Origin of the sequence: Streptomyces cyaneofuscatus (assembly GCF_000718135.1) — a bacterium.
Lineage (GTDB): Bacteria > Actinomycetota > Actinomycetes > Streptomycetales > Streptomycetaceae > Streptomyces > Streptomyces cyaneofuscatus.
In genome coordinates this window covers 168,210-394,258 of record NZ_JOEM01000007.1, presented here as the reverse complement: position 1 = coordinate 394,258, position 226,049 = coordinate 168,210, and the positions used below count along the sequence as shown (strand labels likewise).

The 226,049-nt window shown below is 72.2% G+C and carries 199 protein-coding genes, 9 pseudogenes and 1 riboswitch (2 of these 209 cut by a window edge); of the genes and pseudogenes, 120 read left to right on the top strand and 88 right to left on the bottom strand.

Features of this window, described 5'->3' with window-relative positions:
- Positions 1-814, bottom strand: partial view of a glycosyltransferase family 2 protein gene (locus IF17_RS0114345; protein ID WP_030565768.1) — the 5' portion only. It extends 74 nt beyond the left edge of the window; only the first 814 of its 888 coding nucleotides appear in the window; the start codon lies at positions 812-814; the stop codon falls past the left edge of the window.
- A 118-nt stretch (positions 815-932) separates the two neighbouring features.
- Here IF17_RS0114345 and IF17_RS0114340 point away from each other — a divergent pair, with 118 nt between their 5' ends.
- The 3 genes from IF17_RS0114340 (at position 933) to IF17_RS0114330 (ending at position 4,887) form a co-directional block, all read left to right on the top strand.
- Positions 933-3,101 carry a PI-PLC domain-containing protein gene (locus IF17_RS0114340; protein WP_209437764.1) on the top strand — a complete coding sequence of 723 codons (2,169 nt, stop codon included), beginning with the start codon at positions 933-935 and terminating at the stop codon, positions 3,099-3,101.
- 116 nt (positions 3,102-3,217) lie between these two features.
- Positions 3,218-4,180 (top strand): metallophosphoesterase family protein, encoded by a 963-nt coding sequence (locus tag IF17_RS0114335; protein WP_030565764.1) that lies wholly within the window; start codon positions 3,218-3,220, stop codon positions 4,178-4,180.
- Positions 4,177-4,887 carry a 4'-phosphopantetheinyl transferase family protein gene (locus IF17_RS0114330; RefSeq protein ID WP_030565762.1) on the top strand — a complete coding sequence of 237 codons (711 nt, stop codon included), beginning with the start codon at positions 4,177-4,179 and terminating at the stop codon, positions 4,885-4,887. Before IF17_RS0114335 ends, IF17_RS0114330 begins: the two co-directional genes overlap by 4 nt.
- Here IF17_RS0114330 and IF17_RS0114325 read toward each other — a convergent pair.
- Positions 4,865-5,482, bottom strand: a complete 618-nt coding sequence (locus IF17_RS0114325; RefSeq protein WP_030565759.1) for a histidine phosphatase family protein — start codon at positions 5,480-5,482, stop codon at positions 4,865-4,867. The genes IF17_RS0114330 and IF17_RS0114325 overlap by 23 nt on opposite strands.
- Before the next feature lie 265 nt (positions 5,483-5,747).
- Between IF17_RS0114325 and IF17_RS0114320 the strand changes: the two genes are divergently transcribed.
- The 4 genes from IF17_RS0114320 (at position 5,748) to IF17_RS0114305 (ending at position 8,480) form a co-directional block, all read left to right on the top strand.
- A complete protein-coding gene (locus IF17_RS0114320) occupies positions 5,748-5,963 on the top strand; it encodes a CbtB domain-containing protein (protein ID WP_030565757.1) in 216 nt (71 codons plus the stop codon).
- Positions 5,964-6,016: 53 nt separating this feature from the next.
- Positions 6,017-6,790: a CbtA family protein gene (locus IF17_RS0114315; RefSeq protein ID WP_030565755.1), complete on the top strand. Its 774-nt coding sequence runs from the start codon at positions 6,017-6,019 to the stop codon at positions 6,788-6,790.
- Positions 6,791-6,951: 161 nt separating this feature from the next.
- Entirely contained in the window at positions 6,952-7,716 is a 765-nt protein-coding gene (locus IF17_RS0114310) for an SDR family oxidoreductase (RefSeq protein WP_030565752.1), read from the top strand.
- A gap of 32 nt (positions 7,717-7,748) precedes the next feature.
- Positions 7,749-8,480, top strand: a complete 732-nt coding sequence (locus IF17_RS0114305; RefSeq protein WP_030565750.1) for a TetR/AcrR family transcriptional regulator — start codon at positions 7,749-7,751, stop codon at positions 8,478-8,480.
- 49 nt (positions 8,481-8,529) lie between these two features.
- Here the strand turns inward: IF17_RS0114305 and IF17_RS0114300 are convergent, their stop codons facing one another.
- Both IF17_RS0114300 and IF17_RS0114295 read right to left on the bottom strand, forming a co-directional pair.
- Positions 8,530-9,195, bottom strand: a complete 666-nt coding sequence (locus IF17_RS0114300) for a hypothetical protein (RefSeq protein ID WP_030565748.1) — start codon at positions 9,193-9,195, stop codon at positions 8,530-8,532.
- A 109-nt stretch (positions 9,196-9,304) separates the two neighbouring features.
- Complete coding sequence (locus IF17_RS0114295; protein ID WP_030565746.1) at positions 9,305-9,658, bottom strand: tetratricopeptide repeat protein; 354 nt, start codon at positions 9,656-9,658, stop codon at positions 9,305-9,307.
- Positions 9,659-9,824: 166 nt separating this feature from the next.
- Between IF17_RS0114295 and IF17_RS0114290 the strand changes: the two genes are divergently transcribed.
- The gene (locus tag IF17_RS0114290) at positions 9,825-10,790 is read left to right on the top strand and encodes a pirin family protein (RefSeq protein WP_030565744.1); all 966 of its coding nucleotides are present in this window, start codon (positions 9,825-9,827) and stop codon (positions 10,788-10,790) included.
- Between the two features lie 444 nt (positions 10,791-11,234).
- Here IF17_RS0114290 and IF17_RS0114280 read toward each other — a convergent pair whose 3' ends face one another.
- Positions 11,235-11,438, bottom strand: coding sequence for a hypothetical protein (locus IF17_RS0114280; protein ID WP_030565742.1), 204 nt, complete (start codon positions 11,436-11,438; stop codon positions 11,235-11,237).
- A 273-nt stretch (positions 11,439-11,711) separates the two neighbouring features.
- Positions 11,712-11,855: pseudogene (locus IF17_RS1000000139775) on the bottom strand (Mov34/MPN/PAD-1 family protein); the annotation flags it as partial.
- 472 nt (positions 11,856-12,327) lie between these two features.
- On the opposite strand from IF17_RS1000000139775, the pseudogene IF17_RS1000000137775 reads away from it, so the two are divergent.
- Positions 12,328-13,061 (top strand): annotated as a pseudogene (locus tag IF17_RS1000000137775) (transposase); the annotation flags it as partial.
- On the opposite strand, the gene IF17_RS0114270 reads toward IF17_RS1000000137775, so the two are convergent.
- Positions 13,056-13,968 (bottom strand): IS5 family transposase gene (locus tag IF17_RS0114270; RefSeq protein WP_425315165.1). Its coding sequence is split into 2 segments (ribosomal slippage): positions 13,056-13,088 and positions 13,090-13,968, totalling 912 coding nucleotides; the frame shifts between segments, so codons are not numbered across the junction. The pseudogene IF17_RS1000000137775 and the gene IF17_RS0114270 sit on opposite strands and share 6 nt — an antisense overlap.
- A 36-nt stretch (positions 13,969-14,004) precedes the next feature.
- Between IF17_RS0114270 and IF17_RS0114265 the strand changes: the two genes are divergently transcribed.
- Together IF17_RS0114265 and IF17_RS0114260 are read left to right on the top strand one after the other, a co-directional pair.
- Positions 14,005-14,634, top strand: a complete 630-nt coding sequence (locus IF17_RS0114265; RefSeq protein ID WP_030565738.1) for a class I SAM-dependent methyltransferase — start codon at positions 14,005-14,007, stop codon at positions 14,632-14,634.
- A 91-nt stretch (positions 14,635-14,725) separates the two neighbouring features.
- Positions 14,726-15,250: pseudogene (locus tag IF17_RS0114260) on the top strand (IS256 family transposase); the annotation flags it as partial.
- Positions 15,251-15,292: 42 nt separating this feature from the next.
- On the opposite strand, the gene IF17_RS0114255 reads toward IF17_RS0114260, so the two are convergent.
- The 4 genes and pseudogenes from IF17_RS0114255 to IF17_RS0114240 all read right to left on the bottom strand — a co-directional run bounded on the left by IF17_RS0114255 (position 15,293) and on the right by IF17_RS0114240 (position 19,735).
- Complete coding sequence (locus IF17_RS0114255) at positions 15,293-15,892, bottom strand: DUF6058 family natural product biosynthesis protein (protein WP_030565733.1); 600 nt, start codon at positions 15,890-15,892, stop codon at positions 15,293-15,295.
- Positions 15,893-16,193: 301 nt separating this feature from the next.
- Positions 16,194-16,538 carry a peptidoglycan-binding protein LysM gene (gene lysM / locus IF17_RS01000000136430; RefSeq protein WP_280518067.1) on the bottom strand — a complete coding sequence of 115 codons (345 nt, stop codon included), beginning with the start codon at positions 16,536-16,538 and terminating at the stop codon, positions 16,194-16,196.
- Positions 16,539-16,808: 270 nt separating this feature from the next.
- Positions 16,809-17,392: pseudogene (locus IF17_RS1000000137770) on the bottom strand (IS5 family transposase); the annotation flags it as partial.
- Between the two features lie 366 nt (positions 17,393-17,758).
- On the bottom strand, positions 17,759-19,735 hold the full coding sequence (locus IF17_RS0114240; protein WP_030565731.1) for a heavy metal translocating P-type ATPase: 1,977 nt from the start codon (positions 19,733-19,735) through the stop codon (positions 17,759-17,761).
- 96 nt (positions 19,736-19,831) lie between these two features.
- Between IF17_RS0114240 and IF17_RS0114235 the strand changes: the two genes are divergently transcribed.
- The 3 genes from IF17_RS0114235 (at position 19,832) to IF17_RS0114225 (ending at position 21,792) form a co-directional block, all read left to right on the top strand.
- Positions 19,832-20,215, top strand: coding sequence for an ArsR/SmtB family transcription factor (locus tag IF17_RS0114235; RefSeq protein ID WP_030565728.1), 384 nt, complete (start codon positions 19,832-19,834; stop codon positions 20,213-20,215).
- 597 nt (positions 20,216-20,812) lie between these two features.
- Entirely contained in the window at positions 20,813-21,166 is a 354-nt protein-coding gene (locus IF17_RS0114230; protein WP_051883989.1) for a GNAT family N-acetyltransferase, read from the top strand.
- On the top strand, positions 21,154-21,792 hold the full coding sequence (locus IF17_RS0114225) for an MAB_1171c family putative transporter (RefSeq protein ID WP_342342161.1): 639 nt from the start codon (positions 21,154-21,156) through the stop codon (positions 21,790-21,792). The genes IF17_RS0114230 and IF17_RS0114225 overlap by 13 nt, the downstream gene beginning before the upstream one ends.
- Before the next feature lie 255 nt (positions 21,793-22,047).
- Here IF17_RS0114225 and IF17_RS0114215 read toward each other — a convergent pair whose 3' ends face one another.
- Together IF17_RS0114215 and IF17_RS0114210 are read right to left on the bottom strand one after the other, a co-directional pair.
- Entirely contained in the window at positions 22,048-23,166 is a 1,119-nt protein-coding gene (locus tag IF17_RS0114215) for a fatty acid desaturase family protein (RefSeq protein ID WP_030565722.1), read from the bottom strand.
- A 7-nt stretch (positions 23,167-23,173) separates the two neighbouring features.
- A complete protein-coding gene (locus tag IF17_RS0114210) occupies positions 23,174-24,229 on the bottom strand; it encodes a ferredoxin reductase (protein WP_244890481.1) in 1,056 nt (351 codons plus the stop codon).
- An 86-nt stretch (positions 24,230-24,315) separates the two neighbouring features.
- Here IF17_RS0114210 and IF17_RS0114205 point away from each other — a divergent pair, with 86 nt between their 5' ends.
- Positions 24,316-25,455 carry a PucR family transcriptional regulator gene (locus tag IF17_RS0114205; protein ID WP_030565718.1) on the top strand — a complete coding sequence of 380 codons (1,140 nt, stop codon included), beginning with the start codon at positions 24,316-24,318 and terminating at the stop codon, positions 25,453-25,455.
- A gap of 56 nt (positions 25,456-25,511) precedes the next feature.
- On the opposite strand, the gene IF17_RS0114200 is transcribed toward IF17_RS0114205, so the two are convergent.
- Both IF17_RS0114200 and IF17_RS0114195 read right to left on the bottom strand, forming a co-directional pair.
- Positions 25,512-26,285 (bottom strand): calcium-binding protein, encoded by a 774-nt coding sequence (locus IF17_RS0114200; protein ID WP_030565716.1) that lies wholly within the window; start codon positions 26,283-26,285, stop codon positions 25,512-25,514.
- Positions 26,286-26,537: 252 nt separating this feature from the next.
- Positions 26,538-27,053 carry a lytic polysaccharide monooxygenase auxiliary activity family 9 protein gene (locus IF17_RS0114195; RefSeq protein ID WP_018513003.1) on the bottom strand — a complete coding sequence of 172 codons (516 nt, stop codon included), beginning with the start codon at positions 27,051-27,053 and terminating at the stop codon, positions 26,538-26,540.
- Positions 27,054-27,413: 360 nt separating this feature from the next.
- Here IF17_RS0114195 and IF17_RS0114190 point away from each other — a divergent pair, with 360 nt between their 5' ends.
- Positions 27,414-30,752 (top strand): S8 family peptidase, encoded by a 3,339-nt coding sequence (locus IF17_RS0114190; protein WP_030565714.1) that lies wholly within the window; start codon positions 27,414-27,416, stop codon positions 30,750-30,752.
- A gap of 83 nt (positions 30,753-30,835) precedes the next feature.
- Here IF17_RS0114190 and IF17_RS0114185 read toward each other — a convergent pair whose 3' ends face one another.
- Genes IF17_RS0114185 through IF17_RS0114175 form a run of 3 tightly spaced genes read right to left on the bottom strand, consistent with a single transcriptional unit; the run spans position 30,836 to position 33,611 of the window.
- A complete protein-coding gene (locus tag IF17_RS0114185; protein WP_244890480.1) occupies positions 30,836-31,399 on the bottom strand; it encodes a GerMN domain-containing protein in 564 nt (187 codons plus the stop codon).
- Positions 31,400-31,407: 8 nt separating this feature from the next.
- Positions 31,408-32,931: a sensor histidine kinase gene (locus IF17_RS0114180; protein WP_030565710.1), complete on the bottom strand. Its 1,524-nt coding sequence runs from the start codon at positions 32,929-32,931 to the stop codon at positions 31,408-31,410.
- Positions 32,928-33,611: a response regulator transcription factor gene (locus IF17_RS0114175; RefSeq protein ID WP_030565708.1), complete on the bottom strand. Its 684-nt coding sequence runs from the start codon at positions 33,609-33,611 to the stop codon at positions 32,928-32,930. The genes IF17_RS0114180 and IF17_RS0114175 overlap by 4 nt, the downstream gene beginning before the upstream one ends.
- Positions 33,612-33,951: 340 nt before the next feature.
- Here IF17_RS0114175 and IF17_RS0114170 point away from each other — a divergent pair, with 340 nt between their 5' ends.
- Positions 33,952-35,577, top strand: coding sequence for an alpha/beta hydrolase (locus IF17_RS0114170; protein WP_244890492.1), 1,626 nt, complete (start codon positions 33,952-33,954; stop codon positions 35,575-35,577).
- 85 nt (positions 35,578-35,662) lie between these two features.
- Here IF17_RS0114170 and IF17_RS0114165 read toward each other — a convergent pair whose 3' ends face one another.
- Positions 35,663-36,424 carry an AraC family transcriptional regulator gene (locus IF17_RS0114165; RefSeq protein WP_030565705.1) on the bottom strand — a complete coding sequence of 254 codons (762 nt, stop codon included), beginning with the start codon at positions 36,422-36,424 and terminating at the stop codon, positions 35,663-35,665.
- Positions 36,425-36,477: 53 nt separating this feature from the next.
- On the opposite strand from IF17_RS0114165, the gene IF17_RS0114160 reads away from it, so the two are divergent.
- A complete protein-coding gene (locus tag IF17_RS0114160) occupies positions 36,478-37,692 on the top strand; it encodes an MFS transporter (RefSeq protein ID WP_051883987.1) in 1,215 nt (404 codons plus the stop codon).
- Here the strand turns inward: IF17_RS0114160 and IF17_RS0114155 are convergent.
- The gene (locus IF17_RS0114155; protein WP_030565701.1) at positions 37,676-38,323 is read right to left on the bottom strand and encodes a TetR family transcriptional regulator; all 648 of its coding nucleotides are present in this window, start codon (positions 38,321-38,323) and stop codon (positions 37,676-37,678) included. The two genes, IF17_RS0114160 and IF17_RS0114155, sit on opposite strands and share 17 nt — an antisense overlap.
- 187 nt (positions 38,324-38,510) lie before the next feature.
- On the opposite strand from IF17_RS0114155, the gene IF17_RS01000000136420 reads away from it, so the two are divergent.
- Both IF17_RS01000000136420 and IF17_RS1000000139770 read left to right on the top strand, forming a co-directional pair.
- Positions 38,511-39,140 carry an SDR family NAD(P)-dependent oxidoreductase gene (locus IF17_RS01000000136420; protein WP_244890479.1) on the top strand — a complete coding sequence of 210 codons (630 nt, stop codon included), beginning with the start codon at positions 38,511-38,513 and terminating at the stop codon, positions 39,138-39,140.
- Positions 39,077-39,379 (top strand): Rossmann-fold NAD(P)-binding domain-containing protein, encoded by a 303-nt coding sequence (locus tag IF17_RS1000000139770; protein ID WP_244890478.1) that lies wholly within the window; start codon positions 39,077-39,079, stop codon positions 39,377-39,379. The genes IF17_RS01000000136420 and IF17_RS1000000139770 overlap by 64 nt, the downstream gene beginning before the upstream one ends.
- Here IF17_RS1000000139770 and IF17_RS0114145 read toward each other — a convergent pair whose 3' ends face one another.
- Positions 39,380-39,892 carry a cupin domain-containing protein gene (locus IF17_RS0114145; protein ID WP_030565699.1) on the bottom strand — a complete coding sequence of 171 codons (513 nt, stop codon included), beginning with the start codon at positions 39,890-39,892 and terminating at the stop codon, positions 39,380-39,382.
- A 140-nt stretch (positions 39,893-40,032) separates the two neighbouring features.
- Between IF17_RS0114145 and IF17_RS0114140 the strand changes: the two genes are divergently transcribed.
- The 14 genes from IF17_RS0114140 to IF17_RS0114075 all read left to right on the top strand — a co-directional run bounded on the left by IF17_RS0114140 (position 40,033) and on the right by IF17_RS0114075 (position 55,364).
- Complete coding sequence (locus tag IF17_RS0114140; RefSeq protein ID WP_032771929.1) at positions 40,033-40,479, top strand: RrF2 family transcriptional regulator; 447 nt, start codon at positions 40,033-40,035, stop codon at positions 40,477-40,479.
- Complete coding sequence (locus IF17_RS0114135; protein ID WP_051883986.1) at positions 40,476-41,423, top strand: DsbA family oxidoreductase; 948 nt, start codon at positions 40,476-40,478, stop codon at positions 41,421-41,423. The genes IF17_RS0114140 and IF17_RS0114135 overlap by 4 nt, the downstream gene beginning before the upstream one ends.
- Positions 41,424-41,934: 511 nt before the next feature.
- Positions 41,935-43,509, top strand: coding sequence for an ABC transporter substrate-binding protein (locus IF17_RS0114130; RefSeq protein ID WP_030565693.1), 1,575 nt, complete (start codon positions 41,935-41,937; stop codon positions 43,507-43,509).
- Positions 43,510-43,602: 93 nt separating this feature from the next.
- Positions 43,603-44,631, top strand: coding sequence for an ABC transporter permease (locus IF17_RS0114125; protein ID WP_030565691.1), 1,029 nt, complete (start codon positions 43,603-43,605; stop codon positions 44,629-44,631).
- Positions 44,632-44,633: 2 nt separating this feature from the next.
- Positions 44,634-45,527 carry an ABC transporter permease gene (locus tag IF17_RS0114120; RefSeq protein WP_030565689.1) on the top strand — a complete coding sequence of 298 codons (894 nt, stop codon included), beginning with the start codon at positions 44,634-44,636 and terminating at the stop codon, positions 45,525-45,527.
- Positions 45,524-46,441, top strand: a complete 918-nt coding sequence (locus tag IF17_RS0114115) for an ABC transporter ATP-binding protein (protein WP_030565687.1) — start codon at positions 45,524-45,526, stop codon at positions 46,439-46,441. Before IF17_RS0114120 ends, IF17_RS0114115 begins: the two co-directional genes overlap by 4 nt.
- Positions 46,438-47,307, top strand: coding sequence for an ABC transporter ATP-binding protein (locus IF17_RS0114110; protein WP_030565685.1), 870 nt, complete (start codon positions 46,438-46,440; stop codon positions 47,305-47,307). Before IF17_RS0114115 ends, IF17_RS0114110 begins: the two co-directional genes overlap by 4 nt.
- A 37-nt stretch (positions 47,308-47,344) precedes the next feature.
- The gene (locus tag IF17_RS0114105; protein WP_030565683.1) at positions 47,345-48,685 is read left to right on the top strand and encodes an NtaA/DmoA family FMN-dependent monooxygenase; all 1,341 of its coding nucleotides are present in this window, start codon (positions 47,345-47,347) and stop codon (positions 48,683-48,685) included.
- A gap of 9 nt (positions 48,686-48,694) precedes the next feature.
- Positions 48,695-50,437: an FAD-dependent oxidoreductase gene (locus tag IF17_RS0114100; RefSeq protein WP_030565681.1), complete on the top strand. Its 1,743-nt coding sequence runs from the start codon at positions 48,695-48,697 to the stop codon at positions 50,435-50,437.
- 43 nt (positions 50,438-50,480) lie between these two features.
- Entirely contained in the window at positions 50,481-51,245 is a 765-nt protein-coding gene (locus IF17_RS0114095) for an alpha/beta hydrolase (RefSeq protein ID WP_030565679.1), read from the top strand.
- 94 nt (positions 51,246-51,339) lie between these two features.
- Positions 51,340-51,939, top strand: coding sequence for an NADPH-dependent FMN reductase (ssuE, locus tag IF17_RS0114090; protein WP_030565678.1), 600 nt, complete (start codon positions 51,340-51,342; stop codon positions 51,937-51,939).
- A gap of 113 nt (positions 51,940-52,052) precedes the next feature.
- On the top strand, positions 52,053-53,672 hold the full coding sequence (locus IF17_RS0114085; RefSeq protein WP_030565677.1) for an adenosine deaminase family protein: 1,620 nt from the start codon (positions 52,053-52,055) through the stop codon (positions 53,670-53,672).
- A gap of 79 nt (positions 53,673-53,751) precedes the next feature.
- Complete coding sequence (locus IF17_RS0114080) at positions 53,752-54,195, top strand: nuclear transport factor 2 family protein (RefSeq protein WP_030565676.1); 444 nt, start codon at positions 53,752-53,754, stop codon at positions 54,193-54,195.
- Positions 54,192-55,364: an MFS transporter gene (locus IF17_RS0114075; protein ID WP_030565675.1), complete on the top strand. Its 1,173-nt coding sequence runs from the start codon at positions 54,192-54,194 to the stop codon at positions 55,362-55,364. Before IF17_RS0114080 ends, IF17_RS0114075 begins: the two co-directional genes overlap by 4 nt.
- Positions 55,365-55,402: 38 nt before the next feature.
- Here IF17_RS0114075 and IF17_RS0114070 read toward each other — a convergent pair.
- Positions 55,403-56,143: pseudogene (locus IF17_RS0114070) on the bottom strand (substrate-binding domain-containing protein); the annotation flags it as partial.
- Here IF17_RS0114070 and IF17_RS0114065 point away from each other — a divergent pair.
- Positions 56,136-57,386, top strand: a pseudogene (locus tag IF17_RS0114065) (alpha-L-rhamnosidase-related protein); the annotation flags it as partial. The pseudogenes IF17_RS0114070 and IF17_RS0114065 sit on opposite strands and share 8 nt — an antisense overlap.
- Here IF17_RS0114065 and IF17_RS0114060 read toward each other — a convergent pair.
- The 7 genes from IF17_RS0114060 to IF17_RS0114030 form a co-directional block, all read right to left on the bottom strand.
- On the bottom strand, positions 57,376-58,116 hold the full coding sequence (locus IF17_RS0114060; RefSeq protein ID WP_244890477.1) for a helix-turn-helix domain-containing protein: 741 nt from the start codon (positions 58,114-58,116) through the stop codon (positions 57,376-57,378). The pseudogene IF17_RS0114065 and the gene IF17_RS0114060 overlap by 11 nt on opposite strands.
- Positions 58,117-58,284: 168 nt before the next feature.
- Entirely contained in the window at positions 58,285-66,309 is an 8,025-nt protein-coding gene (locus IF17_RS0114055; protein ID WP_030565666.1) for a non-ribosomal peptide synthetase, read from the bottom strand.
- A gap of 22 nt (positions 66,310-66,331) precedes the next feature.
- A complete protein-coding gene (locus IF17_RS0114050) occupies positions 66,332-76,621 on the bottom strand; it encodes a non-ribosomal peptide synthetase (RefSeq protein WP_244890476.1) in 10,290 nt (3,429 codons plus the stop codon).
- Positions 76,622-76,628: 7 nt separating this feature from the next.
- Positions 76,629-77,363 (bottom strand): thioesterase II family protein, encoded by a 735-nt coding sequence (locus tag IF17_RS0114045; protein WP_244890475.1) that lies wholly within the window; start codon positions 77,361-77,363, stop codon positions 76,629-76,631.
- A 601-nt stretch (positions 77,364-77,964) separates the two neighbouring features.
- Positions 77,965-80,112, bottom strand: a complete 2,148-nt coding sequence (locus IF17_RS0114040) for an iron ABC transporter permease (protein WP_030565659.1) — start codon at positions 80,110-80,112, stop codon at positions 77,965-77,967.
- A gap of 2 nt (positions 80,113-80,114) precedes the next feature.
- On the bottom strand, positions 80,115-81,089 hold the full coding sequence (locus tag IF17_RS0114035; RefSeq protein ID WP_030565658.1) for an iron-siderophore ABC transporter substrate-binding protein: 975 nt from the start codon (positions 81,087-81,089) through the stop codon (positions 80,115-80,117).
- An 8-nt stretch (positions 81,090-81,097) separates the two neighbouring features.
- A complete protein-coding gene (locus IF17_RS0114030) occupies positions 81,098-81,895 on the bottom strand; it encodes an ABC transporter ATP-binding protein (protein ID WP_032771923.1) in 798 nt (265 codons plus the stop codon).
- A gap of 532 nt (positions 81,896-82,427) precedes the next feature.
- Between IF17_RS0114030 and IF17_RS0114025 the strand changes: the two genes are divergently transcribed.
- Complete coding sequence (locus tag IF17_RS0114025) at positions 82,428-82,871, top strand: subtilase-type protease inhibitor (RefSeq protein ID WP_030565656.1); 444 nt, start codon at positions 82,428-82,430, stop codon at positions 82,869-82,871.
- On the opposite strand, the gene IF17_RS0114020 is transcribed toward IF17_RS0114025, so the two are convergent.
- The 5 genes from IF17_RS0114020 to rpmG form a co-directional block, all read right to left on the bottom strand.
- Entirely contained in the window at positions 82,859-84,496 is a 1,638-nt protein-coding gene (locus IF17_RS0114020; protein WP_030565651.1) for an MFS transporter, read from the bottom strand. The two genes, IF17_RS0114025 and IF17_RS0114020, sit on opposite strands and share 13 nt — an antisense overlap.
- A 72-nt stretch (positions 84,497-84,568) precedes the next feature.
- Positions 84,569-84,811 carry a 30S ribosomal protein S18 gene (rpsR, locus tag IF17_RS0114015; protein WP_030565650.1) on the bottom strand — a complete coding sequence of 81 codons (243 nt, stop codon included), beginning with the start codon at positions 84,809-84,811 and terminating at the stop codon, positions 84,569-84,571.
- Positions 84,812-84,859: 48 nt separating this feature from the next.
- A complete protein-coding gene (locus IF17_RS0114010) occupies positions 84,860-86,017 on the bottom strand; it encodes a CobW family GTP-binding protein (RefSeq protein WP_030565649.1) in 1,158 nt (385 codons plus the stop codon).
- Positions 86,014-86,268 (bottom strand): type B 50S ribosomal protein L31, encoded by a 255-nt coding sequence (locus tag IF17_RS0114005; RefSeq protein WP_018512979.1) that lies wholly within the window; start codon positions 86,266-86,268, stop codon positions 86,014-86,016. The genes IF17_RS0114010 and IF17_RS0114005 overlap by 4 nt, the downstream gene beginning before the upstream one ends.
- A 70-nt stretch (positions 86,269-86,338) precedes the next feature.
- Entirely contained in the window at positions 86,339-86,503 is a 165-nt protein-coding gene (rpmG, locus tag IF17_RS0114000) for a 50S ribosomal protein L33 (RefSeq protein ID WP_030565648.1), read from the bottom strand.
- 69 nt (positions 86,504-86,572) lie between these two features.
- On the opposite strand from rpmG, the gene rpmB reads away from it, so the two are divergent.
- Together rpmB and rpsN are read left to right on the top strand one after the other, a co-directional pair.
- Complete coding sequence (gene rpmB, locus IF17_RS0113995) at positions 86,573-86,809, top strand: 50S ribosomal protein L28 (protein ID WP_030565647.1); 237 nt, start codon at positions 86,573-86,575, stop codon at positions 86,807-86,809.
- Positions 86,809-87,114 (top strand): 30S ribosomal protein S14, encoded by a 306-nt coding sequence (gene rpsN / locus IF17_RS0113990; protein WP_030565646.1) that lies wholly within the window; start codon positions 86,809-86,811, stop codon positions 87,112-87,114. Before rpmB ends, rpsN begins: the two co-directional genes overlap by 1 nt.
- An 84-nt stretch (positions 87,115-87,198) precedes the next feature.
- Here rpsN and rpmF read toward each other — a convergent pair whose 3' ends face one another.
- Positions 87,199-87,369, bottom strand: a complete 171-nt coding sequence (rpmF, locus tag IF17_RS0113985) for a 50S ribosomal protein L32 (protein ID WP_030565638.1) — start codon at positions 87,367-87,369, stop codon at positions 87,199-87,201.
- Between the two features lie 91 nt (positions 87,370-87,460).
- Positions 87,461-88,726, bottom strand: a complete 1,266-nt coding sequence (locus tag IF17_RS0113980) for a hypothetical protein (RefSeq protein ID WP_030565636.1) — start codon at positions 88,724-88,726, stop codon at positions 87,461-87,463.
- Positions 88,727-88,900: 174 nt separating this feature from the next.
- On the opposite strand from IF17_RS0113980, the gene IF17_RS0113975 reads away from it, so the two are divergent.
- The 11 genes from IF17_RS0113975 to IF17_RS0113925 all read left to right on the top strand — a co-directional run bounded on the left by IF17_RS0113975 (position 88,901) and on the right by IF17_RS0113925 (position 102,148).
- Entirely contained in the window at positions 88,901-89,884 is a 984-nt protein-coding gene (locus tag IF17_RS0113975) for an ABC transporter substrate-binding protein (protein ID WP_030565633.1), read from the top strand.
- A gap of 32 nt (positions 89,885-89,916) precedes the next feature.
- Complete coding sequence (locus tag IF17_RS0113970) at positions 89,917-90,999, top strand: FecCD family ABC transporter permease (RefSeq protein WP_030565629.1); 1,083 nt, start codon at positions 89,917-89,919, stop codon at positions 90,997-90,999.
- Positions 90,996-92,054 carry a FecCD family ABC transporter permease gene (locus IF17_RS0113965; RefSeq protein ID WP_030565627.1) on the top strand — a complete coding sequence of 353 codons (1,059 nt, stop codon included), beginning with the start codon at positions 90,996-90,998 and terminating at the stop codon, positions 92,052-92,054. The genes IF17_RS0113970 and IF17_RS0113965 overlap by 4 nt, the downstream gene beginning before the upstream one ends.
- A 71-nt stretch (positions 92,055-92,125) precedes the next feature.
- Positions 92,126-92,992 (top strand): ABC transporter ATP-binding protein, encoded by an 867-nt coding sequence (locus IF17_RS0113960; RefSeq protein ID WP_051883985.1) that lies wholly within the window; start codon positions 92,126-92,128, stop codon positions 92,990-92,992.
- 68 nt (positions 92,993-93,060) lie between these two features.
- Positions 93,061-93,195 (top strand): streptamidine family RiPP, encoded by a 135-nt coding sequence (gene amiA / locus IF17_RS1000000139765; RefSeq protein ID WP_015613003.1) that lies wholly within the window; start codon positions 93,061-93,063, stop codon positions 93,193-93,195.
- 126 nt (positions 93,196-93,321) lie between these two features.
- Positions 93,322-94,161 (top strand): hypothetical protein, encoded by an 840-nt coding sequence (locus IF17_RS0113950; RefSeq protein WP_030565625.1) that lies wholly within the window; start codon positions 93,322-93,324, stop codon positions 94,159-94,161.
- 50 nt (positions 94,162-94,211) lie between these two features.
- Positions 94,212-95,729 (top strand): CocE/NonD family hydrolase, encoded by a 1,518-nt coding sequence (locus IF17_RS0113945; RefSeq protein ID WP_030565623.1) that lies wholly within the window; start codon positions 94,212-94,214, stop codon positions 95,727-95,729.
- Positions 95,726-97,093 (top strand): YcaO-like family protein, encoded by a 1,368-nt coding sequence (locus tag IF17_RS0113940; protein ID WP_030565621.1) that lies wholly within the window; start codon positions 95,726-95,728, stop codon positions 97,091-97,093. Before IF17_RS0113945 ends, IF17_RS0113940 begins: the two co-directional genes overlap by 4 nt.
- 14 nt (positions 97,094-97,107) lie before the next feature.
- Positions 97,108-98,463 carry a nitroreductase family protein gene (locus IF17_RS0113935; RefSeq protein ID WP_030565619.1) on the top strand — a complete coding sequence of 452 codons (1,356 nt, stop codon included), beginning with the start codon at positions 97,108-97,110 and terminating at the stop codon, positions 98,461-98,463.
- Positions 98,460-100,271, top strand: coding sequence for an ABC transporter ATP-binding protein/permease (locus IF17_RS0113930; protein WP_030565617.1), 1,812 nt, complete (start codon positions 98,460-98,462; stop codon positions 100,269-100,271). The genes IF17_RS0113935 and IF17_RS0113930 overlap by 4 nt, the downstream gene beginning before the upstream one ends.
- A complete protein-coding gene (locus tag IF17_RS0113925; protein WP_051883984.1) occupies positions 100,268-102,148 on the top strand; it encodes an ABC transporter ATP-binding protein in 1,881 nt (626 codons plus the stop codon). Before IF17_RS0113930 ends, IF17_RS0113925 begins: the two co-directional genes overlap by 4 nt.
- Here the strand turns inward: IF17_RS0113925 and IF17_RS0113920 are convergent.
- From IF17_RS0113920 to IF17_RS0113910, 3 genes are all read right to left on the bottom strand, one after another.
- A complete protein-coding gene (locus IF17_RS0113920; RefSeq protein WP_032771919.1) occupies positions 102,045-104,594 on the bottom strand; it encodes a SpoIIE family protein phosphatase in 2,550 nt (849 codons plus the stop codon). The two genes, IF17_RS0113925 and IF17_RS0113920, sit on opposite strands and share 104 nt — an antisense overlap.
- A 229-nt stretch (positions 104,595-104,823) precedes the next feature.
- Positions 104,824-106,080: a glycoside hydrolase family 26 protein gene (locus IF17_RS0113915; RefSeq protein WP_030565611.1), complete on the bottom strand. Its 1,257-nt coding sequence runs from the start codon at positions 106,078-106,080 to the stop codon at positions 104,824-104,826.
- A 123-nt stretch (positions 106,081-106,203) separates the two neighbouring features.
- Positions 106,204-107,484: a cytochrome P450 gene (locus tag IF17_RS0113910; protein WP_030565610.1), complete on the bottom strand. Its 1,281-nt coding sequence runs from the start codon at positions 107,482-107,484 to the stop codon at positions 106,204-106,206.
- Between the two features lie 214 nt (positions 107,485-107,698).
- Here IF17_RS0113910 and IF17_RS0113905 point away from each other — a divergent pair, with 214 nt between their 5' ends.
- On the top strand, positions 107,699-108,187 hold the full coding sequence (locus IF17_RS0113905) for a tyrosinase family oxidase copper chaperone (RefSeq protein ID WP_030565608.1): 489 nt from the start codon (positions 107,699-107,701) through the stop codon (positions 108,185-108,187).
- A gap of 37 nt (positions 108,188-108,224) precedes the next feature.
- Positions 108,225-109,088 carry a tyrosinase family protein gene (locus IF17_RS0113900; RefSeq protein ID WP_030565605.1) on the top strand — a complete coding sequence of 288 codons (864 nt, stop codon included), beginning with the start codon at positions 108,225-108,227 and terminating at the stop codon, positions 109,086-109,088.
- Positions 109,089-109,158: 70 nt separating this feature from the next.
- On the opposite strand, the gene IF17_RS0113895 is transcribed toward IF17_RS0113900, so the two are convergent.
- The 13 genes from IF17_RS0113895 to IF17_RS0113835 form a co-directional block, all read right to left on the bottom strand.
- The gene (locus tag IF17_RS0113895) at positions 109,159-109,440 is read right to left on the bottom strand and encodes a chaplin (protein ID WP_030565603.1); all 282 of its coding nucleotides are present in this window, start codon (positions 109,438-109,440) and stop codon (positions 109,159-109,161) included.
- Between the two features lie 139 nt (positions 109,441-109,579).
- Positions 109,580-110,728 carry a GNAT family N-acetyltransferase gene (locus IF17_RS0113890; protein WP_030565601.1) on the bottom strand — a complete coding sequence of 383 codons (1,149 nt, stop codon included), beginning with the start codon at positions 110,726-110,728 and terminating at the stop codon, positions 109,580-109,582.
- Positions 110,725-111,426: a YveK family protein gene (locus IF17_RS0113885; protein WP_030565599.1), complete on the bottom strand. Its 702-nt coding sequence runs from the start codon at positions 111,424-111,426 to the stop codon at positions 110,725-110,727. The genes IF17_RS0113890 and IF17_RS0113885 overlap by 4 nt, the downstream gene beginning before the upstream one ends.
- Positions 111,423-112,559, bottom strand: a complete 1,137-nt coding sequence (locus IF17_RS0113880) for a glycosyltransferase (RefSeq protein WP_030565597.1) — start codon at positions 112,557-112,559, stop codon at positions 111,423-111,425. Before IF17_RS0113880 ends, IF17_RS0113885 begins: the two co-directional genes overlap by 4 nt.
- A complete protein-coding gene (locus tag IF17_RS0113875) occupies positions 112,556-113,368 on the bottom strand; it encodes a polysaccharide deacetylase family protein (RefSeq protein WP_030565595.1) in 813 nt (270 codons plus the stop codon). The genes IF17_RS0113880 and IF17_RS0113875 overlap by 4 nt, the downstream gene beginning before the upstream one ends.
- Positions 113,358-115,160: a murein biosynthesis integral membrane protein MurJ gene (murJ, locus tag IF17_RS0113870; RefSeq protein WP_030565593.1), complete on the bottom strand. Its 1,803-nt coding sequence runs from the start codon at positions 115,158-115,160 to the stop codon at positions 113,358-113,360. The genes IF17_RS0113875 and murJ overlap by 11 nt, the downstream gene beginning before the upstream one ends.
- Positions 115,157-116,509: an O-antigen ligase family protein gene (locus tag IF17_RS0113865; protein ID WP_030565591.1), complete on the bottom strand. Its 1,353-nt coding sequence runs from the start codon at positions 116,507-116,509 to the stop codon at positions 115,157-115,159. Before IF17_RS0113865 ends, murJ begins: the two co-directional genes overlap by 4 nt.
- A 2-nt stretch (positions 116,510-116,511) precedes the next feature.
- Positions 116,512-118,011, bottom strand: a complete 1,500-nt coding sequence (locus tag IF17_RS0113860) for a sugar transferase (RefSeq protein WP_030565589.1) — start codon at positions 118,009-118,011, stop codon at positions 116,512-116,514.
- Complete coding sequence (locus tag IF17_RS0113855; protein ID WP_425315169.1) at positions 118,008-119,183, bottom strand: glycosyltransferase; 1,176 nt, start codon at positions 119,181-119,183, stop codon at positions 118,008-118,010. Before IF17_RS0113855 ends, IF17_RS0113860 begins: the two co-directional genes overlap by 4 nt.
- 318 nt (positions 119,184-119,501) lie before the next feature.
- Complete coding sequence (locus IF17_RS0113850) at positions 119,502-120,104, bottom strand: isochorismatase family protein (RefSeq protein WP_030565585.1); 603 nt, start codon at positions 120,102-120,104, stop codon at positions 119,502-119,504.
- Positions 120,105-120,190: 86 nt separating this feature from the next.
- The gene (locus IF17_RS0113845) at positions 120,191-121,240 is read right to left on the bottom strand and encodes a polyprenyl synthetase family protein (RefSeq protein WP_030565583.1); all 1,050 of its coding nucleotides are present in this window, start codon (positions 121,238-121,240) and stop codon (positions 120,191-120,193) included.
- Positions 121,237-122,346 (bottom strand): tetratricopeptide repeat protein, encoded by a 1,110-nt coding sequence (locus tag IF17_RS0113840; protein WP_030565581.1) that lies wholly within the window; start codon positions 122,344-122,346, stop codon positions 121,237-121,239. Before IF17_RS0113840 ends, IF17_RS0113845 begins: the two co-directional genes overlap by 4 nt.
- A gap of 237 nt (positions 122,347-122,583) precedes the next feature.
- Positions 122,584-122,949, bottom strand: a complete 366-nt coding sequence (locus IF17_RS0113835; protein WP_030565579.1) for a VOC family protein — start codon at positions 122,947-122,949, stop codon at positions 122,584-122,586.
- A 172-nt stretch (positions 122,950-123,121) separates the two neighbouring features.
- Between IF17_RS0113835 and IF17_RS0113830 the strand changes: the two genes are divergently transcribed.
- The 3 genes from IF17_RS0113830 to IF17_RS0113820 are packed head-to-tail and all read left to right on the top strand — an operon-like array spanning position 123,122 to position 125,414.
- Positions 123,122-123,799, top strand: a complete 678-nt coding sequence (locus tag IF17_RS0113830) for an ABC transporter permease (RefSeq protein ID WP_030565577.1) — start codon at positions 123,122-123,124, stop codon at positions 123,797-123,799.
- Positions 123,796-124,467, top strand: a complete 672-nt coding sequence (locus IF17_RS0113825; protein ID WP_030565575.1) for an ABC transporter permease — start codon at positions 123,796-123,798, stop codon at positions 124,465-124,467. The genes IF17_RS0113830 and IF17_RS0113825 overlap by 4 nt, the downstream gene beginning before the upstream one ends.
- Entirely contained in the window at positions 124,464-125,414 is a 951-nt protein-coding gene (locus tag IF17_RS0113820) for an ABC transporter substrate-binding protein (RefSeq protein WP_030565573.1), read from the top strand. Before IF17_RS0113825 ends, IF17_RS0113820 begins: the two co-directional genes overlap by 4 nt.
- Positions 125,415-125,418: 4 nt before the next feature.
- Here the strand turns inward: IF17_RS0113820 and IF17_RS0113815 are convergent, their stop codons facing one another.
- Positions 125,419-126,318, bottom strand: coding sequence for a nitroreductase/quinone reductase family protein (locus IF17_RS0113815; RefSeq protein ID WP_030565571.1), 900 nt, complete (start codon positions 126,316-126,318; stop codon positions 125,419-125,421).
- Between the two features lie 335 nt (positions 126,319-126,653).
- Here IF17_RS0113815 and IF17_RS0113810 point away from each other — a divergent pair, with 335 nt between their 5' ends.
- The gene (locus tag IF17_RS0113810; RefSeq protein ID WP_030565570.1) at positions 126,654-126,950 is read left to right on the top strand and encodes a DUF2087 domain-containing protein; all 297 of its coding nucleotides are present in this window, start codon (positions 126,654-126,656) and stop codon (positions 126,948-126,950) included.
- A 38-nt stretch (positions 126,951-126,988) separates the two neighbouring features.
- Positions 126,989-127,192: a hypothetical protein gene (locus tag IF17_RS1000000138960; protein ID WP_143660203.1), complete on the top strand. Its 204-nt coding sequence runs from the start codon at positions 126,989-126,991 to the stop codon at positions 127,190-127,192.
- Positions 127,193-127,266: 74 nt separating this feature from the next.
- Here the strand turns inward: IF17_RS1000000138960 and IF17_RS0113800 are convergent, their stop codons facing one another.
- Complete coding sequence (locus IF17_RS0113800) at positions 127,267-128,430, bottom strand: ABC transporter ATP-binding protein (RefSeq protein ID WP_030565568.1); 1,164 nt, start codon at positions 128,428-128,430, stop codon at positions 127,267-127,269.
- Positions 128,431-128,584: 154 nt separating this feature from the next.
- On the opposite strand from IF17_RS0113800, the gene IF17_RS0113795 reads away from it, so the two are divergent.
- Positions 128,585-129,880 (top strand): alpha/beta fold hydrolase, encoded by a 1,296-nt coding sequence (locus IF17_RS0113795; RefSeq protein ID WP_030565566.1) that lies wholly within the window; start codon positions 128,585-128,587, stop codon positions 129,878-129,880.
- An 18-nt stretch (positions 129,881-129,898) separates the two neighbouring features.
- On the opposite strand, the gene IF17_RS0113790 is transcribed toward IF17_RS0113795, so the two are convergent.
- On the bottom strand, positions 129,899-130,471 hold the full coding sequence (locus IF17_RS0113790) for a rhodanese-like domain-containing protein (RefSeq protein WP_030565564.1): 573 nt from the start codon (positions 130,469-130,471) through the stop codon (positions 129,899-129,901).
- Positions 130,472-130,643: 172 nt separating this feature from the next.
- Between IF17_RS0113790 and IF17_RS0113785 the strand changes: the two genes are divergently transcribed.
- The 16 genes from IF17_RS0113785 (at position 130,644) to IF17_RS0113710 (ending at position 145,576) form a co-directional block, all read left to right on the top strand.
- Positions 130,644-131,378 carry a PIG-L deacetylase family protein gene (locus IF17_RS0113785; protein WP_030565562.1) on the top strand — a complete coding sequence of 245 codons (735 nt, stop codon included), beginning with the start codon at positions 130,644-130,646 and terminating at the stop codon, positions 131,376-131,378.
- A 78-nt stretch (positions 131,379-131,456) separates the two neighbouring features.
- Positions 131,457-132,056 (top strand): helix-turn-helix domain-containing protein, encoded by a 600-nt coding sequence (locus IF17_RS0113780; RefSeq protein WP_030565560.1) that lies wholly within the window; start codon positions 131,457-131,459, stop codon positions 132,054-132,056.
- A 156-nt stretch (positions 132,057-132,212) separates the two neighbouring features.
- On the top strand, positions 132,213-133,178 hold the full coding sequence (locus IF17_RS0113775; protein WP_030565558.1) for an NADPH:quinone oxidoreductase family protein: 966 nt from the start codon (positions 132,213-132,215) through the stop codon (positions 133,176-133,178).
- On the top strand, positions 133,175-134,377 hold the full coding sequence (locus IF17_RS0113770) for an acyl-CoA dehydrogenase family protein (RefSeq protein WP_030565556.1): 1,203 nt from the start codon (positions 133,175-133,177) through the stop codon (positions 134,375-134,377). The genes IF17_RS0113775 and IF17_RS0113770 overlap by 4 nt, the downstream gene beginning before the upstream one ends.
- Positions 134,374-135,516: an acyl-CoA dehydrogenase family protein gene (locus tag IF17_RS0113765; protein ID WP_030565554.1), complete on the top strand. Its 1,143-nt coding sequence runs from the start codon at positions 134,374-134,376 to the stop codon at positions 135,514-135,516. The genes IF17_RS0113770 and IF17_RS0113765 overlap by 4 nt, the downstream gene beginning before the upstream one ends.
- Before the next feature lie 131 nt (positions 135,517-135,647).
- A complete protein-coding gene (locus IF17_RS0113760; protein WP_030565553.1) occupies positions 135,648-137,264 on the top strand; it encodes an ABC transporter substrate-binding protein in 1,617 nt (538 codons plus the stop codon).
- Between the two features lie 23 nt (positions 137,265-137,287).
- On the top strand, positions 137,288-138,253 hold the full coding sequence (locus tag IF17_RS0113755) for an ABC transporter permease (protein WP_030565551.1): 966 nt from the start codon (positions 137,288-137,290) through the stop codon (positions 138,251-138,253).
- The gene (locus IF17_RS0113750; protein ID WP_030565549.1) at positions 138,246-139,106 is read left to right on the top strand and encodes an ABC transporter permease; all 861 of its coding nucleotides are present in this window, start codon (positions 138,246-138,248) and stop codon (positions 139,104-139,106) included. Before IF17_RS0113755 ends, IF17_RS0113750 begins: the two co-directional genes overlap by 8 nt.
- A gap of 56 nt (positions 139,107-139,162) precedes the next feature.
- Positions 139,163-140,089, top strand: a complete 927-nt coding sequence (locus tag IF17_RS0113745) for an ABC transporter ATP-binding protein (RefSeq protein WP_237667344.1) — start codon at positions 139,163-139,165, stop codon at positions 140,087-140,089.
- Positions 140,082-140,756 carry an ABC transporter ATP-binding protein gene (locus IF17_RS0113740; RefSeq protein ID WP_030565545.1) on the top strand — a complete coding sequence of 225 codons (675 nt, stop codon included), beginning with the start codon at positions 140,082-140,084 and terminating at the stop codon, positions 140,754-140,756. The genes IF17_RS0113745 and IF17_RS0113740 overlap by 8 nt, the downstream gene beginning before the upstream one ends.
- 260 nt (positions 140,757-141,016) lie before the next feature.
- Positions 141,017-141,928, top strand: a complete 912-nt coding sequence (locus IF17_RS0113735; protein WP_030565544.1) for a phosphatidylinositol-specific phospholipase C/glycerophosphodiester phosphodiesterase family protein — start codon at positions 141,017-141,019, stop codon at positions 141,926-141,928.
- Between the two features lie 117 nt (positions 141,929-142,045).
- Positions 142,046-142,240 (top strand): hypothetical protein, encoded by a 195-nt coding sequence (locus IF17_RS0113730; RefSeq protein ID WP_018512925.1) that lies wholly within the window; start codon positions 142,046-142,048, stop codon positions 142,238-142,240.
- Positions 142,241-142,308: 68 nt separating this feature from the next.
- Positions 142,309-143,067: a hypothetical protein gene (locus IF17_RS0113725; RefSeq protein WP_030565542.1), complete on the top strand. Its 759-nt coding sequence runs from the start codon at positions 142,309-142,311 to the stop codon at positions 143,065-143,067.
- 184 nt (positions 143,068-143,251) lie between these two features.
- Positions 143,252-144,841 carry a hypothetical protein gene (locus IF17_RS0113720; protein ID WP_030565540.1) on the top strand — a complete coding sequence of 530 codons (1,590 nt, stop codon included), beginning with the start codon at positions 143,252-143,254 and terminating at the stop codon, positions 144,839-144,841.
- Between the two features lie 72 nt (positions 144,842-144,913).
- A complete protein-coding gene (locus IF17_RS0113715) occupies positions 144,914-145,306 on the top strand; it encodes a hypothetical protein (protein WP_018512922.1) in 393 nt (130 codons plus the stop codon).
- A 90-nt stretch (positions 145,307-145,396) separates the two neighbouring features.
- Complete coding sequence (locus tag IF17_RS0113710; protein ID WP_018512921.1) at positions 145,397-145,576, top strand: hypothetical protein; 180 nt, start codon at positions 145,397-145,399, stop codon at positions 145,574-145,576.
- Positions 145,577-145,720: 144 nt separating this feature from the next.
- Here IF17_RS0113710 and IF17_RS0113705 read toward each other — a convergent pair whose 3' ends face one another.
- Both IF17_RS0113705 and IF17_RS0113700 read right to left on the bottom strand, forming a co-directional pair.
- Positions 145,721-146,389 carry an endonuclease gene (locus IF17_RS0113705; RefSeq protein ID WP_030565537.1) on the bottom strand — a complete coding sequence of 223 codons (669 nt, stop codon included), beginning with the start codon at positions 146,387-146,389 and terminating at the stop codon, positions 145,721-145,723.
- Positions 146,386-146,568 (bottom strand): DUF6480 family protein, encoded by a 183-nt coding sequence (locus IF17_RS0113700; protein WP_030565535.1) that lies wholly within the window; start codon positions 146,566-146,568, stop codon positions 146,386-146,388. The genes IF17_RS0113705 and IF17_RS0113700 overlap by 4 nt, the downstream gene beginning before the upstream one ends.
- Positions 146,569-146,704: 136 nt before the next feature.
- Here IF17_RS0113700 and IF17_RS0113695 point away from each other — a divergent pair, with 136 nt between their 5' ends.
- Both IF17_RS0113695 and IF17_RS0113690 read left to right on the top strand, forming a co-directional pair.
- Positions 146,705-147,910, top strand: coding sequence for an FUSC family protein (locus IF17_RS0113695; protein WP_030565534.1), 1,206 nt, complete (start codon positions 146,705-146,707; stop codon positions 147,908-147,910).
- An 87-nt stretch (positions 147,911-147,997) separates the two neighbouring features.
- Positions 147,998-148,189, top strand: coding sequence for a DUF6381 family protein (locus IF17_RS0113690; RefSeq protein ID WP_030565531.1), 192 nt, complete (start codon positions 147,998-148,000; stop codon positions 148,187-148,189).
- Between the two features lie 33 nt (positions 148,190-148,222).
- On the opposite strand, the gene IF17_RS0113685 is transcribed toward IF17_RS0113690, so the two are convergent.
- Together IF17_RS0113685 and IF17_RS0113680 are read right to left on the bottom strand one after the other, a co-directional pair.
- On the bottom strand, positions 148,223-149,230 hold the full coding sequence (locus tag IF17_RS0113685) for a PHP domain-containing protein (RefSeq protein WP_030565530.1): 1,008 nt from the start codon (positions 149,228-149,230) through the stop codon (positions 148,223-148,225).
- Positions 149,231-149,353: 123 nt separating this feature from the next.
- Positions 149,354-150,649: a helix-turn-helix domain-containing protein gene (locus IF17_RS0113680; RefSeq protein WP_309544409.1), complete on the bottom strand. Its 1,296-nt coding sequence runs from the start codon at positions 150,647-150,649 to the stop codon at positions 149,354-149,356.
- Positions 150,650-150,809: 160 nt separating this feature from the next.
- Here IF17_RS0113680 and IF17_RS0113675 point away from each other — a divergent pair, with 160 nt between their 5' ends.
- Both IF17_RS0113675 and IF17_RS0113670 read left to right on the top strand, forming a co-directional pair.
- Positions 150,810-151,424, top strand: a complete 615-nt coding sequence (locus IF17_RS0113675; RefSeq protein ID WP_030565526.1) for a hypothetical protein — start codon at positions 150,810-150,812, stop codon at positions 151,422-151,424.
- A gap of 85 nt (positions 151,425-151,509) precedes the next feature.
- Positions 151,510-154,125, top strand: coding sequence for a SpoIIE family protein phosphatase (locus IF17_RS0113670; RefSeq protein WP_030565524.1), 2,616 nt, complete (start codon positions 151,510-151,512; stop codon positions 154,123-154,125).
- A 27-nt stretch (positions 154,126-154,152) separates the two neighbouring features.
- Here IF17_RS0113670 and IF17_RS0113665 read toward each other — a convergent pair whose 3' ends face one another.
- Entirely contained in the window at positions 154,153-155,514 is a 1,362-nt protein-coding gene (locus IF17_RS0113665; protein ID WP_030565522.1) for an FAD-dependent oxidoreductase, read from the bottom strand.
- A gap of 483 nt (positions 155,515-155,997) precedes the next feature.
- A riboswitch (cyclic di-AMP (ydaO/yuaA leader) is annotated at positions 155,998-156,153 on the top strand.
- A 3-nt stretch (positions 156,154-156,156) separates the two neighbouring features.
- Between IF17_RS0113665 and IF17_RS0113660 the strand changes: the two genes are divergently transcribed.
- Both IF17_RS0113660 and IF17_RS0113655 read left to right on the top strand, forming a co-directional pair.
- Entirely contained in the window at positions 156,157-156,999 is an 843-nt protein-coding gene (locus tag IF17_RS0113660; protein WP_030565520.1) for a transglycosylase SLT domain-containing protein, read from the top strand.
- 161 nt (positions 157,000-157,160) lie between these two features.
- The gene (locus IF17_RS0113655) at positions 157,161-158,810 is read left to right on the top strand and encodes a GMC oxidoreductase (RefSeq protein ID WP_202592348.1); all 1,650 of its coding nucleotides are present in this window, start codon (positions 157,161-157,163) and stop codon (positions 158,808-158,810) included.
- A gap of 73 nt (positions 158,811-158,883) precedes the next feature.
- On the opposite strand, the gene IF17_RS0113650 is transcribed toward IF17_RS0113655, so the two are convergent.
- The 4 genes from IF17_RS0113650 to IF17_RS0113635 form a co-directional block, all read right to left on the bottom strand.
- A complete protein-coding gene (locus tag IF17_RS0113650; protein WP_030565516.1) occupies positions 158,884-159,363 on the bottom strand; it encodes a carboxymuconolactone decarboxylase family protein in 480 nt (159 codons plus the stop codon).
- Positions 159,360-160,439 (bottom strand): NAD(P)H-dependent amine dehydrogenase family protein, encoded by a 1,080-nt coding sequence (locus tag IF17_RS0113645; RefSeq protein ID WP_030565514.1) that lies wholly within the window; start codon positions 160,437-160,439, stop codon positions 159,360-159,362. The genes IF17_RS0113650 and IF17_RS0113645 overlap by 4 nt, the downstream gene beginning before the upstream one ends.
- Before the next feature lie 120 nt (positions 160,440-160,559).
- Positions 160,560-163,511 (bottom strand): CARDB domain-containing protein, encoded by a 2,952-nt coding sequence (locus tag IF17_RS0113640; protein ID WP_030565512.1) that lies wholly within the window; start codon positions 163,509-163,511, stop codon positions 160,560-160,562.
- A 164-nt stretch (positions 163,512-163,675) separates the two neighbouring features.
- Entirely contained in the window at positions 163,676-164,545 is an 870-nt protein-coding gene (locus IF17_RS0113635; RefSeq protein WP_030565510.1) for a UbiA family prenyltransferase, read from the bottom strand.
- 118 nt (positions 164,546-164,663) lie between these two features.
- Between IF17_RS0113635 and IF17_RS0113630 the strand changes: the two genes are divergently transcribed.
- From IF17_RS0113630 to IF17_RS1000000140115, 9 genes are all read left to right on the top strand, one after another.
- Entirely contained in the window at positions 164,664-165,716 is a 1,053-nt protein-coding gene (locus IF17_RS0113630) for a type III polyketide synthase (RefSeq protein ID WP_030565508.1), read from the top strand.
- A 13-nt stretch (positions 165,717-165,729) separates the two neighbouring features.
- Entirely contained in the window at positions 165,730-166,257 is a 528-nt protein-coding gene (locus IF17_RS0113625) for an isoprenylcysteine carboxyl methyltransferase family protein (protein ID WP_030565507.1), read from the top strand.
- The gene (locus IF17_RS0113620; RefSeq protein WP_030565505.1) at positions 166,254-167,264 is read left to right on the top strand and encodes an NAD(P)/FAD-dependent oxidoreductase; all 1,011 of its coding nucleotides are present in this window, start codon (positions 166,254-166,256) and stop codon (positions 167,262-167,264) included. Before IF17_RS0113625 ends, IF17_RS0113620 begins: the two co-directional genes overlap by 4 nt.
- A gap of 149 nt (positions 167,265-167,413) precedes the next feature.
- Positions 167,414-169,120, top strand: a complete 1,707-nt coding sequence (locus IF17_RS0113615) for an MFS transporter (protein WP_030565503.1) — start codon at positions 167,414-167,416, stop codon at positions 169,118-169,120.
- The gene (locus tag IF17_RS0113610) at positions 169,104-169,559 is read left to right on the top strand and encodes a VOC family protein (protein ID WP_030565502.1); all 456 of its coding nucleotides are present in this window, start codon (positions 169,104-169,106) and stop codon (positions 169,557-169,559) included. The genes IF17_RS0113615 and IF17_RS0113610 overlap by 17 nt, the downstream gene beginning before the upstream one ends.
- A 97-nt stretch (positions 169,560-169,656) precedes the next feature.
- Positions 169,657-170,058 carry a DUF6221 family protein gene (locus tag IF17_RS0113605; RefSeq protein ID WP_030565500.1) on the top strand — a complete coding sequence of 134 codons (402 nt, stop codon included), beginning with the start codon at positions 169,657-169,659 and terminating at the stop codon, positions 170,056-170,058.
- 95 nt (positions 170,059-170,153) lie between these two features.
- Entirely contained in the window at positions 170,154-170,531 is a 378-nt protein-coding gene (locus IF17_RS0113600; RefSeq protein ID WP_030565498.1) for a DoxX family protein, read from the top strand.
- A 233-nt stretch (positions 170,532-170,764) separates the two neighbouring features.
- Entirely contained in the window at positions 170,765-170,968 is a 204-nt protein-coding gene (locus tag IF17_RS0113595) for a cold-shock protein (protein ID WP_003964323.1), read from the top strand.
- Between the two features lie 187 nt (positions 170,969-171,155).
- A complete protein-coding gene (locus IF17_RS1000000140115; RefSeq protein ID WP_018512899.1) occupies positions 171,156-171,284 on the top strand; it encodes an LPFR motif small protein in 129 nt (42 codons plus the stop codon).
- 86 nt (positions 171,285-171,370) lie between these two features.
- Here IF17_RS1000000140115 and IF17_RS0113585 read toward each other — a convergent pair whose 3' ends face one another.
- Entirely contained in the window at positions 171,371-171,622 is a 252-nt protein-coding gene (locus IF17_RS0113585) for a hypothetical protein (RefSeq protein ID WP_030565496.1), read from the bottom strand.
- Between the two features lie 220 nt (positions 171,623-171,842).
- On the opposite strand from IF17_RS0113585, the gene IF17_RS0113580 reads away from it, so the two are divergent.
- From IF17_RS0113580 to IF17_RS0113525, 11 genes and pseudogenes are all read left to right on the top strand, one after another.
- Positions 171,843-172,070, top strand: coding sequence for a DUF5133 domain-containing protein (locus tag IF17_RS0113580; protein WP_030565493.1), 228 nt, complete (start codon positions 171,843-171,845; stop codon positions 172,068-172,070).
- A 7-nt stretch (positions 172,071-172,077) separates the two neighbouring features.
- Entirely contained in the window at positions 172,078-173,193 is a 1,116-nt protein-coding gene (locus IF17_RS0113575; RefSeq protein WP_030565491.1) for a glutamate--cysteine ligase 2, read from the top strand.
- A 71-nt stretch (positions 173,194-173,264) separates the two neighbouring features.
- Positions 173,265-173,828, top strand: coding sequence for a type 1 glutamine amidotransferase domain-containing protein (locus IF17_RS0113570; RefSeq protein WP_030565489.1), 564 nt, complete (start codon positions 173,265-173,267; stop codon positions 173,826-173,828).
- Between the two features lie 185 nt (positions 173,829-174,013).
- Positions 174,014-174,262, top strand: a pseudogene (locus IF17_RS1000000139470) (hydrogenase expression protein HypE); the annotation flags it as partial.
- The gene (locus tag IF17_RS1000000140380) at positions 174,232-174,882 is read left to right on the top strand and encodes an AIR synthase-related protein (protein WP_425315168.1); all 651 of its coding nucleotides are present in this window, start codon (positions 174,232-174,234) and stop codon (positions 174,880-174,882) included. The pseudogene IF17_RS1000000139470 and the gene IF17_RS1000000140380, both read left to right, overlap by 31 nt.
- Before the next feature lie 109 nt (positions 174,883-174,991).
- Positions 174,992-175,873, top strand: a complete 882-nt coding sequence (locus IF17_RS0113545; protein WP_030565484.1) for a siderophore-interacting protein — start codon at positions 174,992-174,994, stop codon at positions 175,871-175,873.
- A 131-nt stretch (positions 175,874-176,004) separates the two neighbouring features.
- Positions 176,005-176,223, top strand: a complete 219-nt coding sequence (locus IF17_RS0113540; RefSeq protein WP_030565482.1) for an MbtH family protein — start codon at positions 176,005-176,007, stop codon at positions 176,221-176,223.
- A gap of 104 nt (positions 176,224-176,327) precedes the next feature.
- A complete protein-coding gene (locus tag IF17_RS0113535) occupies positions 176,328-176,876 on the top strand; it encodes a nitrobindin family protein (RefSeq protein WP_030565480.1) in 549 nt (182 codons plus the stop codon).
- A gap of 91 nt (positions 176,877-176,967) precedes the next feature.
- Positions 176,968-177,393 carry a DUF4190 domain-containing protein gene (locus tag IF17_RS0113530; RefSeq protein WP_030565478.1) on the top strand — a complete coding sequence of 142 codons (426 nt, stop codon included), beginning with the start codon at positions 176,968-176,970 and terminating at the stop codon, positions 177,391-177,393.
- A gap of 140 nt (positions 177,394-177,533) precedes the next feature.
- Positions 177,534-177,611 (top strand): 50S ribosomal protein bL37, encoded by a 78-nt coding sequence (locus IF17_RS1000000140375; RefSeq protein ID WP_370454205.1) that lies wholly within the window; start codon positions 177,534-177,536, stop codon positions 177,609-177,611.
- 141 nt (positions 177,612-177,752) lie between these two features.
- Positions 177,753-178,904 (top strand): AI-2E family transporter, encoded by a 1,152-nt coding sequence (locus tag IF17_RS0113525; RefSeq protein ID WP_030565477.1) that lies wholly within the window; start codon positions 177,753-177,755, stop codon positions 178,902-178,904.
- 102 nt (positions 178,905-179,006) lie between these two features.
- Here IF17_RS0113525 and IF17_RS0113520 read toward each other — a convergent pair whose 3' ends face one another.
- Positions 179,007-179,648 (bottom strand): ScbR family autoregulator-binding transcription factor, encoded by a 642-nt coding sequence (locus IF17_RS0113520; RefSeq protein WP_030565474.1) that lies wholly within the window; start codon positions 179,646-179,648, stop codon positions 179,007-179,009.
- Positions 179,649-179,765: 117 nt separating this feature from the next.
- On the bottom strand, positions 179,766-179,969 hold the full coding sequence (locus IF17_RS1000000137750; RefSeq protein ID WP_076968241.1) for a hypothetical protein: 204 nt from the start codon (positions 179,967-179,969) through the stop codon (positions 179,766-179,768).
- A gap of 271 nt (positions 179,970-180,240) precedes the next feature.
- On the opposite strand from IF17_RS1000000137750, the gene IF17_RS0113515 reads away from it, so the two are divergent.
- On the top strand, positions 180,241-181,155 hold the full coding sequence (locus tag IF17_RS0113515; RefSeq protein ID WP_030565472.1) for an AurF N-oxygenase family protein: 915 nt from the start codon (positions 180,241-180,243) through the stop codon (positions 181,153-181,155).
- Positions 181,156-181,261: 106 nt separating this feature from the next.
- Positions 181,262-182,914 carry an FAD-dependent oxidoreductase gene (locus IF17_RS0113510; protein ID WP_030565470.1) on the top strand — a complete coding sequence of 551 codons (1,653 nt, stop codon included), beginning with the start codon at positions 181,262-181,264 and terminating at the stop codon, positions 182,912-182,914.
- Between the two features lie 97 nt (positions 182,915-183,011).
- Here the strand turns inward: IF17_RS0113510 and IF17_RS0113505 are convergent, their stop codons facing one another.
- Positions 183,012-183,455: an SRPBCC family protein gene (locus IF17_RS0113505; protein WP_030565468.1), complete on the bottom strand. Its 444-nt coding sequence runs from the start codon at positions 183,453-183,455 to the stop codon at positions 183,012-183,014.
- Positions 183,456-183,602: 147 nt separating this feature from the next.
- Here IF17_RS0113505 and IF17_RS1000000139270 point away from each other — a divergent pair, with 147 nt between their 5' ends.
- From IF17_RS1000000139270 to IF17_RS0113465, 7 genes are all read left to right on the top strand, one after another.
- Complete coding sequence (locus IF17_RS1000000139270; protein ID WP_015613097.1) at positions 183,603-183,758, top strand: DUF6131 family protein; 156 nt, start codon at positions 183,603-183,605, stop codon at positions 183,756-183,758.
- 153 nt (positions 183,759-183,911) lie between these two features.
- The gene (locus tag IF17_RS0113495) at positions 183,912-185,372 is read left to right on the top strand and encodes a WGR domain-containing protein (protein WP_030565466.1); all 1,461 of its coding nucleotides are present in this window, start codon (positions 183,912-183,914) and stop codon (positions 185,370-185,372) included.
- A 311-nt stretch (positions 185,373-185,683) separates the two neighbouring features.
- Positions 185,684-187,804, top strand: a complete 2,121-nt coding sequence (locus IF17_RS0113490) for a glycoside hydrolase family 6 protein (protein ID WP_030565463.1) — start codon at positions 185,684-185,686, stop codon at positions 187,802-187,804.
- Between the two features lie 248 nt (positions 187,805-188,052).
- The gene (locus IF17_RS0113485; RefSeq protein ID WP_030565461.1) at positions 188,053-188,859 is read left to right on the top strand and encodes a TauD/TfdA dioxygenase family protein; all 807 of its coding nucleotides are present in this window, start codon (positions 188,053-188,055) and stop codon (positions 188,857-188,859) included.
- A gap of 117 nt (positions 188,860-188,976) precedes the next feature.
- A complete protein-coding gene (locus IF17_RS0113480) occupies positions 188,977-189,867 on the top strand; it encodes an LLM class F420-dependent oxidoreductase (RefSeq protein WP_030565459.1) in 891 nt (296 codons plus the stop codon).
- Between the two features lie 111 nt (positions 189,868-189,978).
- The gene (locus tag IF17_RS0113475) at positions 189,979-190,659 is read left to right on the top strand and encodes a DUF5701 family protein (protein WP_030565457.1); all 681 of its coding nucleotides are present in this window, start codon (positions 189,979-189,981) and stop codon (positions 190,657-190,659) included.
- A 229-nt stretch (positions 190,660-190,888) separates the two neighbouring features.
- Positions 190,889-191,293, top strand: coding sequence for an RICIN domain-containing protein (locus tag IF17_RS0113465; protein ID WP_157851154.1), 405 nt, complete (start codon positions 190,889-190,891; stop codon positions 191,291-191,293).
- Here IF17_RS0113465 and IF17_RS0113460 read toward each other — a convergent pair.
- Entirely contained in the window at positions 191,278-193,140 is a 1,863-nt protein-coding gene (locus IF17_RS0113460; RefSeq protein WP_244890474.1) for a flavin-containing monooxygenase, read from the bottom strand. The two genes, IF17_RS0113465 and IF17_RS0113460, sit on opposite strands and share 16 nt — an antisense overlap.
- Positions 193,141-193,328: 188 nt before the next feature.
- Between IF17_RS0113460 and IF17_RS0113455 the strand changes: the two genes are divergently transcribed.
- A complete protein-coding gene (locus tag IF17_RS0113455) occupies positions 193,329-194,366 on the top strand; it encodes an SMP-30/gluconolactonase/LRE family protein (RefSeq protein ID WP_030565447.1) in 1,038 nt (345 codons plus the stop codon).
- Between the two features lie 52 nt (positions 194,367-194,418).
- Here the strand turns inward: IF17_RS0113455 and IF17_RS0113450 are convergent, their stop codons facing one another.
- The 3 genes and pseudogenes from IF17_RS0113450 to IF17_RS01000000136415 form a co-directional block, all read right to left on the bottom strand.
- A complete protein-coding gene (locus IF17_RS0113450) occupies positions 194,419-195,024 on the bottom strand; it encodes a TetR/AcrR family transcriptional regulator (protein WP_030565446.1) in 606 nt (201 codons plus the stop codon).
- A gap of 69 nt (positions 195,025-195,093) precedes the next feature.
- Positions 195,094-195,822 (bottom strand): VOC family protein, encoded by a 729-nt coding sequence (locus IF17_RS0113445; protein WP_030565444.1) that lies wholly within the window; start codon positions 195,820-195,822, stop codon positions 195,094-195,096.
- A 134-nt stretch (positions 195,823-195,956) separates the two neighbouring features.
- Positions 195,957-196,675: pseudogene (locus IF17_RS01000000136415) on the bottom strand (NUDIX hydrolase).
- A 152-nt stretch (positions 196,676-196,827) separates the two neighbouring features.
- Between IF17_RS01000000136415 and IF17_RS0113435 the strand changes: the two are divergent.
- From IF17_RS0113435 to IF17_RS1000000137740, 5 genes are all read left to right on the top strand, one after another.
- Positions 196,828-197,772, top strand: coding sequence for a 5'-methylthioadenosine/S-adenosylhomocysteine nucleosidase (locus IF17_RS0113435; RefSeq protein WP_143660202.1), 945 nt, complete (start codon positions 196,828-196,830; stop codon positions 197,770-197,772).
- A gap of 358 nt (positions 197,773-198,130) precedes the next feature.
- On the top strand, positions 198,131-199,021 hold the full coding sequence (locus IF17_RS0113430) for a S1 family peptidase (protein ID WP_030565440.1): 891 nt from the start codon (positions 198,131-198,133) through the stop codon (positions 199,019-199,021).
- A gap of 201 nt (positions 199,022-199,222) precedes the next feature.
- Positions 199,223-200,620 (top strand): hypothetical protein, encoded by a 1,398-nt coding sequence (locus tag IF17_RS0113425; protein ID WP_237667258.1) that lies wholly within the window; start codon positions 199,223-199,225, stop codon positions 200,618-200,620.
- Complete coding sequence (locus IF17_RS0113420) at positions 200,599-200,895, top strand: hypothetical protein (RefSeq protein ID WP_030565436.1); 297 nt, start codon at positions 200,599-200,601, stop codon at positions 200,893-200,895. The genes IF17_RS0113425 and IF17_RS0113420 overlap by 22 nt, the downstream gene beginning before the upstream one ends.
- A gap of 618 nt (positions 200,896-201,513) precedes the next feature.
- Positions 201,514-201,720, top strand: coding sequence for a hypothetical protein (locus tag IF17_RS1000000137740; RefSeq protein WP_076968233.1), 207 nt, complete (start codon positions 201,514-201,516; stop codon positions 201,718-201,720).
- A gap of 498 nt (positions 201,721-202,218) precedes the next feature.
- Here IF17_RS1000000137740 and IF17_RS0113405 read toward each other — a convergent pair whose 3' ends face one another.
- On the bottom strand, positions 202,219-202,647 hold the full coding sequence (locus IF17_RS0113405) for a Rid family hydrolase (protein ID WP_030565426.1): 429 nt from the start codon (positions 202,645-202,647) through the stop codon (positions 202,219-202,221).
- A gap of 142 nt (positions 202,648-202,789) precedes the next feature.
- On the opposite strand from IF17_RS0113405, the gene IF17_RS0113400 reads away from it, so the two are divergent.
- Positions 202,790-203,278, top strand: coding sequence for a MarR family winged helix-turn-helix transcriptional regulator (locus tag IF17_RS0113400; RefSeq protein ID WP_030565424.1), 489 nt, complete (start codon positions 202,790-202,792; stop codon positions 203,276-203,278).
- An 811-nt stretch (positions 203,279-204,089) separates the two neighbouring features.
- Here the strand turns inward: IF17_RS0113400 and IF17_RS0113390 are convergent.
- The 3 genes from IF17_RS0113390 to IF17_RS0113380 form a co-directional block, all read right to left on the bottom strand.
- Complete coding sequence (locus IF17_RS0113390; protein WP_030565422.1) at positions 204,090-205,898, bottom strand: SpoIIE family protein phosphatase; 1,809 nt, start codon at positions 205,896-205,898, stop codon at positions 204,090-204,092.
- Between the two features lie 285 nt (positions 205,899-206,183).
- Positions 206,184-206,993 carry an SAM-dependent methyltransferase gene (locus tag IF17_RS0113385; protein ID WP_030565421.1) on the bottom strand — a complete coding sequence of 270 codons (810 nt, stop codon included), beginning with the start codon at positions 206,991-206,993 and terminating at the stop codon, positions 206,184-206,186.
- A gap of 89 nt (positions 206,994-207,082) precedes the next feature.
- Positions 207,083-208,732 carry a SpoIIE family protein phosphatase gene (locus tag IF17_RS0113380; protein WP_030565420.1) on the bottom strand — a complete coding sequence of 550 codons (1,650 nt, stop codon included), beginning with the start codon at positions 208,730-208,732 and terminating at the stop codon, positions 207,083-207,085.
- A gap of 443 nt (positions 208,733-209,175) precedes the next feature.
- On the opposite strand from IF17_RS0113380, the gene IF17_RS0113375 reads away from it, so the two are divergent.
- On the top strand, positions 209,176-209,577 hold the full coding sequence (locus IF17_RS0113375) for a hypothetical protein (RefSeq protein ID WP_030565419.1): 402 nt from the start codon (positions 209,176-209,178) through the stop codon (positions 209,575-209,577).
- 347 nt (positions 209,578-209,924) lie between these two features.
- Here IF17_RS0113375 and IF17_RS1000000137730 read toward each other — a convergent pair.
- The 6 genes and pseudogenes from IF17_RS1000000137730 to IF17_RS0113350 all read right to left on the bottom strand — a co-directional run.
- Positions 209,925-210,011, bottom strand: a pseudogene (locus IF17_RS1000000137730) (transposase); the annotation flags it as partial.
- 4 nt (positions 210,012-210,015) lie between these two features.
- Positions 210,016-211,539, bottom strand: coding sequence for an acetaldehyde dehydrogenase ExaC (gene exaC / locus IF17_RS0113370; RefSeq protein WP_030565418.1), 1,524 nt, complete (start codon positions 211,537-211,539; stop codon positions 210,016-210,018).
- A gap of 138 nt (positions 211,540-211,677) precedes the next feature.
- Complete coding sequence (locus tag IF17_RS0113365; RefSeq protein ID WP_030565417.1) at positions 211,678-212,931, bottom strand: GAF domain-containing protein; 1,254 nt, start codon at positions 212,929-212,931, stop codon at positions 211,678-211,680.
- A gap of 93 nt (positions 212,932-213,024) precedes the next feature.
- Entirely contained in the window at positions 213,025-213,606 is a 582-nt protein-coding gene (locus IF17_RS0113360; protein WP_030565416.1) for an N-acetylmuramoyl-L-alanine amidase, read from the bottom strand.
- A gap of 150 nt (positions 213,607-213,756) precedes the next feature.
- Positions 213,757-215,073 carry an SWIM zinc finger family protein gene (locus tag IF17_RS0113355; protein WP_030565414.1) on the bottom strand — a complete coding sequence of 439 codons (1,317 nt, stop codon included), beginning with the start codon at positions 215,071-215,073 and terminating at the stop codon, positions 213,757-213,759.
- Positions 215,070-217,988 carry a DEAD/DEAH box helicase gene (locus IF17_RS0113350; protein WP_030565412.1) on the bottom strand — a complete coding sequence of 973 codons (2,919 nt, stop codon included), beginning with the start codon at positions 217,986-217,988 and terminating at the stop codon, positions 215,070-215,072. The genes IF17_RS0113355 and IF17_RS0113350 overlap by 4 nt, the downstream gene beginning before the upstream one ends.
- Before the next feature lie 256 nt (positions 217,989-218,244).
- Here IF17_RS0113350 and IF17_RS0113345 point away from each other — a divergent pair, with 256 nt between their 5' ends.
- The gene (locus tag IF17_RS0113345) at positions 218,245-219,303 is read left to right on the top strand and encodes a fatty acid desaturase family protein (RefSeq protein ID WP_030565410.1); all 1,059 of its coding nucleotides are present in this window, start codon (positions 218,245-218,247) and stop codon (positions 219,301-219,303) included.
- A 125-nt stretch (positions 219,304-219,428) separates the two neighbouring features.
- Positions 219,429-219,611: a hypothetical protein gene (locus IF17_RS0113340; protein ID WP_030565408.1), complete on the top strand. Its 183-nt coding sequence runs from the start codon at positions 219,429-219,431 to the stop codon at positions 219,609-219,611.
- 66 nt (positions 219,612-219,677) lie between these two features.
- Here IF17_RS0113340 and IF17_RS0113335 read toward each other — a convergent pair whose 3' ends face one another.
- Positions 219,678-220,541 carry a hypothetical protein gene (locus tag IF17_RS0113335; protein WP_078615896.1) on the bottom strand — a complete coding sequence of 288 codons (864 nt, stop codon included), beginning with the start codon at positions 220,539-220,541 and terminating at the stop codon, positions 219,678-219,680.
- A 228-nt stretch (positions 220,542-220,769) separates the two neighbouring features.
- Between IF17_RS0113335 and IF17_RS0113330 the strand changes: the two genes are divergently transcribed.
- Positions 220,770-221,678 (top strand): oxygenase MpaB family protein, encoded by a 909-nt coding sequence (locus tag IF17_RS0113330; RefSeq protein ID WP_030565404.1) that lies wholly within the window; start codon positions 220,770-220,772, stop codon positions 221,676-221,678.
- On the opposite strand, the gene IF17_RS0113325 is transcribed toward IF17_RS0113330, so the two are convergent.
- A complete protein-coding gene (locus IF17_RS0113325; protein ID WP_030565403.1) occupies positions 221,658-222,188 on the bottom strand; it encodes a PadR family transcriptional regulator in 531 nt (176 codons plus the stop codon). The genes IF17_RS0113330 and IF17_RS0113325 overlap by 21 nt on opposite strands.
- Positions 222,189-222,317: 129 nt before the next feature.
- On the opposite strand from IF17_RS0113325, the gene IF17_RS0113320 reads away from it, so the two are divergent.
- Positions 222,318-223,100, top strand: coding sequence for an alpha/beta fold hydrolase (locus tag IF17_RS0113320; RefSeq protein ID WP_030565401.1), 783 nt, complete (start codon positions 222,318-222,320; stop codon positions 223,098-223,100).
- Between the two features lie 77 nt (positions 223,101-223,177).
- Here the strand turns inward: IF17_RS0113320 and IF17_RS0113315 are convergent, their stop codons facing one another.
- From IF17_RS0113315 to mgtA, 4 genes are all read right to left on the bottom strand, one after another.
- A complete protein-coding gene (locus IF17_RS0113315) occupies positions 223,178-223,777 on the bottom strand; it encodes a class I SAM-dependent methyltransferase (protein ID WP_030565399.1) in 600 nt (199 codons plus the stop codon).
- A gap of 41 nt (positions 223,778-223,818) precedes the next feature.
- Entirely contained in the window at positions 223,819-224,394 is a 576-nt protein-coding gene (locus IF17_RS0113310) for a TerD family protein (protein WP_018512829.1), read from the bottom strand.
- Between the two features lie 226 nt (positions 224,395-224,620).
- The gene (tatA, locus tag IF17_RS0113305) at positions 224,621-224,785 is read right to left on the bottom strand and encodes a Sec-independent protein translocase subunit TatA (protein WP_018512828.1); all 165 of its coding nucleotides are present in this window, start codon (positions 224,783-224,785) and stop codon (positions 224,621-224,623) included.
- A gap of 91 nt (positions 224,786-224,876) precedes the next feature.
- Positions 224,877-226,049 carry the 3' end of a magnesium-translocating P-type ATPase gene (gene mgtA, locus IF17_RS0113300; protein WP_425315167.1) on the bottom strand. 1,485 nt of this gene lie beyond the right edge of the window, so only the last 1,173 of its 2,658 coding nucleotides appear in the window; its start codon lies beyond the right edge, outside the window; its stop codon occupies positions 224,877-224,879.

The following is a 226,049-nucleotide window of genomic DNA, read 5'->3' as shown; positions in this document are numbered from 1 at the left end:
ACGGCCAGGTGTGGCGCAGGCAGTACACCCACCACTGGCGCGGCGGCAGCTCGGTCACGGAGGTCACCCGGCGCAGCGCCTCCCGCACCCCGATCCCCGGCTCCCTGGAGCCGGGGACGTCCGGCCCCTCCGCGCACACGCCGACGGGCCACGGGGCGACGAACGCGGGCACCCCGGCCCGCCGGGCGCGGAACCCGTGGTCGTAGTCGCCCATCCGGTGGCGGAAGACCTTGTCGAGGTCCCCGACCAGGTCGTACGCCGCCCGCGAGAGCAGCACCACCCGGCCGTCGTACGTGTCGCACGGCTCGGGCCGCTCCCCGCCGGGCTCCACGAGCACCAGGGACCGGCCGCGCCGACCCGAGTACACCGTGGCCCCGTCCGCGCCCCGGACCGCCCCGACGACGACCGCCCCGGCCCCGACCACATCGGCGGCGCCCAGGAGCCGGGCGAGGGCGTCCGGGTACAGCTCGACCCCGTCGTCCAGCCACAACTGGTGCGTCCACCGGTGGCTCGGGCCGCCCGGTCTTCCGCTGTGCGAACCGCCTCCGCCCCCGCCACTGCGGCTGTTGCGGCTGGCGATGCGCATCGCCTGGTTACGGGGGACGTCCGCGCCCACCGACATGACCTCGACGGACGGATGGAGGAGGCGGACGGCCTCCGGAGTACCGTCGGTGGAGCCCGCGTCCACCAGATGCACGCCCAGCGTGGCGTGCGCCGGAAGGCCCTGCTGGCTCTCCAGGGCGCTCAGCGCCGACAGGGTCCGCGCGCGCCGGTTGTGACTTGTCATCAGCACGGCCAGGTGGACGGAGTGCACGGCGGAGCTCCTCACTGCACGAATCTCATCATTCATGCATAAAAGCTGATAATCCGCATAGGCTGAGTGAGTGATCGCCGCACCGATGGAGTACCCGCTTCCCCCGGAGCCCGGCCCCATGTCCCCGGGCCGGGCCCGGCGGGCGGTGCGTGTGGTGGCGTTCGTGCTGGCCGCGCTGAGCGTGCTGACGGTGGCGCTCGCCTCGACGGTCCGCGCCACCGTCCTGTCGCCGGGCTACTACCGGTCGGTCCTGGACGAGGCGTCGGCGTACGACCGCCTCTACAGCGAGGTGCTCGTCGACCCGGCGATCGCCCCGGTCACCCGCGACCTCCTCGCGCACCTGCCCGTGCCCGAGGCGCTCGTGACCTCCAACATCAAGGTCGTCCTGCCGCCGGAGACGGTCCGCTCCCTGACCGACCAGCAGATCCACGCCCTCACCGACTACCTGCGCGGCGACACCGACGAACTGCGGCTGAACGTGGACATCGACCCGGTGCTGCGGAACCTGGCCGAACTCGCCCGGATCTACTTCGGCGACCTGGTTGCCGGCCTCCAGGACCAGGAGGAACCGGACTTCGCCCGGTTCACCGACGACCTCACCGGGGCGCTCGAAGCGCTCAGGGAGGGCCGCGCGCCCACGCTCCCCATCCTGCCGCTCACCGACGACCAGGCGGCCCGCGCCACCGATGCCCTGCTGACCCTGGTGCCCGAACAGGACCGGACGGAGCTGCGCCCCGATGTGGAGGTGGCCCTGGGCAGGGGCGACGTATCGACGGCCCTGGCGACGACCGCGGCCGCCGCACTCGCCGACGGGTCACGGACCGCCGCCGCCGACCTGCGCACCACGCTCCAAGGCGGTACGTGGGACCTCACCGCGGCCCTGACGGCGGCGGGCAACGACCTCGACGCCCTGGAGCAGGCGCGCGAGCGGGTGCGGTGGCTGACGTACCTCCAGATCCTCGCCACCGCCCTCGCCCTGACCTCCCTCGCGGCCCTCTGGGCCACCGGCCCCCGTGCGTCCGCCCGGCGGCTGATGGTGCTGGGACAGGCGGTCGCCTGCGGCGGGATCCTCGCGGCGGGGGCCGTCCTGGTGACCCGTTGGGTCACCAGGGGGCGCTTCCTCACCGTCCCGGCCTCCTGGCCGCCGAGCGTCAGCGCCCTCGTCGAGGACCTCCAGCGCAACGCCGTGGACCAGGCGGTGGCCACCGGACTGACCGCCGCCCTCACGGCCCTCGTCGGCGGGGCCCTCCTCACCGCCACCGGCTGGGCGTTCCTGGTGCGCCCGCGCACGCTGCCGAGGCCCACCGCCGTACGGGGCGTGGCCGCGGGTGTGACCTGCGCGGCGCTGGCGGGCGCGCTGCTCGTCCCGCCCGTACTCGCCCCGTCCGCGCCCCGCCGCTGCCAGGGCAGCGCCGAACTCTGCGAGCTGCGGTACGACGAGGTCGCCCACCTCACCGCCCACAACGCCATGTCCACCACCGCCGACCGGTTCATCGGCCCCCTCCAGGATCCTGACATCACCACCCAGCTCAACACCGGTGTCCGGGCGCTGATGCTGGACACGTACCACTGGGAGAGCCCGCAGGACATCGCCGCCCGGCTCGACAACCCGGAGTTCACGCCCGAGCAGCGCCGGCTCATCTCCGCCGCGATCGACAAGGCCAACCCGCCGCGCGAGGGCCTCTGGCTCTGCCACAGCGTCTGCCGGGCCGGCGCGATCGAACTGACACCCACCTTGAAGGACATCGGCGAGTGGCTCCGCGCCCACCCCACCGAGATCGTGACGCTGATCGTCCAGGACGACATCGGCGCCGAGGAGACCGCGGAGGCGTTCCGCCGGGCGGGCCTCGACGACCTGCTCCACACCCCGTCCGAGGACCCCGACGAGCCGTGGCCCACGCTGGAGGAGATGATCGACAGCGGCCGACGGCTGGTGGTGTTCGCCGAGAAGGCGGACGGCCCGGCGCCCTGGTACCGCAACTTCTACCGGTACGGGATGGAGACCCCGTTCGCCTTCCGCAGCCCCGACGAGATGAGCTGCGCACCCAACCGGGGCGGCACCGGCAAACGCCTCTTCCTCCTCAACCACTTCGTCACCAACGGCGGCGGCAGCCGGCTGGACGCTGGCCGGATCAACTCCCGTGACTGGCTGCTGGAGCGGGCGCGGGCCTGCGAGGCCGAGCGTGACAGCCCGGTGAACTTCGTCGCGGTCGACTACACGACCGTCGGGGACGCGCTCGGGGCGGTGGAGGAACTCAACAACCGCCGTGCACAGGAGCGCCGCTGACCCCGCCGAACCCCGGGGCGGCTGTCGGAGGCTCATGAGAGGCTACCTTTCCAGCGGCTCCGCACCCCTTGCGGACGGAGCCGGACGACGGCCGACAGGACGGGGAACCAGCGCACATGACCGCTCCGAGCGATCCCGCACCGCCCAGTGCCCCCTCAGCCGTTCCGTCGCCCGGCGGCGCTCCCGCCCCGCGCGGGACCGGCCGCCTGCTGGCCGTGAGCGACCTCCACGCGGCGGTCACCGACAACCGGCCCATCGTGGAGTCCCTCCACCCCACGTCCGACGCGGACTGGCTCATCGTCGCGGGCGACGTGGCGGAGCGCCCCGACGACATCCGGTGGGCGCTGAGCCTCCTCGCGGAGCGTTTCGCCCAGGTCATATGGACGCCCGGCAACCACGAACTGTGGACCCTGGACAAGGATCCGGTACAACTGCGCGGCCAGGCCCGGTACGAGCACCTCGTCGAGCTCTGCCGCGAGCTCGGCGTGATCACCCCCGAGGACCCGTTCCCGCTGTGGCCGGGCCCCGAGGGACCGGTGGCGATCGCGCCGCTGTTCCTCCTGTACGACTACACCTTCCGCGCCCCGGGGACGCACACGAAGGAGGAGTCGCTGGCCGTCGCCCACGAGTCCGGCATCGTCTGCAACGACGAGTACCTCCTCCACCCCGACCCGTACCCGACCCGCGACGACTGGTGCCGGGCCCGGGTCGCGGAGACGGAGCGCAGGCTCGCCGCGCACGATCCGGAGATCCCGCTCGTCCTCGCCGGGCACTGGCCGCTGGTCAGGGAGCCCACGTCGATCATGTGGTACCCGGAGTTCGCCCAGTGGTGCGGCACCGAACTCACCGCCGACTGGCACCGCCGGTTCAACGTCACGGCCGTCGTCTACGGGCACCTGCACATCCCCCGTACGACCTGGTACGACGACGTGCGCTTCGAGGAGGTCTCGATCGGTTACCCGAGGGAGTGGCGCGAACGGGGTCACCCGCGCGGTCTCCTGCGCCAGATCCTCCCGTACGAGGCGGAGTCCGCACCCCCCGCCCGTACCGGCACGGCCACCTCCGGAGGCTCCCGGTGATCGAGAGTCTGCTGCCCGCGTACGTCTCCTGCGCCGCGACGCGTGAGGAGAGCGTGCCGGACGGAACCCTGTTCCCCGAGGAGGAGGAGCTGGTCGCCCGGAGCGTGCCCAAACGCCGGAACGACTTCGCGACCGCGCGGGCCTGTGCGCGGCGTGCCATGGGCCGGCTCGGGCTGGAACCCGTCGCCGTACTCCACGGCAAGCGCGGCATGCCCCTGTGGCCCGAGGGCATCGTCGGCAGCCTCACGCACTGCGACGGGTACCGGGCTGCGGCGCTGGCGCGCGACGCGGACGTGTTGTCGCTCGGCGTCGACGCCGAACCCCACGCCCCGCTGCCGGAAGGCGTGGGGGAGTTGGTGGTACGTCCCTCGGAGCGCGAACGGTTCGCCGGGCCCCCGGCCGGGGAGGCGGGCGCGGCCGGCGCGATCCACTGGGACCGGCTGCTGTTCAGCGCCAAGGAGAGCGTCTTCAAGACCTGGTACCCGCTCACCCTGACCGAGCTGGACTTCGACGAGGCGGACCTGACCTTCCACCGGGACGACGACCGGGCGGCGTTCGGCACCTTCACCGCCCGGCTGCTGCGCACCGATCCGGCCCTGCCGCCGGTGCTGGACGGCAAGTGGCGTGTGGAGGACGGCATCGTCGCCACGGCGGTGCTGCTACGGCCCGACTGGCGGGTGGCTCTCAGTCCTCCTGAGGGGCGGTGAGCGGCCGCCCCAGCCGGACGTTCCACCGGCCCGACCGGCCGCTGAGCTCCGTGAGGACCAGGGGCGCGACGTCGAGCCGCCAGAACGCCTCCACCGGCAGGGCCAGAGCGTGCACGACGGCGGCCCGGACGACGGCGGGCTCGGCCACCGCGAGGACGCTCCGGTCCGTGGCACCGGCCCCGTCCCCGGCGGCACGTGTGTCCCCGGCACCGGTCCCGTCCAGCCAGCCGCCCACCCGCTCCACCAGCGCCCGCAGTGACTCGCCGCCGTGCGGAGCCGCCGACGGGTCGCCGATCCAGGCCGCCACCGAGTCGGGTTCGGCGGCGCCCACCTCGTCCAAGCGGCGGCCGCTCCAGCGTCCGAGGTCCCAGCCGGTGAGCGCCGGTTCGGCGCGGGCGGTGAGGCCGAGGGCGGCGGCGGTCCCGAGGCACCGTTCGGAAGGCCCGCTCAGCACCGCTCCGGACTTCGGCACGGCGGTGGCCGCCGCCCGCGCGCTCCGCTCCCCGGCCCGGTCCAGCGGGGCATCGCCGTCGAAACGGGCCTGCCGCAGCGCCGCGTTCATCGCCGGTGAGACCAACACCACCCGTACTGTCATGTTCCTGCCTCAAGTCGTTCCGTGGCGGCCCCAACGGCCGTGACCGGCAGGCGATTCGGGGCCCGAAGCTCAGCAGATTGCACCATGGCGGTGCCTGCGTACAGGCGGTATGGTCACGTCGACCATGACGACGGTGTGACGGAAGCCCGGTGAGAATCCGGCACGGTCGCGCCACTGTGTACCCGTACCTGTGCGGGAAGTCAGACCCAGCACCTTCGTCGGATGTACCACGACAGGGACGCGTGTTCCCACAGGAGGTTCCGCCATGGCGCAGTCCGCCGCTCCCGCAACCGGGGCACCCGCCATCACCCCGATCTCGGCCAAGGCCCTTGCCCCCTGGGCGGTCTTCGTCGGCATCCTGGCGCTCGTACTGCTGTACTTCGTGGGCGCCGAGCAGGGCGCCACCGCCCTCATCTCGGGCGAAGGCGTCCACGAATGGGTCCACGACGGCCGCCACCTGCTCGGTTTCCCCTGCCACTGAGCCACCCGCTCCAGCCGGTTCAGCGAAGGAACAACGGAAACAGGGAAAGTCTCGTGAACTCCATATCTGTCAGAGCTCTGCTCGTGCGCGGCATGATCGCGGGCGTGATCGCGGGTGCGCTGGCCCTCGCCGTCGCGTACTTCCTCGGCGAGTCCCAGGTGGACGCCGCCATCGCCATCGAAGAGGCCCACAGCCACGCCGCGCACGGCGGCGGTGGCGGCGGCGAGGAAGAGGAACTGGTCAGCCGCACCATGCAGGCGACCGGCGGCCTCGCCACCGCCCTCCTGGTCTTCGGCGTCGCGGTGGGCGGCATCGCCGCCCTCGTGTACGCGTACGCGCTGGGCCGCATCGGCAACTTCGGCCCGCGGGCCACCGCCGCGCTGATCGCGGGAGCGGCCCTCCTCACCGTCTACGTGGTGCCGTTCCTGAAGTACCCGGCGAACCCGCCGGCCGTCGGCAACCCCGACACCATCGGGAAGCGCACCACCCTGTTCTTCCTGATGGTCGCGCTCAGCCTGCTGCTGGCCGTCGCCGCCGTGATCATCGGCAAGCGGCTCGCACCGGCCCTGGGCAACTGGAACGCGACCATCGCGGCCGCCGCCGGCTTCGTCCTGGCGATCGGCCTCGCCTACGCCTTCCTGCCCTCGTTCGACGAGGTCGGCAAGGACTTCCCGGCCAGCCTGCTCTGGAAGTTCCGGCTCTCCACCCTCGCCGTCCAGACCACGTTCTGGGCCGGGTTCGGCCTGATCTTCGGCTATCTCACCGAGCGGCTGCTGGTCTCCGGGAACGGGGCCGACGCGCGCCGCGTGGCGACGCCCGTGGGCTGACCGCCCGCGCTCCGTACAGAACCCGCCGGGGTGCAACCGGCGGGTTCTATCGTTTCCGGCCGTTTTCAGAGAGGGGGTAGCGTTGCTAACGTATCGATGTTAGCGTTGATGTTGTCGGGTTTCACGGAACCGCCGCGACCCCTGTCGCCAGGAGCGATGTCATGACCGAACAGACCCAGTCCGTGCCCACCACCGACACCCCTCACCGAGTGGCCGTGGTCACCGGAGGATCCCGGGGCATCGGCCGGGAGAGCGCCGAGCGGCTCGCCGCCGACGGCCTCGCGGTCGTCGTCACCTACGCGGGCAGCAAGGACGAGGCGGAAGCGGCCGTCGCCGCCATCACCGCCGCGGGCGGCGAGGCGATCGCCCACCAGGCGGATGTCGCCGACGAGACGGCCGTCGCCGGACTCTTCGACGCCGCGGAGGAGGCGTACGGAGGGGTCGACGTGGTCGTGCACGCCGCCGGCGTGATGGCTCTCGCGCCGCTGGCCGAGCTGGACCTCGACGCGCTCGACCGGATGATCCGCACCAACATCCGCGGCACCTTCGTCGTCGACCAGCAGGCCGCGCGCCGGGTCCGGGCCGGCGGGGCCGTCATCAACTTCTCCAGCTCCGTGCTGGCGCTCGCCCTGCCCGGATACACCGCCTACGCCGCCACCAAGGGGGCCGTCGAGGCGATGACCCTGATCCTCGCCCGTGAGCTGCGCGGCCGGGACGTCACGGTCAACGCCGTCGCCCCCGGGCCGACCGCCACCGCCCTCTTCCTGGACGGCAAGGACGAGGAGACCGTCGCGCGGATGGCCGCCCAGCCGCCGCTGGAGCGCCTCGGGGCCCCGCAGGACATAGCCGAGGTGGTCTCCTTCCTCGCCGGTCCCGCCCGCTGGGTCAACGGCCAGGTCCTGCGTGCCAACGGCGGCATCGTCTGAGAGCCGGGCCCCGCCTTGATAGCGTCCGTCCGATGAGCAGCACCACGAGCACACGGACCCGCATCCTCCAGGTCGCCGCCCAACTGGTCGGTGACTCGCCCGACGGTGACATCTCCACGCGCGCCGTGTGCGAGGCGGCCCAGGTCGGGGCCCCCGCCCTCTACCGCCACTTCGGGGACAAGGAAGGCCTCCTGTCGGCCGTCGTCGACCACGGCTTCGAGCAGTATCTCGCGACGAAACGCGAGCGCGAGGCCAGCGCGGACCCGGTGGAGGACCTGCGCCGCGGCTGGGACAGCCACGTCGAGTTCGCCGTCCGCAACCCGAACCTCTACCGCCTGATGAACTCACCGGCGATGCGGACGCCGCCCGCCGCGGCGCTGGAGTCGCACCGCATCCTGACCCGGGACCTGGAACGGGCCGCCGCCCAGGGCCGGATACGGGTCGCGCCCGAGCTCGCCGCCCAGATGGTCATGTCGGCCAATGTGGGGGTGGCGCTGATGCTGGTCGCCCGCCCCGCGACCTTCGACGACCCCGGCCTCTCCCGCCGGGTGCGGGACGCCGTACACGCCTCGATCCTCACCCCGGACCCCGACCCCGCCCCGGACCCGGGGACGGGGGCGCGGGAGGAGGCCGAAGTCCCCTCGGCTGCCGCCCGGTTGAGCGCACTGCTGCGCCAGGCGCAGGGGTCGGGGCTCAGCACCGCGGAGGCGGCGCTGATGAAGGAGTGGCTCGACCGGGTGGCGAACACCGGCCCGGAGGGCTGACACCGCCCGCCCGCCGGCACCGGCCCGGAGGACTGGGAGCGCCCGCCCGTCAGGATGCCGTGGGGGAGGGGGCGTCACGATCGCGCAGCCCGTCCTCCATGAGGCGGGCGGTGTTCTCGACGATGCTCCCGAGGTCGTCGCGCACCTCGTCCTCCTTGCTCCCGTACGGGCCGTAGGCGGTCACCGAGAGCAGGAGGTCGCCGTTCCACAGGATGAGCGTGCGGCCGGGACGCCCCTGGTCGTCGGCCGGTCTCGCGTACGCGGCGTCGTGCACCCGCTGCGGCCCGCGCCCGTGCGCCCGGTCGAGGTCTTCCTTGACGCGGTACGCGTGGTGGGCGGGCCCGACGTCCTCGAACACGGCTGCGGTCGTGCTGAGCTTCCACAACGCCCCGTCCGGGCCCGTGAGATCGGCCAGGCAGCCCGTCTGCCGGTAGCGGGGCCGGGCGCCGTTCTCGCCGATGTCCTCCCGGGCCTCGGGGTCGGCGGAATCGGTGGTCGAGCCGAGGGTGAACCCCGGGGCGAGCGGCGTGCCGGCCAGCAGTTCGCACGGGCTGCCGGTCCAGCTGTGCACCCCCGGCGCGCGGGCGGCGGGCTTCCCCGGGCCCCCGGCCCCCTCCTGCCCGCCCCCGGAGCAGCTGGACACGGCCACCGCCGCCGATGCGATGAGCGCGGCCACCCGCGCCCGGTCTAACTCCGCACCCCTGGATCTGCGCATCCCCCGCCCCTTCGTCCCGGAAAGCTCATTATCGGCTGCTCGTACCGGCTGGTAAAGGAGGACAGGGCCGCACCGGTCCGGTGCGGCCCTGCTGTCGTACGGGTAGGAGTCAGCCCTCCCGCGGCCCGAAGTCGCCCTCGAACGCGGCGGCCATCCGCAGCTGCGTCGCCGCCTCGGCCTGCCGCCCCTGGCGCTCCAGCGTCCGGCCGAGCATGAGGCGCGCGTAACTCTCCACCGGGTCGAGCTCCAGGACCGCCCGCAGCTCCTCCTCGGCCCGGCCGAGCCGGGCGGAGTGGTAGAAGGACCGGGCCAGCAGCAGCCGCGGCGCGACCTGCTCCGGCGCCTCCTCGACGAGCCCGCCCAGGATCCGGGCGGCCGTGAGGTACTCCTTGGCCTCGAAGAACATCTGCGCCCGGTCCCACCGGTCGGCGGCCGTGCCGAACTCGTAGTAGGTCTCGTTCACGCGTCCTCCTCGTCATCGTGCGGGCCACCCGCCCGGGGCCGAGCCGCCGAGCTCCCGTCCCGCCATCCGTTCAGCCGTGACAACACCGCATACTGGTTGAACATTCCACTAAATCTTTGGCGTGGGTGCCGACGCTCCACGCTCGTACGGGAATAGGTTGAGCGCCATGAGCAATCTCGATCGCCAGGCCACTCCCTCCGTCTGCGGAGGGCGCGGCTTCGTCGTCGCCGAGCCGGTCCGTGAACTCCTCACCCCCCGCCGCGTACCGCTCGGCGAGTCCACCGAGGTGCGCCGCCTGCTGCCCAACCTGGGCCGCCGCATGGTGGGCGCGTGGGCGTTCGTCGACCACTACGGGCCGGACGACATCGCGGACGAGCCCGGTATGCAGGTGCCGCCCCACCCGCACATGGGGCTCCAGACCGTCAGCTGGCTCCACGACGGCGAGGTCCTGCACCGCGACAGCCTGGGCAGTCTGCAGACGGTGCGCCCCCGTGAGCTGGGCCTCATGACGTCGGGCCGCGCCATCAGCCACTCCGAGGAGAGCCCGAAGTCGCACGCCCGGTTCCTCCACGGCGCCCAGCTCTGGGTGGCCCTTCCCGACGCCCACCGCCACGTGGAGCCGCACTTCCAGCACCACACCGACCTCCCCACCGTGACCGCCCCCGGCGTCACCGCCACCGTGATCCTCGGCGAACTGGACGGCGCGGCCTCACCCGGCACCGCCTACACCCCGATCGTCGGCGCCGACCTCACCCTGGCCGAGGGCGCAGAGGCCCGCCTCCCACTGGACCCGGACTTCGAGTACGCGGTGCTGTCGATGTCGGGAGAGGCCGAGGTCGACGGCGTACCCGTGCTGCCCGGCTCGATGCTCTACCTCGGCTGCGGCCGTACGGAACTGCCCCTGCGCGCCCTCTCCGACGCCGGGCTGATGCTCCTGGGCGGCGAGCCGTTCGAGGAGGAGATCGTGATGTTCCGGAACTTCATCGCCCGATCCGGTGAGGAGATCGTACAGGCGCGAAACGACTGGGAGGAGGGCTCGCGGTTCGGCGAGGTGCAGGGCTACGACGGTGCCCGCCTATCCGCCCCGGAACTGCCCACGACCCCGTTGAAGCCACGTGGACGAGTGCGCTGACCTGGGGGAACCTGTGGTCGGGTTGGTCGTTCTCCCATTGATGGGCGCCGTGCCAGGACCCTCGATAGGTGTCCTGTCCTGTGCTTGGGATCGAGGGTCTGCTGTCCTGGTGAGGAAGCACGTCGAGTCTCGTGTTCAAGCTTGTACGTCAAGGTTCAATCGGATCGATGCTGACCTTTTGCTGACTTTCCTGACCACCAGTCAGGTGAGGGGCTGGTTGCCGTTCGTCGCCCGGATGCCGAGGGAGAGGCCCCAGACGGAGTTGCCGGAGCGTGAGTGAGCGCTGCGGAAGCTGAGTGCCAAACTCGTCCGGCTGCCTGCCGAGCTACCGCACCGAAGCCACAGCCGGTAGGTGTCACGTCGACTGGCTCCAGCTGGTGCCCGCCGACGAGTTCCGGTGCCGATCGGCTACAGATGGGCTCCTGGCCACGGGGAAGCCTCCGCCTATAGGGAGAAGGCCTGGGTGCGGCGCCGCAGGACGACGTCGTCGAGGTTGCCTGCGTCGTCGGCTTCGACGCAGACGGGGTTGGCGGTGTGCATGGCGTTCTCGCGCATGAGGGTGAGGCGGCCGGTCCAGGCGATGAGCCACTGGTAGTGGTCGCCGGTGATTCTGACGCTGGTGGGGCTCGGCGCGGGCAGGGGTTCCATGGTCGCTCTCCGGGGGTGCGGGGTGTGGAGGCTGCTGTGAAAGCCGCGTTGCCGTTCGGCCGTTACCGATGCTGCGGTTGATGCGGCAGGCCGTGCACGGAGACCTGGGCGATCGTGTTGTTGAGGCAGGTCCAGGCAGTGATGTCCCAGTGCGGTCCTCGCGGGCCGACGATGACGGCGATGAACCTGTGGAAGCCAAGTTTCGGGGGCGTCAAGGAGTTGGTGGTAAGTGGCTGCGTCGCGGGAGCTGGGGACGGGGCGGCTGGTGGGGTGGGTGTGCCATTCGCCGATCCAGACGCTGTGGTCCTGGGCGTAGACATGGTCGGCCAGGTTCTGGGCGTGAGCCCGGTCGCGAAGGAAGCAGGTGGAGGTTTGAACCGCTTCGGGGCCGTGGGTTCCGGCGTGCTGGACGGTCACGGTGTCGTGGACGTGGTGTCCCGGCAGGATGCCTCCGGTTTCCCTGGTTCTGTCGGCGGTTCGAAGGTCGCCGGTGATGACGCGCGGTCACCGGTCTGTGTCGTGTGCCCATTCCGTATCCGGCGTCGAGAGCGGGTTCGGGGTCGATGCCGCCGCGCTCGGCGAGTGTCTGGCGCCTGCAGGTGAGGCATCCGTGCTGGGGCCAGGGTCTCGGCCGAAGGATTTCTCCCAGGGCACCGTCCTGCAGGACGCAGGCCATGACAGCGGGGATTCCTGCGCGGCGGGCGAGGTGTCCGGTGACGCGGCGGGCGGCAACGCCGTCGGCCGTGCAGAGGACAAGGTCGCTTTGAGGAGAGCAATGCTCAATACCTGTGGATCAGCCCTGACGGAAGGAGGCGGACCTTCCCGATGGATCGATCGATAGGTCATCGAGCAAGGCCGACGTCGCCGCGTCGGCCGGGAAGGCACGCCCATGCTTACGGTAGTCAACGAGGACAGCACCACGCCAAGCAGCGGTTCGCTGCTTGATGAGATTGTCCGGGAAGGCGCACGGCAGATGCCGGCCGCCGTGCTGGAGGCCGAAGTCAACGCATATATCGCCGCGTTGGCCGATGAGCGCGACGACAAAGGGCGCCGCCAGGTGGTCCGCAACGGCTGCCACCAGCCCCGGCAGGTCACCACCGCGGCCGGAGCGGTCGAGGTGAAGGCGCCGCGGGTGAACGACAAGCGCGTTAGGCCACCGGCGAGCGCAAGCGGTTCTCCTCCGAGATCCTGCCGCCGTGGTGCCGCAAGTCGCCGAAGATCAGCGAGGTGCTGCCCCTGCTCTACCTGCACGGCCTGTCCTCCGGCGACTTCGTGCCCGCACTTGAGTAGTTCCTCGGCTCCTCCGCCGGTCTCTCCCCGGCGACGGTCACCCGGCTGACCCAGCAGTGGCAGGCCGACCACGCCGCCTTCATGGACCGCGGCCTCGCCGAGGTCGACCACGTGTACGCGTGGGCCGGCGGCATCCACCTCAACATCCGCCTGGAGGAAGCCAAAGCCTGCGTCCTGGCGCTCATCGGGGTGCGCGCCGACGGCTCCAAGGAACTGGTCGCCCTCAAGGACGGCTACCGCGAATCCGGCGAGTCCTGGGCGGACCTGATGCGCGACTGCGCCCGCCGGGGCATGCGCGCCCCGGTCCTCGCGGTCGGCGACGGTGCCCTAGGGGGTGTCTGACAAATGACTACCCCGTGGACTCGCGGAGCCAGAGGATCAAGGAAGCCAGGACAACTCCGGCACGGTAGCGGTCGCCGAGCTTGTCCAACCGGGTCGCGATCGCGCGGAACTGCTTGAGGCGGGTGAAGCATCGTTCGACGACGTTGCGGTCGCGGTAGGTGACCTTGTCGAAGGTCGGCGGCCGGCCGCCGAGGGCTCCGCGTCGGTGGCGGTTCGCCGCCTGGTCGCGATGCTCGGGGATCGTGGCAGCGATGCCCCGGCGCCTCAGCAGATGGCGGATGGCCCTGCTGGAATACGCCTTGTCACCCAGCACACGGTCCGGTGTCGTGCGCGGGAGGCCCGTGCCGAGGCGCGGGGTGCGGATGCCGTCGAGGACCTGGCCGAACGCCGTCGCGTCGTTGACGTTGCCGGGCGTGAGCACAATCGACAGGGGCAGGCCCCGGCCATCGACGGCGAGATGGACTTTGGTGGTCGGTCCGCCTCGGGAGCGGCCGAGGGCCTGGCGCGCCTGCGAGCGGCCCGGATCTTCCAGTTCGTCCCCGTTCACATCCCCCCTTTTTCGGGCGCCGACTGCGTGCTGGTGGGCTCGGTTGATGGTGGAGTCGACGGAGACGGTCCATTCCACCCGGCCCACTGCGTCATCGCGGACCTGAACGTGCTCCAGCAACCGTGCCCAGGTGCCGTCCGCCTCCCAGCGGGCGAACCGCTCGTAGACGGTCTGCCACGGCCCGAACCGGTCGGGAAGATCCCGCCACGGAGCCCCGGTCCGCAGCCGCCACAGCACCCCGTTGACCACCTGCCGGTGATCACGCCACGGACGGCCCCGTCCGTCCACCTGAGGCAAAAGGGGCTCTATCCGCCTCCATGCCGCATCCGTCAACTCACCTCGACCTGCCACAAGATCAATTATCAGACCGGCTATAGAGTCCTGCCCGTGGCGAATCATCAGGACGAGACCAGGACGGCCTACGACGGTGTCGTCGAGCTGTACGCATCGCTGTTCGCAAACCGGCTGGAAACACAGCCTTTCTCCCGGGCCATGATCGGCACCTTCGCCGAACTGGTGCGCGCGACGGGCAACCTGCGGACAGCGGACGTCGGGTGCGGGCCCGGACATCTGACAGCCATGCTGCACGAACTCGGCCTGGACGCCTTCGGACTAGACCTTGCCCCCGGCATGGTCGACCACGCCCGGCAGGCCCATCCGGCGCTGCGCTTCCAAGAGGCGCGGATGGAATCCCTGCCCATCGAGGACGCCGCGCTCGGCGGCGTGCTGGCCCACTACTCAATGATTCACACCCCTCCGGGGGAACTACCGGAGCTGCTCGCCGAACAGGTACGCGTCCTGGCACCGAACGGTCTGCTCCTGGTCTCCTTCTTCGGGACCGACGGACAAGTACCGGTCCGGTTCGACCACAAGGTGGCGCCCGCCTACAGCTGGCCGGTGGATCGCCTCGCCGAACTGCTGGGCGATGCTGGGCTCGATCCCTTCGCCCGGCTGCTCCACGATCCATCCTCTGATCGGGGCTTCCTCGACACCCATCTACTGGCCCGCCGTTCGTAGCCACTGCCCAGTCCCCCCAGCCGATCGGCGCACCTCCGGATTGCCAGCTCAGCCGAATTTCGCTGATCAGACCGGAATTGTCAGGCACCCCCTAGGCTTCTGGAAGGCCCCGGCCGAGGTGTTTCCCGAAACCCGCGAGCAGAGGTGCTGGGTCCACAGAACCGCAAACGTCCTCGACTCCCTGCCGAAGTCCGCGCAGCCCGGCGCGAAGAAGGCCGTCCAGGACATCCACCACGCCGAAGACTGCGACCACGCCAAGGCGGCGGTCAAGACGTTCACCCAGCTCTACGGCGCGAAGTTCCCCAAGGCCGTCAAGAAGATCACCGACAACGAGGCTGAGCTACTGGCCTTCTACGACTTCCCCGCCCAACACTGGATCCATCTGCGGACGACCAACCCGATCGAGTCCACGTTCGCCACCGTCCGGCTGCGGACCAAGGTCACCCGTGGCGCCGGCTCCCGTACTGCAGCCCTGACGATGGTCTTCGAGCTTGTTGAGTCCACCCAGGCCCGGTGGCGGGCCGTGAACGCGCCCCATCTCGTCGCCCTCGTCCGCGCCGGAGCCCGCTTCCAACGCGGCCGCCTCGTCGAACGTCCCGAAGCCCGCGCGGCATGAGCGATCGCAACCGATCCGCGGAACGCCACCCACGGATCCGGGTCACCGGCGCGGGAAGCGGGCGCGCGGGGCGTCGATGCAGGTGTCCCGGGACGTGGGTCCGCCGAACCGAAGACGGTCGTAGGCCGTGAACGCCGGTTCCAGCGTGTCGAGTTCGTCGACCAGTGCGTGCAGCCGCTCGGACCACCGTGCTGAACCGGCATCCGGCTCGTTCGCTGCGGCGCTGATCGCGGTCGTCAGGTAATCCTTGCGCTGAATGGCGGCCGGGGTCACCGAGTGCAGGCACACGTACTGTCCGCTGAGATACGCACTCCACTCCGCCTTACCGGTGATCGGGTCGGCCCAGTGAGCGGTGAACCACGCTTCGAGCAGCTCTACGCCGCCAGCTTCGTCGGCGAGAGCGAGCAGGTCGGCCGGCACCATCTCGGCACCGTCGGAGCGCAGATATCCCGGAAGCGGCAGATGCCGCCCCAGCATCAGCCGGCGGACCGCATCGGCATCGCGGCCATGAATTGCGCACAGTTCCTCCAGGGCAACGAACTGCGCGCTGACGTATGCGTCATCGGTATCGGTCATCGGATGGTCGCCGTTGACTTCGCGGAATCGCTCGGCGAGCTGCTGCTTCAGATCTGTCTCCGACATCGGGTCGCCTCCGGCGTTTACCAGCGCGGGCGTCTCCCGCACAGGACTCGGCACGCTACCGGCCGGACGGTTCGGCACTCACCGAACCATCGATGGAACCACGACAGCACGAGGGCACCTCGCCCTCGCTCCGCCCACCGATCCACAGCTCTTGACAATTACTCTCGGGTTTCGGGCTGCCCTCCGACAAGTGACCTTGACTGTTTGCCAGGTGAGTTTGACCGCCTGGTCCGGGCGGCTTTTGGCCAGCCGCCGCTTTTGCGCGGGTCCGGTGTGGCCCGGTCCCGCGCCGGACCTACTGTCAGTCAGTCAGGCGCAGGACCTGGCCGGGGTAGATCTTGTCCGGGTGGCCAAGCATCGGCCTGTTGGCCTCGAAGACCTTCCGGAACTTGTTGGCATCGCCGTACGCGGACTCGGCGATGGCCGGGAGGTTGTCGTCGGCCTTGACGGTGACGAATCGGGCGGCCTGGGCGGCGGGGCCGGTGACGGTGATCTGGTCGTCGACGGTCGCCACCCCGTTGATGTTCCCGCTCGCGAGGATGAGCTTCTCTTTCTCCTCCTGGCTGCCCGCCTTGCCCTTGAGGGTGATCTTGTCGTCCTGAACCTCGGGGAAGACGTCGGGGCGGCCCAGGCCCACGCTCTCGATGTGCTTCAGCAGTGCTCATGGGCGTCGGAGGGGAGAAACAGGCCGGGGACCTTCTCGCCTGCTTCCTTGTCGAACGAGTGCAGCGACATCCGGATGCCTCCTGTCGGTAATCAATTGCCTTCTCACCGTAGGCGCGAACAGGCTTGGCACGACCCTGATCCACACGGTCGTCGCCCGTCCGAGTCACCGAGGTCGGCGCTGCTTCTGGCCGTGCTGCTCGCAAGCGATCGAACTCACCTGGCACACAGTCAAGATCACTTGTCAGAGGGCGCGGGCCCGGGGCCGTCCGCCCAGCGGGCGGGGAACCCGAATCCGGTCCAGGACCTCGATCATTTGCGGGGCGTCACCCCACTGACCTGGCGTGACCAGAAGAGCCATGGGGCGGCAGCCGCCTTCACCGGCGAGGTGGATCTTGGAGGTCAGACCGCCCCGGGACCGCCCGAGTCCGTCATCGGGGCGGTGGTGCCGGGGCGTCGTCCCTTCTATCGGGACCCGCGGCCTGACCTTGCGGGCGCCCGCCCTGTGCTGGTGGGCCAGACAGGACGTCGAGTCGACGCCGACCATCGACCAGTCGATCCGTCCGGCAAGGTCGGCGTCGGCCTGGACCGCCTGCAGGATCCGGCCCCAGGTGCCGTCCGCCGACCAGCGGCGATGCCGCTCGTAGACGGTCCGCCAGGAGCCGTAGCGTTCCGGCGGATCATGCCACGGAACACCGGTGCGGACCCGGAACAGGATCCCGTTGAGCACGGTCCGGTGATCGTTCCACCGGCCGCCACGACCTGCGGAGGCAGATGCGGCTCCAGTAACGACCACTCATGATTCGTCGGACCCCCCCGGACCCATGACCTAACCAACGAGCGACCGGTCAGAAAGTCATATGATCCGCCGGATGGAATCTAGAGCCACCGCGTCCCAGACGACCGTGTGCCAGCATCGCGCTACCGGCAGGGGCTGACACACCTCGTCCACCGGCTTGTTCCGTGCACCGTCTCCACCAGTACCCCGGAGCAGCCCCTGCCCTGCTCCGGACGGCTCAGAGAGCCGGGCACCCCGTCCTGTGACGACCAATCTCCGCTGTCACGAACTCGCGGTGGTCCAACTGCGGTGACAACCGGTCCACCTTCGGACCTTGGGGGTACCGCAGCAGCAGCAGCCTCGGCAGACGGTGTCAGTGGGCCGTGCCGCCCCCGGGCCGGGGACGGCACGGCGGGTGCGTCTGCTCACGCGGTGTCCTTGGTGATGCGGGGCCAGGCTGCTTCGCGTAGCAGGCGCAGGCCGTTCAGGCCGACGATGACGGTGGAGCCCTCGTGCCCCGCGACGCCCAGGGGCAGGGGCAGGGTGCCGATCAGGTCCCAGGCGACGAGGACGGTGATGAACGACCCGGCGATGGCCAGGTTCTGGATGACGAGGCGGCGTGCGGTGCGGGAGAGCTGGACGATGGAGGGAATGGTGGCGAGTTCGTCGCGCACCACGATGGCGTCGGCGGTCTCCAGGGCGAGGTCGGAGCCCGCCTTGCCCATCGCGATCCCGGAGTGCGCGGCGGCCAGGGCGGGGGCGTCGTTGACGCCGTCGCCGACCACCAGCACCCGGCGCCCCTCCGCCTCCCACGCCTTCACCGCCGCCACCTTGTCCTGCGGCAGTAGTCCGGCGCGGACGTCGGTGATGCCGACCTCGGCGGCCAGATGCCGGGCTGCGCTTTCGTTATCGCCGGTGAGCAGGACGGGGGTGCGGCCGGTCAGCTTGGTGAGTGCGGCCACGGTCGCCGCCGCATCGGGCCGCAGCCGGTCGGCGATGCCGAGGACACCCATCACAGTGCCATGCCGCAGCACGGCCACCGCGGTCCTCCCACTGTCCTCCAGCTCGGCCACGATCGTCTCGTGCGGCGCGGTGGCGCTGTCGGTGAGCAGCCGGGAGGGGGAGCCGACCTGGACGGTGTGGCCGTCGACGGTGGCGGTGACGCCCTCGCCGGGGACGGAGGAGAAGCCGGTGACCGCGGGCAGGTGAAGGCCGCGTTCGCGGGCGGCTTCGACGACGGCACGAGCAAGGGGGTGTTCGCTGGGGTGCTCGGCCGCTGCCGCCAGGGCGAGCAGGCCGTCCTCATCCAGGCCGCTGCCGGGAAGGGGGTGGACGCGGGTGACGCGGGGGGTGCCTTCGGTGAGAGTACCGGTCTTGTCCAGGGCCACGAGGTCGACCTGGCCTAGGCGTTCCATGACGACGGCGGACTTGGCGAGCACGCCGCGCCGTCCGGCATTGGCGATGGCGGACAGCAGCGGCGGCATGGTGGACAGCACCACCGCACAGGGTGAGGCCACGATCATGAACGTCATCGCGCGCAGCAGCGCCGACTGGAGGGTGTCACCGAACGCGAGCGGGGTACCGAAGACCGCGAGGGTGGCGATGACCATGCCGATCGAGTACCGCTGTTCGATCTTCTCGATGAACAACTGGGTCGGGGCCTTGGTCTCGGAGGCTTCCTCGACCATCTTCACGATCCGGGCGATCACCGAGTCCGAGGGGTCGCGCTCGACCCGTACGCGCAGGGCGCCGGTGCCGTTGACCGTGCCGGCGAACACCTCGTCCCCTGCCTGCTTGGCCACCGGCAGCGGTTCGCCGGTGATGGTGGCCTGGTCGACGTCGCTGGAGCCGTCGAGGACCTGGCTGTCCGCGCCGACCCGCTCGCCGGGCCGGACCAGGATCGTGTCCCCGACCGCCAGATGCTCGGTATCGACCGCTTCCTCGGTGCCGTCGGGCAGAAGCCGGGTGGCGGTGGCCGGGGCCAGGTCGAGCAGGCCGCGCACGGAGTCGGCGGTCCGTGCGGTCGCGGCGGCCTCCAATGCGCCGGAGGTGGCGAAGATGACGATCAGCAGCGCGCCGTCGGAAATCTGCCCGATCGCGGCGGCCCCCAGGGCGGCGACGACCATCAGCAGGTCCACGTCCAGCGTCTTGTCCTTGAGCGCCTTCAGGCCCTCCCAGCCCGGCTCCCAGCCGCCGGTCATGTAGGTCGCGGCGAACAAGGTGCCCCACAGCCACGCCGGGCCGTCCAGCAAGTAGACGGGCAGGGCGAGGAGGAACAGCACCAGCGAGGCGAGCGCCCACCGGGCTTCCGGCAGCGCGAGCAGACGGGTACGGCGCGGGGGCAAGGCCTGGGGAGGGCCGCCGGCGGGCGGCGCGGACCGCTGGTCCAGGGCAGAAGACATGACAAAACAACCCTTCACGGGCGGGACGAGGGCAACACCTCCACCGTACAGGAACATATGAACAGGTCTTCAAGTCTCATCGGTATGATGGGGAGCATGGGCCACGGACGCGACACCACCGCCAGCGCCAGCACCCGCGAGCGCCTCGACGCGGTCGGCACCGCCGACGTCGCCGCCACCCTCCAGGCCCTGGCCACCCCCTCCCGGCTCTACATCCTGGCCCGCCTCCAGGAGGGCCCCTGCTCGGTAGGTGACCTCGCCGAAGCCGTCGGCATGGAGAACTCTGCCTGCTCGCACCAACTCCGCCTGTTGCGCAACCTCGGCCTGGTCACCGGGGAGCGTCAGGGCCGCAGCATCATCTACTCCCTCTACGACAACCACGTCGCCGAACTCCTCGACCAGGCCCTCTACCACGTCGAGCACCTGCGCCTCGGACTGCACGACGTCCCCGCCGGCGAACCTGCCGCCGTCGGCCACTGACGAGGGGCGTCTCCACCCGCCGGCGCGTTGCTCCATCTACGCCGAACCTCCGCCACGCCTTCCCGGCGCGGGCACGGGTCCATCCTCGACAACAGGCCGACCCCCCCCGGCCATCTGACCAGCGCAATCAATCTTCGGTGACACGGACGCACGTTCACTCGGAGTGCATTGGCGCGGGCTCATCTCCGATGGCACAGGACGCGAAGTCATCGAATCGCCGTGTTCGGGCAGGCACGCTTGTCGCAAGAATCGAACAAGCGGCCTAATGGCTTGCGTGGCATCTTTCCCTTCCCCCCTCCCCGTGACCTGGCGTCCTGTCGCACTGAAGATTGAGCGTTCTCGCTGAACCCTGGTGACCGGCAGGTTCGTCTCATTCGAGTGTGAACGGCGAACGCTTCTGGGCGTGGGGGTTGTTGTGACGTCTTCCATCAGCCTGGTGAACGCGGACCGTTGGCCGGTCCGGTCCGGCCACCGTGTCCCACCACAACGGAACCGGACCCCGGCCAAGGGCCTGGCGTGTGAAGCGGCGGGCGTGCCAAGATCTCTCGGGTTGAGGCGACCAACGCCGGGGGCGCCGCAGGTTTTCCGTTCCCTCCCGTGGACCTCGCGCAGACGGCGTCGGCCGTCGAGGCGATCATCGCGGCCCTGGCGCCGGAGACGAGCCGGCTGCTCGCCGTTCACGTCGAGGGGGAGCTGGCGGGCTGGCTGAACGTGCGCCGCGATCCGTTCGAACTCGTACGGCACTGGGGGACCGTGCACCACGTGCAGACCCGCCCTGCGGTACGCGGCCGCGGACTCGGCATGCAGTTGATGCGCGAGGTCCGCACCCTTGCTCGAAAGGAGATGGGCTTGGAGCAGCTCCATCTCGCCGCCCGCGCAGGGGTGGGGCCCTTGCCTGGAAGCTCTACAAGCTGTGGCGAACCCCCCACGACGCGCCTTTGCGATCGGTGACTCTCTGCCTTCTCTGCGTCACGCTTTCCTATCCCATCGCTATGCCGGGAGGCGCGACCGGCGTTGACACGGTTGCGGGGCACGGGGCGGCGAAGTTGGTCCAGAACGTGCTGCTGCTCGTCGCGATGTACTTCCTGATGTGCTTCTACCTCTACTCCGCCGCTGACGAGGAGGCGAGCCGTCGCAGGGCGAACAAGGAGGCGGTCGCCGTCGTGGCCGTCGTGGTGGTCATCACCCTGGCTGCCGTATCGGTGCCGCACGAGGTCTTCGCCGGCAGTTTCAGCACCGCGGACATGACGGTTCCACAGATCGCTGTCTTCTACGGCGGAGCCGGGTGTTACCTGACGTACGTCCTGGGCCTCGCCGCCAGGTGGACCCGCACCTACGCCCGAATGTCCCGGCGCCCCTACGCAACAGGACTGTGGATGGCGGCTGTTGGCCTGGGCGCGATAGCGGTGGCCTGCGCGATCAGGGCTGTCATCGTGGCTGTCCGCTGGGCGGACATCGAGGTGTCCCAGCGTCTGATGGCTGCCATGCCGCGGACGAGGTTGATGGTGGCCATGTTGTCGACTCCCGGGCGTCTTGCTGACCTATTGCTGACCCCGGATGGTCGATCAAGCCCCTGAGCTGGGGTGAAACGGTATACCGATGTTGTGTTCCGGAACTGGACCGGATGGTCCCGGGAGGACATCGCGCAGGTCCGCCACGACTGGATGAACGGGACCAGGTCCGGTGAGGTGAAGGGCTACGACGGCCCTCCGATTCCGGCCCGGTGCTGCCTGCGGTGCCGCTGAAGGCGCGAGGAAGGGTGCGCTGAGCTGGAGTTGTCGCCCGAACCGGCCTCGGGGTGGCCGGCTTCGGGCGAGTTTTCGTCTCCGGAGTCAGGCGGTGACCAGTTCCCGCTCGTGATCAGGTGTTCCGGCCTTGGGCTTCCGGTTCGGCAGCGAGAGCCGGAAGACCTTGTGCCACGCGGAGAACACCTGCTTGGGCAGCGGGCCGGTGACGTACTCCAGCTCGTACTTCTCGAACAGCGCGCGCACCTTCACCGCGACTTCGGCGTACCGGTTGCTCGGCAGGTCCGGGAAGAGGTGGTGCTCGATCTGATGCGAGAGGTTGCCGGTCATGAAGTGCATGGCCTTGCTGCCGCTGATGTTCGCCGAGCCCATCATCTGGCGCAGGTACCACTGGCCGCGCGTCTCGCCCCTGATCGACCGGCGCTCGAAGACCTGTACGCCCTCGGGGAAGTGCCCGCACATGATCACCGAGTGGGTCCAGAGGTTACGGACCAGGTTCGCGGTGAACGTGGCGGCGAGTGTGGTGAGGAACGACGGGCCCGACAGCAGCGGGTGGATCACGTAGTCCTTGAGCACCTGCTTGCGGATCTTGCGGCCCACCGCCTTGGCCCGCGCGCGGAACTCCGGGTTCTTGCGGCGGCGCTTGTGGAGGTTCTTGCCGAGCTCCAGGTCGTACGCGGCGATGCCGTACTCGAAGAAGCAGGCGTTGAGGAAGTTCCACAGCGGCTGGCCGAGGTGGAAGGGGTGCCACTTCTGGTCCTCGTCGACGCGCATGATGCCGTAGCCGAGGTCGTTGTCCTTGCCGATCACGTTGGTGTACGTGTGGTGCAGCTCGTTGTGCGAGTGCTTCCACTGATCGGACGGCGAGACGTGATCCCACTCCCAGGTGGTGGAGTGGATCTTCGGGTCCCGCATCCAGTCCCACTGGCCGTGCAGGACGTTGTGCCCGATCTCCATGTTGTCCATGATCTTCGCCACGGACAGCCCGGCGGTGCCGAGCACCCACGCGGGCGGGAAGATCGAGAACAGCAGCACGCCCCTGCTGACCAGTTCGAGCTTGCGCTGCACCGAGATGACTTTACGGATGTAGGCGGCGTCCTTCTCACCGCGGTCGGCGATCACCTCGTCGCGGATCGCATCCAGCTCGCGGCCCAGCTGCTCGATCTGTTCCGCGGTCAGGTGGGCGGTGGGGTCGATAGCGGTCAAGGTGTTCCTACCGTTCGATGTCGCAGGGGCCCGCCGCGGCGGACACGCAGGTCTGGATGAGGACGCCCGGCTCGGCCTCGGTGATCTCGCCGGTGCGCAGGTCGCGTACGGCGCCCGCCTTGAGCGGCGTGACGCAGCCGAAGCAGATGCCCATGCGGCACCCGGAGGGCATGAGCACGCCGGCTTCTTCGCCGATGTCCAGCAGCGGCGTGGCGCCGTCCGCGGCGACGGTCCTGCCGGTGGTGCTGAACGTGACCTCGCCGCCCTCGCCGGCGACGACGACGCCGGGGCGGAAGCGCTCGGTGTGCAGGCGCTCTCGGGAGCCGTGCTCGGTCCAGTGCTCCTCGGCGGCGTCGAGCAGGCCCGCGGGCCCGCAGGCCCAGGTCTCGCGCTCGGCCCAGTCGGGCACGAGTTCGCCGAGACGGGAGATGGCGAGCAGGCCGTCCGTGTCGGTGTGCACCTCGGTGAGGCGCAGCCGCCCGGCCGCGACAAGACCGTGCAGTTCGTCGCGGAAGATCACATCGCGCGGCTGTGGTGCGCAGTGGACCATGACGACGTCGTCGAACGCGGTGTCGCGCAGCATGCCCATCACAGGCGTGATGCCGCTGCCGGCCGTCAGATAGAGCACCTTGGCGGGCCTGGCCCGCGGCAGCACGAAGTCACCGGTCGGCTGGTCCAGCTGAATCAGCGTGCCCGGTTTCGCCCTGCGGACCAGGTAATTGCTGACCTTGCCGTCCGGGATCGCCTTCACGGTGATCGTGATGCGGCCGTCCTGGCGGTTCGTCGGCGAGGTGACGGAGTAGGCACGCCACAGGCGCACCCCGTCGACGTCGACCCCGATCCGCACGTACTGACCGGCTGTGTGGCCGCGCCAGGCCCGTCCCGGTCTGATCACGACCGTCGCGGCGTCACTCGTCTCGGGGGTCACGGCCTCGATGCGTCCCCGTAGGTCGGCGCCCGTACGGAGCGGGCTGACCAGGTCGAGGTAGTCCGACGGCAGCAGCGGCGTCGTGACCATCTCCAGCAGTTTCCACGCCCTGCCGCGGAGGGCTGTACTCGTCATGGCCCCAGCTTGCTGTGCCCCAAGGCGTAAAGTCCTGACCGTAGGGCGTGAATCTGATCAGCAGGATTGTTCGCAGGGAACAAAACATGAGCTATGCAGTCCGGAGGGCCAGCGAGCTGACCCTTGACGAAACGACGGTCACCGCGCTGCGGGCCGCGCTGAAGACCACCGCCGACGAAGTCGTCCAGGCGATCATCGACGAGGTGCCTCCCTATGCCAACGCCCTTGCGGGCCGTATGGGCAGCACCATCCGCCGGGCGGTCCGCACCGCGCTGGGGCACTACCTGGACCTCGCGAGCGGGAAGGCCACAGGCGGCGACGGCGGTGACGCGGCCTACGAGCTGGGCCGCGGCGAGGTGCGCGACGGCCGTTCGATGGACGCCCTGCTCAGCGCCTACCGCGTCGGCGCCCGCGTGGCCTGGCGATGCCTGGCGGCAGGTGCCGTACCCGCGGGTCTGCCTGCCGCCGACGTCGCCAAGTTCGCCGAGCTGACCTTCGCCTACATCGACGAGCTCTCCGCCGCGAGCGCCGCGGGCCACGCCGACGAACTGGCCGCCCGGGGCAGGGCCCACGAGCGCCTCCTGGAGGACCTGGCCCGGGACCTCCTCACCGGCGCGGGACCGGACGTGCTGCTGGCCTCCGGCCGACGGGCCGGGTGGCAGCCTCCGGTCACGCTGACCGCGGTCCTGCTGCCCGCCGCCCAGGCCCGGCCTGCCTACCGCGCACTCGACCCGAGCACCCTCGTCCTCGACGATCTGCCGGATGACACCGGTGTGCTGCTCGTCCCGGACGCCGACCGGTCACATCTCCTGCGGCAGCTGACCGGCCGCGCCGCCGTGGTCGGACCGGCGCGGCCGTGGACCCGTGCGTCCGCCTCGTACGCGCGAGCCGTACGGGCGCGTTCCCTCTCCCCTGACATTCGCGATACCGAGGATCACCTGCCCGAGCTGGTGCTGAGCGCCGACGTGGACGCGTTCGCGGACCTGCGTGCCCGGGCCCTCGCACCGCTGCGGACCTTGCCTGCCGCGACCGCGCGGCGGCTGGAGGAGACGTTGCGGGCATGGCTCCTGCACCAGGGCCGGCGGGACGAGGCGGCGGCGGCCTTGTTCGTCCATCCCCAGACGGTCCGCTACCGGATGTCGCAGCTACGGGAGCTGTTTCCGGATCTCGCGTCGCCGGACAAGGTCCTGGAACTGACGCTGGCGGTCGGTCTCCGGGGCAGCTGACGCGCAGGCCGGCCGAATCCCGGCCATCCCGCGCCCATGCGGGGGACGGGTGCTGCTTACGGGAGGACGAGGTTTCGGCCGGGACCGCCTTCGGCCATGTCCTTGCCCGGGCCGCCCACGATCACGTCGTCGCCGGCCTCGCCGTGCAGCATGTCGTCGCCCGGGCCGCCGAGGAGGATGTCCTTGCCGTCCCCGCCCATGACGTGGTCGTCGCCCGAGCCCGCGTACACGAGGTCCCTGCCGCCGTAGCCCTCGATCATGTCGTCGCCCCGGCCGCCCCACATCCGCTGCTCGCCGTCGTCGCCCATGAGGTGGTCCATGCCGTCGCCGCCGTCCAGGACCACGCGCCCCATGACCATGTCGTCGCCCGAGTCGCCCCTCACCGTGTGTGCGGTATGGGCGTGCAGGGTGTCGTCACCGGGACCGCCGCTGACGGTGGCCACCGCGGGGTCGCTGGTGGCGATCTCGTCGTCGCCGTCGCCGAGGAAGACATCGATCCGGTCCGGCCGGGAGCTGCCGGTGGGCAGTTCGCAGACGACGTACGTCTCGACCCCCGGTTCCAGGTACGTGCAGTGGTCCCCGGGCTGGAGGGGGACCATGTCGCGGAAGCCGATGCGCCGGACCCCGTCGCCCTGGTCCATCGGGACCACGTGGAGGTCGTTGACCTGCCCCGGGGCAGCGGTGAAGGTGATCGACTGCTTCGCCCAGTCGGCGCCGACGCGGGCCTTGGCAGCGGTGGCGGCGGGAGCCGCGACGGCCGGGGACGCGGCGAGGCCGGTGGCGAGCAGGGCCACGGCGGCTGCGCGGGCGGTGACTCGGTGGCGGTTCATGGGACCTCATCTCGATGGGATGGTCGTCGGGCCCGCCCGGCGGTCCGGCGGCATCCTCGCCTGCGTACGCGTACGGGCCCGGCGTGGGCGGCTGCGCACGAGCGAGGTGCCGCCCGGTGCCCGGAGCGGACGGTGCACCGCCCGCTCCGGGCACCGGCCGGGCGTCGGCCGGACTGGTTCGTTCAGGTTCCGGTGCCTGCCGGCCGAGCCGGGTGGCGCCGAGGTGCGGCGGTACGGTGGTGCGGTCGCGGGTCAGCTCACGTTCACGTCCACGCACGCGTAGAAGGCGTTGGCGGTGTCGGCGATGTTCCACACGGCCAGCACCTTCTGCTTGCCGGTCAGGGTGCCGAAGTTCACCTGGTGGGTGACGGTCTCTCCCGGCCGGGCGCCACCGTCGTTGAACTCCGCGATCTTCCGGCCACCCGCGTAGTACTGCCAGGTGCTGGTGGCGTGCCGTGCCGTCAGCCGCCAGTTGAAGCTGGTCGTCCGGCTGACCGGGGTGACCCTCCAGCCTTTGTTGTCGTTGTTGAGCTCGGCGAAGGCGGCGTTCCCTCCGCTGCAGCTCGTTAAGCCCTTGGGGCCCTCGACACTCTGCGGCTCGTACTTGATGGCGCCGCAGGAGACCGTGCCGGCGGCGCACTGGGCCTGCCGGCTGGGGGGCGAGGATATGTAGCCGTGCGCGCTAGCGCTGCCGGCAGGCAGGGTGACGGCCAGGAGCGGGGCGATGCCCGCGCCGAGAGCGACGGCCAGCAGCTTCTTGCTCTTCATGACAACTCCTCTGCAGGGGTTGGTGCATGCCCAAGGAATGGGCATACATGGACATGACAAGCGGTGCCGCGCATGACGTCCGAGCGGTCATGGACGGCTAGGGGGAGCGTACCCCTCTTGGTCTAGACCAAGCTAGGGTGCGGTTGCGGTCGGCCTTCGGGCTGGTGATCCGCTGCTCGTGTGCACGGAGGCGGTCCTTCCCGGCCCACGGGATCCGCCCTGACCGCTGTTACACAACGATCATTGAGTGCCTTTCAGGGGCCTCGGCATACTTCGGAACCCAGGGCCGTACACGTATCCGAACGGCCCTGCGCGGGCTGGGCCTTCGCCCGCCCGATCCACTCCTGAGCAGGGGCCATCTTGCGTAAACGATCAAAGAAGGCGTACGCCGTCGCGGCCGCGGCCGCCGTCGTGCTGACGGCGGGCACGACCGGCCCGGTATCGGCGCAGGCCACCGAAGCCGGACCCCAACCCCGCGCCATCGCAGAGGACTTGGGGGTGTCGGGCACCACCGTCACCCTCATCACCGGCGACCGGGTCCTCGTCGACTCGCGCGGCCGGGCCGGCGGTATCGAGCGGGCCAAGGGCCGGGAGGGCATCCCCTTCTTCACGCAGACCCACAACGGCCGTACCTACGTCGTGCCGCGCGACGCACGGCGGCTGATCGCCGACGGCACGCTGGACCAGCGGCTGTTCGACATCGGTGAACTCGCGGGGCCGGAGAGCCGCAAGGCCCACCGGGCCGGGCTCAAGGTGATCGTCGGCTACCGGGGCGCTGCGGCCAAGGCCGCCCGCAGCGAGGTGCGTTCGTCCGACGGCACCACCCTCCGCCGCACCCTGTCCGCCCTCGGCGCCGATGCCGTCACCAGCGCCGCCACCACCGACAGCACCGGTGCTCTGTGGGACGCCCTGACGCGTGAGCGGAGCGACGGCTCGGCGGCCACGACCTCGGGCATCGCGCGCATCTGGCTCGACGGGGTGCGCAAGGCCTCGCTCGACCGCAGCACCGGCCAGGTCGGCGCCCCGGCGGCCTGGGCCCGCTCGTACGACGGGACCGGTACGAAGATCGCCGTCGTGGACACCGGCATCGACGCCACCCACCCGGATCTGGCCGGCCGGGTGGTGGCGGAGCGGAACTTCAGCGGCTCCCCGGACGCCAAGGACCGGGTCGGGCACGGCACGCACGTCGCCTCCACCGCCGCCGGTACGGGGGCGAAGGACGCCCGGTTCAAGGGCGTCGCCCCCGGGGCGCAGCTGATCAACGCCAAGGTGCTGGACGACCGGGGAGCCGGTGACGACTCCGGTGTCATCGCCGGCGTCGACTGGGCCGTCGCCCAGGGCGCCGATGTCATCAACATGAGCCTGGGCGGCCCCGACACCCCGGGGATCGACCCGCTGGAGGCGCAGGTGAACAAGGTCTCCGCGGAGAAGGGCGTCCTCTTCGCGATAGCCGCGGGCAACAACGGGCCGGGGCTCGGCACGATCGCGTCGCCGGGCAGCGCCGACGCGGCCCTGACGGTCGGCGCGGTCGACGACGACGATGCGATCGCCGACTTCTCCGGCGTCGGGCCCCGCACCGGGGACGGCGCCGTCAAGCCCGACCTCACCGCGCCGGGCGTGGGCATCACCGCCGCCGCGGCCACCGGCACCGGAAGCCAGAACCCACCCGGATACGCCACCCTGGACGGCACATCGATGGCGACCCCGCACGTCGCGGGAGCCGCGGCCATCCTCAAGCAGAAGAACCCCGCCTGGACGGGCGCACAGATCAAGGCCGCCCTCACGGGATCGGCCGAGGGCGGCCCCCACACGGTCTTCCAGCAGGGTGCGGGCCGGCTCGCGGTCGGCAAGGCGATCGACCAGACGCTCGTCGCCGAACCGGTCTCGGTCACCCTGGGCACCCAGCCGTGGCCCCACACCGACGACACACCCGTCACCAAGCAGGTGACGTACCGGAACAACGGCACCGCCGACGTGACGGTGGACCTGGCGCTGGAGGCACCCACCGGCGGCGACGGACAGCCCGCACCGGCCGGGTTCTTCACCCTCGGCGCGCAGCGGCTCACGGTCCCGGCGGGCTCCACGGCCGCCGTGGAGCTGACGGCCGACACCCGGATCGGCGGCACGGTCGACGGCTCGTACTCGGCCACGGTCGTCGCGACCGGAGGCGGCCGGACCGTGCGCACCCCGGCGGCGGTGGACCGGGAGAGCGAGTCGTACGACGTCACCTTCAAAACCCTCGGACGGGACGGAGCACCCAGCACCGCCTGGCACGCCGACCTGAAGGGCTACCGCGAATCCGCGGCGGGCCTGCGATTCTTCCCGGACCTGTCGTCGGGCTCCACCACCACCACGGTCCGGCTGCCGCGCGGCACCTACAGCCTCGCCGCCGACCTGCTGGCCGACCCTGCGGCCCCCGGCAAGGGTGCCGATCTGATCAGCAATCCGGAGCTGTCGGTGACCGGTCCCACGACGGTCACCCTCGACGCCCGGACCACCCGGCCCGTGAAGGTCACGGTGCCGGACCCCGCCGCACGCCCCACCCGCGCCGGAATGATGTACACCCTGAGCACACCCGAGACGTTCATCATGGAGGGGGCCGAGTACGGCAGCTTCACCAACCTCCGTACCGCCTACCAGGGCCGCGCGATGGCCGACGGCTCCCTCACCCAGCAGTGGTCCGCCCACTGGGAGCGGAACGGCACCGAATACAACGTCCTGACCGGCGGCCCGGTGCGCAAGCTGGCCACCGGCTTCACCAAGACCTACACGACCCAGGACATGGCCCTGGTGAAGGCGCGGATCGGATCGTCCGTCCCCGGTGCCGACGGTGCCCTCGCGGCGCACGGCCTGATGGACAACGGCGGCGGCGTCCAGGCCCTCTACACGGTGCGGCCCGCACCGGAGACGCGGAACGTCTATCTGTCCACGGGGGACGGGGCCGCCTGGAACATCGTCGCGGGTCTCCTGGGCGAGGCCGACCCGACGGGATACCGGGGCTTCGACTCGGTGTACGAGCTCGGCGACCGGAAGTTCACGGCGGGGGCGACGTACACCGAGACCTTCAACGTCGGCGTGATGGGGCCGCGGATGAACGCGGACGAGGGGCTCGTCCGCGACGGCGACGACCTCCACGGCTCGTTGCCGCTGGTCAGTGACGGGGCGGGCCACTCCGGCTTCGCCGAGTACACGGAGGCGAGCACCACCGTCCACCGCGACGGCCGACTGCTCACGCGGGAGGACGCCGCCATCGACCGGCAGACCTTCACGCTCCCGGCGGAGTCCGCCGCGTACACGGTGGCGACCACGGTCCGCCGCAACCCGGCGATCAACCGCGCCGCCACCCGGATCGACGCCTCGTGGTCCTTCACCTCGGCCCGCACCACGGAAGCGACGTTGCTTCCGGTCTCCACGGTCCGCTTCCGGCCGGAACTCGCCCTGGACTCCACGGTTCCGGCGGGCTCCAAGGTGACCGTCCCCGTCCAGGTGCAGGGCGCGGCGGCCGGTGCAAACCTCAAGACCCTTCAGGTCCAGGTGTCGTACGACGGCACCACATGGCTCTCCGCCCCGGCCGGTTCGGGCAAGGTCACGGTACGGGCCCCGGAGAAGGGCAAGGCGGTCTCGCTGAAGGCCGTCGTCACCGACAAGGACGGCAACCGGTCGGCGGTCACGATCCACGACGCCTTCTTCGGCAGGTGAGAGACCGCCGTTGAGTGGAGGGGGGCGGCCCGCCGGAACCTTCGTTCCGGCGGGCCGCCCCCCTTCCCGCACACGGCCGCGGTTCAGCGCACCGGCGCCGGGACCGGGCGCAGGGGGCAGTCCGCCGGGGCGAGGCGCTCGTCCTGCCCCACCAGGCTCACGGACACGGCCCCCTGCGCATGCGCCGCGAACGCCGCCGTGCAGACGAGCTGGTCGCGGGCGGGGGCCGGCAGCCGCGCCACCCGCAGACGCAGCCTGACCTCGACGGTGGGGCCGTCCGTCACGACCCGGTCGGCGGCGGACGCCGAACGGGGCAGCGAGGGAGCACTGCGCAGCCCGGCCCGCCGCTCCGCCGTGTCCGGCCCGGCGAGCAGAGCGGTGACGGCGGCGCGTGCGTCCGGCCCGTCCGCGCCCTCGGCCGGAACCGGCCAGGGCGCTTCGACGATCCGGGGCACGGGCAGCAGCTCGCCGGAGGGGGAGTAGAAGAACAACAGCATGCGCCCCTCGCGCGGGGGAAGCAGATCGGCGACGGCCGGGCGGCCCGCATCGATCACGGCCGTCTCCTGGACACCGCAACCCACGAGCGGGCCCCAGGCCACCACCGCCAGCAGCGCGGCGAGCAGACCCGCCCGACGCGTACGGAACACCGGCCGCCTCACCTACCCGACCTCTTCACGCCCCGGCTGTCCGCAGCTTCCGAGCCCTCACCGGCCGCCGGACCGTCCGGCCCGCCGCTCCCGGACGTGGGCCCCTCGAAGGGCAGTTCCACGGTGAACAACGCACCGCCCCCGGGCACGTTCTCCGCGCGGAGGGTGCCGCCGTGCAGCGTCACGTTCTCCTCGGCGATCGCCAGCCCGAGGCCGCTGCCCGTCGAGCGGGAACGGGCGTCGTCCGCCTTGTAGAAGCGGTCGAAGATGTGCGGCAGCGCCTCCGGGGCGATCCCGGGGCCGCAGTCGCGCACCTCCGTGACCAGCGCATCCCCGCGCTTGGAGAGCCGTACGGTGACCGGTTCGGCGCCGTGGCGCAGGGCGTTGCCGACGAGGTTGGCCACGACCACGTCGAAGCGGCGCGGGTCGAGGCGGATACGGAACCCGTCGGGCAGCTCGGTGCGGACCCGGCCGAGCCACTGCCGGTCGGACAGCGTGTTCCGTACGGACTCCGCCGCATCCACCTCGTCCGTGGTGAGTTCCGCGGCGCGGGCGTCGAAGCGGGAGATCTCCATCAGATCCTCCACCAGCACGGCCAGTTTGGTCGTCTCGGCGCTGATCAGACGCACCGCCCGCGCGGTGTCCGGGCCGAGCTCCCCGGCATCCTCGTCCAGCACGTCCGCGACGGCGAGCATCCCGGCGAGCGGGGTGCGCAACTCGTGCGAGACGTCCGAGGCGAACCGCCGGGCCCGCCCGCCGGCGTCCCGCAACTCCTGTACGGAGTGCTCCAGTCGGGCCGCCGACTCGTTGAACGTCCTTGCCAGGTCGGCCATTTCGTCCCGGCCCCGCACCGGGATGCGGGTGTCGAGCCGGCCGCCGCCCATGGAGTGTGCGGCACGCCGCAGTGCACGGACGGGGCGCAGCACACTGCGCGCAGCCAGGAGCGCGGGCACCAGGGCCACGGCCAGCCCCGGCAGCGCACCGTCGCGGGCGGCGGTCACCAGCGCGTCGATGTCCACCTCCTCGTTCGTCATGGGCATCACGGCGTACAGAACGAGGCCGCTCGGCACCGCGCGGCCACCGGCGACGACCCGGGTCAGCACCGGCATCCCGATCGTCAGATACGCCTTGCCGTCCTTGACGACCCGCTCGAAGCTGCCGTTCGGCGAGGTGCGCGCGGCGCGGCGCAGCTCCTCGGTGAGCACACCGGAGACGGGCCGGTCACCCGAGGAGGCGCGCACGGAGCCGTACTCGGCGAAGACGATCCACGGGTGGGGCTTGGCGCGCGCCGCGATGTCGTACAGGTGCCACCGCAGCCCGTCCGGGTCCAGCGGCAGGCCCGGGACGAACCGCTCGGCCTCCTCGCGGAAGGAGACGACGGCCGTGTCCTGCGCGCGGGTGAGGACCGCGTTGCGCGCCTCACGGTAGGTCAGCGCGGCGGTCGTGACGGCGCTGACCGCCGCCACCAGCAGGAACGCGAGCACCAGCCGGGTGCGCAGCCCGAACGCGACGGTCGCCGCGGGCGGTCTCACAGCGGGCCGAAGCGGTAGCCGAGGCCGCGCAAGGTCTGGATGTACCGGGGGGCGCCGGGCGGCTCGCCGATCTTGATGCGCAGCCGGCGCACACAGGCGTCCACCAGGCGGACGTCGCTGTGGTAGCTGAGCTCCCAGACCTCCTTCAGGAGCCGCTGCCGGCTGAAGACCTGCTCCGGCACCGCGGACAGGTGCAGCAGCAGCTTGAGTTCGGACGGTGCGAGGGGGAGCGGGGCGCCGGACCTGAGGACGGTGTGAGCGGCGCGGTCGACGGTGAGTTCACCGTGGTGCTCGACCGGGGGCCGCGCACCGGCCGGGTCCTCGGCGCGGCGCAGCACGGCACGGATGCGGGCCTCGACGATCTCGGCACGGGCGGGCTTGACGATGTAGTCGTCCGCGCCCGCGTCCAGGCCGAGGACGATGTCGCCGTCGTCGCCGCGCGCGGTCAGCATGATGATCGGCAACTGCCCGGCCTCGCGTATGCGGTGACACACCTGCACGCCGTTCATGGCGGGCAGCATCAGGTCGAGCAGCAGGAGATCGGGGCGGAAGGCCCCCAGCGCCTCCAGGCCGGCCTCACCGGTCGCGGTGGCGAGCACCTCGTGCCCGAGCCGCCGCAGCCCGAGCTCGATGCCCTCGCGCACGGAGCGGTCGTCTTCGACGAGGAGGACGCGTGGCATGGGGTGGCTCCAGAGACCTGGGGGACGGGGAGTCAAGAACGCGTGCACGGCCGGCCCTCCGCCGCGGAAACGCGCCAGGGGACGGCTCTCCACCTGCGGATTTCCGTGACGGCCCCCACCGGGATGATATGCGGCGGCGGCCGGATGCCAGATCACCGCCTACAACTCCGGTATCACACAAGCCTGTTGCGTCATTCCCAGGCTGGATACAAGTGCGCCCCGCGGAGGGATCCGCCGGCGCGGCCGGTTCCGGAAGGGTCTTTCCCGACCGATATACGCGACCGGAAGGATCGATATCGTGCGCAGACGACGTCTTGTGCCGCTGTTGGCCGTGAGTCTCATGGCAACGCTGGCTCCCGCGCTCGCCACCTCCACCGCCAGCGCCGCCCCGGCCGCCGCCGCCCCATCGGTCGCCTCCTCGTACGCAGCCCCTCCCTCCGCCGCCCTTCCGTCGGCCGCCCAGGGCGCCGCGCTGGACCGGTACACGAAGCAGAAGCCGCGATGGAAGCGGTGCGCATCCACTGCTCCGGCGGAGTTCCAGTGCGCCACGATCAAGGTCCCGCTGGACTACCGGGCACCCGGCGGGAAGCGGATCGACCTGGCGATATCCCGGATCAGGACCGCCGAGCCCGGCAAACGCCACGGTGTGCTGCTCTCCAACCCCGGTGGCCCCGGGGGCTCGGGCACCTATATGCCGCTGGCGCTGCGGGAGGAGCTGCCGAAGTCCGTCCTGCGGAAGTACGACCTCATCGGCTTCGACCCGCGCGGGGTGGGGGAGAGCAGCCCGGTCACCTGCGGCCTGACACCGGACGAGGAGGAATGGCTGCGGCCGTACAAGAAGGAGACGTTCGCCAAGGACGTCGCCTGGGCGCGCAAGGTCGCGGACAAGTGCCGGGCGAAGGCGGGCGCCACCCTCCCGCACATCACCACCCGCAACACCGCCCGCGACCTGGACCTGCTCCGGGCGGTCCTCGGCGAGCGGAAGATCTCCTACCTCGGATACTCGTACGGCACCTATCTGGGCGCCGTCTACACCCAGCTCTTCCCCGGCCGCGCCGACCGGTTCGTGCTGGACAGCGCGGTCGATCCGGCGCTCGCCTGGCGGGGCATGGTCCAGTGGTGGGCGTGGGGCGCCGAGCCCGCGTTCGACCGGTGGACCGGGTGGGCCGCCGCGCGTTCGGAGACGTACGGCCTCGGTGACACGCCGAAGAAGGTCGACCGGACCTTCTGGGAGCTGGTCGCGCGGGCCGACAGGAAGCCCATCGAGCTGGACGGGCTCCTGCTGACCGGCGATGACATCCGCATCGGCATGCGGGCGGCGGTCTTCAGCCCGCAGACCGCCACCGAGGCGTTCGTGGAGCTGAAGAAGGCCGCGGACGGTCAGCCAGCTGCCGCGCGGAAGCTCACGGCGTTCACCGGGACCACCGGGGCGGCGCGCACAGCCGCCGGCGTGCCGGCGGACAACATGACGGCGAGCTTCTGGGCCGTGGTGTGCGGCGACAACTCGGCCGCCTGGCCGCGAAACCCCGAGCGCTACCGGCAGGACGCCATCGCGGACAAGGGCCGCTACCCGCTCTTCGGCGACTTCGCGTCCAGCATCAAGCCCTGTGCGTTCTGGAACCCGTCGGTGGAACGGGCGACCGTGGTGAACAACAGGGCCGGCTCCCTGATCGTCCAGAACGAGTGGGACTCGCAGACCCCGCTGCCCAGCGCCCAGGCCCTCCACAAGGACCTGAAGCGCTCCAGGATGGTCACCGTCCTGGGCGGCGAGGGCCACGGTGTCTACCCGAGCGGCAACGCGTGCACGGACGGTACGGTCACGGGCTACCTGCTCTCCGGAAAGCTTCCGGCGAAGGACGTGACCTGCCGGGCGACCGCCGCATCGAACGCGGACGCGCGGCAGAACCGGAAGGGGGACGAGCTCCCCGGGTCGCCGCTCCCGGAGCGCGCCGCGGACCGCTTCTGAGTCCGGTCGTACGGCCCCGAGCCGTATGACGCGTTCAAAGGTTGGGCGGGACCTCCGAGCGGGGGTCCCGCCCCGCCGGGCGGGCTCACCGGGGTGAGCGTCCTCGCGGCAGATGCCGGCCCGGGGTGTGGCCGTAGGCCCGGCGGAAGACGTCGATGAACGCGCTGGCGGACGCCCAGCCGCACCGGTGGGCCACGGTGGTCACCGGAGTGTCCTCGGCCAGCAGGACCAGGGCGTGGTAGAGGCGGAGCTGGGTGCGCCACTGAGGGAACGTCATGCCCAGCTCGGCGGTGAAGAGCCGGGACAGTGTGCGCGCGCTCGCGCCGGACTCCCTGCTCAGGGCGGCCAGCGTGCGCCGGTCCGCGGGGTCGGCGCGCAGGGTGTCGCAGATGTGCCTCAGGCGCGGGTCGGAGGGGGAGGGAAGCTGGACCGGCTGCTGCGGCGAGGCCGCCAGCCGGTCCAGCAGCACGGCCCGCAGCCGGCGGCGCTCGGGGCCGACGTCGTCGCCGGGGGTGCCGGTGTGGGCGAGGATCAGCTCCCGCAGCAGCGGCTCCACGGTCAGTACGGCCGGGGCGTCCAGCCCGAGGGGGTTCTCCGTCGCGTCCAGCCCGACCAGGTGCAACTGGAGTGCCCCATGGGCACGGTGGGCGTGCACGGTGCCTGCCGGCACCCAGATGGCCCGGTTCGCCGGCGCGATCCACGTACCGGCATCGGTGGTGACGGCCAGGACGCCGCGTGCCGCGTAGACGATCTGGTGGTCGTCGTGGCGGTGGGCGTCGATGTCCGAACCGGGCGCCAGCCATTGTGTGCGGGTCGGGGCGACCGGCTCATGGCGGATCTCCGTCATGGGTTGTCTTTATATCGGAAGTCCGACAGCCGGTGCCTGGCGACGATGGCGGAGTGGCGAGAAACAAGGCAATCACCCTGCTGTCCATCGGGCACGCGTGCGTCGACGTCTACCAGGGCGCCGTGGCCGCGCTCGTCCCGTACTTCGTCGCCGAACGCGCCTACACCTACGCCGCGGTCTCCGGCATCGTGCTCGCCGCGTCGCTGCTCTCCTCCGTCGCGCAACCCCTGTTCGGTCTGGCGACCGACCGCCGGGCGATGCCCTGGCTGCTGCCCGTGAGCACGCTCGTCGGAGGTCTCGGGATCGCCCTGAGCGGGCTGGGCGACTCCTACGCGCTGACCCTGCTGTTCGTGGGCATCGGCGGGGTCGGTGTGGCCGCGTACCACCCGGAGTCCGCCCGGGTGGCGCGCGTCGCCAGTGGGGGCAGCCATACGGCGATGGGCTGGTTCTCCCTGGGCGGCAACCTCGGCTTCGCCCTCGCGCCCGTCCTGGTGGCCGTGGTCGTCGGCGCCGGGGGACTGCGGCTCACCCCGCTGCTCGTCGTCCCCGCCCTCGTCGGGAGCCTGCTGACACTGCCCGTACTGCGCGGCCTGGAACGCCTGACGTCAGCAGCCCCGGAAGCGGGCACGGCACCCGCGGTTCCCGACGATGTGGCCTCGTTCGTGAGGCTCGCCCTGGCCGTGGTCTGCCGGTCCGTCGTCTTCATCGGCCTGAGTACGTTCATCGCGTTCTACGTGCGCCAACGCACCGGCGGCGGGGCGGCGGCAGGGACCGCGGCCCTGGTCGTGCTCTACCTCGGCGGCGCGGTCGGCACCGTCCTGGGCGGCGCTCTCGCCGAGCGCTGGGACCGCGTGACGGTGGTGCGCCGGTCCTACCTCCTCACGGTGGGGGCGGTCGCGGGGCTCGTCCTCCTGCCGGGGTCGTCGGCTCTCTACGTGTGTATCGCCCTGACCTCGGCGGGCCTCTACGTCCCGTTCTCGCTCCAGGTGACCCTGGCTCAGGACTATCTGCCCAGCCGGGTCGGCACGGCCAGTGGCATCACCCTGGGGCTGACGGTGAGTGTCGGCGGCCTGTTCAGCCCGCTGATCGGCCGGCTGGCCGATGCCACGTCCCTGCAGACCGCCCTGCTGCCGCTGATCGCGATGCCCGCCCTGAGCTGGCTGCTCTTCCTCACCCTCACGGAACCGGCCCGGCCGGACGCGCCGCGCCGGACGTCCGGAGGCGGGCGCGGCATGATCGGAACGAGAGGCTCTAGCTGCCGGCGGTGAGCCCCGTGGCCGTCGCCCGGAGCAGCCGGGTCAGCCGGGGCTCGAAGTCCAGGGCGATGTGCTCCCAGCGGGGGTTCTGGGCGTAGAGGGCGGCGAGCGTGGGCGTGGGGTGGGAGATCTGCCACAGGTTGGCCGTCAGCCCCAGGGCCACCGTGATGAGGTCCTGGACCTGAGCGCCGGTCATGGTGCCCGCGCCGGTGAGGGTGCCGACGATGGCGTCGTACGACGTGAACGAGCTGGTCTTGAAGCGGCGGGCTCGCTCGATGTCGACATCGCCCTCCAGGCTGAGCGGGACATGGGTGAGCAGGTCGCAGAAGAGCGGTCGCGCGGCGAGGGTGCCCGCCACGGCGTCCGCGGTCTGCGCCGGGGTGAGGTCGCGGGCGTCCGCCAGGCGGGCGGTGAGAAGGAGGCTCCACTCGTGCCAGCCGCGTTCGGCCAGTTCGAGCAGGAGCTCCTCCTTGCTGTCGAAGTAGCGGCGCACGGCCGAGGGGTGCAGGCCGGCGGCCTCGGTGACGGCCGCCAGCGTGAGGTGCCGGACCCCGCCCCGGGCGGCGGCGAGCGCCCGGGCGGCGTCGAGCAGGTCCTCGGTCCGGCGGAGCTTGGCCTCGGGCGAACGGGCGCGGCGTTGCATGGCCCCGCCGTAACGCACGGGCACTGCGTTAACGGCGGCGGCGTGTTGGCGTGGAGATAGCGCAATCGCATTGCGTTATCTCTGCGCATCGCTTCCCGGGGGTCTGTCCGGCACGGTCCGTGCCGCGCCCCCGTACGTCTCTATTCCTGTGCTCATCGTGCTCATCCCGTACGGACGGAGTTCATCCATGTCGAAGGTATGCCTGGTCACCGGCTCCTCCCGGGGCCTTGGCCGCGAGATCGTCACCGCCGCACTCGCCGCCGGCCACCGGGTGCTGGCCACCGCCCGCGATCCGCGCACCCTGGACGGCCTGGTCGCCGCCCACGGCCACCGGGTGCGCGCCGCCCGGCTCGACGTTACCGACGCCGACGCCGCCGAGCGCGTCGTCCGCGAGGCCGTCGAGGCCTTCGGGCGGCTGGACGTCGTCGTCAACAACGCGGGCCAGGGTGATCGCGCCGCCCTGGAGGACACGACTTTGGAGGTGTTCCGCCGGCAGGTCGACACCAACTTCTACGGCACCGTGTACGTCAGCCGGGCCGCCGTCCCCGTACTGCGCCGCCAGGGCGGGGGCCGCATCATCCAGATCTCGTCCCTCGGCGGCCGTATCGGCAGCCCCGGCATGAGCGCCTACCACGCCGCCAAGTGGGCCGTCGGCGGCTTCTCCGAGTCCCCGGCCGCCGAGGTCGCCCCGCTGGGCATCAAGGTCACGGTCCTGGAGCGGGTGGCATGCGGACGGAATGGGCCGGGTCGTCCATGGGCACCCCGCCCGTCAGCGAGCCGTACCGGGCCACCGTCGGTGCCGCGGCCGAGTCGATGAGGAACTTCGCCGCCGAGGCCAACGGCGATCCGGCCAAGGTCGCGCAGGCCGTCCTCACCGTCTCCGCTCTCGACGAGCCCCCGCTGCGCCTGCTGGGCTCGGACTCCTACACGTACGGGCGTGGAGCGTGGGCCGGGCGGCTGGAGGAGGACGAGAAGTGGCGGTACGTCAGCGTCTCCACCGACCACGACGATGCGGAGGGCGACGGCTCCCGCTGGCTCGCCGACCAGCGCTCGTGACTAGAGGCCCTGATCCGCCGGAAGGGCGTACAGGCGCGGCAGGTTGACCACGATCGCCTCCTGCGTGGAGCGGGCGATGACGACCACGGCCTCCTCGGAGGGGTCGGGGTTCTCCTCCCGGTGCGGCACGAACGGCGGGACGAAGATGTAGTCGCCCGGTGACGTGCGCAGCCGTACCTCCTGCGGCTCCTCGCCCGAGTCGTCGAGGAACACGAACTCCGGGTGCCCGCTGACCACATGGATGGCCGTCTCCGAGGCGCCGTGGTGGTGGTCGGAGGAGGAGGTGGCGGGCGCCACATGGGTCTGGCCCATCCACAGCTTCTCGGAGCCGGTCGTCTTCCCGCTGATGGCCGCGAACCGGCGCATCCCGCCCGTCTGGGCGGTGTCGCCGTCCAGCGCGTCCGCGCGGATGTGGTGCAGGCGGGTGTGCAGCGGAGTGGTGGGGCGGTCCCCGGGGGTCTCGTGGAGGTGCGGGTGGAAACCTTCGCCTGCGGTGGTCAGGGGCTCGCTCATGGCGGGGACGCTAAGGCGGCGCGGAAAAGGATGTCAAGAGGTGTCCTTTGTGGTTCATCTGCGGCAACACTGCTGTCATGTAGCAGATCGATCCTGCGGAGGCAGGGCCTCCGCACGGCCTTTCGGGCATGATGAGCGCCATGCATATCTCCGCGAAAGCGGACTACGCCACGCGGGCCCTCCTGGAGCTCGCCCGTGAACCTGGCCGTCCGCTCACCTGCGAAGCCATCGCCTCCTCGCAGGAGATTCCCTTCCGTTTCCTGAAGTCCGTCGTGGGCGAGTTGCGCCGCGCCGGGCTCGTCCGCAGCCAGCGCGGCTGCGAGGGCGGCTACTGGCTCGGCAGACCCGCCGACGAGGTCACCCTCCTCGACGTGGTGCGCGCCATCGACGGCGACGTCCTCACCCTGCGCGGCGAACCGCTCGAGGGACTCGGCTATCCCGGCCCCGCCGCGCCGCTGCCCGGTGTGTGGCGGCAGATCGAGGCGGGAGCGGCCGCCGTCCTCGGCGGGCTGACCCTGGCCGCGCTGCTGCCCGCCGGGCTCTCCGCCGGCGCCCGGGAACACCACTCCGAGGTCGGCGCCGCATGACCGGCACGCCGGACCCGGACGGCCCGCCTCCGCCGGAGGTCACTCCCGCCCCGGACGGCCCGCCCCCGCTGGAGGTGGTGGAGTACACCGATCCGCTCTGCCCCTGGGCCTGGGGCTCCGAGCCCGCCTTCCGCCGGCTCCGGGCGGCACTGGCCGGCCGGGTCCACTGGCGGCGCGCGTACGCCATCCTCTTCGACGACGACGAGGACGATCCGCCCCCCGACCCCGCCGCCGAAACCGCTTGGTATGCGGGCCACTTGGCAGACATCGGCGCCCACACGCAGGCTCCCCGCGCGCACCGGCTGAGCCGGGTCGCGGCCAGCTCCTGGCCCTCCTCGCTCGTCGCCAGGGCCGCCGAGGCCCAAGGGGCCGAGATCGCCGAGCGGGTGCTGCGACGGCTGCGCGAGAGCGTCTTCGTCCTCGGCGAACCCGCGGACACCGAGGCCCTCGCACTCCGGTCCGTACGCGGGGTGCCGGGCCTGGATCCCGGCCGGCTGGCGCGGGACGCCGCCTCCGCCGACGTACGGGAGAGTGTGCGCGCCGACCGGGCCGAGGCGCGCCGTCCGGTCCCCGAGGTGTTCTCCGTACGGGAGCGGTCGCCGCACCCCGGGGCGGCGAAGGAGACCCCCGGCGGCGAAGTCCGGTACGCGCTGCCGACGCTGCTGTTCCGGACCCCGGGCGCCTGTCGTGTGGTGCCCGGCTGGCGGCCGTACGAGGCGTACGCGGCCGCCGTCGACGCGCTGAGCCCGGGGCTGCGCCAGGAGGCCGCGCCGCTCGCTCAGGACCGGGCGCTGGAGCGCTACCGGAGCCTCACCGAGCCGGAGCGGCTGGTGCTGTCGGAGGGGGTCTGGCCGCCGCCGCACGCGGTGCGGGTGGACACCGCCCAAGGGGCCGTGTGGCTGCACCCCGACGACGCCCAACACCACCCCGCCGCCCGGCAGTAGACCGCCGCAACGCCCTGAGCTGCGGACGAGTGCCGTTCCACCGAATGAGACACCAAAAGGTGTCCATTGACATCCGGTGCCGTGCGGCACCAGGATGTGCCGCATGCTCACGACGCACCCCGGCGTGATGTGCCGCTACGTGGACCTGCGGCGCACCTCCAGCGCTCTCTGTCGCTGACCGACCCCGCCACTTCGGCCCACAGGCGTTCCCCGACCGCCGACGGCAGCCCCGCTGACCGTCGTCACCCCGGTCGGCCCCTGTCTCCTCCGCGTCCCTCCCCGCGCTTTCCCGCGCACCTTCGACGGCCCTCGCCGTGCGCCCCGTCCGTGACCCCGTCGCCGCTGCCGTCGACCGTCCCGGACCGCGCTCGCACGCACCGAGGCGTGCCGACGCTCCCGCCGCCCTGCCCGGACGCCCCGCATCCGGTTCCGGCGCGGGTGCCGGCCGCCCCCGGCCCCGCTCCGCCCGCCCCGTACCGCGGCCGGAGCCCCTCACAGAGAGAACACCGAGATGCCCGCACGACCGACGAACCTCCGCCCGGGACTCCGCGTCCGGCCCGCCCGACGGGCCGGACGCCTGCGGGCCACCGCCCTCGGGACCGCCCTCGCCGCCCTGCTCGTCCCGTCCCTGGGCGCCTGCGGCTCGGACGCCTCGTCCGCGACCGGCAACTCCACGCTGAAGTGGGCCTCCTCCTACTTCCCGGCCCACTGGGACCCGGTCGTGTCGGGCAGTGGCGCCCAGTTCCGCCAACTCGCCCTCGTCTACGCCTCCTTGACCCGCACCGATGAGCAAGGCAAGGCCGTCCCGGACCTCGCCGAGAGCTGGGAGTACAACGACAGGGGCGACCGCATCACCTTCAAGCTGCGCCCCGGCCAGAAGTTCAGCGACGGCGAACCGATCGACGCCACCGCGGTAAAGGCCGCCATCGAACGCGCCCAGAAGCAGAAGAACTCCGCGCTCTTCGGCGACCTGACCTCGATCGGAAAGGTCGAGGCCGACGGGCTCGAAGCAACCCTGAACCTCACTCAGGTCGACTACCAGATACCGCAGTTGCTCGGCCAGCGCGTCCTCCAGATCGCCAGCCCCAAGGCGGCGAAGAACCCCGAGAAGCTGGACCAGAACCCGGTCGGGGCCGGGCCCTTCGTGGTCCAGCAGCTGATCCCCGGCACCAAGGCCGTCCTGAAGAAGAACTCGGACTACTGGGACGCGGAGAACATCCACATCGACAACGTCGAGCTGGTCTCCGCCCCCGACACCTCGACGGTCGTCTCCGGACTGCGCACCGGCGTCTACAACTTCGCCGACATCGACCCCAGTCAGGCGGACGCGGCGAAGAAGGCCGGACTCGACGTCTTCGTCCAGCCCGGCTTCAACGCCGCCAACCTGAGCCTCAACATCAACAAGGCGCCCTTCGACAACGACAAGGTGGTCGACGCGGTCCGGCACGCGGTCAACCGCGAGGAGTTCGTGCGGAAGCTGACCTTCGGCTACGGCGAGGCGACCGACCAGCCGTTCCCGAAGGGGTACGTGGCCTACGACCCGAAGTCCGAGAACGCCTACCCCTACGACCCCGCGAAGGCGAAGAAGCTCCTGGCCGAGGCGGGCCACAAGCCCGGTGACCTCAAGCTCGGCCTGGTCATCCCGTCCGAGGACCCGCAGGCCGAGATCGTCCAGTCGCAGCTGGCCGCCGTCGGCATCAAGGTCACCATCAAGATCGACAAGAACTGGTCCACCCCCTTCTTCGCCAAGGACCTGACGTTCTCGCTGTACGGGACCACCGGCCGCGACTCCGCCGCCCAGACCCTCACCGCGCACTTCGGCCCCAACGGCCCGCTCAACCTCTCCACCCCGTACGAGCCGGCCGGCTTCGAGGAGGCCGTGGCCAAGGTCCGCCAGACCCCGCTGGACTCGCCCGACTACGCCGCCACCCTCCAGGCCGCGACCCGGGCCGGGCTTCAGAGCAAGGCGCTGGTGTTCACGTACGCCTCACCGAACCTCTTCGCCAAGACGAAGGCGCTCTCCGCTCTCCCGAAGAACCCCGGGCACATCGACTGGACCGGCGTGAAGCTCTCCGGCGCCAACTGACCCTCCCGCAGCACCGATCACTCCTTCCAGCACCGCCATCCGCCCATCCGCCCATCCGCCCATCCGCCCATCGCACAGAGAGGGGGCAGCCCCATGACGACGACCGAGCCACAGGTCACCTCTGCCCGCCGTCGCGGGGTCGCCGTGGCCAGGACACGGCACGCCAGCGCCCGTGTCCTGGCCGTCCTCGCCCGGTCGGTCGCCATCTTCGTACCGGTCTTCCTGGTCGCGACCTTCGTCACCTTCGCACTCCGCTCACTCAGCGGACTCAGCCCGGCCCGCATCCAGTTGGGGGAGGACGCCACCCCGGAGGCGATCGCCCGCATCGAGGCCCAGTGGGGGCTGGACAAGCCCTTCCTGACCCAGTACTGGGACTGGTTCAGCGGTGTTCTGCACGGTGAGCTCGGCAGCAGCTGGGTCAACGGCGCCGACATCTCCACCCTCATCGGCCTCGGCCTGGGGGTGAGCCTCTCGGTCGCCACGTTCGCCCTGGTGATCGGGGTGGTCGTCGGATTCGTCCTCGGTACGGTCGCGGCGCTCCGGCGGACCACCGCGATCGACCGGGCGATCACCGGGTTCGTCACCGTGATCTCGGTGATGCCCGCCTTCGTCGTCGGCATCGTGCTGGTCGCGGTCCTCGCCGTCGGGTTCGGACTCTTCCCCTCCGCCGGGTACATCCCGGCGGAGCAGGGCGTCGGCCCCTGGCTCGCCCACATCACCCTGCCCGCCCTGGCGCTCAGCTTCGACGTCATCGCCGATGTGGCACGCCAGCTGCGCTCCAGCCTCATCGGCGCCTACCAGGAGAACTACGTGACGGGCGCGATGGTACGGGGACTGAGCCCGCGCCGGATCTTCTTCGGGCACGTCCTGCGCAACGGCCTCGGCCCGACGCTCGCCACGCTCGGACAGAAGTTCCCCGCCCTCGTCGGCGCCTCCGTCGTCACCGAGTGGATCTTCGGCCTCCAGGGGTTCGGCCGGTTCGCCAACGACTCCGCGCAGGCCGGTGACGTACCCGCCGTACAGGGCGTCCTGGTGGTCTCGATCGCCCTGGTCGTCTCCTTCAACCTCATCATCAACCTGGTGCTGGCCCGCGTGATGCCGGCCTCCCAGCGGGGGGTGTGACCATGGTGCGCCGCGTTCTCGCACTCACGTCCGGACGGATCGCCGTCACCATCCTCGCCCTGATCGCGCTCCTCGCGCTCCTCGGCCCCTGGCTCGCCCCGCAGAACCCCCTGGCCACCAGCGACAACGCGCTCGCGGCCACCTCCGGTGCCCACTGGCTGGGCACGGACTACCTCGGCCGCGACGTACTCAGCCGCCTGCTGGACGGCTCCCGCATCAGCGTGCTCGGCTCGCTGGAGGTCGCCCTGGTGGCCCTCGTCGTCGGCGCGATCCCCGGCATCCTGTCGGTCTACCTCGGCCGCGCCTTCGAGTGGTTCACGCTCCGCATCGCGGACACGCTGGTCGCCCTGCCGTTCCTGCTCTTCGCCATCGCGGTGATCGCCCTGCTCGGCAACGGCATCACCCAGGCCATGCTCGTCACCGGCGTCCTGGTCTCCCCGCTCTTCTACCGGGTCTCCCGCGCCGCCACCCTGGCCGTCGCCCGATCCCCGTACGTGGAGGCAGCGATCGTCTCCGGCGCCTCCATCGGCTGGATCGTCCGCCGCCATGTGTGGACCAAGGTGCTCCCGCCGATCGCCGTCGCGCTCGCCCAGACCATCGGCGTAGGCTTCGTGATCGTCTCCAGCCTCACCTTCCTCGGCATCGGCGTCCAGCCGCCCGAGCCCACTTGGGGCGGGCTGCTCGCCTCCGACCTGGGCTACCTCAGCCACCGCCCCTGGGCCCCCGTGGCACCCGCACTGCTGATCATGGTCACCGTCTGGGCCTGCAACCTCCTCGCCGACGCGATCCGCGACGTCTCCGGTGAGGCGGGCCGGGCGCTGGCCAACGACCACAAGGCCCGCGCCAACCGCCGCGAGGCGGCGGCCGGACCCCACCCCGCCGGAGGTTCCCGATGAGCCCGCTGACCCACGACACCCTCACCTCCCGCCCGGCCGGCACCGCCGAGACGACCTTCGACGCACCGGGGACGGCCGACGCCCCGGACGCCTCGGCGGCCGGACCCGTCCTCGCCCTCCACGACGTACGCATCACCGACCGGGTCACCGAACGGGAGATCGTCCACGGCGTCACCTTCGAGCTGACCCCCGGCAAGGCGGTCGGGATCGTCGGGGAGTCCGGCAGCGGCAAGACCCTCACCTGCCGGGCCGCGCTCGGCATCCTGCCCCCGCACTTCGAGATCACGGCCGGCCGCATCGACCTCGCGGGCACCGACATAGCGACGCTGACGCCCCGGCAGTGGACGGACCTGCGCGGCGCCACCATCAGCGCCGTCTTCCAGGACCCCGCCTCCTACCTCAACCCGGCGATCAAGGTCGGCGCCCAGATCGCCGAGGTCATCCGGGTCAAGCAGGGCCTCAAGCGGCGGGCCGCCCGCCGCCGGGCCGTCGAACTGCTCGGAGCCGTACGGCTGCGCGACCCGGAACTCGTCTACGGGCAGTACCCCTACGAGCTCTCCGGCGGCATGCTCCAACGCGTCCTGATCGCCGCCGCGATCGCCGTCGAACCCCGGGCCCTCATCGCCGACGAGGCCACCACCGCCCTCGACGTCACCGTCCAGGCCGAGATCCTCGACCTCCTCGCCGAGCTGCGCGAGCGTACCGGCCTCGCCCTCGTCGTCGTCTCCCACGACCTCGCCGTCGTCGCCCACCTCTGCGACGAGGTCCTGGTGATGCGGCAGGGCGAGGTGGTGGAACAGGGCGAGACCCGCGCGGTGCTCCACGACCCGCGGCACGACTACACCCGCCTGCTCATCGCCGAACACGACAGCTACGGCCTGGACACGTTCCTCGCGCCGAAGGAGGCGTCATGACCACCACGGCACCGGAGGCGAAGGACGCCGTACGTGAGGACGCGACGGGCTCGGTCCTGGAGGTGGCCGGCCTCGATGTGCACTACGGCCGGGGGCGCAAGCGCCGACGGGCCCTGCACGGCGTCACCCTGGACATCGCGCCCGGCGAGGCCGTCGGCGTCATCGGCGAGACGGGCTCCGGCAAGTCCACCCTGGCCCGCACGGTCCTCGGCCTCGTCCCCGCGTCGGCCGGATCCATCCGCATCGCCGGGGAGGACGTGAGCGGTTACGGGCCCCGCCAGTGGCGCGACCTGCGGCGGCGCGGCGTGATCCAGTACGTCTTCCAGGACCCGCTGCGCAGTCTCGACCCGGACCTCACCATCGAGGAGTCCCTGACCGAACCCCTCCTCATCCAGGGCGTCCGGCGCCAGGAAGCGGCGCTGCGGGCCCGTTCCTTCCTCGACCGGGTCCACCTCACCACCGACCTGCTGGACCGGCTGCCCGGCGAACTCTCCGGCGGCCAGCGCCAACGGGTCTCCGTCGCCCGGGCCCTGGTCACCGAGCCCCGGCTCGTCATCCTCGACGAACCGGTCAGCGCCCTCGACTCCGCCAACCGCGTCCAGGTCCTGGAGATCCTCAAGGAACTCCGTACCTCCGGGGTCGCCCTCGTCTTCATCTCCCACGACCTCGGCTCCGTCGCCGGGACCGCCGACCGCATCACCGTCCTCTACCAGGGCGAACTGGTCGAGACCGGCACCGCCCGCGCGGTCGTCAACCAGCCGCAGCACCCCTACACCCGCCTGCTCCTCGGCTCCGCCCCCACCCTGCGGGGAAAGCCCGCCGACCGCGCCGAACGCGAGGCGCTGCGGGCCCTGTTGAGCGCCTGAGCACACCCCCGTAACCAGCCCCACGGAAGGACCAGCCATGTCCCGCAGAATCCATCTCGCCCTGCACCCCTACGGTGTCGGCGGCCCCGGCCAGCACGGTCTCTGGAAGGACCCGCGCGTCGCCAAGGACGCCAGCATCGACATCAACTACTACATCCAGCAGGCGCAGGCGGCCGAACACGCCCTCTTCGACGCCCTGTTCATCGTCGACAGCCAGTTCATCAACTCCACCTACCCGGCCCACTACCTCAACCGCCTGGAGCCGCTGACCCTGTTGTCGGCGGTCGCCACCCACACCCGCCACATCGGCCTGGTCGCCACCGCCAGTTCGACGTACAACTCGCCGTTCAACCTCGCCCGCCGCTTCGCCTCCCTCGACCTCATCAGCGGCGGCCGCGCCGGCTGGAACGTGGTGACCAGCTTCGACACCGGCACCTCGAAGAACTTCGGCCTCGACGAACACCTCGACTACGCCACCCGCTACGGCCGCGCCCTGGAGTTCGTCCAGGTCGCCCGGGGCCTGTGGGACTCCTACGAGGACGACGCCTTCCCCGCCGACGTGGACAGCAACCTCTTCCTCGACCCGGAACGGCTGCACGCCCTGGACCACGTGGGGGAGCACTTCAAGGTCGCCGGACCGCTCAACATCTCCCGCTCCCCGCAGGGCCAGCCCGTCATCTTCCAGGCCGGGGTCTCCGCCGAGGGCCGCGACCTCGCCGCCCGGGTCGCCGAGGGTATCTACGCACCCGGCGGCACGCTGGAGCAGGCGCAGGAGTATTACGCGGACATCAAGAAGCGCACCGCCGCCCACGGCCGCGACCCCGACCACATCAAGGTCTTCATCCACGGCGGCCCCATCGTCGCCTCCACCGACGAGGAGGCCAGGCGCCGCGAGCGGGAGATCTTCGAGGAGGACAACGACTTCGAGCGCAATCTCGCGCTGCTCGGCCGCTCCTTCGGCGCGTACGACTTCAGCGTCCACGACCTGGACGCCCCCTTCCCGGACGTCGCCCACCTCGCCGAGAAGGGCGGCCGGACGGGAGCGGCGAGGATCATCGAGCGGGCCTGGGAAGAGAAGCTGACTCTGCGTCAAGTCGCGCAGGAGGCCAACGCGTTCCGGCAGTCGCCGTTCGTCGGTGCCCCGGACACCGTCGCCGACACCATCGAGAAGTGGTACGACGCGGGCACCCTCGACGGCATCAACCTCGCCTTCCGGAACAACGACGACCTCAACCTCTTCGTCGACGGCGTCGTGCCGCTGCTTCAGAAGCGCGGACTGTTCCGCACCGCGTACGAGGCCGACACCCTGCGCGGCAACCTCGGCCTGCCCATCCCCGCAAACCGCCACACCCGCGAGCGCGAACTCGCGGGCGGCTGAGGCCCCGCCATGCCCCAACTCCCCGCTACGGGCGGCCGTGACGTCCACACCGTCCGCTTCCCCGTCGGCAGACCCCCGGCCACCGTCGACGTCCTCATCGTCGGCGCGGGCCCGGTCGGCCTCGCCGCCGCGACCGAACTGACCGCCCGGGGCATCCGGGTCGCCGTCGTCGACCGCGCCCGCACCGCGACCCTGGTGCGGGCCGGCGCGATGGGCCACACCCCGCGCGTGGTCGAACACTTCCGCCGCTGGGGCCTGCTCCAGCGCATCCGCGAGGCCTGGACGTACCCCCCGGAGTGGAACCGGGGCACCCGGTTGGTCACCTCGCTCACCGGCCATGAACTCGTCCCCGTGCCCCGACCGTCGTTCCGTGGTGCCGGCACCCCCGACCACGCGGCGGACGAGGCGCTGCGCCGCCCCCAGACCGTGCTCCAGCAGGTCTTCCTCGACCACCTCGCCGAACACGGCGTGAGCGTCGCCGGAGGATGGGAGCTCCGGGAGCTGGCCGAGGACACCGAGGGGGTCCGCGGCGGGGTGGTGGACGTCGACTCGGGGGAGCGGCGCACGGTCCGCGCGGCGTACGTCCTCGGCACCGACGGCGGCTCCAGCACCACGCGTCGACTGGCCGGGATCGACCGGGAGGGCGACCACGCGACCGAGAAGCGGCTGCGCCTGATCGTCCGCACCGGCGACATCTCCGACCGGGTCGGCGCGGCCCCGAGCGCCACCAACATCGTCTTCAACCACCGGGCGTCCGGCTTCCTCGCCGCGGTCAGCACCCGGGAGTGGCGGGTGTACGCGGGACCGTACCCGCTCGGCTACGAGCCCACCGAGGACGAGCTGCTGGAGATCGGGCGGGCCGCGTTCGGCTTCGACCTCGACCTCGAACTGGTCTCGGCGACGACCTTCTACCACGCCACCCGGATCGCCACGACGTTCCGCAAGGGCCGGGTCCTGCTCGCCGGGGACGCCGCCCACGTCCGGACCCCCGGCGGCAACCTCGGCGAAGGCATCGGGGACGTCGCCAACGTCGGCTGGAAACTGGCCGCCGTGCTCGCCGGCCACGCCCCCGACACGCTCCTCGACTCCTACGACCAGGAGCGCCGGCCGCACAACTGGCGCGTGGCCGACCACTCGTTGGAGCGGTCACGCCGCTCGCAGGCCACGCTCGCCGAGATCCGCGCCGGCGGCATCCCGGACGACGCCGACCTCGGCGACGAGGCCGTACGACGGCGGGCCGAGATCGGCGAGCGGCTGCGCCGGGACCATGCCGGGGGAGCGGGCGTCACCTTCGACGAGCGGTACGACGCGTCGGACGTGATCTGGTACGAGGAGGGGCAGCTCGCCTCCGAACCGGCCTGGCGGCCCGACGTGTACGAGGACGACCCCCGGCCGGGCCACCGCGCGCCCGACGGCCGGATCGACCCGCACGGCTCCACCCTCCACGACCGCGTCGGCACCTCCTTCGCCCTGCTGGTCCTCAGCGAGGACCGGGCGGTCGAGGACGCCTTCACCGAGGAGGCGGCCGCCCGGTCGCTGCCGCTGACGGTGATCCACCTGACCGATCCGGACGCCCGCGCGGTCTACGGCACCGAGTACGTCCTCGTCCGCCCCGACCAGCACGTCGCCTGGCGCGGAGCCGTGCTGCCCGACGGCGGCGCCCGCGCGGTCCTCGACCGGGTGCTGGGCCGGGCCCGGCCCGGCGCCGCGGCGGAGGCCCTCGGTTCCGTCCCCGCCCCACGTGTCCTTTGATCCCCCGCCGAGCCCACCGAGCCCACCGAGCCAGGAGCCCCAGATGACCGAGCACGCCGACTACACCGACCACCACGGCCCCGAGGGGCCCGCCATCCGCGGCACGGTCGTCGTGGTGCCCGGCCGGGGTGAGACCCGGGAGACCTACACCCGGCTGGGCCGACGACTCGCCGCCGACGCCTACCGGGTCCGGGTCGTGGACGCCGTCCACCTCGACGCCGACGACCCGGCCGGCTCCCTCACCCGGTTCGGCGCCCAGGTCGCCGAGGCCGTCGCGGGCACGGCGGGCCCGGACGGCGTCGCCCGCCCGGTCGTGCTGGTGGGCGCCGACACCGGGGCGGTGGCGGTGGCGGCACTCCTGGGGAGCGGGGAGAGTGCGGCGGCCGACGCCGTCGTCCTCGCCGGGCTCCCGGCGCGTACCGCCGCCTCCGCCGCCTGGGACGACGAGCTCGACGTCCGTACGTTCTGTCCCGCCCACCGCTCCACGCTCACCGGCGACTCCGGATTCCGCCGGGGCGCACTCGACGAGGCGGTGCCGGAGGCCCTGCTCACGGCGGCGTACGAGAGCGAGGCGGAGGTCCCGGCGCTGATCCTGACCGGTGACGCCGATCCGCTCGCGGACCGCGACGCCCTCACCCGTACCGCCAAGTCCCATCCCCGGGCCCGCCTTTCGATCGTGCGCGACGCCCACCACGACGTCCTCAACGACATGCAGCACCGCTCGGTCGCCGCCGAGATCGTCACGTTCCTGGAGGCGCTGCGCAACGAACTCGTCCCGCTCGTCACGGTGGAGTCCACCGCCTGGTGAGCCCGGGCGCCCGCACCTGAACCGCCGCAATACCCCAGCGAACTGCCGTAACACCCACGCCGTTTGCGAAGACCGCATCCCGAAAGGTCACCCCATGGCCACCGTCCTCTCCGTCTCCGGAAGCCCCTCCGCCACCTCCCGCACCGCACGCCTCCTGCTCCACCTCGACGACCGGCTCCGGGACCAGGGGCACGACGTGGTCTCCCTGGACGTGCGCACCCTGCCCGCCGACGCCCTGCTCGGCGCCGACTTCGCCCACCCGGCCATCGTCGAGGCCACCGCGCTGTTCGACCGGGTGGACGGGGTGGTGATCGGCACCCCGATCTACAAGGCCGCCTACTCGGGGCTGCTCAAGTCGCTGCTGGACCTGCTCCCGCAGTACGCGCTGACCGGCAAGACCGTGCTGCCGCTCGCCACGGGCGGCAGCACCGCCCATGTCCTCGCCATCGACTACGCGTTGCGCCCGGTGCTGACCTCGATGGGAGCCGCCCACGTCGTACCGGGCTGGTTCACCCTGGACAAGGACATCACCGTCGACGCCGACGGCACAGTCACTCTCGCGGCGCCCACGGCCGCGGCCCTGGGCGAGGTCACGGACCGGTTCTCCGCCGTACTCCGCGAACGTACGGCACTCCAGGAGCGTACGGCGGTGCTGCCGGCCCCCGGCACGGCGGTGCTGGCCCCCGGCGCCTGAACGAGCCGGTAGCGCAGGGGTGGCCACGGCTTCCCCACTCGAACGAGTGGATCTTGCTCCTGATCCATGCGGTTCGGGCGGGGAAGCGGGTCCGGCGACGCGATCATTCGGCGGTGATCAACTCGATTCGGACGGCTCTCCGTCCCAAGTCCCTGGTCCCGGCCGGGATCGGCGCCCTCGCTCTCCTCACTCTCCTCCCCACCGTCCCGGCCGCCGCTGCCGCACCCGCGCAGGACCCGGCCACCACTTCGGCCGCGCAGCCCCAGCACCGCTCCATCACCCCGGCCGAGCGCCGGACCGCCGCCCACCTCGACGCCCTGCGGAGCGACCCGGAACGGCTGCAGGCCTTCTTCACCGCACTGCCCAAGGGCGGCGACCTCCACAACCACCTGTCCGGCGCGGTCACCACCGAGTACCTGATCCAGCTCGCGGGCGAGAACGGGCTCTGCATCGACGCCACGGACACCGCCGTACGCCCGCCCTGCGGACCCGGCACGCGTCCGGCCGCCGACGCCCGTACGGACAGCCAGTTCCGGCAGCGCATCGTCCGCGCCTGGTCGATGCAGGACTTCCCCGCCGACCAGTCCGGCCACGACCACTTCTTCGACACGTTCGGCAAGTTCGGCGAGGCGACGCGCGATCGCGGGAAGCTGCTCGCCAATGTCGCCAACACCGTCGTGGAGCAGAACCAGTTCTATCTGGAAACCCTGGTCACCCCCGCCTCCGACAGCGCGCGGAAGCTCGCCGAGTCCGTCGGCTACGACGCCGACCTCGCCGCCTTCCACCGCAAGCTGGTCGCGGGCGGGAAGCTCGACAAGGTCGTCACCGAGGCCGTCCGCGAGGCCGACGCCGCCGACGCCCAGTTCCGGGAGGCCGCGCACTGCGACACCCGCCGCCCCGACCCGGGCTGCCGGCTCCCCGTACGGTGGATCTCCCAGGTCTCCCGGGGCAGTTCGAACGAGCGCGTGTTCACCCAGATGGCCGTCGGCCTGCGGCTCGCCGCACGCGACCCGCGGTTCGTCGCGGTCAACCTCGTCCAGCCGGAGGACGGCGAGAGCGCGCTGCGCAACTACAGCCTCCAGATGCGGATGCTCCAATACCTGCGCACCCAGTACCCGGACGTCCGCATCACCCTGCACGCCGGCGAGCTGACCCCCGGCCTGGTCAAGCCCGAGGACCTCACCTTCCACATCCGCGAGGCCGTGCTCGTCGCCGGCGCCGAACGCATCGGCCACGGCGTCGACCTGGTCCACGAGGACGACTGGCGCGGCCTCGCCCGGACGATGGCCCGGCGCGATGTCGCCGTCGAGGTGCCGTTCAGCAGCAACAAGCAGATCCTCGGCGTGGCGGGCGACGACCACCCCTTCAACGCCTACCGCCACCACGGCGTCCCCGTGGTGCTGGCCACCGACGACCCCGGCGTCTCGCGCATCGACATCAGCCACGAGTACCGGTACGCCCGGGAGACCTACGGCCTGAGCTACCCCGAGCTGAAGGACCTGGCCCGCGCCTCGCTGGAGTACGCCTTCCTCGAAGGCGACGGCCTGTGGGCCACCGGATCGGCCCGGGCCGGCTACCGCCCGGTCCGTGCCTGTGCCGGAGCCCGGCCGGGCATCGTCCCGCCCGCCCCGGACTGCGTCCGCCACCTGGAGGGCAACCCGAAGGCCGCGACCCAGTGGCGCCAGGAAGCGGCGTTCGCCGGATTCGAACGCCGGTACGGCGGATGGCGCTGACGCCATACCGCCGCTGAGGCAGGCCATGGGGCGCGGGTCTTGAACTGCGGCTCGCGCCCCCCACGGCTACGCTCGAAAAATGCGAGACAGCGGAGACCGGCCCGGGCCGCCCCCGGACAGCCCCGAAGGCGCGGCGGACCCGGCGGCCCACGCGCTGCTCGCCTCACTCGTGGACGACTGGGCCGCCGCGATCGTCGCGAACGACGCCGGGCGGATCGCCGCGTTCACGGCGGACGAATGGGTCATCGTCTCCGAGTCCGGTATCACCGACCGCGACACCTTCCTGGCCTTCGTCACCTCCGGTGACCTGACCCACTCGGCGATGCAGGCGATCACCCCGCCGAGGATCCGCGTCCACGGGGACACCGCCGTCGTCACCGCGCGGATCACGAACACCGCCCACTACGGCGGCGACCGCTTCGACGCCGACGAATGGACCACGGACGTCTTCGTACGCCGGCACGGCGACTGGCGGTGCGTGCTCAGCCACATCACCCCCGCCGCGTCTCCCGAGGGTTCATGAGCCGCCTGGGCTATCCGGCGGCCGCCGCCGTCTTCGCCATCGGTATGGCGGGCACCACCCTGCCCACACCGCTCTACGGGCTCTACCGGGAGGAGCTCGGCTTCTCCGAGCTGATGGTGACGGTCGTCTTCGCCGTCTACGCCATCGGCGTCATCGCCACCCTGCTCCTCGCCGGAAATGTCTCCGACGAGACGGGGCGGCGGCCCGTCCTCCTGGCCGCCCTCGGATTCTCGGCGGCCAGCGCCCTCTGCTTCCTCTTCGAGGGCGGGCTCCCCGCCCTCTTCGCCGGCCGCCTGCTGTCGGGGTTCGCCGCCGGGCTGCTGAGCGGCGCCGCGACCGTCACGGTGATGGAGCTGGCACCACCGGGGCGTGAGGCCAGAGCGGGCCTCGCCGCGACAGCCGCGAACATGGGCGGCCTCGGCTGCGGCCCACTCCTGGCGGGGCTCCTCGCCGAGTACGCCCCCCGGCCCTTGACGCTCCCCTTCGTCGCCCACCTGGCGCTGATCGCCGTGGCCGCCGTGCTGACCTGGCTGCTGCCCGAGACGGTCACCTCCCCCGTACGACGCTTCCGGCTGCACCCGCAAGGGCTCGCCGTCCCGCCCCAGGTGCGCGGCGTTTTCGCCCCCTCGGCGCTGGCCGCCTTCGCCGGGTTCTCCCTGCTCGGCCTCTTCACGGCGGTCGCCCCGGCGTTCGTGGCCGAGACGCTCGACGTGCACAACCTCGCCCTCGCCGGACTCGTCGTCTTCTCCGTCTTCCTCGCCTCGACGGCCGGGCAGGCGCTGATGGGACGCGTGGGGGAGCGGCGGGCCCTGCCGGGCGGGTGCTTCGTCCTGGTCGTGGGACTGGTGCTGGTGGCGGCCTCGTTGCTGCTCGCCTCGCTGCCGCTGCTCGTCGCGGGGGCGCTCTGCGGCGGCCTGGGGCAGGGGCTCGCGTTCCGGGGCGCGGTGACGGCGATCAGCGGAGCGGCACCGGCCGAGCACCGGGCCGCGACGGTGTCCGCGTTCTTCGTCGTCGCCTACCTGGGCATCTCGCTGCCGGTGGTGGGCGTGGGCGCGCTGACCCTCTGGCTCGGGCTCAGGAACGCCGGGCTGACCTTCGCCGGGTGTGTGCTGGCCCTGGCCCTGGGCGTCGGCCTGCACCTGGCCCGGAGACCTCCCGCCCGCACCTGACGGGCGCGGAAGCCGACGCCGTACGCGCGCGGCCCCTCCTACCGCGCGGAGAGGCTGGAGCGCCGCACCACCAGCTCCGGCTGGAGCACCACCCGCCGGTGCTCGTGCGCCGCCGGGTCCCCTCCGGCACCGGTCTCCTCCAGCAGCAGCCCCGCCGCCAGCGCCCCCATCGCCGCCGCGGGCTGCCGTACGGACGTGAGCGGTACGGCGGCGGCCGCCGCGAACTCGATGTCGTCGTACCCCACCAGGGCCAGATCGCCGGGGACGGACACCCCGGCCGCGAACAGCGACTGGAGCACGCCCAGCGCGAGCAGGTCATTGGCGCAGAAGACGGCGGTGGGCCGGTCGGCGAGCCCCAGCAGCCGCGCCCCCGCGTCCCGCCCCGCCGCGACGTCGAGGCGCTCCGTCGGCAGCTCCCGCAGGGCCTCCGGGCCGAGACCCGCCTCGGCGAGCGCGGCGAGCGCCCCCGTACGGCGGTCCCGGACCTGGTTGAAACCGGGCGGCCCGCTGACGTACGCGATGGAGCGGTGCCCGGCCTCGACGAGGTGCCGTACGGCGAGTGCGCCGCCCGCCACGTCGTCCACCGACACCGAGCACTCCGTCGTCCCCTCGGCGACCCGGTCGACGAGGACGAACGGGATGCCGTGGCGCCGGAAGGCCTCGATGTTGCGCCCGGTCGCGTCGGCGGGGGTGAGCAGCACCCCGCGCACCCGCTGCTCGGCGAAGAGCGACAGGTACTCGGCCTCCTCGCCGGGGCTCTGCGCGCTGTTGCACATCACCTGGGGCCAGCGCGGCAACTTCCTCTCCGTCCCCACCGACACCCCCGCCCGCGACGAACGCCTCGGCTGGACCGGCGACATCAACGTCTTCGCACCCACCGCCGCCTATGTGATGGAGTCCGCGCGCTTCCTCTCCAAGTGGCTCTGGGACCTCCAGGACGACCAGACCGCCGACGGAGCCTTCACCGATGTCGCCCCGCAGGTCGGCGGCCTCGGCGCGGGCTCCGCAGGCTGGGGCGACGCCGGAGTCACCGTCCCCTGGGCGCTGTACCAGGCGTACGGGGACACCCGCGTACTGGAGCGGTCCTGGCCCTCGATGCTCACGTGGCTGGACTACCTGGACGCCCACAGCACCGGGCGGTTGCGGCCCGCCACCGGCTACGGCGACTGGCTCAACATCCAGGACGACACCCCCAAGGACGTCATCGCCACCGCCTACTACGCCCACAGCGCCGACCTCGTCGCCCGCACCGCCGACTTGCTCGGCAAGGACCCCGCCCCGTACACCGCCCTGTTCGGCGAGATCCGCGACGCCTTCCGCACCGCCTACGTCACCGGCGGCGGCCGGGTGAAGGGCGACACCCAGACCGCGTACGTCCTGGCCCTTTCCATGGACCTGCTGAGCGAACAGGAACGGACCACCGCAGCCGACCGGCTGGTCGCGCTCATCGAGGCGAAGGACTGGCACCTGTCCACGGGCTTCCTCGGCACGCCCCGCCTGCTCCCCGTACTCACGGAGACCGGGCACACCGATGTGGCGTACCGGCTGCTGCTCCAGCGGACCTTCCCCAGCTGGGGCTACCAGATCGACCGGGGCGCCACGACGATGTGGGAGCGCTGGGACTCCATCCGGCCCGACGGCAGCTTCCAGGACGCCGGGATGAACTCCTTCAACCACTACGCGTACGGCTCCGTGGGGGAGTGGATGTACGCCCACATCACCGGGATCGCCCCCGCCGAGCCCGGCTTCCGGAAGGTGACCGTACGGCCCCGGCCGGGCGGGGGCGTCACCCGGGCGCGAGGTGCCTTCCAGACCCGGTACGGCACCGTCGCCACTCGGTGGACGGTGGAGCGCGGCCGCTTCCGGCTGGCAGTGAGCCTGCCCGTGAACACCACCGCGGAGGTGTGGGTCCCGGCGGGGACGGCCGGGGCCGTCACCCACAGCGGGGCCCGGCACCTGCGGATGGAGGACGGCTGCGCCGTCTTCGCCGTCGGCTCCGGGGACCACCACTTCACGGTCTGACCCCGTCCACCGGGGGTCTGTCCGCCGCCGGGTCCGGTGCGCTCCGTGCGTCACCGGGCCCGGCGAGTGCGTCGCGCAACTCGTTCCGCAGGTGCGGCTTGAGATCGAACCTCTTCCAGATCCGGCCGATCGTCGACTCCGACAGCCCGGTGCGCCGGGCCATCGCGGCGCGGGTCCAGTGGCTGTCCAGGCCCGGACTGGTCTGCAGGGTCGTCACGACGACCTCCTCGATCTGATCGGGCTGGATAGACGGCGGCCGCCCCGGCCGGGGCTCGTCCCGCAGGCCGTCGAGGCGGTGGGCGATGAACCGGGCCCGCCACCGCTCCACGGTCGATTCGTCGATACCGAGATCGGCCGCCGCCTGCCGGTTCGTCCCGCCCTCCGCGCAGCGCAGCACGATCTTCGAGCGCAGCGCCAGGAACTGGGCGGTCTTCGCCCGCCTGGCCCAGCGGGTCAACTGGGCCCGCTCGGCGTCGTCCAGGACCAGGTCCGCCTTGGGCCGGCCCATACGGCAGGCGTCGTCGAGCCCCGCCATCCCCTCGGCGGCGAAGCGGCGGCGCCATTTGGCGACGGTCTTGACCGCGACCCCGAGAGACCGGGCGGCGCCCATGTTCGACATGCCGTCGGCGCACGCCAGGACGATCCGGGCCCGTTCGGCCCGCCGTCGGTCCGGCCACTGGGCCCGGGCCGCCAGTGCCGTCCGCTCGTCCTCGGACAGGACGATCGCCACAGCGGAAGGGCCCGGGCAGGGGAGGTCACGGGAGTGATGATGAGGCATGGGAATTTCTGTGCATCCCTGAGTCGGAGACTGGCCGAATACGTACGTCGTTGGCGCCCCCGGCCGGTGCCGTCGTCGGCGGGACGGCACCGGCCAGGGGGGCGGCGGGGAGGAGGCCGGCTAGCGGCGCGGACCGTCTCCGGTCGGCAGGCCGCAGTAGCGGTCCAGCAGGTGGGCGACCTCGCTGACGTGGGGTGCCCTGAGCATCGTCGCGTGGTCACCCGGGATGTCGACGAAGGTCACCTCGCCCGCCGCGTAGTTCTCCCAGGCCGAGAAGAGGTTCGCCACCTCCGGTGCGTGGTTCTTGGTGCGGAACACATGGACCGGGATGTCCAGCTTCCGCTCGGGCAGGACGACATCCCGCGAATACATCAGCTGATGCATCTGGAGGCGCAGGAACCGGTCCAGATAGTCCTCGCTGAGGAAGGCGGAGACCCGCGGATCGTTCTTCGCCCGGTCGAGAAGAACCTTCTTCGCCTCCTCGTAGGGGAGGTCCTTGAGCTGATCCCGGTCCTGGTCCAGCATGCCGCCGATCCCCATGGCGAGGATGAAGACCCGCGTCTCCTCCTCGGTGAGGTCCGCGTCCGCCACGGGGATGTCGCCCAGATTCGGCGGGGTGTCGAGGATGATGAGCCCCTTCGGCCGCACGCCCCGGTCCAGGAGCCTCGCCGCGAGGTGGAAGGCGATGTGCCCGCCCAGGGAGTGGCCGCCGATGTAGACGCCGTCGCCGGCCACCCCGGCCGCCGAGTCGGAGCAGAACTGCACCATCTCGTCGAACGACGGGTAGACCGGGGACTCCCCGGCACCGAGACCGGGCGCCTCGACGCCGTGGATCTGGCCGAACCCCCGGAGGTGGCGGGCCAGTTCGATGTAGCCGAGGACGGTCCCGCCGGCCGGCGGCGCGAAGACGATGCCCGGCCCGTCGCCGCTGCCGGGGTTGAGCCGTACGAGCTTCGCCGCCGGGTCACCGGCGGACGTGCCGTCCGTCGTCCGCTCGTCGAGCGCCCGCGCCAGGCTGCGGACGTCCGGGTACAGGAACACCTGCTTGGGGTCGACCGGCACGCCTTCGCCGTGGAGCACCGAGACCAGCTTGATGGTCAGCAGCGAATCGCCCCCGAGATCGAAGAAGGACTCGTCGGGGTGGACGCGTTCGCGCCCCAGGACGGAGCGGTAGGCGTCGAGCAACGTCTGTGCCTGCGGGGAGAGTTCGGCAGCGGCCTCAGGTGCCGTGTCCGGTGCCTCCTCGCCGCCGCCGGTGCGCAGCCGCGTGACATCCACCTTGCCGCTGCTCCTGAGCGGCAGCGCGTCGTAGACGTGGACGGCCGAGGGCACCGCGTACGGCGGCACCAGTCGGCGTACCCCCTCCTGGATCTCGGCCACCCGCAGCCCCTCGGCGGCGACATGAGCCGTCAGCGCCCCCGCCGCACCCGGACGCGCGACGACGAAGGCGTCCTTCACCCCGGCCAGCGAGCAGAGCGCGCTCCGTACGGCGTTCAGTTCCACCCGGTGGCCCCGGACCTTCACCTGGCCGTCGCGGCGTCCGTGGTAATGGAGTCGGCCGTCACGGCTCAGGGTGACCCAGTCACCGGTGCGGTAGAGCCGCACACCCGGCAGCGCTTCGGTCTCCACGAAGCGGCGGGCGGCCTCCTCCTCGTTGCCGACGTACCCCAGGGCGAGCCCCTCGCCGCCGACGTACAGCTCACCCAGCACGCCGTACGGGACGAGCGCGCCCGCCTCGTCCAGGGGGAGGGCGATCCGGCCGGGGAACGGGCGCCCGATCGGGAGGGCACCCTCCACGGGCCGGGTCGTCGAGAACGTGGTGGTGAACGTGGTGTTCTCGGTCGGGCCGTAGCCGTTGGTGATACGGAGGTCCGCGCTGTGCTCCAGGACCCGGTTGACGTGGGCGGGTGAGACGACGTCGCCGCCGACGACCAGCTCCCGCAGTCCGTCGAAGAGGGACGCGTCGGCGTCCGTCAGCTGGTGGAACAGGGGCGCGCTCACCCACATGAGGGTGGGACGGCGCACCTCGATCTCCCGCCGGAGCGCACCGACGTCCAGGACGGTGTCCTTCCCGGTGAGGATCAGCGTGCCGCCGTTGAGGAGCGCCGCCCAGATCTCGAAGGTGGACGCGTCGAAGGAGAGCGCGCCGGTCTGCAGCACCCGCACCTGCTCGTCGAGCGTGATCCACCCCGGCTCCCGGACCAGCCCCACCACACTCGCCTGGCTGATGGAGACCCCCTTGGGGAGGCCCGTCGTGCCCGAGGTGAACATGACGTACGCCTCGTCGCCCCCGGTGACGGGGGGTACCTGGCCCTCCGGCTCCCGCTCATGTGACGGGAGGGCTATCGGCTCCCCTACCGGCTCGCCCGACGCGTCGACCGGGGACAGCCCCCGGGCCGAGAGGCGCCAACGGATGCCGCCCGCACGGAGGATGGACGCGGCGACCCCCGAAGGCAGTTCGGGGTCGATCGGAACGTACGCACCGCCGAGCTTCAGGATGCCGAGAATCCCGGTGATCGTGGAGAGGGCCTTCTCGGCGTCGATCGCGACGCGGGCACCGGCGGTGACCCCCTGCTCCCGGAGACGGGCCGCGAGGCACGAACTGCGGGCGTCCAGCTCCCGGTAGGTGATCTCTTCCTCCCCGTGGACCACGGCGGTCCGCTCACCGTGGGCGCGGGCCGTGTCCGCGAACGCGGCGGCGACCGGCCCGGCGGGCGCGCTCCGCCTCGTCCGGTCGGAGAGCCGCACCACCTCCTCCCGCTCCTGAGGCGTCAGGACGCTCAACTCCCGTACCCGCGCGCCGGGATCGTGGGCCATGGAGAACAGGAGCGTACGGAAGTGGGCGCGCCAGCCCTGGACGGTCTCCTCGCGGAAGAGGGAGGTCGCGTACTCGAAGGCCAGGGTCAGCCCGTGGTCCCGCTCGTACGCGTGGAGGGAGAGGTCGAAGCGGGCGATGCGGTGCCGCAGGTCGAGCGGTGTCCGGGCGGCGCCCGCGAACTCCGGGAAGTCCTCCCGGGGAACGTAGTTGAACATGGTCTGGACGATGGGCGGGCGCGAGGTGTCACGGCCTTCGAAGAAGTGGGTGACCATGTGGTCGAAGGGGTAGTCCTGGTGCTCCAGCAGCCCCGTCATGGACCGGTGGACAGCGGCGCACTGATCGCGTACGGAGGCGGAGCCGACCAGGGACACCCGGCAGGGGAGCGTGTTCACCAGCATGCCCACCGCGTCGAGCAGTGCCGGATCGTCCCGCCGCATCGCGGGCATGCCGACGAAGAACTCCCGCTGCCCGCTCAGCCGGGAGAGGAAGACACCGAAGACGGTGGCCACGAAGACCGCGCTCGACACCCCGGCCGAGGCGGCGGCCTCGCCCACCCGGCGCACCTCGTCCCGGTCGAGTTCGAGGAAGAGGGTGTCCCCGGCGTAGGACTGGAGGCGCGGACGGCTGAAGTCCGTGGGCAGCTCCAGCGGTTCGACGTCCTGCTCCAGCACTGTGCGCCAGTGGTCCGCCGCCTTCTCGGAGGCGGCACCGGCCGCGTCCTGCCGCGCCACGGCCCGCGTGATGTCCGCCGGCAGAGCGGCGAGCAGCGGGATGTCCTGCGAGACCAGCGCGTTGTAGACGGTCACCAGGTCACGCATGAAGACGCTCAGCGACCAGCCGTCGGACGTGATGTGGTGGTGCGAGACGACCAGAACATCCCTCTGCGAGGGCAGACTTACCAGGGTGTAGCGGGCCAGCGGCGCCGCTTCGAGGTCGTACTTGTGCGCCAGCTCCCGGTCCAGCGTCTCCCGCAGCACCGCCTCCGCCTCACCGGTCTCCCGGTCCCGCAGGTCCACATGGTCCAGGGCGACGGCGGGCGCCTCGACCAGCCGGCCGCGCGGGGTGCCGTCGACCGTCTCGAAGACCGTACGCAGCGACTCGTGCCGACGGGTGACGTAGACCAGCGCCTTCTCCAGCAGCCGGGGCTCCAGCGCGCCCGCCAACTCCCAGGCCGCCACGATGTTGTAGAGCGCGAGTTCGGGTTCGACGCGCTCGGCGAAGTAGATCCGGCGCTGGGCGCTGGACAGGCCGTCCTCAGCCGTCTCCGCCGTCTCCGCCACCTGTGCCGTCCCTGCCGCCTGCGGTGCCGCTTCAGCGGTGGCACTCGCCGCCGCCTTCTCGTCGATCAGGGAGGCCACGGCGGAGAGGCGGGAGCTCTTGAAGAACTCGTGCAGCGCGACCGTCACACCGAACGCGAGCCGGATGTCGTTGGCCAGCCGGGCTGCCATCAGGGAGTGGCCGCCCAGCATGAAGAAGTCGTCGTCGCGTGCGAGGTTCTCCGTACCGAGGATCTCCTCCCACAGCGCGGCGAGCCGCTGCTCCGTCGCAGTCTCCGGCGGGGCGGCGGTCGTCGTGGAGCCCGCCGTCTGGAGCAGCCGGACCGTGTCGACGTGCCCGTCGCCCTTGCGGGGGATTTGGTCGACCCGTGAGCTGCGCAACGCCGGTCCCAGGTCGGCGAGTTGCCCGGCCTCCAGCTCACTCTCCGCCACGTAGAAGTAGCGGGGCACCAGCTCCCAGCCGGGCTTCCGGCGGACGTGCGAGGCCACATCGGGGTGCGCGCCGTCCAGTCCGATGTACGTGACCGGCTGGTTGCGCCGGACCGCGATGTCCACGGACTCCAGGGCCAGATCGACGTCGAGCGAGAGGAAGCCGCGCCGCTCGGACGGCAGGCCGCCGCCCGCCCCGCCCGACATGCCGGTGCCGGACCACGCGCTCCAGCCGAGGGACATGGCGCGCCGGTACCCCTGCTCCCGCAGGGCCCGCACCGCTGCGTTGAGCGCGCTGTTGGACGCGGAGTACTCCGTGTACCCGGCGCCGCCGAAATAGGCGTTGACCGAGCTGAAGCCGACGAGCAGCGCGTCCTTGGCCAGCTCCCCGGCCAGCGCCGCCATGCCCCGCACCTTCAGGGCCGTGTACCGCGCCAGCCGGCTCCCGTCGAGGCGCGGGGCCCCGTCGAGGCCCTCCAGCGCGTCGTCCTCGCCGAAGTTGCCGAGGCCGGCCAGGTGGAACGCCCCGTCGATGCGCCCGTCCACGGTGGACCGCAGTGCGGTCCGGAGCCGCTCCGGCGCGTCGTCGGACGCGAGGTCCACCGAGACGTAGTCGACCTCGGTGCGGGCCTCCAGGGTGCGCAGGGCGTGGCTGCGGCTCTCGTCGAGCTGCCCGGCCGGCGTGGAGCCGATCAGGACGAGCCGGGCGCCGTACTTCTCGGCGAGGAACCGGGACAGCTCCCGCCCCACACCGCCGAGGCCGCCGGTGACGATGTACCGGCCGCCCTCCTTGATCTCGGCCGCCACCCCGGCGGGGTCGCGCGGAGCGGGCGAGAGTGCCCGTTCCGTACGGGTCCCCGCGCGGTAGGCCACCGCCGGAGCAGGGGCGTACGCCACCAACTCGGCTGCCAGCAAAGCCACGTTGGTCTCGTCTACCACATCGAGGTCGCACCAGACGAGCACCGGTGCACCGGCCTCGGCGTTGACGCTCTGCACATAGCCCTGGAGCGCGCCGAGGTGGGCCCGGGCGCTGTCGTCGTGCGCGCGTCCGCCGACGGTGATCAGGGCGATCCGCAGCCCCTCCAGGCGTCCGGCGGCGGCGCGGTCCCCGATCAGCTTGGTGGTGGCGCCGATCAGCTCGTACACCGCCTGGCTGTCCCACCCGGCCCGGGTCAGCCGCAGGTCGACCACGGCGTCGAGCGTGCCGTCCGGGCGCTCGGCCCCCTCGCCCGCCTGGACGGAGAGCCCCTCCGACAGTACGCGGGTGACCTCGGCCCGGTCCGCCGGCTCACCGCCCACCAGATCGAGCGTCACCGGCTGCCCGTCCACCGCCGGAAGAATGCGCGGCTGCTCGGTCTCGAGGAAGAACCACGGCGGGATGAACGCCGCGCCCGAGCCGCGCGACTGCGCGACCGCGTGGAGCCGCTCGTCCAGCGTGCCGTCCTGGAGGCGGGCGACGAGCTTGCTCCGCTGGATCTTCCCGATGCTCGTCTTGGGGATCTCCTCGGCCGGCAGGGGGATCACATGGCGGGCGGAGAGGCTGAACTCCCGGCGCAGGGTGGCCTGGATGTCCTTGATCTGCCGCAACAGCGCGTCCGGCGAGGTCAGTTCGGAGGTGTAGAAGATCGCGAGGTGATCCGTGACGTCGTCCTCGTCACGGACCGAGCACGCGGCGGCGAAGGACGGCAGGACGCCGTCCACCGTCTCCACCACGGCCTCCAGGTCGACGTTCTGGATGTTGACGCCGTTCACGATGATCAGGTCGGCGCCGCGGCCGGTGAAGGTGACCTTGCGGTCCCGGATGAAGGCCAGGTCCCCGGTGTCGAACCAGGCGTCGTCGCGGAAGAACTTGGCGTTCGCTTCCGGGTTGTTGAAATATTCGACGAGCCGGGTCAGCCCGCGGACCTGGAAGTGGCCCACGTGCCCCTCGTCGACCAGCTCGCCCGCGTCGTCGACGACCCGTACGTCCACCCCCGGGTAGACCCGGCCGCACTCGACGAACCGGCTCAGCGCGGTGGACTCGGACGGAGCGAACTCGATCCCGCCGTCCGGGCGGATCCGGTCGACGTACTGCACGCCGGTGGACTTCCCGTACTCCAGCGCGTCCGAGACCACGACCATGTTGCACGTCTCGGACATGCCCCACTCCGGCTTGATCGCCTGCCGGGGCAGCCCGTACCGCTCGAGCAGGCCCAGAAGCCGCTGGCAGGTGGCGAAGTGGACCTGCTCGCCCGCGTTGATCCAGCGGCGTACGGCCGAGAGCTCCCAGTCGGCTGCCTCACCGCCCGCGACGGTGTCGGCGAGCAGGGCCAGCATGGAATTCGGGCCCCAGGTGATCGTCGCCCGGTGCCGGGTCGCCAGGTCCAGCCAGCGGGTGGGCCGGGCGAGGACGTGGTCGGTGGCCGCGTGGACCTGGGAGGCGTCCAGGTACAGGGGGAGGAGATGGGAGTGGATGAGCCCGACCACGTGCTCGATGGCCAGCCAGTTGAGGAAGACGTCGTCGGCCGCGTAGGCGCTGTGCTGAACCGCCGCCTGCTGTTTGTGCACGATGTTCGCGTGGGACTGCACCACCCCCTTCGGGGTGCCGGTGCTCCCCGAGGTGAAGAGGATCAGCGCGGGCGAGTCCGGGTCGACGTCCACCGCGACGGGCGCGGCGGAGCACTCCTCCGCCTCGGCCAGCGACAGCAGCGACGCGCCCTCCAGCAGGGGCCGGACCGCCTCCACCAGGGCGGGGGATGCCAGGACGCGCGGCTCGCGTGCCGTGGTCCAGATCCGCCGGAGGCTCTCCGCCTCTGCCTTACGCTCCTGGTAGTCCGCCGAGGCCGTCACCGGCACGGCCACCGCCCCGGCCAGCAGCGCACCCCACAGCGCGACGACGAACTCCTCCTGCCCGGCGGCCAGGATGAGGACCCGGTCACCGGCAACGACCCCGTCGCCCCGGAGGAAGGCCGCCACCCGCTCGGACCGCTCCAGCAGCTCGGCGTACGGCAGGAACCTCTCCGTACCGGCGGAGTCGACGAAGTGGCAGCCCCGCCCGGCGCCACTGCCGGCGGCCCGGCGCAGGGTGTCGGTCAGCGTCCGCGCGTCACCCGGTACGGGTAACAGCGGCGGCCCCTGGATGTACGCGGGAACGGCGGGAGCCGCACCGGGTATCCGCCCGTCGCCCTCCCGCTCAGGCGCGGCGGAGGAGGCGGTGTACGCCGGGCGTGCCAGAGGGGCGCCGAAGTCGTACGACTCCCCGTACAGCACGACGCTCTCGCCGAGGCCATGGCTCTCCCGCCATCCGGCCTCCAGCTCCGCCAGCCGCGGTGCGTCCACGAGCGCCGCCTGCCGCAGCGTCGCGTAGTCCACGCCGCCCCGGTCGTCGAGCGGCAGGCAGGACACGGTGACCACGTCGTCCACCGGGAGCCCCGCCAGGCTCTCGACGGTGAGGGCGCGGCCGGACACCGTCCGGACGAAGGCCACGGAACGCGTCGAGCCGCCCGGGGTGCGCAGCTGGACCGCCGCGCACTCCGCCACGTCGGCGACCTCCCGGACACGTGCTTCCACCACGGCGACCGGATAACGGCGCCCCTGGTGGCGAATCAGCTCGGATACGCGATGGGTGGTGCGAATCGGCATGAGAAACCCTGTTTTCCTTGGATCAGTCAAGAAGCTTGATGGAGTCGCGGCTCGTCCACATACCGACATCGCCCGTGGGATAGAGGTACCGGTGGGGCGAGGGGAATCCGGGTTCGGTCTCGCCCTCCGCCATCCACTGCCCCCACTCGCCGTCGACGGGAAGATCGGAGACGGAATCGGCCGCCACATGGATATGACCCGGAACACCGACCGGGCAGGGGCGGGCCTGCTCGTCCAGGACGAAGACCGGGCCGCGGAAGTCCGCGAAGAACCTCTGCTGGTCCTCGTGCTCGGCCTCGACGGTGGGCGCGTTCTGCGAGCTCCGCAGCAGGTCGGCCAGGACCGCCGCGTCCACGCCGTCCACATCGGCCACCAGGCGGTGGCCCGAGGAGACCTGGTGGAGCGCGGTGCGGAACAGCCCCATGAACGCGGAGACCCAGGCCGGCTCGACGACACCGGTCATCGACGAGAACCGGACCGTGAGCCGCTCGCCGGGAATGGCGACGACGGTGAGCGGGTAATTCGTCCGCTCATGGCTCGCGAACGAGCCGATGCCCAGATTCTTCGACCTGAGGAACTCCGGGCCCAGCGGATAGTTCTCCAGGATGAACAGCACATCGAATTGGGCACGGCTCTTCCCCGAACCCGAGCCCGCGCCCCTTTCAGAACCCGCGCTCTCCAGAATGTGGGTGGTCGCCAGGCCGCTGTGTTCGATGGCACCGAACCCATCGGTCTGGATGCGCCCCATGAGGGAGTCGACCGGTTCGTCACCGGCCATCCGGACGCGCATGGGCAGCGTGTTGATGAGCAGCCCCACCACCCGCTCCACATCCGGTACGTCGGGGGAGCGCCCGGACACCGTCACGCCGAAGATCACATCGTCCGCGCCCGACACGATGCGGAGGGTCAGGGCGAGCGCGGTCTGGAGCACGGTGCTCAAGGTGCAGTGGGCGCGGGCGGCGAACTCCCGGACGAGCGTGGTCTCTTCCTCGTCGAGCACGAGGTCCAGCTGCGAGAACCGGTCCTCGTCGGCCGTCGACCGCGCCTCCGGGGGCAGGACCCACGGAGTGGAGTCGGTGAGGTACCGCGACCAGTAGGCGCGGGCCTCGGTGAGATCGAGGTTCCCCAGCCACTCCGCGTAGCTCCGGAAGCTCGGCGCGGGCTCGATCGCGCCGGGCTCCGGCACGCCCGCGTCGTACAGCTCCAGGGTCCTCGCGAGGATCCGGAAGACGCTCCAGCCGTCCAGCGAGATGTGCGGGAAGCTGAAGGCGAAGACGTGCTCGTCGTCGGCGGTACGGACGACGGTGACCCGGAGCAGCGGGCCGGCGGTCAGGTCGAACCCGGTCGCGATGTCGGCGGCGAGGAGGTCGTCCACCGCACGCCGGCGCTCGGCCTCGTCGGCCCGGTCGGTCAGATCCCGGTGGTCGATCCGGAAGCCGGCCGAGCCCAGGACGATCTGCACGGGCCGGGAGAGGTTCTCCCAGCCGTAGACGGTCCGCAGCATCTCGTTCTCGGCGATGACGATGTTCCAGGCCGCCTCGAACGCCGGGAGGTCGAGGGAGCCGTGGAGGGTGGTGACGACCTGGCCGAAGTAGTCACTGCCGCCTGGGTGCATCAACTCGTGGTAAAGCAAACCCTCCTGAGTAGGCGTCAGTGACAGGATGTGCTGGACGTCGTCGTCCCCGTACGCCGTGAGGACGGCCTCCCGGTCGGCGGCCGGCAGCGCGGCCGACTCCTTCGCCGCGGGAGCGGGAGCGGGGGCGCCGTCGAGCCCCTCCGCGAGCGCCAGCAGATTCCGCTCGTACGCCTCCAGCAGCCTCACTACCTCGGGAGAGTCCGCAAAGGCGCGGTCCACCCGCATCGAGACCTTGAGGTCGTCGCCGTACTTGAAGAGGTTGAACTCGATGGCGCACTCACGCCGTGAGGCCCCCGAGCGGAAGTCCCCGTACGCCGAACTCGCCAGCTCCATCCCGCTGGGCATGGCCCCGAGGTAGTTGAAGGCGACCGGCACGGCGGAGACCAGGGGCGGCACGGAGTGGTCCAGGTAGGCGAGGACGCCGTAGTCGTCCCCGCCGCCGGGTATCGCCCTCAACTCCTCCCGTACGGCCTGGACATCGGCGACCGGGGTGGCGCCGTCGCCCGCACCGCGCAGGACGGCCGGGTACATGCTGGTGAACCAGCCCACCGTCCCGGAGATGTCCGGCGAGCCGGGGGAGTCCGACCGTCCGTGGCCCTCCAGCAGGACGGGGAACTCCGGCTCGGCGAACGCCTCGCGGTACGCCCGGGTGAGCGTGGCGAGCAGGGCGTGCTGCAGCTCGGCGCCCGCGACGGACGCCCCGATCCGGGCGAGGCGGCCCGTGACCTCGGCGCTCACACCGAACTCCCGGTCCACCGTGCCGGACTCCGTGAGCGCGGTCGGCGCGAAGGGGCTCCGGATCTTCGAGGCGACCTCGGTCCAGTAGGGGATCTGCCCCTGGACCTCGGGTGAGGCGACCCGCTGGTGCGTGGCCGCGATCCAGGACGAGAAGGTGGCCGCGACGGGAGGCAGCCGCAGCTCCGCCGGGGCTTCGCGCAGGGCCGTGCGGATGTCGCGGGCCAGGATGCGCAGGGAGACGCCGTCGCTGACGAGGTGGTGCAGGGCGAGGACGAGCTTCACCTCCGCCCCGGCGTTCACCTTCCCCGCCAGCAGCATCCGGCCCTCGCCGACGCTGAGTGCCCGCTGCATCGCCGTCAACTGCGGCTGGATGTCCGCGACCTGCTCGGTGGTCCACTCGCGGACCGGGATGTCATGGGCGGGCAGCCCCTCCTGGTAGTGCCAGGTGACCCCCTCCCGCCAGAACCGCGCCCGCAGCGCCGGGTGCTGTTCCTGGACCGCCCGGAGGGCCTGCGCGATGCGGGGCAGCGGGTAGTCCTCGTCCAGATCCAGGACGAGCGGCAGATTCCAGTGGTCGAGCCAGTCGTCGTTGCCGAGCGTCTCGAAGAACCACGCGTGTACGGGGGCGAGTTCGGCCGTCCCCGCTCGCTCGACGGTGTTCACCGACGGGTCCGTCGGCGCGTGCGGCGCACTCGGCACCATCAGCGCCGCCAGGCGGCGGATCGACTGGTTCTCGAAGACCTCCTTCGCGGAGACCTGGTACCCGGAGCCGCGGAGCCGGTTGGTCATCTGGATGACCTGGATGGAGTCCCCGCCAAGGCTGAAGAAGTTGTCGTCCGCCCCGAACGTGTCGAAGCCGAGGAGATCGGCCCAGATGCGCCGCAGCTCGTTCGCCTGGGGACTCAGACCCTCGTCCGCCGGTCCGTCCCCGCCCGCGCCGCCGCCCGTCCCGCCGGCGGCGATCTCGATGCCGGAGAGCCGGCGCCGGTCGACCTTGCCGTTCCGGTCGAGCGGGAGCCGGTCGAGCCGGACGAAGACGGCGGGGACCATGTAGTCGGGGAGCAGCCGCTCCAGATCGGCCCGGATGTCCGCGTCGCCGTCGGCCGTGTAGAACGCGACGAGCCGCAGGGTGCCGCCCTCCGGCGTACGCGCCTCGATCACCACGTCCCGTACGTACTCCAGCGAACGGACGGCGAGCTCGATCTCCGACAGCTCCACCCGGTAGCCGCGGACCTTCACCTGGTGGTCCACGCGCCCGATGAACTCGAGGTCCAGCTCGTCGTTGAGCCGGACCAGGTCACCGGTCCGGTACATCCGGCCGCCCTCGGCGAACGGGTCGTCGAGGAAGGCGGCCGCCGTCAGGTCGTCCCGGTTCACATAGCCGAGCGCCACGCCCCGCCCGCCGACATGGAGTTCGCCGGGGACCCCGATGGGCTGGAGCCGGCCGGTGCCGCTCAGGACGTACGCGGAGGAGTGGCCGATGGGTCGGCCGATGGGGATCGCCCGGTCGGCCGGAACGTCGTCGGGGATGCGGTACGTCGTGGAGAAGGTGGTGTTCTCGGTCGGCCCGTACCCGTTGATGATCCGGATGCCGGGGCACGCCTCGACGACCGCCCTGATCTGCCGGGGCGGCAGCACGTCACCGCCCACGAGGAGCTGCCGCAGCGTCCCGAAGACACCGGGGTCGGAGTCCACGATCTGGCTGAACAGCGGGGCGCTCATCCACATGACCGTCGCCCCCGAAGCGTCGATCGCCTCGCGCAGCGCGGTGATGTCCAGCAGCACGTGCTCGTCGACCAGGTGGAGCGCCACCCCGTTCAGCAGTGCGCCCCAGACCTCCAGCGTGGACGCGTCGAAGGTCAGCGACCCCGTCTGCAACACCACGTCCCCTGGGCCGAGTTCGACGAAGTCCGGTTGGTGCGCCAGCCGGAGGACGTTCTCCACGGAGACGGCCACCCCCTTGGGCCGGCCAGTGCTGCCCGAGGTGTACATGATGTACGCCGGGGTCGACGCGGCGTCCGTCTCGTGCCACGCGGGCCCGGAGTCGGGCGCCGCGGCGTCGTAGACCGCGAGAGGCAACTGGAGTACGTCACCGAGAGGTTCGGCCGCGGCGTCGTCGAGCAGGACCAGGGCCTCGGAGTCGGAGAGCACCAGCTTTCGGCGCTCCTCCGGGTCGGAGGGCCGTACGGGCACATAGGCCGCGCCGAGCCGGGCGACCGCGATCATGGCGATCACCACATGCGGGGAGCGGCGGGCCGTGATCCCGACCCGGCTGCCGGGGACGACACCCTCGGCCCGCAGATACGCGGCGTAGGCGGCGGACCGGTCCCAGAGCTCGGCGAAGGTGTACGACTCCGCCCCCATGACCAGCGCCGGACGGTCGGCCCGCTCCCGCGCCACGGCGGACAGCACCGCCGGGATCGACGACGGCAGGGGTGCGTCGAGAGGTCCGTTGACCGAGAGGATGCGCTCCCGCTCGGCCTCGGGCACGATGTCGATGTGCCCGACCTCCGGGTCCAGCAGTCCGGGGAGATCGCGGAGAACCGTGTGGTACGCCTCCACCCAGCGCGCGACGTCCTGCCGGGGGAAGAGGTCGCGACGGTACTCGAAGACGAGGTCGAGATCCCCGTCCCGTTCGAACGCCTGGATGGACAGGTCGAACTTCGCGGTGTCGCTCTCCCAGATCTTCAGCCGCCAGTCGGCCCGCGGCGTGCTGAGCCGCTCGATCTGGGCGTTCTGCAGCACGAACAGCACCTGGAACAACGGGTTCTTGTTGTGCGCCCGCTCGGGCTGCAACGCCTGCACCAACGAGTCGAACTGCACGTCCTGGTGGTCGTGGAGGCCGATCACCTTCCGCTTGACCTGCTGGACCAGGGCGGAGAAGGGCTCGGCGTCGTCGATCCGGATGTCGAGCGGCAGGGTGTTGGCCAGGAACCCGACCATGTCGGAGGTGTTCCCCCGGCCGCGGTTGGCGATCAGCGTTCCCAGCCGCACATGGTGACTGAGCGTCAGGCGCTGGTGGAGCACCGCGTAGGCCGCGAGCAGCAGGACGTACAGGGAGACGTCATGGTCGCGCGCGAGCTTGCGCAGACCACGCAGCACCTCGGGGCCCACGGTGGACTCATGGTGTTCGCCGTCGGAGGTCGGCGCCTCCGTCGCATTCGCGCGGGCCGGCAGCTCGGCGGGAACGGTGACCTGCCCCAGCTCGTCCGTCCAGTACGCCAACTGCTCCTGGTGGCCCGCGGAGTTCTCGTACGCGGTGACGTCGGCGACGTACCGTCCGTAGAGCCCCCTGACCGGCGCCAGCTTTGGCGCGCCGTGTTCCAGGAGGTCGTCGTGGATCGCGGCGAGGTCGGAGAGGATCACCCCCATCGACCAGCCGTCCGAGACGATGTGATGGATGGTCAGCACGAGGGTGACCCGGTCGTCCGCGCTCGTGACGATGGCGGCACGCAGCGGAAGTTGGCTCAGAAGGTCGAACGGGGTGGCGGCCGAGGCCGCGATGATCCCGTCCAGCCGGCGGGCCCGGTCGCTCTCGGGGAGGTCACGCAGATCGTGCTCGTCGAAGGCCAGGTCCACCTCCTCGATCGGGACGGGGCGCTGCCAGAAGGAGCCGGACGCGTCCTCGCGGAACCGGACGCGCAAGGCCTCGTGCCGGTCGACGAGCGTCATGAGCGCCGTCTTGAGCAGGGGGCGGACCACCCCGCCCGACACCTCGATGGAGACGGTGTTGTTGTAGTAGGGGCTCGCCGGGTCGGCCTGGAACAGGAACCAGAGCCGGCGCTGCTGCGGGGTGAGGGGGACCTCGGCCGTCGCGTCGACCTTCGGCGAGGGCCGGGCCGGGGCCTGAGGGGTGGTGCTCCCGGCCGCCTGCCCGGCGAGGTGGCGGATCGTCGGTTCCTTGTAGAACTCCTCGTGCGAGACCACGGCCACCCCGTCGTCCCGGAGCTTCGCGAGGAGCTGGATGGTGGCGATCGAGTCGGCACCCAGGTCGAACAGGTTCTCCGTGACCCCGATGGTCCCGACCCGGAACACCGCCCGGCAGATGTCGCGTATGCGCTCCTCGGTGGCATTGCGGGGCGGCTCGACCGTCACCGCGCCGCGCAGCACGTCGAGCCGGTCCAGCACCATGTCCCGGTCCACGAGGCCGTTGCGGTCCACGGGGAGCTCGTCGAGGATCTCGTACCGGAGCCGCGCACCGCCGAGGTGGTCGCGGACGGTGTCCTCGACGGCGTCGGCCCGTGGTGCGAAGAGCCGCTCGAAGTCACCGAAGTCGGTGACGACACAAGCGGGTTCGGGCGGCGTGCCGTCGCTCCCGGCCGTCAGGCCGTGGGGGAGACGCGAGCCGTCCACACCGATGTAGACGGCCGGGCGGTCGGTGCGGAGCGCGTCGAGGAGGGCGCCGAGCCCCTGGAGCGGCTCGATGGTCTCGATGCCACGCCGGTGCAGGGACCGGTTCACCTTCAGATCGCGGCTCATGCCCGTCTCGTCCCAGACGCCCCACGCCACGGAGGTGGCGCGCACACCCTGGGAGCGGAGGTGGGCCGAGTAGTGCCCGGCGAAGTCCGACGCGGCGACGTACGCGGAGACGGTCGCCCCCGGTGCGAGGCTCCGCGCACTGGCGAAGGTGACGAGGAAGGCGTCCCGGTGCTCCTGGGCGAGCAGACCGCCCAGATGGTGGAGACCGGCCACCTTCGGCCTGAAGACCTCCGTGAGCTCCTCGGTCGACTGATCGCCCACCAGCGCCTCGTGGACCATGCCGGCCAGGTGGAAGACGCCGTGGAGCGCGAGACCGGACGAGGCGGCGTGGTGCCGGAGTGTCTCCCGCAGCTGGACAGGGTCCTGGAGATCGGAGCGCGCGTACGTGAACGTCCCGCCGTGCTCGCCCGCGATCGCCTCGAACGCGCTGACCTGGTCCTGGACCGCGGCCTCGTCGCGCCGGCCGAGTACGAGCACGTTCCGCCGGAAGCGGCGGAGGAGCAGGGCGACGAGGATCTTCCCGATCCCGCCGAGCCCGCCGGTGACGACGAGGAAGCCGTCCTGCCCGTCCAGCGAGGTGCCGGTCGCCGGGAGCGTCAGCGGTTCGACCGCCTGCTTCTGGCGCAGGCCGTCGACGTAGGCCACGGAGAGGCCGTCGTGCGGCTGGGAGGCCTCGCGCTCGAAGAGTGCGGCGAGCCTGTCGTTCGCGCCGGAGAGATCGATGTGCGTCAGTGCGTGCCCCTCGGCCACCGCGCTCCGGACGAACCCGGCGATCGGCGCGGAGCCGTAGCCCGGGTTGGCCGGGAGGACGCCGAGCGCGTCACGGGTGAAGACGGCCCCGTACGAGATGGCGACACCGGCCGCCGGGAGCTCACGCAGCAGGTTCTGCACACTGAACACCCCACGGGCCTGTGCGCCGAGGATGCCCCCGGACCCCGTGGCCTGCGTCAGCGGGCTCAGCGCCCACAGATGCGCGATCTCCAGGGACTCGATGCCCGCACCCCGCAGGGCCGCGCCGAGCTGTGCGTACGCCTCCGAGGAGCCGGGATCGACCTCGGCGGTCAGGACGCCGGGGAGGCCGCCGCTCTCCAGCCGCACCTCGCCAGCCGCGTCCGCCGGGCGTACCCACACGACCCGCCGGCCCTCGGAGCCGAGGAACCCCGTCAGGGCGTCCTCGTCGTCCGCGAAGACCGCGAGAGCCGGGGCGGGCCGCTGCCGGGCGGGGAGCCCCTCCGCGTCGGCCCGGACGAGCGTGTCGGCGTAGACGCCTATGGGGCGCGGCGGGGCGAGGTCGACCCCATCGGCCGTGACGCCGCCGAGCAGAGCTTCGAGCAGTTCCGCGTCGGGGCGTGCGGCGATCCCGTCGACGAAGGCGACCTCGTGGTGGACGATGCCGTTCGCCTTCACGGCGCGGACCGCACGCTCGTGGACGGCCGCCCGGTAGTCGGCGTGCCCGGAGCGCGGCTCGATCGCGACGACCGCGCCCGGCATGCCGGGCAGCAGCACATCGCCCGTCCACACCCGCGAACCCACCACGCCCGGCAGCGCGTTCACCGCCGTTTCCAGCTCGGTGCTGCGGACCCATCCCGATCCGAGGCCACCCAGGGCGATCCGGCCGGTCGTCCCGGCACCCGGAGCGGTCCGGGTGCAACCGAGCTCCTTCGCGGAGGCCGTGAGGTAGCGGCCGGGACCGATCAGCGGCCGCAGCGCGTCCGCGAGGAGCGCCCGGCGCCGCTCGTCGCCGTCCTGCCCGGCCGTACGGTCGGCGAACAGGCCGTCCCGGTAGGCCGCACCGAGCTTGGCCCGTTGGATCTTGCCCAGGTTCGTCTTGGGGATGTCCTCCCGGCGCACGGGGATGACCGCGTGCAGCCTGATCCCGATCCTGCGCAGCACATGGGCGCGGATGGCGTCCGTCACCGGCTCGTCCGTCACCGGCTCGGCCGTCCGCCCGGCGCGGGGCACGAAGAAGACGACGGCCTGCTCCTCACCCGTCGCGGGGTCGGTGTGGGCCCAGGCGGCCGTGAAACTCGTCTCCACGGCCGGGAGTTCCTCGATCGCCGCCTCGACCTCGGAGAGGTCGAAGTTGAGACCGTTCACGATCAGGATCTGCTTGGCCCGCCCGGTCATGGTGACCACACCGTCGCGGACATGGGCGAGGTCGCCGGTCCTGAACCACCCGTCGGGAGTGAAGCTCTCCTCGTTGGCGGTGGGGTGGTGGAGGTACCCCCGCGTCACACACTCCCCGCGGACCAGGAGATGCCCGACCTGCCCCTGGGGCACCGCCGCGCCGTCATCGTCGGCGACGAGCACCTCCAGGCCCGGGATCGGACGGCCCAGCGGGACGAATTTCGGTACGCGCCCGGCGTCTTCCGCGTCCCCCGGGGTGGCCGGCCCCTCGGTCACCGGGACGAACTCCCGGTTGTAGAAGACCCCGGAGCAGGTCTCGGCCATGCCCCACACCGGCACGAAGACATCCGGACGCAGCCCGAACTCGGCCAGCTGGGTGGTGAGTTGTGCGATGGCGCGGGCGTTGAGCATCTCGCCGGCATTGATGGACTCGCGAAGGCAGGACAGATCCCACGACGCGTGTTCCCGTCCCGGCACGAGATTGCCGAGCAGGGAGTAGGCGAACTGCGGTGCCCACGTGTAATTGACCCGGTACTTGTCGATGAGATCGAGCCACACCAGCGGATCGGCCAGAATGTGTCCGGGCGCGACCTGGACCTGTTCGCTGAGCCGGCAGACGCCCCGCAGATGCGACATGAGAATGCCCGCCGCATGTTCCAGCGGCATCCAATTGAGCTGGACGTCCCTGCCGCCGCCGTCGCTCTGCATGACGCCGGCTTCCCGGGCCAGGATCGCCCCGTGCGTCTGCACGGCACCCTTGGGTGCTCCGGTGCTCCCGGAGGTGAAGAAGATGACCGCCGCCCCATCGGGCTCCGCGGCCTGCACACCGGACGTGCCGCCCGCGCTCGGCAGCTCCGTGTCCCGGGGAAGGACGATGACCGCGTCGCGCTCGACACCGGCATCGGAGATGACCGGAAGATAGGCCTCGGCCAGTCCCGGGCCGACGATCACCCGGCCGGACCCCAGCGTGGCGAGAACCCGGGAGACGCTCTCCAGATTGTCCCGGTCGACGATATTCGGAACACTCAGCGGAACGACGACGACTCCGGCATGGACGGCCGCCCAGAAAACCCGCAGATATTCATGCGCGTTGTTCAGCTGGAGAATCAGGTTCTCGCCTGCGCGCAGGCCGGTCTCTTCCGTCAGCCACCAGGAGAGCCGTAATGCGTCCTCGTACAGGGCGCCGTAGGTGGTGACATCGTACGAACCGTCGGCGTCGTACAGGTGAATTTTCGTGCCGGGCGCTTGTGCGGCGGCTTCTTCCAATGCTCCGAAGACGGTCTTCCAGCGGGGTGGGGAAACCACCTCACCGCCCGAGACGTACGAAGTCACTCCAGCGTCATCCCTGGAAGGAGACACCATCTTTCTCCAGCCCCCTCTTCGACTTTTCCACGATCAATTGAATGATGCTCTGCAGGTTCTCGTCGACAAAGAAATGGCCCCCGGCGTAGGAATGGAATTCCACGCCGGACACGGTGAGCGCCTCCCAGACGCCGGGTGGATCCTGTTGCGCGGCGGCGTCGTCCTTGCCGTTGAGAATCACCAGGGGACTCCGGACGGGAACGCGCTCGTCGATCGACCTCGCACCGTCCTCCAGCAGATGGAAATCCGCCCGGATGATCGGCAGGAACAGCGTGCGCATGAGCTCATGACCGGCGACGGCCTGCGGGAGGCCGCCGTACGCGTCGAGCCCGGCGATGAGCTCCTGATCGCTCAGCTCGCGGGCGGGCCTGCTCAGGACGTTGTGGTAGGCCGGCGTGCCCCGTCCCGAGAGGAACAACCGATCGGCCCGGACCCCCAGGGACTCCAGACGCCTTTCGAGCTCCAGCGCGATGTAGGCGCCCATGCTGTGGCCGAAGATCGCAAAAGAATCTCCTGGTTCCAGTACCGAGACGGCTCGGCGGGTGAGGTCGTCGAGGGCTTCGGCGAAAGACGCGTAAAACCCGTGGGACATTCGGTCGCCACGTCCGTCGAGCTCCAGCGGGACAATGTCGATGTGCGGCGGGACCAGGGAGGTCCACCGGTGGTATCGACTCGCGGTACCCCCGGCATGGGGCAGGCAGAGAAGTTTCACCGGTACGGCCGGACTTTCTGGGTGTCACGCTCTCGCTCACGAAAGGGACACGGACGTTCCGTGCGCAACACTCCCACGGCGGACCAGTTGAAATGTGAACGGTCTGCGAAGTTATTCATAACTCGCATGGAGGCCCCCCTGCCACCAGCATCCCCCTGCAACGGCTTGAGCGGCACGCTAGCAGAGCCCGGAGAGGAATCGCCAGGTCCGCAGGGAGCGCGTGGGGTCTTTGGGGCTTTCTCCCGGCAGGCGGGTGCTCATACAGATGTAACCGGAATTGAGTTACCGGGCGGTACGCCGCGCCGGAAGTTCTGCCGGTTAGTTTCTGCCCGGTTGATATGGGGCTGACGGGGAGTCACCGGCTATGCCGATGGCTCGTCGGCCTGCGGGGCGGAATTGCCCGCAGGCCGGTCGGGGCGCACCGGGGCGAAAGGCCCCCGGGCGCGGCGGTCCGGCCGGTCGGGCCGCCCCGCCGCACCCGCTCGCCGACCGGGCACGGACGCCCCCCGGAACTTCCGGCGCGCGCGACCGGTCGACTACGGGCAGTAGTCGGCGCGCGGTGATCTTCCGGCCGCCTCCGCCGGCCGGTCGCCGGTCGCCCTCATCCCTCGCTGCGGGACCGCCAGAGCAGCCAGATGAAGTACGGCGCCCCGATCACCGCGGTCAGCAGGCCCACCGGGATCTGGGCCGGGGCGATCACCGTGCGGCCCACCGTGTCGGAGACCACCACCAGCAGCGCCCCGAGCAGCGCGCTCACCGGGACGACCCGCACATGCCGCCGTCCCACCAGAGCCCGGGCCGCGTGCGGTGCGACGAGCCCGACGAAGCCGATCACGCCGACCGCCGCCACCGCCCCGGCGGTCAGGACGACAGCGATGGACAGCAGCCCCAGCCGGGTGGTGCCCAGGCGGACCCCGAGCAGCCGGGGTGTATCGCCGTCCAGCCCGATGAGATCGAGGTCCCGGCGCATCACCGCCAGCACCGGAAGGGCTGCGGCCAGCGCCACCAGCACCGGGATCAGCTCCGGGAACGTACGCCCGTACGTCGACCCGCCCAGCCACGCCAGCGCCTTGGTCGCGTTGTACGGGTCCGTGAGCACGATCAGCAGGCTGACGAACGCACCGCCGCCCGCCTGGACCCCGATACCGATCAGCACCAGGCGGTTCTGCTCCAGCCCACGCCGTGCGGCCAGACCGAAGACCAGCGCGGCGGCGGCCGCCGCACCGGCCAGCGCGGAGCCGCCGATCAGCCAGAAACTCGCCAGCGGTACGACGGTGAGGACGGCGACCGCCCCGACCCCCGCCCCGCTGACGACGCCGAGGACACCCGGCTCCGCGAGCGGGTTGCGCGACACCGCCTGGACGACGGCGCCCGCCACGGCCAGCGCCGCACCGGCCAGCAGGGCGGCGGCGACCCGGGGGACGCGGGTGTCGAGAACGTACGTCGTGAACTGCCCGGACCGGCCCGCGAGCCAGTTGACCACATCGCCCAGGAGCAGCGTGGCATCGCCGAGGAGCGTCGCCGCCACCACCGCACCGAGCAGCCCCACGGCCGTCACCGCCAGAGTGACGACGAAGGCGCGGCGGCTGCGCATGCGGGCGAACGCCGTCGAGCCGCCGTCCGTGCCCAGGTCGCGCGACCGGTAGGCCAGGAAGACCAGGACGAGCGCGCCGAAGCAGGTCGTGACGATCCCGGTGGGCACCTCGGCCCCCGCCTGCGCGCCGAACACCGCACGCAGCAGCACATCCGCGCCGAGCACCACGAGCACGCCCGCGAGCGCCGACGCCGGGATGAACGCGTGGTGCCGGACCAGGACCGGCACCCACGTACCGAGCAGGCGGACCACGGCCGGAGCGCACAGCCCGACGAAGCCGATCGGCCCCGCCACCGTCACGGCGACCGCCGCAAGCAGCACGGCGAGGACCACGACGACGGAGCGGGTCAGCCGCGGACTGACGCCCACGACCGCGGCGCCGTCGTCCCCGAGGGCGAGGATGTCCAGCCGCCGGCCCATCAGCATCAGCCCGGCGAACGCCACGAGGGCGACGGGGGCGAGCCGGTCGATGGACTGCATGCCGATCTGGGCGAGCGAGCCGTTGCCCCAGGCGAAGAGACCGGTCGTCTGCTGGGAGCGCAGGAGCAGGAGCATCCCGCTCAGCCCGGACAGCGCGAGGGTGAGCGCGGAGCCCGCGAGCACCAGCCGGATCGGACCGGCCCCCGCCCGTGACAGACCGAGGACGACGCCCGCCGCGAGGAGCCCGCCGAGGAACGCCGTACCGCCCGCCGGGAGCGCGGGCAGCGTGATGCCGAACGCGGCGACGGCGACGACCGCGAGGTACGCCCCCGCGTTGACGGCGAGGGTGTCGGGCGAGGCCAGCATGTTGCGCGACACCGACTGGAGGGCCGCGCCCGCCGCGCCGAGCGCGCAGCCGACGAGGAGCCCCGCCGCGAGCCTGGGCAGCCGGGAGTCCAGGACGACGGCGGCGCTCTGCTCGTCGGCGGTCCGGTCGGAGGCCGGACCGGTGACCAACTGCCAGAGCGTGTGCAGGTCGACGGCGGCCGTGCCCTGGCTCAGGTGGACGACTGCGAGGGCGCCGAGGGCCAGCAGCGCGGCGAGCGCGAGGAGGAGCATGCGGCCGCGGCGGGCCGGGCGGCCGGGCGCGGCCGGGGACGGTGCCCCGGCCGGACCGGCCGCGCCCGCCGCCGTCTTCACGGGGGCGGGCGGGGCGGGAGTGGTGCGGGTGCTCATCGTCAGGCGGTCAGCGCGCCGACGAGCGCGTCGATGTACTCGCGCATGGCCGCGGTCCCGCCGAACATCCAGATGCCGTCGGGCAGCCGGTGGACCTGGTCCTTCTTCACGAACGGCAGCGACTTCCACACCGCGTTGTCCTTGAGCCCGTCGGCGAACGGGTCACCGCCGTCGGAGTCGTTGGCGATGTACGCGAACCGCGCGTCGCCGATCTTCGTCAGCCCCTCGACATCGGTGGCCGCGAGACCGTAGGCCTTGTCGCCCTCCAGCTTCCACGGGCTGACCAGGCCGAGTTCGGTGTTGACGTCGGCGAGCAGCGAGCCCTTGACGTACGGGCGCACGGAGACCTGGTTGCCCTCCTGCCAGCCGTCGGCGAAGGCGACCTCCTTGCCGTCGAGACCGGCCGCCGCAAGCTTCTTCTTCCCGTCCTCGATCGCCGTGCGGAAGGAGGCGATCTCGCTCTTCGCCTTCTCCTCGGTGCCGGTGGCCTCCGCGATGAGGTTGACGTTGTCGACCATCTGGTCGATCTGCCGGCTCGCGTCGGCCGAGCGCACCACGACGACCGGCGCGGCCTTGGACAGCTGCGCGATGGCCGAGTCGGAGAGGTCGGTGGTGGCGACGATGAGGTCGGGCTTCAGGCCGGCCACGGTGGCGACGCTGGGCTCACCCCGGGTGCCTATGTCCTTGACGCCCTTGGTGAGCGGCGCGGACTTGTCGTACGCCGTGTAGCCCTTGACGTCGGCGACGCCGACCGGCTGCACGCCGAGCGTCACGAGCGTCTCGACGACGTTCCACTCGGTGCCGACGACGCGCTTGGCCGGACCGTCGAGCGTGACCTTCTTGCCGCGGGAGTCGGTGACCGTCACCGAGGTCTCCTTGGCGGACTCCTTCTTCGGCGCTTCGGTGGTGCCGCAGCCGGAGAGGGCGAGGGCGGCCGTGGCGGCGAGTGCGGGCCAGGCCAGGTACTGGTTCTTCATGAGGGGGTTCAGGGCCTTTCGGTACGGAGGTGGTGGCGGCCCACCGCGCGGGTGCGCGGGATGCCGGTGGAGGGGTCCGGTTCGACGTCGATCCGGATGCCGTAGGTCTGGGTCAGCCGCTCGGAGTCGTAGACCTCCGCGGGGGTGCCGGAGGCGGCGATCCGCCCCGACGAGAGCAGGACGACCTGGTCGGCCACGGCGGCTGCCTGGTCCAGGTCGTGCAGGACGACGCCGACGGTCACGCCGTGGGTGTCGGCGAGATCGCGTACGAGATCGAGGATCTCCACCTGGTAGCGCAGGTCGAGATAGGTCGTCGGTTCGTCGAGCAGCAGCACGTCGGTGTCCTGCGCCAGGCAGCAGGCGAACCAGACGCGTTGCAGCTGACCGCCGGAGAGGCTCTCGACGCCGCGATCGGCGAAGTCGGTGAGGTTGGTGACGGCGAGCGCGTGGTCGATCCTCCGGGCGCCGTCGGGGTCGCTCCCGCGCAGACGCCCCCGGTAGGGGTGGCGGCCGAATCCCACCACGTCCCGCACGCTCAGCCCCGCCGGGGCGTTGCGGCTCTGGGCGAGCAGGGTGATGCGGCGGGCGAAGTCGTTACGGGACAGGGCGAGGGCGTCGACCGGCTCGTCGTCGCCGGGGGCGGACACCGTCACCGTGCCGGTGCGGGCCTTGTGGAGCCGGGCGACGGCGCGCAGCAGGGTGGACTTCCCGCTGCCGTTCGGCCCGATCAGGGCGGTGACCCGACCGCGAGGCAGCCGAAGGTCGGCCCCGTGGACGACGTCGGCCCGGTCGTACGCGACGGTCACGTCACGGGCGTCGAGGCCGACGTGGCCGGAGGGACCGGCGTGGCCGGTGGGGCCTACGGGGCTGTCAGGGCTCGCGGCGAGGCCGGACGTGGTGGTCCGGAGCGGCGGGCTGTCTTCACGGTCGTGGGCAGGAGCGATCACGACGGTGAGGGTAGCCTAACCTTAATTCTGCGCTGCACCCGGTATGCGGAACGTTCAGTTCCAAGGGTCGCGGGCGGCTCCGGCGGTCACCTCCCGGCGTGACCGCGAGGGTACGGATGGGCCCGAATCGCAGCGCTTTCCAGTCGAAGCGGCTTCTGAAGGTTTCCGGCCGCTCCGGAATCACTGCAGTTCAGACGGTCGTTTTCCGTTGAACCGTCGACGGCTGTCCATATGCTGGACGACCTCCGCGACCCGTGTGAGCTGCCCGAACGACCATCCGGTCGGTTCGAACGAACGTCTGCGGCTGGAAGCGGGCTGTCGATGTGCGCCTACTGTCCGCATGCGTAAGACTCCTGACCGCAATCAGCACCCGACCGAGGAGTTTTCACTCATGCGACACAACCGTCACGCAATCTTCGCGACCATCGCCGCGAGCGCCCTGGTCCTCGGCGGCCTCGCCGCCACCTCCGCCCACGCGGCGCCGGCGAAGGGGCAGAGCCTCTACGCGCCCTCCGCCCTCGTCCTCACCGTGGCCCAGGGCGAGGACCCGCTCACCGCGACGGTCAAGCGGGCGGTCACGCTCACCTGCGCCCCGAACGCCGGGGGCACCCACCCGGCCCCGGAGGCAGCCTGCGCCGAACTCGATTCGGTCGGCGGCCAGTTCACCGCGCTGGCCCGGACCTCGCCCGACCGCATGTGTACCCGGCAGTACGACCCGGTCGTGATCACCGCCCACGGCGTCTGGCACGGCAAGCGCGTCACGTTCTCGACCACGTACGGCAACGCCTGCGAGCTGGCCGGCAGCATGAACGACAGCGCCGTCTACTCGTTCTGAGCCGGTTCGGCATCCTTGGGGGAATCCTGCGTCACCCGGGTCCCCGGGTGACGCAGCGCGAACAGGAACGCGATGGCCAGGACGATCGCCATCCCGTAGAACACCCACTGGTTGGCCTGGGCGAAGTCCATCCGGATCGCCTGCATCGAGTCCTTCACCGCATCGGCCACGGGGCCGCTCCCAGAGGGACCGCGGGTATCGGCCTGACCGGTCACCGCCTGCGCGACCGACTCCGCGGCATCGCCCGCCGCACCCTCCGGCACACCCTTGCCGACCAGCGTGCCCTCCACGTTGGTGACCGTACGGTGCGTCAACACCGTGCCGAACACGGCGAGTCCGATGCTGGCCGCGAAGTTCCGCACGGTCTGGGTGATCCCGGTGACCTCCCCGTACGAAGCGCCGATCGCCCGATTCACGGCGTCGGTCGAGGCCGGCGCCAGCAGCAGCCCGATCCCGGCGCCGGCCATGGCCGCGTACAGCCACTGGTCGTGCATGGAGAGCGTGGTCAACTTCTGGGCCCACAGGAAGAATCCGACCGCACCGAGCGCGGTGCCCAGCTTCAGCGCCGGACGGGCGCCGCGCTTGTCCAGGATGCGACCGCCCCACTGGGAGGCGATGCCGAAGCCGATGAAGAAGTACAGGAGGTAGAGCGCGGCCTGGTTCGGCGAGGCGCTCAGCGAGACCTGCGCGTACACGGAGGCGAAGAAGAAGACCGGGACGAACGCCATCATCGAGAAGAACAGCACCGCGTTGTCGATCTGGAACGCCCGGTCCCGGAACACCTGGAGCTTGATGAGCGGGAACCGCGCCCGCAGTTCGAACCAGCAGAAGAACGCCAGGACCAGCAGCCCGACCACGATGCACGCCCAGGTGATGACGGAGCTCCAGCCCCAGGTGGACGCCTGTTGCAGCCCCAGCACCGCCAGCCCCATCCCGACCGCGACCAGCACGGCGCCGGGCAGATCCAGCGGCTCGCGCCGCGACCGGTCCGGGATGCGTGCCAGCAGCGTCAGCACGATGGCGATGACGGCGACGGGGACGTTGACCCAGAAGATCGCACGCCACGTCCACGAGGTCAGCCAGCCGCCGAGCAGCGGCCCCACCGCGGTGAGAGCCCCGGAGAGCCCGAAGAACAGCGCCAGCGCCCGCCCTCGCCGCCCCACCGGGAACACCGCGATGACCACGGCCAGCGCGGCCGGGAACATCAGGGCCGCGCCGATGCCCTGCACGGCACGGAAGCCGATCAGCCAGGCCTGCGCGAAGTCCCCGGCCGGCACGGCACCGCACATCGCGGAGGAGATGACGAACACGAGGGTGCCGATCAGCATCACGCGGCGGTGCCCGTAGATGTCGGACAGCCGCCCGCCCAGCGCGAAGAACGCGGCCAGGGTGAGCAGGTAGGCGTTGACGACCCACTGCATCTGCGTGGAGGTGAGGCCCAGTTCGTGGATGATGTCCGGTGCGGCGATGGCGACGATCGTCTGGTCGATGAAGGTCATCGACACGGCGAACAGCATGGCCGCGAGAGCGAGGCTCTGATTCGGGGATCCGACCCGGCGGCCTGAGGCCGCCGGGCCTGACGACGCCGGTTCCGGGCCGTCCCCCTTGGAGGTGTCTGTGCCCATACGTTCATGGTGCTCGGCCTGCCACGGTGCTGCATCCCGAGCGGCCCCCGCCCTGACAGGGGCGGACGCGGGCTACTTGCCCGAGCCGGAGTACGGCAGCAGCGCCATCTCACGGGCGTTCTTGATGGCCGCGGCGAGCTGCCGCTGCTGCTGGGCGCTCACCCGGCTCACCCTGCGGCTGCGGATCTTGCCGCGGTCGGAGATGAACTTCCGCAGCAGATCGGTGTCCTTGTAGTCGATGTACGTGATCCCAGCCACGTCCAGCGGGTTGGGGCGGGCCTTGACGGGCTGACGGGGGTCCTGCTTGCGTGCCATGGGGGTTCCTTGTGCGGGTGGTCGGGGGTACGGGGGTGGCTCGCCGGTTCACACCGGGTCGAGGAGCGCGTCGAACGCGGCGGGCAGGCTCTTCCATGCCTCCGGGCCCGCCCGGTACTCCTCGTCGCTGAGCAGGCACGACTCCAGCAGCCCGGTCAGCCCGTCGCGGTCGAGGCCCGGGGAGACGAAGACCAGGTGCTGGCAGCGGTCACCGTGCTCGGGGTGCCAGTCCAGCGCGGCCGCGGCCTGCCGGTAGGGAGGCACCAGGGCCCAGGCCGCGTCCGGGAGGGAGGCGAGATAGGGGCCGGTGTTCTCCACGCAGAGGGCGCCGCCCGCAGCGTCCCAGGAGAGCAGGGTGTCGGGCCGGTCCGCGAGCCAGAACCGGCCCCGGCTGCGGGCCGCCGCACAGCACAGGTCCTCCAGCGCGTGGTAGAGGCGCTCCGGGTGGAAGGGGCGGTGGCGCCGCCAGACGAGCGTGGACACCCCGGCCTCCTCCGCCTCCTGCGGCAGCAGCGCACAGGCAGGATGCTGACCCGCGGCAGCCGCCTCCACATCGAACCCGGCGTCCGCGAGCCGCGCCAACTCGACCGCATCCGAGGCGACCTGACGTGCCATCGGATTCATCTGACGGATCAGCGCACGGTCCTCGTCGTCGGCCGCCGGGCTGTCGGCCACGGCGAGGACGGGAGCGTACTCCACCTGCCGGGCCCAGGTGTCCCCGATGGTCCGCTGGTCGGCGGGGGCCGCCGCGAGACCTGCCTCCGCCAGGTCGTCGCCGTTGGTGAGGCACGGCAGGACGAGGGTGGGATCGACCGCGGTGATCACATTGGTGACCTCGAAGCTGCTCGCCCCGTGGACCGCGATGACCTCGGCCATCGACTTCGGCTCCACGGAGTCCCAGAGCTCCAGGACGGCCAGCCGGGTCAGCCCGCTGTCCGCCAGCCGTTGCAGCTCGGGGACCAGGTCCTCCCGCAGCGCGCAGCACGCGCAGTCGTTGACCAGGGGTGTCTCGCCGGCGGACAGCTCCCCGGTGGCGTCCCGCAGGGTGCGGCGTACGGTTCCGTCGGTCGCCGTGGACAGGTCGTGGTGGAGCGCGACGCTGTGCGGAACCCGGGAGAGCAGCGCCTCCACCACCTCGTGCCGCACCTCCGCGTGCAGCCCGCAGACGATGACGACGGGCAGTTTGCGCCGCTGTTCCTCCGTCACCGGGCCTCACCGCGCCCGTACCGGCGCTCGAAGCGCTCGACGCGGCCCGCGGTGTCCAGGACGCGGGCGGTGCCGGTGTAGAAGGGGTGGCTCGCGGAGGAGATCTCCACATCGACGACCGGGTAGGTGCGGCCGTCCTCCCACTCGACGGTCTTCTCGCTGGTCAGCGTGGAGCGGGTGAGGAAAGCGAAGTCGGCGGCCTTGTCGCGGAAGACGACGGGGCCGTAGGCGGGGTGGATTCCGGGCTTCATGAGGGGGTCCTAGCGGTCGGCGGTTGCTGCGGGTCGGGCCGGAGAGGGAGAGGGCTGGAGGGGGAGACCCTCAGCGCTCCTCGCGGAAGTCGACATGGCGGCGGGCGACCGGGTCGTACTTGCGCAGCACCATGCGGTCGGGGTCGTTCCGGCGGTTCTTGCGGGTGACGTAGGTGTAGCCGGTCCTCGCGGTGGAGCGGAGCTTGATGACCGGGCGTACTTCGTTGCGAGCCATGGGCGCTACTATATGGCAATGGTTTCCATTTTCAATAATGGATGCATCGATGAGAGGCAGGTAACGTCCGTGTCCACCCACTGTCAACTGGCCGGCTCCAAGCCGGGATTCGGCAACGCCATTTCCCACTCGCACCGCCGTACGTCACGCCGGTTCGACCCGAATGTCCAGCGCAAGCGGTACTGGCTGCCCAGTGAGGGGCGCCATGTGCGGCTGACCCTCAGTGCCCGGGCGATCAAGACGATCGACGTGATCGGCATCGAGGCGGCGGTCGCACGCATCCGCGCGCGAGGAGGGAAGGTCTGATGGCGAAGAAGAGCAAGGTCGCGCAGAACGAGAAGCGCAAGGTGATCGTCGAGCGGTACGCGGCCCGCCGGGCCGAACTGAAGGAGATCGTCCGCCGCCCCGGCACCCCGGCGGCCGAACGTGCCGCCGCCCTCGCGGAGTTGCGGCGTCAGCCACGTGACGCCAGCGCCACGCGGGTGCGCAACCGGGACAGTGTCGACGGTCGGCCCCGGGGGTATCTGCGCACCTTCGGCCTCTCCCGGGTCCGGATGCGCGAACAGGCGCACGCCGGATTCCTGCCCGGGGTGACCAAGTCCTCCTGGTGACGCCGGTCTGAGCGCGACGAGGGGCGGGTGGTGACGCGGCGATCGTGCCGCGCCACCACCCGCCCCTCTCCGTGCCGTGCGGGCTCAGTCCTCCGGCCGGATCAGGCCGCGCTCGTACGCCTTCACCAGCCGCTGCGGCACCTGGTGGACGGTGCCCTCGATCGTCACCGGCACGAGCTGGGGTGTCGTGGCCTTCCACTGGGCGCGGCGGTGGCGGGTGTTGCTGCGGGACATCTTGCGCTTCGGAACTGCCATGGGTCTCTCCTGGAGGTGGCGGCCGGTCGGTGGCGCCGACCGTATAGGGAAATGGAAGTCGTTTTCAAATGGCGATCCGTCGGGTGGCCCGTCACCGCCCCACGAGGTCCGCGTGCGCCCCGTCGCCGGCGGTGATCAGGGCGAGGTGGCCGCCGTCGTCGAGCGGCGTGGGGAGGGCGAGGGTGGTGACCGGCTCCGCCCGGTCGGCGTCGAAGACGTGCACCTCTCCGTGGCCGCCCCGGCTGACCGCGACCAGGCCCGCGCCGGGGGAGGCGGCGATCGCCCGCCGCTGGACGCCGTCCCACGGGGTGCCGCCGCGCCGGGGGGCACCTGACATCGCGGGCAGCGGGAGGCGGGCGGTGAGGTGCGGCCGGGCTCCGGGGGCGGTGGGTGCGGCCAGCAGGATCAGCTCGTCGCCGTCCGGGTGGACGCGCGAGTACGCGATGTGCCGGGCGGTCACGGCGAGCCGGAACACCAGTCCGGGTCCCAGCTCCAGTCTCCCCGTGGTGCCCGTGTCCAGCCCGTGCCACCAGGCGTCGTTGGTCCACTCCGGCCACCGCCCCGGCGCGGACGGGCCGCCGCGTACGCAGGACCAGAGGGTGCGCCGTACGGGGTCCAGCCGCAGGTAGTAGCCCCGGCCTCCGGTCCGTCCGTCGGCGGCCCAGGGGAGGGGCGGCTCCGGCGTGAGCTCCTCGCCGTCGTGCCGGACCCGGTGCACGCCCGAGCCCGCCGCCGCGAACACCCGCCCGGTGACCGGGTCGTAGGCATCCCCGTGCCCGTCGTCGTCCGGCAGTCCGATGCGCCGGACGGGCTCCACCGGCGGGCACGAAGGGGGTGCGGCCATCAGGTCGCGGTGCCGGTGGACCAGGAGTTCGCCGGGCTCCCGGTGGCGCAGCACCACGAGCGGCGACGCCCCGCCGAGGACCGTGACACCCGGCTCACCGGTCCGCCCCCGTACGCGTACGGCGACGGCTCCGTCCGGTGCGTCGAGGTCGACGGCCGTCAACAGCCCGGTCCAGGCCTCCTCGTTACGCCCGAGGCCGGTGGTCACCGCGAGGTGCCGGCCGCCCGGCGCGACCGCCAGGTGTTCGGCGGGTACGGCGACCGGTATCCGGCGCCGGACCAGGGGCCGGCCCGTATCAGGGCAGTACGGATCGAGGACCAGCAGCTCGCCCGCCCGGTCGTCCACGCAGGCGACCAGTCCGTCCGGCAGGGCGAGGAACCCGGCGTGCTCGGCGAGGTGCCGGTGGTTCAGTGCCGCCCGCTCGTCGCCGTCCGGGAGGTCCAACAGGCTCATGCGCCCGGCGACTTGGTCGGCGACCAGGAGGCGGGGTGGCAGATGGGGAGGGTGGGGCATGGGGTGCTCCTGAGGGGGGTCGATGGGTCCGGCGGTCCGGCTGGAAGCCTTGGCACGCTTTATTGGAAATGATAATCATGTGTAAGGTGCCGCTCTGTGGTGGGGATGGCTCCCGGGCCCCGCCGTCGCACCTGCCTCCTTCCCGGGGCCGTACAGAATCTGAGGGACGAGCCGATGCCACGCACCGCACTGAGAGTCCGCCGCTGGGCCGCGATCGCCGTACTGGGAGGGCTGCTGGCCGGCTGTGGCGCAACGGGCGGCGAATCCGGGACCCCCGCCGAACCCGCGGCCGGGGCCGGGCCCCGTACGAGCACCGAGGTCCAGCCCATCAAGGCCGCCAGCGAGATCACCGATGCCAAGGGCGTCACGGTCTCCCTGGACAAGCCCCCGCAGAAGATCGTCTGCTTGGTCGCCCTCTGCGACGACATACTCGTCGAGCTGGGCATGACCCCCACCGCCACCAACTCCGCGGTGCTCGCGCACCCGGAGTTCCTGGGCAAGGAGAAAGCGGCGAAGGTCCCCGTCGTACCCGGCGGCTTCCTCAGCCCCGAGGTCGAGGCGATCCTCTCCCACCGGCCCGACCTGGTGATCGGCCTGGAGGACACCCACGGCAAGCTCGCCCCCGCACTGAAGGGCGCCACCACCTTCTGGCCGGTGCAGCCCGGCTCCTGGAAGGACAGCGTCGGCTACCTGCGGGACCTGGCCGCACTCACCGGCCGTACGGAGGAGGGCGAGAAGGCCGAGAAGACGTTCCGCGCCCGCCTGGCGAAGGCCGAGGAGGCCAGGAGCGACAAGACCGCGCTGATCATCTTCGGCAGCGACGAGAACTTCGGCGTGGCCACCCCGGAGACCGACGTGGCCGCCGGACTCTTCCCGAAGATCTCCCACTACCCCTGGAAGAGCCGGGGGGTCGACGGCTCCTACAGCCTGGAGGAGATCCTCGCCCGGGACGTCGACGTCCTGTTCGTGGAGACGCTCTCCTTCGGCGCCCCGGACGGCAAGCTCTCCGACAAGCTCGCCGAGAACCCGCTCTGGTCGCGGATCCCGGCGGTGAAGAACGGCAAGGTCATCGAGGTCGACTCCGAGGTCTGGGCCAAGGGGCGCGGCACCCGGTCCCTGGGCGTCGTCCTCGACGAGGCGACGGCCGCACTGCGGTGAGCGGAGGCACTTCGGCGACGAGCCGTACCGCCGTGAGGCGCCTGCCCGTGGCGCCGGTCTGCCTGACGGCGGCGGCCGTGGTGGGCGCCGTGTGCGCCCTCAGCCTCGGTACTCCGTACGTCCCGCCCGGCCGGCTCCTGGCCACCCTGGGGTCCGACGGCCTCGCGGGCCTCGTCGTCACCGAACTGCGGCTGCCCCGCATGGTGTTGGCGCTGGTCGCGGGTGCCTGCCTCGGCGCCGCGGGCCTCGTCCTCCAGGAGGCGCTGCGTAATCCGCTCGCCGTCCCGGAGATGCTCGGCGTCTCCTCCGGCGCCGCGCTCGGGGTCGCGGCACCGCTGGTGCTCGCCCTCTCCGTACCGCTAGGCCTCCAGCCCTTCCTCGCTCTGGCCGGGGCCGCGTTCGGCGGGCTGCTCACGCTGGTGGCCGCCGGGTTCGGGCGCAGCCCGTCGTCCGTGCTGCTGACGGGGGCCGCCGTCGCCGCAGCGCTCCAGGCGGGGCTGCTGGTGCTCATGGTGATGGCCGACCAGCTCGACCTCCAGCTCATCTACCGCTATCTGCTGGGCAGTCTGTCCGCCCGCACCTGGGACGACGTCACCGGTCTGCTGCCCTGGCTGGCCGTCGCCGTCCCGGCGCTCGTGCTCTGTGTGCCGGTGCTCGGCGTGCTGCGGCTCGGCGACGACGACGCCCGCGCGCTCGGCGTACGCGTGGAGCGCGCGCGGGTCGCGGCGCTGGGCATCGCCGTCGTCCTGATCGCCCCCGTGGTGGCGGTCTGCGGCCCGGTGGCCTGGGTCGGCTTCCTCGCGCCCCACCTCGCCCGACGGCTGCGGCCGGACGGCGGGGCCGCGGGCTGGCTCGTCCGGTCCGCGCTGTACGGGGCGGTCGTGGTGCTCTGCGCGGACCAGCCCGCACGGCTGGCGCTCGCACCGGTCGAGACGCCCGTCGGCGCGTGGACGGCCCTGGTCGGTGTGCCGGTCGGGGTGGTGCTGCTGAAGCGGGGGCGGCGGGCGGCGAAGGGCCGGGGGCCGACCCGGGCCGCCCTGCCGGTACAAGGCGGGCCGCTCGGAGCCCGCCCCGTCGACGACCCCGTACCTCTCCTGCGGAAGGCGGAACGATGAGCGTCCTGGAAGTGGCGCCCGCACCACCCCGGCGGGCCTGGCGCTCACCGGCTGCCCGGATGGGCGCCCTGGCGGTCCTGGTCTGCGCCGTCGCCTGCGCGGACCTGTTCGCGGGGCGGGGCGTCACGGGCGAGGGGGTGCGGGCCGTACTCCTCGGCGGTGGCGGCGACCCGATGGCCGAACACATCGTCCTCCAACTCCGTTTGCCCCGAATGCTGGTGGCGCTGGTCGCCGGGGCGAGCCTGGGAGTTGCCGGGCTCGTCCTCCAATCAGCCCTGCGCAATCCGCTGGCCGGGCCCGAGGTCACCGGCGTCACCCCCGGCGCGGTCCTCGGCGCGGTCGCCGCCACGGGTCTCGGCCTGGCCGGCTGGGACTCCCCGACGGCGGTCGTCGTCGCGGCCTGCCTCGGCGGGTTCGCGGGCGCGGGACTGCTCTGGCTGCTCGCGGGACGGGAGAAAGGCGACCCCGAACAGACCGCCGTCTACGGCGTGCTCGTGTCGGCGGTCCTCGCCGGGCTCACCGCCGTCGTCCTCCTGGTGGCCCCCGGCGAACTCGGCAGCGTGGTCCAGTGGTTGATCGGCTCCACCGAGGGCCGGGTCTGGCAGCACTGGCACCTGCTGTGGCCGTGGGCCGCGGTCTGGGGAGCCGCCGCGTGGCTTCTCTCCGCGCCCCTGACCCTGCTGCGCTGCGGCGACGAACAGGCTTCCGCCGCCGGACTGGACGCCGGGCGGGGCCGCGCCGCCGCGCTCGTGTGTGCGGTGGCCCTGACGGCCGGCGCCGTCTCGGCCGTGGGGGCCCTCGGCTTCGTGGGGCTGCTGGTGCCGCATCTGGCGCTGGCCGTCTTCGGGGCCGACCTGCGCATCACCCTGCCCGGCGCCGCGCTGCTCGGTGCGGTGGTGGTGTGCGGGGCGGACGCGGCGGCCCAACTGCTCTCCCGGCTCCTGGTGGTGGCGCTCGACGCGGACCGGCTGACCCTGCCGGTCGGCGCGCTGACCACCTTTGTCGGGGCCGGGCTGCTGCTGATCGTGGCGCGGCGACGGACGGACGAACGATGACGGGGAGGCGGCCGGACATGGCAGCACGTACGAGAGATGTCACGACGCACGGGGAGGACGGGAAGAAGGGCATGGCGGACACGCCGGACGGGAGGGGCCACCCAGCGGGAGCACCGGACGTGGTGGTCCGGGCGGAACGGCTCAGCTTCGGCTATCCGGGGCGCGAGGTGCTGCGCGGGATCGACCTGAGCATCGGGGCGGGCGAACTCGTCGCCCTCATCGGCCTGAACGGCTGCGGCAAGAGCACCTTCCTCAAACTCGCCGCCGGACTGCTCACCCCGAGCGACGGCCGGGTCCTGCTCGACGGGGACGACGCGGCACGCCTGCCGAGACGGGCCGCCGCCCGCCGCGTGGCGCTGCTCCACCAGTCGGCCCCGGCCGTACCGGCCCTGACCGTACGGCAATTGGTCCGCCAGGGCCGTTACGCCACCCGGGGCCCGCTCGGGATGCTGCGGGACAGCGACGACGAGGTGACGACCCGGGCCCTCGCGGACGTCGGCGTCACCGGCTGGGCGGACCGGCCGGTGGACGCGCTGTCCGGCGGTGAGCGGCAACGGGTGCGGCTGGCCATGGCGCTGGCCCAGGACGCCCCGGTCCTCTTCCTGGACGAGCCGACCACCTATCTCGACCTGCGGCACCAACTGGAGGTGCTCCAGACCGTCGTACGGCTGCGCGCCGAGCGGCGGCTCACGGTGGTGATGGTGCTGCACGACCTCAACCACGCGGCACGGTTCGCCGACCGGATCGTGGCGCTGCGCGAGGGGCGCATCGCCGCCGACGGCCCGCCCGGAGAGGTGGTCACGGAGCGGCTGCTGGCCGAAGTCCTGGGCGTCCAGGGGCGGGTGGGGATCGATGCCGAGGGCGGCTGGCCCGTCTGTTACCCAGATCACCCTCTCGATCCGCTCCAGCTATTGCGGAATGAAAATCATATTCATTAGTGTCTGTGGTGCGGCAAAAGAACGGCGTCGCAACCATCACCAACCGATCCGAATGGAGGCTTCAACTCATGGAGCACAACAAGGTGTTCAGCCCGATCGCCGACCAGGGCCAGCTCGCCCACCTCTCCGCCACCCACTCGAACGCCCTCGTCGAGAACCCCTTCGACGACGCCGTCGAGGCCGACACCGCGGACGAGAAGTAAGCGGCACCTGCCGCTGAGGCAGGCTCCCGCTCCTCGCGGGGCGGGCCTGTCCGGGTGAACCCCCGGACAGGCCCGCCCTGTTCGCACCACCTGATCACCCCCGTACGACGCCCCTCGGAGGCCCCCGTGAACCGCAGTCGACTCGCTCCCGGAGCCGGGATCGTCACCGCCCCCGGAGACCGGCCCGTACTCCGCACCTCCGAAGGGGAGTTCCTGCGCATCGACACCGGCCACGTCGGCCCGGGGGAGCTGGTCGACCGGCTGACCGAGGGGGAGGGGCGGACGTCATCGGCTGAACTCGACCGTCTGGTCGCGGCGTTCGAGGAGGCCGGTCACGCGGAGACCGAACCCCGCCGCCCACCGCTCACCGGGCGGACCGTCCACCTCCTGGGCGATCCCGTACTCACCGAGCCGCTCGCCCGTTTCGCCGCTGCCGAAGGCGCCGAGGTCCAGTCCGCCTCCGCCAGCGACGTGGCCGGGCTCGCGGGGCGGCGGGACACCGCCGTGGTCTGGTGCCTCGACTCACCCGTGCCCGAAGGGACCTGGGACGAAGCCGACCGGCTGCCCGCCCGGCACACCGCCTGGCTGCGCTGCCACCGCGAAGGCGCCCACACCTGGACCGAGCCCCTCGCCGCCGCCCCCGGCGACGTCACCGCCGCCCACGTCCGCCTCCGCAGACTCGCGGCCACCGCCGCCCACCGCGAACTCGCCGCCTACTGGGCCGGCCACCGCACTCCCGACACCGGCCCGCACCCCACCGAACCGGCCGCCGCCCTGATCGCCGCACTGCTCACCGCCGACCTGATCGCCTGGGCCAGCGGAGAGCCACACCGTGGCTCCGGCCTCCCGGCCCGCCGCCGGCTGCGCCGGATCGACCTGCGCGACCTGACCGTCACCGAACACCCCGTGCTCCCCGTACCGGAGGTCGCTCCGCTGCCCGCCCCCACCGTACGGACGGCCCCGTGACCACCACGGCGAACACCACGGGAAGCACCACGACAGACACCCCGGCAACCATCACGACCGTGTACGTCCCCGCCCCCGACGGCACCCCGCTCGCCACCGACCTCTGCCCGCCCGCCACACCGGGCCCCCACCCCGCCGTCGTCATCCGCACCCCCTACGGCCGCACCGCCCACCGCGCCGAGCTGCGCGGCTGGGCGGCCCACGGGTTCGCCGCCCTCGCCCAGGACGTCCGCGGCCGGCACGGCTCGCCGGGACCGTGGCACCCCTACCGGGACCACGAGGAGAGCGACGGCGCCGCGACCGTGGCCTGGGTGCGCGGCCAGGCGTGGAGCGGCGGCGGCCCGGTCGTCGCCGTCGGCTCCTCCTACGCCGCCCACTGCGCCCTCGTCACCGCGCTCGGCCCGCCCGGAGACGGCCGGCCGGACGCCGTCATCGCCGCCGTCCCCGCCCTCGGCCTTGCCGACACCGCCCGCGAACCCGCGGGACCCGAACGGCTTTGGGCCCGCGCCGGCTGGTGGGCCGCCCACGGCGACCGCCCCGACTCCGCCCCCGACGCGCTGGCCCACGCCCTTGCCGCCGACCCCCTGCTGCTGGAACACCTCCCGCTCACCCGGCTGCCCGACCGCCTGGGCCGGGCCCTGCCCTCCTGGCCCGGCCTCTGGGACGACCGCCCGCGCGGCCGGATCGTCCGGCGCGGCTCCGCCTCCCGCCTCCCGCTCCTCGCCGTCGGCGGCACCCACGACCCGTTCGCCGAGGACACCGTGGCGCTGTGGCGCGGCTGGGGCGGCCCCGCCCGCCTGCTGCTCGGCCCCTGGGGCCACCGCCTCACCGCTGACCGGCCCACGATCGCGGCCGACCGTGTCAACCTCGGTGCGCTGTACGTACGGTGGGCCCGCGCCGCCCTCGCCGGGCGGCTGGAGCCCGATCGGCGCGGGGTCATCACCCTGGACGGCAGCGGCCGTTGGCACGGCATGGGGAGGCAAGCCGGCGAAACAGCTCGCACCGCCACCTGGCCCTTCGACGCCCCCACCGGCCTCCGGCTGCTGAACGGAGCCGAGTTCACCGCCGACCCCGCCCGCCCCGTCCGCTCCGACGACCTGGCCGTCCCGGCCGACACCACGTGCGCCGACCGCTGCCTCCTCCTCTCCCCGCCCCTGCCCCGCCCGCTCGACCTGGCCGGACCCGCCACCGCCCGGCTCCACGCCACCGCCGACACCCCCGCCGCCGACTGGGCCGTACGCGTCACCGCGCTCGACCCGGCCGGCCGGGCGGAGCCGCTCGCGTTCGGCATCGTCCGGCGCACCGACCCGCCCGGGGAGGCCGCGGAGATCACCGTGCCCCTCGGCACCCTGGGCCGCCGGCTGCCCGCCGGGACGAGGCTCCGCACGGAGATCGCCGGACACCACTTCCCGGCCCACGCCCGCAACCCGCACACCGGCGAGAACCCGGTGACCGCCACCCGCCTCGCCCCGTCCCGCAGAGCCGTCACGGCCCGGGGGAGCGCCCTGCACCTGACCGTCGTCGCCCGGCGTCGTTACGTCGAGCCCGTACCGGAGATATGCCGTTGACCAGCACCTTGCCCATCGAAGCCCTGGTCGACCCCGTCTGCGGGCTGATCCGGGGTGTCGGGCCCGTCGAGCACCCCGCAGGGGCGCCGCCCCGCTACACCGCGATGACCGCCGAGGTCGCCGACGCCCGACGCCTCGGCGCCTGGCCCGCGGACCGGGTCTCGCTCGGCACCACCTTCGGGGACGCCCAAGGTGCCTGGATCGCCGCCGTCGCCGAGGCCGTGGAACGCTACTGCGGCAACCGGGTCCCGCCGCCCGGCCACCCCGCCGCACCCCGCAGGGCCACGGCCGCCGAGCTGGAGGCGGAGGGCCTGCGGCTGTACGGGCCCGGGGCGGTCCCCACGTACGCCTCCTGGCAGCACGGGCGCCCAGGATTCCCGTACGCCGAACTCACCCCCGACACGCCGGCACTCTGGACACCGGGCACGGAGGACGGGCGGCCCTGCTGGGCACCGGTCTCCCTCACCCACCTCAACTGGCGGCAGGGCGAACTGCGTTCGCTGCCCCGCACGCACCACCTGAACTACGCGGGCATAGCCACCGGCCAGGGCTTCGACGATGCCGTCGAGCGCGGGCTGCTCGAAGTCGTCGAGCGTGACGCCCTGGAGCTGTGGTGGCATTTGGACGGACCCACCCGGGGCATCGACCCGGCGAGCGTGCCCGGTCTGACCGAGGATCTGGCAGGTGCCGAACTGGACGTCCGCATCGTGGAAATGCCCTCCGAGTTCGCCCCCTGCGTGGCGGCCCTGGTCCACGATCCCCGGCGCGGCATCCACGCCGCCGGGTTCGCCTGCAGGTACGACCCGGCGGAGGCGGCCCGCAAGGCGGTGCTGGAGGCGGTGCACACCTGGGTGTTCACGCAGGGCGCGGTGGATGCCGACGGCTGGGTCCACCGGTCGGTGGAGGCCGGCCTCTTCGCCCGGGGCCTGTACCTGGACCACCGGGCCGACCGCCGCTATCTCGACGACTGCGGACCGCAGTTCGCCGCCGTACGGGACCTCGGCGCCCATGTGCAGGTCTGGCTCGACGACCGGATGGCCCCGCTGGCCCGACGCTTCACCGCACCCGCCGGGGGCGTCGTCCCCGTCACGGAGATCGCCTCCGGCAGCCGCCCCGCCCTGGACGCGGCACTCGCCGCCGGCGGCCACCGGGTGATCACGGTCGACCTGACCACCGAGGACATCGCCGAAACCTCCCTGCGGGTCGCCCGCGTGCTGGTCTCCGGCCTGATCCCCAACGCCCCCGCCGCCTTCGCCTACTTCGGCTGCCCGCGCTTCGCCGAGGCCGCGCTCGACCGGGGCTGGCGCACCCGACCCCCTACCCGCCCGGCGGACTTCACCCTCGCACCGCCGCCGCACATGTAAAGGAGCACGCGCCCATGCCCCAGGCTCCTCCCGCAGCCCCCGGCCTCCTGAGCCGCGCCCTGGCCGACGCCAGGTCACCCCGCGTGCCGCGCACCGTCCCGTATCTGCCGGAGCGCGCCTTCCCGTGGGGCGGCCCGGGGCTGCACCCGGCCGGGGCCGGGGGAGGGGTGGACCTGGACCGTGTTCTGCGGCTGTCCCTCGCCGCGCCCCGGAAGGCAGGCGGCCGACTGCGGCCCGTCGCCTCGGCGGGCGCGCTCCATCCCGTACGAGCGCACCTGCTCGTCGGCCCCGGCTGCTCGCTGCCGCCCGGGCGGTACGCCTACGACCCGCGCGCCCACCGTGCCCACCCGCGCGGCCGGGCCCCCGCCGACGCGCCCCCGGGAGCCGTCGTCGTCCTCACCGTCACGGCCGCCCGTACGGTCGCGCACTACGGGCACCGCGCCTGGCCGCTTCTTCTGCTGGACGCCGGTCACGCGGCGGCCGCCTTGGCGCTCGCCGCTGCCCCGGGCGACGTGCGGGTCTCCCTCGACGCGGACGGTGAAGAGCTCGCCGCGGCGGCCGGACTGCCCCGTGCGGCCGATCGGCAGACCCGAAGGCCCGGCGTTGAATCCGAACTCCCCCTCGTGGCCATCTGGTTGCGGTCCGCAGACGCGCTCGCCCCCTCAACTGCCCCGCTCACCGCGTGGGCCGCCCTGCCCTGCGCCGCCATTCCCCTCCCGCAACCGGGCGCCGGCGGCAACGCCACGCCCCGCGAACTGTTCGCTGCCCGGCACCTGTTGACGCATCTGTCGGCAGGTGCAGACTCCACCTGGCACCCGGCCGCCCGCCCCACCCCGGTGACGGACGAGACCCTCCGTACGCGAAGGAGCGCACCCCCCTCCGACCTGGCGCACCCACCAGCCCCCGACCTGCTCGCCCGGGTCCTGGCCACCGCCGAGGGGGCCCGGCCGGACGGCCCCGCCTGGGCCGCGGCCGTCGGCGGCGACGCCCCGGGGCTCCTCACGACCGCCGGCCCCCTCGCCACCGGCGATGCCCGCCCCACCCTCGCCCACTGGGCGGCGGGCCAGCGGTGGATCGGTACGGCAGGCGCGGTGCTGGTCGCCCACGGCTGCCCTGCCGACGCCCCGCCGTCCCGGATCCGCCGCAGCCACCTCGCCGCCGGTTACGCCGCCGGGGTCGCCCAGGCCCACGCCGCCGCCCTCGGGCTCCGCTCACGCCCCATCGGCTCCTGGCTCCAGGCCGACCTCGGCGCCGCACTGGGCGACGCCCCCGGACACGACTGGATCGTCCACGGCCTCGCCCTCGCCGGGCCGGCCGATCCCCCACCCCCCGCCCCACCGCCCCTCCCGGGCAAGGAAGAACGCCCATGATGCTCCACCCAGAACTCCTGCGCGCCGCCCGCACCGCCCGCCGTCCCCTCGGCGGCGCGACCGCGCTGCTCGCCGCGGGCACCCTCACCCACCTCGCCCAAGCCGTGCTGCTCGCCGTCGTCCTCTCCCGGATCGCCCAGGGCGACACGTCCGGCCTGGCGCCGCACCTCCTCACCGTGCTCGCCGTCGTCCTCGTCCGCGCCGCGCTCGGCCGGGCCCAGCGGCTGACCGCCGTCACAGCGGGCGCCGCCGTCCGGATCCGGCTCCGCGACACCCTCCTGTCCCGCCTCGGCGAACTCGGGCCCACCGCGATCACCGGTGCCCGGGCCGGAGCCGTACGCGCCACGCTCGTCGACGGCGTCGAGGGCGTGGACGCCTACGTCTCCCGCTACCTCCCCCAGGCGCTCATCACCTCGGCCGTCCCGCCCCTCCTGCTCGTCGCCGTAGCGCTCATCGAGCCGTACGCCGCCCTCGCCCTCGGCCTGGCCCTGCTGCTCGCACTCTTCGGTCCGCGCGGGTGGGACCGGCTGCTCGCCCGGCGCGGCAAGGAGCACTGGGACTCCTACGAAGCCCTCGCCGCCGACTACCTGGAAGCTCTGCAGGGCATGGCCACCCTGCGCGCGGCCGGTGCGGTGGGCCGCGTACGGGACCGGCTGGAGCAGCGGTCGGCGGTGCTCCACCGGGCGACCGTCGCCAAACTCCGGGTCTCGCTCGTCGACACCGGTCTCACCGACCTCGCCGTCCAGGGCGGCACCGCGGCCGCCGTTTTGGTGGCGTGCTCCTCGGCGGCCACCGGACGCACCGCCACCACCGGGACCTACCTCCTGCTGATGCTCGCCTCCGAGTGCTTCCGCCCCATCCGCGACCTCTCCCGCGAATGGCACGCCGGCTACCTCGGGGTCTCCGCCGCCGACGGGATCGCCGCCCTGCGCACCGCCGAACCCGCCGTCGCCGACCGGGGAACGGTGGAGGCCCGCTGGGCCACCGCCCCCGAAATCCGTTTCACGGACGTCCACTTCACCCACCCGTCGAGCGAGCGCCCCGCCCTGGACGGCGTCACCTTCACCGCACCCGCCGGGCGGACGACTGCGATCGTCGGGCCCTCCGGCGCCGGGAAGTCGACCCTGCTGAGCCTGCTGCTGCGCCAGCGCGACCCCGACAGCGGGCGCGTCACGATCGCCGGGACCGAGACCGCCGCGTACACCCTCGCCTCGCTGCGCCGGGGGATCGCCGTCGTCTCCCAGGAGACGTACCTCTTCCACGCCACGATCGCCGAGAACCTGCGCATCGCCCGGCCGGACGCCACCGGCGTACAGCTGCGGTCCGCCGCCCGGGCGGCGGGCATCCACCAGGAGATCACCGCCTTCCCGCAGGGGTACGACACCCTCGTCGGTGAACGCGGCGCCACGCTCTCCGGCGGCCAGCGCCAACGGCTCGCCCTCGCCCGCGCCCTCCTCGCCGACGCACCGGTCCTGATCCTGGACGAGGCCACCAGCGCGGTGGACGAGCGGGGCGAGGCCCGGATCGTCCGGGAGCTGCCGGCGGCGAGCCGGGGCCGAACCTGCCTCGTCGTCGCCCACCGGCTCGACGCCGTCCGCCACGCCGACCACATCGTCGTCCTCGACGGCGGGCGGGTCGAGGCATCCGGCGACCACAGCGGACTGCTGGCGGGCGGCGGCGTGTACGCCTCGCTCATCGCGGCAGGCCGCACCGCCCAGGAGCACGTGGGCGGTACCTCACAGGAGCACGTGGGCGGTACCTCACAGGAGCAAGCCGGCCGCCCCGCCCAGGAGGAGCACGCCGCATGACACCGCCCGAGCCCGCACCCCTGTCCGCATCCGTGAAGGCCACCGCCCCCCACGACACCGGCGCCCTCCGCTCCCTCCTCCCCGTCCTCGGCGCCCACCGCGCCACCGTCCTGCGCACCTGCCTCGCCGCCCTCGTCGACCAGGCGGCCCTGGTCGCCCTGGTCACCCTCGCCGCGCACACCGTGGGCACCGCGGTGATCGAGCACCGGGCCCCCTCACCCACGACCGTGGCCGTCCTCATCGGGCTCGTCCTGCTCAGGGCGCTGGCCACCTGGCGGGAGATGGACCTCTCCCACGACCTCGCCTACCGCGTCCTGGCCGAACTGCGCGTCCGGGTCTTCGACGGGCTCGCCCGCTCGGCGCCCGCCCGGATCGCGGGGCGCCGCAGCGGTGATCTCGCCGCGACCGCGCTCGGGGATGTGGAGGCCCTGGAGTTCTTCTACGCCCACGCCATCGCCCAACTCCTCGCCTCCGGGCTCGTCTTCGCGGTGGCCGCCACCCTGCTGGGTGTGCTGGGGCCCTGGCTGCTCGTCGCCGTCGTGCCCGCCGCCCTGCTGCTCCTCTGGTCGCCTCTGCTGGAGGCGCGGGGCCGCGCCGAGCGCGGGGCGCGGACCCGGGCCGCGCTCGCCGGCCTCTCCGCGGAGAGCGTGGAGAGTGTCGACGGCCTGCGTGAGCTGCTGATGGCAGGCGCCCTGGACCGTACGCGGGCCCGGCTGCGGTCCGGCGGCCGGCGCCTCGCCCGTGCCCAGCGGGCCGAGCAGTCCTGGGAGACAGGGGCCGGAGCCGCCCGCGATCTGCTCGTCGTCGGCGCCGTCATCGGGGTCGTGGCCGCCGCCGCCCACGCGGCGGGCGGCGGACGGCTCGACGGCGCCTGGGCTCCGGCGGCCATGGCCCTCGCCCTCGGCGCCCTCGCCCCGGTGGCCGAATCGGCGGCCGCGCTGGGCCGGGCGGGCAGCCTGCGCGCCGCCGCCGCCCGGGTCCGCGCGGCGGTGAACGCCCCCGCCGGGGCCCCCGCCCCCGTCTCCCCGCTCCCCGCCCCGGCGGGTCCGCTGGGCCTGCGGCTGCGCGGCGTACGGTTCGGCTACGGCTCCGCCCCCGTCCTGGACGGCCTCGACCTGACGGTGCGGCCGGGCGAGACGGTGGCCCTCGTCGGCGCGTCGGGGGCCGGCAAGAGCAGCGTCGCCCATCTCCTGGCCCGCTACTGGGACCCGCAGGAAGGCACGGTGGAGCTGGTTCCCCAGGACGCCGCCCACCCCGTCGACCTGCGGGACCTCGCCGAGGACGACCTGCGGGCCGCCGTGTGCGTCGTCGGCCAGGAAGCCCCGCTCTTCCACGGGACGCTCGCCGAGAACCTCCGCCTCGGCGCCCCCGAGGCCACCGACCACGAGCTGGCCGCCACCCTCCGCACCTGCGGCCTCGCCCCCGTCGCCGGCGCGCTGCCCCAAGGCCTGGACACCCCGGTCGGGGAACGCGGCGCGACCCTCTCCGGCGGCCAGCGCGCCCGGGTCGCCCTGGCCCGGGGGCTCCTCGGCCGCCCCCGGGTCCTCGTCCTGGACGAGACGACGGCGCACCTCGACCACCAGGGCGACGCGGAACTGGCGCGGGCGCTCGCGGCGGACTCCCGGGCCCGTTCCCGTACGACGCTGATCATCGCCCACCGCCCCGCCACCGTCCGCAGGGCCGACCGCGTCGCGGTCCTCGACGGGGGCCGCATCGTCGAGGAGGGCACCTGGGACGAGCTGATCGGGGCGGGCGGCGCGCTGACCCGGCTGCTCAGCCGGAAGAGCCGGGAGGGGGAGACGGAGACACCGGAGGGGACCCGACCGGAGGCACCGGCGGAGGCGGGGACGACGGCAGCCCCTGCTCCGCCCAGATGATCTTCCCCCGGTGCGTGTACCGGGTGCCCCAGCGCCGGGCGAGCTGGGCGACCAGGAACAGACCGCGTCCGCCCTCGTCCGTCGTCCGGGCGTGCCGCAGCCGTGGGGTGGTGCTGCTGGCGTCGGAGACCTCGCAGGTCAGCACGGACTGGAGCAGCAGCCGCAGCCGTACGGGCCCGGAGGCGTACCGGATCGCGTTGGTCACCAGCTCGCTGACGATCAGTTCGGTCGTCATCGTCAGCTCGTCGAGCCCCCACGCCTCCAGCTGGCGGGCCACCTTGTTCCGGGTCGTCCCGACGGCCGCCGGGTCGAGCGGCACCTCCCAGGAGACCACCCGGTCGGGCTTCAGCGCATGGGTGCGGGCGAGGAGGAGCGCGATGTCGTCGGGCTGCGGAACGGGCAGGAGCTCCTTCACCACCGCCTCGCACAGCTCGTCCAGCGGCAGCCCGTCCCGAGAGATCGCCCGCCCCAGCCGGATCTTGCCCTGCTCGACGTCCTTCTCGGGGCCCTCGATGAGGCCATCGGTGTAGAGGCCGAGCAGGCTTCCCTCGGGCAGCTCGACGTCGAGGGACTCGAAGGGGAGCCCGCCCAGGCCCAGCGGCGGGCCGAGGGGAAGGTCGGGGAAGCTGACCGCGCCCTGCGGGGTGACGATCACCGGCGGAGGGTGCCCGGCCCGGGCCATCGTGCAGCAGCGGGACGCCGGATCGTAGACGGCGTAGAGGCAGGTGGCGCCCAGCACCGTCGTACCGCCCCGGTCGGCCCGCCCGCCCGCCGGCTCCTCCTCGCTGAGCCGCATGACGAGGTCGTCCAGCCGGGCCAGCAGTTCGTCGGGCGCCAGGTCCATGTCGGCCAGCGTCTGCACGGCGGTCCGCAGCCGCCCCATCGTCGCCGCCGCGCTGATCCCGTGCCCCACCACGTCCCCGATGACCAGGCCGACCCGGGCCCCGGACAGCGGGATCACATCGAACCAGTCGCCCCCGACCCCGTCCTTCGCGTCCGCCGGGAGGTAGGAGGAGGCCACGTCCAGCGCCGTCCCGCCGCGCAGGGTGTGCGGCAGCAGGCTCTCCTGGAGCACCAGCGCCGCGGTGTGCTCCCGGGTGTAGCGCCGGGCGTTGTCCACGCACACCGCCGCCCGGGCCACCAGCTCCCGGGCCGGCGCCACATCGTCCTCGTCGAACGGGACCGGGTTCTGCGACCGCATGAACGTGGTGAGCCCGAGGACGGTGTCCCGCGCCCGCATCGGTACGGAGATCAGCGAGTGCAGCCCGAACTCCCGGATCCGGGCGGCCCGCGCCGGCTGCTCCACGGCCCACACGTGACTGTCCGGGTCGAGCATCGGCAGGAGCACCGGGTCACCGTCGAGAAGGAAGTGGACGCCGTGCGGCGGCGGTACGACGTCGACGCTCTCCCCGACCCGCACCACCGCCTCCGGACACCCCTCGCGCACCGAACTCATCCCCATCCTGCGCATCGGCGGCCGGGCGCCCCGCACCTCCGCGCCGAGCAGCGGGAGACCCGGCCGGGGCCCGCCCAGCGGTGTCTCCAGCAGGTCGACGGAGACGAAGTCGGCGAACCGGGGCACCGCGAAATCCGCCAGCTCCTGGGCCGTGCGCTGCACATCCAGGGTGGAGCCGATACTGGCCCCCGCCTCGTTCACCAGCGCCAGCAGCCGGCGCGCGTTCCACCGGTCGGTCACGTCCAGCACCATGTAGCCGATGCCGATCCGGTTCTCCTCGGCGTCCGCCAGCGGGAAGAACGAGCTGGAATAGGCCCGCCGGCGGTTCGGGTCGGCCCAGCTCCAGCCCAGGTACTCGTAGTCGGTGACCGGTACGCCGGTCGCCAGGACCTGCCGCATGAGCCGCTCGATGGGCGCCGCGAGCAGCCCGGGCAGCACATCGCCGGGCCGCCGCCCCAGGCGCTGCCCCCGGGGGACCCCGCCGAACTGCTCCAGTGTGTCGTTGAGCCAGATGTAGCGCAGCTCCGGATCCAGCACCGCCATGCCGACCGGCGACCGGGTCAGGAACCCCTCCAGCACCGACCCGTCCACCGTCCACTGCGGGGTGCGCTCCCGCCCGGAGACCAGGAAACCCTCGCGCCCGGCGACCAGGAACGAGGCGGAGACCCGTACGTCGACGTCGATCAGCCGGTCGTCCCGGCCGCGCAGGGCGATCTGCCCGCTCCACCCCGACCCCTCACGGCTACGGGCGGCGATCGCGGCCGTACGCCGGGTGTCCGGGGCCCCGGCCAGCAGCAGGGCGGCGGAGCGGCCCACCATCTCGGCGGCCGCGTACCCCAGCAGGGCTTCCGCCCCGCGGGTCCAGCCGATGACCGTGCCGTCCCCGGCGATCACCGCCACCGCGTCGTCGCCCAGCCGCACGGGGCCCCGTGGATCCGCGGGGGGCAGCGGGCCGGGGCCCGCCGGGGGGCCCTCGTCGGCGGATGCCATGCACCTCACCACCATCTCTAGGTTTCCATGGTCGCGCGTCACCCCCGAGTGCGCAGCGGCCCGCTCCGGCGTACGGGCTTTCGCCCGTTCGGCGGCGTGACGCGGCGGGCTGTGTCCCCGTTGGGGGAGTGACAAGCGGTTGCTTGTCCATCTGCCCCCGCGCTGGACCCGTGTGGGTGGACGGCTCCGGCTCCCCAGAGGAGGGCCGGAGCCGTTTCCATGCGCGCGGTCAGTAGCGGAAGCAGATCCGGCGTTCCTTCAGCCACTGCCCCAGCCAGTCCCCGAACGGCACGGTGACGCACCACCTGCGGGTGGCCAGCGCCTCGGGGGCGGTGGGGGTGGGCTGCACCGACGGCGTGGGCGACGGCTGTACGGCCGGCGGGACGGTCGGGCTCGGGGTCGGAGTCGGAGGCGGTGTCGGGGAAGGCGTCGGGCTCGGGGCCGTGCTGGGAGGCGCGGGCTTCACCGGGGCGGCCATGTCGGCGAGCTTCGTCCGGAACACCTTCGAGGCGCGCGGATTGCTCTTGCACTGCCACACCCCGTGCGGGCAGTAGTCCGTGATCGTCTGGTACAGCGGCTGGTGCCGGTCGATCCAGTCGAGCATCCGGCGCATGTACTCCGGATTGTCACCGTTGCGGAAGAGCCCCCACTCCGGGAACGAGATCGGCTTGCCGCGCTCCGCCGCGAAGTCGACGTGCTTCTGGAGGCCGTACGGATCGTTGATCTGGTCGTCGAAGGACTCGCCCGGCGGCTGGTCGTAGGAGTCCATCCCGATGATGTCGACGACGTCGTCCCCCGGGTAGCAGTCGGTCCAGGGCACCGCGTCCCGCCCCCGGCTGGGCGTGAAGTCGAACCGGAACTCCTGGCCCGGCACCGCACGCATCGCCGTCACGATCCGCTGCCAGTACGCCTTCCAGGACGCCGGATCGGGACCGCAGCGATGGGTGTACGTGGTGCCGTTCATCTCCCAGCCGAGCACGATCACCGTATCCGGCACACCGAGGGAGACCAGGCGCTCCGCCAGCCTGGTGAAGTGCTGGTCGTAGTCGCCCGCCGCCCCGGACCGCAGCAGACGGCGGACCTGGGCGTCCGGGACGCGCTCCTCGTTCCGCTCCAGCATGGGCACGTTGAGGACGAACATCCGGTCCTCGTCCGCCTTGCGCCAGTCGGCCCAGGCGTCCAGGAAGTCGGGGGTCCCCTCGATGTTCACCCACAGGTCGCCCGGCAGGTAGGTGTGCCCCACGCGCAGCTCGGCGCCGCCGAGCCAGCGGGACAGGTCCGCCATCCTGCTCACCCCGGCGGGCCCGTAGTCCAGGTAGGCGCCGTGCGCGGTGGAGCCGGAGCCCCTGCTGCCCTGCGGCCCCGGCGCGGCGCTGTCCACGGAATCGGTGCCCGGCGGCAGCTGCCCGGCGATACCGCCGCCCGCCAGGAGACTGAGGACGGCCGCGGCGATGCATGTGGTGACGATTCGGCGCTTGGCCGGCATGACTCCTCCTGGCTGCAAGGAAATTCCGGCCGGTTCGGCCCGATGGGAAGAGAGTTTCATCATCCTGCACCCCACGCGAATAGAGCGGTCCATTTATCGTATGCGGCGTTGTGAACGGGCCGTTCAGGTGACGGTGGAGTCGAGGGTGAAGGGCAGGGAACCGACGCGGTTGTCGAAATTCGAATCGACCAGCTTCGGATCGCCCGTCCGCCGGATGACGGGCCGTCGGGTGAGCAGTTCCCGGAACAGGGCCGTCATTTCGAGGCGGGCCAGGTGGGCGCCGAGGCAGTGGTGCGGGCCGCCTCCCCCGTAACCCAGGTGCGGATTCGGCGACCGGGTGATGTCGAAGAGATCCGGACGGGTGAAAACCGATTCATCGCGATTGGCGGACGCGTAGAGCAGTGCGACTTTCTCCCCGGGAAGAAAGGTGCGGCCGCCCAGCTCGTATTCCGATACGACGGTCCTGCGGAACTGGATGATCGGCGTCGAATGGCGGACGATTTCCTCGACGGCACCCCCGATGTACCGGTCGAAGTCCGAACGGAGCAGCTCCCGCTGCTCCGGGTGCCGGTCCAGCAGGAACAGCCCGTGCGCGATCGCGTTACGCGTGGTCTCCACCCCGGCCACCAGCAGCAGCGAGAAGAAGGCGCCCAGATCCCGCGAGGAGACGCCTTCACCCTCGATGTCCGCGCGCACCAGGGCCGAGACGAGGTCGTCCTGCGGGCGGCGGCGCCGCTCCCGCGCCAGACGCGCCATGACGAGCTGCATCATCGCCAGCGACGCGAGCCCGCGGCCGGGGATCCGCAGCCTGGCCCGGCCCCGGCGCTCGACGCCGACATGCTCGGAGGCGTGGTCGATCTGCGCGGCGATCCGCGGCCGGTGCTCCCCGGGGATGCCCATCAGGTCGCAGATCACCTCCAGCGGCAGCCTTGAGGCCGCCGACGGCATGAAGTCGCCCGGGCGCTCGGCGATCATCTCGTCCACCAGCCGCCCGGCCAGCCGGCCGATGTTCTCCTCGGTGGCGGCGAGCAGCCGGGGGGTGAAGCGCCGGGAGATGATCCGGCGCAGCGCCGCGTGCTCGGGCCCGTCCATGTTGACCATCGAGTTCCCGAACAGCGCCTTCGCCCAGCCGGCCGGCTCCGGGGTGGTGACCCCCGGCGCGCTCGCGAAGACCTTCGGGGTACGGCTCGCGGTCAGCACGTCCGCGTGGCGCACCAGGGCGTAGAACGGTTTGCCGGAGGTACGGGCGGTGCCCGGCCGGGGCGTGAAGAGCACGGGGGCCTCCAGCTGCCGCAGCCGGGCGAAGGCGGCAAGCCGCTCCGGACGGGGCAGTTGCCAGAAGGCCGGGTCGGCGAGATCGATGCGGGCCGCACGATCGTCGGACACCTGATGCGGAACGGTCATGTCCATCCACCTCCACGAGTTCGCCCGGCCATCGTCCGGTCCGGTGCGCCCCGCGCACCGCGCGACGCGGGCCTCCCGCGCGGATGGCCGTGCACGGTCACGCGTTTGACGGAACGCGCGGGACACCGCGCCACGAGAACCGTTTCGGCGCCGCCTCGTTGCCACCATCGCGAGCAACAGCAGCCCCGAGGGGTATCAACGAGAGGCAGTCACCATGAGCCGAACCACGGATCCGGGCGGTGGCGCACCGCGGGGAACACGCGGTCCGTCGCGCCGGATCGTCCTGCGCACCGCTTTCACCGCGGCCGTCGCCGGAGGCACCGCCGCGGTCCTCCTGCCGGTCCACGACCACGGGCCGGGCACCGCCTCCGCGCCCGCGCAGGGGCCCGGCCACACCGCCGCCGGGGCGGAGGAGTTCGCCGAGATGTACCGGGGCCGGGAGATCCGCGGATCGGTGACCGTCCTGGTCCCGGCCGGCGAGGCGGGCGGCGCCGGGACCCACGGCACCGAGCCGGTCACGGAGATCCGCATCGACGGCCGCCCGCTGCACGTCATGCGGCGCGCGGACGGCACGTATCTGAGCGACGTCACGCACTACGAGTCGTTCCCCACGCTCCGTGAGACGGCCCGCGCCGCCGTGGACGAGCTCGGCACCGCCCGCCTCGCGCTCCCCGACCACAGGCGCACGTGGCACCACAAGTGAGCGTCGCACCGCACATGAACCAGGAGGAACGGAACCGGTGTACACCCGCAAGAACCAGCGCGACCTCACGCGCACCGAGAAGCGGCGTCTCGTCGACGCGATCCTGAAGCTCAAGAAGTCGGGCCGCTACGACGACTTCGTCGTCATGCACCGCGAGTTCTACGTCATGGACACGGAGAACCGTCCGCGCCCCGCCCATATGACGTCCTCGTTCTTCCCCTGGCACCGCCGCTACCTGCTGGAGTTCGAGCGGGCCCTCCAGGCCGTCGACCCGGGGGTGAGCGTCCCCTACTGGGACTGGACCAAGGACCGCTCGACCACCTCCTCGCTCTGGGCGGAGGACTTCCTCGGCGGCAACGGCCGGGCCGGCGACCGGCGCGTCACCACCGGCCCGTTCGCCTACGCCACGGGCAACTGGAGTGTCGGCCGCGGGGTCACCGACCAGAACTGGCTCACCCGCAACTTCGGCAGGCCCGGCAACAACCCGGTCTCCCTCCCCACCGCCGACGACGTGGCGCGGGCGCTGAAGGACCCGGTCTACGACACCGAGCCGTGGAACAGCATCAGCACCGAGGGGTTCCGCAACCGCATCGAGGGCTGGGGCATCCACCGGGTGCGCAACGTCGGCAACCACAACCGGGTCCACCAGTGGGTCGGCGGCCCGATGGCCGGGGCCGCCTCCCCCGAGGACCCGGTCTTCTGGCTCCACCACTCGTTCATCGACCTGCTCTGGGACCGCTGGCGCAAGGCGCACCCCAAGGCCGCCTACCTGCCGGGCCGCAAGCCCGCCTCACCCGGCCGGGACCGTGACTACGTCTTCGGGCTCGACGACCCGATGCCCCCGTGGAACGTCACCCCCAGGAAGCTCCTCGACCACAGCAAGATCTACCGCTACGCCTGAGCGCGCACGGCGAAACGGCCGGCCCCCTCCGGGAAGGAGGGAGCCGGCCGCTTCGGTGCAGCGGGGGTGATCAGCGGCCGTAGCCGTAGTCGCCCTTGTCGTCGTGGCCACCGTCGGCGTTGACGCAGGTGTTGCCGAAGGCCGGGTTGAGCAGCCCGATCACGTTGACGGTGTTGCCGCAGATGTTGACCGGCACGTGGATCGGGACCTGGACGACGTTGCCCGAGAGGACACCGGGGGACCCGATGGCCGCACCCTGTGCGCCGGCGTCCGCGGAGGCCATGCCGGCGCCGCCGGCGATGAGGGCACCGGTGCCCGCCATGACAGCGGCGACCTTCGTAATACGCGACATCAGAACTCCTTGTAAGGAAGGGGGGTTGCTGCGGAGCACGAGGCCCGCATGCCCTGACAACGCGAGAGGCGCCGGACGGTAACGGATCGACGCGAAGGCGATGTTTCCGGTGTTGTCCCACGGCCTGTCGCGGCCCGCCTCACCGTCCGATGACGGGAAGCGTGGTAAGCCGCCCGTGCCAGTCGCGCGCGGCGGGGAACCGGGTCTTCACGGTCTCCACGGCCCGCTCCCGTACCGCCACCTGCGACTCCCGCAGCCGCAGCAGCGGCTCCAGACCAGGGCGGGCCAGCAGGAGCCGCTGGTTGACCACCGTGACCGGCTGCCAGTGGTTCTTGTACTGCTCCGCGCCGCGCAGCAGGCTCAGCACCTCACGGCCGCTGTCCGAGGCCTGCTGGGAGACCTCGCGCAGCAGCATCGTCGACACATCGACCTTCCGGTCCCGCAGCCCCGGGTCCGCCCCGTACATGTAGCCGCCCGCCAGATGCCCCGACTGCAGGGTCAGGTTGGCCGCCACGACCTCGCCGCCCATCCGGAACTCGGTGACGGCGGCCGTACCGTCGCCCACCATCCGGCCCACCGAGCGGACCAGGTGGTCCGAGAACCGGGCCCGCAGGTGCTCCGGGTTGACCCCCCGGTCCCGCCACTGGAGTTCGTGGAGCCGCAGCAGGGTCCCGATGGCCGCCGGCACGCCGTCCTGCGGGATCGTGCGGGCCTCCACGTCCAGCGCCTCGATCCTGCGCAGTTTGGCCCGCAGCCGCTGGCCCCGCGAGCCGGTGAGCCGGCCCACGAGGTCGCCGAGCGGCCGGGCGGGCAGCTCCATGCACGTCGAGTCCGTGAGCCGGCTCCGCGCGCCCGGCCACCGCCCGAAGAGCAGCTGCGCCGACGCGTCCGGCCGGACCTCCCGCAGGTCGACCACGGTGTGCCGGGCGGCCCGGTCCAGACCCCGCTGGAGCGCCCCGACCGCGTACCCGGCCTCCTCCTCGTCCAGCAGGATGTCGAAGAAGTCGGAGATCGCCCCGCCCATCGGCACCAGCAGCGGCATCGGACGGTGCACCAGCATCAGCGGCGCCGCCCCGATCAGCCGCCCCGACCGGCGCACCAGCAGGACCCGCAGCCTCCCCTCCTGACCGTAGGAGATCCACCAGGAATGGAGCCACGCGTGGCTCTGGAACGGGGTGGCGGTGGCGCAGCGGCGGTGCAGCGCGTCCCACTCCCCGGCGAGCGCGCCGAACTCCCGGAAGTCACGGCAGAGCGTCACGGTGAGGCTGCCCGCCCGGTCGGCCGTCATCGCACGAGCTCCCGGTCGTCGGTGGTGGAGGTGTGGTCCTCGGCGGTGGTCGGTCCGGGCACCTGGGCGGAGACGCTCCAGCCCGCGCGGCGGGGGCGGACGAGCAGGACGAGCCCGCCCAGCAGGCCGCCCGCGGCCGCGCCCACGGCGGTGCCCAGCGGCACCGACGGCGAGACCGGCTGGTCCGGCTTCATGGCGTGGGTGAACTTGATCAGCTTCACCCCGGTGTCCTTGGAGACATGGCCGCTGCTCACGATGACGGCCTCGATGACCGCGTTGGCGATGTCGGCCGCCTTGCCCGCCTTGTCGGAGGTGCCCGTCACCGAGATCATCGGCGAGTCGGGGGAGGTCTCCGAGCGGACCTGGGAGCGCAGGGCGCGCACCGGCTCACCGGCCGCCCCCTGGGCGTAGGAGAGGGTCGCGTCGCTCGTCACGAGGCGCCCGTAGGACTGGGCGTAGCCGAGCGCGGCCCCGGGGACCGCCTCCTCCTCGGCGACCGCCATGGCGTAACTGGTGGCCTCGTACTGCGGGGAGGCGAGCAGCCCGTATGAGAGCCCGGACGCGGTGCCGAGCAGCACACTGACGGGCAGGGGCCACCAGTGGGGCAGCCGGGTGAGGGCGGTGCGCAGCTGGGCGGGGGCGGTACGCAGCCGCTTCCGCAGGAAGGCGGAGCGCTGCTGCTCGGGAGACTCGGTCATGAAAGGGCTCTCCGGTTCGGTGGGGCGGTGTCGAGGGCGTACGCGTACACGTCCATCAGGCGCTCGCTGCTGCGCCGGATGTCGTAGTGGCCGACGGCCCGCGGCGGCGGGCTGCGGTCCGGGCGGGCCTGTATCCGCTGCCGCAGCACGGCGGTCAGCTCGTCGGGGCTCCCGGCGATCCGGGTGGCCCCCGGGGCGTGGGCGGCGGACAGGTCGTCGATGGCCGGGCAGGCGTCGTGCAGGACGGGCAGCCCGGCGGCGAGCGCCTCCACGGCTGCAAGCCCGAAGGACTCCTCGCGGGACGTCGACACGAAGGTGTCGACGGCGCTGAGCAGGGCCGGGATCCCGGGCACCGGGCCGCTTCCGCCCGCGCCGCACTCCCCGAGGAGGCGGATCCGGTCCGCCGCCCCCAGCTCGGCCGCCAGGGTCCTGAGCGCCCCGGCCTCCGGCCCGTCACCGGCCAGCAGCAGCCGGGCCCCCGGCAGCGCGGCGACCGCCCGTACCGCCACGTCGAAGCGCTTGCCGGGCACCAGCCGGCCCACCCCGCCGACCACGAATGCGTCGTCGGGGATCCCCAGCGCCGCCCGCACGGCGAGCCGCCGGTCCGGGTCGAAGCGGTAGCGGTCCGCGTCGATGCCGTTGGGCACCAGCCGGATCCGCTCGGCGGGCACTCCCCAGTCCCGCAGCCGCCCGGCGACCGTGGAGGAGACGGCGACCGTGGCCGCGCCGAGCCGCTCGGTGGAGAGGTAGAGGGCGCGGATGCCCCGGGTCAGCGGGCGGCCCTCGATCTCGGCGCGCCCCAGGGAGTGTTCGGTCGCCACGGCCGCCCGGACGCCGGCGAGGCGGGCGGCGATCCTCCCGTACACACAGGCCCGGTAGAGGTGGGTGTGGACCAGGTCGTAGCGGCCGTCGCGGATCAGCCGGGTCAGCCGTCCGACGGCCGACAGGTCCCGGTTGCCGCGCATCCCCAGGTGGATGACGCGCACTCCGTCGGCCCGCAGGCCGTCCGCCACCGGGCCCGGATTGGTGAGCGTCACCACGTCGCACTCCACCGGCAGATGGCGCAGCAGCAGCCGCAACTGCTGCTCGGCCCCGCCGACACCGAGCCCGGTGATGACGTGCAGCGCCCTCACCGGGGGCCACCCGCCCGTACCGGGGAGGCCGTACGGGCGCCCGCGCCGGGGACCGCCCCGTGGCGCAGCCCGTGCCGCAGGTCCTTCGCCCAGAGCCGTACGCCCCGGTCCGCCTGGCTGATGTGGGTGCGGGGGAGCGCGAAGCGGCTGATCAGCGGGCCGGGAGCCAGCGCGCAGCCGTATCCGTAACCGGCCGAACGGACCGCGTCCGCCACCCGTCGGTCCAGCGTCCCGTACGGATAGCAGAAGCCCTCCGGGAGCGTGCCGGTGAGCTCGGCGATCAACTCGCGGCTGCGGACCGTCTCCTCGCGCAGCTCCTCGTCCGCCCGCGTCGTGAGGTCCTGGTGCAGCAGACCGTGCGAGCCGACCTCCATCCCCGCCTCGGCGACGCGCCGGATCTCGTCGTGGGTGAGCAGCGGCTTGCGCGGTCCCAGCGGGTCCCACTCGTTCACCCCTCCCGGCCGCCCCGGCAGGACGAACACGGTCGCGGTGCAGCCGTGGACGCGCAGGACGGGCAGCGCCTCGTGGAGGAAGTCCGCGTACCCGTCGTCGAAGGTCAGCCCGACCACATCCCGCCGCCCCGCCGCGTGGGCCCGCATCAGCTCCGACACCCCCACCCCCCGCAGCCCCCTGCTGCGCAGCCACGCCAGCTGCTCGCCGAGCCGCCGGGGGGAGACGGTGATGCCGTACGGGTCGTCGTCGGTGTCGGTGACCGAGTGGTACGTGAGGATCCACGGCTGACGGCGGGTGTGCGGGCGGAGCCGGGACGAGGGAGCGTCGGCGCAAGGCGCCGGGGGGTCAGCGGCCATCAGTGAACCTCCGTCGGATGAGTGCCAGCAGGGAGACGACCTCGGGCGAGCGCAGGGCCAGCCCGGTCAGGAAGAAGACGGCGGGAACGAGGACACACCCGGCGGCCAGGCTCAGCACGGCGTCGGGGACCAGCTGCGCCGCCGCCCAGCCCGCCGCCCCGGCCACCAGCGCCGCGCCCGCGAGGCGGCCGAGCGACAGGGCGACCGCCCTGGCCCGGATCGGGACCACCCGGGTGCCCAGACCCATCAGCAGGAGCAGCGCGGTCGTGCTGATCCCGACGGCGTTGGCGGTGGCGATACCGGCGACGCCGAAGCGGTACGTGAGCGCGTACCCGGCGCCCATCGTGACCAGCAGCCCGGTGCCCATCGCGAACGCGGGGAACCAGGTGGGCCGGCCGGACGAGAAGAACGGCCGGCTCAGCGCGCCGACGAGACAGTGGCCGAGCAGCCCGGCCGCGTAGACCCGCATCACCTGTGCGGTGGCCTCGGTGTCGGCGGTGTCGAACGCACCGCGCTGGAAGAGGACTTCGATGATCTGGGGCGCGTAACCGAGGACGACCGCCGTGCCGAGCAGCACGACCATGCCCGCCAGCGCGAGGTCCCGTTCGACCCGCTGCCGGGCCTTCTCGTGGTTCCCGTCGGCCATCGCCCGCGCGACGACGGGGAACGTCACCGTGCAGATCATCAGGGAGAGCACCATCGGCATCTGCGCGACCTTCTGCGCGTAGTTGAGGTGCGAGATGGCGCCCGCCGGGAGCGTGGAGGCGAGGAACCGCTCCACCAGCACCTGCGACTGACGGCTCACCACGAACAGCACGACCGGGGCGAGGACTGCCACCCCCAGCAGGGGGGCGGTGCGCGCGGCACGCTTCCTGAGCCGGCCGAGGCGGGGGCGTGCCAGGGGCAGCAGGCGCAGGAGGGTGGGGAGCTGGGTGAGGATCATGAGCAGGCTGCCGACGGCGACACCCGCCGCGGCCGCGCGCACTCCCCACACCGAGTGCAGCGCCAGGGTCATGCCGATGATGCCGATGTTGTACGCGACGTAGACCCCGGCGGGCGGCAGGAAGCTGCGGTGGGCGCGCAGGGCGGCGCTGAAGTAGCCGGTGATGCCGAAGGTGAGCACGGTGACGGCGGTGAGCCGGGTGCAGTCCACCGCGAGGTCCGGATCGGCCAGCCCGGGCGCGAGGACGCGGACGACCCAGGGGGCGCCCGCCATCAGCAGCGCCGCTCCTGCCATGAGGAGGACGCAGAGCCGGGGGAGGGTGGCCGCCACCAGCTCCCGTACGGGGTCGGGGCCCGGCTCCCCGGTGTCGGTCCTCGGGGCGCTCCCGGCCTCCGCGCGCCGGGTGAGGGCGAGGCTGAAGGCCGGGACGAGGAGCAGCGCCATCCCGTCCTCGATCAGCAGCGTCGCCGCCATCTCCGGCACGGTCCAGGCGATCAGGAACGCGTCACTGGCGTCGCTCGCGCCGAAGTACCGGGCGATCGCCTGGTCCCGTACGAGGCCGAGTACCGCCGCGAGCACGGTCAGCGCCGCCGTGCCCGCCGCCGCACGGGCGAGGAAGGAGCCGAGCCCGGGAGCCTCGCCGCTGTCCGCCGGTCCCGGCGCGGTGTCGACGGCCGTGGTCCCCCCGGGGCCGGAGCCGGGAGGCTGCCCGGGCCCCGGAAGCAGGGGAGGGACGGCCTCCGTGCGAGGAAGCGCCTTCTGGGGGAGGGCGTCGCGGGGGCGGTCGTCGAGCGGAGGGGCCTCGCGGGGGAGGGCCTCCGCCTCCGTCCCCGTACCGGTGTCGCTCACGTGGTGCCCGCCTTCTCCGGCTCGGCCAGCGCCCACCAGGCGGCGAGCCCCAGGACGACGCCGCTCAGCACGGTCGTGGGCCCGCCGATGTCGGAGTACAGGAAGTTGACGCTCTGCCAGGCCATCAGGGCGACCGCCACCAGCCCGCAGTCCACGGCCGTGTGGCCGCGTGAGCGGGCCCGGACCAGCCTGCGTACGGCGCCGGTGAGGATCGCCGCCCAGCTGCCGACGACCGCGGTCAGACCGATGAGGCCCTGCTCGCTGAGGATGAGCAGATACATGTTGTGCGGGGAGAGCAGGGCCTGCCGGCGGAACTGCTGGCCCGCCCCCGCCGTGTCGCTGCCGGAGGAGAGGCCGACCGAGGCGTGGGCGTCACGGTGGGCCGGGAACCCCTTGAGGCCGACCCCGGTCACGGGCTGCTCGCGCCACATGGAGCCCGCCGCGCTCCACATGGCGTACCGGTCGCTCACCGACCGGTCGGGGGCCCGTGTCACCTGGGTGACGCTGGCGGCCCGCTCGGAGATCATCTCCGAGCCGATGCCGAACCCGCCGACCAGGACCACCCCGGTGGCCCCCAGCACCGCCAGCGAGGTCAGCGCCTGACGGCGGCCCGTCAGGCAGAGGGCGACCAGAAGGGCGGCAGCCGTGGCGATCCACACCCCCCGGCTGAAGGAGAGCGCGAGCGGCACGATCAGCCCGACGGCGACGACAGCGGCCGCGGGGCGCAGCCAGGCCGGTGCGGTACGCGGGGTCCGCAGAGCAAAGGCGGCGGCGGCCAGCAGTCCGTAGGCGACGACCGTGGCCATCCCCATGATGTCGCTGGGCCCGAACGTGCCGACCGCCCGGACCTCCTCGCCCATGTACGAGGCGCCGGTCCCGGTGACGTACTGGTCGACGCCCACGACACCCTGGACGAGGGCCAGGACCACCAGTGCCCCGGCGACGATCCGGAAGCCGTGGGCGTCCTTGAGCAGGAGGCAGACGGCGGCCGGGACCAGGACGAAGACCTGGAGGTAGCGGACCAGACCCGGCAGCGCGGCGCCGGGGTCGGCCGCCGTCACCGCCGCCACCGCGAAGCCCACGGCGGGCAGCCCCAGCACGAGGGCGGCGGCCCCGCCGAGCGGGCGCTGCCGGAGGTACAGCAGCCGCCCCGCACAGACCAGCACCGCGACGCCGGAGGCGATGTCGGCCGGTCCCACCCCGCCGCCGACGGCGTACGGCAGGGCGGGCAGCAGGACGGTCGCGATCAGGGGGAGCAGCGGCCACCGGCTCCGCCAGCCGCCCGAAGGCGGACGCGGAACGGTACGGGCCGGGGCCCCGGGCGCCGGTGCGGTGAGGGTGGCGGCCATGGTCAGCTGCCTCCGAGCCGGAAGAAGGAGCCCACGGTCCGCGCCAGCACGCACGCGTCCTGCCACAGCGACCACGTCTCGATGTACCGGTTGTCGAACCGGGCCCGCTCCTCGATCGAGGTGTCACCGCGCAACCCGTTCACCTGCGCCAGCCCCGTGATGCCCACCGGCATCCGGTGACGGGCCTGGTAGCCGGGGTGCGTACGGCTGAACTGCGCGACGAAGAAGGGGCGTTCGGGCCGGGGCCCGACCAGGCTCATATCGCCGCGCAGGACGTTCCACAGCTGCGGCAGCTCGTCCAGCGAGGTGCGCCGCAGCAGCCGTCCGGCGCGGCTCATCCGTCCGTCGGAGGCCACGTTCCACCGGGTCGCCGACTCCTGGGCGTCGGCGGGCCGCAGCGTACGGAACTTCAGCAGGACGAACGGGCGGCCGTGCCGGCCCACCCGCTCCTGCCGGAAGATGACGCCGGGCCCGTCCGAGAGCCGCACCGCCAGCGCGCACACCGCCATCAGCGGGGACAGCAGCACCAGACCGGTCCCCGCCAGGAGGGCGTCCATCACCCGCTTCGCCGCATGGCTCACGGGCCGGTGCGTGCCGTCCTGGAGCGGGTGGGCGGCGAACCCCCACAGGTGGTCGGGGCGGCCCCCGGCAGGGCGGGTGGCGACGGCGGTGTCGCCGGTGACCAGCCACACCCGGCAGCCGTGGCCGGTGAGCAGGGCGAACAGGGCGGCACCGTCCGGGGTGGACTCGGGCGGGGCGGTGAACACCGCGTGCCGCACGCTGTTCTGCACGACGGCCCGTCCCACCTCCTGCGGGGTGACCAGGACCGGCAGCGGCACACCGTCCGGCCGCGCGGCGGTCTCCTCCGTGGAGGCGGCGGAGGCGTCGGGGCCGGCGGACGCGGCGACCCGGCCGACCGGGCGCAGCCCGTACCCCGGGTGGTCGTACAGCGCCGCCGCCACCTGACGGGCGACCGGGCCGTGGCCCACGATCAGCGTGGACAGCGGGTTGCGGATGGCCGCCCGGTGCCGGATGCGGTGCACCACCGCGCGGCCGGAGGCGCACAGCACGGTCTGGACGGCTGCCGCGTACGCCAGCACCGCCCAGCCGAACGCGTGGGCCGGGGCCCAGACATCGACGACCTCCATGGTCACGTACCACTGGAGCAGGGCGAGGCCGAGGAGCGCGGGCACTTCGGAGAGCACCGAGGGGGAGAGGCCGAGGCGGTAGAGCCCCCGGTACGCGTGGAGCAGCACCTGCGCCACCGCCTGGACGGCGACCACGGGCCAGGGCCAGCCGGCCGGGGCGCACAGGGCGAACGTGCCGGCCAGCGCCGCCGCGTCCGCGCCGAGCAGCTGCGCGGCGGGCGCGAAACGCACGGCGGCGCGTCCACCGCCGAGCTCCCGCGTACCGCCGTCGCCTCTTCGCGGCGGATGAACCGTGGGCGTCTGTACGACTGTTGCCTGGCCGGCGCCGGGGGCCGGTGCACTCTCCATCGTCATCGCTCGGTGCGCTTCCTCATCGTGGGGCCGGACAGGGAGACAATTTCCTGGTAGAGACCGGCAACCGCCCCCGCGGTCCGTCGGACGTCGAACGCCGCCCGGGCATGGCGCAGGGCCCGGTGGGACACCGCCTCGCGCAGCTCCGGATCCGTGAGCAGCGCGGTGAGCGAGGCGGCGAGCGCCGCGGGGTCCTCGGGCGGTACGAGGAGGTGGTCCTCGTCGCCCGGCGCCACGCTCTCCCGCGCCCCGCTCACATCGCTCATCACCACGGCCCGGCCGCAGGCCATGGCCTCCAGCGGGGCCAGCGCCATGCCCTCCCAGCGGGACGGCAGGACGACGACATCCGCCGCGTGGATCCACGGCCGTACGTCGGCGCTCGCCCCGGTGAACAGGACGCCGGCCGGAGCCGTGGCCTCCAGGCCGGCCCGGTCGGGGCCGTCGCCGACGAGCACCAGACGCGCGCCCGGCACCCGCAGCCGCCGCCAGGCGTCGAGCAGGACGTCCTGGCCCTTCTGCCGGGTCAGGCGGCCGACGCAGACGACGAGGGGAGCCCGTGGATCCACCCCGTCCAGGAGCGGCAGCGCGGCCCGGGCCGCGGTCCGCTCGGCCTGCCCGCCGGGACGGAAGCGGTCGAGGTCGATGCCGTTGTGGATCACCGACCAGCGGGCGGCGATGCCCGCCTGCTGGCCGGTGCGCCGCTCGGACTCGCTGACGCAGAGGATGTGGTCGGCCCAGCGCGCACCGAACCGCTCCCACCCCAGGGCAAGTTCGGCGGTACGCCCGTCCACGGCCTCGAAGGACCAGGCGTGCGGCTGGAACACCGTGGGCACCTTGCCCCGTACGGCGATCCGGCCCGCGAGACCGGCCTTGGCGCTGTGCGCGTGCACCACGTGCGGGCGGCAGTCGCGGACGATCCGCCGCGCGGCGGCGACCTCACCGGCCAGTCGCGGCCCCGGGGCCCGGGTGGCGGACCAGCCCCGGACCTGAGCCCCGGCGGCGGCCGCCCCGACGGCCAGCGGGCTCCCGGGCGGGCAGGCCACCACGGGCCGCAGCCCGGCGACGGTCTGGGCCCTGACGAGATCGGTGACGACCCGGGCCACTCCACCGTCCACGGGCTGAACCAAATGAAGGACCGTCAATTGTCTTTCTTCGGCACGACGCATGTGCAGCACGTACGGCTCTCTTCGCTCAATCCGGTGAGTAAAGCCGAAGTGCACTTTGGCAGACATGTGGCGAAATCGTGCGCGTGACTCGCTCATACGACCACGTGGGGATGACCCGTACGATGCCGCTGATCAGGTGGTCCGCGCGGCCGTTCCGTAACTTCGCGAAGGCGGCGGATCACGGCGGCGAAAGGGTGTCGGGGGAGAGGCCGCAGCCCAATTACGGGGGCGGGCCGACAAAATTGCGCCGGTCAGGTGTCACCCCGTTCGCCGCATCTCGGCGGCGGCCGGTTGCCGCATTGCTTGGCGGCACCACCGAACTGACGGTCACGCAGTTCTATTGTCGGCAAAGGGCTCCGTGCGGGTGGCCACGAAGGTGACGTCCCCGGCGTGGGCGACGACCTCCACCTCGTCGCCGAGGGCCCATTCCGCGACCCGCGACGCCATCGCAGCCGGCACGCTCTCACTGATCCCCGGCGCGGCCGGGATGTCGTACGTGGCGTGCGCGTCGTGCGGCAGCACGACCCGGTACTCCAGCTCCAGCGCCCGGCGGGCGGTGGCCAGGACGCACATCTCCGACATCACCCCGCACACGGCGAGCGACACGACCCCGGCGGCCGTCAGCCGGTCCTCCAGCGTGGTGCCCTCGAAGCCGTCGTCCTCGGTCTTGCGGATCACGGTCTCGGCCGGACCGCCGTTGACCGGCAGGAACAACTCCCACCCGGGGGTGTGCGGTTCGTCGGGCTCCCCGGCCGGCCCGTCGTTCTGCAGGTGGACGATCAGCGCCCCGGCCGCCCGGGCCCGGCGGACGAGGGCGTCGACCCGGTCCAGCAGCCGGGCCGCGTCGGGCACGGGGTTGTCGCCCACGACGAAGGCCGCTTGGAGATCCACGACGAGCAGCGCCTGTACGGGGACGGGGTGGGGGTGCATACCGGCTCCGGCCTTCGGGGTGTGAAGGGGCTTCGAGGGTGTCCATCCTCGCAGCCGGCGGCCCGGGAAAGGCCGCCGGCCCCAGGTCACCCGGTGCGGTCGACGAGGAACGGGATCAGGGTGAGCAGGTCCCCGCGCGCGCCCTCGTGGAGCTCCACCCCGTCCAGGCAGGCGCGGGCGGCCCGCAGGTGCTCCCGGGCCTCGGTGACCGTGGCCCGGCGCCCGCCGGCCTCGTCGACCAGCTCGGCCGCCCGGCGCAGCCCCGCCTCGTCGAGCGGCCCGGCCCCGGTGAGGAGGGCCTCCAGCCGCCGGGCCGCCGGGTGGTCGGCCGCCAGTGCGGCGAGGACCGGGAAGGTCTTCTTGAGCCGCCGCAGGTCGCTGTGGACCGGCTTCCCCGTGATCTGCGGATCGCCCCAGATCCCCAGCAGGTCGTCCACCGCCTGGAACGCCACGCCCAGATGCCGCCCCGCCCGGTCCAGCGCGTCGGCCGTGGGCGCCGGAGCCCCGGCCAGCACCGCACCCAGCGCGGCGGCACAGCCGAGCAGGGACCCCGTCTTGTGCGTGGCCATCGCGCGGTACTCGTGCGGCAGGACCGCCTCGGGCCCCGTCCACGGCCGCGACTCGAAGAGCAGGTCCTGCGCCTGACCGTGCACCAGGTCGCCCAGCGCACCCGACAGATGGCGCACCGCCGCCGTACCCCTCGCGCCGGGGACCTCCGTCAGGATCCGGACGGCCAGCGCGAAGAGGGCGTCCCCCGTCAGGACGGCGGGTCCGGTGCCGTACGCCTTCCAGACGGTCGGGCGGCGGCGCCGGGTCTCGTCGCCGTCCATGATGTCGTCGTGGATGAGGGAGAAGGTGTGGACGAGCTCGACGGCGACCGCGCCGGTGACCCCGTCCAGGCCGCTGCCCCCGGCGGCCTCCGCGCCGAGCACCGCGAGCGCCTGGCGGACCCCCTTGCCCTGCGAGCCGGGGACCGGGTCGCCGTCCACCCCGCTCCAGCCCAGCGAGAAGGCGGCCATCTCCGCGTGCCAGGGGTGGAGCCGGCGCACCGACTCCACCAGGGCGGGCCGGACCAGCTCGCGGCACCGGTCGAGTATCTGCGGCGCGGCCGCCTGACGGGTCGTGGACAGGGTCATCGGGCCCGGGCCTCCTCGTGCGCGGCGGCGGATCCGGTGCCGGGGGCGGTCGCCGAGGAGGCCTCCTGGAGATCCGCGACCGGTTCCACGCCCAGCTCGGCGTACGCCTTCTCCACCATCTCCCGGGCGTTGAGCAGCCCGATCCGGCTCAGCCTGCCCCGCAGCTCGTCCAGCTCGGAGGCCGTGTCCGCGCGGTCCCGCCCGAGCCGCGCGCGCGCCTTGACCAGACCCAGGGCCGCCAGCGCCTCGCCCCGGGGCTCGGTCATCGCGCGGAACTCGCCGAGCGCCTGCTCGTAGACCTCGCGGGCCTCCTCGTACCGTCCGGCGCGGAAGAGCACGTTGGCGCGCATCTTGTGGTTGTAGGCGAGCGCGCTGGAGAGCTTCATCTCCCGGCAGGTGACCTCGGCCTCGGCGAGCAGACCGAGCGCGCGTTCCGTCGCCCCGTCACGGAGGGAAACGATGTCAGCGATGCCGCGCAGGGCCCAGGCCCGGCCCCGCCGGTCATCCGCGTCACCCGCGAGGGCGGCCGCCTCCTCGAACATCTCCAGGGCTGAGTCGAGCTGCCCGGTGTTGCGGTGGATCTGCGCGATGCCCTCCAGCGCCCACACCGTGTGGCGCGCCTCGCCCCGGGCGCGGGCCTCGGCGAGGAGCTGCTCGTGCAGGGTGGCGACGGTCTCGTAGTCGCCCTGGATGCGCCCGGTCTCGGCCAGTCCGGCGAGCGAGTAGCCGCGCGCGACCACGTCGCCGCCGCGCTTGCCCAGCTCGGCGGCGAGCCCCAGCAGCCGGAACGCCAGGCGCAGCGAACCCCGTTGGCGCGCCAGTGTCCCCCCGCTCCACAGCGCCCAGGCCATCGCCCCGGTGGCTCCGGCCGAGCGCGCGGCCCGGTAGCTGGCCTTCCACGCCCGGTCCGCCTCCTCGACCTGCCCCAGCCGGCGGTGCGCCTCGGCCACGGCGAGCCCGCTGCGCGCCACCTCCTCCTGGGAGCCGGAGAGCTCGGCCTGTTTCAGATGCCGTACGCCCTCGGCCAGGACGTCGGTGAGGGAGGCGTTCACCGACATCTTGGTGAGAGCGCCCTGGTACTCGGGCGCCAGTGCCTTGGTCTGCATGGGAGCCTTCCGCGCGGTGCCCGGGACGGGCCGGTGTCCACTATGCGCCAGGTGTATACATAGGGTGCATAGTTGGCCGGTTCTCCGAGCCCGGTACAGGTGGGGGCGGACGCCGCTCGTTCCCGGGCGGCGAACCGTTCTGTCAGTGATCAAGACGGCGCCGGGGCGCCCGGGGTTGCTCGAACCCCGCAGGACGTTCTCCGGGAGTCCCCCTGGGCGTAACCGGACCCTCGGCCGTCAGTCGGCGCGGGGCGGCTCGTGCAGGCCGAAGGAGGACCCCTGGTCGTCGCGGCAGAGCCGGAAACGGCCGAACCGGGCGGCCGACGCGTCGTCCTCGCCCAGGTCCGTGCCCTCCACGCTGCCGCCCAGTTCACGCACCTGCGCCACCGCGGCGGCCAGGTCGTCGACCCGGAAGAAGAGATACGGGCCGCCCCCGGGATCACCGCCGTGGACACCCCCCTGCCCGCTGGGGGTCCCGATCGCGAAGCCGCCCTCACCCGAGGGGCCCGGCTCGAAGTTCCACCCGAACAAGGCACCGTAGAACGTCCGGGCCTTCTCGGGATCGTCCACCCCGAGCTCGAAGAAGGAGATCTCACCGGCCATCGCGGGCACCTGCCATCTCTGCCGGGGGGCCGCACACGGCGTGCGGGGACGCGTGCGCTCGCTCCCTCCCACCGTACGGCGGCGGGTCCGCCCGCGCAGTGCCGTCCCGGCGGCTTCCCCGTACGGGCGAACAGGACGGGCGGTGCCTCCGTGGCCGGGCTGGAATGGGCGGGTGACGGCACCCCCGGACGACTGCCTCGCACGCAACGAATGGATCTGCGGCGCCTACCTCTCCAGCCGCCGGGAGATCCTTATGGACGCTGCCCTCCAGCACCTCCAGCTGACCGCGCTCGCCGTCCTCATCGGGCTCGCCCTCGCCGTCCCGCTGGCCCTCGCCGCCCGCCGCTGGCGCTGGGCCGCCGGTCCCGTGCTGGGGCTGACGACGATCCTCTACACCATCCCGTCGCTGGCGATGTTCTCGCTGCTGCTGCCGGTGTACGGGCTCTCCGCCGCGCTCGTCGTCACGGGGCTCGTCCTCTACTCGCTGACCCTGCTGGTCCGCAACATCCTCGCCGGGCTCCGCGCCGTCCCCGAGGAGACCCGGCAGGCCGCGCGCGGCATGGGGTACGGGCCGCTGCGCCTGCTGCTCGCCGTGGAACTCCCGCTCGTGCTGCCCGCCGCCATGGCCGGACTGCGGATCGCCACCGTCTCCGCCGTCTCCCTCGTCACGGTGGGCGCGATCGTCGGATACGGCGGGCTCGGCAACCTCATCTACTCCGGGATGAACACCTACTTCAAGGCCCAGGTGCTGACCGCGTCCGTGCTCTGCGTCGTCATCGCCGTCGCCGCCGACCTGCTCCTCCTGGGCGCGCAACGGCTGCTGACCCCCTGGACGCGGAGGCAGACATGAACGTGCTCTCCGACACCTGGTCCTGGCTCACCACCGCCACCCACTGGTCCGGCCCCGACGGGATCTGGAACCGGCTCGGTGAACACCTCTTCCTCACCGTCGTCTGCCTGCTCATCAGCTGCCTGATCGCGCTGCCCGTCGCCCTGGTCCTCGGCCATCTCGGCAAGGGCGGCGCGCTCGCCGTCAACATCTCCAACATCGGCCGGGCGGTGCCCACCTTCGCCGTGCTCGTCCTGCTGCTGCTCACCCCCGTGGGCACGTACGGTCAGTGGCCGACGATCATCGCGCTCGTGCTGTTCGCCGTGCCACCGCTGCTCACCAACGCGTACGTCGGGATGCGCGAGGTCGACCGGGACGTCGTGCGGGCCGCCCGGGGGATGGGCATGACCGGGCGCCAGATGCTGTGGAGCGTGGAGCTGCCGCTCGCCCTCCCGCTGATCCTCACCGGCGTCCGGATCGCCGCCGTGCAGCTGGTCGCCACCGCCACCCTCGCCGCCCTGGCCGGCGGCGGGGGACTGGGCCGGATCATCACCGCCGGGTTCAACCTCGCCTCCACCCCGCAGGTGGTCGCCGGGGCGATCCTGGTGGCGGTCTTCGCCCTCCTCGTCGAGAGCCTCTTCGAGGCGGGGCAGCGGATGGCACCCGGCCGGGGGAGGGAGGCCGCATGACCCTCCTGAACCGCGCCCTCGCCGGGCTCCTCCTGCTCGTCGCCACCGCCTGCGCCACCGGCCCCAGCCTGGAGAACCAGGGCGAGGTCACCGCGCCGCCCGGCGACAGCAAGGAGCTGACCATCGGCTCGGCAGGTTTCACCGAGAGCGACCTGCTGGCCCAGATGTACGCCCTCCTCCTGGAGCGCGCCGGATACTCCACCGACATCATCTCCGTCACCAACCGCGAGATCTACGAACCCGCCCTGGAGAGCGGCCAGATCGACGTCGTACCGGAGTACGCGGCGACCTTCGCCGACTGGCTGAACGCCAAGGCCAACGGCGCCGACGCGGTCCCCGTCGGATCGCCCGACCTCGCCGCCACCATGAAGGCGCTGCGCGCGCTCGCGGCCCTGCGCGGGCTCACCGTGCTCGCCCCCGGCCGGGCCGTCGACCAGAACGCCTTCGCGGTCGCCGCCTCCTACGCGAAGCAGCACGACCTGAAGACCTTGAGCGACCTCGGCCGGGCGGAGCTCCCGGTGCGCCTCGCGGCGGGCGACGAATGCGTCCAGCGGCCCTACTGCGCACCCGGGCTGAAGAAGACGTACGGCATCGACATCGTCGCCGTCGACCCGAAGGGCGTCGGCACCACCCAGGCGAAACAGGCCGTCCAGAACGGTCAGGACCAGATGGTCCTGACCACCACCACCGACGCCACCCTCGACCAGTTCGGACTGGTCCTGCTGGCGGACGACAAGAAGCTCCAGAACGCCGACTACGTGGTCCCCGTCGTCAACCGCGCCCGCGCCGGCAGCGCGGGCGTGCGCGACGCCCTCGGCCGGCTCAACACCGTCCTGACCACCGCCGACCTGGCGTCCATGAACGAACAGGTCGACAGCTGGCGCAGGCTCCCCGAGGACGTCGCGCGCACCTACCTGGAGTCGAAGAGGCTCATCCCGAAGGGCTGAGTGCTCAACGGGCGGCCGGCGGCCACGGCACGTCCGCCAGCAGGGGCAGGATCTCGGCCTCCTCGTAGTCGAGGTGAGCGGTCAACTGCTCCGTCATCCGCGTCAGTTCGGCACGGAACCGGTCCGGATCGGCGATGGCGACACCGGCCAGCAGCGCCGCCAGCGCCGACTGCACGGCCGCGATCGACCGGTGCTCCTCCCGGAGCCGGTCGAAGACGGGGCGGAGGTGGGGGTGGTACCCCTCCATCACCGGGAACACATGGCCGTCCTCGCTCGTGTGGTGGAACTCCAGCGCCTGGCAGAACGCCAGGCAGCGCTGCCGGATCTGGAGGCCGAGGCCGGGAGGGGGCGGGGCGCCCGCTCCCCGATGGGCGGCGCGGGCGGTGAAGTGCGCTTCCGTCTCCGCGTGCACCTGGGCCAGTTGGCCGCGCAGCCAGGTGTGCACCTCGGTGAGCTTGCCGGCCAGCGAGGTGATGGCGGGGGCCGGTTCCTGCGGGTCGGGGAGGTGCAGGACCACGACCGGCAGCACCCGGTCGGTCGCCGCCTGGTACTCCGCGTAGCCGGGCGCTTCGGCCACCACCCGTGCGAACAGCTCGTCGCGCGTGGCCCCTTCGGCGGGTACGGCGACGGTCTCGAACTCCTGGTCACCCAGCTCCACCTGGACCGCCGGGTGGGCGAGGAGGTTGTGGTACCAGTCGGGGTGGTGCGGGGCGCCGAGGTTCGAGCCGACGACCAACACCCTTTCGCCGTCGCGGACATGGCCGAGCGGGGTGGTGTGCGGCCGCCCGGTGCGGGCGCCGGTGGTGGTCAGCAGGAGGAGGTCGGACCCGGCGAAGGGGCCGCCGACCTTGCCCGCATTGGCGCGGAACTCATCGATGACGGACTGCTGGAAGGCAGAGGGCATGGGTGTTCTGGGTCTCCCGGAGAAGGGTGTGGAAAGGGTGTGGATACGGCACGGCACGGCGCGGGGCGCGCAGTGCGGCCGGGAACGGCGGCACGCGCGGTCGCGAAGGCGTCGGGCGTCAGAAGCGGCGGGCGGTGAGTGGACTCATCACGTCGTCCCTGGAAGAAGGTGCTGGCTTGACCGCCGGCCGGCCCAGATCTCTTTGGCCGACGTCACGCTGCACGCGGACCATTAGAGCGAGGGTGCCCGACGCTGTCAACGGGAGGACGGGCCGCCGTTCCCGGCGCGCGGAAAACGCGTTGCCCGCCCGTTCGGAGCCTGCGACGCTCGGGCCCATGTCTGAACAATCGACCCTGCCGCCGCAGCAGCCCGTCCGCCGTACGCACCAGGTCTCCGCGCTCTTCACGCACGGCCGGCTGGTCACGATCCCGCGCAAGCAGGCCCGGCTGGAGCAGCTGCTGGTGCACCTCGCCGAGACGCTGTTCGCTCGCGACCGCTCGTACACCGAGCAGGAGGTCAACGAGGCGCTGCTCACCGTTCACGAGGACTGCTCCGCGCTCCGCCGCCACCTGGTCGTCGCCGGGCTCCTGGTCCGGCCCCGGGACGGCAGCAGCTACCGGCGCGGCAGGTGACCTCCCGCCCCTGCTGCCCGGGATGAGATCCTGACCGCATGGGGATTCTGCGCAAGGCGTGCACGCGCTGCACGAAACGGGGACGGCTGCGTCGCGGAGTGTGCCGCCGCTGCCGAGTGAAGGAGCACGGGGCCGAGGCGGCCGACGCCGGCACCGACATGGCGGAGGTCGTGGTGGAGACCGGTGCGCTGGGGGCGGTGGGACGCGTGTTCGGCGCGATCTTCCGCGCGATTCTCAACTGACCTCCCGTACAAGGGAGACACCGGGGGCGGCCGGTCTGCGGGGGCTCGTACTCCCTCAGACCGGCCGCCCCCGCTCACGCGTCCGCCACCGAGTCGAAGTCCACCTCCTCGCGCCCCACCCCCTGCGCGTCCGCGTCCACCGACCGGCGCAGCGCCTCATGGAGCTTCGCGGGGGTCAGGACCCCGAGGAACCGGGCCCCGTCCAGCACCGCCACCCACCCCGCGTCGTGCTGGAGCATCTCGCTGAACGCCTGCTTCAACGGGGCGCCGACCGGCACCCACGCCTCCATCCGGCGGGCCAGAGCGCCCACCGTCCCCCGCTCCCCGGCGCTCCGCAGCGCGTCCGCCGACACCCAGCCGTGCAGCTCGCCCGTCCCGTTCAGCACCACCGCCCACCGGGCCCCCGCCGCCCGCAGCCGCTCCGCCGCCACCGGAGCCGGCTCGTCCAGCCGCGCCACCGGCGGCTCCTCCAGGTCCTCCGCCTCGATCGCGGTCACCGACAACCGCTTCAACCCCCGGTCGGAGCCCACGAACTGCGCCACGTACGGGGTCGCCGGGGTGCCGAGCACGGCGGCCGGGGTGTCCAGCTGCTCGATGCGCCCCTCCCCGTACACCGCGATCCGGTCGCCCATCCGGACCGCCTCCTCGATGTCGTGCGTGACCATCAGGACCGTCTTGCGCACCCGCTCCTGGAGGGCCAGGAACTCGTTCTGCAGCCGCTCCCGCACCACCGGGTCCACCGCCCCGAACGGCTCGTCCATCAGCAGCACCGGCGGGTCCGCGGCGAGCGCCCGCGCCACGCCGACCCGCTGGCGCTGACCGCCGGAGAGCTGCGACGGATAGCGCGAGCCGTACGTCTTCGGGTCCAGGCCCACCAGGTCCAGCAGCTCCGCCGCCCGCTCCCGGGCCCGCGCACGCTTCCAGCCGACCAGCGCGGGGACGGTCGCGGTGTTGTCCAGGACCGTGCGGTGCGGGAAGAGGCCGACCTGCTGGATCACATAGCCGATCCGGCGGCGCAGCTTCACCGGGTCGATCCCGGCGATGTCCTCGCCGCCCACCAGGATCCGGCCCGACGTCGGCTCGATCAGCCGGTTCACCATCATCATGGTGGTCGTCTTGCCGCAGCCCGACGGCCCGACCAGCGTCACCAGCTCGCCCTCCGCCACCTCGAAGGAGAGCCCGTCGACCGCCGTCGTCCCGTCCGGGTAGACCTTGCCGACCTGCTCGAACCGGATCATGTCCGCACAGTAGAAGCGCCCCGGGCGCGGCGCACACGGGCCGGGACCGTCCGGGGCACCCGCCCCTTCGCCGACGGCGGCGGGCCATGTGCTGAACTGGCCTTTTCATCAGGACTCATCAGGACCCGCCCGGCCCCACGACACAGGAGCACCCGTGACCAGCTACCGCCAGCCCGGCGTCGTCCTCACCGACCACCGCTTCACCGTCCCCCTCGACCACAGCGACCCCGGCGGCGAGCAGATCGAGGTGTACGGGCGCGAGGCCGTGGCCGCCGGGAGGGCGGGCGAGAAGCTGCCCTGGCTGGTCTACCTGGAGGGCGGCCCCGGCTTCGGCGCCCGCCGGTTCACCGGTACGGAGGCCTGGCTCGGCCGGGCCCTGCGCGAGTTCCGGGTGCTCCTGCTCGACCAGCGCGGCACCGGCCTGTCCACCCCCGCCAACCGGCAGACCCTCCCGCTGCGCGGCGGCCCCCGGGAACAGGCCGACTACCTCGCGTACTTCCGCTCCGACGCCATCGTCCGGGACTGCGAGCTCATCCGCCCCCGGCTGACCGGCGGCGTCCCCTGGACGGTGCTCGGCCAGTCCTTCGGCGGGTTCTGCGCGGTCCGCTACCTCTCCTCGGCGCCCGAGGGACTCGCGGCGGTCCTCATCACCGGGGGGCTGCCCTCGCTGGACGCCCACGCGGACGACGTCTACCGGGCCGCGTACCCCCGGATCGAGCGGAAGGTCGCCGCGCACTACGCCCGCTACCCGCAGGACGTCGACCGGGCCCGCGCCATCGCCGCGTACCTGGCCGAACACCGCCCCGAGAGCGCCGGCCACCGGCTGACCCCCGAACTCTTCCAGTCGCTCGGCATCCTGCTCGGCACCGGCAGCGGCAGCCACCAGCTCCACTACCTGCTGGAGAACGCGTTCGTCCGCACCCCGCACGGCACCGAGCTCTCCGACACCTTCCAGGAGGCCCTGCGCTCGGCCACCTCGTTCGCCGGACACCCGCTCTACGCCCTGATCCACGAGGCGATCTACGGATACGGCGAGCGTCCCACCGGCTGGTCCGCCGAACGCGTACGCACCGAGTTCCCGCAGTTCGACGCGGCGGCGGCCCTGGCGGGCGACGGGCCGCTCCTCTTCACCGGCGAGACCGTCCACCCCTGGCACTTCGACGTCGACCCGGCGCTGCGCCCGCTGCGCGAGACCGCCGAGCTCCTCGCGCAGCGCACCGGCTGGCCCGCGCTCTACGACCCCGAGCGGCTCGCCGCCAACCAGGTGCCCGTCGCCGCCGCCGTCTACCACGACGACATGTACGTGGACACCGAGCACTCGCTGCGCACGGCCGCCGCGATCCGGGGGCTGCGCACCTGGGTGACGAACGAGTACGAGCACGACGGGGTGCGCGCCGGCGGACCGCGCGTCCTGGACCGGCTGCTCGCGATGGTCAGGGGCGAAGCCTGACCATCGGCGCGGCGGACGTCAGCGCTGGAGCGCCTCCAGCGTGGCGTCCAGGTCCTCGGCGGAGCGCGGCGCCCGGTTGTACGGGAGCTTCGACAGGGCCGAGGCCATGCCGCAGGTGTTGGTGACGGCCGAGAAGACCAGGCCCGAGCCGATCCCCGCGGAGAGCCAGCGGGCGGCCGGGAAGCGGATGCCCGCCACCAGCCCGGCCACCACCAGCGAACCGGCCGCGAGCCGCACCTGGCGCTCCATGGGCCAGACGGCACGGGCACCCTCGGGCCGGTCCAGGCCGCGGCCGTCACCCTCCCAGGCGGACGTGCCGCCGGTGAGTGTGGCGGCCTCGATGTCGGCGCCCGCGAGGATCTCGCAGGCCCGGGTGGAGCGGACCCCGGAGGCGCACACCACCAGCAGCGAGCCGCGGGCGGATGCGGACTTGAGGGCGGGCAGGGCGTCCGGCAGCTTGTCGAGCGGGATGTTCAGCGCGCCGGGTACGTGGCCCGCGGCGTACTCGCCGGGAGCCCGCACATCGATCACGGTGAACTCCTCCAGACGGGCTGCGGCCTGGGCGGGGGAGAGGGATGCGGGGCTGGGCACGAGCGGGGTCCTTTCGTCGACCGGGGCGGCGCGGGAGGGCTGGGACTCTACACGTGTCCCCAGCAGCGGCTGTCCGTGTTTCCAGCACCGTACGGCCCGCCCGCATTCCCCTCCCCTACCCGGAGACCCGCCGGTCACGGCTCCCTCGCAAGATCGTCGGTAGCCTGCGGGTATGACGCAGCAGCCGCTCGAACCCCTGCCCGCCGACTGGACCCGCGCCCTGGCGGTGGTCGCCCACCCCGACGACCTGGAGTACGGCGCGGCCGCCGCCGTGGCCGACTGGACCGACGGCGGCCGGGAGGTCGTCTACCTCCTCGCCAGCCGGGGCGAGGCCGGGATCGACACCCTGCCGCCCGAGGAGTGCGCGCCGCTCCGCGAGCGGGAGCAGCGGGCGAGCGCCGCCGTCGTCGGGGTCCGTACGGTGGAGTTCCTCGACCACCGCGACGGGGTGATCGAGTACGGCACCGGCCTGCGCCGCGACATCGCCGCCGCCATCCGCCGCCACCGCCCGGAACTGGTCGTCACCCTGAACCATCGCGACACCTGGGGCGGCGTCGCCTGGAACACCCCCGACCACCGGGCGGTCGGCCGGGCCACCCTGGACGCCGTCGCCGACGCGGGCAACCGGTGGATCTTCCCGGAGCTGCAGGAACAGGGCCTGGAGCCGTGGGACGGGGTGCGGTGGACCGCCGTGGCGGGCAGCGACCGGCCCACGCACGCGGTGGACGCGACGGCGGGGTTCGAACGTTCCGTGGAGTCCCTGCTCGCGCACCGCACGTACATCGAGGCCCTGAGCGAGGAGGAGCCGGAGACGTACTGCCGGACCTTCCTGGAGGGCATGGTGCGGGCCGAGGCCGACCGGTTCGGCGGGCGCCCGGCGGTCACCTTCGAGGTCTTCGCCCACTGATACCGCCGGGGCGCGGAGCGGGCCCCTGACCGCGTAGGCGGGATTGACAATCCCGCTTGCCGATTCTGCAATGGGCGCATGAAGGAACACGACCGGGACGACCCCGAACTCGACGCCGTCCTCACCGGGGTCGGCCCCCGCCTGCGCCGCCTGCGCAAGGACCGCGGGGTCACCCTCTCCGCGCTCTCCGCCGCCACCGGGATCTCCGTCTCCACGCTCTCCCGGCTGGAGTCCGGCGGCCGCCGCCCCAGTCTGGAGCTGCTGCTCCCGATCGCCCGTGCCCACGAGGTCCCGCTCGACGACCTGGTGGGCGCCCCGCCGGTCGGGGACCCCCGGGTGCGGGCCAAGCCGATCGTGCAGCACGGCCGGACGATGCTGCCGCTGACCGCCCGGCCCGGCGGACTCCAGGCGTACAAGATGGTGCAGGAGGCGGGCAGCGGCGAGGTGCCGGAGCAGCGCACGCACGAGGGGTACGAGTGGCTGTTCGTGCTCTCCGGGAAGCTGCGGCTGCTGCTGGCCGAGCACGATCTGGTGCTGGAGCCGGGGGAGGCCGCCGAGTTCGACACCCGGCTGCCGCACTGGTTCGGGCCCGCGGAGGACAAGCCCGTGGAGTTCCTGAGCCTCTTCGGCCCGCAGGGCGAGCGGATGCATGTGCGGGCCAAGCCGAAGCGGGGCTGAAGGGGCCGCTTCGCCCGGCTCGCCGGGGTGTTCCCAGATGGGCAAGCGACCGCTTAGTATGCGCCGGAGCGCTGGTTACGCGAGCAGTGGTTACGCGAGCAGTGGAAATGCCGACAGCGGCAGCGGTTGATGCCGACAGTGTTGTGGAGGCCCCTCATGCAGGCATGGCGAGTGCACCGGAACGGCGAGCCGGGCGAGGTGATGAGCCTGGAGGAGACGGACCGGCTCACCCCCGGCGACGGGCAGGTGCTCGTCCGGGTCGCCGCGGCGAACGTCAACTTCCCCGACGCCCTGCTCTGCCGGGGCCAGTACCAGGTGCGGCCGCCGCTGCCGTTCACCCCGGGCGTCGAGGTGTGCGGCACGACGGAGGACGGGCGGCGCGTCCTCGCCACCCCCGCCCTGCCGTACGGCGGCTTCGCCGAGTACGTCGTCGCGGACGAGGCGGCGCTGCTGCCCGCCCCCGACGCCCTGGACGACGCAGAAGCGGCCGCCCTCCACATCGGCTACCAGACCGGCTGGTTCGGCCTCCACCGCCGTGCGAACCTCCAGGCCGGGGAGACCCTCCTGGTCCACGCGGCGGCGGGCGGGGTCGGCAGCGCGGCAGTCCAGCTCGGCAAGGCCGCGGGCGCCACCGTGATCGGGGTCGTCGGCGGACCGGACAAGGCGGCCGTCGCCCGTGAGCTCGGCTGCGACCTGGTCATCGACCGGCGCAGCGAGGACATCGTCGCCGCCGTGAAGGAAGCCACCGGCGGGCGCGGCGCGGACGTCGTCTACGACCCGGTCGGCGGCGAGGCGTACGCCAAGTCCGTCAAGTGCATCGCCTTCGAGGGCCGCGTCCTCGTCGTCGGCTTCGCCAGCGGAAACATCCCGGCCCCGGCGCTCAACCACGCCCTGGTGAAGAACTACTCCATCGTCGGGCTGCACTGGGGCCTCTACAACACCAAGGACCCCGCCGCCGTCCGCGCCTGCCACGACGAGCTGACCAAGCTGGCCGCCCAGGGGATCGTCAAACCCCTGATCAGCGAGCGTGTCGGGATGGCCGGAGCCGCGCAGGCCGTCCAGCGCGTCGCCGACGGCACCAGCACCGGCCGCATCGTCGTCCTGCCCGGAGGTGCCCGATGAGCCCCGCCGCCGCACCGGCCGTCGACGCCACCGAGATCCGCCGCCGCACCCGCGAACTCCTCACCGCGCACCCGCCCGCCACCACCGACCGCACCGACTTCCTGAAGGCCCGGTTCGACGCGGGCCTCGCCTGGGTCCACTACCCGGTGGGCCTCGGCGGACTCGACGCGCCCCGCTCGCTCCAGCAGGTGGTCGACGCCGAACTCGCCGCCGCCGACGCGCCGGACAACGCCCCGCGCCGCATCGGCATCGGCCTCGGCATGGCCGCGCCCACCATCCTCGGCTTCGGCACCGACGAGCAGAAGCGGCGCTTCCTGCGCCCGCTGTGGGTGGGCGAGGAGGTCTGGTGCCAGCTCTTCAGCGAGCCCGGCGCCGGCTCCGACCTCGCGGCGCTCGCCACCCGGGCCGTCCGCGACGGCGACGACTGGGTGATCGACGGGCAGAAGGTCTGGACGTCCAGCGCCCATGTGGCCCGGTGGGCGATCCTCATCGCCCGCACCGACCCCGACCTCCCCAAGCACCGGGGCATCAGCTACTTCATCTGCGACATGACCGACCCCGGCGTGGACGTCCGGCCGCTGCGCCAGATCACCGGGGAGGCCGAGTTCAACGAGGTCTTCCTCTCCGGCGTACGCATCCCCGACAGCCATCGGCTCGGCCCCGTCGGCGACGGCTGGAAGGTCGCCCAGACCACGCTGATGAACGAGCGCGTCTCCATCGGCGGCTCCCGCATCCCGCGCGAGGGCGGCATGATCGGCCCGGTCTCGCAGACCTGGCGGAACCGCCCCGACCTGCGCACCCACGACACCCACCAGCGCCTGCTCACCCTCTGGGTCGAGGCCGAGGTCGCCCGGCTCACCGGGGAGCGGCTGCGCCAGCAGCTCGTCGCCGGACAGCCCGGCCCCGAGGGCTCGGGCATGAAGCTCGCCTTCGCCCGCCTCAACCAGCAGATCAGCGGCCTGGAAGTCGAACTCCTCGGCGACGAGGGCCTGTTGTACGGCGACTGGACCATGGTCCGCCCGGAGCTGGTCGACTTCACCGGCCGCGACGCCGGCTACCGCTACCTCCGCTCCAAGGGCAACTCCATCGAGGGCGGCACCAGCGAGGTCCTGCTGAACATCGTGGCCGAGCGCGTCCTCGGGCTGCCCGCCGAACCCCGCAACGACAAGGACGTCGCCTGGAAGGACCTGAGCCGATGACCGCGCCCACCCAGCCCCCCGCCGCCACCCCGGAACAGCCCTCCGCCACCCCGGACCTCCTCTACACCCAGGACGAGGAGGACCTGCGCTCCGCCGTACGCGCCCTCCTCGCCGACCGGGCCGACGCGCCGACGGTGATCGCGGCGACCGAGTCCGACACGCCGTACGACCCCCGGCTGTGGGAGGCGCTGGCCACCGGCATCGGCGCCGCCGGACTCCTCGTACCGGAGAAGCTCGGCGGCCAGGGCGCGTCCCACCGGGAGGCCGCCGTGGTCCTGGAGGAGCTGGGCCGCAGCGTGGCCCCGGCCCCGTACCTGACCAGCTCCGTCGTGGCGACGGAGACGCTGCTCGCACTGGCGCGGGACGGCGGACCGGCCGCCGCACTCCTGGCCGAGCTGGCCTCCGGTGCGCGTACGGCGGTGCTCGCCGTGCCCTTCGCCACCCCGCCCTCCGGTGCTCGGGCGGCCCTCACCTCACTCGACGGCACGGTACGAGGAGTCGCCGACGCGGCCGTGGCCGACGTCCTGCTGGTGCCGACCGCCGAAGGCCTGTACGCGGTCGAGGCGACGGCCCCCGGAGTGGTGGTGGAACCCCTCGTACCGCTGGATTTGACCCGTCCCCTCGCCACCCTCACGCTGTCCGGCGCCACCGGGACCCTGCTCGCCGATGCGGACGCGAGCACCACCGCCGTACGGCGCGGCCTGCTCGCCGGAGCCGGACTGCTCGCCTCCGAACAGCTCGGGATCGCCGAGTGGTGCCTCACCGAGACCGTCCGGTACACCCGCGAACGCCACCAGTTCAACCGGCCCGTGGGCTCCTTCCAGTCGCTCAAGCACCGGATGGCCCAGCTCTGGCTGGAGGTCGTCTCGGCCCGTGCCGCCGCCCGCAACGCCGCCGACGCCCTGGCCACCGGCAGCCCCGACGCCCCGCTCGCGGTCGCGGTGGCCCAGGCCTACTGCTCCGGCGTCGCGGTCCACGCCGCCGAGGAGTGCGTCCAGCTCCACGGCGGGATCGGGATGACCTGGGAACACCCGGCGCACCTCTACCTCAAGCGCGCCAAGGCGGACTCGATCGCGTACGGCTCGGCGGGCACCCACCGCGAGGCCGTCGCGGAGCTGGCGGAGCTGCCGGCTCCGTAGCAGCCTGTCGGGCCAAGGCCCTGGTACCCGCGTCTCGCCTGTCGAGGCGGGGTGTACCAGGGCCTTTTACGTGCTGTTTAATTGCATACTGTTCGCAATAACAGTCGATCTTGAACAGGGATGTGCAGAGTATGACGGCCCGATCGATACGGGGGGCGGTCGCCGCCACGCTGGTGACCGCACTGTCCCTGACCGCGGCAGCCTGCTCCAACCCGGACAGCCCCAAGGCCGGTTCCGGCACCGGGACCACCTCGGCCGTCGTCGGCATCGCCTACGAGCCCGACAGCCTGAGCCCGCTGCTCGGCTACGGCAAGGACGGCAACTCCAAGATCTTCGACGGGCTGCTCGCCCTGGACGCCGACATGAAGCTCCGGCCGGCCCTCGCCGCCGCGCTGCCCGAGATCAGCGAAGACGGGCTGACGTACACGTACAAGCTGCGCCAGGGCGTGAAGTTCAGCGACGGCAAGGCGTTCGGCGCCAAGGACGTCGTCTTCACCTACCGCACCATCCTCGACGCGAAGACCAACAACCCCTCCCGCACCGAGCTGGACGCCGTCAAGGACGTCACGGCCAAGGGCGAGGACACCGTCGTCTTCACGCTCAAGTACCCCTACGCGCCGTTCGCCCAGCGCACCGTCCTGCCCATCGCCCCCGAGCACATCGCGGGCAAGCAGGACGTCAACACCGGCGCCTTCACCACCAAGCCGATCGGCACCGGACCGTACGTCCTCACCAAGTGGTCCAAGGGCGAGAAGCTCAGCTTCACCGCCAACCCCCACTACTGGGGCGGCGAACCCGAGGTGAAGAAGTTCACCATGGCGATTATCAAGGACGACGACGTACGCGCCACCCGGCTGCGCTCCGGCGACCTGGACGGCGCGATCCTGCCGCCCAACCTGGCCAAGGGCTTCGCGAACGACAAGGGCAAGAAGACGTACGCCGCGAACAGCTACGACTACCGCACGGTGACGCTGCCCACCAACAACAAGGTCGCCGGTGACACCGCCGTGCGCCGCGCCCTCGATGTCGCGGTCGACCGGCAGACGATGGTCGACGCCATCCTCAACGGCAGCGGCAAGCCCGCCTACGGGCCGGTCCCCACCGACAGCGAGTGGTTCACCCAGGGCACCGAGCGCAAGCACGATGTCGCCGCCGCGAAGAAGATCCTGGACGAGGCGGGCTGGAAGCCGGGCAAGGACGGCGTCCGCGTGAAGGACGGCGTGCGCGCCACGTTCCCCCTCTGGTACCTCAGCGGTGACAAGCTCCGCCAGGAGCACGCCCTCGCCTACGCCTCCGACGCCAAGAAGGCCGGCATCGACATCCGCACCGAGGCCGGGACCTGGGAGGTCATCGAGCCCCGGATGAAGCACGACGCCGTGCTCGCGGGCGGCGGCTCGCCCGCCGACCCCGACTTCGACCAGTACACCCTGCTGAAGTCCTCCCTCGCGGGCGACGGCTTCAACAACATGGCCTGGTACGACAACAAGGCCGTGGACGCGGCGATCGAGGCAGGCCGCAGGAGCGGGGACAAGGCCGAGCGGAAGAAGGCCTACGACACCGTCCAGCGCGAGCTGGTGAAGAACCCGGGCTACACCTTCCTCACCCACATCGACCACCTCTATGTCGTCGACGACCGTTTCGGCCCCCTCACCACCCAGGTCGAGCCGCACGACCACGGGCTGGCCTCCGGCCCCTGGTGGAACGTCGAGAAGTGGAAGCCGGAAAGCACGGGAGAGACGAAGAAGTGAAGCCCCGCCTCCCCTGGGGGCCGATGGCACGGATGACGGGACGGCGGGCCCTGTTCGCCGTCCCGGTCCTCCTCACCGTCACCTTCGGCGTCTTCGCCGTCGCCGCCGCGTCCCCGTTCGACCCCGTCAAGGCGTACGCGGGCACCGCGGGCCTCACCGCCTCGCAGGAGAACCTGGACCAGCTCCGGGCCAACCTCGGCGTCGACCAGCCGCTCGTCACCCGCTGGTGGAACTGGCTGACCTCGGCCCTCCAGGGCGACCTCGGAGACTCCAGCGTGATGCGCCAGCCGGTCTCCGACGTGATCGTCGAGCGCATGGGCTGGTCCGTCCTGCTCGCCGCCTCCGCCTTCCTGATCGCGATCCTCCTCGGCACCGCACTCGGCGTCCTCGCCGCGCGCAGGCCCGGCGGCTGGCTCGACCGGGCCGTCAGCTCCGCCGCGTACACCCTGGAAGCCGCGCCCTCCTTCTGGCTCGGCCTCCTCGCCATCTGGCTCTTCGCCCTGAAGCTGGACCTCCTCCCGGCCGGCGGGCTCACCGACGCCGCCAGCGAGACCATCACCTTCGGCCAGGTCGCCTCCCACCTCGTCCTGCCGGCGGCCGTCCTCGGGATCTCCCAGCTGCCGTGGTTCTTCCTGTACGTACGCCAAGGGGTCACCGACGCACTCGCCGAGGACCCGGTGCGCGGGGCGCGCGCCCGCGGGCTGAGCGAGCGCACGGTGCTCCTGGGCCACGCCCTGCGCTCCGGGATGCTGCCGATGCTCACCCTGATCGGCTCCCGCGTCCCCGAACTCATCACCGGGGCGCTCCTCATCGAGACCGTCTTCAGCTGGCCCGGCATCGCCGCCGCCACCGTGGAGGCCGCAACCTCCGTCGACTTCTCCCTGCTGGCCGCGCTGACGGTGCTCGCCACCGCAGCCGTCCTGCTGGGCAACCTGCTCTCCGACCTGCTCTACGGGCTCGCCGACCCCCGGGTGGCCTTCGATGGCTGAGACCGCGCTCGCCCCGCTGCCGGGCCGCACCACCCGCCGTATCCGGGTCGCCACCTCCGTGACCATCGTCGTCGCCGTCGCGCTCGCCGTGCTGATCGTGCCGCCGCTGGCCCAACTCGACCAGCAGGCCGTCGACCTCTCGAACAAGCTCCACCCGCCGTCCTGGGCCCACCCCTTCGGGACGGACGACGTCGGGCGCGACCTGCTGCTGCGCTGTGTCTACGGGCTCCGCGTCTCGCTGCTGGTCGGACTGGTCGCGGCCCTCACCGCCACCGTCATCGGTACGGCGATCGGCGCGCTCGCCGGGTCGTTCGGCGGCTGGCCGGACCGGGTCGTGATGCGGATCGTCGACACCCTGTCCTCCATCCCGCACCTGCTGCTCGGCATCTTCATCGTGGCGATGTTCCGGCCCGGGGTCTGGCCGGTCATCATCTCGGTGGCCCTCACCCACTGGATCTCCACCGCCCGGATCGTCCGCTCCGAGGTGCTCTCGCTGCGCTCGCGCCCCTTCATCGACGCGGCCGTCTCCGGCGGTGCCTCCCGGGTCCGGGTCATCGTGCGCCACCTGCTGCCCGGGGTGCTCCCGCAGGCCGGGCTCGCGGCGGTCCTCATGGTGCCGCACGCCATGTGGCACGAGTCCGCGCTCTCCTTCCTCGGGCTCGGACTCCCCGCCCACCAGGCCAGCCTCGGCAACCTCGTCCAGTCCGCGCGCGGTTCGCTGCTCGCGGGGGACTGGTGGCCGACGCTCTTCCCCGGCCTCTTCCTGATCATCCCGACGCTCGCCCTGGCGGGGATCGCCGGAGCCTGGCGGGACCGGATCAACCCGCGCCGGAAATCGGAGCTGATGCTGTGACCCGCGACCACGCTGCGGCCGTCCTCGACGTCCAGAACCTGTCCGTACGTTTCCGGATGCGCGGCGGCCGGGACATCGCCGCCGTCACCGGCGCCCGGTTCTCCGTCGCGCCGGGGGAGTGCCTCGCCCTGGTCGGCGAGAGCGGCTGCGGCAAGTCGGTGCTCGCCTCCGCCCTGCTCGGCCTGCTCCCGGCCAACGCGCAGACCACCGGCAGCGCGGTGCTCGGCGGGGACATCGACCTGCTGACGGCGGGGGAGCGGACGCTGGCCCGTACGGTACGGGGACGGCGCATCGGCCTCGTACCGCAGAGCCCCGCCGCCCACCTCACACCCGTGCGCACCGTCCGCGCCCAGCTGGAGGAGACCCTGCGGGAGCTGACCGGGGTGCGCGGGGCCGCGGCTGTACGGGAGGCGGCTGCCCGCGCCTCGTTCCCGGCCGACCATCTCGACCGCTACCCGCACGAACTCTCCGGCGGCCTCGCCCAGCGCGCCGCCACCGCCCTCGCCCTGATCGGCGACGCCCCGCTGCTCCTGGCGGACGAGCCGACCACCGGCCTCGACCGGGACCTGGTCGAGCGGACCGTCGACGAACTGCGCCGCCACACCGACGAGGGCCGGGCGCTGCTGATCATCACCCACGACCTGGCGGCGGCCGAGCGGATCGCGGACCGGGTCGCCGTGATGTACGCGGGCCGGATCGTCGAGATCGCCGACGCCGGCCCCTTCTTCGGCGCACCCGGCCCCCGCCACCCGTACGCCAAGGGCCTGCTCGACGCCCTGCCCGAACGGGACTTCGCCCCCATCCCCGGCATGCCGCCCGAACTCGGCGCGCTCCCCGACGGCTGCGCCTTCGCCGCCCGGTGCACCCGCGCCGACGCCCGCTGCACCACCGAACGCCCGGCCTTCGACGACGGCCTCGCCTGCCACCACGGGCTGACCGGCCGCGCGTCGCACTCCCTCACGAAGGCGGCCGCCGATGCTTGAGCTGACCCGTATCACCGCCGGGTACGACCGCCGCGCCCCGGTCGTCCGCGACGTCTCCCTGATCGTCGGGCACGGCGAGGCGGTGGGGCTCCTGGGCCCCAGTGGCTGCGGCAAGTCCACCCTGGCCAAGGTCGCCGCCCTCCTGCACCGCCCGGACGCCGGAACCATGACCCTCGACGGGACGGTCGTACGCGGCTGGCGGCACCGCGCCCCGCAGGAGCAGCGCACGGCCGTGGGCGTCGTCTTCCAACAGCCCCGTCTCTCCGCCGACCCCCGCCTCAGCCTGCGCGAACTCATCGCCCAGCCCCTCCGGTCCACCGGCCGCCGCCGCGAGGTCCCGGCCCGGGTGGCGGAGCTGGCCCCGCTGGTCGGCCTCTCCGCCGAACTGCTGGAGCGCCGCCCGCACGCGGTGAGCGACGGGCAGCTCCAGCGGGCCTGCCTGGCGCGGGCGCTCGTGCTGCGGCCGGGGCTGCTGATCTGCGACGAGATGACCGCGATGCTGGACGCCTCGACGACGGCCGCGCTGGTCGCCGTGGTGGAGGCGTACCGCGCGGAGTCCGGCGCCGCGCTCCTGGCCGTCGGCCACGACCGGGTGCTGCTGGAACGCTGGTGCGACCGGACGGTCCGCTGGGGCGAGCGGAACGCGGAGAGCGTGCCGCTGGGGTGACGGGGGCGGTCGGCCGCTGTGGCGAGGAGTACGCGTATGTGTGTGTGGTGAGGCATGAAAAAGCCTCCCCGGTGGATGCGGATGTGGTTGTGGATCCGCGGCGGGAAGGCCTGAGAAGTCGCTGACAGCTTATCAAGCGCTGACCGGCGGGCGACGATCGGGCCAATACATGGCAGGTACCTGACGATCGGCTGCCGGTCGGCACCATACTCGTCGCGTCCGGCCCGTCCCGGGCCCCGCCGACGCTTCAGGGAGCCTCCATGGCTGTACCGCCCGCCCCGACCCGCCGCCGCGCCCTCACCGTCACCCTCGCCACCGCCGCCGCGGTGATCGCCGCTCCCGCCGGAGTAGCCGCCGCGTCCCCGGTCGCCGCGTCCCCGGCCACCGTCGGCCGCCCCTCCAGGCTCCGCCCTCTCCGCCACGCCCACGCGCACAACGACTACCTGCACCCACGTCCGCTCCACGACGCCCTCGCGCACGGCTTCACCAGCGTCGAGGCCGACATCTTCCTCGTCGACGGCGAACTGCTGGTCGCCCACGACCCCGCCGGGCTCGACCCCAGCCGCACCCTCGCCGGCCTCTACCTCGAACCGTTACGCGCCCTGGTCCGGGCCGGACACGGCAGCGTGCACCCGCACCACCGCCGGCCCCTGCAACTCCTCATCGACATCAAGGCCGACGGCGTCGCCGCCTACCGCGAGCTCGACCGGCAGCTCACCCGTTACGGCTCCCTGTTCACCCGCTACCACCACGGCCGGGTCCGGCGCGGAGCGGTCACCGCCGTCATCTCGGGCGACCGCGCCGCCCGGGCGCCGATGGAGATCCAGCGCACCCGCCTCGCCTTCTACGACGGACGCCTCGACGACCTCGGTACCGCGTCGCCCGCCTCGTTCACCCCGCTGATCAGCGCCAACTGGACCCAGACCTTCGGCTGGCTCGGTGCGGGCCCCTTCCCCCGCGCCGAGCGTGACCGGCTCCGCACCCTCGTCCTGGCCGCCCACCGCGAGGGCCGCCGTATCCGCTTCTGGGCCACCCCCGACCTGCCGGGACCCGAGCGTAAGGCGGTCTGGAGCGAGCTGCTGGCCGCCGGGGTCGACCACCTCAACACCGACGACCTGGCCGGGCTCGAACGCTTCCTCCGCGCGCGGACGGGCGTGGCTCCGACCCCGTAACACCGCACAGCCCGGGAGTACCCGTTCGGCGGACACGCCAGTGCGCCGAACGGCCGCCCCGCTGCGCCACACTGGCGGCCGAATGCCGCAAATCCGGCGCGGCGGAGGAGGCTGGCCATGGTCATTTCGATCTCATTGGTGGTGCTGCTGACGATCCTGGCGGTGATCTTCCTCCGCAACGGCGGGCTGAAGCTCTCGCACGCGATCGTCTGCGCCCTGCTGGGCTTCCTGCTGGCCAGTACGAGCATGGCGCCGACCATCCACGACGGGATCGGCGCCACCGCCAACCTGGTCAGCGGCCTGCATCCCTGAATCCGGCCGCCGGTCCCGCCCCGGCGGGACCGGCCACGCTGTGCCGGGCGATCCCGCACAATGGGCAGATGTCCTTTCCGCCCCCCGGACGCCACTCGGGCGCCGCCCACCACGAGTACTGCAACACCGGCCTCTGCTGCCGGTGCCAGATGCGTACCTGGACGACGAAGGCAGGCAACGAGCGGCTCTGCGGCCCGTGCGCCGCCTGCTGCCAGGAGTGCGGCCGGGCGCCCGCGCCCCACCTGGACGGGCTCGACGGCGGGCTGTGCGCCGAGTGCCGCGGGCTGTGCGAGCGCTGCCACGCGCCGAGAAGGCCCGACGGGTCCTGCGCCTGCGACCGCTGGCGGGAGAACGCCAAGAGCAATCCGCGCGGCTATGTCCTCCAGGCGCTGCCGCAGCAGCTCCTCCAGGCGCTCGGCGGCCGGGTCCCGAGCACCGTCCACGACCTGATCCACGACGAGCTGGGCCGTAACCGCAGCGCCGGTCTCCTCCGGGAGCGCATCGAACGCCGCTGGAACCTGCGCTGGGCCCACGCCCTCAACGAGAAGGACGAGGACGGCCGCCGGCGCTGGAGCGCCCAGGACATCGCCGAGCAGCTGCTGGTGCCCGGTTCCTGTTCCGACCCCGAGTGCGAGGACGGCCACCTCGCCACGACCGACGCCCCGTGCACCCGCTGCCGGCAGCCCTTGCACCGGTTCGTCACCTCGGTCGCCGACCACACCGCGACCCCGGAGCACGCCCACGCGGCGGCGGCCCGGATCCGCCGGGCGATGCTGGAGAACCGCTCGCGCAAGAAGCTCCCGCCGCGCGGACGGGCGAGCGGATAGCGGACAGGCGGCAGGGACAGGCGGACGGGGCTCGGCTCGGTGTGTGGCGGGCGTTGCCGCACGTGGCGCGGTGTTGCGGCCGTGTGTCGTGCCCGCGAAACCCTTCTGCTTTCCATGGACACTTCAAGGGGTGCGTCCTAACGTCGGGCGGCGGCGCGACCCCCGTCCGTAATCAAGGAGCCCGATGCCCCCGCCGTACCGCCGTGCGCTCACCCGCGTCCTGGCCCTGACGCTCGCCGTCGCCTCCGTCACCCTCCTAGGCCCCGCGGCCCCTGCGGTGGCCGACGACATCCCGAAGGCTCCCGGTCACCGCCTGGTCAGCGACTACCAGGGCGCGCCCGCCACCGCCTCCCCGGTCCCCGGCCAGGCGCCCCCGCAACACCCGTACCTCGCCCCCAACGGCCGCAGCGGCATGCACGCGGACGCGGCGGGCAGCGGCACCCACCCGTACTCCGGGCCGCTCGGCCGGAACCCGGAAGTGGTCAGCGAGAAGATCGCCCCGGTCGGCGGCGAGTGCGCCACCGCCACCTTCGACACGGCCGGCCGGCTGATCACGGTCTGCGGGACCTTCACCGGCTTCCTGCTCAAGCTGCTCGACCCGCGCACCCTCGACACGCTGGCCGAGTACAAGCTGCCGCAGCGCTCGTCCACCGTCGAGGCGATCACGCGCCTCGACTTCTCACGTATCTTCAAGGACACCTCGGGCGGCGCCTACTTCTACCTGGACGACCGGGACCGGGTCGTCCTCGCCGACTCGCGCCAGCACGTCCTGCGCATCGCCCACCGGCAGAACGCGGCCGGCCGCTGGGAGTTCACCGTCGAGAACGACTGGGACCTCACCGGGCAGGTCCCGCACGACTGCGTCAGCTGGACCGACCTCTTCCCCAGCGGCACCTGCGACCCCGTCACCTCCGTGATGCCCGACTGGCAGGGCCGCATCTGGTGGGTCACCCGGCTCGGCCGGGTCGGCACGGTCGACCCGGAGACCTCCGTCATCCGCTCCGTCCGGCTGGCCGGCGAGGAGATCCAGAACTCCTTCTCCGTGGCCCGGGACGGGGTCTCCATCGTCTCCGACCACGCCCTCTACAGCTTCACGGCCGACCCCGACGGCACCCCGCGCATCCAGTGGCGCCAGACCTACGACCGGGGCACGGGCACCAAGCCCGGCTCGGTGAACCAGGGCTCGGGGACCACGCCGGACCTCTTCGGCACCGGTGAGGAGTACGTGGCGATCACCGACAACGCGAACGACCGCATGAACGTCCTCGTCTACCGCCGGGGCACCGACGTCCCCGCCGACCGCCGCCTGGTCTGCTCGGTCCCCGTCTTCGGCTCCGGGCGCTCCACCACCGACAACTCCCTCATCAGCTGGGGCAACAGCCTGGTCGTCGAGAACTACTACGGCTACGAGAACCCCACCTCGCTCCTCCTGGGCCGCAGCGTCGTCGGCGGTGTCACCCGCATCGACGTACGGCCCGACGGCAGCGGGTGCGACACCGTGTGGGAGAGCGCCGTCCGCTCACCCTCCACCGTGCCCAAGCTCTCCACCGCCAACGGGCTGCTCTACTTCTACGAGAAGGAGCCCAACGCCCTCGGCATCGACGCCTGGTACCTCACCGCCGTCGACTTCCGCACCGGTGAACGCCGTTGGCGCAAGCTGACCGGCACCGGACCGGCGTACGACAACAACTGGGCGCCCATCACCATCGGCCCGGACGGCACGGCGTACGCGGGGGTCTTCAACGGCATCGTGGCGGTGCGCGACACCGGCTGAACCACCGCGGCAGCACACGGACGCCGCACAGAAGTGCACTCCACCGCACGTGGTGACCGGTGCGCACGCCCTATGCTCGCGGCCATGGAGCAACGGGAAGTCGTGAAGCGCGTGATCGGCATCCTCACAGAGGCGCGCGAAATGCAGCGCCTGCTGGAGGCGGACCTCGAACGGGAAGACCTGGATGCGGGAGCGGGCGCCGTCACCGCCCTGCTGAACGAGACGATGCCCCACATCGCCATCCCCGACGATTTCTCCGTCGAGGAGGTGGTGACCGTGGTCGGGCGCGAGGTCGGCGGCGCGGTGGAGCAGCTCGTGAGCGCCTTCACGCTGGCTTTCACGATGCTGGCGCAGGTGCACGACTCCGGGCAGACGGACGTCTCGTCGGCCGATGTCCTGCAGGACCTGGCGCTGCGGGTCGAGGCCGGCGGGCCCGAGGACGAGGACGACGGTCCGGTGCTCTAGAGCCCGTACCGGCGGCCTCCTGCGTTCTGCGGCGCGCGTAGGCATAGTGGGAGGGAGAAGCGTGAATCTCCTCGCGGTACGGAGGCAGCTGTGGGTAAGAGCACCGACATGGCCCGCGCCAAGGCGCGCCGGCTGAAAGGCATGAAGAAGGAGTCGGACGGCATCGCCCTCGGCGACGAGCGGATGAAGGCCGAAGGAAGGCAGGAGCAGGAGGCGGCCCGCCGGGAGGAAGAGCGGGCCCGCGCACTGCGGGGAGCCTCCGGCCACTGAGGTGGTGGGGCGCCCGTGCCGTCGCGATCAGTGCGTACGGTACGGGCGCTTCCGCGCGTAGGGGGTACGGGCGCCCGCACCGCCCGACCACGGGCGCCCGTACCGCCCGACCACGGGCGTCCGCCGGCCCGCGTGCGGGCGGTGCTACTGACGGCGTGCCGCCTCCGTGACCGCGTCCACGATGTCCTTGTCCAGGGCCGCCCGCACGAGCGCGGCCGCGAACCTCGCGTCGTCGTGCCCGCGCGCCGCCCGGGCCGGCTTGCCGGGGGATGTGGGCAGGCCGAGCCGCTCGGCCCCCTGCAGCGCCTTCGCTCCCAGCCAGGGGCCGGTCTCCGGCCAGACGGACTGCACCTCGCGTACGAAGATGTCGGCCCCGGCCGGTCCGATGCCCGGGACGCGCCGGAGCCCCTCCATCAGCCGGTCCCGGTCGCCGTCGGCCTCCTCGCGCAGCCGCCGCAGATCACCCCGCCAGGTGTCCAGCACGAGCTGGGCGCCGTCACCGAGCTGGGTGGCGGTGCGCTCGTCGTAACGCCGGTAGTGGCCTTCCCCCAGCGCGTCGACCCGCTGCTGCCAGGTGGCGTCCACCATCCGGCGCGGGGTGCGCATGCCGTGGTCGAAGAGGGCCCGGGCGGCCGCGACGGCCACGGAGGCGCGGATGCGGGCGGACAGCAGGAGGCTCAGCACGAGGAGCTGGTAGAGGGGCTGCGGGGTGTCCTTGAGCCGGATGCCCGCCTCCTCGGCGTACGTCCGGCCGCACTCCTCCATCAGCGCGTCGGCGATCCGGCGTGCCGGGGGCGGTTTCCTCCCGCTCATGCCAGACCGAAGACCCGCGCGACGAAGAACCCGGCGACCAGCAGCGCACCGAGCACGATGAGCCCGATCCAGACGGCCGGGTGCTCCCAGACACCGCCGTCCGGGCGCTCCTCGTGGGCGTCGCCGATCGAGCCCTCGGCGGGGGGCGTCTCTGTGGGGGGATTCACGAGAACAGCCATGTGTCCAGAGTCCCCCGGTCGCCGCTTCTCCGCACGCCGTACGGACCGGACCTCTGCCGCCACCGGGACAGGGCCGTACGGAGGCACCCCGGGCGCGGAGCGCTGCGCGCGGGGGAAACGGGGCACGGTCAAAGACATGCCCGCCGTTTCCGCGCCCGTCATCAAGCTCGTGCAGCGCACCACCGAACCCGCGGGGGTCCAGACGCTCCGCTCGACCGCGGCCGCCGTCATCGCCTACTCCGTCGCCGTGTGGGCCCTGCCCGAACCGGCACCGCTGACCGCCCCCCTCACCGCGCTCCTGGTCGTGCAGGTGACCCTCTACGCCACCCTCACCACCGGCATCCGCCGCGTGAACTCCGTCATCGTCGGCGTGCTCATCGCCATCGCCTTCAGCTCCCTGGTGGGGCTGAGCTGGTGGAGCCTCGGCCTGACCATCTTCACCTCGCTGCTGATCGGGCGGCTGGTGCGGGTCAACGAGTTCGTCCCCGAGGTGGCGATCAGCGCGATGCTCGTGCTCGGCGTCTCGCAGGTCGCCGACACCGCCTGGGACCGGGTGTGGGAGACGCTCATCGGGGCGGTGGTCGGGCTGCTGTTCAACCTGGTCTTCGCCCCGCCCGTCTGGGTCGCGTCGGCGGGCAGCTCCATCGGCTCCCTGGCCGGCCGGATGGGCACGATGCTCCGCAGCATGGGCGAGGAGGTGGTGGGGAACAACCCCGTCTCCCGGGCGGCGGCCCGGCTCCACGAGGCCCGCAGGCTCGACCACGACATCGTCGAGGTCGACGCCTCGCTCCGGCAGGCGGAGGAAAGTCTCACCCTCAACCCCAGGGTGAGACAAGGGCTGCTCTACCGGGTCGTCCTGCGCACCGGACTGGACACCCTGGAGATCTGCGCGGTCGTGCTGCGGGTCCTGTCCCGCACCCTCACCGACCTGGCGAAGGCCCGCACGGAGGAGACGCTGTTCCCGGCCGATGTGGCGGGCCTGCTCCAGGAGCTCTTCGGCCAGCTCGCCGACGCCATCGAGAGCTTCGCCGTCCTCGTCACCACACCGCTCGCCGCCGACGGCGAGGCGGCGGAGGACCGGCTCTCCGAGGCGCTCGCCCGCAGCCGCGCCACCCGCGACCGGGTGGCCGACCTGCTGCTGGAGGACGTTCAGGAGCACCCGCGCCAGTGGCAGCTGCACGGGGCCCTGCTCGCCGAGATCGACCGGGTGCTGGCCGAGCTCGACATCGACGAACGGACGAAGCGGCTGGGCGAGGAGCTGGACCGGCGCGCGTCCGAGGCCCACGAACGCCACCCCCGGGTGCGCGCGCTGGTCCGGCGGCTGAGCCGGGTCGCCACGTGAAACGTTCCCGGTGGGGTACGCGGGATGCGGAAGCCTCCCGTCACTGGTTCGCTGGAGGCAGTGGTTCCCCTGGCCCGAGGAGTGGTGATGAGCGGTTCGGACGAGCCCGCCGACCTGGCGCGGCAGATGCGTGAGAAGGCCCAGCAGCTCGCCGAGGCGGCGGAACGCGCGACGGACCCCGAGGAACGTCAGCGGCTGGAGAAGAAGTCCCGGACGATCCGGGACCGCAGCGAACAGCAGAGCGCCATGGCCGCCGGAGACATCTACCCCGAGAAGTAGGCGGCCCGGCAAGGGGGGCTCTCCGAGCCCCCGTCACCCCGCCCACTCCAGCAGCCGTTCCACCGGCCAGGTGGTCACCACCCGCTCCGCCGGTACGCCGCACTCCTCGGCCCGTGCGCAGCCGTTGATCTGCCAGTCCAGCTGGCCGGGCGCGTGCGCGTCGGTGTCGATCGCGAAGAGGGTGCCCGCCTCCACGGCCTTGCGCAGCAGCCGGCGGGGCGGGTCCAGCCGCTCCGGCCGGCAGTTGATCTCCACCGCCGTCCCCGCCTCGGCGCAGGCGGCGAAGACCCGGTCCGCGTCGAACCGGGACTCCGGCCTGCCGCGCTCCGACAGCAGACGGCCCGTGCAGTGGCCCAGCACATTCGCCTGCGGATGGCGGACGGCCGCCTCCAGGCGCCGGGTCATCGGGGCCGGGTCCATCCGCAGTTTGGAGTGGACGGAGACGACCACCACGTCGAGCCGCTCCAGCAGCTCCGACTCCTGGTCCAGCGAACCGTCCGGCAGGATGTCGCACTCGATCCCGGTCAGCAGACGGAACGGCGCCCACTCCTCGTTGAGCCGCTCCACCACCGCCAGCTGCTCCCGCAGCCGCTCGGGCGACAGGCCCTTGGCCACCGTCAGCCGGGGCGAGTGGTCGGTGAGCACCGCCCACTCATGCCCCAGCTCCGCCGCCGTGCGGCCCATCTCCTCGATCGGGCTGCCGCCGTCCGACCAGTCGGAGTGGAGATGGCAGTCGCCCCGCAGCCGGGAGAGGAGTTCCTGGCCTGTGTCGGGTGCGGGTTCGGCGGCTGCCTCGTCCTCCAGCCGCTCCAGATAGCCCGGCACCTCACCCGCCTGGGCCTCCCGGATCACCTGCGCGGTACGGGGGCCGATCCCGGAGACCCGCTCCAGGGTCCCTGCGGCCACCCGGTCGGCCGCCTCCCCAGGCTCCATCGCGTCCACCACCTCGGCGGCCGTCCGGAAGGCCTTCACCCGGTAGGTGGCGGCCTGCGAGCGCTCCAGCAGGAACGCGATACGCCGCAGAGCGGTGACGGGGTCCATCAGCACCTCCAGGTGGGAGCGTCGGCCGCCCCGCAGGTCACCTGCCCGGGCCGCCTGTCCCCAGGATCGCCGCAGCGGCGCACCTACGGCCACCGGACGCCGTCCCCTCCCGGGACCCGACGGTCAACCGGCTTCCTCCTGCTCCGCCGCCACCCAGCGCCGGGCCCCGTAGTCGTAGTCGTGGACGGGCCGCCCCGGCGCCCCGCTCGTACGGAACGGGCGCCCGCCGTCGTCGATCCGCACCGTGCCGGACCGGCCCCCGCCGCTCCACCGCAGCTCCGCGACCCAGTCACAGTCGCAGCGGGCCGCACGCCCGGTGACGAGAAATACCTCCGGGTCCGCGGCCGAGACGCGGTACGGGAAGGAGACCGGTGCGATGGGCTCACCCGTGTCGTTGCCCGGCACGGACCGGGCCACCGGGCGCTCCGTGTCGAGATCGACGTCGAACATCCGCGGGGTGAGTGCCCCGCCGCACCCGGAACTCATCCGGTGGACCCGCCCCTCGGCGGGACCCCGCCGCGCGACCACCCGGATCCGCAGCGCCTCCAGCACCACCGCCCGCTCGCCCGTGCCCTGGAGGGTGATCCGTACGCCGGTCTCACCCGCGTGCACCGCGCCGAGCGCCTGCGCCCAGGGCTCGGCGTCGGCCTCGGCCGGTGGTGGCGGGACGGCGCCCGGGGGACGGGCGACGAGGTACTCGTGCCCGCAGCCGTACCGCCAGACGTGGTCGTCGGTGGTCCAGGTGAACGGGGGAGTGGCGGGCCGCGCCACCGGTGGCTGCCGCTCGGGGCGCTCCGGCCGCGCGGGCCCGCCGAAGCCTGCGATCAGACCGGTCGCCAGGGCGGCGACAGCCGCGCAGACGGCGAGAACCGGCGCCCACCGGCGTACGGCGGGGGAGCGGGGCGCCGGGGGTGCGGGCGCGGGCCGGTCCTCGTCGCGGTGTACGGAGGTGGCGCCGGGCGCACCGGAACCGCCGAGGGCCTCCGCACCGGGCGCGCCCGGTGCCTCGGAAGCGGGACCCGCCCCAGAACTTGCCTTCTCGGCATCCGGACCCGCCGCAGAGCCCGCCTCCTCGGCACCCGGGACCGCCCCCGCCTCCTGCCGCTCCACCCGCTCCGCGTCCGCCCGGAGCCACAGCCCGTGCAGCGCCTGCCGTTCCTCGGGGGTGCGGCCGCACAGCCGTGCCAGCCGTTCCACCGGGGCGAACTCCGCCGGCACCGTCTGCCCGGTGCAGTAGCGGTGGAGCGTCGAGCCGCTGATTCCGATCCGCCGGGCGAGGGCCGCGTACGTCCGGCCCGAGCCCTCCCGCAGTTCCCGCAGGCGGTCCGCCAGCAATTCGCGTGCGAGCTCCTCGCCCGCCCGTCGACCGCCCGTTCCCTCGTCACCCGACACCCGCTCGACCTCCCCCGGCCGTCCCACCAAGGCGTTCCACCCCGCCGAGAACACCCACGTCACCGGAGGTGGGACGGTTCCAGGGCGGCCGCAACCCGTGTCGTGCTTGTCGCCGCCGGGAGGGCCGCCCCAGGCTGGTGCCGTTCCACCGACCGACTGCTCGACCACCTGAACGGGGATCACCACCATGCGCACCACCCGTACGTTCCGCACCGCACTCCTGACCGCCGCCGTCGCCGGCCTCGCCGCCACCGCACTGCCCACGGCACCCGCGGCCGCCGCCCCCGCCGCGCCGAAGTTCCTCTCCGCCGGGCAGTGGCCCGCCTCCCTCACCCCCTGGACCGCCGGGCCGGTGCACAAGGGCCTGCCCGAGGACGGCTCCGTCTGCACGGCGGGGACCATCCCGGCCAAGGGCACCCGCCACCGGGACTTCCGTACCGAGCTGGACACCGGCGCCCGGCAGACCATCACCGTCGCCCCCACCGCCGCGAAGGCCAAGGTGCTCGCCGCCGAGCTGCGGACCGCGCTGGCGACCTGCCTGGAGCGGCTGAAGGAGCAGGAGCCCGGCCTGGAGGGCGTCAGCCGCTACCACGGCCGGGTGAACGTGGAGGAGGGCGCGCATGTGTACAGCATCGACACGTCCTACCCGGAGGCCGGCTCCACCGACATCGGCCTCCACTCCGTCGGCCGGGACGGCCGCACGGTGACCGTCCTGGAGTGGGGACAGCTGGGCGACCTGGACGGCGCCCCGCTGAAGGGATTCCGGAAGACCACCGGCACCGCCGTCGCCAAGCTGCACTGAGACCGCGTCGGCGGACCGGCCGGCACGGGGTTCCGGCCGGTCCGCCGACGTGCGCGGCCCCCGCTGCGGGGAGCATGCTGGCTGTGTGACCCGGCACGATGCGACCCGGCCCACCCCGTCCCCCGGCAGCGGGGCCGCGGCCGGGCAAGACGACGGCGGCCGAGTACCGGACGAGCTGTCCCTCGTACTCGCGCAGGGGGTGGTCAGCGCCGTCGAGACCGCCGGGGGATACGCGGGCGGCATCTACCTCCGCTCCGGGACACCCGGACTGCTGCGCCTCGCCGTCCTCGCCGGACTGCCGGGGCCGCTGTTCCGGCCCTGGTGGCGGATGCACGTGAACCGGCCGTTCCCCGTCTCCGAGGCCTACCGCACCGGGCGGCCCGTGCTGCTCGCCGACGCGGAGGAGGGCATGCGGCGGTTTCCCCAGCTGATGGCGGGGCTGCCGTTCCCGTTCGGCTCGCTGTGGGTCCCGATCACCGGACCGCAGGGCAGCATGGGAGTGATGGCCGTCCTGCGGTCCGCCACCCCGGGCGAGGAGATCGCTCCCGCCGACGGGGAGCGGCTGCTGCGCCTGGGCCACCGCCTCGGGGCCGCGCTCACCGATCTGGAGTCGCGGTCCCTCCCCGTCGTCTGGGAGAAGGAGCCGATCCCCGTCCAACTGCCCGCTGCCCCCGCGCCCCCGGTGCGGGTCGGCAGCTTCGACTGGGACCTGCACTCCGGGGGCCTCACCGCGGACGACGACCTGTGCGCGATCTTCGGGACCGAGCCGGCGGAGTTCCCCGGCACCGTCGACGCCCTCGCCGAACGCCTCGTACCGGAGGACGTGTACGGGCTGTGGGCCCTGGCCCGGCAGGCGGTGGAGTCCGCCGACCCGGTGGTGCGGAGGATGCGGCTGCGCGGGCCCGACGGCCGGTACCACCTGCTGGAGCTCTCCGGCCGCTGGACCCACCCGGACGGGGAGAGCGCCGAGAGCCATCTGACCGGCTTCGTCGTCGACTTCGGCGCGGGACCCGTCATCGCGGAGGCGGCGGACCGGCTGCCCCGGGGGATCGTCTCCCTGGACCGGATCGGGCGCATCACGTACGCCAACGAGCTGGCGGAGGAGCTGCTCGACCTCCCCCGTGCCGAGCTGGTGGGCCACGTCGTGTGGGAGGTGCTGCCGTGGTTCGCGCATCCGGCGTACGAGGACCACTGCCGGGCGGCCCTGATCTCCGACGAACCCGTCCACTTCCTTGCCCGGCGGGCCCCGTCGATCTGGCTCTCGGTCTCCCTCTACCCGGGCCACGACGGGCTGAGCGCGGTGTTCCAGGCCACGGAACGGCCGGCGTACGCGCCCGGTTCCGTCACCGCGCCCGGGCTGGGCATCGGCTCCACCGCCGACCGGTCCTCCGCGCTCTACCGCCCGGTCGCCCTGGCCATCGCCCTCACCGAGGCGGTCACGGCCCGTCAGGTATCCGCCGTGGTCACCGAGGAGCTGCTGCCCGCGTTCGGCGGCCGGCAGCTCGCCATCTACCTGCTGAGCGAACGCCACCTCCACCTCGCCTGGGAGACGGGGTTCCCCAAGGGGTTCCTCGACCGTTTCGACGGGGTCGGGCTCGACGTCTCCATCCCCGGCGTGGAGACCCTGACCACCGGCCGCCCGATCTTCTTCGAATCCATGCAGCGCCTGGCCGACGCCTATCCGGGCATCCCGATGGAGACCGACGTCGGCGCGCGCGCCTTCCTCCCGCTGATCGCCTCGGGGCGGCCCGTCGGATCGTGCATCCTCGGCTTCGACCGGCCCCGGGGGTTCAGCCCCGAGGAGCGCACCGTCCTCACTGCGCTGGCCGGGCTCATCGCCCAGGCCCTCCAACGCGCCCAGCGGTACGACAGCGAGTCGGCGCTCGCCCGGGGGCTCCAGGACGCCCTGCTGCCGCACCGGCTGCCGGAGGTCGACGGCGTCGACACCCTAGGGCGCTATCTCTCCGGCACCCAGGACATGGAGGTGGGCGGCGACTGGTACGACGTCATCGAGACCGGCGACGAACTCGCCCTGGTCATCGGCGACGTCCAGGGGCACGGTGTCTCGGCGGCCGCCACCATGGGGCAACTGCGCAGCGCGGTAAGGGCGTTCGCCCTCAGCAACCATGACCCGCAGGAGGTGATGAGCGGCACCAACCGGCTGCTCATCGATCTCGACCCGGGCCAGTTCGCCAGCTGCTGCTACATCGTGCTGGATCCGCTCACGGGACAGGCCCGTGCCGTACGGGCGGGACACCCGCAGCCGTTGCTGCGGCACCCCGACGGCCGGACCGAGGTGCTGGACCTGGCCGGCGGCATCGTGCTCGGCATCGACGGGCAGGCGACCTACCCCGTCACGGAGCTGCGACTCGACCCGGGCGACGTGCTGGCCCTGTTCACCGACGGGCTCATCGAACGCCCCGGGACCGACATCGACGAGGGCATCGAGCGGCTGCGCGCCACCATCGCCGGGGTCGGCCCCGTCCCGCTGGCCGAGTTGGCCAACCGGGTGACCGGGGAGGCCCGGCAGGCCACGGACCGCCCCGACGACATCGCGATCCTGCTGGCCGCCCGCTGGACGCACCTCCCGGAGAAGGCGCCGCAGCCGTCCCGGGACACCGCCCCGCCGGACCTGTGGCGGACGTTCCGCGGGCCGGGCCCGGGAGGCACGACGAGTGCCCCCGGACCCGGCCCGGGCTGAGCGGTGACGGCCCTGCGACGGCCGTGATCAGGCGCCGGAGGCGTCCAGCATGCCCTCGCGCTCCACGACCTTGATGCGCTCACGGCCCTGGGCCGCACCGAGCGCCTGCTCGTGGGCGTCCAGCTTGTGCCAGCCCTCCCACGTCGTGTAGCGGACGTTACGGCTCTCCAGGAAGGCCTCCACCGCCTCCGGGGCGGGCGTCGCCGGCTCGGGCAGACGGCCGGCGGCGCGGTCCTCCAGGAGGCAGGCGACCGTCTCGTTGGCGTCACCCTTGGTGTGGCCGATCAGGCCGATCGGGCCGCGCTTGATCCAGCCCGTGACGTAGACCGAGGCCATGTGCTCGTCCCCGGCGATGACGCGGCCCGCCTCGTGCGGGACCGTGCCGGAGGCCACGTCGAAGGGGAGCTTGGGCAGCTCCTCCGAGTAGTAGCCGACGGCGCGGTAGACGCTCTGCATGTCCCAGTCGGTGAACTTCCCGGTGCCCCGGACGTTGCCGGTGCCGTCCAGCTCGGTGCGCTCGGTGCGCAGCCCGACGACCTTGCCGTCCTCGCCGAGGATCTCGACCGGGGACTCGAAGAAGTGCAGGAAGAGCTTGTGCGGGCGGTCGCCGACATCGCGGATCGCCCAGTTCTCCAGGGTCTGCGCGACCATGTTGGCCTGCTTGTTCTCCCGCCGGGTGGCGATCGAGCCCTCGTCGTACTCGATGTCCTCGGGGTTGACGATGACCTCGATGTTGGGGGAGTGGTCCAGCTCCCGCAGCTCCATCGGGCTGAACTTGGCCTGCGCCGGGCCACGCCGACCGAACACATGCACCTCCAGCGCCTTGTTCTGCTTGAGGCCCTGGTACACGTTGTCCGGGATCTCGGTCGGCAGCAGCTCGTCCGCCGTCTTGGCCAGCACCCGGGCCACGTCCAGCGCCACGTTGCCGACGCCGAGGACGGCGACCTTCTCCGCGGTGAGCGGCCAGGTGCGCGGCACCTCGGGGTGGCCGTCGTACCAGGAGACGAACTCGGCCGCGCCGTAGGAACCGTCCAGCTCGATGCCCGCGATGTCGAGCGCCCGGTCGGCCTCGGCGCCGGTCGAGAAGATCACCGCGTCGTAGAAGGACCGCAGGTCGTCCAGGCCGATGTCGTTCGGGTAGCTCACATTGCCGAAGAGGCGGATCTGCGGCTTGTCCAGCACCTGGTGCAGCGCCTTGACGATGCCCTTGATCCGGGGGTGGTCGGGGGCCACGCCGTAACGGATCAGGCCGAAGGGCGCGGGCATGCGCTCGAACAGGTCGATCGAGACACCCGGGTCCTGGCAGACCTCGGATTTGAGCAGCGCGTCCGCAGCGTAGATACCGGCAGGGCCGGCTCCGACAATGGCGACGCGGACGGGGCGTGTCATGGCGTGGTGATCCTTAAGGCGGGCGAACGCGGGCAGGTACAGCGTACGTCGGAGGTAAGGGTTGGCTTACTAGTCTCCACCCCACACCGTAAGCCCTCGCCGCGCGGGGCCTCCGACCGGGCCTACGGAACCGCCCGATAAGTCCGTTTCGGTGGGGCGGTATGGGTGATTTCATCCTTTTAACCCTCTCTTCCATAAAGGGGTTATTGGGGCTCTTGAGGCGCTTTGGCCGCGCCTATTTCGGCCACCTCCGTGCGAAGTGGTGAGCGTCACGTCCGGGGGTGCGGATGTGGAATCGGAAGGCCCGGTTCCCTTCTGTGCCAAGAAAGTTGACACCGTGACGGAACGGGCGCGGCCGGGAATTCCGCAATTCGATCTTGCGGAGAAAGGTCATTTGGAATTCGGGGCTTGTTCTGTCCGGCGCTTTTCGCCTACGGTCACGCTCAATCCGGATGGAACGCCGAATCCTGCCGCCGTCCGGGAATCCGAAACCCACCCACGTACGGCAGGAGCGGGGGACCCAGGTAAGCCGCCGATCCGGTCTCCGGAACGGCTAGGGGTGAAGTCGCACATCCATGCGGCCAGACATCTCCCGTCTGAACCCGACAGCTCACCTCGTAGGCGCCGGAGAGGAAATTCCCCATGCCCGCACAGGGTAAGCACCGCCGTCCCAAGTCCGTCTCGCTGGGCCGTGGCATCGCCGCCGTGACCACGGGTGGAGCCGTTCTGGCCCTCCCCGTGCTCGGCGCCACCACCGCGTCCGCCGCTCCCGCCCACTCCCTCGCCGCGGAAAAGGCGGTAGCTCCCGTCTCCGTGACGGCCCAGGCGAATTCCGTGACGAAGGCCGCGCCCGCCAAGCATTCCGTGGTGTCCGGCGAAACGCTTTCCAAGATCGCCCGCGAGTATTCCGTCAGCGGCGGCTGGAAGAAGCTGTACGAAGGCAACCGCAAGGCCGTCGGTGAGAACCCGAACCTTATTCACCCGGGTATCACGCTGACCATCGGCGCCAAGGCTGCCGCCCCGTCAGACGCCAAGGCCGGCAAGGCTTCCAAGGCCGCCGCCCCGGCCGCCGAGCGCACCGCCACGGCGGAGCGTGCCGACCGCTCGGAGCGCACCACGGCCGCGCCCGCCGCCGCCCCGGCCGCCGCCGCTCCCGCCACGTACACCAACGACCTCGATGGCTGGATCAAGGAGTCGCTGGCGGTCATGGCCCAGCACGGCATCCCCGGCAGCTACGAGGGCATCCACCGCAACATCATCCGCGAGTCCTCGGGCAACCCGAACGCCATCAACAACTGGGACTCCAACGCGGTGAAGGGCACCCCGTCCAAGGGCCTGCTCCAGGTCATCGACCCGACGTTCCAGGCGTACCACGTGCCCGGCACCTCGACCGACAGCTACGACCCGGTCGCCAACATCACCGCCGCGTGCAACTACGCCGCCGACCGGTACGGCTCGATCGACAACGTCTTCGGTGCCTACTGATCCCCCTACGAACGCGCACGCCCGAGGGGCCCCGGACCGTGCGGTCCGGGGCCCCTCGGGCGTGCGCGTTCGTACCGGGAAGTTACCCCCAAGTTTCTAGTGACTTACCACGCGATCGACAGTAGAACCTGTTGCACTCTGTCGAGAGTGAGGGATGTCACATGAACGACACCACCCTGCACAACAACGCCCCCAAGGGCGTATCGCGTCGAAGATTCATCACAGGAACAGGTTCTCTTCTCGGGGTCGCGGCGCTCGCCGGACCCACCACGCCGGTCTGGGCCACGCCCCGCGCGGCAGCGGCCCCGATCGGATCCGGCGCCCATGTGGCGGTGCTGGTCATCGGGACCGGCTACGGCGGTTCGGTGGCCGCTCTCCGGCTCGCCCAGGCCGGCACGGACGTCCACATGGTCGAGATGGGCATGGCCTGGGACACCCCCGGCGCGGACGGCAAGATCTTCGCCAACACCACCAAGCCGGACGACCGCTCCTTCTGGCTGCGGACCAGGACCAAGCAGCCGCTGAGCAACTTCCTCGGCTTCCCGATCGACAAGAACGTCAACCGCTACACCGGCATCCTGGACGCCGAGGAGTTCGCCGGCATCACCGTCTACCAGGGGCGCGGCGTCGGGGGCGGCTCGCTGGTCAACGGCGGGATGGCCGTCACGCCCAAGCGGGAGAACTTCGCCGCCATCCTCCCGTCGGTGAACGCCGCCGAGATGTACAGCACGTACTACCCGCGCGCCAACGCGGATCTCGGCGTCTCCACCATCGACCCCGCATGGTTCGACAGCGTCGACTGCTACCAGTACGCACGGGTCGGCCGGAAGCACGCCCAGCGCTCCGGCTTCCCGTTCCTCTTCGTGCCCGCCGTGTACGACTGGGACTACATGAAGCAGGAGGCGGCCGGGACCGTCCCGAAGTCCGCGCTGGACGCCGAGATCCTCTACGGCAACAACTACGGCAAGAAGTCGCTCCAGAAGACCTACATCGACCGGATCAAGGCCACCGGCCGGGTCACCATCAGCCCCCTGCACAAGGTCACCCGCGTCTCCCCGGCCTCCGGCGGCGGCTACACCGTGCTCATCGACCAGCTGGACACCACAGGCCGGACCACCGTCACCAAGACGGTCACGGCGGACAGGGTCTTCTTCGCCGCGGGCAGCGTCGGCACCAGCAAGCTCCTTGTCGGCCTGAAGGCGACCGGGGCGCTGCCCGGCCTCAACAACGAGGTCGGCAAGGGCTGGGGCGACAACGGCAACGTCATGTGCGGCCGGGCCAACCACCTGTGGGACCCGACGGGGAAGGTGCAGTCGTCCATCCCCACCGGCGGCATCGACAACTGGGACGCCGGCGGAGCGTTCGCCGAAGTCGCTCCGCTGCCCACCGGGATCGAGACCTGGGCCTCGTTCTACCTCTCGATCACCAAGAACCCCCACCGGGCCGAGTTCACCTGGAACGCGGCGGCGGGCAGGCCCGAACTGAGCTGGCAGACGGCGTGGAAGCAGCCGTCCATCGACGCCGCGAAGACCATCTTCGACAAGATCAACAAGAAGGAGGGGACGATCTACCGCACGGACCTCTTCGGCACCTACAAGATCTGGGGCGACCACCTCACCTACCACCCCCTGGGCGGAGCGGTCCTCGACAAGGCCACCGACAACTACGGCCGGCTGCACGGCTATCCGGGCCTGTACGTCATCGACGGCGCCCTGATCCCCGGCAACGTCAGCGTCAACCCGTTCGTCACGATCACCGCGCTCGCCGAGCGCAACATCGAGCGGATCATCGCCACCGATCTGCGCCGCTGATCCGCGCCGCTGATCCACCGCGCGTACGGAGAGCCCGGGGCCGGGAGTGCCAACCCGGCGGCCCCGGACTCCGTCAGTGACCCGGCAGAACGCACACCGCGTCGATCCCCAGCACATGGTTGAGCCGCCCGAACGCCAGCCAGGAGCCGATGCTCATGGACAGCTCCACGATCTCCACCTGGCTGTAGTGCGCGGTCATCCGCTTCCAGAAGGCGTCGTCGAGACCGTGGTGGTCCAGCGCGTACCGCTCCGCGTACTCCGCCGCCAGCCGGGTCCGCGCGTCGAAGGCGTCCGTCGTACGCCACTCGGTCACCGCCCCGGCGAACTCCTCCTCGACCTTCGCCCCGTCCCGCTCGGTCCGCCAGTCCAGGCAGAACAGGCACCCGTTGATCTGCGCGATCCGCAGCCGCGCGGCTTCGAACTCCCGCAGACCCAGCGTCGTGTGCTCGTACACGGACATCGAGAACGTGGCGGCGGCCATGCCGATGCCGGGGACCATCTCCCCCCACACGTAACCGATGGGCTCCTGGCCCTCCGGGATGTCGATGATCATGCCATTCTCCTTCCCAGCCTGCCGACGGCGGGCCGCAGCGGGACATCGAGTGCGTCGTACAGACCCGGCTTGGCGTCCACCAGCCAGTCGATGGCCGAGACGAGCCGCCCGACGGCCGTGGCGTTCCCGCCCGCCGACCGGTTCTCGCCCTCGTCGGACGCCTCGACCGTCACCTCTATACGGGGGCGCCCCTCGATCACCACCCGGTGCGCGCCCACGCCGTCGGGCGGGGAGGGCCAGTCCGGTGCGCACGAGGGATGGATACGGGTGATGTGCTCGATCACGATGCGGGGCTCACCGCCCACGATGCCCTGCACCTCGAACCGGACCGCGCCCTGGGTCCCCGCCGCGAACTCGCCCATCGTGCGGGTGGTCACCGTCGTCTCCAGCGCCCGGCGGTCCAGCGTCTCGCGGATCTCGTCGAGTTCGACGCCCAGCGCCCGCGCCATCAGCCGTATCTGACCGCCCCACACCATCGTCGGAACGCTCTCGGCGAGCATGAGCGGCTGGTAGTCCAGCGGGTGGCCCATGCCGATCAGGTGGCGTACCGACTCCTCCTGCTCGTACGTGGAGTAGTCGAAGATCTCCTGGCAGCGGATCACGTCCACCTCGGTGCCAAGACCGCTGACCAGCAGCGGCAGGACGTCGTTGCCCCAGCCGGGGTCGACCCCGGAGACGAAGAGGGAGCCGCCGCCCTCCGCGACGGCGGCCAGGACGGGATCCCGCAGCTCGGGCGGGGCGTTGCGCTGGTCGTAGAGGGGATAGAGGGAGGGTGTGACGACGACCGCTCCGGCCCGGACGGCCCGGCCGATGTCGGTGAGCGCGTCGTCGGGGCGGATGTCGCCGGACGCCGCGTAGACCACCGCCCGGGGGCGGCCGGCCAGGACGGCGGCGATGTCGTCGGTGGCCGCGACGCCGAGCGTGCGGCCGAGCCCGCCCAACTCGCCCGCGTCCCGGCCGACCTTGCCGGGATCGTGGACGAGGACGGCGGTGAGTGTCAGTGCCGGATGGGCCTCGACGGCGCGGATCGCCGCGCGGCCGACGTTGCCGGTACCCCAGACAACCGTGGGAATCATGCGCGGAGGGTAGCGGCCGGACCTCGCACTTCCCAGAGGCGTGAAGCGGTGAATTCGGGCCTTGAAAGGGCGTTGCCGGACCGGCGGACGACCGCCGGCCCGGCAACGTACAGAAGGGGACTACCGCTTGGCGCGTGCGGCGGTCGGGCTGCCGCTGATCGTGAACTGCGAGCCGGGCTCGATCAGCACATGGCCGTCACGCGAGTTGGTGATCGTCACATTGGTCAGCGTCGCGTTGCCGCGCGCGCCGCCCATCGCGAGGATGCCGGAGCCGTTGTTGGACTTGTCGATCCGGACGTTCTGGATCTTCACGTCCGGCATCAGGCCGCCACCCGTCTTGAACTGGATGCCGTCGTAAGTGGAGTCGATGATGTCGGTGTCGCGGATCGTGACGCCGGGGATGGGCAGGTTCTGCGGGAAGAGGGTGATCGCGCCGAACTCCTGGTCCTCGTTCCAGAAGGCTCCGCCGGTGCGGTACAGCGCGTTGTTGGCGATCAGCGTCTGCCCGGAGAAGGGCAGCGGATCGTGGTCGGTCGCCAGCATGATGGCCGGGTAGTTCATGGTGTCGGCGATGATGTTGTTCTCGATCTTGTTGCCGTAACCGCCGTAGATCGCGATGCCGTTGGCCCGCCACGGCAGCTGGATGGTGTTGTTGCGGAAGCTGTTGTCGTGGCCGATGTCGACGGCCTGGTCCTTGACGTACTTGCTGGACCAGACGGCGAGGGCGTCGTCGCCGGTGTTGCGGAACGAGGAGTTGTACACGGTCGAATTGCGGGTGCCGTTGGCGAAGTTGATGCCGTCGGCGTAGGTGTTGCGGATCCGCATCCCGGTGAACTCGACGCCGTCGCCCGGGTTCCAGAGGGACTGGATGTTGTCGTAGTCGCGGCCCGCCCAGACGCCCACGTTGGCGTGCTCGATCCAGACGTTGCTGATCTTCGTGTTTTTGCCGAACCGCCCGTTGAGCGCGACGCCGCCCTCGTGGTTGCCGTCACCGCCGCGGATCGTGCCGGAGCCGAAGATCGCGATGTCGGAAATTTTCGTGTTCTCGTCGATGTCGAAACCGAAGTTGCCCTCGTGCGGGTGGTTGATCCCGCCGGCCTCGTGCGGCGGGGTCAGCGTGTAGAGCTGGGAGTGCCACATGCCCGCGCCCCGGATCGTCACATCACGGATGCCCACCTGGTTCCACTGGCCCCGGTCCAGCGGGTCGTCGGTGAGGATCTTCTGCTCCTGGCGCCACTGGCCCGCCGGGATCCAGACGCAGCCGATCTGGCCGTTCTGGTTGGCCGTCACCGCGCGCTGGATGGCGGCGGTGTCGTCGATCCCGTCGTTCGCCACCGCGCCGTACTGCGTGATGGAGACGCAGCCCGAGGGCTGGGCGGTGGGCGGGGCGACCTGCTCCAGGTCGATCAGGTCGATGATGTAGAACGCGGCGTTGTCACCGGAGTCCCGCTGGAGGCGGAACTTGGTGCCCGCCGGGTAGGTCTGGGCGAGCAGCGCGTGCGACTCGTCGAACAGCCGCCGCGCGTCGCCGCCCGGCGTGTTGGTGAGCCCCTCCGGGCTGTCGGTGTTGCCGTACAGCCAGCTGTGCTTGGAGGAGAGGTCGAGCTTGCGGACGAACTGGCCGTTCGCGTAGAGGCTGATGGTCGCCTGGCGGCCGCCGCCGCCCGCCGCGTCCGGGATGGAGTTGCGGACGACGATGGAGTTCGACGCGTTGGTCGAGGTGAACTCCACGTACTCACCGGTGGAGTTGAGACGAACCGACTTGCGGCCCGAGGACTCCGTGGCGAAGTTGGTGTGGCCGAAGGTCCGCTTGGCGTCCGAGGTCAGCAGGGTGCCCTGGTACGCGGCGTCCTCCGCCTCGTACTCCGTGTACGGCACCGCCGCGCCGCGCCCGACGACGATGGAGCGGGCCAGGACGTTGTTGGTCTCGCTGGTCTCCGCGACCAGGTTCGTCGCGTCGGCCGTGGCGGTCAGGGTGGCTCCGCCGCTCGCCGCCGTCCAGGTGCCGCCGATGGGCACGTTCACCGTGGCGCCCGCCGGGACGGCCGGGGTCGTGCCGTTGAGCGTGGTGGAGCCCACCGTCAGCCGGGTGACGGTGCCCGCGCTCACCGCGCTGGTGCCGCGGTTGTGCACGGCGACGGTGAAGCTGACCGCCGCGCCGACGGCCGGGTTGGACGGGCTGGAGGTGATGGAGCGGGCCTCCAGGTCGGGGCCGGGGCTCTGGCCGACCACCAGCGGGGATGCGGTGGTGCGGCTGTTGTTGGTGTTGTCCGACTCGATGATGGTGTCGGTCGGGTCCACCAGCGCCGAGACGGTGTACGAGCCCTGCGGCCGCTTGCCGACCGGGACGGAGACCTGGGCCGAGGCTCCTGCGGCCAGCGGGCCGACCGGGGCACTGCCCACGACCACGCCGCCCAGGCTCACATCGACGGTGGTCGCCGCAGAGGCGGCCGTACCGGCGTTGCGTACGGTCCCCTGGACCGTGATGTTGTCCGTCTCAGAAGGCGCCGAAGGGCTCCAGGACAGGGCGCTCACGGTCAGGTCCGGGTTGGGCGCGGGCGTCCCCAGGATCTGGATCTCGGCGACCTGGGCGCCGGGCGCCCCGGTGTTGGAGAAGAACTGCAGCTGGAGGTCGGCGGCCCGGCCGCTGACCGGGACCGTCACGGTGTTCTGGTTGGTGGCCGGGTTGAACACATAGCCGGCGCGGGACTTGAGCGAGGTGAAGCCGGTGCCGCTCTGGGTCCGGCCGAGCACCTGGAACTCCTGGGTCCTGGTGCCCCAGATCGGGTCCGGGTTCAGCTTGATCACCACGGACTGGAGGTCCGCGTCGGCGCCCAGCTTCACCGTGAGGTTCGAGGGGTGCCCGTTCGACTCCCAGTAGGTGTTCACCTGGCCGTCGTTGGCGTTGACGACGGGGAAGCCGCCATGCGATCCGCTGGCCGTGACGGTCTTGCCCCGGGCCAGGTCGGTCGCCTCAGTCGCTGCCGCCTGGACGGGAAGCAGGCCGACGGTGACGAGCCCCGCTATGAGCAGGCCGGTGATCGATCGTTCGCTGAGCCGTTTCCATCTCATGCTGTCCTCTGCTTCCACGGTATTTGAGCCATGCAGTCAATGTTTTGCAAACAGCAGTTGATAGATTTCTGGTCTGTTTCTGATTTGTCAACGGTTCTCGCATGCTCACGTCATGAGGGCGTGTGAAGTGACGCACCGGCAGGAGACGCTGGGCGGTGATGGGTTCAGGACAGCGCTGTGCCGCGCGCCAGGAGCAGTGCCAGGTCCGCCGCCGCCACGGCCACCGCCCCGGCCAGCGCGGCCTTGTGCCACCACCGGCCGAGCACCGGCCCCAGCAGCGCCGCCGCACCGGCCAGGACGAGTACGGCCAGAGACCCCGCGTCCACCGGACCCGGCGGGCCGAGCACCAGGACGCCCGTGGCCGCGAGGAGTGGCACCGGCAGCAGCAGCCGGGTCCCCCGGGCGCCGAGCCGGTGCGGCAGCCCTCGGATACCGGCGGCCCGGTCCGCCGCGATGTCCGGGAGGGTGTCGCCCAGATGGGCCGCGCACCCCAGCAGTGCCCCGGCGGTGACCGTCCACCACCGGGGCCAGGGCGCGTCGGGCAGGCTGAGCGTCACGAGCGAGGGGAGCGCGGCGAATCCGGCCGCGTACGGCACCCAGGAGAGCACCGTCGCCTTCAGCCTCAGGTTGTAGAGCCAGGCGGCGGCGACCGCGGCCAGGTGCACCGTACCGGCGAGAAAGCCGCAGGCCAGGGAGAGCGGGACGCACAGGGCGACCGCGACCGCCGCCGCACCCCACGCCGCGCGCACGGAGACCGCGCCGTCCGCGACCGGCTTCCCCCGGCGGCCGGCCCGGGCGTCGCGCCCCGCGTCGTACGCGTCGTTGCACCAGCCCACCGAGAGCTGCCCGGTCAGCACCGCCACCCCGACCAGGGCGAGCCGCGCCGGGGAGAGGCCCGCCCCGACGGCCAGGGCGCAGGCGAGCGCGGTGACCGCGACCACGGGACCCGGATGGCAGGCGAGCGCAAGACCCGCCGCGCGGCCCGGCCACCGGGCCGCCGCCGTGGCCGTCCGCATCCCGTCCGTGGCATCCATCGGGCGATCGTAGAGACCTGTGGGCCCGTCAACACGGTGGCCGCGCGGTTCCCTTACCGGGATTCACCGGACCTTCCGGTCAGGATGGGGCAATGACGTCCCCGATGCAGGAGCCGCAATGACCCGGATCGCCGCGGTCCACGGAGCCCTGCCGCCTCACCGCCACACCCAGCGAGAGGTCACCGACATGGTGGCCGACACCTGTCTGCCGCCCGGCACCGACCGCCGCGTCCTGGACCGGCTCCACGAGAACGCCCGCGTCCGCACCCGCCACACCGTGCTGCCGCTGGAGAGCTACCGCGACCTGAACGGCTTCGGCGCGGCCAACGACGTGTTCATCCGTTCGGCCGTCGACCTCGGCGGCCAGGCCGTACGCGGCGCCCTGCGCGCGGCCGGGCTGCGCCCCACCGACGTGGACCTGCTGATGTTCACCTCCGTCACCGGCCTCGCCGCCCCCTCCGTCGACGCCCGGCTGGTGGCCCGCCTCGGCCTGCGCTCCGATGTGAAGCGGCTGCCGGTCTTCGGCCTCGGCTGTGTCGCCGGAGCGGCCGGGGTGGCCCGGGTCCACGACTATCTGCTCGGCCGGCCCGACGACGTCGCCGTGCTGCTCTCGGTCGAGCTCTGCTCGCTCACCTTCCAGCGTCAGGACGCGACCCCCGCCAACCTGGTGGCCACCGCCCTGTTCGGCGACGGGGCGGCCGCGGTGGTCGCGCTCGGCGGGCGGCGGGCCGTCGCCGGGCCGGAGATCGTGGCCACCCGCAGCCGGATGTACCCGGAGACCGAGCACGTGATGGGCTGGTCCATCGGCTCCACCGGATTCAGCGTGGTCCTCGATCCGGCCGTGCCCGACGTCGTACGCCAGTACCTCGCCGACGACGTACGGGAGTTCCTCGACGAACACGGCCTCAAGCCGAAGGACATCGCCCACTGGGTCTGCCACCCGGGTGGCCCCAAGGTCCTGGAAGCCGTCACCGAGGTCCTCGACCTGCGCGAGGGCGCGCTGGACGTCACCTGGCGCTCGCTGGCCGACGTCGGCAACCTGTCCTCCGCCTCGGTCCTGCACGTCCTGCGGGACACCATCGAGCACCGCCGCCCCGAACCGGGCACCCCCGGGCTCCTGCTGGCCATGGGCCCGGGCTTCTGCTGCGAACTGGTGCTGCTGCGCTGGTAGGAAGGCACGGCCCATGATCTGGTACACCGCGCTGGTGCTCGGCGTCGCCGCCGAACGCCTCGCCGAACTCGTCGTCGCCCGCCGCAACACCCGCTGGAGCCTGGCCCGTGGCTCCACCGAGGCGGGCAGCGGCCACTACCCGGCGATGGTCGTCCTGCACACCGCCCTGCTGGCCGGGTGCCTGGCCGAGGTCCACTACGCGACCCGCCCCTTCCTTCCCGCCCTCGGCTGGACCATGGCGGCCGTCGTCGTCGCGGCGCAGGCGCTGCGCTGGTGGTGCATCACCACGCTCGGGCCCCGCTGGAACACCCGCGTCATCGTCGTCCCCGGCCTGCCCCTGGTCACCGGCGGCCCCTACCGGTGGCTGCGCCACCCCAACTACGTCGCCGTCGCCGCCGAAGGCATCGCCCTGCCCCTCGTCCACGGGGCGTGGGTGACCGCGGCGGTCTTCACCCTGCTCAACGCCGTCCTCATGGCCGTCCGGATCCGCTGCGAGGACGAGGCGCTGACCCGCCTCCCGGTGGCGGAAGCACGGGCGTGATCGACATCCTGGTCGCGGGCGGCGGACCGGCGGGACTGGCCGCCGCGATCCAGGCCGCCCGGGCGGGCCTGGAGGCGGTGGTCGTCGAACCCCGCCCCGCCCCCGTCGACAAGGCCTGCGGCGAGGGCATCATGCCCGGCGGCCTCGCGGCCCTCCACCGCCTCGGCGTCCACCCGGCCGGGCACCCCCTGCGCGGCATCCGGTACACCGACGGGCGGCGCAGCGCGGAGGCGGCGTTCCGGGACGCGTACGGGCTCGGCGTACGGCGCACCGACCTGCACGCGGCCCTCCACGAGCGGGCCCAGGCCCTCGGCGTACGCATCGTGGAGGGCAAGGTCCGCGAGGTTCGCCAGGACGGGCGGACCGTCACCGCCGCCGGGCTCACCGCGCGCTGGCTCATCGCCGCCGACGGCCTCCACTCGCCGCTGCGCCGCACCCTCGGCCTGGACCACCCCGCCCCCGGGCCCGGCCGCTACGGGCTCCGCCGCCACTACCGCACCGCCCCCTGGACGGACCTGGTCGAGGTCCACTGGTCACCGGAGGCGGAGGCGTACGTGACCCCCGTCGGCGAGCACCTGGTGGGCGTCGCCGTCCTCAGCCGCGACCGCCGCCCCTACGACGAGCACCTGGCCGGCTTCCCGGCCCTCGCCGCCCGGCTCGGCCCGCACGCCACCCCCGTACGCGGGGCGGGTCCGCTCCGGCAGCGGGCGTCGGCGCCACGGGCCGGCCGCGTCCTGCTGGTCGGCGACGCGGCGGGCTACACCGACGCGCTGACCGGGGAGGGCATCGCCCTCGCCGTCGCCACCGCGACGGCGGCGGTCGGCTGCCTGGCCGCCGAGCGGCCCGAGGAGTACCCGGCGCGGTGGACGAGGACGACGCGCCGCTACCGGCTGCTGACCCAGGCCCTGCTGGGCGCCGCGGGCCACCCCGTATCGCGCCGGATGATCGTCGCGGCGGCCCACCGCGCACCCGCCCTCTTCCGTACGGCGGTCCGCGCGCTCCAGTAGGGCGGCCCCGCCCCTCGGGTGATCGAATGGCGAGGCTCCCGGTTCCGTCATAACGTCGGTCGGGTGAACGCCCGCGTTCATCCGGCCGACGGAAGACCGACCGCCCCCGACGGGGCGCAGCGCCCTCGGAACGAGAGACGAACCCACCCATGACGGGCTCCCACGCGACACCCGGCAGGACCACCCGGCCCGATCAGCAGGGCCGGGGCAGCGGACTGGCACTCCTCGTCATCGCCTCGTGCCAGCTGATGGTGGTCCTCGACATCACCATCGTCAACATCGCCCTCCCGCACATGCAGAAGTCCCTGGGCTTCTCCACCGAGAACCTGTCCTGGGTGGTCAACGCCTATACGCTGACCTTCGGCGGACTGCTGCTGCTCGGCGGGCGGCTCGGTGACATCCTCGGCCGCCGCCGCGTCTTCATCTTCGGTGTGCTGCTCTTCGTGCTCGCCTCGCTGCTCGGCGGACTCTCCCAGGAGTCCTGGCAGTTGCTTGCCGCCCGCGCGCTCCAGGGCGTCGGCGGCGCCATCGCCTCGCCGACCGCCCTGTCGCTGATCACCACGACCTTCCGCGAGGGCCCCGAACGCAACAGGGCGTTCGGGGTGTTCGCCGCGGTCTCTGCGGGCGGCAGCGCGATCGGGCTGCTGGCGGGCGGCGTGCTCGTCGAGTGGCTGGACTGGCGGTGGGTCCTGTTCGTGAACGTCCCCATCGGCCTGCTCATCGCCTTCGCCACGCCCCGCTACATCCGCGAGTCCGAACGCCACCCGGGCCACTTCGACGTCGTCGGCGCCCTCACCTCGACCGTCGGCATGGTGCTGCTGGTCTACGGTTTCATCCGCGCCTCCGAGGACGGCTGGAGCGACCCGCTCACCCTCGGCTCCTTCGCGGCGGCGGTCGTCCTGCTGGCGCTGTTCATCTTCATCGAGAGCCGCTCCCGGCAGCCGATCACCCCGCTGTGGATGTTCCGCGACCGCAACCGCGCCGGGACCTACGCGATGATGCTGAGCCTCGCCGCGGCGATGTTCGGGATGTTCTTCTTCCTGACGCTCTTCGTGCAGAACGTGCTGGACTTCAGCCCGCTGCGGGCCGGACTCGCCTTCCTGCCGGTCAGCGTCATCATCGCGGTCGGCGCGGGCTTCGCCTCCCAGCTGCTGCCCCGGTGGGGGCCGAAACCCTTCATGGTCACGGGTGCCCTGCTGGCCGCCATCGGGCTCGGCTGGCTGACGCTGACCGACGTCCACAGCACGTACCTCGGCTCCATCCTCGGCCCGATGCTCGTCTTCGGCCTGGGCATGGGCATGCAGTTCGTCTCGCTGACCCTCATGGCGGTCTCCGGCGTCGCCCCGAAGGAGGCCGGCGCGGCCTCCGGGGTCCTCAACGCCACCCAGCAGGTGGGCGGCTCCCTGGGGCTCTCCATCCTGGTGACGATGTTCGGCACGGCCAGCCGCAACGAGGCCACCGACCAGGTGCCGCGCTTCGTGGAACAGGCCACCCCGGCCCAGCTGCTCCAGTTCCGCAGGACCGGGGAGCTGCCACCGCCCTGGGGGGACGAGGTCCTCACCGCGGGCGTCTCCAGCGCCTTCGTCGTGGCGGCCTGCTTCGCCGTCTTCGCCGCGCTGGTCGCCCTGCTGGTCATCCAGGTCCGCGCCTCCGACCTGGCCCGGCTCCAGGGCGGCGCGACCCCCGGGGTGACGGCCCCTGACGGGACGGCCGCCGGCAAGACAGCCCGGGAGGGAACCGCCCCCGACGGGACGGCCGCCAACGGGACCGGCGAAACGTCCGACACCTCCGGCACATCCTCCGGCACACCCCCCGACACAGCGAAAGGCCCCCACAGCCATGGACTGGACCCTTGAAGTGATCGTGCTCCCCGTGACCGACCTGGACCGGGCCCGTGACTTCTACCGGGACAAGATCGGCTTCCACGTCGACATCGACGGCGAGGTGATGCCGGGGGCGCGCGTCGTCCAGCTCACCCCGCCCGGCTCGGGCTGCTCGATCGCCCTGACCGACGGCATCCCGAACCCGACGGGGGACCCGCAACCGGGCACGTACCACGGCCTCCAGCTCTGCGTCACCGACATCGACGCCGCCCACGCGGAGCTCGTCGCCCGCGGGGTGGAGGTCTCCGAGCCCCAGCGGTACGCCCCCGAGGACGGGGCCACGTTCATGTACTTCACGGACCCGGACGGCAACGGCTGGGCCGTGCAGGAGTACCGCCGCCGGCTCACCGAACCCCTCCACCAGGTGCTCACCGACCTCGCCGCCAGGGGCACCGGCGAGACCGCGGACTGACCGCACCGCCTGCCGTGGTGGATCGCGCCGCCCCGGTCCACCACAATGCTCCCCGTATCACCGCAGTGATCCATGAACACGAGGGAGCAGCATCCAAATGGCCGGCAACGCAGACATGGTGGCCTTCGTCCGGGCGCGTCTCGCCGATGAGGAACAGGTCGCCCTGGCTGCCGGCGGGGACCGATGGCGGTGCCCGGCGGATGTGCCCGGAGAGGTCCACGACCGCAGAGGCGGCGTCGCGTTCACCGTGCGGGACAGCGGCTTCGACCATCACATCGCCCTGCAGGACCCCGCCCGCACCCTGGAGCGCATCGAGACGCACCGGGTGCTGCTCGGCGAGTACGTCGAGGTCGCCGAGCTGGACACCGACCGCCCGGCCCAGGACTTCCGCTCCGGCCGGGCGGTGGGCCTGGGCTTCGCCGTACGGCAGCTCGCCGCCGAGTACGCCGGGCACCCGGACTACCAGGCGCGGTGGCTGCCCCGGTTCATCCAGCAGTGAGATCCCGTGGTGAGGGGACGAAGGGCGCCGGGAGCCAGTAACTTACTCGCAAGTAAGTCATGTTCCCGGTTCACTCGTCGACGTAAGGAGCCCTCATGTCCTCCCGGACGCGTTCCCCCCTGCTGCTCGCCGGACTCATGGCGGGAGCCGGGGTGCTCCACTTCGCCGTCCCGAAGGCGTTCGACGCCACCGTGCCCCGGATCCTGCCCGGCGAGCCCCGAACCTGGACGTACGCGAGCGGAGTGGTCGAACTCGCCCTGGCCGCGGGGATCGCGCACCCCAGGACGCGGGGCGCCGCGGCCCGGGCGACCGCGGGCTTCTTCGTCGGGGTGTTTCCGGCCAATGTGCAGATGGCCGTGGACTGGCGAGGCCGGCCCCGGCCGCAGCGGGCCGCGGCCCTGGCCAGGCTGCCCCTCCAGCTGCCGCTGGTGCTCTGGGCGCGGAGTGTCGCCCGGGGTGCCGACGGGCCCTGAACGGGGCGCAGTCGGTGGGGTTCGAGCCACCTGCCCGGAGGAAGATCCACACCAAAATGGCGTTGCTCTCTGGTGAGGAGTGATCCCGCCGTGTAGCGTCGCCGGAAGATGTCGTGGTTCGCAGTACCTGCCCGCGCCTGGCGCGGGCGTTTTGCTGTGCAGTGCCTGAGAACCAGGGCGATCACCTCCGGGTCCGCGCGGTGCGGATCCGTTTACTGCTGAGAGGTACAGGCATGGCCAGCGGAACCGTCAAGTGGTTCAACTCGGAAAAGGGCTTCGGCTTCATCGCGCAGGACGGCGGCGGCCCCGACGTCTTCGCGCACTACTCCAACATCAACTCCACCGGCTTCCGTGAGCTCCAGGAAGGCCAGGCGGTGACCTTCGACATCACCCAGGGCCAGAAGGGCCCGCAGGCGGAGAACATCACCACCGCCTGATCCGGGTTGAACGACCCCTCGGCCCCCAGGACGCCCGCGTCCTGGGGGCCGAGGGCGTCCGGGGCCGGTCCCGAACGGATCGGACCGGTCCGGTCCGGTTTGCGGGGCGCATGCCGGGTACCCGGGATGTCCGAGCCGTTGACCCCGGAGCTCGCTGAGCTTCCGGGACGAGCAGGAAGGACATCCCATGCTGAAGGCCATCGCCGATGTGCTGCGGTCCGTCGGAGGAGCCATCGCCACCGTGGTCACGCTGCCCTTCCGGGCCCTCGCCCGCCTCTTCGGGGGCGCGTCGAGCACGGCGCGCGGACACCACTGAGCTGATGTGCACGTAAGGCCTGTGCCCCCGGTCCTTTCCCGGACCGGGGGCACAGGCCTTACGTCTGTTCCGTCCGCGACGGCCGCCTAACCCGTGGACTCGTCCGGCGTCGGGTGCTCCTCGGGGTGCGCACCGGCGTTGCGCGGCTCGTCCTTGCCGGAACCCGCCTCGTCCGGGTCGGGCCGGTCGCCGCTCTCGCGGGCGACCCGCTCCGGGATCGGTATGTCGAGGGCGTCCTCGCCCTCCTGGGTCTGCTGGTCCGGCATGTCCGCCGGTACGGGAGGCGGGGAGCCGGAAGCCCCGGTGTAGGCGGTGCCTTCCGGCCTGCGGTCGGTCATGAGAGCGTCCTTCCGTGCTGCCCCGGAGAGTCCGGGGGCGGGTCGTTCGTCCTGCTGGGTACCCCTTGCGGGCCGATCGATTCACCGGAGGCGGGGCCGGGGGAGACTTCCCACACGGGGGTATGGGTCGCCCATGTCGGGGTACTCGGGGCTGTGCCCGAGAGCACAAGCCGGGCACACGACATTCACACGAAGAATCCCGCCCGGAAGGACCCCCCGCATGCTGATGGCCCACCCCACCGTGCTGCACAACCTGGTCGAGCAGTACGAGGCCCTGCGCCTGCTGCACGCGGAGAGCGGCTCCACCGAGGCGCGGCAGCGCATGGACGATGTGGCCTACACCCTGTGCGTCTCGACGGGCACGGGCGATGTCGACAGCGCCCTGGTCGCCGCCCGGCACCGGTTGCCGGGTGCCCGTCCCGAGGACGACTCCGTCCTCTCTGCCTGATCGCCGGATGAACAACGAAGGGGTGGGAGCTGTGGTGCGGACCGTGGGCGTGGAAGAGGAATTGCTGCTGGTCGACCCGGACAGCGGGGAGGCGCGTGCCCTGTCCACGGCCGTGCTGGCCCTCGCCGAGCGGGACGCGGAGGGGGAGTCGGCCTTCGAGCCGGAGCTGCACCGCCAGCAGCTGGAGTTCGCCACGCATCCCTGCCGGGAGATGGACGAGATCGCCGACGCGGTGCAGAGGTGGCGCGCCGAGGCGAGCCGCCACGCCGCCGACGTGGGGGCCTCGGTCGCGGCCCTGGCGACCTCGCCGCTGCCGGTGAGCCCCACGATCGGGACGGGGGAGCGGTACGACTGGATGGCGGAGCGCTACGGGCTGACCGCCCAGGAGCAGCTGACCTGCGGATGCCACGTACACGTCTCGGTCGAGTCGGACGAGGAGGGCGTCGCCGTGCTCGACCGGATCCGCGGCTGGCTGCCGGTCCTGCTCGGCCTGAGCGCAAACTCCCCCTTCTGGCAGGCGCAGGACACCCAGTACGCGAGCTACCGCGCCCGGGTCTGGGGCAGGTGGCCCTCGGCCGGGCCGGTGGAGCTCCACGGCTCCGCCGAGCGCTACCACGAGCAGGTGAAGGCCCTCGTCGGCACCGGCGTGCTCAAGGACGAGGGGATGGTCTACTTCGACGCGCGCCTTTCGGCCAACTACCCCACAGTGGAAGTCAGGATCGCCGACGTCTGCCTGGACCCGGCGGACACGGTGCTGCTGGCCACGCTGGTGCGGGCGCTGGTGGAGACCGCGGCGCGGGAGTGGCGGGCCGGGCAGCCTCCCCTGGACACCGAGGTGTCCCTGCTGCGGGTGGCGTCCTGGCAGGCGGCCCGTTCGGGTCTGGAGGACCGGCTGATCCACCCCCGCACCCTGCGGCCCGAGCCCGCGGCCGACGTGCTCCAGGCGCTCGTGGCCCATGTGCGGGACGCCCTGGAGGACAGCGGCGACCTCAAGGCCGCGCAGAAGGCGCTTGCGGCCCTGGAGCGGCGCGGCAACGGGGCCAGGGTCCAGCGCGAGATCCTGGAGCGGACCGGAAGCCTCCGCGACACCGTCGCGGAATGCGTCCGCATCACGGCGGGATGAGAAGAACGCCGGCGACACGACCGCATGACCTTCGAGGAAAACCGCAGGACCTGTGAGGAAAGGAGCAGCACATGGCCACCACCGATCTCGGCAACCGCCGGATCCTGGCGATCGTCACCAACTACGGGGTCGAGCAGGACGAGCTCGTCGTCCCCGTGAAGCATCTGCGCGACCACGGGGCCCAGGTCAGCGTGGCGGCGGTCTCCGACGACGAGATCCGCACCCTCGTGGGCGACAAGGAACCCGGTGACACGGTGCGGCCCGACCTCACCCTGGCGGACGTCGACCCCGCCGCGTACGACCTCCTGCTCGTCCCGGGCGGCACGCTCAACGCCGACACCCTGCGCCTGCAGGACGCCTCCACCCGGATCGTCAGCTCGTTCGCGGCCTCCGGCCGGCCCGTCGCGGCCATCTGCCACGGCCCGTGGGCGCTCATCGAGGGCGGCTACGTCCAGGGCAAGACCCTGACCTCGTACGCGTCCCTCAAGACCGACATCACCAACGCCGGCGGCTCCTGGGTCGACAAGTCGGTGGTCCGCGACGACGAGGGCGGCTGGCCGCTGATCACATCGCGGAACCCCGACGACCTGCCGGACTTCCTCCGCGAGATCGACGCGGTCCTCACCGAATCCTGACCCTGACGTACGCCCGACGGCCCCCGTCCGCGAACCGCGGCGGGGGCCGTCGGCATGTCCGCGTACGCAGGGGGTGCGGGGCGGCAATAGGGCCACCGCGCACTTACCGGCCGGGACGCGCGCGGTATCCAGGAAAGAGGCTGCCGGCAAGAAGTTCGTGAAGCGGGCCGACCCGAGGAGGGCCCATGGATGCCCCGACCGCCACCACGGCCGACACGGACGTGATGGACACACCTCAGGAAGACCCGACCGTTCACATCCTCTGGATCAACGCGGGTCTGAGCTGCGACGGGGACTCTGTGTCCCTCACCGCCGCCACCCAGCCGAGCATCGAGGAACTCGCGCTCGGCGCCCTGCCCGGCCTGCCCAAGGTCGCGGTCCACTGGCCCCTCATCGACTACGAGTGCGGCCCCGTCCAGGGCGCCGACAACTTCGCCCTGGACACCGGCGGCGGCCCCATCGCCCGCCTCTGGTCCACGGCCCTGTCCGGACTGGTCGACATCGGCTACATCAAGGCCACCGGCCACAGCGTCCGGATCAACCTCCCGCGCACCATGACCAAGCCGGAGATGTCCCTGGAGTGGACGATCCCGCAGTGGTCCAACGCCATCGAACGCAACCGGGCCCGCACCTACTCCCAGGCGTACGCGGCCGCCGCCGCCCTTCACTTCGCCGAGCAGGCGATGGAGGAGGTCCGCGCCGGACGCACCCAGACCTGGGAGCAGTTCGACGTCCCCGACGAGTCGATCGGCGTCGGATTCACCGAGGCCGTACGCGGTCCCTCGCCGTCCCCGACACCGTCGCCAACGCCTGCTCCTTCCTCGGCCTCGACCCCCTGTACGTCGCCAACGAGGGCAAGCTCGTCGCCTTCGTACCCCCCGACCACGCCGACACCGTCCTGGAGGCGATGCGCGCCCACCCGCTCGGCAAGGAGTCGGTACGGATCGGGACCTGCGTCGAGGACCACCCCGGCATGGTCGTGGCCGCCACCGGCCTCGGCGGAACCCGGGTGGTGGACATGCCCCTCGGTGAGCAACTGCCGCGGATCTGCTGATACCGCACCCGGGCGGGGCCGTGAACCCGACGCGGTATCGAACAACCCTCCTTGGAAGGTTAGGCTGGCCTAAGTAGATCCGGAAACTTCGTACGAAGGGGCCATGTCCATGACGATCCACCGAGCCGTCGTCGCCCGAGTCCAGCCGCTCACCGCGACGATGACCCGCGTCACGCTCCACGGCGAAGGGCTCGCCGGCTTCGAGTCCACCGGGGTCGGCGACGAGTACATACGCCTGTTCTTCCCGCACGGCCCTGACCGCTCGGACCTCTCCCTGCCCGTCACCACCGAGAAGGGCTGGGAGACCCCGGACGGCCGCCCCGTCGCCCCGATGCGTACGTACACCGTGCGGGCGGCGCGCCCGGAGAGCCGGGAGATCGACGTCGACTTCGTGCTGCACGACCACGGGGTGGCCTCGACCTGGGTGGCCGGCGCGCAGCCCGGGGACGTGCTCGGGGTGAACGACCCGACCGGCCTCTACAGCCCGCCGGACGACCTGGCCTGGCAGGTGCTGATCGCCGACCAGACCGGGCTGCCCGCCGTGGCGCGCCTCCTGGAGAACACCCCGGACGGGGTCGCCACCCGCGTGGTCGTCGAACTCCCCGGCCCCGAAGCCGTCCAGCCGCTGCCCGGCACCAAGGTCACGTGGACCTACGGCGGCAACGGCCACGATGCCAGCCGGCTGGCCGAGCTGGTGAGCGCCGCGATCCCGCCCGGCACGGACATGACCGGCGGCTACATCTGGGTCGCCGGTGAGACCAACGCGCTGCGCACCGTACGCCGTTACCTCCGCAAGGAGCTGGGGCTGCCCGCCACCCGGTTCAAGGTCGTCGGCTACTGGATCCCGGACGCCGACAGCTGGAACGAGCGGTACGAGGCCCTGCCCGACGTCGTGCGCGCCGAGCTGGTGGCCCTCTGGGACAACCCGGTCGGCGACGAGGAAGACCTCACCATCCGGTACGAGGCGCGCCTCAGCGACCTGGGACTGTGACGGCAACCTCCCTGTCGCCCAGGTGAGTTGCGGGATTCGACGGGTCGCCCGAGGGTGTGGTGGGTAGAGTCGCAGTCGTCGAAGTAAAGGTAGCCTTACCTATGCTCTAGGTCTGAGTTCAAGGAGGATCGGTGACCAACCCGTTCGAGGACGAGAACGGCACCTACCTGGTGCTCGTCAACGACGAGGGACAGCACTCCCTGTGGCCCTCGTTCGCGGAGGTGCCTGGCGGCTGGACCGTGGCGCACCCCGAGGCCACCCGCCAGGCCTGCCTCGACTACGTGGAGCAGAACTGGACCGACCTGCGGCCCCGGAGCCTGAAGGAGAGCATGGCGGCCGATCCGGCTTGAGTCACCCAGGCCGCCCGCGCCACGCACGCCACCCGCGCCACGCAGGGCAATGCCCCTAGGCTGCCACCGGCATCAGTACCGGCAGCGACCTAGGAGCACGCCCCATGTCCGACCCCGCCCCGCGCCACCCGTACCCCGACGCCTTCCGGCCCGACGAAGCACCGGCACCGCACCCGCTCGTCACCCCGGTGCTCGGGCTGCTCGGCACCTGGGCGGGGAGCGGGCGGGGCGGATACCCGACGCTCGACGAGGAGTTCGCCTACGCGCAGGAGATCACCTTCAGCCATGACGGACGCCCCTTCCTCCACTACGCGTCGCGCGCCTGGCTGGTCGACGCGGACGGGCGTCCGCTGCGGCCCTCGGCCCGGGAGAGCGGCTGGTGGCGGCTCCAGCCGGAAGGGCGGGTGGAAGCGCTGATCACCCAGCCCACCGGCATCGCGGAGATCGCCGTCGGCCGGGCCGGTGACGGCACCGTCGACCTCGCCACCCATGAAGTGGCGCTCGCCCCTACCGCCAAGCAGGTCGACGCCACCCGCCGCCGCTACACCCTGACCGGGGAGGACACCCTCACCTTCGTCCACGACCTCGCGGCGGTCGCGCAGCCGTTGCAGCACCACCTGGCGGCGGAGTTCCGGCGGTGTTCGAAGACCTGATCCGGAACCGGTGAGGATAGATCGGATTTGCATACGGAGGGTCTTCTGGGGCATATGGACAGGACAACTTTTGGTAAGGAGTTCGTATCCGATGTCCATGCCCAGTTACCCTCAGCAGCCGAACGCGGACCAAGCGCAGTACGGGGCGCAGTACGGCGCTCCGGAACCCGCGAGGAGCAACGGCTTCGCGGTCACCGCTCTCGTCCTGGGTCTGCTCGCCTGCCTCTTCTTCTGGACGGTCGTCGGCGGGCTCCTTCTCGGCCTGCTCGCGCTGGTGTTCGGCATCCTCGGTGCGCTCCGTGCCCGCCAGGGGAGGGCCCCGCGCAAGGGCATGGCGATCGCCGGTGCCGTCCTCGGCGCACTCGGGCTGATCGGCTCGGCCATCGTCCTCATCATCGGCATATCCGTCGTGAACTCCGGGTCGTTCCAGGACTTCGAGGACTGCATGCAGAGCGCGAACAGCTCGGCCGAAGAGGACCGCTGCGCCGAGGACTTCGGCGAGAGCCTGTTCAAGTGAGTTCGAACGGCGGGGCGGCGGTTTGCGGCCGCGGCCCGAGTTTGTGACGGTAGGGGCGAGGAGCGGTCTTCCTCACCACCGGACCCGACGGTCCGGCGGACCATGTGTGCCCAACCGAGCAGAGGAAGAGGAGGGTTCGAATGTCCTCGAAGCGACGTCGTAAGAAGAAGGCCCGCCGCAAGAACGGCGCCAACCACGGCAAGCGCCCGCAGAGCTGAGGCCGGCCCGGGGGTCCGAGGGGCAGCACCGCACGGTGCTGCCCCTCGGACCTGTTCCGGGCAGGCGCCGGGGGGCGCGCCCGGCACCCCGGCCGGACGCCGATGCGGGGGAGAGGCCGGAGCACTCATAAGGTGGCTCCCATGTCTGCCTCGTTGAGCTCAGAAAAGACCGCGGCCGCGCTCCGCAGATCGGCACGCGTCTCGCTCGAACTGCTGCTGGTCCTGTTGTTGGCCACCGTCACCCTGTGGCTGCTGGGGCGGACGTGGTCGGTGGTGTGGCCCCTCATAGTGGGTCTGCTCCTCACCACACTGACCTGGCCCTTCGCCCGCTTCCTGCGCAACCACGGATGGCGGCCCGCACCGGCCGCCGCACTGGTGACCGTGATGTTCCTCCTGGTCGGCAGCGGCGTCATCGCGCTCATCGCGGTCCCGGTCGCCTCGCAGTCCGGCGAGCTGGCCGACGGTGTCGTCGAAGGCATCGGCAGGCTGCGCGACTGGGCCGCGGGGCCGCCGCTGAACATCAGTGACGCCCAGATCACGGGCGCCTTCGACGCCGCTGTCGACCGCATCGAGAACAGCGCGGGCAGTGTCGTCAACACGGCGGTCACCGGGGTGAGTACCGTCTTCAGCGGCCTGATCACCGCGATCCTGGCCCTCTTCCTCATGTTCTTCTTCCTGAAGGACGGCCCGCGCTTCCTCCCGTGGCTCCGCCGCCAGCTGCCCGGCCGCCTCGCCACCGACGTCCCCGTCGTGGCCGAGCGCTGCTGGAACACGCTCGGTTCGTTCGTGCGGTCCCAGGCGTTCGTGGGCCTGCTCGACGCCGTCCTCATCGGCATCGGCCTGTGGATCCTGGATGTGCCCCTGGTGCTCCCGCTGGCGGTGCTGACGTTCGTCTCCGCGTTCGTGCCGATCGTCGGCGCGGTCTTCGCCGGTTTCGTCGCGGTGCTCATCGCGCTGGTCTCCAACGGACTGACGGACGCGCTGATCGTGCTGGCGATCATCATCGCGGTGCAGCAGTTGGAGGGCAACGTCTTCCAGCCCATGATCCAGAGCCGTGGACTCGGCCTGCACGCCGCGGTGGTCCTGCTGGCGGTGACGCTCGGCGGCAGCCTGGCCGGTGTCGTGGGGAGCCTGCTCGCGGTCCCGGTGGCCGCGCTGATCGCCGTGATCTGGAACTACCTCCGCGAACAGCTCAGCGATCCGCAGGAGGGGCCGGAGCAGGAGGAACGGGAGCCGGACCCGGAACCTGCCCCGGACGGCGGCCCCGACGCCGACGCCCCGGTCCCCGCGTGACGAGGTCCGGCCGGGCCCGAAGGCGTATCTCCCTTGCGTGACGAGGTCCGGCCCGCCCCGGTGACGTAACTCCCCTCCCCGCCGGGGCGCTCGGCCCGGGTCTCAGCGCCGCCGGGCCGCATCTGACGGGCGTGGCGCGCCCAGGCGCAGCCGGGTGAGGACGGCCGCGCGGGCGAGGCCGGGCATGGTGAGGGACCACATGGCGCTGACCTGCTGGTGCAGACCGTCCCGCTCGGCCAGGGCGAGGGAGAGCATCTGCACCCCGCTGTAGCAGCCCACGATGGTCCGGGAGGCCTCCACGGGTTCCACGTGGTCCTGGAGTTCACCGGCCTCGCGGGCGGATTCGAGGACGGCGGTGACGGCCCCCAGCGGGCCCGCGTAGCTCTCGGCGGTCTGGTAGGGGCCCGGTTCGATGCTGAGGCGTACGGCGGCCCGCAGGACGGGGTCCTCCAGGAGGCCGGCGGTGTAGTGGTGGCTGATGTCGATCAGGGCCTGGAGCCAGAACTCGGGAACCGGGCCTGACGCCGTCTGCTCGGCGACCTGCTGGAAGTAGGTGTTCTGGTGGGCCAGGATCGCGTCGCCGAGCTGTTCCTTGGAGTCGAAGTGGTGGTAGAACCCGCCGCGCGAGACCTGGGCGAGACGCTGGATCTCCGGTGTCGTCGCGCCTGCGTAGCCGTCCCGGGCGATGATCACCCCGGCGGCCTCGATGATCCGCTGAACGGTCTGCTCCCCGCGGTCCTGCATCGTCACGCCTCCCTGGGCCCGCTACCGACGCTACCCGGAGCCTGCGCGGCACGCCCCCGCTGCGGGGCCGGGTGCCGGACACCGGCGTACTCCGGGAACCCCGTCCGCTCGCTCCCGTCAGTTGAACAGGTGACTTATCCCGCCCTGGCCATCCGTTCCGTTCCAGACCACGGCTCCCAGCCAGAAGGGGAACCAGAAGACCTGCTCCGGCAGCACGGGCGCGGCGGCGAACCAGGCGACCGGCAGAACCGCGAAGAACAGGCAGCAGGAGAGCCGCCTCCTGCCGTAGGGGTGCGACCGTCCTGTCGGGTGTGCAGTCATCCCGCGACGGTAGGCCGCGCCCGCGAACCGGGCATGAGTAGCCGTACTCAGGCCGCCGCTCCGCGCCGGATGGTGGAGAGCTCGTACAGATTCCCCGCACGGGTCTAGGCCCGCACTCCCCTCTTGCTATACCTTGCGTCTAATAAGCTTGCTAGACGCCGCGTCTAACAAGCGGGCGGCGCTCGGCGGCCATCGAACTCATCGGGCGGGAACGCGATGGGGGACAGGCCGGGCGGCGCCGGGCCGATCTCGCGAGTCAAGGAGCCGCACCATGTCAAGCAGCACCGTTCGGCCGGAGGACCAGGACCGGCTCGCCGAGCAGGACGTCGCCCGACGCCTGCTCGACTCGTCCGCCAAACTCTCGTACGACCCGGCCACCGAGGTGGACTGGGAGACCCCGCTCGACCCGGACCACCACGGCGCGAGCCCCGAGTGGTCCACGCTCTACGGCACCGCGTACTGGAACGAGTTGACCGACGCCCAGCGCAAGGCGCTCACCCGTCAGGAGGCGGCGTCCGTCGCCAGCACGGGCATCTGGTTCGAGATGATCCTCCAGCAGATGGTGCTCCGCGACATGTACGCCAAGGACCCGACCGACCCCCGGTTCCAGTGGGCGCTCACCGAGGTCGCCGACGAGTGCCGCCACTCGATCATGTTCGCCCGGGGCGCCGCGAAGCTGGGCGCACCGGCCTACCGGCCGCGCCGCCCCGTGGTGGAACTGGGCCGCGCCTTCAAGACCCTGGCCTTCGGCGAGGCCGCCTACGCGGCGATACTCGTGGCCGAGGAAGTCCTCGACGTGATGCAGCGTGACTGGATGCGGGACGAGCGGGTCGCGCCCTTCGTCCGCACCATCAACAACATCCATGTCGTGGAGGAGTCGCGGCACATGAAGTTCGCCCGCGACGAGACCCGCAAACGGCTCCGGGGCGCGGGCGCGGTACGCCGACAGCTCAACGCGGTCGTGGTGGCGATCGCCTCGTACTACATCGTCACCAGCATGGTGAACCGCGACGTGTACACCAACGCCGGTCTGGACGCGCGGCGGGCCCGCGCCGAGGCGAAGGCCAACGAGCACCACAAGTCGCTGATGCGCTCAAGCTGTTCGGGGCTGATGGAGTTCCTCGCCTCCGCCCGGCTGCTGACGAAGCCCGCGCTGTTCTTCTACAGGCGCGCCTCGCTGATCTGATCCGGGCCCGGCGCCCCGGGCCGGTGCCTGGAGCGGACGGCCCGCGCCGGAGACCGCAGCCGATGATCCACGCCGTCGATCCCCGACCACGACCCGAGACGACGAGATGACCTACGCCATCACCCAGACCTGCTGCTCCGACGCCACCTGCGTCGCCGTCTGCCCCGTCAACTGCATCCATCCGACCCCCGAGGAGCGGGAGTTCGGATCCACCGAGATGCTCTACGTCGACCCGCAGACCTGCATCGACTGCGGGGCCTGCGCCGACGCCTGCCCGGTCGACGCGATCTTCCCGGTGGACAGACTCTTCGGAGCGCAGAAGGAGTACGCCGCCATCAACGCGGCCTACTTCACCGACCGGGAGCCCGAACCCGCCCCCGCCGGACCGAACTTCCACGTCTGGGGCGAGCCCACCTTCGAGCGCAGCCTGCCCGCCGACTTCGCCCCGATCCGGGTGGCGGTCGTCGGCACCGGACCGGCCGGCATGTACGCCGCCGAGGACCTGCTCCTGCACACCGACGCCGAGGTGACCCTGGTCGACCGGCTGCCGGTGGCGGGCGGCCTCATCCGTTACGGCGTGGCGCCCGACCACCCGGCGACGAAGAAGGTCGGCGAGACCTTCGCCCGGTTCCACTCCCACCCCCGGGTACGGATGCACCTGGGCGTCGAGGTCGGCAAGGACATCACGGCCCAGGAGCTCTCCGCCCACCACGACGCGGTGATCTACGCGGTCGGCGCCTCCACCGACCGCCGGCTCGGCATTCCGGGGGAGGACCTGCCCGGCAGCGCCTCGGCCACCTCGTTCGTCTCCTGGTACAACGCCCACCCGGAGGTGGCGCCCGAATCCGTCCGTCTGAACGCGGAACGCGTGGTCGTCGTCGGCAACGGCAACGTCGCCCTCGACGTGGCGCGCATCCTGGTCGCGGACCCGGACGCACTGGCCGCCACCGACATCGCCGACCACGCGCTCGCGGCGCTGCGGGGATCGAGGGTCCGTGAGGTGGTCCTGCTGGGGCGGCGCGGCCCCGAGGACGCGGCCTGTACAGCCTCCGAGCTGCTCGCCCTGAAGCACCTGCCGGGTGTCGGCCTGGTCGTCGACGACCACGACCCCAGGACCGGCGCCGCGATCGACGCGGCGGCCCCGGGCGGGAAGGCGGCGCTGCTGCGGGACGTGGAGCGCCGGGAGGTGGACTGGACGCGGCCGCCGGAACCCGGCCGGCGCATCGTCTTCCGCTTCCACTCCGCCCCCATGGAGGCTCTGGGCGAGGACCACGTCACGGCGGTGCGCGTGACGTCGGGGCCGGGTGAGCGGGACATCCCGGCGGGCCTGCTGCTGCGGGCGGTCGGCTACCGGGGGGTGGCCGTGCCGGGTCTGCCCTTCGACGAGGCGTCAGGGACCGTACCGCACGAGGGGGGACGGGTGAGCGGTATGGCCGGGACGTACGTCGTCGGCTGGATCAAGCGCGGCCCTTCGGGCGGCATCGGCGCCAACCGCACCTGCGCGGCTGAGACCGTCGGAACGCTGCTGGCCGACGCCGTGGCGGGCGCCCTGCCCGCTCCGGCCCGCCCGTCCACGGCGTTCCGCCGCCTCGTCCGCAGCCGTGGCGGTGACGTCGTCGACGCCCGGGGGCTGGCCGCCATCGACCGGGCGGAGACGGCCCGTGGCCGGGAGCACGGCCGCCCGCGCGTCAAGCTCGGCACGGTTCCCGCCCTGGTCGCGGCGGCCAAGGGCCGTCGCCGCTGGAAGACGCCCAGCTGATCCGGCCGTGAGCAGAGCCGAGGCCCCACCGGCAGGTGAACCGGTGGGACCTCGGCGATTCGTGCAGGCAGGAGGGGAGAGCCCGCACGAACTCAGGTCAGCGGGCTTCGGGAGTTCCGCCGGACGCCGTCAGCTCGGCCAGTTTCTGGAATTCCCCGAGATCGTAGTTGGCGAGCGCCGAATCGAGGTTGGTGAGGGCCCCCAGGTGTTCCACGAATCCCTGGGGATCGTATTCGATCTGGAGCGCGACCCGGCTGGAACGGTCGTCTAGCCGGTGGAAGGTGACCACCCCGGCGTGATGGACGCCTTCGGTCGTCTTCCAGGCGATGCGGTTCTCGGGCACCACCTCGGTCAGCTCCGCGACGAACCCCTTGTCCGCCCCGGGCAGCGACAGCTGCCAGGCGAAACGCCGCTCGTCCAGCGGGTCCACCCGTTGCACATGGCTCAGGAACTTCGGCCACTGGGTGACATCGCTCCACAGCGCCCAGGTGACGGCGACCGGCGCCTGGATGTCGACGGTCTCGACGATGGAGGAGGACATGCGCGACCACCTTGCTTTCCCTCGGGTACGGCTTGGGCTCTCTGCTACCCGCATCCGGAAGGTCCACGCGAAGCCGACCGTCCAAATCGACGGAAAACCTTTATGAGGCGCATACTCGAAGGTAGTCGGCATTGTTTGGAGGGCTCCATGATTGTCCTCGGTGTCATTCTGCTGGTGATCGGTCTGATCGCCGGCATTTCCATCCTCTGGACCATCGGCATCATTCTCGTGGCCATCGGTCTGGTGCTCTGGGTCCTGGGCGCGACGGGCCGCGCGGTGGGCGGAAGGCGCCACTACTGGTAGCCCGCCGGGGGAGGAGCCCGCACACCCACATGACCGTCGCCGCCGCTCCCGTACGGGAAGGGCGGCGACGGGCGTTGTCAGTGCCTTCTCCTACGGTGTGAGCAGTGAGACCCGCCGGAACGGCCGCGGGTCCGCCCTGGGGAGGGGTCTGCCATGTCTACCGCGTCCACCACCGTGCCGACGACGACGTATCTGGAGCTGTCACAGGAAGGCGCAGGTGCGCACAAGTTCTACGAGGTGACCGTCGACGGCCTCGTGGTGACCGTGCGCTACGGGCGGATCGGTGCCGCCGGACAGGTCCAGACATCGACGTTCGCCACGGTCGCCAAGGCGCAGGCGGCGGCCGCGAAGAAGGTGGGGGAGAAGGTCCGCAAGGGGTACGCCCCGGCCGTCCCCGGGCAACGCGCGCCCCGGGCCGTGACCCGCCGCCAGGTGACATCGGCCCCCTCCACGGCGCGCGCCGTCGCCCCCGTGCTGTGGCGCTTCCGCACCGGCTCCTCCGCGTTCGGCATCCACGTCGACGACGAGCGGTGCTGGGTCGGCAACCAGGCGGGCGATGTCTACACCCTGGACCACGACGGCGCCGTCCTCGCCCGCTTCAGCCTCCCCGACGGCGTGAAGTGCCTGGTCGCCGACGACTTCTGGATCTACGCGGGCTGTGACGACGGCCGGGTCTACGACCTCTCCTCCAAGCTGCCGTTCGCGGCGTACGACATCGCGGCGGACGTCGACATCTTCTGGCTGGACATCCACGAGGGCGTGCTGAACGTCTCGGACCGGGACGGCCGGCTGACCGTCATCGACCACGAGGACGAGCACCAGTGGGCGCGCCGCAGCCAGGGCGAGCACGCCTGGATGGTCCGCGCCGACGACCGGGGGGTCTACCACGGCCACCACCGCGGCGTCACCGCCTACGCCCCGGACGGCGGCGGCGAGTTGTGGCACACGCCCACCCGCGGTGGCGTCCTGTTCGGCTGGCAGGAGGACGACGCGGTGTACGCGGGGACGGCGCACCGGGTGGTCCAGCGGCTGGCGAAGTCGAGCGGCGCGATCGAGGCCACGTACGCCTGCGACAGCGCGGTCTACTCGTGCGCCACCTCGCCCGGCGGGCGGTTCGTCTTCGCGGGCGACGCCTCGTCCTCCGTGTACTGCTTCGACCAGGACGGCACGCGCCTGTGGAAGCTCGGTACGGGCGGCGGGTCGGCGCTGTCCATGCAGTACCGCGACGGGCGGCTCTACCTGGTGACGACGGACGGCTCGCTGGTCTGCGTGGACGCGAGCGAGGCGGCCATCTCCGCGGCCCAGGAGGGCACGGTGCCCGCGCCCCGTGACGTGAAGCTGGCGGCGGCGCTGCCGACCTACGCGCCCGCCACGGCCGTCGCCGCGGTCACCACCGTCACCCACGCCCCCGCCGGATCGGTCGTCGTGGAGTGTGTCCAGGACACCGGCGGCCGCATCCGGGTGCATGTGGTCTCCGGAGGCTACGACACCTCCTGGAACGTCCAGTTCCCCCGCGCGATACGGGAGCCCGGCGCGCGGTACGTCGTGGACGCCCTGCACGCGGCGGCCGGCGGCTTCTACCGGGTGCGGGGTGACATCCGGCGACTCCAGTGAGCCACGCCTGACGGTGGGCCCGGCAGGCCCGGCCCACCGTCGGACGGCTTGGTGGAGAGCTTTTCGATCGCCGGATGGGAGCGCTTCCATCACGTCAAATCCCCTTCAGCGCAAGGTGATTGAGTCGGACCGCTTGACATGTACTGGCTGTCACGCCACCTTGGGAGCGCTCCCACAGTTCGTTCCCGCACCGCATACCGCACCACATGCCGCACTACCTCGCACGCCTCACCTCCTGAGCACCATGACGCCCTGAGCCCGTCCGCCACGTCAGGCCGTGGCGGACGTACGAGAGGAGCACGGAGCCGCACATGAGAAGCAGAGGCACCACCCCGCACGCACCGCGCAGACGAGCGGTCGCCGCACTGTCCGCCCTGGTCATGGGCGCGTCCCTCGCGATCGCCTTGCCCGGCCAGGCAACGGCCGCCGCCCGCGTCGACAACCCCTACGTCGGCGCCACCGCCTATGTGAACCCCGACTGGTCCGCCAGGGCCGCCGCCGAACCGGGCGGCGGCGTCATCGCGGACGAACCGTCGTTCGTCTGGATGGACCGCATCGCCGCCATCGGCGGCACCCCCGGCGCGCGCGGCCTGCGCGCCCACCTCGACACGGCCGTGAGCCAGGGAGCCGACCTCTTCCAGGTCGTCATCTACAACCTCCCCGGCCGGGACTGCGCCGCCCTCGCCTCCAACGGCGAACTCGGCCCCACCGAGCTCGGCCGCTACAAGAGCGACTACATCGACCCGATCGCCGCCATCCTCGGCGACCCCGCCTACGCGAGCCTGCGCATCGTCACCCTCATCGAACCCGACTCGCTGCCCAACCTGGTCACCAATGCGGGCGGCACCGCCGGGTCGACCCCCGAGTGCGCCACGATGAAGGCGAACGGGAACTACGAGAAGGGCATCGGGTACGCCCTCCACACGCTCGGCGCCCTCCCCAACGTCTACAACTACGTCGACGCGGCCCACCACGGCTGGCTCGGCTGGGACTCCAACTTCGTCCCCGCCGCCGAGCAGTTCAAGAAGGCCGCCACCGTCGAAGGCGCCTCCGTCGCCGACGTCCACGGCTTCATCGTGAACACCGCCAACTACTCGGCCCTCAAAGAACCCCACTTCAAGGTTACGGACTCGGTGAACGGCACCACCGTCCGTCAGTCCTCCTGGGTCGACTGGAACTACTACGTGGACGAGCTGACGTTCGCCCAGGCCCTGCGCACCGAGCTGGTCGGCCAGGGCTTCGCCCCCGGCATCGGCATGCTCATCGACACCGCCCGCAACGGCTGGGGCGGCCCCTCCCGGCCCGCCGGCCCCGGCCCGACGACCAGCGTCGACGCCTACGTCGACGGCGGCCGCACCGACCGCCGTATCCACGCGGGCAACTGGTGCAACCAGAGCGGCGCCGGCGTCGGCGAGCGGCCCACGACCGCCCCCGAGCCCGGGATCGACGCCTACGTCTGGGCCAAGCCGCCGGGCGAGTCCGACGGCAGCAGCAAGCCCGTCGACAACGACGAGGGCAAGGGCTTCGACCGGATGTGCGACCCCACGTACACCGGCAACGGCCGCAACGGCTTCAACCTCACGGGTGCTCTGCCCGACTCGCCGGTCGCCGGGCACTGGTTCTCCAGCCAGTTCCAGGAGCTCCTCCGCAACGCCAACCCGCCGCTCGACGGCGGCAATGGCGGCGAGCAGGACACCCAGGCGCCGACGGCACCCACGGCCCTGCGGGCCACGGCCAAGTCCAGCAGCAGCGTCACCCTGGCCTGGACGGCGTCCACGGACAACCGGGCGGTCACCGGGTACGACATCCTGCGCGGCGGCGCGGTCGTGGGCTCCACCGCCTCGACCGCCTTCACCGACACCGGCCTGAGCGCGTCGACCACCTACAGCTACTCGGTCCGGGCCAAGGATGCTGCGGGCAACATATCGGCGGCGTCGGGAGCCCTCCCGGTCACCACCGAGGCGGGCGGGGGCACCGGGACCGGTGCCCTCAAGGTCCAGTACCGCAACACCGACTCCTCCCCGACCGACAACCAGATCCGCATGTCCCTCCAGGTGGTCAACACCGGGACGAGCGCGGTGGACCTGTCCACGCTGACGGCCCGCTACTGGTTCACCCCTGACGCCGGAGCGAGTACCTTCGCCACCTCCTGCGACTGGGCGGTCCTGGGCTGCGGCAACGTGACGCACGGCGTACGTACGGCAAGCGCGCCGGCCCCCGGCGCCGGCCACTACCTGGAGGCGGGCTTCGGCAGCGGCACGCTGGCGGCGGGAGCCTCGACCGGCGAGATCCAGCTACGGATCAACAAGAGCGACTGGTCGTCCTTCCAGGAAGCCGACGACTACAGCCGCGCCACCAACACCGCCTTCGCCGACGCCCCGAGAATCGGCGTCTACGTCGGCTCCACCCTCACCTGGGGCACCGCCCCCTGACCGGACGCGCGAGCAACTGCCCTTCTCCCGCCGCACGGTGGGGGAGGGCAGCCGGTTCTGTTCATGCGAGTGCAACGCGGCGCGCCTGTACCGGGCCGGGGAAGCGCGCCTACCGTGGACGGGTGACCCTCCCCGCGCTCCACCGCCGCCTGTACGTGGACCTGGCGCGCACGCGCGCGTCCCTCTGTTGACGAACCCGCCTCCGGTCCCCGTACGACAACAGCCGCGAGCACAGGGAGCAGATGGGCATGACCACCGCCACCACCGCACTGGAGATACGCCGCGTCGGACCCAGGATCGGCGCCGAGGTGATCGGCGTCGACCTCACGCGACCCGTCGGCGAGGCGACCGCCGACCGGCTGCGCGAGGCCTTCGAGGAGCACAAGGTGCTGGTGTTCCGCAACCAGCACCTGACGCCCGACCAGCACGTCGAGGCCGTACGCATCTTCGCGGAGCCGTTCGACCACCCGACCGCCGTCAAGGACGCCGCCAACCCGCTGGTCTACCCGTACAACGTCCGCCAGACGGGGAAGGCGAGCCAGTGGCACATCGGCGGGCTCTGGCGCAGCCCCGTCTTCGCCATCGAGTCGCTCACCTACGAGGAGGTGCCCGAGCTCGGCGGGCACACCCTGTGGGCCGACCTCCAGGCCGCGTACGACGATCTGTCGGAGCCCTTCAAGGTGCTGCTCGCCTCGGTGAGCGCCGCCTACGACGCCGACCCGCAGAACTACGCCCAGGGGAAGAAGCGGACCGCCGTCGGGGAGACCGTCGAGCACCCGGTCGTCCTCGAACACCCCGTCACCGGGCGGAAGGGGCTGTTCATCAGCACCTCGGCGCTCCGGCTCACCGGGATCACCCCCGAGGAGGGCAAGGTGCTCCTCGACCACCTCCTCCGGCACGCCTCGTCGCCGGACTACACCATCCGCTTCGGCTGGAACCCCGGCGACTTCGTGCTCTGGGACAACCAGGCGACCTGGCACTACGCCGTGGACGACTACGGCGACGGCGCCCGCGTGTACCGCAAGGTGATCGGTGTGGAGCGCCCGCAGGCCTAGGCCGCCTGATGCCGTCCGCGACCCGCTCATGCGTACGTGCGCACCGCTGTGCTGCGCCGTACGGGTGAGCGGGTCGCCCGCCGGGAATATCGGGGCCGCGTGACGGTTGATCACCCCATGACTTCCTTGACGCACGAGGCATTCGGCCGGGTCGGCATCTGGAGCGGCGCCCTGCACGGGTCGCGGACGGACGACACGGGCAGGAAGGCGATCGCGGAGGCGGTCGCCGAACTCGAAGAGCTGGGGTACGGCACCCTCTGGATCGGTGGCAGCCCCTCACCGGACGACGCAGCCGCCGTCGTCGCCGCCACCCGTACGGTGACGGTGGCCACCGGCATCCTGAACATCTGGAGCCACACCGCCGAGGAGGTGGCCGCCCGGATCGCCACCGTCGAGGAGGCCGCGCGCGGGCGCTTCGTCCTCGGCCTGGGCGTCAGCCACGGTCCGCTGGTGCCGCAGTACGCGAAGCCGTACAGCGCGATGGTCGCCTACCTCGACGCGCTCGACGCGGCGAACCCGGCCGTGGAGCCCGGGGAGCGGGTCCTGGCGGCGCTCGGCCCGAAGATGCTGAAGCTCGCGGCCGACCGGGCGCTGGGCGCACACCCGTATCTCGTCACCACCGAGCACACGGCCGAGGCCCGCGAGGCGCTCGGCCCCGACGCCCTGCTCGCCCCCGAGCTGACGGTCGTGCTCGACACCGACCCGGACCGGGCCCGCACCACCGCGCGGAACATGCTGGAGATGTACCTCCAGCTCCCCAACTACACCGCCAACCTGCTGCGGCTGGGGTTCGCGGAGAGCGACTTCGAGGGCGGCGGCAGCGTCCGCCTCCTCGACGCCCTCTTCGCGCTGGGCGACGCCGAGCACGTGAAGGCCCGGACCCGGGCGTACCTCGACGCGGGCGCCGACCATGTGGCGCTCCAGGTGCTCACCGCCGACGAGGGCGGCGCCGGACTGCCCAGGGCCCAGTGGCGGGAGCTGGCCGAGGCGTTCGGCGACGAGCTGTAGAGAAGACGACGAGCCGTGGAGAGGACGAGCTGTAGAGAAGCGGCGGGAATAATTCGGCCGGCGGTCTTGTCCGAGCTGGGTCCCCTTCACGCCGCCACCCCTGGGAGCATCGTGCCCGAGACCGCGCCCGTCACCTCCACCGTCCGCCCGGAACTGCCGGCCCTTCCCGCGCAGGCCGAGCGGCTGATCGAGCTGGGGGTCCATGAGCTGGCCGGACTGACCGCGACCGAGCTGCGCGCCTTCGCCCGGAACGCCGGGGGCACCGACGACAGCGTGGACGGCGAGCGCACCCTGCTCGCCGTCCACCCCGACCGGGCCCCCGCCTCCGCGCTCGCCCCGCTGCTCCGCCGCGAGGAGAAGCCGGGTTTCGTCGTCACCGACATGCCCGATGTCGATCTCTTCACGCCGCTGGAAGACCTCGCCCTGCCGGATGCGCCTCTCTACCTCCTCACCGGCATCGACCGCGGCGATCAGATGGCCAACTGGAGCCCGAACGAGGCCCTGCCCGCCCTCGTCCAACAGGGGCGCACGCCGCTGGTGCTGACCGAGGGCATCCACTGGGTGCTCCAGCAGCCGGCCGCCCTGGAGCGCAACCACTGCTTCATGACCATCGGTTCGCGGCTCCGCAAGGCCAACGGCGCCCTGGACGCCCGCACCCCGGCGATCTGGATCAGCAACGGCACCGGACGGGACGGCGGCGAGCGGCGAAACGCCCCGAAGGTGGGCTGGTGCTGGGCGGGCAACCGGCACACCTGGCTGGGCTTCGCCTCCGCGACCGGACGCCGGAGCTGAGGTGCGGGCGTACGGTCAGACGGTGGTGCCGCAGGTGGCGGAGACGTACCGGACGTATCCGTAGTAACTGATCGCGTACCACCGGCCGCTGGAGACGCCGCAGGCGTGGACGTGGCCTCCCGCCAGGAAGCCGCCGAGCGGAATCAGCCGCAGCCGGTGCCGGGTCCGCTGCCGGTGCCTGTGGCGCAGTCCCCACCGTCTCCGCGCCCCCGCCGGGGGCGCGGAGACGGTGAGCGACGGAACGGCCGAGGTGGGCGGCCCCGGACCGTCCCGCTCGGCCAGGATCTTCGTCAGCCGTACCACCGGGGCCTGCCTCGACCACAGCCTCGACCAGAAGCTTCGTACGTACGCGTGCAACGGGCTGAGCTACCAGCGGTGGACCGTGCGCAAGCTGCCGGACGGCACCCATCAGTTGCGCAACCACGCCACCGGGGCCTGCCTGAGCCACGGCGAGGAGGGGCTGACGGCCGTGGACTGTTCCGCCTCCGTCCCGCAGAAGTGGTCGTTCACCACCTGGCCCGACGACTCGGTCGAGGTCAGAAGCGTGGCCACCGGGGCATGCCTGGACGACAACGCCGCCCCGGGCTTTCGTGCGCAGCCGTGCACCGGTACGAGCCGTCAGCAGTGGGGCTGACGCCCACCGGTCGCCCTCGGCCGGAGGATCGCCGCCATGGACTCCTCGCGCCACCGTCCCAGCAGCTCGTGGAAGGCGACCGCGCCGTGCGGGTAGGTGAAGGGGCCGTTCGGCCGCCCGCGTCCCTCCCGGTTGTAGTAGCCGGGGGTGCACTCGGCGTGGAACCACTCGTGGTCGGGGGCGTCCTCGGCGAGCGCGGCGATCCACGCGTCCTCGTCCTCGCGGGACGGTTCGATGACCGCGCCCCCGGCCTCGGCGGCCGCGATCAGGGCGGCGGCGTGGACCGCCTGCTCGTCCAGGATGTGGGTGAAGTTGACGCTGCTGGCGTTCTGGAGGGTGCCCATCTGGAGCAGGTTCGGGAACCCGTTGCTGGTGAAGCCGTGGAGCGTACGCGGACCTTCCTGCCCCCACCGGTGCAGCAGTTGCTGCCCGCCCCGGCCGTGGACGGGCAGCTTTCCGGAGAGGATGCCGGAGGTGCCGACGGAGAAGCCCGTGGCGAAGATCAGGCAGTCGAGTTCGTACGTGGTACCGCCCACCACGACGCCGTGCGCGGTGACACGTTCGATGCCGTGGGTGTCCGCGGTGTCGACCAGGGTGACGTCGGAGCGGTTGAACGCCTGGTAGTACGCGTCCGAGAAGGCGGGCCGTTTACAGGCGTACCGGTACCAGGGCTTGAGCTTCTCCGCCGTGCAGGGGTCGGTGACGGACCGCTCGACACGGGCGCGCAGCTCGTTCATCTTGGCGGCGTCGGCGACCTCGTACGCGGCCTCGAAGGCCTTCCGGTCGCCTCCCCGGCGGAAGCTCGGCAGCAGCTTCTCCAGGAGGACCGCCGAGCGGGTCCAGCCGTCCGCCACGAGATCCCGCTCCTCCGCTTCGCCGGAGACGATCCGCAGGTAGTTCTCGCGGCGTTCGCGCGCCCAGCCCTCGCGGTCCGCGCCGACGTCCTGGGCGGTGGTGCGGCGGTTGGCGCGTACGTCGACGGTGGAGGGGGTGCGCTGGAAGACGTGGACGTGCCCGGCGTCCTCGGCCAGCATCGGAATGACCTGGATGCCCGTGGCGCCGGTGCCGACGACGCCCACCCGCTTCCCCGCGAGGCCGGTCATACCGCCCTCCGGGGTGCCTCCGGTGTAGGCGTAGTCCCACCGCGAGGTGTGGAACGTATGGCCCGCGAAGTCCTCGATCCCCGGTATCCCGGGGAGTTTCGGCTCGGAGAGGGTGCCGGTGGCGGTGACGACGTACGTGGCCCGGAACGCGTCCCCGCGGTCGGTGGTCACGAGCCACGCCTCCGCCGCCTCGTCCCAGGCCAGGGAGGTGACCGTGGTGGAGAAGAGGGCGTCCGGGCCGAGGGAGAACTTCTGCGCGATCCGCACCGCGTGGCGGCGTATCTCCTCGCCGGGGGAGTACTTCCACTCCGGCACATGGCCGGTCTCGTCGAGCATCGGCAGGTAGACGTGCGACTCGATGTCGCAGTGGATGCCCGGGTAGCGGTTCCAGTACCAGGTGCCCCCGAAGTCACCGCCCTGCTCGACGATCCGGATGCGCTCCACGCCCCGCTGCCGTAACCGAGCCCCCGCCAGGATGCCGCCGAACCCGCCGCCGACCACGGCGACGTCGACCGTGTCGTGCACCGGCTCACGCTTGGCCGGCTCGGTGTACGGATCGGCGGCGTAGTACCCGAACTCGGCGTCGGTGGGGCGGTACTGGCGGACGCCGTCGGGGCGTACGCGCCGCTCACGTTCGTGGCGGTAGCGCTCCCGGAGCGCCTCCAGCTCCTCGGGATCCGGTATGCCGGGATCGGGTACGCCGGGATCCGGTATGCCGGTATCCGGTATGTGACGATCCGTCATCTGAGACCTCGCTCCTGCCGGTCGCACCGCCCCGGGGTGGACGGTCATCGGCTACGGTAACAACAACCGGACAGAGGTGTCCGGTTGGAACGCGGGTCCGGTCCGGCACGGCATCCGGCCACAGCGCGTGCAAGTGAGCTGCCCGGCCGGCGGCACCCGCACACAGCGGACAGGAAGAGTGATCCTCCATGCGTCGACTCCCGCCCCGGCCTCGCGCCGCGCGCGCCAAGGCCGGGCTGCTGGCCATCGCCCTCGCTTTCGCCATCGCCGGATGCGGTACGGAATCAGGCGCCCCCGGCGGTCTGTCGGCGCCCGGCGCCACCACCGGGACGATCCGGGCCCAGAAGGTCATGCAGCTGACCCGGACCCACGAGGAGACAGGCATGACCCTGCTGGAGGGCCCGGCCTTCCACCCGGACGGCGGCCTGTTCGTCGTCGACGTCACCGCACCCCCGGGCAAGCCCAAGGTCATGCGCGTCGACGTAAGGCGCAAGACAGTGCGGGCCGTCCACACCGACGGCCGGGGCGCTTACACCTCGGCCCAGTTCAGCCCGTACGACGGGCGGCTCTACCTCACCGACTATGCCCACGGCGAGATCGTGAGCCTCGCCCCGGGCGGCGGCGATCCGCGGACCTTCTTCGCCGGCGAGGTCGACGGAGCACGGATGAACCCCGACGACATCGCCTTCGACGAGGAGGGCCACCTGTACGTCAGCGACTCACGGGGCCTGTCCGAGGGCGCCGCGCACGGGCGCGTCGTGCGCATCGACCGCGGCGGCGGGAAGGCGACCGTCCTGGCCGACGGCCTGGCCGCGACGAACGGCATCTCGTTCGACGAGGCCTATCGCGGGCTGTGGATCAGCGAGCTGACGGAGAACCGGATCTCCTACCTCCGCCTCGGTGAAGGCCGCGAGGCGGCGTCCCGGCACACCGCGATCCGCGTCGACGGGGGGATCGCCCAGACCGACTCGATCGCCGTGGACGCGGACGGCAACCTCTACCAGGGCCTTCACGGCAGGCCCGCGATCGTCGTGTACGACCGGCACGGCGAGCGCCTGGCGACGGTCGACATTCCCGCCCGCGCCGAAGGGCTCGACTCGGCGACGAACGTGGCGATCACCCCCGGCGGAACCAAGGCGTACATGACCGTCAGCGGCCCCGGCGGGGGATACCTCTACACCTTCGACGCCCTGGGGAAGGGCACCCGCCAGTCCAACGGCGGCTGACGTGGCGCGGGCGGTCACCCGGCAGTTCCGACGGGGCTGACGGCGCGGCCGGTCACCCGGCGAAGGGCCGTACCGCTCCCACCTCGACGCCGAGCAGCCGCCACGCCGCCAGCGCCCGGCGCTCCCGCTCCGCACGCGTGGGGCCGGTCACGGCGCCCGAGACCATGGCGACCGCGAGCATGAGGTCGTCCGCCCCGCCCAGCCGGTGACCGCCCGTCAGGTGCCCCCGCAGGCTGCGCGCGACCCGCTCGGACAGGGCCGAGGCGTGCGCATGGACGACGTCGGTCCGGTCCTCGGTCCGGCCGCCGGTCCGGTCGGCGTGCAGAAGGCCGATGAAAGCCGCCGACTCCGTCAGATGCCAGGTCAGCACACCGAGCACACCGGCCAGGGTCGCGCCCGCGGCCGCGGCCGCCTGCTCCACCTCCCGTACGTTCTCCTCCAGAACGGCGTCCGCCAGGGCGGCCCGGTCGGGGAAGTGCCGGTACAGCACGCCCTGCCCGACCCCGGCCCGGCGGGCGATCCCGGAGAGCGGTGCGTCCAGGCCGTGCTCCGCGTAGACCTCGCGGGCGGCGGCGATCAGGGCCGCCCGGTTGCGTGCGGCGGCCTTGGGCCCGTCGTTCGCGGGCCGTCGCTCCTCGGCCGTGGGGTGCTGCGTCACGTCGGAAGCGTAACGGCCGGGTGCCGCGCCCCTGCCGGGGCCTCCGGACGAACGGGTGCCGGGCCGCTGTCAGGGCCTCTGCACGAAGAACTCGTTGCCGTCGGGGTCGAACATCAGCACGCGGCCCCCTTCGCCGTCGCCCTCTCCCGCCTCGGAACGGGTCGCGCCGAGCGAGACGAGGCGTCCCACCTCCGCCTGCCAGTCGGTGCCGGAGGGGAGCGCCAGCTCGAAGGAGAGCCTGTTCGCGCCCGTCTTCGGCGCCACCGGCGGACCACCCCAGGTGATCTTCGTACCGCCGTCCGGCGACTGGATCGCGGTCTCCTCGTCCTGGTCCCAGACCAGGGGCCAGCGCAGCGCCTCGCTCCAGAAGTACCCGACCCGCTGTGTACCGTCGCAGGCCAGCGCCCCGATGAAGCCGGTGTCGGCGAGGAACTCGTTGCCCGGCCCGACGACGCAGAACTCGTTGTCGTCCGGATCGGCGAGCACCACATGCCCCTCCTCCGGCAGCTGGCCCACGTCGATGTGGCGCCCACCGAGCTCCAGGGCCCTGGCGACCGTCCGCCGCTGGTCCTCCGGGGAGGCGCTCGTCAGATCGAAGTGCGCCCGGTTCTGGCCGGTCTTCGGCTCCTGCCCGGGCAGGAAACGGATCCGGAACCCGGAGCCGGACGGGGGCAGGATCGCGGCGGCGTCCTCGTCGGGACCTCCGGCCACCTCCCAGCCCAGGACCCCGGACCAGAAGTCGGCCAGGTCCGACGGCCGGGTCGCCCGGAAACAGATCGCGAACAGTTGACTGGTCATACCCCGTGCATCTCCGCTCCGCCGACGGCCGGTCCGGCCCCTTGCCACACGCCGCGCAGCCTAGGGGCGCCGCGGTGCACCCGCATCAGAGTTTCCGTCGCGGAGCGTTGGGAAACGGCGCGGCGCCGGCCGGCTCAGCAGGAGGAGCGGGTTCTGGGGCGCATCATGGGAGGCGTCAGCCTCGTGGCGGGCCCCGCCCGGTAGAGCGTCGCGGGCCGGCCGCCCTGCGCGGCTCCCCGGCGCCCGGTGGGGGAGAGGAAGCCGTCGGCCTCGGTCACCTTGCAGTGGAAGTTCGGGGGGTCGAGCCGGACGTCCCACACCGTCTCGTACACGCCGCGCAGCTCGCTGATCGTGAACTCCGGGTCGCAGAAGCTGGTGGCCACGGTCGTGAACTGGAGGGCGTTCCGGGCCTGTTCGACGGCGTCGCGCAGGATCTGGCCGTGGTCGAAGGCCAGGGCCCCGGTGTCGGTGAGGAGCGGGGCCACCGGGCACAGGAGGGCGTTCCGCGCGTCGGAGCCCGCGGTGGGGGCGGGCAGGCGGGGGGCGATCGCCAGGAAGGCGCAGGTGACGACGCGCCGGTCCCTCGGGTCGCGGCCGGGGGCGGAGTAGACGCCGAGCTGTTCCAGGTGGAGGGCGTCGGCGTCGAGCCGGGTCTCCTCGCCCAGCTCTCTGGCCGCGGTCTCCTCGACGGTCTCGTCGCCCCGCATGAAGCCGCCGGGCAGGGCGAGGCGGCCGCGGAAGGGCTCTGTCTCCCGCTCCACGAGCAGGACATGAGCGTGTGGTGACGGATGGTCAGGATGACGAGATCCGTCGTCACATGCAGCAACAACCGTTCACGGTACACGTGTGCCATTCGGCGAAGCCCGTGCACCGGGAGCTGCTGTTCCCCTCGGGCGAGTCCCGGCCCCTGGTGCGAGGCTTCGCCGCCGTGATCCGCCATGTGCTCGACGCCGCGCGTGAGTGGTACGGGGCGCCCCTGCACGTGATCCTCAGCCACTCGGTGATGTGGTCCGAGCAGCAGCGGGCCGTGCTCGCGGAGGCCGCGGTGGCGGCGGGCTGCCGGTCGGCCTCGCTGGTCGGGGAGGCCGCGGCGGTGGGGATGTTCGCGGCGCGGCGACGTGCCGAGCAGCTCGGCGAGGGGACCGCCCCCTGCTCGACCTCGTCCGCAACTTCCCGCTGCGCAAGGCCAGCCGGGACGTCGTCACCGCCTGGTCGCGGGACGCGCTGGCGCGCTGTCCCCTGCTCGTCGGCCTCCGTCCGGCCGAGGGGCCCGGACTGCACGTCGCCCCGGTCGCCACGGGGGACGTGGTGGTCGGTTCGGACGCTTTCAAGACGGTGATCCGGAACAAGAACCGCACCCTCGCCGCCGTGGAGATGGAAGCGGGCGGTGCCGCACTCTCCGCGTACCGCTCCGACACCGCCGACGTTCTCGTCGTCCGGGGCATCTCCGACCACGCCGCGAAGGACAAGACGGCGACGGACCTGACTCCGGACGTCGACGGCAGGCCCAACGCCTGGCGCCGCTACGCCGTCACCAATGCCACCCGGATCCTGCTGAAGCTCCTTGCCGCCCCCGACTTCCCATGGCGCGGGACGAGCCCGGTCGGCGGTCCCGTGAGCCCGGCCCCGCCCCGTCGCCTCGAGCCGGGCCCTTCCCGGGGGGACGGAGCGGAATCGGGGCCCGCCGTGGACGGGAGGAGTCCCGACGGCCGCCGCTCCGGGAAGGGGTGGCTCGACGGCCGTACGGTGGCCGCGGTCACGAGCGGAGCCGCCACGGCGCTGGCCGTCGAGTCCTTCCTGCACCGGCGCCGGGACATCGAGGAGGCCGTTGCGGCCGCCTCCACGCCTCCGGCGCCGGACGCCGGGAGCCATGCGGCCCGAACCGAGTCGGCCGACGGTTCCGACGGGTCCGACGGAGGCTCGCATCCGTCCGCCGACCTCCACCCCTGACCCGGACCGGCCCGGCGTGAGGTGAGCGGGAGGCGCCCGAAAAGTCCGACGGGTGAGAGGGGCGGGTGGAGGAGTGACGAAGATTCGGCGCCGGGATTTCACCTCGCGTCCTCATCGATCGTTTTCCGTCATCCACCCTCTCGCATGGGCACCGATCCACCGATTTGATGGCGTATGGACCTGGTCGGGGCAACTCATTTTCGGCCAGGCCCGTCCCAGGGGTCTTGTGGTGGGTGTACCGGCCTACCCAGCATGGAACAACGTTGTCAGGGACACGTCGGAATGATCGTGTTCCCGATGACGCGCCATGGGCGTCCACCCAACGCCCCGAGTTCCCCCCACGATCTGGAGGACTACAGTGCGACTCTCTCACCCCCACAGCCTGTCGAGACGAGCACGACTCATCGCCGGAGCAACCGGCCTCGCCGCTGTCGCGGCGCTCGCCGTCCCCGCCGCCACCGCGTCCGCCCAGCCCGCCCCGAAGACGTTCAGCGCCACCGAGCTCAACCGGACGGCCGACTCCGTGCGCACCGCCGACATCGGCGGCACCGCCTGGTACGTCGATGCCGCGTCGGGCAAGGTCGTCGTCACCGTCGACAGCACCGTCAGCAAGGCCGAGATCGCCAAGATCGAGAACGAGGCCGGCGCGAACGCCGACGCTCTCGAGGTCAAGCGCACCAGCGGTACGTTCTCCAAGCTCATCGCGGGCGGCGAGGCCATCACCACCGGCGGAGCCCGGTGTTCCCTGGGCTTCAACGTGCAGGACGGCGCGGGCACCAAGTTCGCCCTGACCGCCGGTCATTGCACCAACATCGGCAGCTCGTGGTCCATCGGCACCACCACCGGATCCAGCTTCCCCGGCAACGACTACGGCATCATCCGCCACTCCGACCCCGGCGCGGCCGACGGCCGGGTCTACCTCTACAACGGCGGCTACCAGGAGATCACCGGCGCCGGTGACCCCTCGGTCGGCCAGTCCGTCCAGCGCAGCGGCAGCACCACCGGCCTGCACGGCGGCTCGGTCACCGGCCTCAACGCCACCGTCAACTACGGTGCGGACGGCATCGTCTCCGGTCTGATCCAGACCAACGTCTGCGCCGAGCCCGGCGACAGCGGCGGCGCGCTCTTCTCCGGAACCACCGCGCTCGGCCTCACCTCCGGCGGCAGCGGCAACTGCTCCTCCGGCGGCACCACGTTCTACCAGCCCGTCACCGAGGCGCTCGGCGCCTACGGGGTGAGCATCATCTGATCTCCGTACCACCCAGGGCTTCTCACCATCGGCCCTGAGCGCTGTCCCCGCCTGCTCCACCGGCGGGGACAGCGCTCGTTCCGGCGGAACTACGCCACCGAGCCGCGCCGCCGTCCGCCCTCGTAGGCGAGGTGAACGCCACCCCGAGGCGGCGCTCTCGTTGGTGAGGTAACCGCCGTACCTCTGGGGAGCGTCCCTCCGATGCGAAGCATCCGCAGTACCAAGCACCTCGGCCTCATCGGGATGCTGCTGATCGCCGTGGCCTTCGCCGGGCTCCAGCTGACAGCCGTCACCGGAAGGGCCTCGCCCGACACGAAGAACTACCTCTCCTACGCCCTGTCCCTCAGCGGCGAGAGCCGGGCCGAGGCGGGCCGCCGGGCCATCGACCACTCCTGTGCCAGCCAGCAGCACGGTCCGCTGGACTCCATCCCCTGGACCAGCAGGAAGGTCGCGGGGGAGTCGGAGGAGCAGTGCGTGCGCCGGCTGAACGACTCGGTCGCCCACTGGTCCCGCAACGGCAACACCTCGGGGATGATCGCGCCCTTCGCGAACCATCGCTTCATGGCCATCTTCGAGGCCCGCCCGGGGTATCCCCTCTTCCTGGTCCCCTTCGTCACCGTCTTCGGCGCGATGTGGGGTCTCTGGCTCGCGGGCCTGGTCGTCGCGCTGGCCGGAAGCGTCTGCGTCCTGCTCACCCTGCGTTGCGCGGGCGCCTCCCGCCGCGCCGGCCTGGCGGGTCAGGCGCTGTACCTCGCGCTGCCCACCGGGACGGTCGCCATGAACCCGCTGAGCGACGGGCTCTCGCTGGCTCTGGGCACGGCGGTCGTCCTCGGGTGCACGCTGCTCTGCCTGGACCGCCCCCGTGCGGGAGCGGCGCTCGTCGTGGGCGGCCTGGCCCTGATGTTCCCGGTGCGCTACTCGCAGGCGCTGCTCCTGGCAGCCGCTCTCACGGCCGGATTCGCACTCCGGTGGGCGTGGCTGCGCCGCCGCCGGCGACCGTCGCAGCGGACGGGGCAGGCAGCCGTCCTGTGCGGGGCCCTGGCCGTGGCCGTCTACGCGGGCGCGCACCTCCTGTCCTGGCCCACGGGTCAGGACAGCGCCCAGGATCTGCTGACCGACCACTACCGGCGTCCCGATCTGCCCAACCCCTGGCCGGAGTTCCTCGTCCAGGAACGGATCTTCTGGACGGCGTGGCTCCGCCGCCAGGCCACCTATCCCGTACTCCCAGTCCTGCTCGCGCTCTCGGCCTGGGCGCTCCTGAGACGGCGTTCGGCGGTCCTGCCGATCGCCCTGGCGGCGGCGTTCGCAGGCATCCTCAACCAGGCGGGCCACCCGAACCTGGACCAGCTGCTCGGCCACCGCCTCATCGTGTTCGTCTGGCTGCTCCCGGTCCTGGCCGTTCCGCTGCTGCTGGACCGGGAGCCGACGCCGTCGACAGGAGGAGAAGGGGCGCAGCGCACACCTCTGAAGCGCCGGCGGGACCGGGACCCAGCGGCGAGCCGTGCCGCCGGAAACGGAAGCTCCGGCAGGCCGCAGGATCCGCCGCCTGCGGTGACGGCCGGGGCTACAGTGACGCTGTGGACATACCTGGCTGGTTGATCTGGGTCGCTCTGGCTCTGCTCGTCGTGCAGGCCCTCGGCCTGGTTCCGTCCATCCGTCGGTGGCGTCGGTCCGGCCCCGGGGAACGTTCCGGGGCGGGCCTGGATCTGCTCGACACGGTCGCGGGCGTGATGCTGATGGGTGGTCTGCTGCTGAGTCTCGTGGTGGCGGAAACCTGGGTCTGGCTGTTGGCCCCCGGTTTCGTGCTGATGGTCGGTGTGTACGCCGTGAAGGGTCTCCACCTGCTACGAGCCCGCCGCCGCCCCACGACGTGACGCGAAGGGCCGGCACCGAGCCGCTCCGCGACCCTCCAGGTCCTCTTCCGGCCTTGCGCCACATTCCTGGCAGGCGCGCGACGAAGGGCGCCTGCCAGGGAAAACTCCCCATCAGGCGCCCTTCAGCTGTACCTAGAAGAAGCCCACCTTCTGCGCCGAGTACGACCAGAAGGTTCTTCGTCTTCTGGTCGTACACGCCTCACGCTGCCTTTGACCAGCGGAAACGGCCACTATACGGCCAAGCTGTAGGCGGCTGGTCCGCGTATGGCCCGGATCTTGGTCCGCACGGAGCGCACCCCTGACTGTCGGCCCGTGGCGGCGGCGAGCCGGCGAGTCGCTCCGGGGCCGGCTTGGCGCCGCGTCGGCGGGAAGAGCGGCAAGGGCCGGAACGACTGCCTCCCGCGCAGCGGAACGCCCCCGCGCCGGCGCGGGGAGCACTGATGATTGCGCTAGTCCTCTGGTCGAAGAAGCGGAACACCCCGGCGGACGCGGAGGTGTTCCGGTTGGGGCACGGGGACGTGCAGTTCCTTGACGGACAGCAATGAGGTCGACGGCTGCGCCTGTCGCGGCTGACTGGCCACCGCAATTGGTCTGTACCTGTCGGGGCAGAAGAGTGACATGAGCGACAACGGCATCTCGATCACAGTCGAACTGCACGGCGGACCGCTGGATGGGCAAACCACCCCCGTGACCCTCACGGATGAGGATCCCTGGGTCGGGCTTCCCAACGACGGCTGTACCTACCCTGGCGGCAGCAGCATCTATGCACCCGATATCCACGGCCGCTGGGTATGGCAGGACGACCAGCCAGCCCGTACCCCGTGACCCCGCATCCGCCCGGCACTGTGGCAGCCCCGGAGGAGAAAGACATGGATCGCCTTCACATGACAGGTGCCTGGCTGGCTGACCTCAGGGCAGCTCTGCTGTCCAGGGAAGAGGAGGTGCTCCTCGGAGTCCTTCAGCGACCCGACTATCCCGCGCTCGTGTCATGTCCGATCTGTGACGAGGGCCCGGAAAGCGTCGTGTCGCGTGTCGAGGACCCGGCCATTGACGGACGCCGGGTAGTTCTCGTGGACTTCCGGCCTTGTCGGCATGGCATCTGGGTGGCCGTCGGCGAGTAGCGGAAGGTTCCGTCGCGAAGCGTTGCGAACAGGACGCCGGCCCTGCGGCGGGCAGGGCAGGGCCTGACCTTCGCCGTGGGTGCTGGTGGGCGCGGTTCAATCTGGTCAACGTTCAGTCCCTCATCAGCGGGGCGGCCCCGCGGCGGGGCTGCTTGGAACGACGAATACCTGATGAGGGAGCGAAGGGTGACTGGGTGAGGGGTCAATTGCCGGCGGAGCTCGCGATTGCGGTGACGCGGATCTCCACGCGCATGGCGGCAAGGCCGAGGACGGTGACGCCGGTTTCGGTCCAGACCGGCGCGCGGCCATCCAGGCGGAGGCGGAATTGGTCGGCCATGATGCGGTTGACGTCCTCGCTGATGACCCCCTCCCCGGGGGCGACTTTGTGGTACGAGTTGACGTGGATGACGTCATGCCAGGTCGCGCCGACCGTGGCGAGCGCGCGCCCCACGTTCTCGAAGGCCTGGACGATCTCCTCCTCCAGCGAGTCGGGGATGTTCAGGTCGTCGTCCACACCTGCCTGGCCGGAAATCTCGACCCGGTCCCCGACGCGGACGGCGCTGCTGTAGCCCAGGGCATCGTGAAGCTTCTCGCCAAAGCCCGGAACGATGCCGAAAGTGACTGTGTCCATGGTGCTCCATCTCCCTCTCTCCAGGGCCGCACGTTGCCCTGATATGACTTCACGCGTAAAGTCAACATAGCAGGGGATGACTTCAAGCGCAAAGTAAAGAAGAGGTCTTCCCGAGGATCGGGTGACCCCAGGAGGAGGGTTTATGAGCGACAGCGGCGAACGTGGGAGTGGCGAGGAACCGCGCTGGCTCAACAGCCAGGAGAAGGCGGCCTGGACGGGGTTGATCTCCCTGGTCCTGCTGCTGCCGGGCAAGCTGGAATCGCCGCTCCGGGAAGAGCACGGCATCACCTTGTTCGAGTACCTCGTGCTCAGCCATCTTTCCGAAGCCCCACGACGCCGGCTGCGGATGGGTGAGCTCGCCTTCCTCGCCAGCGGATCCCTCTCTCGGCTGTCCAACGTCATCAAACGGTGTGAGCAACGCGGCTGGGTCGTCCGAAGCCCTGATCCGGCCGACGGGCGTTACACCCTCGCCGAACTGACCGACGCAGGCTTCGACATCGTGGACCAGGCGGCTCCCACCCATCTACGCGCCGTACGCGGTCTCGTCCTGGATTCCCTCAGCACCGCCGACCAGAAGGCCCTCACCCGGATCGCGGAGAAGATGCACATCGTCCCCGACGACTTCGCCTGAGGCCCGTCCAGACCCGGCCTCAAGTTCCGGTGCGGCCGGCGCTCGGACGGTCATCTCGAGTGCGACCGCCGGAATCCCGGGCTGGTCGAGGTCGGCGGCCCAGGGCTTGGTCTCCAGTGGCCGGCGGGGGAGCGGGACTGCGGTTCCGGCTCCAAGGTGTACGGAAACGTCAGCTCAGGCTCGCGGAGTCGAGCTGCTCAACTACCGGTCGCACGGGAAGCGGCCTCCAGAAGCTCTGTCCGTTGGACGGCTTCGTGGAGTCTTGCAGGGGCACGAGGAACGCCTGAGGACCCGTCTCAGGTTGAGGTGTGGGGTGAGAGCGTCACCATTCCCTCGCGGATCTATCACGATGAGCCGAACGCCGACGTGGTGCGTTCACTGTCCGGTATCCAGCAGGTGATCTTGCGCTGCCGGTACTCCCGGCACTGCGATGGCAGTGTCCGTCGGCGCCACCTCGAACAGATCGTGAGGCTGGACGAGGCGTGGGTGGTCCCGTTCGTCGTGCAGCTGGCCGGCGAGTACGTGGTGGAGACCCTTGAGGCGATCCACCGAGGGCCGGCCGGGCTTGGCGTCCCGGACTTGGTCCAGCGCGGACTCCGTGGGGAGTCCATCGCTCGGAATCCTGATGTTCTTCGCCCGCACAGAACGACGTGTGGTGAGCTTCTGGTCCTGCTTCTACCGCTGGGAATGCCCCGAGTTCGGCACGTATCCGGGAGGCTTGCCGGCGAAAGCGTTTCGGGCTGCCACCTCGGAGCGGGTAGACGCACCATGGCCCCGCCGCACACCCGTCCCGCTGAGCGTCCGCACCTGACTACGCCTGGTGCGCAGCCAAGACCCATGACGGCATGTTCTGTTCCGCCCAGACGATCTTGCCTGTGGCCGTGCGGGATGAACCCCAGCGGCGGCACAGCATGTTGATGAGTTGAAGGCCCCGTCCGCCCTCGTCGCTCAGGCCCGCGTGCTGGATCTGGGGCAGGTCGGGGCCGGTGTCCGACACCTCCACGACGAGGCGTTCCCCGCGCAGCAGCCGTAGTGTGCCGGGGCCGTTCCCGTAGCGCAGTGCGTTGCCGACCAGTTCGGAGACGACGAGCTCGGAGACGTCGGCGAGCTCCTCGAGGTCCCATGACGCGAGCTGGCCGGTGACGAGACCGCGGGCGGCCGAGGCGGCCCGGCCGTCCTGCGGCAGCTCCCACACCCTCAGGTCCCCCGCCGGGAGTGCGACGCTCGTGGTGACGAGGAGCACGGCCTCATCGAACCGGGGGGCGGCGGCCGGGGCGCGCTCCACCAGACCCCCCTTCTCAAGCGTTCCGGGCGGAAGGCCTAGCGCTGCCGTACGCAGCCGGTCCAACTGGGCGTCCACGTCGGCGTCCCGGGACTTGATCAGGCCGTCCGTGTACATGACCAGGTGGGCACCGTCAGGGACGCGCAGCCGCAAGGGGTCGTACGGGATCACGCCCGCCCCCAGCGGCGCGCCGATCGGCACCGGGACGAGGTCGGCGGCGCCGTGCCCGTCGAGGAGCAGCGGTGGCAGGTGCCCGGCGCTCGCCAGCGTGTAGGAGGAGTCGGCGGGGTCGTAGACCGCGCACAGGCAGGTGGAGACCTGCTCGTCCTCCAGGTCGCGGGTGGCCAGGTCGAGCCGCGCGAGGATCCGCTCAGGGGCCATGTCCAGAGTCATCAGTGCGCGGGCCACCGTCCGCAGGCGCCCCATGGTCGCGGCGGCCGGCAACCCGTGCCCCATGACATCGCCCACCATCAGGGCCGTCCGTCCGCCGGGCAGGGCCATCACGTCGTACCAGTCCCCGCCCACGCCTTGATGTGCCGCCGCGGGCGCGTACTCGGAGTGCACCAGCAGGCCCGGCGTCGCCGGAGTGACGCGCGGCAACAAGGAACGCTGCAACGAGACGACGTGCTCACGCTCCCGCCCGTACAGTCGCGCGTTGTCGATGAAGACCGCCGCCTTGGAAGCGAGCTGCTCCGCCAGCGCCACGTCGGTCGTGGAGAACGGCGGAGTTCCACGGCCGCGCACGAAGTCGGCGCTGCCGAGCAGCAGCCCACGGGCGATCAGGGGCACGGCCAGGTAGCTGTGCACGCCGGCGGCGCGCAGCTGTGCGGCGGCGCTCGCGGTGGGCGCGACGCGGATGAAATCGTCGTCGCGCACCCTGCTCAGCAGCACGGGCTTGCCTTGCCGAAGGACGTACCGGTGGAGCAGCGTCTCGTGCGGCTCCTTGGCGTGCACGAAGGTCTCGCCCACCGGGGTCGGCTCCAGGTCGGAGAGCTCTTCGATGGCGCACAGCGCCATGGCTCGCATCTGTGGGATGCCGGGTTCGCTCTTCCGGAAGCCCTCGTCACCTCGCAGGACACTCTCGAGGATGTCCACAGCCGCTCCGTCGGCGAAACTGGGCACCGTGAACTCGGCGAGTTCTAGAGCGGTGCGCTCCAAATCCAGAGTCGTGCCGATGCGGGAGCTGGCGGAGTTCAGCCAGGCAAGTCGGCTACGGGTGGTGAACCGGTCGGGTGGCAGGAGGCCTTTGCTCCGGCGGAACCGCACGTTCGCGCCGACCGAGCGCCGTCCGGCGGAGCCCCGGTAGGACAGACGCCGTTTACCACTGCCGGCGTTCACTCTTCCGCCTCCCAAGCAGGACTCGACGCCTCTTGGTGCCCAGTGTGCACCGGAAACAGCGGCGGCACCTCCGGGTGACCCTCGTTGGATGGCCTGTTCAGAGACGGTGCTCCGGCGCCCGTTCCCGGTCCTACTGGTTTGGCTCGCGGGTCGGCCCGGCCCGGATCGCTCCTGTCAACTACTCCGTTCCCTGCTCGGAGCACCCCTCGGCGAGAGCTGACATGCTGTGCCGCGAGTAGTGATCGCGAGTGCGGCGCACCCGGTCATCTCGTGTCCCGCCGTACTTCAGGGTTTCCTGGCGACCGCTCCGTACATGGCGATGTCGCGGCCGTCGATGCCGTTCTGCTCCGGGCCGGGGCGCCATGCATGCACCTGGGTGACCTCGGGATCCTGCAGTTCCAGGCCGTCGAAGAACGAGGTGGCGGTTCGTAGATCTCGCAAGACAAAGGGCATACCTTGCTCACGGTACTCCTGGGCGACCCGGTTCACCTCCTCGGGCGCGAAGTCCGCGGTGCCGATGGTCATCGCCAGGTAGCTGCCGGAGGGCAGCGGGTTCAGCAGGTCCTGGACCAGACGCCGGTCGTCAGGGGGCAGGATGAAGTGCATGATGCCGATGACCATGAGGCCGACGGGCCGGTTCAGGTCGATGAGCTCGCGGAACTCGGGACTGTCCAGGATGGTGCCGGGGTCGTGCATGTTCGCGTCCACGTAGGCGGTTGCGCCCTCGGGCGAACTCTGCAGCAGGGCGCGGGCGTGAGCGAGGACGATGGGATCGTTGTCGACGTAGACTACGTGCGATTCCGGGGCCACTTCCTGCGCGATCTCGTGCAGGTTCGGGGACGTCGGAAGACCGGTTCCGATGTCGAGGAACTGGCGGATGCCTCGCTCCTCTGCCAGGAAGCGCGCCGCGCGGTGCATGAACCGGCGGTTTTCCATCATGTGCACGGGCAGGGCGGGCCAGTGTCGGCACATGGCGTCGCCCGCTTCCTCATCCACGGGGTAGTGGTCTTTGCCACCCAGGATGTAGTCGTACACCCGGGCGGAGTGGGCGCGTGAGGTCGCTAGCTTGCCCTGATGGTCGTTCGGCGTGTTCATGCGGTGCCTCTCTCATCCGGGGACGGGCTTTCTCGACGGTATGGAGACACTCTTCCGGGTGCAAACGGTGAGATTCGCGAGAGGCGCGGTCATGAGTCCGGCCGGGCTTGCAGGGCGATCATGGCGATGTCGTCCCGGCGGTGGTGCAGAGGTGGCAGAAGGCTGCGGATCAAGGAAGGCAGGGGCATGCCCCGGCGGGCCAGCACGTCGGAGCGTTCACGCAACCGCTGAAGGTTGTCACCGATGTCCGTCTCTCGCGTCTCCACCAGCCCGTCGGTGTAGAGCACCAGGATGTCCCCTGCGTGCAGGTCCGCGTCGAGGGTGGTGCGGGCGAGGGAGTCGGTGACGCACAAGGGCGGGTCCGGGGCTGTCAGGCCGTGCAGATACCGCGACGGGGCGTCCGCTGGGATGACCAGGGGCGGCGGATGCCCGGCGTTGGACAGGGCGATGTGCCAGCTGCCGCGCGTCCGGCGGTGCAGGACCGCGTGCACCGCCGTGACCATCGACGGACTGTCGAGCGCCTGCACGATGCGGTCGAGACGCCCCAGCGTGGACGCCGGATCGGCGGCCGGGCCGCAGTCGTAGGCGAGTCCCCGCAGGATGCTGTTGACGCGTCCCATCGCCATGGCCGCGTCGAGGTCGTGCCCCGCGATATCGCCGATGGACAGGGCGAGGGCGTCGAGGGAGAGCCGGACGGCGTCGTACCAGTCCCCGCCGACCTCCGCCGCCGAGTCCGCCGGATGGTAGAGCGCTGTGATCGTGAGACCGTCGATGGCCGGCGGGGCCGCGAGGAACGACTGCTGTAGCGCGAGTGCCCTGCTGCGGATGGTCTGCAGCTCCATCGTCCGGCGCAGCGGCCCGCTCATCTGCTGGAAGACGTCCCGCAGCAGCGAGAGGTCGGCCTCGTCCGGGGGCGGGTTGCCCCGGCAGGTCGCGATCGTCGCCAGCGCGACGGTCCGGCCGTCCACCACCACGGGCACCAACGCCATGCCAGTCGCTCCGGCCTTGCGCAGCCACCGTACGGAAACGTTCGAGAGCCCTTCGTCGGGAGGTCCGTCGGGCGGGAAGACCAGAAGTCGAGCCTCCTGGCTCTTGATGGCCCGCTGGGCGACCTGCCCCAGCATGAAGTCGGCGTCCAGAGGGGGCAGGGAAGGCAGACCGGGGGCAAGCCCCACACGCTCCGGCGGCGTTGGGGTGGATGCGTGGGAAGGCCGCGCACCCGCTTCGACGCCGTCCACTACGCGGAAGATGGCCACCGCGTCAGCGAGCTCGGGCACGACGGCCGCAGCCGTCGTCAGAAACGCCTCCGAAAGATCGCGGGCCGCGGGCACCGCCGCCATACGCGCGAGCAGCTTCTCCCGCATACGGGCACGCCAGTGCTCCTCGGCGTCGGTGGCAGTTCCGACAAACTCCACTTCCCCGTTCTCGTCGATGGCGGGCGCAGCAATGATCTTGACGTGGCGGAAGCGGTCGACGTCTCCGTCGAGCCGCACCCTGACGATCGCATCGAGCGAGGACCGCTCGCGCGTAGCCCTGCGCCATGCACGCTGGAACCAGTCCCGGTCCTTGGGATGCACGGCGTCCATCCACGAGGTATCGGTGCCGGGAGTCCACAGCGTCTCGGCGATCCCGCCTCGGGACAATATGGAGACGTCACCGCTGGGCGACATCACCCACACCGACTGCGGTACGGCCCCCATGAGTGCCCGGTACCGACGGAGGAGCCGCTCCTCGTTCACGGCCGTGCCCTCCGCCATTGGGCCGACGAGCCCGAGATCCAGGCTGCCGGCATACCATCGTCTGCCGCCGCTGATCGCCTCCGCCCGCCCCACTCTCCGGACGACGGCAGGAGACCATCACCACTCATGCCTCGATGATCCCCCGCATCCGGGATATCAGCACGCCCAGGCGTTCCGCCGGGCCACCGGGCATGCTGACGAGAGCTGACCGAGGCTCCCAGGCTGCCGCGAGACCCCGCCCCCCCGGGCTACCGGAACCACTCGATCGAAGTGGGGTCACATCACCTTGCTACAGGGGCGTGAATCACGTCCTCGCGCCCCCTCCAGCCCAACCATGGAGCCAGAAGACTTCCGTCGACCGGAGCCCGAAAACGTCCGGGGAACCTGTGACCGAGTCGGACCTTGAGACGCGGGTGGAGCAGCTCACCAGGGATTTACGACGCTTGGCGTCGGAGTTGCCCCAGGTCGCGGCCGAGCACCCGGATTCCGCGCGGGGACGTGACTTCTCGGCCGCGGCGAGGGTGCTGGCCGAAGGCGTCCTGGGGCGCCTGGACGGCGCTCTGGCGAACCCCTCGGCCGGACCGGCGCGTCGCCTGCACCACTGCTACGTGGTGGACCGCGACCTCGACAGTCCCGAGGGGGAACTCGCCGGCCGGGTGGTGGACGGCTGCCGCGCCCTCCAGGCCTCCCGCGTTCTCAGGGACGGCGGGTTCGTCGACACGTACAACTTCGAGAAGAAGCTCAACGGCTTCCGGTGGCGTGCGCTGGTCGCCGCCGGCGGCCGTGGCGAACGACCGTCACCGCGACGTTCCTCCGAAACAGCGACTCCCTGGCCCGTCATCTGATGGCGCCGACCTGAGCATTCCGCCCCAACTCCCGTGCCGGGTCGCGCAATCTCGCGCAGCGTCCGGGACTGCAGGGCATAGCCGCTTCTCCGGTCCTGGTCATGACCACACCATCGACCACCGAGGCGCCCGCCTCCTTCGCCTGTACGCGTGCTCCCCGTGCCAGGAGCGGCGCGGTCTGCGCTCAATCGTCGAGCAGTCCCACGAGGCGGCCTACCGCATACTTCGTGAACCGCACCGAGGAGTACGTCGGCGGATTCTCGCGCCGAGGTGGTGCGGCGTGCACGGTGAACCAGAACGCCGTCCCGGTCGACCAAGGCGCCCGCAATCCCGAGCGGGCGGCACGTCCTTTCCCACGTGCCGTCCGCCGACCACCTGCGATGACGATCGTGAACCGTCTTCCAGCTGGCGAAGCAGCGAGGCAGGTCCCGCCAGGCTCTAGAAGAAGCCCAGCTTCTGCGCCGAGTACGACACCAGAAGGTTCTTCGTCTGCTGGTAGTGCTCCAGCATCATCTTGTGGTTCTCCCGGCCGATGCCCGACTCCTTGTAGCCGCCGAACGCAGCGTGGGCCGGATACGCGTGGTAGCAGTTCGTCCAGACCCGGCCCGCCTTGATCGCGCGGCCCGCCCGGTACGCGGTGTTGGTGTCGCGGGTCCATACACCGGCCCCGAGCCCGTACAGGGTGTCGTTGGCCGTCGTGATGGCGTCGTCGAAGTCGGTGAAGGCGGCCACCGCCACGACCGGGCCGAAGATCTCCTCCTGGAAGACCCGCATCCGGTTGTCGCCCTCGAAGACCGTCGGCTGGACGTAGTAGCCGCCCGCCAGTTCGCCGCCGTGCTCGATGCGCTCACCGCCCGTGAGGATCTTCGCGCCCTCCTGCCGGCCGATCTCCAGGTAGGAGAGGATCTTCTGGAGCTGGGCGTCGGACGCCTGCGCGCCGATCATCGTGTCGGTGTCGAGGGGGTTGCCCGGCAGGATCTTCTCCGTGCGGGCGATCCCGGCCTCCAGGAAGGCGCCGTAGTGCCCTCGCTGGATCAGGGCGCGCGAGGGACACGTGCACACCTCGCCCTGGTTGAGGGCGAACATGGTGAAGCCTTCGAGGGCCTTGTCGAGGAAGTCGTCGTCGCTGCGGGAGACGTCGTCGAAGAAGATGTTCGGCGACTTGCCGCCCAGCTCCAGTGTCACCGGCTTGAGGTTCTCGGAGGCGTACCGCATGATCAGCCGCCCCGTCGTGGTCTCCCCGGTGAACGCGATCTTCGCGACGCGCGGGCTGGAGGCCAGCGGCTTGCCGGCCTCCTCGCCGAAGCCGTTGACGATGTTGACGATCCCGGGCGGCAGCAGATCTGCCACCAGGCTCATCCAGAAGTGGATGGAGGCCGGAGTCTGCTCGGCCGGCTTGAGGACCACCGCGTTGCCCGCGGCCAGCGCCGGGGCGAGCTTCCAGGTGGCCATCAGGATGGGGAAGTTCCACGGGATGATCTGGCCGACCACGCCCAGCGGCTCGTGGAAGTGGTACGCGACGGTGTCCTCGTCCAGCTCGCTGAGCGAGCCCTCCTGGGCGCGCAGGACCCCCGCGAAGTAACGGAAGTGGTCGATGGCCAGCGGGATGTCGGCGGCCAGCGTCTCGCGCACCGGCTTTCCGTTCTCCCAGCTCTCCGCGACCGCCAGCTCCTCCAGATGCGCCTCCATACGGTCCGCGATCCGGTTCAGGACGGCCGCCCGGTCACCGGCCGGGGTCGCTCCCCACGCGGGCGCGGCGGAGTGTGCCGCGTCCAGGGCGAGTTCGACGTCCTCGGCGGTGCCGCGGGCGATCTCGGTGAAGGCGCGGCCGTTGACGGGACTGGGGTTCTCGAAGTACCCGCCCCGGACCGGCGGGACGTACGCGCCGCCGATCCAGTGGTCGTAGCGGGACGCGTACGTGACGATCGCGCCCTCGGTGCCTGGTGCGGCGTAACGGGTCATCTCTGTGGCCTCCCGGATCCGGTGCCGCCCGCCGTTGGACGGCCCTCGGCGCGAGGCTAGGAGGCCGGACGTTGCAACGCCGTTGCAGTACGGGGGCGTTTGCGCGGAGCCGCCCCCTGCCCCATGCCCGAACCCCCCTCAGCCCCCCTGCTCCGCGTCCAGCCCCCGCACCCTCTCCAGCAGCGCTGCCCGCCGCTCCGCCGGGGCCGCCCCCGCCAGTGCCCGCCACACCGCCAGGTCGTCCTCGCCCCACGGGCTGTACGCCCAGTCGGCCAGCAGCCCCGGATCACCCCGGGCGATCAGCGCCGCCCGCAACTCGTCCGCGATGCGATGGCGCAGCCGTACGACGGCGGGGGCGCGCGAACCCGGGAGCAGCGGGCCCGCGTACGCGCCCAGCGCCGCCGCCACCGCCCCGGAACCCAGCCTGCGCGCCACCGTGTCGAAGTCGGCGTCCACCGGCACGCCGAGCCGGTACGGGCGCGAGTGCAACAGCTCCGGGCCCAGCAGCCTTCTGAGCCGGGAGAGTTCGGCCCGCAGTGTCACGGGGGGCACCGACTCGTCCTCGTACAGCTCGATCAGCAGCTCGTCCCCGCTCAGCCCCTCCGGGCGGCGGGCCAGGGCGACGAGGATCTCGCTGTGCCGCCTGCTGAGCCGGATCCTGCGGTCCCCGGCCACGAGCAGCGCCTCGTCCCGGCCCAGCGCGCTCAGCCGCGCCGACCCGCCGTCCGCCGCCGGTGCGAGGAGTGCGAGTTGCGACTCGGCGGCCCGCGCCACCGCCTGGACGAAGGCCAGACTGTGCGGGTGCGCCAGCCCGTCGCCGCCCGTGATGTCCACCGCCCCCAGTACCCGGCCGGTGTGCGGGTCGTGGAGCGGGGCCGCCGCGCACGTCCACTGCTGCACCGGGCGCAGGAAGTGCTCGGCCGCGAAGACCTGTACCGGCCGGTCGACCGCGATGGCCGTGCCCGGCGCGTTGGTCCCGGCCACGCTCTCCGCCCAGCGGGCGCCCTCCACGAAGTTCATCGCCCCCGCCCGGCGGCGGGCCGCCGCGTGGCCCTCCACCCACAGCAGCCTGCCGTGGGCGTCGCAGACGGCCAGTAGATGCTCCCCGTCCGTCGCGTACGCGCCCATGAGTTCACGGATCACGGGCATCGCCCGGGCCAGCGGATGGGCTTCACGGTAGAGGCCCAGCTCGTCCGCGCCGAATTCGACCACGGGGGCGCCGTCCGGGCTGACACGGGCCCGGGCCGAGCGGAGCCACGACTCGCCGACCACCGTACGCACCGGCCGTTCCAGCCGTCCCGCCGAGGTGAACACCTCGTGCGCGCGACGCAGCGCGCCCATCCGCTCACCGGGGTCCGTGTCAGCGGCCAGGGCCACCCAGGGGTCCGTCAACTCGCCCTCCGTCCGGGCCGTCCTGCCTCCCCATCGTCGTCGCCCCCGGCCTCCGCGACAACCCGGCTGCGGCGGGTGAATGGGGGCGCGGGCTCAGGGGCGCGCGACGAGACGGAGGTAGCGCTCCCAGTCCCAGAGCACGCCGGGGTCGGTGTGGTCGCTGCCCGGCACCTCGTGGTGGCCGATGATGTGCGCCCGGTCCTTGGGTATGCCGTGCCGCTCGCAGATCGCCGCCGTGAGCAGGGCCGAGCGCCGGTACATCACGTCGGTGAAGAACTCCGGCCGGTCCACCCATCCCTCGTGCTCGATGCCGATGCTGCGGACGTTGACGTCCCAGTTGCCCGCGTGCCAGGCGATGTCGCTCTCCCGCACGCACTGCGCGACATGACCGTCACCGGAGCGCACCACGTAGTGCGCGGAGACCTGCTTGGCCGGATCGCGGAAGATGCCGACCGTCGGGGTGAACAACTGCTGGGCCACGTGGATGACGACGCGGTCGACCCGGCGCTCCGAAGGGGGCGCGGGGACCGTGTAGTTCGCCCCGTGGGCCGGCGCCCAGAGAGCCGCCGGGTGGTCCGCGACGGCGATCGTAGGTGTCACGGCCCGTGCCGACGCCGGAACGAGCGCAGCCGCCGCGGTGACGGCGGCCCCCTGAAGGAGCCTTCTGCGGTGCATCGCACTCCTATGGGGGCCGGGGGCGCTGTAAGGCTGACGCGTAACGGAAAGCTGTAAGGGTGACGCGTAAGGAAAAAGAGGAGGCCGAAGCCGTCTTCCGCTGATGACGTACGGAAGAGGGCTCCGGTTCCCCACGCCCGTCGGCGGAGCTCAGCCCCCGGCCGACGCCCCTGCCAGCGCACTCGCCGGGTCGTCGTCCGAAGGCCCCGCGGGCACCCAGCGGCCGCGCTCCTTGCGGTAGGGCCACCACCGGCCGTCGCGGTCGTACCGGAGCTGGACATCGGCGCCCGCCACCGTCCAGCGGGCCCGGGCCGCCCGCAACTGGGGCCGCTCACCCTCCTCCCAGGCCGCCGCGAGCCGCGCGCGAGCCCGGGCGAGGGCGTCCGAGTCCGGGTCCCACTCCTCGTCGAGCACCGCCAGCGCGGCAGCCCCTCCGTAGCGCCAGGCGCTCACCGCCGCCCCCAGCTCGGCCCGCGGCCGACCGCTCCCCTCGGCGAGCCGCTTCGCGATCCACGGCTCGGGGCGGGCATCGGCGGCCATCCGCACCGCGTCCTGCTCCGGCGTCAGCTCCGCCGGAACCTGCTGCCGTCCGTGCCCCGGAGCCAGCGCCTCCAGCAGCATGCGGTGGGCCCGTACGGCGCTGTCGGCGGCCAGGAACTCCAGCGCCGCCGGGTCGATGCCGGACGGCGGGCCCGCCTCCGTGTCCAGCGACGGAGGCAGCCCCGGCTCCTCGGGCACCGGCGGCGGCATGGGGAGCGGCGGCAGGATGGAGCCCGCGGCGAACGCCTCGTCGGCCGGGACGCCGTAACCCTCCCCGGCCGCCTCCTCCGGCGCATCGCCCTCCGCACCGCGTACCGCACGGGCGGCGCTGCGCACCTGGAGCTCGTCCAGCAGCCGCCGCTCCCCGCGCCCCCGCAGCAGCAGGAGGACGAACGGGTCCTCGTCCAGCAGCCGCGCCACCTGGTAGCACAGGGCGCCCGAATGGGGGCAGTGGTCCCACGTGCCGCAGGTGCACTCCGGCTCCAGGTCGCCGATGCCGGGCAGCAGATCCACCCCGGCACCCGCCGCGTCCTCCACCAGATGCGGAGGCATCTCCCGGTCGAGCAGCGCCGCGATGTGCCCGGCCCGCTCCACCGCCATGTCCAGGAAGCGGTCCCACGCCTCGTCGCCGAGCTCCTGGAGCAGCACATCGCTCCGGTGGCCCGTGCCGTCCCGGTCCCGTACGACGGCCGTGATCCGGCCGGGGCGTACGGAGACCGCCCCTACGCCGCCCTCTCGGGCCAGCCGGCGCCCCTTCTTTAGCTGCTGACCGTCCAGGGCGGTGTCCTCCAGCGCCTGGAGCCACGCCCGGCCCCACCAGGACGTGGCGAAACCCCTGCCCGGCGGGGGAGGCAGCGGCGCGAACGTACGCTCCGCTCCACCGCCGGAATCCACCGCGCCCGTCCCGTACTCGTCGTCCTCGCTCATCGTGCGCCCCCTCGCAGCTCGACCAGATCGGCCAGTTCCGCATCGGTCAGTTCGGTCAGCGCGGCCTCTCCCGAGCCGAGCACCGCGTCCGCGAGCCCCTGCTTGCGGGCGAGCATCTCCGCGATCCGGTCCTCGATCGTGCCCTCGGCGATCAGCCGGTGCACCTGGACGGGCTGCGTCTGCCCGATCCGGTACGCCCGGTCCGTCGCCTGTGCCTCCACCGCCGGATTCCACCACCGGTCGAAGTGCACGACATGGCCGGCCCGGGTGAGGTTGAGCCCGGTCCCCGCCGCCTTGAGGGAGAGCAGGAACACCGGAGCCTCGCCCGCCTGGAAGCGGCTCACCATCTCCTCACGCCGCGCCACCGGCGTACCACCGTGCAGGAACTGCGTACGCACCCCCCGCTCGGCCAGGTGCTCCTCCAGCAGCCGCGCCATCTGTACGTACTGGGTGAACACCAGGACAGAACCCTGTTCGGCCAGGATCGTGTCCAGGAGTTCGTCCAGCAGCTCGACCTTCCCCGACCGGTCCGCGATCCGCGGCCGGTCCTCCTTCAGGTACTGCGCCGGGTGATTGCAGATCTGCTTCAGCGCCGTCAGCAGCTTCATCACGAGCCCCCGCCGCTCGAACCCGTCGGCGCCGGCGATCTCGGCGAGGGTCTCGCGGACCACCGCCTCGTACAGCCCGGCCTGTTCGGCCGTCAGCGAGACCGTCCGGTCGGTCTCCGTCTTCGGCGGAAGCTCCGGCGCGATCCCCGGGTCGGACTTGCGGCGGCGCAGCAGGAACGGGCGCACCAGAGCCGCGAGCCGCTCGGCGGCCGCCGGGTCCGTGCCGCCCTCGACGGCGGCGGCGTACCGGGTACGGAAGGTTCCGAGCCGGCCCAGCAGCCCGGGCGTCGTCCAGTCCAGGATCGCCCACAGCTCGGAGAGGTTGTTCTCCACCGGAGTGCCGGTGAGGGCGACGCGGGCCCGGCCGCCGATGGTGCGCAGCTGCTTGGCCGTCGCCGAGTGCGGGTTCTTCACGTGCTGCGCCTCGTCGATGACGACCATGCCCCAGGAGGAGGCCGCCAGCCGGGGCGCGTCCAGACGCATCGTGCCGTACGTGGTCAGGACGAACTCGCCGTCCGCCAGCCCTTCCAGGGAACGCGACGCGCCGTGGAAACGGCGTACGGGGGTGACCGGGGCGAACTTCTCGATCTCCCGTTGCCAATTGCCCATCAGCGACGTCGGACAGACCACCAGTGTCGGCCCGGCCGCGTCCCGGTCGCCCTGGCGGTGCAGATGCAGGGCGATGAGCGTGATGGTCTTGCCCAGGCCCATGTCATCGGCGAGGCAGGCGCCGAGGCCGAGCGAGGTCATGGTGTGCAGCCAGTTCAGACCGCGCAGCTGGTAGTCGCGCAGGGCTGCGGTCAGCGCCTCGGGCTGCCCGATCGTCTGCTGAGCCGCGGACTCCGGATCGGCCAGCCGCTTGCGCAGCCCCTCCAGCCAGCCCGTCGCGGCCACCTCCACCCGGCGCCCGTCCACCTCGGTGGAGCCGGTCAGCGCCGCGCCCAGCGCGTCGATGGGGGTGACCTTGCGGTCCTGGGTCTCCCGGGCCCGGCGCGCCTCCTCCGGGTCGATGAGGACCCACTGGTCGCGCAGCCGCACGATCGGTCTGCTGGACTCCGCGAGCCGGTCCAGCTCCGCGCGGCTCAGCTGCCGGTCGCCCAGCGCGAACCGCCAGTCGAACGCGAGCAGGGCGTCGGCGGAGAGGAACGACGGGGTGTCGGCGACGGTCCGCCCCCGCCGGCCGTCATCCTCTTCGCCGCTGTCGTCCTGTCCGTCGGCCGGGCCGATCACCGCGCGGGCGGTCAGCTTCCTCGCCAGCTCCTTGGGCCAGTGCACCTGCACGCCCGTGGCGGCCAGGGCGCGCGAGGCGGGCCCCAGCAGCTCGGCGATCTCCTCGTCGGCCGGCTCCACCGCGTCCGGTACGGCGGCGGAGAGCAGCGGCGCCAGGGGCGGCCAGGCGCGGGCGGCCCGGCGCAGGGCGAGGAGGGCGTCCATCCGGGCCCGTGGCCCGAACGCCGCCGCGCTCCGGGTGCCGCCCGCCCAGACCTCGGCCGCGTCGGCGACCAGGGAAGGGTCGCTGACGCTGTGGATCTGCAGGACGGCACGGAAGGAAGGCGCCGCGTCGTCGACAAGAGGGGCGTCAGTGGCGGGGGAGGCCGGGGAGGCCGTTCCCGTGATCTCGATACGCAACGAGAGCCGCACCCCCGCGTCGTGACCGGCCGCCACATCAGCGGCCCAGGACCGCCCTTGGGGCAGATGCTGTGGTTCCCGGGCGGTGAACGCGGGGCCCGCCGCCGCGAATCCGGCGGCGGGCGTCCGGGGCAGCCCGTCCGCCACCGCGTCCAGGAACGCCCGCAGCAGCCGCTCCGGGTCGGGCAGCAGCAGCGGCCCGTCCACCGTCGCGCCGGTCTCCAGCGGGGTCGCGTGAGCGGTGGGCGGCATCGACGCCGCGAGCTCCCGGATCCGCTCCAGGTCCCCGGCGCCCAACGGCCCGACCCGCCAGGCGTCCTGGTCGGTGGGGCTCAGCCCGGGCAGCAGGAGGCCCCGGGCGACGAACTGCAGGCCGAGCAGTGCGGCGGCGCCCCAGAAGGCGGTCGCGGGGGAGGCCTTGCCGTCGGCCCGCGCCCGGGTCAGCACCGGCAGGGCCTCCCGTACGGGGAGGTGCAGGCCGGGCACGGTACGGCGCCGGAGGCCGGCCTCGGCCACGGTGAGCTCCGACAGGATCCCGGGCGCGTCGGGAGGGGTGCTGCCGTCCGGATTCCAGAAGGCGATCAGGCCGGTACGGGACGGATCCGCGGGGATGAAGACCGCGGAGCAGCGGGACAGCTCGGAAATCTCGGAAGGCGTTGCCGCGGGGTGCCGGTGCACAGCGATGTCAGATTCCTCAAGTTTGACTAGTGGGTCGGGGTCGCCGAGGGTACTCCTCTCGATGGCTCGACATGCGGCTACCAGCTGTGATCTGTCTCACTCGTTGATGCTCGCGAGCGGGTGGTGGAGCTGGCACCACCACGGGGCACGGGGGTCTGCCCCAGGATGATCGGGGTGGTGGCGCCATGGCTGCCGTGAGCCTCCGATCCGTACGTTTAACGAGGTCAGCGCCTATGTTTGAGAGACCGGAGACCTCATGTCCCAGGCAACAGCCACCGCTGCGGATCCCGCCGACAGCAGTGCGGAACGATCAGGCCTCCCGGCTGCCGGCAGTGACTTCGCCCCTTTGCTGCGTGCTGTGAAGGGGCAGGGCCTCCTCGAACGACGCACCGGGCGGTACGCGATCAGCATCGCGGCCAACCTGGTGGCGCTGGGCGGGGTGATCGCCGCCTTCGTTCTGCTGGGCGACACCTGGTGGAGCCTGTTCCTCGCCCTTCCGCTGGCGGTGCTGTGGACCCGTACGGCCTTCGTCGCCCATGACGCGGGCCACTCCCAGATATCCGGTGACCGCAGAGCGAGCAGGCTGATCGGCCTGGTCCACGCCAACCTGCTCCTCGGCATGAACGAGGCGTGGTGGAACGACAAGCACGTACGCCACCACGCCAACCCCAACCACGTCGACAAGGACCCCGATGTCGGCGTCGGCGCCCTGGTCTGGACCCAGAAGCAGGCGGCGCAGCGCGAAGGATTCGCCCGCTGGCTGACCCGCAACCAGGCCCGGCTGTTCTTCCCGATGCTGCTGCTGGAAGGCATAGCCCTGAAGATCTACGGGTTCCAGTTCCTGCGCCACCAGCCGGCCCGGGAGCGTGCGGTGTCGGCCCTGCTGATGACCGCGCACCTCGCGCTGTACGCCACCCTGCTGCTGACCGTCCTGTCACCGGGCAAGTCCCTCGTCTTCGCCCTGCTGCTGCACGCGCTGTTCGGTCTCCACCTGGGCATGGCCTTCGCCCCGAACCACAAGGGCATGGAGATGCCCGACCCGGACGGGGACCGCTGGAGCCACCTGCAGCGCCAGGTCCTGACCTCACGCAATGTGCGCGGAGCGGTCCTCACCGACTGGTTGCTCGGCGGCCTGAACTACCAGATCGAGCACCATCTGTTCCCGAGCATGCCCCGGCCCCACCTGCGGCTGGCCCAGCCCCTGGTCAAGGAGCACTGCAGGAGCATCGGTATGCCGTACGCGGAGACCGGACTCGTCGAGTCCTACCGGCAGGCGCTGGCCCATATGCACGAGGTCGGTGAGCCGTTGCGATGAGCGGCGCCACGGGGGAGAGGTCGGGCGGTCACGGGGGACAGGGGGAGGGCGTGCGGGGGAACGTAACGACGCACGGGTGCGTTGACAGGACAGAGGCGGCGCCGGCCGCGAAGGAGGCGTGGACCATGTCGAACGGTGCGAAGGTCGCTGTCGCGGGGGTGGTGGCCGCGGCCGTCCTGTGGCCCCTGATCGGATTCTGGTGGGCCCTGCTGGTCGTGATCGGTGTCCCCGTCGCGGGCTATCTGCTGCTGGACCCGTCCCAGCGAAGCAGGCTCCGCAGGATCAACCGCAAACAGATCGGCCGCTGAGCCCGGGATTCCGCGGCAGCTGAGTCCGGGATCCACCAGCAGCGGAGGCCAGGCTCCGCATCCCGGTCACGCCGGATGCAGAGCGAGCGCGTCCAAGGCCTTCAGGAGACCGGGCAGAGCGGGCCCGCGGCCGACGGGCAGTACCTCACCCGGCTCCTCGTCCAGCAGGATCAGCGCTATGTCGTCGGTCCTGGCGACCATCGACCACCCCGGGCCGTCGACCCGCAGGGTGCGTGCGTCGGCCGAGGCGAAGCCGGAGCGGATCCGTCCGGGCGGCGGCGGAGTCTTCGTGTAGGCGAGGGCCTCCGCCAGGGCCCGTCGTACGCCGGGGTGCCGGCCGGTCGCAGCGCCACCGGGTTCCGCGTCCCCCTCGGCGGCGGTGTCCTCGCCCCCCTGCTCACCGTTCCCGGCTTGTCCAGCCGGCTCGCCGCCCGGCCGGACGAACTGCGCATCGTCGATCTGCTCCCGCCACTGCGCCCACCGCTCCGCGATCTCATCGGCCCCGAGCCGCCGCTGCGCGGGACCCCAGGACCCCGCGTCCGGCGGAGACAACGGCGCGGGGCCCACCCCGCCCGTCTCCGGGTCGTGCGGGGCGGGCACACCGGGCGCGGCGACAGCCAGGGCCAGCGGCCAGCCGGGCAGCGCGCACACCACGGAGCGGTCGTCGGGGGAGAGGTCGTACTCCATGCCGCAGTCCCACGCGGCGATGGCCACGGCCACCAGCGAGACGTCCTCGACGACCACCGTCCAGCGGGCCCCGTCGCCGTCCTGCCCGAGGACGAGACCGTAGCCCTCCTCGTACGGTTCGAGGGCGAGCGCGCCGCACGCCGCCACGTAGTCGTCGCCCAGCACGCTCGGGAACCGGGCAGGAGTGAGCAGCAGCGCGGTCAGCACCAGCAGCGCGTCGTCGTCGGCGTCCGCACCGGCCACGGTGTCCTCCTCGTCCCTGATTTCTCGCTCGGCCACCCGTCGCCGGGCCCGCCTCACGTCCTCCGTCGGCGCACCTTAACTACTCGGTAACCCCGCCGTCGAGGCCCTGGCAGCCACCGCCGGACCCGCTCCGCCGGTCCCTCGGCCGGGTCGTCGTGGCCGGGAAGCACCGGGGCGTAGGGGGCGATCCGCGTAGCATCGGAGCTCCGGACGAACGAGGGGAAGAGCATGGTGCAGCGGTACGACCGGCTGAAGGAGATTCAGCGACTCGACCCGGAGCGCGACTTCCTGGAGATCTACCGCCTCACGGTTACCTACGAGTTCCCCTGGGACATCACCCGCGCCCTCGAACTGGCCCTCTACCGGACCTATGCCGTGCCCAGCATCGGCCGACTCCTCGACGAGACGGCGGAGCTGACGGAGCGTTCGCAGAAGCGCTACGACGACACGGCCCTGCTCCTGGACACCGTGGTGGAGCACGGATTCGACACCGAGGAGGGCCGCACGGCCGTCCGCCGGATCAACCAGATGCACCGCAGCTACGACATCAGCAACGACGACATGCGGTACGTCCTGTGCACCTTCGTCGTCACGCCGAAGCGCTGGCTGGACGACTACGGCTGGCGCCGGCTCTCCGACCACGAGCTGCGGGCCTTCGCCGCCTACTACCGCACGCTGGGCGCCCGCATGGGGATCAAGGACCTCCCGCAGAGCTACGAGGACTTCGAGCGCACCCTCGACACCTACGAGCACGAGCACTTCGGCTGGGACGCGGGAGCCCGCCGGGTCTCCGACGCGACCCTGGCGCTCATGGGCTCCTGGTACCCGGCGCCGCTCGCCCCGCTGGTCCGGGGTGCCAGCCTCGCACTCCTCGACGACTCGCTGCTGCGGGCGTTCCGTTACGAGCGCCCGGGGGCCGTGGCCCGTGGGCTGACCCGGGGCGCCCTGCGGCTGCGGGCCCGCGCCGTCCGCCTCCTGCCGCCCCGGCGCACGCCGCACTACGCGCGGCAGAACCCCGAGGTCAAGGGCTACCCGGACGGCTACGAGGTCGCCGCGCTCGGCACGTTCCCCACGCCGGGCGTCCGTGGCTGTCCGGTTCCCGGCCACCGGCCGCCGTCAGAGGTGCCCGTCGAGTGACTCCAGGGTGATCCGCAGCCATCGGAGTTCCGCTTCGCCGGTCGCCCGCGCGATGAGGAGGACGCCCCTGCGGAAGGGGTCCTCCAACTCCTCGGCGCGCAGTGGCCGGTCACCGTCGTAGAAGAAGCTCGCCGGTTCCTCCAGGAACACCAGCCGCCGCCGCAGTACCTCCGCCTGCGCCGAGGGCTCCGGAAGGTGCCGGAGGAAGGCCAGCAGGACGAACCACCGGTTCTCGTCGGTGATGTCCGCCCGCTCCGGGGAGGCCAGCCGGTCGCGCAGCTCCGCCCGGCCCGCCCCGGTGAGCGTCAGTACCTGCCGTGGTGCCGCTGTGGCGCCCGGTTGCGTCTCCCGAGCCAGCAGCCCTGCCTTCTCCAGCCGTTTGATCGCCGGATAGAGCGTGCTCTCCGGGACAGGGCGTACGTGCCCGATCAGTGCTGTGAGGCGTTTGCGCAGCTCGTAGCCGTGCAAGGGGGTGTCGCAGAGGAATCCGAGGATGGCGAGCTCCAGCATGCCCGCATCCTATCGCCGATACCCCGTTGACGTAGTACCTCGGTGTCGAGGTATGTTCACGGCTCGACGGTGGAGCCGGGCCGGTGCCGCAGAGGGCGGCCGGTGGTGGGCGGGAAGAGGGGGAACGCGGTGTACGAGGCCGAGTTCGACGGGCAGGGCAGCCGGATCAGATGGACCGAGGCGGCCGGGAGCGGGGGAGACGGCGGGGGCGAGGGGGCGGCCACCGTCTATGTGCACGGGCTCGGCGCGATGTCGGCGGTCTACCACGCCCACGTGGCGGCCCACCCGGCGCTGTCCGGCCGCCGCTCGCTCTTCGTCGACCTCCCCGGCCACGGCATCAGCGACCGTCCCGCCGGCTTCGGCTACGCGCTGGAGGACCACGCCGACGCGCTCGCCGCGGCCCTCGACGCGGCGGGCGTCCGCGGTGCCCGCGTCGTCGGCCACAGCATGGGCGGCGCGGTGTCCGTCGTCCTCGCCCATCGGCGCCCCGATCTCGTCTCGGGTCTGGTCCTCACGGAGGCGAACCTCGACCCGGCCCCGCCATCGGCCGCTGCCAGCAGCTCCATCGCCGCGTACCCGGAGGAGCAGTTCGTCCGGGGCGGCGGCTTCGCCGAGGTCCTGGGGCGGTTCGGATCCACCTGGGCGGCGACCATGCGCCTGGCGGACCCCCTGGCTCTGCACCGCTCGGCCACCGGACTGGTGCGGGGTACCGCCCCGACCGTCCGGCGGATGCTGATGGAGTCACCGGCCGAGCGGAGCTTTCTCCAGGGGACGCTGAGCGGCGAACTGCCCGGCGCCGCCGAACTGGTGGCCTCGGGGGTCCGCGTGATCCAGACGCCCGGCGCCGGGCACAACGTCATGTTCGACCGCCCCGACGTGCTGGCGGCCGCCGTCGCGGGCGGCACCGTCTGAGGCTGCGGGGCGCTGGACCCCGTACCGCTGCCGGAGCTTGCGTACGGCAACGGGCCCGGGGCCGTGGTCGTGGTCCGTCAGGGTTGACGTACGGCGAGAGCGAGGAAGCGGTCGTCCTCGTCGGTGTAGGAGTCCAGCCGCCACCCCGAACCGGCCAGCAGAGCCCGCAGCCTGGGCTCGGCCCGCAGATCGCCATCGGTGAGGGAGCGCCCGTGCCGCGCGGCGAGGGCGGCACGGCCGATCGGGTGGAACAGGGCCAGCACTCCGCCGGGCCGCACCACCCGCGCCAGCTCCGCCGTATCGGCCTCGGGGCGGGCCAGATGCGAGATCAGCCCGGCCCCGAACACCGCGTCCAACACCCCGTCACCCAGCGGCAGCCGCGCGACATCGGCCCGGATCAGCGTGCCGCTCTCCGCTCGCCCCGCCCGCACGGCCGCCTCCAGCATGGCGGGCGTCAGGTCGGCGCCCAGCACGGTGCCACGCGGACCGACCACCGCACGCAGGGCGGGGAGTGCCCGGCCGGTACCGCAGCCCGCGTCGAGCACGGCGTCCCCCGCCCGCAGCCCGAGCAGAGCGGCCGCGGCGGCATAGGCCGGGCCGTCGTCGGGGAACCGGTTGTCCCAGCCGGCTGCGCGTGGGGTGAAGAAGTCCAGGACATGGGTGTGGTCATCGGCCATGCGGACATGATCGCGCAGTCGGCGCCCGGACGGAACGCTGCTCAGACGTTGACGCCGTAGTCGGACGCGATGCCGGCGAGCCCGGAGGCGTACCCCTGGCCGACGGCGCGGAACTTCCACTCCGCGCCGTGCCGGTACAGCTCACCGAAGACCATGGCGGTCTCGGTGGAGGCGTCCTCGCTCAGGTCGTAGCGGGCCAGCTCGACCCCGTTGGCCCGGTTCACCACGCGGATGAACGCGTTACGCACCTGGCCGAAGCTCTGGCCCCGGCTCTGGGCGTCATGGATGGAGACCGGGAACACGATCTTCGCGATCTCGGCGGGGACCGAGGCCAGGTCGACCTCGACCGACTCGTCGTCCCCCTCGCCCTCGCCCGTCAGGTTGTCACCGGTGTGGCGGACGGAACCGTCGGGGCTGTTGAGGTTGTTGTAGAAGACGAAGTGGGCGTCGGAGAGGACCTTGCCCGCGGCCGAGCACAGCAGCGCACTGGCATCCAGGTCGTGATCGGCCCCCGTCGTGGTCCGTACGTCCCAGCCAAGGCCTACCGTCACGGCCGTCAGGCCGGGGGCCTCCTTCGACAGGGAGACGTTGCCGCCCTTCGCCAGGCTCACACCCATGAATGTCCTCCAGTGTTCCGTCGGTCCGCACGTCTGATCGGTCGATCCCTTGATCCTGCGATCCGTGCTGCTTCGTTGTCACTACATATGGCCGCTACTGGTACGAACGCCCCACGCGGCCTTCAAGGTTCCCGGATTGCGCAAGCCCTGAAATGAGGCGCGGCCGTGAAACGATCCGCCGCCGAGCACCCGGTCCGGGGCGCCGGGCCCGGGCCCCGAGGCGGGGTCAGCGGGCTTCGTCGTCCTTCATGGCTTTCGCCTCGCTCTTGAGGATGCGTACCGACTTCCCCAGGGCGCGGGCGGTGTCGGGCAGCTTCTTCGAGCCGAAGAGCACGATCACCACGACGGCCAGGATCAACAGGTGCCAGGGCTCCAGGCCGTTGCGCAACATTCTGGTCCCGCCCTTCTCTCCGTCCGCGCGACAACAGTTGCCGCATTGCGCAACTGTACAACTGTCGATCGAGGACCGGACGGCCACCCCCTCAGCGGCGCCGCTCGTAACGCCTCCGTGCCGCCGTGAGCCCCACCGCGTACAGCCCCAGCACCGAGCCGAGCAGCAGGTAGTAGAGAAGCGGCAGGGCACTCATCCCCAGCAGGGGTCCCAGCGGGGTCAGGGGAAGCAGGACGCCGACCACCGCGAGTCCGCCCGCCGCCGCCCGCAGAGGGCCTCCGGCCCGCCGTTCGGCGGCGCTGCGACCGGTCCGGAGCAGGACCATGACGAGGGCCTGGGTCAGCAGGTTCTCGGTGAACCACCCGGCGTGGAAGGCCGCCTCGCCGTCGGTCCCGGCCGCGTTGTGGAGCGCGAGGGCCAGCACCCCGAAGGTGGCGAGGTCGGCGGCGGCGTTGAGCAGTCCGAAGCCGGTGATGAAGCGCAGGAAGTCACGTGAGCGCAGGACCGCGGGCCGGCGCAGGGCGGACGCGCCCGGGCGGTCGAACGCGAAGGCGAGCTGCGCGGCGTCGAAGCAGAGGTTCTGCACCAGCACCTGTGCCGGAAGCATGGGGAGGAAGGGCAGCATCAGCCCGGCCGTCAGCATGGCGATGACGTTGCCCAGGTTGGAGGAGAGGGTGATGCGCAGATAGGTGGCGATGTTCCCGCTGCTGTGCCGCCCCGCCAGCACCGCCCGGTCGATCGCGGTGAGATCCTTCTCCGCCAGCACGACGTCGGCCGCCTCGCGCGCCACATCGACCGCGTTGCGCGGACAGATGCCGACATCGGCCGCGTGCAGGGCGGGCAGATCGTTGACACCGTCACCGAGGAACCCGATGGTGTGCCCGGCGGCCCGCAGAGCCGAGACGATCCGGGCCTTGTGCTCAGGGGTGCAGCGCGCGAACACGGTCGCCCGGTCCGCGACCCGCGCCAGCTCGGCGTCCGACAGGGTGTCCACCAGCTCGGCCGTCACCACCTCGCCGCACCCGCCCGCCGGGTCCGTGCGCAGGCCCAGGTCCTCGCAGACGCGGGCCGCCGTACCCGGGTGGTCGCCGGTCAGCACCTTCACGGTCACGCCCCGCCGGGCGAGCACGTCCAGGGCGTCGGCGGCGCTCGGTGCGGGCACGTCCCGCAGCGCGACCAGGCCCACAAAGGTCAGACCGCGCTCGTCCGCCGGGGTGTACCCACCGTGCCGGGCGGGCCGGTCGGCACGGGCCACGGCCAGCAG

What these genes read in the sequence shown, in the direction of transcription:
- IF17_RS0113695 (WP_030565534.1), top strand. Translation starts at nt 146,705, where the DNA reads ATGCCCGCCGTTTCCGCGCCCGTCATCAAGCTCGTGCAGCGCACCACC.
- ssuE (WP_030565678.1), top strand. Translation starts at nt 51,340, where the DNA reads ATGGCCACCGTCCTCTCCGTCTCCGGAAGCCCCTCCGCCACCTCCCGC.
- IF17_RS0113630 (WP_030565508.1), top strand. Translation starts at nt 164,664, where the DNA reads ATGACCCGGATCGCCGCGGTCCACGGAGCCCTGCCGCCTCACCGCCAC.
- IF17_RS0113730 (WP_018512925.1), top strand. Translation starts at nt 142,046, where the DNA reads ATGGTCATTTCGATCTCATTGGTGGTGCTGCTGACGATCCTGGCGGTG.
- IF17_RS0113345 (WP_030565410.1), top strand. Translation starts at nt 218,245, where the DNA reads ATGTCCCAGGCAACAGCCACCGCTGCGGATCCCGCCGACAGCAGTGCG.
- IF17_RS0114340 (WP_209437764.1), top strand. Translation starts at nt 933, where the DNA reads ATGTCCCCGGGCCGGGCCCGGCGGGCGGTGCGTGTGGTGGCGTTCGTG.
- IF17_RS0114195 (WP_018513003.1), bottom strand. Translation starts at nt 27,053, where the DNA reads ATGAAGAGCAAGAAGCTGCTGGCCGTCGCTCTCGGCGCGGGCATCGCC.
- IF17_RS0113980 (WP_030565636.1), bottom strand. Translation starts at nt 88,726, where the DNA reads ATGCCCCACCCTCCCCATCTGCCACCCCGCCTCCTGGTCGCCGACCAA.
- IF17_RS0113865 (WP_030565591.1), bottom strand. Translation starts at nt 116,509, where the DNA reads ATGGCCGCCACCCTCACCGCACCGGCGCCCGGGGCCCCGGCCCGTACC.
- IF17_RS1000000139770 (WP_244890478.1), top strand. Translation starts at nt 39,077, where the DNA reads ATGGGCACCCCGCCCGTCAGCGAGCCGTACCGGGCCACCGTCGGTGCC.
- rpsN (WP_030565646.1), top strand. Translation starts at nt 86,809, where the DNA reads ATGGCGAAGAAGAGCAAGGTCGCGCAGAACGAGAAGCGCAAGGTGATC.
- IF17_RS0114130 (WP_030565693.1), top strand. Translation starts at nt 41,935, where the DNA reads ATGCCCGCACGACCGACGAACCTCCGCCCGGGACTCCGCGTCCGGCCC.
- IF17_RS0113405 (WP_030565426.1), bottom strand. Translation starts at nt 202,647, where the DNA reads ATGGACACAGTCACTTTCGGCATCGTTCCGGGCTTTGGCGAGAAGCTT.
- IF17_RS0113735 (WP_030565544.1), top strand. Translation starts at nt 141,017, where the DNA reads ATGGCTGTACCGCCCGCCCCGACCCGCCGCCGCGCCCTCACCGTCACC.
- IF17_RS0113360 (WP_030565416.1), bottom strand. Translation starts at nt 213,606, where the DNA reads ATGCACCGCAGAAGGCTCCTTCAGGGGGCCGCCGTCACCGCGGCGGCT.
- IF17_RS0114120 (WP_030565689.1), top strand. Translation starts at nt 44,634, where the DNA reads ATGGTGCGCCGCGTTCTCGCACTCACGTCCGGACGGATCGCCGTCACC.
- IF17_RS0114170 (WP_244890492.1), top strand. Translation starts at nt 33,952, where the DNA reads ATGGCAACGCTGGCTCCCGCGCTCGCCACCTCCACCGCCAGCGCCGCC.
- IF17_RS0114080 (WP_030565676.1), top strand. Translation starts at nt 53,752, where the DNA reads ATGCGAGACAGCGGAGACCGGCCCGGGCCGCCCCCGGACAGCCCCGAA.
- IF17_RS0113705 (WP_030565537.1), bottom strand. Translation starts at nt 146,389, where the DNA reads ATGAGCGGGAGGAAACCGCCCCCGGCACGCCGGATCGCCGACGCGCTG.
- IF17_RS0113625 (WP_030565507.1), top strand. Translation starts at nt 165,730, where the DNA reads ATGATCTGGTACACCGCGCTGGTGCTCGGCGTCGCCGCCGAACGCCTC.
- IF17_RS0113355 (WP_030565414.1), bottom strand. Translation starts at nt 215,073, where the DNA reads ATGAGCGAGGACGACGAGTACGGGACGGGCGCGGTGGATTCCGGCGGT.
- IF17_RS01000000136420 (WP_244890479.1), top strand. Translation starts at nt 38,511, where the DNA reads ATGTCGAAGGTATGCCTGGTCACCGGCTCCTCCCGGGGCCTTGGCCGC.
- IF17_RS0113525 (WP_030565477.1), top strand. Translation starts at nt 177,753, where the DNA reads ATGTCTGCCTCGTTGAGCTCAGAAAAGACCGCGGCCGCGCTCCGCAGA.
- IF17_RS0113325 (WP_030565403.1), bottom strand. Translation starts at nt 222,188, where the DNA reads ATGCTGGAGCTCGCCATCCTCGGATTCCTCTGCGACACCCCCTTGCAC.
- IF17_RS0113765 (WP_030565554.1), top strand. Translation starts at nt 134,374, where the DNA reads ATGACCGCGCCCACCCAGCCCCCCGCCGCCACCCCGGAACAGCCCTCC.
- IF17_RS0113455 (WP_030565447.1), top strand. Translation starts at nt 193,329, where the DNA reads ATGCGTCGACTCCCGCCCCGGCCTCGCGCCGCGCGCGCCAAGGCCGGG.
- IF17_RS0114115 (WP_030565687.1), top strand. Translation starts at nt 45,524, where the DNA reads ATGAGCCCGCTGACCCACGACACCCTCACCTCCCGCCCGGCCGGCACC.
- IF17_RS0113750 (WP_030565549.1), top strand. Translation starts at nt 138,246, where the DNA reads ATGGCTGAGACCGCGCTCGCCCCGCTGCCGGGCCGCACCACCCGCCGT.
- IF17_RS0114035 (WP_030565658.1), bottom strand. Translation starts at nt 81,089, where the DNA reads ATGAAGAACCAGTACCTGGCCTGGCCCGCACTCGCCGCCACGGCCGCC.
- IF17_RS0113910 (WP_030565610.1), bottom strand. Translation starts at nt 107,484, where the DNA reads ATGACCGTTCCGCATCAGGTGTCCGACGATCGTGCGGCCCGCATCGAT.
- IF17_RS0113445 (WP_030565444.1), bottom strand. Translation starts at nt 195,822, where the DNA reads ATGACCAGTCAACTGTTCGCGATCTGTTTCCGGGCGACCCGGCCGTCG.
- IF17_RS0114155 (WP_030565701.1), bottom strand. Translation starts at nt 38,323, where the DNA reads ATGCAACGCCGCGCCCGTTCGCCCGAGGCCAAGCTCCGCCGGACCGAG.
- IF17_RS0114175 (WP_030565708.1), bottom strand. Translation starts at nt 33,611, where the DNA reads ATGCCACGCGTCCTCCTCGTCGAAGACGACCGCTCCGTGCGCGAGGGC.
- IF17_RS0113725 (WP_030565542.1), top strand. Translation starts at nt 142,309, where the DNA reads ATGTCCTTTCCGCCCCCCGGACGCCACTCGGGCGCCGCCCACCACGAG.
- IF17_RS0113605 (WP_030565500.1), top strand. Translation starts at nt 169,657, where the DNA reads ATGGCCGGCAACGCAGACATGGTGGCCTTCGTCCGGGCGCGTCTCGCC.
- IF17_RS0113915 (WP_030565611.1), bottom strand. Translation starts at nt 106,080, where the DNA reads ATGCCGGCCAAGCGCCGAATCGTCACCACATGCATCGCCGCGGCCGTC.
- IF17_RS0113715 (WP_018512922.1), top strand. Translation starts at nt 144,914, where the DNA reads ATGCTCGCGGCCATGGAGCAACGGGAAGTCGTGAAGCGCGTGATCGGC.
- IF17_RS0113520 (WP_030565474.1), bottom strand. Translation starts at nt 179,648, where the DNA reads ATGCAGGACCGCGGGGAGCAGACCGTTCAGCGGATCATCGAGGCCGCC.
- IF17_RS0114310 (WP_030565752.1), top strand. Translation starts at nt 6,952, where the DNA reads ATGACCGAACAGACCCAGTCCGTGCCCACCACCGACACCCCTCACCGA.
- IF17_RS0113650 (WP_030565516.1), bottom strand. Translation starts at nt 159,363, where the DNA reads ATGATCATCGACATCCCGGAGGGCCAGGAGCCCATCGGTTACGTGTGG.
- IF17_RS0113920 (WP_032771919.1), bottom strand. Translation starts at nt 104,594, where the DNA reads ATGGCATCCGCCGACGAGGGCCCCCCGGCGGGCCCCGGCCCGCTGCCC.
- IF17_RS0113585 (WP_030565496.1), bottom strand. Translation starts at nt 171,622, where the DNA reads ATGACCGACCGCAGGCCGGAAGGCACCGCCTACACCGGGGCTTCCGGC.
- IF17_RS0114290 (WP_030565744.1), top strand. Translation starts at nt 9,825, where the DNA reads ATGAGCAATCTCGATCGCCAGGCCACTCCCTCCGTCTGCGGAGGGCGC.
- IF17_RS0113720 (WP_030565540.1), top strand. Translation starts at nt 143,252, where the DNA reads ATGCCCCCGCCGTACCGCCGTGCGCTCACCCGCGTCCTGGCCCTGACG.
- IF17_RS0113840 (WP_030565581.1), bottom strand. Translation starts at nt 122,346, where the DNA reads ATGCAGACCAAGGCACTGGCGCCCGAGTACCAGGGCGCTCTCACCAAG.
- IF17_RS0114165 (WP_030565705.1), bottom strand. Translation starts at nt 36,424, where the DNA reads ATGACGGAGATCCGCCATGAGCCGGTCGCCCCGACCCGCACACAATGG.
- amiA (WP_015613003.1), top strand. Translation starts at nt 93,061, where the DNA reads ATGGAGCACAACAAGGTGTTCAGCCCGATCGCCGACCAGGGCCAGCTC.
- IF17_RS0113825 (WP_030565575.1), top strand. Translation starts at nt 123,796, where the DNA reads ATGAACGTGCTCTCCGACACCTGGTCCTGGCTCACCACCGCCACCCAC.
- IF17_RS0113885 (WP_030565599.1), bottom strand. Translation starts at nt 111,426, where the DNA reads ATGACCGAGTCTCCCGAGCAGCAGCGCTCCGCCTTCCTGCGGAAGCGG.
- IF17_RS0114095 (WP_030565679.1), top strand. Translation starts at nt 50,481, where the DNA reads ATGACCGAGCACGCCGACTACACCGACCACCACGGCCCCGAGGGGCCC.
- rpsR (WP_030565650.1), bottom strand. Translation starts at nt 84,811, where the DNA reads ATGGCACGCAAGCAGGACCCCCGTCAGCCCGTCAAGGCCCGCCCCAAC.
- IF17_RS1000000139270 (WP_015613097.1), top strand. Translation starts at nt 183,603, where the DNA reads ATGATTGTCCTCGGTGTCATTCTGCTGGTGATCGGTCTGATCGCCGGC.
- IF17_RS1000000138960 (WP_143660203.1), top strand. Translation starts at nt 126,989, where the DNA reads ATGGGGATTCTGCGCAAGGCGTGCACGCGCTGCACGAAACGGGGACGG.
- IF17_RS0114335 (WP_030565764.1), top strand. Translation starts at nt 3,218, where the DNA reads ATGACCGCTCCGAGCGATCCCGCACCGCCCAGTGCCCCCTCAGCCGTT.
- IF17_RS0113490 (WP_030565463.1), top strand. Translation starts at nt 185,684, where the DNA reads ATGAGAAGCAGAGGCACCACCCCGCACGCACCGCGCAGACGAGCGGTC.
- IF17_RS1000000140115 (WP_018512899.1), top strand. Translation starts at nt 171,156, where the DNA reads ATGCTGAAGGCCATCGCCGATGTGCTGCGGTCCGTCGGAGGAGCCATC.
- IF17_RS0113655 (WP_202592348.1), top strand. Translation starts at nt 157,161, where the DNA reads ATGAACGACACCACCCTGCACAACAACGCCCCCAAGGGCGTATCGCGT.
- IF17_RS0113510 (WP_030565470.1), top strand. Translation starts at nt 181,262, where the DNA reads ATGACCTACGCCATCACCCAGACCTGCTGCTCCGACGCCACCTGCGTC.
- IF17_RS0114205 (WP_030565718.1), top strand. Translation starts at nt 24,316, where the DNA reads ATGAGCTATGCAGTCCGGAGGGCCAGCGAGCTGACCCTTGACGAAACG.
- IF17_RS0113645 (WP_030565514.1), bottom strand. Translation starts at nt 160,439, where the DNA reads ATGATTCCCACGGTTGTCTGGGGTACCGGCAACGTCGGCCGCGCGGCG.
- IF17_RS0113480 (WP_030565459.1), top strand. Translation starts at nt 188,977, where the DNA reads ATGACTTCCTTGACGCACGAGGCATTCGGCCGGGTCGGCATCTGGAGC.
- IF17_RS0113330 (WP_030565404.1), top strand. Translation starts at nt 220,770, where the DNA reads ATGGTGCAGCGGTACGACCGGCTGAAGGAGATTCAGCGACTCGACCCG.
- IF17_RS0114300 (WP_030565748.1), bottom strand. Translation starts at nt 9,195, where the DNA reads ATGCGCAGATCCAGGGGTGCGGAGTTAGACCGGGCGCGGGTGGCCGCG.
- IF17_RS0113485 (WP_030565461.1), top strand. Translation starts at nt 188,053, where the DNA reads ATGACCACCGCCACCACCGCACTGGAGATACGCCGCGTCGGACCCAGG.
- IF17_RS0114305 (WP_030565750.1), top strand. Translation starts at nt 7,749, where the DNA reads ATGAGCAGCACCACGAGCACACGGACCCGCATCCTCCAGGTCGCCGCC.
- IF17_RS0113425 (WP_237667258.1), top strand. Translation starts at nt 199,223, where the DNA reads ATGCGAAGCATCCGCAGTACCAAGCACCTCGGCCTCATCGGGATGCTG.
- IF17_RS1000000137740 (WP_076968233.1), top strand. Translation starts at nt 201,514, where the DNA reads ATGAGCGACAACGGCATCTCGATCACAGTCGAACTGCACGGCGGACCG.
- IF17_RS0113535 (WP_030565480.1), top strand. Translation starts at nt 176,328, where the DNA reads ATGTCCGACCCCGCCCCGCGCCACCCGTACCCCGACGCCTTCCGGCCC.
- IF17_RS0113965 (WP_030565627.1), top strand. Translation starts at nt 90,996, where the DNA reads ATGAGCGTCCTGGAAGTGGCGCCCGCACCACCCCGGCGGGCCTGGCGC.
- IF17_RS0114240 (WP_030565731.1), bottom strand. Translation starts at nt 19,735, where the DNA reads ATGTCTTCTGCCCTGGACCAGCGGTCCGCGCCGCCCGCCGGCGGCCCT.
- IF17_RS0114100 (WP_030565681.1), top strand. Translation starts at nt 48,695, where the DNA reads ATGCCCCAACTCCCCGCTACGGGCGGCCGTGACGTCCACACCGTCCGC.
- IF17_RS0113815 (WP_030565571.1), bottom strand. Translation starts at nt 126,318, where the DNA reads ATGCCCTCTGCCTTCCAGCAGTCCGTCATCGATGAGTTCCGCGCCAAT.
- IF17_RS0113545 (WP_030565484.1), top strand. Translation starts at nt 174,992, where the DNA reads ATGACGATCCACCGAGCCGTCGTCGCCCGAGTCCAGCCGCTCACCGCG.
- tatA (WP_018512828.1), bottom strand. Translation starts at nt 224,785, where the DNA reads ATGTTGCGCAACGGCCTGGAGCCCTGGCACCTGTTGATCCTGGCCGTC.
- IF17_RS0113460 (WP_244890474.1), bottom strand. Translation starts at nt 193,140, where the DNA reads ATGACGGATCGTCACATACCGGATACCGGCATACCGGATCCCGGCGTA.
- IF17_RS0114075 (WP_030565675.1), top strand. Translation starts at nt 54,192, where the DNA reads ATGAGCCGCCTGGGCTATCCGGCGGCCGCCGCCGTCTTCGCCATCGGT.
- IF17_RS0113775 (WP_030565558.1), top strand. Translation starts at nt 132,213, where the DNA reads ATGCAGGCATGGCGAGTGCACCGGAACGGCGAGCCGGGCGAGGTGATG.
- IF17_RS0113800 (WP_030565568.1), bottom strand. Translation starts at nt 128,430, where the DNA reads ATGATCCGGTTCGAGCAGGTCGGCAAGGTCTACCCGGACGGGACGACG.
- IF17_RS0113785 (WP_030565562.1), top strand. Translation starts at nt 130,644, where the DNA reads ATGACGCAGCAGCCGCTCGAACCCCTGCCCGCCGACTGGACCCGCGCC.
- IF17_RS0114020 (WP_030565651.1), bottom strand. Translation starts at nt 84,496, where the DNA reads ATGGGCACAGACACCTCCAAGGGGGACGGCCCGGAACCGGCGTCGTCA.
- IF17_RS0113770 (WP_030565556.1), top strand. Translation starts at nt 133,175, where the DNA reads ATGAGCCCCGCCGCCGCACCGGCCGTCGACGCCACCGAGATCCGCCGC.
- IF17_RS0114040 (WP_030565659.1), bottom strand. Translation starts at nt 80,112, where the DNA reads ATGAGCACCCGCACCACTCCCGCCCCGCCCGCCCCCGTGAAGACGGCG.
- IF17_RS0113575 (WP_030565491.1), top strand. Translation starts at nt 172,078, where the DNA reads ATGAACAACGAAGGGGTGGGAGCTGTGGTGCGGACCGTGGGCGTGGAA.
- IF17_RS0113810 (WP_030565570.1), top strand. Translation starts at nt 126,654, where the DNA reads ATGTCTGAACAATCGACCCTGCCGCCGCAGCAGCCCGTCCGCCGTACG.
- IF17_RS0114325 (WP_030565759.1), bottom strand. Translation starts at nt 5,482, where the DNA reads ATGACAGTACGGGTGGTGTTGGTCTCACCGGCGATGAACGCGGCGCTG.
- IF17_RS0114055 (WP_030565666.1), bottom strand. Translation starts at nt 66,309, where the DNA reads ATGCCGATTCGCACCACCCATCGCGTATCCGAGCTGATTCGCCACCAG.
- IF17_RS0114145 (WP_030565699.1), bottom strand. Translation starts at nt 39,892, where the DNA reads ATGAGCGAGCCCCTGACCACCGCAGGCGAAGGTTTCCACCCGCACCTC.
- IF17_RS0113820 (WP_030565573.1), top strand. Translation starts at nt 124,464, where the DNA reads ATGACCCTCCTGAACCGCGCCCTCGCCGGGCTCCTCCTGCTCGTCGCC.
- IF17_RS0113960 (WP_051883985.1), top strand. Translation starts at nt 92,126, where the DNA reads ATGGCGGACACGCCGGACGGGAGGGGCCACCCAGCGGGAGCACCGGAC.
- IF17_RS0114320 (WP_030565757.1), top strand. Translation starts at nt 5,748, where the DNA reads ATGGCGCAGTCCGCCGCTCCCGCAACCGGGGCACCCGCCATCACCCCG.
- IF17_RS0114110 (WP_030565685.1), top strand. Translation starts at nt 46,438, where the DNA reads ATGACCACCACGGCACCGGAGGCGAAGGACGCCGTACGTGAGGACGCG.
- IF17_RS0113685 (WP_030565530.1), bottom strand. Translation starts at nt 149,230, where the DNA reads ATGGACCCCGTCACCGCTCTGCGGCGTATCGCGTTCCTGCTGGAGCGC.
- IF17_RS0113570 (WP_030565489.1), top strand. Translation starts at nt 173,265, where the DNA reads ATGGCCACCACCGATCTCGGCAACCGCCGGATCCTGGCGATCGTCACC.
- IF17_RS0113755 (WP_030565551.1), top strand. Translation starts at nt 137,288, where the DNA reads ATGGCACGGATGACGGGACGGCGGGCCCTGTTCGCCGTCCCGGTCCTC.
- IF17_RS0113385 (WP_030565421.1), bottom strand. Translation starts at nt 206,993, where the DNA reads ATGAACACGCCGAACGACCATCAGGGCAAGCTAGCGACCTCACGCGCC.
- IF17_RS1000000140375 (WP_370454205.1), top strand. Translation starts at nt 177,534, where the DNA reads ATGTCCTCGAAGCGACGTCGTAAGAAGAAGGCCCGCCGCAAGAACGGC.
- IF17_RS0113610 (WP_030565502.1), top strand. Translation starts at nt 169,104, where the DNA reads ATGGACTGGACCCTTGAAGTGATCGTGCTCCCCGTGACCGACCTGGAC.
- IF17_RS0113640 (WP_030565512.1), bottom strand. Translation starts at nt 163,511, where the DNA reads ATGAGATGGAAACGGCTCAGCGAACGATCGATCACCGGCCTGCTCATA.
- IF17_RS0113925 (WP_051883984.1), top strand. Translation starts at nt 100,268, where the DNA reads ATGACACCGCCCGAGCCCGCACCCCTGTCCGCATCCGTGAAGGCCACC.
- IF17_RS0114235 (WP_030565728.1), top strand. Translation starts at nt 19,832, where the DNA reads ATGGGCCACGGACGCGACACCACCGCCAGCGCCAGCACCCGCGAGCGC.
- IF17_RS0113675 (WP_030565526.1), top strand. Translation starts at nt 150,810, where the DNA reads ATGCGCACCACCCGTACGTTCCGCACCGCACTCCTGACCGCCGCCGTC.
- IF17_RS0113340 (WP_030565408.1), top strand. Translation starts at nt 219,429, where the DNA reads ATGTCGAACGGTGCGAAGGTCGCTGTCGCGGGGGTGGTGGCCGCGGCC.
- IF17_RS0113740 (WP_030565545.1), top strand. Translation starts at nt 140,082, where the DNA reads ATGCTTGAGCTGACCCGTATCACCGCCGGGTACGACCGCCGCGCCCCG.
- IF17_RS0113615 (WP_030565503.1), top strand. Translation starts at nt 167,414, where the DNA reads ATGACGGGCTCCCACGCGACACCCGGCAGGACCACCCGGCCCGATCAG.
- IF17_RS0113635 (WP_030565510.1), bottom strand. Translation starts at nt 164,545, where the DNA reads ATGGATGCCACGGACGGGATGCGGACGGCCACGGCGGCGGCCCGGTGG.
- IF17_RS0113895 (WP_030565603.1), bottom strand. Translation starts at nt 109,440, where the DNA reads ATGTCGCGTATTACGAAGGTCGCCGCTGTCATGGCGGGCACCGGTGCC.
- rpmG (WP_030565648.1), bottom strand. Translation starts at nt 86,503, where the DNA reads ATGGCTCGCAACGAAGTACGCCCGGTCATCAAGCTCCGCTCCACCGCG.
- IF17_RS0113515 (WP_030565472.1), top strand. Translation starts at nt 180,241, where the DNA reads ATGTCAAGCAGCACCGTTCGGCCGGAGGACCAGGACCGGCTCGCCGAG.
- IF17_RS0113845 (WP_030565583.1), bottom strand. Translation starts at nt 121,240, where the DNA reads ATGACCCTGTCCACGACCCGTCAGGCGGCCGCGCCGCAGATACTCGAC.
- IF17_RS0113835 (WP_030565579.1), bottom strand. Translation starts at nt 122,949, where the DNA reads ATGGCCGGTGAGATCTCCTTCTTCGAGCTCGGGGTGGACGATCCCGAG.
- IF17_RS0113580 (WP_030565493.1), top strand. Translation starts at nt 171,843, where the DNA reads ATGCTGATGGCCCACCCCACCGTGCTGCACAACCTGGTCGAGCAGTAC.
- IF17_RS0113690 (WP_030565531.1), top strand. Translation starts at nt 147,998, where the DNA reads ATGAGCGGTTCGGACGAGCCCGCCGACCTGGCGCGGCAGATGCGTGAG.
- IF17_RS0113660 (WP_030565520.1), top strand. Translation starts at nt 156,157, where the DNA reads ATGCCCGCACAGGGTAAGCACCGCCGTCCCAAGTCCGTCTCGCTGGGC.
- IF17_RS0114135 (WP_051883986.1), top strand. Translation starts at nt 40,476, where the DNA reads ATGACCGGCACGCCGGACCCGGACGGCCCGCCTCCGCCGGAGGTCACT.
- IF17_RS0114105 (WP_030565683.1), top strand. Translation starts at nt 47,345, where the DNA reads ATGTCCCGCAGAATCCATCTCGCCCTGCACCCCTACGGTGTCGGCGGC.
- IF17_RS0114210 (WP_244890481.1), bottom strand. Translation starts at nt 24,229, where the DNA reads ATGACGAGTACAGCCCTCCGCGGCAGGGCGTGGAAACTGCTGGAGATG.
- IF17_RS0113310 (WP_018512829.1), bottom strand. Translation starts at nt 224,394, where the DNA reads ATGGGTGTGAGCCTGGCGAAGGGCGGCAACGTCTCCCTGTCGAAGGAG.
- IF17_RS0113505 (WP_030565468.1), bottom strand. Translation starts at nt 183,455, where the DNA reads ATGTCCTCCTCCATCGTCGAGACCGTCGACATCCAGGCGCCGGTCGCC.
- IF17_RS0113665 (WP_030565522.1), bottom strand. Translation starts at nt 155,514, where the DNA reads ATGACACGCCCCGTCCGCGTCGCCATTGTCGGAGCCGGCCCTGCCGGT.
- IF17_RS0113780 (WP_030565560.1), top strand. Translation starts at nt 131,457, where the DNA reads ATGAAGGAACACGACCGGGACGACCCCGAACTCGACGCCGTCCTCACC.
- IF17_RS0114005 (WP_018512979.1), bottom strand. Translation starts at nt 86,268, where the DNA reads ATGAAGCCCGGAATCCACCCCGCCTACGGCCCCGTCGTCTTCCGCGAC.
- IF17_RS0113595 (WP_003964323.1), top strand. Translation starts at nt 170,765, where the DNA reads ATGGCCAGCGGAACCGTCAAGTGGTTCAACTCGGAAAAGGGCTTCGGC.
- IF17_RS0113935 (WP_030565619.1), top strand. Translation starts at nt 97,108, where the DNA reads ATGCCCCAGGCTCCTCCCGCAGCCCCCGGCCTCCTGAGCCGCGCCCTG.
- IF17_RS0113745 (WP_237667344.1), top strand. Translation starts at nt 139,163, where the DNA reads ATGCGCGGCGGCCGGGACATCGCCGCCGTCACCGGCGCCCGGTTCTCC.
- IF17_RS0113315 (WP_030565399.1), bottom strand. Translation starts at nt 223,777, where the DNA reads ATGGCCGATGACCACACCCATGTCCTGGACTTCTTCACCCCACGCGCA.
- IF17_RS0113400 (WP_030565424.1), top strand. Translation starts at nt 202,790, where the DNA reads ATGAGCGACAGCGGCGAACGTGGGAGTGGCGAGGAACCGCGCTGGCTC.
- IF17_RS0113905 (WP_030565608.1), top strand. Translation starts at nt 107,699, where the DNA reads ATGAGCCGAACCACGGATCCGGGCGGTGGCGCACCGCGGGGAACACGC.
- IF17_RS0113600 (WP_030565498.1), top strand. Translation starts at nt 170,154, where the DNA reads ATGTCCTCCCGGACGCGTTCCCCCCTGCTGCTCGCCGGACTCATGGCG.
- IF17_RS1000000137750 (WP_076968241.1), bottom strand. Translation starts at nt 179,969, where the DNA reads ATGACTGCACACCCGACAGGACGGTCGCACCCCTACGGCAGGAGGCGG.
- IF17_RS0113850 (WP_030565585.1), bottom strand. Translation starts at nt 120,104, where the DNA reads ATGCACCCCCACCCCGTCCCCGTACAGGCGCTGCTCGTCGTGGATCTC.
- IF17_RS0114140 (WP_032771929.1), top strand. Translation starts at nt 40,033, where the DNA reads ATGCATATCTCCGCGAAAGCGGACTACGCCACGCGGGCCCTCCTGGAG.
- IF17_RS0114125 (WP_030565691.1), top strand. Translation starts at nt 43,603, where the DNA reads ATGACGACGACCGAGCCACAGGTCACCTCTGCCCGCCGTCGCGGGGTC.
- IF17_RS0114200 (WP_030565716.1), bottom strand. Translation starts at nt 26,285, where the DNA reads ATGAACCGCCACCGAGTCACCGCCCGCGCAGCCGCCGTGGCCCTGCTC.
- rpmF (WP_030565638.1), bottom strand. Translation starts at nt 87,369, where the DNA reads ATGGCAGTTCCGAAGCGCAAGATGTCCCGCAGCAACACCCGCCACCGC.
- exaC (WP_030565418.1), bottom strand. Translation starts at nt 211,539, where the DNA reads ATGACCCGTTACGCCGCACCAGGCACCGAGGGCGCGATCGTCACGTAC.
- IF17_RS0113860 (WP_030565589.1), bottom strand. Translation starts at nt 118,011, where the DNA reads ATGACGATGGAGAGTGCACCGGCCCCCGGCGCCGGCCAGGCAACAGTC.
- IF17_RS0113975 (WP_030565633.1), top strand. Translation starts at nt 88,901, where the DNA reads ATGCCACGCACCGCACTGAGAGTCCGCCGCTGGGCCGCGATCGCCGTA.
- IF17_RS0113700 (WP_030565535.1), bottom strand. Translation starts at nt 146,568, where the DNA reads ATGGCTGTTCTCGTGAATCCCCCCACAGAGACGCCCCCCGCCGAGGGC.
- IF17_RS0113495 (WP_030565466.1), top strand. Translation starts at nt 183,912, where the DNA reads ATGTCTACCGCGTCCACCACCGTGCCGACGACGACGTATCTGGAGCTG.
- IF17_RS0113875 (WP_030565595.1), bottom strand. Translation starts at nt 113,368, where the DNA reads ATGGCCGCTGACCCCCCGGCGCCTTGCGCCGACGCTCCCTCGTCCCGG.
- IF17_RS0114025 (WP_030565656.1), top strand. Translation starts at nt 82,428, where the DNA reads ATGCGACACAACCGTCACGCAATCTTCGCGACCATCGCCGCGAGCGCC.
- IF17_RS0113530 (WP_030565478.1), top strand. Translation starts at nt 176,968, where the DNA reads ATGTCCATGCCCAGTTACCCTCAGCAGCCGAACGCGGACCAAGCGCAG.
- IF17_RS0114255 (WP_030565733.1), bottom strand. Translation starts at nt 15,892, where the DNA reads ATGTCGGAGACAGATCTGAAGCAGCAGCTCGCCGAGCGATTCCGCGAA.
- IF17_RS0113890 (WP_030565601.1), bottom strand. Translation starts at nt 110,728, where the DNA reads ATGACGGCCGACCGGGCGGGCAGCCTCACCGTGACGCTCTGCCGTGAC.
- IF17_RS0113760 (WP_030565553.1), top strand. Translation starts at nt 135,648, where the DNA reads ATGACGGCCCGATCGATACGGGGGGCGGTCGCCGCCACGCTGGTGACC.
- IF17_RS0113930 (WP_030565617.1), top strand. Translation starts at nt 98,460, where the DNA reads ATGATGCTCCACCCAGAACTCCTGCGCGCCGCCCGCACCGCCCGCCGT.
- IF17_RS0114280 (WP_030565742.1), bottom strand. Translation starts at nt 11,438, where the DNA reads ATGGAACCCCTGCCCGCGCCGAGCCCCACCAGCGTCAGAATCACCGGC.